The organism is Rhodopila sp., from assembly GCF_965277165.1.
In the GTDB taxonomy this organism is placed as follows: Bacteria; Pseudomonadota; Alphaproteobacteria; order Acetobacterales; family Acetobacteraceae; genus Rhodopila.
This window is the reverse complement of the sequence record NZ_CBDICE010000006.1, coordinates 1,242,714-1,473,399: the sequence shown is the minus strand read 5'-3', so window position 1 is coordinate 1,473,399 and position 230,686 is coordinate 1,242,714. Positions and strand designations below refer to the sequence as shown.

The following is a 230,686-nucleotide window of genomic DNA, read 5'->3' as shown; positions in this document are numbered from 1 at the left end:
CCCAGTCTCGTGCCACTAGCTCTTTGTTTTCAGTGGCCTGCTTGTCTCTTACGTCCGCCGCATAGTGCGGCGAACTTCGGAGGCAGGACACTAGACCGGCTGAGCTTTATCGCGCTGCCTGACACACAATGCCGTTGGCGGATGTTGGTGTTGCAGGCTTGCCGCTCGCCCAAACCGCCGACCCGATCCTTCAGGTATTCAGCCCATCCGTCTGCGTCAGCGCACACCCATCGATCCGCCATGTGCCGTCCTGCTCGCGCTCCATTTTATAAAGCGCTAGCGCTGCCGAACCGTCAGGGCCGATGATCATGACGCGCTGAACGATCCGTTCTTTGATCGTTATCAGTTTCTCGAACTTGAACGAGCGCGGCCGGTAGACCGGCGGATACCCCTGCCGCACCATCGCCATAAAATGCGCCGCGTCCCCAAACACCGACTGTATGTGGGGCGAGGCGAAGCTGAACGCGGCGGCGCCGGCGTCACGGCGGAACGCGTCGAGTTGCGACGTGATGACCTGCTCGATCGCCTTATGATCCGCCGTTGAGACCGACGCGGCGTCGTCGGCGCGCGCCGGCCCTCGACCGCAGCAGACCATTGCGACGATCAAGCAGATCGCTAGTGTCCCGCGTCTGAAGTTCGCCATAGCAGGCGAACCCCAGTCTCGTGCCACTAGTTCTTTGTTTTCAGTGGCCTGCTTGCCTCCTACGTCCGGCGCATAGTGCGGCGAACTTCGGAGGCAGGACACTAGAACACGCATTGACAACCCTCCTGCCGAAATCATTAGTGATTTGCGTTGAAAGACTGTAGTGCCGCCGCACCAAAGAAAGGCCTGGATGCTCCGCTTGCGTCGACGATTGTAGGTTGGGTGTCTTCGCCATCTGGTATCGGATCACGGTTCAGCCGTTCTTTTGATCCGATCCAGTGTGGGTTCGAGGGTAGCCCTCCGCAGCCGATCAACGGTGCAGCATAGCATGGAGCTTTCGCCAAGATGAAATGCTCAGCCGGGTCGTCAGGCCAGTCCCGGCCCGCGGATTCGTCGTTACGGAGACTTCCGACGCCAAGCGGCGTCCGAAACTCATAATCAGAGCGGACTGTCCGCCTCTGACAAGCTGGCGGCGATAGGGGGGAAGTCGTTACCGGCATGCGACCGAGGCGCGGTCGATCAAGGGTCAATGTCAGCGTCTTTGCGACGCCATCCTCAGAGCATTTTGGCGACCGTCGTCCTCCCGCCACTTTGCTCATGGCGTCAGGCGAGCGGGGAGCCAGGCTCGGGCAACGCGATCGTCGAGCTCGCTTCCACGATCTGGTCCGGACCGCCGCGGGGTGGCCAGACGCCGCTGGAATACGCGGCCGTCCGCAGAGCAGAACGTTGGTAGAGATCTCTGAATCCCCAGATGTGCGTGATGCGCGGCGGCCCATCCAGCGCGTACATGTTGATCACTAGCCGCTCCGTGTAGTCCCGCGCCGGTGCGATCGCCTGCTGCCAGCCGACGAGTGTCGGCGGCAGACCGCCGGGCTTCAGCTGGTAGGTCCGAAACTCGTAAGCCGGGCCGCGAGCGCCGATTTGCGGTGGCGGCAGGAACGGGAACGGCGCGTAGCTCTCCATGCTGAGCGATTTCACGCGGCTGCTCGCATTGAAAGGCGTGTCGCTGAGCAGGGCGCGCTGGCGCTCTACCGCCAGAGCCTCGGCCGTGTCGAAACTGCGGAGCACCAGCAAGCGCCCCAGCGTGCCGATCTCGGTGCGCCAGCAGCCCAGCAGCGAGCCGTCAGCGAGCGGACCTGATATCCAAGCCCGCGCGCCATCGGCGACCTCATGGATCGCCAGCAGCGGACAGGCTATGGTAGTCAATTCACAGATCATTGGCCGATCCTGTCCGAAGTGTGGTGTTGCCCTGGGCTGCGGCGGCTAGAAGGCACGAGGAAATCCGCCACGATCCCGCCGCAGCTGTAAACCGCCACGCAAGCCACGATCCATCTAGCGATGTGCATCGGCACCTCCTCGTCATGCGGCTACAGCGGACTGACGTGTCCCGGTATCACGAAAGCGCGGTTTTCGCCGGGCCTGAGCGAACGGACGCGACCTCAACGAAGTAAATTAGGCTGCATGTTCCCGGAATCGTTCAGAACGAACCGCATATGCCTTGCTAGAATGAGTCGGGTTCAGAACGGCGCCTGGCCGAACAGGGTGTCCAGCACCGCGTATAGCAGGCCGCCGATCAGGAAGCCGACGATGGTTCCGTTCATGCGGATATATTGCAAGTCCTTGCCGACGCGCAGTTCCAGGCGGTCGACGATCGTTGCGCTATCCCAATTGGCAACCACCTGGCCGATGAAGTCGGCGATGCGCACCTGGGCGGTGGGGAGCATGGTGCGCACCAGGCCCTCGGCGGCGGTCTGCAGCCGGGCACGGGCGAGCGGGTCGGCTTCCAGGATGGTGCCAAGGTTGCCCAGCGCGTCCTGGATGTAGGGCACGACCCGGCCGTTCGGTTTGGCGATGTCGGCTTCCAGGCCGGCGCGCAGGCGGGCCCAGATGTCCCAGATCCAGGTCTGGATGGTTTCGTGGGCAACTACCCGGCGTATCGCGGCGCCGACCTCAGCGGCGCGTTCCGGTTCGGTTTCCATGCGGTTGATCTCACGGCGCACCCATTCGTCGAAGGCGGCGCGCAGTTCGGAGCCGTCGGGGCTCATTTTGTCGAGTTCGGTGTTGATGACGCCGAGCACGCGGCGGGCGATGGAGGCGCCGAGCGCCCAGCCGACCAGGCGGCCGCCCTGTTCGCGGACGCGTTCCTCGATGGCGTGGCGCAAGGCGCCCTCGCGGCCGCCGAGGGTGGTCTTCAACTGGCCGAGGACGAAGCCGAATACTTCCTGGTGGCGGCCGCCGTCGACCAGGCTGTGCAGGGCGCGGGCGACGACCTGGCCGGCGGCGGGACCGCCGACGATCCTGGGCAGCACGCGGGCGACGATACGGCGGGCGCGGCCGTCCTCGACCGTGGCCAACAAGCGGGGCAGCACGCCGGAGAGCGCGACGGCAGCGGGGCGGGCGGCGGCCGGGTCCGCCAGGAAGCGGGCCAGGATGCCGGGCAGGTCGAGGCGGGCGATGACGTTGGAGACCTCGGTGCTGGTGAACACGTGGGTGGCGACGAAACGGCCGAGCGCCTGGCCGAGACGGAGGCGCTGGTTGGGGATGATGGCGGTGTGCGGGATCGGGATGCCGAGCGGGTGGCGGAACAGCGCGGTGACCGCGAACCAGTCGGCGATGCCGCCGATGAAGCCGGCCTTGGCGGAGGCTTGCAGCAGGCCGGCCCACCAGTTGGGCGGCAGGGAATAGCTGGCGATGGTGAGGCAGGCCATGAGGACCAGGAGGCCGGTCGCGAAGCTGCGGTGGCGGCGCAGGGTGCGCCGGGCCTGGGTGTCGGGATCAGGGTTGGTCATCGGGGGGTTGTTTAGGCGCGGCGGGCGGGTGCGTCTAATTCGCCGCCAGATCAAGCGTCGTCGATGCCTTGTCGGCAACCGCTGGCGCGCATGCTGATCGGTTCTCGCCGCCGCGTTGCGGTTTCCGCCGGGTGACGGAGTTCTCGATCGATGTGGCTGACAATGGCTCCGCCGAGCGTGACCAACAACCACATGAGTTGGGTTCCAGCGTCACCCGCTCCGTCAGGTCGAGCGTTGCCATCGCTGAGCCTAGTATCATCAGAGCGAGTGATTCTGCCTCCGCGCGGTTCAGCACCGCTGCCGCAAGCCGTGCACCGGGCGCGGCCGCCACCTCCACGGTAGTCCGGCCAATGCTCGAGACGTGGCCGACTACCAAGATTCCGCGGCCGATAAGCGGAGGGCAAGAAAATCTGCGTGGAGTTTCAATCTGGCAGGGCTCAAGCGGTCAGCACTGGGTTTGGTCTCGCGCCTCTTTCGCAGCCTCACCGGAGGGAGAACATTTCGGGTAGCGACGAAACGTTCCTCGGGATGCTATCCGAGCGGCCCCAATGTCTGCTAGCCGTCGTCGCAGGTTATGTTCTGGGGGAAACTATGGAAGCGTCACCAGCCCAGGTTATCCAGTACTTCAATGGCGAGAAGCAGAATTTGATCCCATTGTTTCAGCGCCCTTACTCCTGGCGCTTACCGAACTGGAAAACGATGTGGGACGACGTTCTGGTTCAATACGACGCCGACGACAAGTCGGCGCACTTTATGGGTACCATCGTATCCGTTCCCGCACGCAGTGTACCCGTGGGGGTCAGCAAATACCTTATCATAGATGGGCAGCAGCGGCTCACGACGGTCTCGATCTTGCTCGCAGCTCTTCGGGATACGCTCGACGAGAACTCGTCGGCGCGTATTCAGGAAGTCTACCTTACGAACCGTTTCCGTGATCCAGAGGACACGCTGAAATTCGTTCCCACGCAAATCGATCGCGATCGATATCGCTCTATTATCTTGGATCGCTATGTTCCCGACGATCAGAGCTTAATGTCCGAGGGCTATGCCTACTTCAAAAACCAGTTGCTCAAAGGCATAGACCCAAACGGGGACCCCATTGATCGCGCTAAGGTTCTGACGACGGTGGAGCGGGCATTGCAGGTCGTCATGATCAACCTCGGTGATGACGACGATCCCTACCTGATCTTTGAAAGCCTGAACTTCAAGGGCGAGCCACTCACGCAAGCGGATCTGGTCCGAAACTATATCCTGATGCGGTTCCGGCACTCGATGTCGGCAGGCGGCGAGCAGGAGCGCATCTATAAAACGTATTGGGCGCCAATGGAGCAGCGGCTCGGTGACAACATTCCCGAGTTCCTACGGCACTACGCCATGAAAGGTGGTGACAACGTCTATCAACGGGGTATCTACGCCGCCACGAAGTTACTCCTGAAAGGTATGGGTGAACCGACTGACGTCGAGGCGGAGTTGGTTCGGATGAGCAGCTTCTCCGCAATGTACGCCAGCATCCTCGATCCGTCGCTGGAGCAGACACCCTCAATAAGAAAGCGACTTGTCAATCTGAAAAGCCTCGACGTAGGAACGTCATATCCTCTGCTTCTCCGCCTGTTCGAAGAGCGGCGCGTCGGAAAGATCAGCGTCAAAGATCTTGAAGACTGCCTAGGTCTTATTGAGTCTTTCGTCGTTCGCCGGGCCGTGTCGGTCGTTCCAACGAATGCGTTAAACAAGCTCTTTCTTCAATGGGCGCGCCAATTCCCCGCTGACAATCACGTACAATGGCTAGGCACATCTATGTCAGCGGGGGCCGGCGGGCGGCGTTTCCCGAACGACATCGAGTTCGGCGAGAACTTCAGAAGTTTTGCTCAGTATGGCCGCGGCTATACCCGCTACGTGCTGCTCCGACTTGAGGAGGCTTTTGGACATAAGGAAGGCGTCGATCTGAGCAATGCTACGATCGAACATCTCATGCCGCAGACCATGACCAACGAGTGGAAGGCGGAAGTCGGGTCGCATGCCGTTGCCGTTCACGCGCGCCTCAAGGACACCTTCGGCAATTTGTCGCTGACAGGATACAATACGGAGCTCGGCAATCTGCCGTTTCGGGAAAAGAAAATGAAGCTCGCCAATACTCACATCGAACTTAATAGATTTGTTCTCGAACAAAACCGCTGGGGGGAAGAGGAGATCATTAAGCGGGCTGATACTATGTTTAAGACCGCCAGCAAACTGTGGCCTGGTCCGATCACGCTGGCAGCACCTCCAGCAGTCACTCCTGACACGACCTCCGCAAGACCGGCTGACGCGTAAGCGGCTTCCACCTTCTCAACGGTCTTGTGAAGACGGAATGTGAGGGTCTTTGCGGCGAAGCGGACGGGCGACGTAGGCGGGATTGACCGGCACCGGACAGAATGGAAAAAGCAGCTCGCTCGGCCCATGCGGGGGCCTCCCTCATCCGAAAGCCCTGGTTTTTAGTGGACACGAGTTGGCGCTACCCTGTCCACTTTAATCGCTGAATTCTAATCTTGTTGGCCGGCAGGTCCGTAAGGAATCGATTAAGGCGAGCCGGGTCGAGCTCGGGCCGAATTACGTCGAGCATGATCTCCCAGCTCTCCAAGGCCATCCGGCTTCTCTTCCAATACAATGCCAACCCGATATTTCGAGTATCTTCGCCTTCGACTGCCTTTTCAAATTTGACACCGGAAGCAGCCCCGCCAGTCTTCAGGCCATTCCGACGCGCACCGCGACAGGTCACGCGACCTGGGTAGCGGATAGTTCGGGGACCTCGGTCTTGGACAGGTCGTAGTAAAGCCCGGCCGCCTGCCGGTGCGCTTGCAGCCGAGCCTCGGGTGGGTCGGCGTGGGCAAGCCGGGTTTCCGGCTGGTAATAGCCGTATTGGTCCGTCCCGCGCACGAGCAGCGCGGCTGGCCGAATGCTGCCGGTCGGGCGTACATGGGTTGGAATATAGCTCAGCGTCAGGCCGATCCGGCGGTCGTCACTGTTGTTCGGGCCCGACGAGTGAACCATGTGCGTGTGGTGCAGCGACATCTCACCGGCCTTCAGCGGCGCCAGCACGCCGTCCTGGGGCGCGTATCCACCGACCTGCTGCACCCGCCGAATGATGCTGTCATCGACGGACGTATCGGCGTGGACCGCGATGCCTGCCTTGTGACTACCGGGGATCATCCGCATGCAGCCGGACAGCTCGTTCGCGTTGCTGAGCGCCACCCAGGCGGTCACCTCCTCGGCCGGATCGAGGTTGAAATAGGCGTCGTCCTGATGCCACACCGCGACCGTGCCGCGGTGAGCCTCCTTGGTCTGCAGCGTGAAATGAAACAGCAGGATATTCGGCCCGATCACGTCCTCGACGGCGTCGAGCACCGCCGGGTGATGGACGATGGCGTCGGCCCAGTCGAACAGCAGGTGGCATTTGGATTTCTCCGGATAGCTCACCGGCTGGCCGAGGGTCGCTTCGTGGGCTTCAAGTTCGGCGCGGTAGACCGCCGCCTCCGCTGGCGGGAAAACCCTGACCGGGGCGGCGAAACCATCATTCCGGTAGTGTTGAAGCTGCGCTTCGGTCAATCGGAGTGGCATGGATCTTCTCCCTATTGAAACCTGCGTCCCATTGAGATGGTGCGACGGGACGTGTCAATGGGTCTGGGTGACCGTCCGTCGGCCCGAAATACGGCGGCCTACGACCCGCGCGGATCCAGTGCATCGCGCAAGCCGTCGCCGACCAGGTTGAACGACAGCACGCAGAGGAAGATCGCCACGCCTGGGAATACTGCCAGCCAGGGTGCCTGGGTCAGGAAGCGCTGGGCGGCGTTGAGCATCGAGCCCCAGGACGGTGACGGCGGCTGCTGGCCCAGGCCGAGGAACGACAGCGATGCCTCGGCGATGATCGCGGCGGCCAGCGACAGCGTCGCCTGCACCAGCACCGGGGGGACGATGTTGGGGGCGACGTGGCGCAGCGCCACGCGCAGGCCGCGGGCGCCCAGCGAGCGCGCCGCCTGGATATAGTCGGCGCTGTTCACCTCCAGCGTGGCGGCGCGGGCGACGCGCATGAAGCGGGGGGCGGTGGACACGCCGATGGCGATCATCGCGTTGGCGAGATCCGGCCCCAGGAACGCGGTGAGGGCGATCGCCAGGATCAGGAACGGGCAGGCCAGCATGGCATCGGTCAGCCGCGACAGCGCGGCGTCGATCCAGCCGCCGGAGAAGCCGGCGAGCAGCCCGGCGGGGACGCCGATCCCGGCGGCGATCAGCACGGAGACGACGCCGGCCAGCAGGCTGGCCCTGGCGCCGAACAGCACGCGCGAAAACACGTCGCGGCCGTTCTCGTCGGTGCCCATCCAGTGCGCCGCCGAGGGTGCCTTGCGGATCGCGGTCCAGGAGGTGGCGATCGGGTCGAACGGGGCGATCAGCGGCGCCAGCAGTGCGGCGGCAACGAACAGGACGATCACCACCAGGCCGGCGACCGCGGCCGGGCGGCGCAGAAAGCGGGCGAGCGCCAGGCTGGCGGGTGTGCGCGGCGCTCGGGTCGGTTCGATCGAACGCAACGCCGGTGTTGCCGTGGCGGTCATCGCGCGTGGTCCGGGGTTGGGCTGGCGAAGGGCTGCGTCGCCGGTTCGGGCGCGGGGTTGGCGTGGGTTTTGCTCATCGTCATACTTTTGTCGTCATGTTCGTATCGTCATGCCCACATCGACATGCTCGTATCGTCGTGCCCGTATCGTCATGCCCGTATCGTCATGCTCGTATCGTCATGCTCGGCGCAGCCTCGGGTTGATCAGCGCGTAGAGCACATCGGCCAGCAGGTTCAGCACGATGAACAGCAAGGCGGTGACCAGCACGACGCCCTGCACCACCGGATAGTCCCGGTCGAACACCGCATCCACCACCATCTTGCCGAAACCTGGGATCGAGAACACCTGCTCGGTCAGCACCGCGCCGGACAGCAGGGTGCCGAATTCCAGCGCGCCCAGCGTCACCACCGGGATCAGCGCGTTGCGCAGCGCGTGGCGGAGGATGACCCGCCACTCGGGCAGTCCCTTGGCGCGTGCGGTGCGGACATAGTCCTGATCCAGGGTCAGCAGCATGGCGCTGCGGGTGTGGCGCATCAGGATCGCGGCGATGGCATTGCCCAGCACGAAGGCCGGCATGATGGTGGTGGCGAGCGACCGCGCGGGGTCCTGGGTCAGCGGCACATAACCGGACGGCGGCAGCCAGCCGAGGTCGACCGAGACCAGCAGGATCAGCATGATGCCGAGCCAGAATGTCGGCGTCGACAAGCCGGCCAGGCCGATGGCGTTGGCCAGGTAGTCGAGCGGGCCGTTGCGCTTGACCGCCGCCAGCACGCCGGTCGGCACGCCGATCAGCACGGCGATGACAAACGCCATGACAGACAGTTGAGCGGTAACCGGCAGCTTCTGGGCGATCAGTTGCGTGACCGGCTGGTGGGTGTACCAGGAATAGCCGAGGTTGCCGTGCAGCAGGTTGCCGACCCAATGCAGGTACTGCAGCGGCAGCGCGCGATCCAGCCACAGCTGCTGGCGGATCTGTGCCACCACCTGGGGATCGCCGCTCTGCTCCCCGGCCAGGGCGAGGGCCGGATCGCCGGGCATCAACTGCTGCAGGCCGAACACCAGAATGCTGACCAGGATCAGGGTCGGGACGATCTGGGCGAGCCGGCTGCCGAGGCGGAACCCCACCGCCGGTTACTTCGCCGCGGTGGTTTGCATCGCCAGACCCTGCAGCCGGATCAGCCCATCGGGCACCGCGCGAAAGCCCGACAGTTTCGCCGACAGGCCGACGATGTTGACGGGTTGATACAGATAGATGATCGGCAGGTCCTTTTGTTCCTGCTGCATCATCTTGGCGTATTGCGCCAGCCGCGCGGCGGGATCGGTGGCGGTTCGGGCGGCGTCGAGCGCGGCATCGACGATCGGATTGGCATAGTGGCCGTAGTTCTGCCCGATGCCGGAATGCAGGAAGACATAAAGGTTGCCATCCGGGTCGGGGCGTCCCGACCAGGCGAGCAGCGCGGTCTGGAAGTTGCCCTGGCTGCCGGCGGACAGGAAGGTGGCGACATCGACCGGGCTGATCTTCACCTCGAAGCCGGCGTCGCGGACCATGGATTGGATCACCTCTGCGAGCTGGGTCTGGTCGGGGGTGTTCGGCACCATCATGGTCACCGCGATCGGGGTCGGCGCGCCCGATTGCTTGACCAGCGCCTTGGCCTTGTCGATGTCGCGCGGGGCCGGCTGGATGCCTTTGAGGTAGAGCGGCGAGGCGGACGACACCGCCTGGGCAGTGGGCTGATACAGGCCGTTGAACACCACATCGACCAGCGCCTGGCGATCGATCGCTGCCTGGAACGCCTGGCGCAGCAGCGCGCTCTGGCCGATGGCGGTTTTCGACCGCGGGCCGTTCGCCAGGTTGAAGACGATGCCGTTGTAGCCCAGCGCCGGAGAGGTGACGATGCGCAGCTTGGGATCGCGCTTCACCTCGGCCACGTCGGACGGTAGCACGCGTTCGGCGAGGTCGATGTTGCCGGTGCGCAGGTTGGCCAACTCCACCGAGGGGTCGGGCATCGGCTGGTAGATCACCCGATCGAAGTGGATGCTGGCGGCGTCCCAGTAGCCGGGGAAGCGGTCCAGCACGATGCGGTCCTGGGCGATGCGTTGCTTGAAACTGAACGGGCCGGCGCAGACCGGGTGGAGGCCGAAATCCTTACCCTCGGTCTGGGCGGCCTTGGGTGCCAGGATCATGCCGGCGCGGTCGGTCAGGGTCGCCAGCAGGGGCGCGGAGGGGGATTTCAGCACCAGCTTCACGGTCAGCGGATCGACCACCTGGATATCGTCGATCATGTTGATCTCGCCGCGGCGGTAGCTGCCGGGAAAGTCGAGATAGCGGCGCAGGGTGTATTTCACCGCCGCGGCGTCGAACGGTTCATTGTCCTGGAACTTGACGTTGGGGCGCAGGTGGATGACCAGGGTGTGCGGGTCGGTCCATTCGTAGCCCAGCGCCAGTTGCGGCACGATGTGCAGCTTTGCGTCGATGTCGAACAGCTTGTCGCAGAGGCCGGCGAACACGATGCGCCCGACGTATGTGCCGGCCAGGGTCGGGTCGAGGATATCGGGGTCCTCACGCAGCGCGATCCGCAAGGTCTGCGCGCACGCAGGGGCCGTGGCGGCGAGCAGGGTGGCCAGACCGCAGATGACGGCCAGCAGGCGGATGCGCATGATGTTTGTCCCGACAAGGAAACCGTCCCAGGCGGCGATTGTGCGGACGACGGCGGCTGCCGGCAAGCGGGTATCGGCGGGTTGCTATACTGGTCGTGTTTCCGGCGATCGAGATGTGCCCCGTTCAGTGCTGGATCAGTGCGTATCGCGCTGGTTTGCCGGGACGCAGCGCGCCGCCGCGGACCTTGTCGCGGTAGCGCGTCACGATCGGGTCGACCAGGCTGGTGAATGCCATCGCGACCAGCAGGCTGAGCAGGATGCCGGTGACGAACACGGCGTAGCTGTAGCCGACGGTGAAGGTGAGCAGCAGCACCAGCACGTCCTCGTGATACAGATAGAGCGGGTAGGTCAGTCCACCGAGCACGCGGTCGGTGTCGCGCCATCGGGTGATGTCACTGATGGCGAGCAGGCTGAGCACGCCCAGCAGCAGGCCGAGGATGATCACCTGGCCCGCCAGCGACGGCGCCGGCATGCCGGCAACCGGGTCGAGGGACGGTTGCAAGAGGCATTGCCAAAGCATGGCGGGAACCGTCAGCGCCACGGTCAGCCGGCCGGCGCGGCGGCCGATTGTGGCGAAATACAGCCCGGCGCCGAAGGCGAAATATGGCAGGAACTCCATCATCCTGACGCCGCGGCCATACACCGCGAAAACGAACAGCGGCACCAGCAGCAGTGACGCGACGGTTGCCGCGATGGTGAAGCCGTTGTTGCCGGGCAATCTTCGCCCGATCGTGATGCAGCCGGCCATCACCAGGTAGAACGCCATCTCGACGCGGACCGCCCAGGTGATGTCGAGAAAGTTATAGTCGATGGAGCGGTCGGCGAACGGTGTGATGCCGATGAAGTTCAATGCCACGTTGGCCGGTGTGAAGGCGTTGGCGGGAAACGACGGCTGCGAACGCCATAGCCGCGCCCCGCCAGTGGCCCTGAAAATCTCATGCGCGAGCATCGACAGTGCGACGGCCAGCAGAAAGTGCGGAACGATACGCAACAGGCGGTTGCCGAGGAACGCGCCGGCGCGTCCGCGGTAGATGCAATCGATCGCCTCGGTAATGACGAAGCCCGACAGCGCGAAGAACACCAGCACGGCGACGTTGCCGACCGGGTACGGCGCGAACGCCCGGGCGAATGGCAGTGGCGCCAAGTCGGCGGCAAAGTGTTGAAACATCACCAGCATTGCGAGCAGCAGCCGGAAGCCGCCAAAATGGCGGTAGCGGTAGCCGCTTTTTTGACTTCGGTCAGCCGGTGTCATCTGCGCGGTTCCAGTTCCCGCCGAATGGCGGATGCGGGCTAGTGTCCCGCGTCCGAAGTTCGCCCTATCGGGCGAACATCAGCCTCGCGACACTCGCTCCTGGTTTTCAGTGGCCTGCTGATCCCATCCGTTCGCCGCGAAGTGCGGCGAACTTCTGGGGCAGGACACCAGACAGTGTCGGTTTGACACCGTTGCAGATCACTTACCGGATTTTTGCCAGTGATAACGGATACGCACAGGAAATTCATTGCAGACACTACCATCGGCGACCTCTTCGCCGTGGGATCGCGTATTTGTGTCGGCCTGGGACGGAGCGAGCGTGTTTGTTGCGCGGGACGCCGAGGGTTATTCCGCCGCTTGCGCCACCGGCTGCTTCCACGAATGCAGCACTGGCAGAACTTCCTTGGCGTAGAGCTTCAGGCCATCCTCGGCCAGGGCGTATGGCGTGCCGCCGAAGCGGAACGAGGTCGCCAGTTCGAAGTCGCCGACCAGGGCGCGGCGTTCGTCGAACATCCTGAGGATGTGATCGGGCGTGCCCCAAACCGCTGCCTGCATGAAGGCCGAGACGATGCCGTCCATGCCGACCTGCTTGGCCAGGGCGATTTTCTGGGCATAGGCGTCGTATCCCTTGACGGTGCTGAAGTGCTCGCCGAGCAATTCGTAGTGATAGAAGTTGCTTTCGACGAATTTGCCCATGTATTGGCGGGCTTTGTCCTCGGCGCCGTCCATGGTCGGGGTGCAGACGCAGAAATCCGCCAATAGCGGCGGCAGCGCCGGGCCGGCGTGCAGTTGGCGGGTGAGGTCGCGATGCTTCTGGATCGCCGGCATCCGCATCGGCCACGGCCGGTCGGCGAACATCACCATCCTGGCGTTCAGTTTTGCCGCCGACACGACGGAATCGTCGGACGACGCCACCGCGTAGATGCGTCCGTCGATCGGTTTGTAGGGGCGTGGCCGCAGTTCGGTGCGCGGCTGGGGGTAGAACTTGCCGTTGCCTTCGATGAAGCCGGTGCGCAGCGCGTCGACGATCATCGCCGCGGCCTCGTCGAAGCGGCCGCGTGATTCATCCATGGTGCCGCGGAAGGCGTGGAACTCCCGCCGAGCCAGGCCGCGGCCCATTCCGAGGCGGAGGCGGCCTTTGCTGAGCAGGTCGACCATGATGGCGCGTTCGGCGACGCGCAGCGGGTCGTTCCATGGCAGGATGACAGCGGCGGTGCCGAGGTCGACGTTGGGGCAGACGGCGGCGAGATAGGCCATCAGTTGCAGGTTGTCGGGGCAGAACGAGTAGTCGTTGAAGTGATGCTCGACCGACCAGAGCGCGTCGAAGCCGCTGTCGGCGGCGAGACGGGCCAGCTTGATTTCCTCGTCCCAGACCTGCTCGTCCGAGACCCCGGACCAACCGTAGCTGGCGAACACCATCTGCAATCCGACGTCCATCGCGTCCTCCTGATATATTCGGGGCTGGTTTATTTGGGGGCCATCGTTTCATGGACGCGCGCGGGGGGCAAATTTGGCGTGGACGCGGGGTGGCGGTTAAGTTGCAGGCCGCGAGTAAGGGAAATATCGGATGGCGCTGAAACGCATGGTGCTGGAGATCGGCATGGGCAGCGATATCAGGGGTGCCGAACCGACCAAGGCGGCGGTGCGGGCGCTGCGTGATGCGCTGTGGCACAATTCGCTGAGCGTGGCCGCCGCGCTAGGCCTCGACACTGATTCGATGCAGGTGGAGGTCACCATCGGCGTGCCGCATCCCGAACGGGTGGACAAGGATGCGGTCCTGGCGGTGCTGCCGCACGGCAGCGGGACCGTCAGCGTGGTCGATGGCGGGCTGGAGATCGCCACGGACGACGGCACCGGGTCCACCCTGATCGCCAATGCCGCCGCGGTGGTGTGGCTGGATATCGCGTAAGGAAACAATCACCATGGCACGCAAGCGCGTCATCCTGGAACTGGGCAGCGGCAACGACCTGCACGGCGGGGACTACACCAAGGCGGCGCTGCGGGCGGTGCAGGACGCGCTGCACCATTCGTCGCTGTCGATGCTGGGCTCGCTGGGCATCGACGCCAAGACGCAGATGTTCGTCGAGGTGACGATCGGCGTGCAGCAGCCCGAGAAGGTGGATACCGAGGCGGTGAAGGCATCGCTGCCGCACGGTATCGTTACGGTCCGCGCGGTGAAGGGCGGGCTGGACGTGATCGACCGCGAGCGCGGCGACAATGCGGTGATTGCCGCCGCGGCGGTCGCGGTGCGGCTGGAACTGGCGTGAGTGCGGTTGGCGTGAATGCGGTTGGCGTGAATGCGGTTGGCGTGAGTGGGCGTCCTGGTGTCCCTGGTCCGAATTTCGCGATATCGGGCGAGCATCGGCCTCGCGACACTGGCTGTTCGTTTTCAGCGGCCTGCTGATGCCATAGGTCCGCCGCGAAGTGCGGCGCACTTCTGGGGCAGACTTCAACGTCCGCGCCAGACCGGATCGCGTTTTTCGACGTAGGCGCGGATGCCCTCGACGCGGTCCTCGCTGCTGTATGGGCTGAGGCCCTCGTTCAGGCGCAGCGCGGCGGGCACCGGCAGGCCGTTGGAGCGGATCGCGGTTTCCTTCATCCGGCGCAGCGAGACCGGTGCGTTGCGGCAGATCGCCTCGGCCATTTGCAGGGCCTCGGTCAGGGCCTGGCCGCGGGCGACGACGCGGTTCACCAGGCTCCAGCGGCGGGCGTCCTCGGCGCCGATATACTCGCCGAGGTAGAGCATTTCGTAGGCGATGCCGGAGGGGATCATGCGCGGCAGCATGACGTTGGCGAAATGGGCGCCCTTGCCGCGCTTGGCCTCGGGCAGGCCGAAGCGGGCGTGGTCGGCGGCGATGCGGATGTCGCAGGCGAGCGCCAGTTCCATGCCGCCGGCCACCGCCGGACCGTTTACCGCCGCGATCGTCGGCTTGGTGGTTTCATAGACGACTTCAAAGAGGTAGCGCTGCACGCGGGATAGCAGCGGTTGAAACGGCTTGCCCTCGGCGTCCTGCTGGGCCCTGGCCTTGAGGTCGGCGCCGGCGCAGAACGCGCGATCCCCCACCGCGGTCAGCACGATGGCGCGGATGGCGGGGTCGGCGCCGGCGTCGACGAAGGCGGCGACCAGGGCGTCGGACAGTTCGGGCGACAGGGCGTTCATCCGTTCGGGGCGGTTGATCGTCAGCACCAGGATGTGGCCGCTTGTTTCCGACAGAAGGATCGGGTCGGTCATCGTTGTCTCCGTTCGATGGGTGGTTCCAGGGTAGCCCGGCTTCGGCCGCATGGACATGGAAGCGGGGGGTGGACATCATGCCGCGCGAAATTGAAGGAGAAATCGCCGGATGCCAGCCCAGATCGCCACCCAGGCCGCGCTGCACACGTTGTTTCATCCGCGCGCGGTGGCGGTGATCGGGGCGTCGGACGAGGCCACCAAGCACGGCTACATCGTGCTGACCAATCTGCGCGAGACCGGTTTCCGGGGCGGCATCCACGGCATCAGCCGGCGGCTGCGCGAGGTGGATGGCATTCGTTGCTGGCCTGATCTGGCGTCGGTGCCGGAACCGGTGGATATCGCGTTCCTGGCGATCCCGGCCGAGGCCGCGGCGCAGGCGGTGCGCGATGCCGCACGGGCCGGCCTTTCGGCGGTGATCGTGGGGTCGGCGGGCTATGCCGAGAGCCTCGATGCCGGCGGCGAACAGCGCCAGCGCGAGTTGCAGAATGTCGCTCGCGAGGCGGGCATCCGCATCGTCGGGCCGAACTGCAACGGCATCTATAACGCCCATCTGCCGCTGTCCGTGGGGTTCAATACGTCGCACGCCAAGCGGCAGAAGCCGGGCGGGATCTCGATCTTTTCCCATAGCGGCGCGCTGTTCGATGCGATGGCGGGGCGGTTGGCGATGTTGGGTGCCGGGCTGTCGCTGTTTGCCTCGGCGGGCAACGAGGCGGACATGTCGGTGCTGGATTACCTGGAGTACGGCATCGGCCATGCGCCGACGCGGGTGATCGCGCTGCTGATTGACAGCCTGGACGACGGGCCGCGGTTCCGGCGGCTGGCGTTGGCGGCGCACCAGGCGGGCAAGCATGTCGTGGCGCTGAAGATTGGCGGGTCGGCGGCGGGGGCGGCCGCGGCGGTGGCGCATTCGTCTCGGCTGGCGGGGGACGATGGGGCGTATCGCGCGTTGTTCGCGGCCAGCGGTGTGGCGACGGTGAAGACGCTGGAAGGGCTGATGACGGCGGCGGCGTTGCTGGACAGGTATGGCCGTTGCCCGGGCGGGCTGGGGGCGCTGTCGACCTCGGGCGCCGGAGCGTCATTGATCGCCGATCGGTGCGAGGCGCTGGGGGTGAGGCTGGCCGTGCTGACGGCGGAAACCCACGCGGCGATCGATGCGCGGAAGCTGTTTTCCCGCATTGGCAATCCGCTGGACATGGGGATTTTCGGGGGCATGCGCGGGGCGGCGGAGGTGCCGGCGCTGTTGCTGGGCGATCCTGGGGTCTCGGTCGGGCTGGCCTTGGTGCATTCGATGAACCCGTGGCAAGGCGAGCCGTACCGATCGGCGATGGCAGCGGCGCGGGAGGGGTCGGGCAAGCCGCTGCTGGTGGTGAGCCCGGGCGGCATGCCGGAGGCCGAGCGCCGGAGCTACCGTGAGAATGGCATCGACGTGTTCACCGAGACCGACATTCTGTTGGAGGCGATCGGCGCCTTGCTGACGGGGCCGGCGGATGTCGAGGCGCCGGCGGGGGCACCGGAGCGGGCGGGGTTGGGGGCGCCGGAGGCGGCGGGCGCGGCGGGCGCGGCGGTCTCGCGGTTGGCGGCGAGACCGCTGCCGGGGCGGCCGCTCAGCGAACCGGAAAGCCTGCGGCTGCTGGCCGAATACGGCGTGCGTACGGTGCCGACGCTGGAATGCTGTTCGACGGCGGATGCGGTCGCGGCGGCGACGCGGGTGGGCTATCCAGTGGTGCTGAAGGGCGTTGCCGAGGGGGTGGCGCACAAGAGCGATCTCGGGCTGGTGCATGTCGGTCTGCGCGATCCCGACGCGGTGGTGGGGGCGTGCGCCGCGGTCGGCTGCAAGCGGGTCATCGTGCAGCCTCAGGTTCGCGACGAGTTGGAGGCGATCGCCGGGGTCAGCCGCGCGGATGGCGTGGGACTGGTGCTGATCGCCGGGCTGGGTGGGATTTTTGCCGAGGCGCTGCACGAGGTGGTGCGGTTCCCATTGCCGGTCAGCCGGGGCTTCGTCGAAGCGGGTCTGGCGCGATCCAGCCTGGGACGGGTGCTGGCCAGTCCGCGATGGAAATACCCGGCGGCGGGCGAGGCGTTCGTCGATCTGCTGATGGCGCTGCAGGATGCCGCGCTGGCATTGGGCGATGGGTTGCAGGCGATCGACGTCAACCCCGTGATGCTGGGCGAGGCCGGCGCCATCGCGGTCGATGCGCTGGTGCTGCCATTGGCAGACGCGTTGGTGCTGCCATTGGCAGACGCGCTGGTGCTGTCATCGGCAGACGCGCCGGTGTTGTCATCGGCATGAGCGGGCGGTTCAGCGTTACCTATCATGTGCGGGGCAGTGCGGCCGAGATAGAGGCCCGCGCCCGGGGTATCGCCGTGGAGCAGAGCGTCGAGATGCCGGTTGCGGCGATCCGGGACCAGACCGTGCTGTCCGAGATCGTCGGCCGGGTCGAGCGGATCGAGGATCTGGGTGATGGGGTGTTCGCGGTGGACATCGGGCTGGCTGTCGCGACGGTCGGCGACGATGCGGGCCAGTTGCTGAACATGGTGTTCGGCAACACGTCCTTGCATGACGACGTGGTGTTAGCCGACATCGCCATCCCGGATTCACTGGTTCGGCTGTTTGGTGGCCCGCGCCATGGGATCGCGGGGCTGCGGGCGCGGCTGGGGGTGCCTCGGCGGGCGCTGACGGCGTCGGCGTTGAAGCCGCAGGGGCTGGCCTCGGGCGGGCTGGCGGCGCTGGCGGCGCAGATGGCGCGCGGTGGTCTGGATTTCATCAAGGACGATCACGGGCTGGCGGATCAGTCCTACGCTCGGTTCGCCGAACGGGTGCGGGCCTGCGCCGCGGCGGTGGGTCGGGAGGTGCGGGCGAGCGGCCATCCGACCCGCTATGTTCCCAGCCTGAGCGGCAATCTGGACCAGTTGCGGGTGCAGGCCGGGCTGGCCCTGGATCTGGGGCTGGATTGCGTGCTGGTGGCGCCGATGATCTGCGGCTTGGCGACGCTGCAGGCGCTGGTGCGGGAGTTCCCCGGGCTCGCCTGGCTTGCCCATCCGAGTATGGGTGGGGTGGGGCGGATCGCGCCTGAACTGCTGATCGGCAAGCTGTTTCCGCTGCTTGGGGCGGATGCGGTGATTTTTCCGAGCTTTGGCGGCCGCTTCGGGTATTCGCGGCGGACTTGCGGGGGGTTGGCGGAGAATGCCCGCCGGGGCGGTGGGATGCGGGCGGCGCTGCCGGTGGCGGCAGGCGGGATGACGTTGGATCGGACCGGGGAGATTCTGGACTTTTATGGCCCGGATACGATGCTGCTGATTGGCGGCAATCTGTTGATGGCGGGCGAGCGTATCAGCGTGGAGGCCGCGCGGTTCGTTGGCGCGGTGTCGGGCCATGTGTTCGAGTGATGCGGGTTGTGGTGGTGTCTGCCGGGGGTGTTTTGGTCGGTGCCGCGGCAGGGTGCTTTGGCAAGGTGATCACGGACCTTGAAGGTTTCGCCAGCCGCGACCATGGTCTAGCGATGGATAGCGAACAACAGCCGACTTTTCGTCCGTCCCGCGACGGGTTCCGCTGGGACGGTGTAGCCCATCAACCGTACAAGCAGGATGGCGGCGCGCCGTTCAAAGATGTCTCGCGCCAGGTGCTTTTCCACGAGGATGGTCTGGCTTGCGAGTTGCGGTATTTCGAGGTCGACGGCGGCGGCTATTCGACGTTGGAACGGCACCAGCATGCCCATGCGGTGATGGTGATCCGCGGGCATGGCGAATGTCTGGTCGGGGGGGAAATCCGGTCGGTGAAGCCGCTGGATCTGGTGAGCATCGCGTCCTGGACCTGGCACCAATTCCGCGCGTCCGAACACGAACCGCTTGGGTTCCTATGCATGGTAAATATTGCGCGCGATCGGCCGCAATTGCCTACCGAGCAGGAGATGGCGCAGTTGAAGGCGCTGCCGGGGGTGGGTCGGTTCCTGGAGAAGCACGAGCGGAAGGCGCGTCGGAGCGCGCTGTCAGTTTAGGTGGGTCAGTGGGCCAGTGGGTCCGGGGTCGGCTGGTCAGGGTTCCCGCAGACAGCGTGACACCGCCGGTAGAAAGTGTTGAACGGGCGGGGTTTCGCGGTTTTCTACCTTTGCCTGTTCGTCGAAGCGGCGCAGGCGCACCGCGTCGGCGGATTGCGGCAGAGCGTTGAAGGCGGCGACCTCCTTGGCCGACATTGGGCCGCCCTGCAGCGACAGGCTGACCACTGAGTCTTTCGATAGCTTGGCGAAATAGTCTGCTTCGGTGGCGCACAGGTATCGCTTGGCGGCGACATGGAGGCGCACCGGTTCGGTGACCTCTGGGCCGAACCAGGCGGTGAGGAACTGGTGCCCGCGTTGTTCGTGATGGTCGTCGATGCCTGCCTCTGCCGGGTTGTGGCCGAGGTCGTGCACCAGGTGGCCGATGTCGTGCAACAGGCTGGCGACGATCAGCGAGTCCGGGCAGCCGGTGTGTTCGGCGAGATGGGCGGCTTGCAGCGCGTGCTGGCGCTGGTTTACGGCGCTGAGGCCGTACATGCCGTCGGCTTTCAGGGTCAGCAGTTCGGTGATCTGGCGCAGTCTGGGGTCGGTCATAGAAGGGCTTTGCTGCGAAAGTGGACGGGGCGATGGGTGGGCGGGACCGACGTGGGCAGGGCGGACTGTATCGAGGCTGGCGGCGGGCGGCAACTCGGGGTCAGGCTTCGCACCAGAGGCTATGACCGCGCTTGTCCAGTTGGCGCGGTCATAGCCTGCCGTAGCTAACGCCGGAGCATCTGGCTCTACGCCGCCTCGTTCCGCGGCGACTGAGGTTGTTCCGATACCAGATCGTGGGCAAACTGCTCAGTGATCATCAGATTGCGTACAATGCGGCCGCCGTGGTGACACTACACCAGCTTCTGACCCTTACGCAGGCAGCAGCGCCGAATGCAATGCCTGAAATCCGGGTGAATCAGTTGGCACGGCAATTGCGGACCTTCCAGCGCTGTGACACCGCCTGGTCTACACCCGTCACACAGGAAGGAGGCACCGCCATGTGCCAGCATTGCGACCGCGGATTCCCGAACCTGCACGGCGTGCGTTTCGACCGAAGGTCCCTGCTGAAAACCGCCGCGGCCGGGGTGGTGACGATCGGGCTTCCCTTTGCCGGGCCGGCGCACGCGGCGCCCGATACGACGTTCAAGGGCACCCACGGCACCGGCTTCTGCAACAGCGCGTTCTTCATCACCCACATGCTGCAGCTCGCCAAGAACGACGGCGTGACACTGCAGTTCGTCAACACCCCGACCAACGCCGACGCAGTGACCTTCTTCGCCACTGGCCAGGTTGACGTCAGCGTATTGCCCTACACCAGCTTTCTCGCCCTGCACGGAGCCGGTGCACCGGTGAAGATCGTCGGTGGCGGTGGCATTCAGGGATGCACGGTCATCGCGCAGCCCGGTCTCGACACACCAGCCAAGCTGAAGGGCAAGACCCTCGGCACCTTCCAGCTCGATACGCTGGAAGTGTTGCCTTATGACTGGCTGAAGATGCACGGCCTGTCGTTCAACGACATCACGGTCCGCTACCTGGGCTCGACGCCCGAGCAGGTGGAGGCCTTCAAGGCCGGTGCGATTGACATCGCCGGGGTGATCGAACCCTACGCGACCGCGCTGCTGAACGACGTCAAGGGCTCTGTGCTGCTGTCCAACGGCCTCGACATCTACGGGCCGCAATATACCGACTGCGTTCTGGCTGCTCGCACCGAGCTGATCGAAAAGAACCCCGACGGCGTCACGGCGCTGATCAAGGCGATGCTGCACGGGCAGTATCTGTTCGAGAATGAGCGCGAGAAGATGCTGAGCGAACTGGTCGGCCCGTACTACAAGCTGTCGCTGGAGAATGCCCGCATCGGTGCCACCAAGCAGCCGCCGAAGGTCGATCAGCGCGCGCAGACCGAGTTCATCCTGACGCGCGTGCAATCGGTGATCGAGATGGGCTATCTGAAAAAGCCGCCGAGCAAGGATGCGATCGATTGGCGCTTGCTGGAAGCAGCGATCAAGGAGTCGCCGGACGTCTATTCCAAGCTGAAATACAAGTCGGCCTGAGGGTTTTTCGCATGAGCGAAGCGGCCACCGACCTGCCCGCGTTGCGGCAACGGCGGCCCATACGAGCGGCGCCGCGTCGCACCGAGGCGATGTTGCGCTGGGCCCGCGTCATGGTGCCGCGGCTGTTGTGGACCTGCGTCTCGATCGGCTTCTTCGCCGGGATCTGGGAATTGCTTTGGTATGTCGGCTGGGCCGACCCACGCCTGCTGCCGCCGCCGCACATCTTTCTCGGGCATTTTGCCGAGCAGGCGCAGTTCTTCAACACGGCCGAGCGCTGGCAGATCGGCGTCGATCCGAACTCGGGCCCATCCCCCGGCATGGCGGTGCTGATCACCTGCGCCGCCTCGATCATGCGCGTGCTCGCCGGGCTGTTTCTCGCCACCGTGGCGAGCCTGGTCGTGGGCATTGCGATCCGCTATTGGGCGCCGGTGGAGAAGCTGGTGCTGCCGACCGTTACGCTGCTGGCGCCGGTCTCGCCGGTGGCCTGGCTGCCGGTCGCGATCTTTCTGTTCGGCATCGGCAACAAGCCGGCGATCTTCATGGTGTTCATCGCATTGTTCTTTACCATGGTGCTGGCGACGATCACTCAGATTGACGCTGTCAACCGCAACTACATAAACGTGGCGCGGATCATGGGCGCCAATCGCCGGCAGATCTTCCTGCGCGTGATCCTGCCGGCGATCCTGCCGGGGTTGCTGATCGTGCTGCGGCTAAACCTGTTCGGCGCGTGGATGGTGGTGCTGATCGCCGAAGCCACCGGCGTCGGCTACGGGCTCGGCCAGGTGATCATGATGGCGCGCAATACCTTTAATCCTGGCCTTGTGTTTTTCACCATCGTGCTGATCGGGGTGATCGGCTTCGTGTTCGACTTCGCGTTTCGCTCGATGCAATCGCGCATTCTGTATTGGGTGCCGCGCGGACAGGGGAACATGGGCGGTGGCTGACGCTACCATGGAGGCAGCCAGCGCTGCTGTGTCCTGCCGCGGCGTGGGCAAGACCTGGGCCGCCGGAACGGCCCGCGCGCACGAAGCCCTGCGCGGCATCTCGCTCGACGTCGCCGCCGGCGAATTCGTCTCCCTGCTCGGCCCTTCCGGCTGCGGCAAGAGCACGCTGCTGTATCTGGTGGCGGGGCTGGAGGAATCCACCGAGGGCCGGATCGAGGCGCATGGCGCGCCGGTGACCGGACCGGGGCCGGAGCGCAGCCTGATCTTCCAGGAAGCCTCGCTGCTGCCCTGGCTTTCGGTGTGGCAGAATGTCACCTTCGGCCTGACTCTGCGCGGCGCAAGCGTGGCCGAACGCACCACCGTGGCGCGCGAGGTGCTGGCGCGCGTCGGCCTGTCGGAAGCGTTCGACAAGCGGCCGGACGAGCTGTCGGGCGGCATGCGCCAGCGCGTCGCGGTGGCGCGGGCGATGGCGATGCGCCCGAAAGTGCTGCTGATGGACGAGCCGTTCGCCGCGTTGGATGTGCAAACCCGAGCCAAGATGCAGGGCTTCCTGCTGGATGTGTGGCACGCCACCGGCGCATCGGTGTTGTTCGTGACCCACCACATCGACGAGGCGATCGCGCTGTCGGACCGCATCGCAGTGTTCACCGCTCGGCCGGGCCGGATCAAGGCCACCATCCCGGTGGACATGCCCCGTCCGCGCGATCTGGAAGGCCCAGCCGCGGTCGCGCTGCGCCGCCAGCTCACCGCGCTGCTGCAGGACGAGGTAGACCGCGCCTTCGCCGAACAGGAAGCACTGAGCGAAGTCGGCTGATCATTCTAGGAAAACAACGATGCAGAGCATCATCCGAGGCAAATACGTCGTCACGCGCGCGCTGGATCGGCACAGTTGGGAGCAGATCGAGAACGGCGCGGTGCTGCAACGCGACGGCGTTATCGCAGCGATCGGCACGTTTGAGAGCCTGGTTCGCCAGTATCCCGACGCTGCCGTGGTGGGCACCGGCAACGAGGTGCTGCTGCCTGGCTTCGTCAACGGCCACCACCATGTCGGCCTGACGCCGCTGCAGCTCGGTTCTCCCGACATGGCGCTGGAACTTTGGTTCGGCACCAGAATGGTGACCCGCGACATCGACCTTTATCTCGACACGCTTTACTCGGCGTTCGAAATGATCGCCTCCGGCATCACCACCGTGCAGCACATCCACGGCTGGATGCCAGGCAAACTGCCGGCGGTGGAGGCACGCGCCGAGCAGGTCATCCGGGCGTACGAAGAGATCGGCATGCGGGTGTCGTATTGCTTCGCGCTGCGCGACCAGAACCATCTGGTCTACGAGTCAAATCAGGATTTCCTGGCCCGCGTCCCGGCCGAGGTGAAGCCGCTGCTGGCACGGTATTTCGAGCGCTTCCAGCTTGACGCGGAAGACAACATCGCGCTGTTCGCCAGCCTGCACGACACGCATCACGACAAGGACCGCGTGAAGATCCAGTTGGCGCCGGCAAACCTGCACTGGTGCTCCGACCAGGCACTGGAATTGCTCGCGGCGACGTCGGAACGCTACGACGCGCCCTTGCATATGCACCTGGTGGAGACGGCGTACCAGAAGGAATACGCGCACCGACGCGGCGGCGGAACCGCGCTCGACTACATCGCGCGCTTCGGCTTGCTGGGGCCGCGACTGACGCTGGGGCACGGCGTGTGGCTGTCCGAAGGCGACATCGAGAAGATCGCTGCAACCGGCACGCATGTCTGCCACAACTGCAGCTCGAACTTCCGGCTGCGCTCCGGCGTGGCGCCGCTGAACCACCTGGAGGCCGCGGGGGTGAACGTCGCCATCGGACTGGACGAAGCCGGCATCAACGATGATCGCGACATGCTGCAGGAAATGCGCATGGTGCTGCGCGCGCATCGGGAGCCGGGCATGGACGATCGCGTGCCCACCATGGCGCAGGTGTTCCGCATGGCCAGCGAGGGCGGCGCGATGACCACCCCATACGGCGCCAGCTTGGGCCGGCTTGAAGTCGGGCGCGGCGCCGACATGGTGCTGATCGACTGGAACCAGATCAGCTTCCCCTACCTCGACGCCGAGGTGCCGGTGCTGGATGCCGTGATCCAGCGCGCCAAGGTGGAGGGCGTGCGCGCGGTGCTGGTGGCGGGCGAGGTGGTTTACCGCGACGGACGCTTTACCCGAATCGATCGCGATGCGGTGCTGCGCCAGATCAGCGACATGCTGAAGCAGCCGCTCAACGACGACGAAACCGAACGTCGCCGTCTGTCGAAATCCGTGCTGCCGCATATGCGCGCCTTCTACGACGGCTACCACGCGCCGGAGCGCCACGTGCCGTTCTACCGCCAAAGCTCGCGGGTTTAGCAGGCGCGGCGTGGGTGGCCGCACGGCAATTCGGCGGGTCGTAAGCGGCACGGAATTTGCTGCATACTGGATGCAGAGATTGATTCGGAGCAGCCTGCGATGCGCAAGATGAACCTGGGCGCGTTCGTCCACGAAACCGGTCAGCACGTCGCCGCATGGCGCCACCCTGACGCCTTCGCCGAGTCAGGCACCGACTTCGCCCAATCGGTAGCCGTTGCGCAGACCGCCGAACGCGGCCTGTTCGATCTGCTGTTCCTTGCCGACAGTGCCGCTGTCAGCACCATGGGTTCGGCCGAGGCCCGCGGGCGCATGGGCAAGACAGTCAAGTTCGAACCGATCACCGTGCTGTCCGCCCTGGCGGCGGTGACAAAGCATCTTGGCCTCGTCGCCACCTGCACATCGACATACAATGAGCCATACACGCTCGCTCGGCAGTTTGCCTCCATGGACCAGATCAGCGGTGGGCGTGCCGGCTGGAATCTGGTGACGTCCAATAATGAGGCAGAAGCCTTCAACCATGGGCGCGACACGCATTCTGCCCACGCCGACCGTTACGACAGAGCAGCAGAATTCGCCCAGGTTGTCACCGGTTTGTGGGATAGTTGGGATGAGGACGCTTTCATCCGGGACAAGCAATCAGGCGTCAATTACGACACTACCAAGCTCCACGTGTTGAACCACAAGGGCAAGCACTTCTCCGTCCGTGGGCCGCTGAACGTCGCGCGTTCCCCGCAGGGCCGACCGGTGCTGGTGCAGGCCGGCGCGTCCGACACCGGCCGCGATCTGGCGGCCCGCATGGCGGAGCTCGTGTTCACCGCCCAGAACACCTTTGAGCAAGCCGCCGAATTCTATGGCGACATCATGGCCCGCCTGCCGCGCTACGGCCGCACCCAGCATGAGGTGAAGGTCATGCCGGGTCTTTATCCTGTCGTTGGCCGCAGCCGCGCGGAAGCACAGGATAAATTCGATTTCCTGCAGTCGCTGATCCACCCCAGCGTCGGCATCCAGGTGCTGGAACACACGATAGGCGTGCCGAACCTGGCGCAGTATCCGCTGGACGGTCCGGTGCCGGACATGGCCGACACCAACGGCCCGCTTTCCCGCCAGCGCCTGCTACTGGAGGCCGCCCGCCGCGACAACCTGACGATGTGGGAACTATGCCTGCTGAACGCCGGCCCGCGCGGACATCTGCTGACCATCGGAACGCCCGCGGACATCGTCGACGTCATGGAGCACTGGTTCCGCAACGGTGCCTGCGACGGTTTCAACGTCATGCCGGCTTTCCTGCCTGGGTCGCTGACCGACTTCGTCGACATGGTGATACCAGAACTGCAACGACGCGACCTGTTCCGGACAGCTTATGAGGGTAAGACATTGCGCGAAAATCTCGGACTGCCGAAACCTGCCAGCCGTTGGACGGGTCTACCGGCGGTGGCGGAATGAAAACCGTCAACCTCACCCGGCGCGGCTTCGGCGTACTCGCCGCCGCCTCGCTTGTCACGCTGCCGGGCTACGCGGCCGACAACGGCACCTTCGTGTCCGGCTGGGGCCTGCCCTCGAACCTCGATCCGCACCAGATCTTCGATGTGCCGATGCAGACCGTCATGTTCAACGCCTATGACAATCTGTACCGTTATGAAAACGACCCGCCGGAGATCGTGCCCTGGCTGGCGACCAGCCATACGCAGTCCGACGACGGCTTGACCTGGGAATTCAAGTTGCGCCCCGGGGTGAAATTCCACGATGGCAGCGAACTGACCGCCGATGATGTCGTCTACAGCTTCCATCGGGTGCTCGGACTTAAGCTGGCTCCCGCCGGCGCCTTCCTGCCGATCCTGAAGCCCCAGAACGTCACGGCGCCGGACACGCATACGGTGCGCTTTGTGCTGTCCAAGCCTTATGCGCCGTTCTTCGCGGCCATTCCGCTGGTGTCGATCGTCAACCAGCGCGTCATCAAGCCACATGAAAAGGACGGTGACTGGGGCAAGTCCTGGGTAGCGTCGAACGATGCCGGATCGGGTGCCTACAGCATCGTGCCGGACACCTACCTGCCGCTCGAAGTGCTCGATATGGACATCTTCCCCGATCATTTCATGGGCTGGGAGGATAACAGGAACCCGGTGAAGAAACTGGCGATGCGCCCGACCAAGGAGACCTCGACCCGCATCCTGGCGTTGCTCAACGGGTCTATGGACTGGACCGACACCAATTTGCCGGCGGACCAGGTGGACCGGATCAATGCGTCGAAGATCGCCCATGTCGAGCAGAACAAGGTGATGCGCATCTTCGTTGTGCGCATGCAGAACATGCGGCCGCCGTTCGACAACATCAACGTCCGCAAGGCCTTCGCCCACGCCTTCAACTACATGGGTTTCATCAACGACATCCTGGGCGGCTACGCGACACGCGATCCGGCGCCGCTGCCCGACAATTTGTGGGGCTACCCGAAGGGAATCAAAGGCTACGACTACGACATGAAGATGGCCAAGGAATACATCACCAAGGCCATCGCCGAGGGCGCCAACGTCAAGCGTCCGATCGAACTGCACGTGCAGTCGGAAAACGATCAGAGCGTGCAGGCGGCGCAGATGTTCCAGAGCGACCTGGCCGATATTGGCATCAACCTGAAAGTCGTGCCGGATACCTGGGCCAACATGACCACCAACGTGGTGAAGCCGGAATCCTGTCCGGACATGTGGGTCCACTGGGTCAGCGCCTATTTCGTCGATCCCGAGAACTGGGTTGGCCAGATGTACGACAGCCAGTTCCACGGCACCTGGAAGGCATCCTCGTACTACACCAACCCGAAGGTCGATGCGCTGCTGCGCAAGGCCCGCATCGGCCGCGACCAGGCCGACCGAGCGCCGTTGTATGAAGAAGCCATCCGTCTGATCGTTGCCGACTGCCCCGACATCTGGATATACAACTCCATGCAGTTGCAAGGCATCGCCAATCGGGTGAAAGGAAGGCGGTTCTGTACGGTCGGGCAAGGCTGCGAGATGCGCTGGATCTCGATCTAGTGTTCGATCGCACAGCCGTACAAGTCGCGCAGTGACCGGGCCTGGCGGATCGACGGCTGGCGCGCCGCCGAAGCACGAGACTGGGCGATAATGTTCCGATTTATCCTGCACCGTTGCCTGCTCGTCGTGCCCTCTCTGCTGGGCCTGCTGGTGCTGATCTTCGTGCTGATCCGGGTCGTGCCATCCGACCCGGCGGTGGCGTTGGCGGGCGATTCCGCGTCACCGCGCCAGATTGCCGAGATCCGCCACCAGTATGGCTTCGACCGCCCGGTCTGGCAGCAGTTCTTCATTTATGCCGGCCACGCGATGCGGTTCGATTTCGGCGAAAGCGCCTTCTCCCACCGGCCGGTCGCGCTGGACATTGCCCAGCGCCTGCCGGCGACGTTGGAGCTGACTGTCGCGGCGATGCTGATCTCCATCGGTGTCGGCGTGCCGCTGGGGGTCTTCGCGGCGCTGCGCCACAACCAGTGGCCGGATTTTGCCTTGCGCATCCTGTCGGTGGCGGGTGTGGCGGTCGCTGCGTTCTGGGTGGCGATCATGCTGCAACTGTTCTTCTGCATGCGGTTGGGCTGGCTGCCGCTGCGCGGAGAACTGTCGGATGCGCTGACGCCGCCGGTGCGCATCACCGGCTTCATGCTGATCGACAGCGTGCTGACCGGCCGCTGGGACGTGTTCCGCGACGTGCTGGCACATCTGGTGCTGCCGGCGGTGACACTGGCGCTCGGCGGCATGTCCGGGATCGTCCGCTTCACCCGCGCCGGCGTGCTGGATACGCTGCAGCAGGACTTCGTCACCTATGGACGCGCCATGGGCTACCGCCGCAAGCGGCTGATCTGGCTTTACGTCCTGCGCAATTCCGTCACCGCCACGATCACCCAGATCGGCCTGCTGTTCGGCAGCCTGATCGCCGGCGGCGTGGTGGTGGAGGCGATTTACGACTGGCCCGGCATCGGCAACTACACCGTCAACGCTATTCTGACCGGCGACCACCAGGTGATGCTGGCCGTCACCCTGCTGATCGGTGTCGTCTACGCCGTGGTCAACATCCTGACCGATGTGGTGCATGGGCTTATTGACCCGAGGCTGATGGACCGTCGATGAGCCCGGTGCTGCGCAAACTGGGCCGCGACATGCCGGCGATGATCGGGCTGGCGCTGGTGCTGGCGGTGGTGCTTATCGCGCTGCTGTCGCCCTGGCTGGCGCCCTACCCCGCCGACGCCTCGGCGTCCCACCTGGTGCGCCGCCTGAAACCGCCCACCGGCGCCTTCCCGTTCGGCACCGACAATCTGGGCCGCGATATCCTGTCCCGCGTCATCCTGGGGGCGCGGGGCGCGCTTCAGGTCGCCTTCACCGTGGTTGGCATCGCGATGGCGATCGGCATTCCGCTCGGCCTGATCGCCGGCTACCGGCCGGGGCCGCTGTCGCAGGCGATCATGCGCTTCACCGACATGGTTTTGGCCATTCCGCAACTGATCCTGGCGCTGGCGATCGCGCAATTGATGTCGCCGTCGCTGGAAAGTGCGATGCTGGCGCTGTCACTGACCTATTGGCCGTTCTTCACCCGCAGCGTTCACGCGGAGGCCCAGCGCCTGTCGCAATCGCTTTTCGTCGACGCGCTGCACGGGATCGGTGCCAGCCCCTGGCGCATCGTGTTTCTGCATATTCTGCCGAACACCGCCTCCCCCATCATCGTCCGCGCCACCATCGGGCTGGGTTTCACCATCCTGACCGCGGCGGTGCTGGGTTTCCTGGGCATGGGCGCGACGCCGCCGGCGCCCGATTGGGGCCTGACGATCGCACAAAGCCGCGTCTACCTGCCCGGTGCATGGTGGTATGCGCTGTATCCTGGTTTGGCGATCCTGCTGACGGTCATGGGTTTCAACCTGCTGGGCGACGGGTTGCGCGACCTGATCGATCCCCGGCTGCGGCGTTCGCGATGACGCCGGTCCAGCCCGTCCCATGATTCCGACCCTTTCCGTGCGTGGTTTGAAGATCGCCTTTCGAACCGACGCCGGCCCCGCCAACGTGCTCGATGACGTAACGTTGACGCTGGAAAAGGGCCAGGTGCTGGGTGTCGTCGGCGAATCCGGCTGCGGCAAATCGACCCTTATCCGCGCCATCCTCGGCATACTGCCGCCCGCCGCGCGGGTCAATGCCGGGGAAATCATCTTCGAGGGCGAGAACCTGCTGGCGTTCACCGAGGCCGAACTCAACCAGCGCATCCGCGGCAGCCGCATCGGCTTCATCCCGCAGGACCCGCTGCTGTCGCTCAATCCGGTGTTCAAGGTCGGCACCCAGATGCTGGAGATCATGCGCGACCACGCCCCCCAGGGCAGCACCCGGCGCGACCACATCGCCAGGCTGGTCAACCTGCTGACCCGGCTGCGCGTGCCCGATCCGGCCGAAGCGCTGGAGCGCTACCCGCATCAATTTTCCGGCGGCCAGCGCCAGCGCCTGCTGATCGCCGCTGCCCTGGCCTGCGCCCCTGCCCTGATCATCGCCGACGAGCCTACCACGGCGCTCGATGTCACGACCCAGCACGAGATCCTGAAGCTGCTGCGCGAACTGGTCGACGAACTTGATGTCTCGCTGCTGTTCGTCACCCACGATCTGGGGGTTGTCGCTGAACTGTGCGACACGCTCTGTGTCATCTATGCTGGCCAGACCGTCGAATCCGGTCCGGTGCGGACGGTGCTTAACGCGGCCTGCCACCCCTACACCCAGGCGTTGCTCGCCTGCCATCCGGAGCGCGCCGCCGCCTTTGTCGGCATCCCCGGCACCGTGCCGTCGCCAGTCCGCATGCCGCAAGGTTGCCGCTTCGGGCCGCGCTGTGCCTACCGGGAACCAGTGTGTTCCGCTGCGTTGCCTGCGGTCGTCCATGCCGGCACCGATGTCCGCTGCATCCGCGCGGCATGACCCAGCCGATCCTGGAGGTCACCGACCTCTCCGTGCTGCTGGGCGGCTCCGGTTCCTGGTTTCGCCCGACAGTCGAACGCACGCGCGCCGTCAACCGGGTCAGCCTGTCGATCCAGCAGGGCGAGATCCTCGCTTTGGTCGGCGAGTCCGGCTCCGGCAAGACCACGATCGGCCGCACCATCCTGGGTCTGCAGCGCGAGACATCGGGCGAGGTGCGCCTCGATGGCGCGGTCGTCAGCGGCCTGGCACCGCGCCAGGCGCGCGCCCGCCGCCGCGACATCCAGTATGTCCACCAGGACGCCGCCGCCGCACTGGACCCATGGTGGAGCATCGGTGCCACACTGCGGGAGGGTCTGCGCATCCATGGTACCGGACCCGCCGCCGAACGCCATGCCCGCGTCGACGCCATGCTGACCGCCGTCGGCCTCGACCCGGAGGCCGGACGCGGCTTCCCGCACGAATTCTCGGGCGGCCAGTTGCGCCGGGTCGCGCTGGCTCGGATGCTGCTGTTACGGCCCAGGCTGTTGATCCTGGACGAACCGACCTCCGGCCTGGACATGTCGGTGCAGGCAACCGTGCTGAACCTGCTGTTGGATCTGCGCCGGATGTTCGGCCTGACTTACCTGTTCATCTCCCACGATCTGTCCGTGGTGCAGCGTCTGTCCGACCGCGTCGCGATCATGTTGCGTGGCGAAATCGTCGAGTGTGCGCCGACCGAACAGGTCTTCGCGGCCCCGCAGCACCCCTACACCCGGACCCTGTTGCAGGCCGCGCCTCGGTTGGATCGGCGCGTTGGACCGGCCAACGATGGCCATGAGGCCCAGTCGTGCAAAATCTGCTTTGGCTGATGCATCGACAAATAAGGGGCGCCGCAGGTTTGCATCACGCGACATCGAGCCGTGCGGGTTGGTCCCCAACGGGGCGCCGTGCCGAGGCACCGGCGAACTTGCGCCACGCGATCACCCCGACATCGGTCCTGGAAAGACGTTCCGGCCCCGGCACCGTCGACTCGATCAGGGCTTTGTCCTGATCGGAGAACATCCGGTCGTGCACCCAGCGACGGAACAGATAGTAATGCGCCCGAGCGAACCACTCCCGTCCCCGGCCCATCCGGCGCCAGTTGTTGATATTGAAGCAGCGCGTGGTCTCGCCATCGATCGGCACCGCCCACTGGATCAGGCAGTACTCGCCGCTCAATCGGCCGACGACGGTCAACCCGGGTAGCCAGATCTCCGACTGGTTCTTGATCCCATACACCTTGCGAGCTTTCGAGTTCTCGAAGCCCGCCGTCGCGCCGCGGCCTGTCGGCTTCATGAACCGCCACCACTCGGGCCGTGGGAAGCGGCCAAGTCCGGGATAATCCGCCCCGGTCATGCCACCGGAGCGCTTGATGGCGAGACCCTTGTTGCCCTCCAACGGTTGCGGATCGAGGTTCAGCGCGTAGGGCAGCTGGGGCTGGAAGATCAGCTCCGGAGAGTTGCGATGAACATACTGGGCGTGGTGGTCCTGCGGCCAGTTGTCCACCAGCCAACGCCAGTTGCAGCGGTAATCCGTATACATCGAGATATTGAAGAAGCTGCCCTGGTCGCCGATCCACGCCGGCACTTCGTCGACAAGGTTGCCGGGCGTCATGCTGCCAGGCCAGAGCCATATCAGGCCGGCATGGGCCTGAACGGGATAATGGGGGACCTCCACCTTGCGGACCACAGCAGCGTCCGGTCCTTCCATCAGCGCCGCGAGCAGACGCCCGCTGGCGCCCTCGAACGTCCAGCCGTGGTACGGGCAGGAGATGGTGCCGCTGCCGGGGTAGCTGCAATGGCCCAGCGACAGCTTGACCCCGCGGTGTGGGCAGCGATCCTCCAAAGCGAACAGCTTGTTCCTATCGCGGAACAGCACGATGTCGCGGCCGAGCAGCCGCACCGCCTTCGGCTTGCGGCCAAGTTCCGAATTCAGGATGATCGGATACCAGTAGTTCTCGAAGCCGAGTTTGGGGATGCCGTGGCGGCGATAGGGCGTCTCGCCGGGTTCGTCGTAATGATCGAGCGGGGCCATAAGGGACTCCTTGGAATCGTCAGGCTGGCCGGTGGGCGACCATGTCGATTTCGATCCTGGCGCCGTAGGCCAGGCCGGTGGTGCCGATGCAGGTGCGCGCGGGCCGGCGGCCTTGCGGGAAATAGTCCCGGTAGACCGCATTCATTGGCGCGTAGTCGCTATCGAAATGGGTCAGATAGATCCGCACCATGGTCACGTGCTGCAGCCCCAGCCCGATCCCGGTCAGCACCGTCTTCAGGTTCGCCATCACGTTGTGGGTCTGCGCCTCTATGCCGTCGGGCAACACACCCGGAGACGCCGGCGTATCGGGCATCTGTCCGGTGAGGAAGATCCATCCCCCACACTCCACCGCATGACTGAACGGGGCGACCGGCTTCGGGCCGCCATGCACCATGTGGAACAGCATCTCGTTCTCTGCCATTCGGCGCCTCGAATGTAATGCTGTCGGGCATGCAGTTGCCATGCCAGGCAATCCGCGCGCACGCCGTCGGATTTTGGCACGCGGGTTGCTAGATCCGGATCACATGCGGGCTGGCCATCCGCGATATGCGGCGAGGCACTGATAGGCCCGCCCGCCATGCCTTTTTTCGAGAAAGCAACGCGATGATCAGGCTGTTCGGTATATGCTTTCGGGTCGCGGTCAGCGCCGTTGCCTTGCTGGCGCTGGGCCACCAGGCGCACGCCACCGACGTGAAGCCATGCCAGCCGGAGCAGGTGGCAAAGCGCTATCCCGGTCTTGCCGGCAAGACCGTCGTCGTCGGTCAGGACGCGGTGTCATTGCCTTACAGCTACCATGACCCGAACAACCCCGACCACATCCTGGGTGCCGACGCCGATTATGCCCGCGCCGTGTTCGCGTGCATTGGCGTTCCGGTGACCTTCCAGATCGCCGCATGGTCGGGCCTGCTGCCGGCCGTCGCATCCGGGCGTATCGACGTCATGTGGGACGATCTGTATTACACGCCGCAACGTGCCCAGCGGGTCGATTACGTCCTGTATAGCCTGGCATCCGATACCGCCGTGCTGCGCAAGGGCAACCCGAAGAATATCACGTCGCTGGACGATCTGTGTGGGGTTCGCGCGGTCGCCGGTCTGGGCACTGTCGAGGCGTTGCTATTGATCAACCTCAACCAGAAGTGCACGCAGGCAGGTAAACAGCCGATCCAGGTCATCACCTATCAGGACCGACCGAGCGCATGGCAAATGATCGAAACGAACCGTGCGGACATCGTGCTGTCCTCATCCGCTATGGCCGCGGCGGCGACTGCTGAACATCCTGCCATGACCACCGGCTTCAACTTCCTGCCGGACGTCAAGGTCGGTATTGCCACCGCCAAGGGGCGGACGGAGCTTGAGCAGGCGATCGCCGACGCCATGGCGGCAACCCTGGCGACCGGTCAGATCGCCAAGATCTATGCGTCGTACAAGCTGGATCCGAAGCTGCAGCTTCAGCCTGTCATCCTGACGAAATGAGTGCGCGGCGCCGCATCAGGATCGGGCGCGAGTGGCTGCGTCACACAGGGCGGTTACGCCTAAAAAGCATGCAGCGGTCCGGCCTGGACGGGACATCTGCATCGGCGGATGTCATTGCCGGCAGTCCGGCCGCTACCACCGGGGCGTCGAAACCGCGCGCCCGCGTCTCTCGCAGGTCATCGATGGCATGTCGACCCATCTTCTAGGCTACCTGACCTCGACGTTCCTGTTGCAGGGTGCGCTTTTGGCCCTCGAAATCGCTGGACTGGCGATGCTGGTGGGGCTGATCCTCGGCCTTGGCCTGGCGCTGTTGCGGTTGTCGCGCAGTGCGATCCTCAGCGGCATCGCCTGGTTCTACATCTGGTTCATGCGCGGCACGCCACTGCTGCTGCAACTGGTGTTCATCTTCGACGTATTGCCGGCGGTGGGCCTGACATTCGGCACCTTCACCACCGCGGTGGTCGGCTTCTCATTGAACGAAGCCGCCTTCACCGCCGAGATAATCCGTGGCGGTATCGTATCGGTCAACCGCAGCCAGAGCACCGCGGCCAGCGCGCTGGGGATGCCGCCGCTGCTCACCCTGCGGCGGATCATCCTGCCGCAGGCCATGCGGGCGATCCTTCCGGCGCTTGCCAACCAGACGATCAGCCTGATCAAAGGGACGTCGATCGCGTCGGTGATCTTCGTAAACGAACTGACCTTTCGCGCCGAACAGATCGTCGCGCAGAATTTCCGCTTCTTCGAGGTCTTCGCGGCTGCCGGAATGATCTACCTGGTGATGACCAGCGCCGTCGCGCTGGCCCAGCTTGGCGCGGAACGCCGGTTCGATTTCATGCGGGAGGATCGCGGCGGCATCCGGCAGCGCTTGCTGACGGCCATGGGACGGGGCCGCCCGCCGGTGCCGGAATCCGGGACCCATCCCGAACCGCCGCGTGAGCGTCTGCCCACGCTGATCGCCAGCATCTGCCGCGACCTGGCCAGCACCGACGCCGGCCCCTGCGTCGTCTGCCGGAACGTGCAGAAATCCTATGGCCCGCGGGAGGTGTTGAAAAGCGTCGACATGACCGTCCGCAGCGGCGAGGTCGTGGTGATCATGGGACCGAGCGGCTCCGGCAAAAGCACCTTGCTGCGGCTGATCAATCATCTGGAAGCGTTGGATTGGGGCGAGATCACCGTTCATGGCGGTCATGTCGGTTACGAAAGAGTGCCCGGCGGCGGCTTTCGCTCCATCCGCAAATTGGCGCAGGCGCGTGCCGGGGCGCGGATCGGCATGGTGTTCCAGCACTTCAACCTATTCGACCACCTGAGCGCACTCGACAATGTCGCCGAGGCACCGGTGACGGTCTATGGCCAATCGCCCGACAACGCGCGTGCCGTCTCCATGCGCCTGCTGGCCGCGGTCGGCCTGGCGCACCACGCCCGCCAATATCCACACCAGTTGTCAGGCGGCCAGCAGCAGCGGGTGGCGATCGCCCGCGCCCTTGCCGTGTCGCCGCGGGTGATGCTGTTCGATGAGCCGACCTCCGCGTTGGATCCGGAGCTGGTGGGGGAGGTTCTGGCGGTGATCCGCGGCCTGGCCGAAGCCGGCATGACGATGATCATCGTGACCCACGAGGTCCGCTTCGCGCGCGAGGTCGCCGACCGCATCCTGTTCATGGATGGCGGCGTGATCGTCGAACAGGGCGACGCCGAACAGGTTCTCGACCGGCCGGTCCAGGAGCGCACGCGCCGCTTCCTGCGGATGGTGAACAAGACCGAGGAAGCGGTGGCCTGATCCGCTCAGAACGCCAGCAGATTGTCCCGGAACCGCTCGTGCTGGTAAGCTTTTCGCACCAGGCTTCGCCGTTTCAGTGCTGGAACCAGTCCATCGGTGATCTCGGCAACGGTTTTTCGCGTCAGCGGATCCTGAATCAGGATCCCGTCGCCGCCGACGTCCTGCATGATCTCGCCCATCTCGGCGGCAATGCTGTCGGGCGTCCCGACAAAGTCGAGGCCGCCGCCGCTGGGGTCAAGCAGCATATCGCGCAATGTCTTGCCGCCGTCGCCGGACAGATAGGCCTCGAACGAGGCCCGTGACGCATTGGTCGTGATCGTCGGCAGCGGCGCGTCCAGGTCGTATTTCGAAAAATCGACCATGCTGAGATAGGACATGCCGGCCAGCCTTGTTTCCATCGAGTCGGCCAGTGCCGCGGTCATCCTGGCGCGCTTGTCGCGTGCATCGTCCATCGTGTCACCGAGGACGACCGACGTGGCGAACAGCACCTTGCAGTCACTCGGCTTGCGCCCCAGAGGTTGCATCTGCGCGGACAGCCGTTGGCGGAACGATTTCGCCGCCGCCGCGCCGCGCACCTTGGCGATAACGCTGTCGGCGTGTCTGGCGGCGAACGCGATACCGGCCGGCGAACCACCGGCCTGGCAGATCACCGGACGCCCCTGCGGCCCGGGTGCGGTATTCAGCGGGCCGCGGGATTTGTAGTAGCGGCCCTCGAAGTGGATCGGGTGGACCTTGCTGTGGTCGGCGAAGACCCCGGTCTGCGGATCCGCAACGATCGCATCCGGTTCCCAAGACGCCCAGAGACGGTTGACGACCTCCATCCACTCGTCGGCCATTTCATAGCGCAGGTCGTGCTCGTAATGCCGGTCGAGGCCGAAGTTCTGCGCGGCACGGTCGTTGTGCGCGGTGACGATGTTCAGGCCAACCCGGCCATGCGTCAGGTGGTCCAACGTGGCGCCGAGCCGAGCCGCCAGAAACGGCGGATAAAAACTTGTTGCGACGGTGGCAACGATGCCCAGGCGCTTGGTGACGTGACCGAGCAGCGGGACGAGCGGCAGCGGATCGGACTTCGGAACCGCGTAGGCGTTGCGCAGGTAGTATTCCGCGGACCCCTTGTAGGCGTCCGCGACGAACGATCCATCCTCGATCAGCATGTAGTCGAAGCAGGCGCGCTCCAGCGCTCGGGCCAGGTCGAGATAGAGATCGGGTTCCATCCAGTCCTGCCCGATCGTCCCGCTCCAGGGTTTGTTCCATTCATGCACCGAATAGCCTTTGCCGACGAACCATCCTAGGTGGAACATGCGAACCTCCGGTAGGTGTGGTCGCGAGGGCGATTTCGTTGTTGTGCCGACACAGTGATGCGTCGCAGCAATTTGGGTGCCAACTGGTCCGCGGCGTCACGACAGGTGAAACTACGCGGCCGGCGAACGGCTCCACTATCCCTGCGTAGCCCAATATGCGGGCGTTTGATCGCATAGTGATCACCTGGTCGGCCAGAGCCGCCGGAAGGCCCATTCATTCCATGGCACAACGATTGCTTGGTTTCCGACAGCCTGCGAAAGGAGCCTTGGCTGCATGTTGTCCCGCCGAGCGATCCTGACGTCCACGGCCTTGGCCGCCCCGTTCATCCTGTCGCACCGTCTGCGCGCCGCGCCGTCGCGAAAGATACGCCTGACCCTGCCCTGGGTGGCCGAGGGCTCCAACGCCGTCGCCTTCGTCGCCAAGGCCAACGGCTACTGGGCGGACGCCGGGCTGGATGTGGAAATCAGCCGTGGTTATGGGTCCGTCGCCGCGGCGCAGGCGGTTGGTGCCGGGCGCTTCGATTTCGGCCTGGCCGCGGCCTCGGCCGGTATCCAGCAAGCCGCCAAGGGCCTGCCCACGGTGTCGATCGCCTCGCTCGGCTACGACGCGACGATGACGCTCGCTGTGCTGGGTGACTCGCCGGTCCGCGTACCGAAGGACCTCGACGGAAAATCCATCGGTGGGACGGTGAATTCCGGCGAGTATCCGTTCCTGCCGGCATTCGCCAAAGCCTCCGGCCTGGATCTGAAGACCGTGAAGCTGGTCCAGGTCGATCCCAATGTCCGCCAGCGCATATTGATGGAGCGTCAGGTCGACGCGATCTGCGGCTTCGCCATCTCGATCGCGCCGGTGTTCGTGGCGAACAACAAGCCGGTCCGGTTCATGCCGTACAGTGCCTACGGTCTGAAATTCTACAACAACGCCGTGCTGACCCGGCCCGAGGTGCTCAAATCCGATCCCAAGCTGTGCGAGGCCATCGCCAAGGGCCTGACCAAGGCGACCCGGTTCTGCCTGCTGCAGCCGCGCGAGGCTGTCAGCCTGTTCCTCAAGCAGGTGCCGGAGGCGGCACTGGCGGTCAACGGCCCGAAGCAGATCCAGACCGGCCTTGGCATCTTCGCCATGACGGTGATCGAGCCGCCGGCCAAACAGTACGGCATCGGGCGCGTCGAGGAAGCCGACTATGTCCGCATGACCGACCTCGTGATGAAGTACCTCGGCGCCCCGGGCGACAAGCCGCCGGTCCCGGCTGACCTGTTCACTAATGAGTTCATCGGCGACGTCAAACTATCGCCGGACGAATGGACAAAGGCCGAGGCACAGGTGAAGGAATACCACGATCTCTTTAGGTAATGACATCGCGCACGGCGAGTGCATTCGCGCGGACAACGCATGGAAGATCTACGATTCCGCCAAGGGGAAGGTGGAAGCGGTGGCCGGCGTCTCGTTCTCCATCCGGCGAGGGGAGTTCGTGGCGATCCTCGGGCCGTCCGGCTGCGGCAAATCGACCCTGCTGATGATGTGCGGCGGCCTGGAGAGCATCACCTCGGGCACCATCAACGTCGACGGCGCGCCGATGGCCGGTCCACGCACGAGCATCGGCGTGATGTTCCAGGAAAGCACCTTGCTGCCGTGGAAATCGGTGCTGGACAACGTGATGTTCCCGATCGAGTTGCTGCACCGTCCGCGCAAGGAACACATGGTTCGGGCCCGCGAGCTGATCAGCCTGGTCGGGCTGAACGGGTTCGAGAATCACAAGCCGCATCAGCTCTCCGGTGGCATGCGCCAGCGCGCGGCGATCTGTCGCGCGCTGGTCTATGATCCGGATATCCTGTTGATGGACGAACCATTTTCGGCGCTCGATGCCATCACCCGCGACGAAATGAACGACGCGCTGCTGGATATCTGGAGCCGCTATACCAAGACCGCGCTGTTCGTCACGCACTCGATCCGCGAGGCGGTCTATCTCGCCGACCGGGTGCTGGTGATGAACCGCCGACCGGCGACCGTTGTCGCCGATATCACGGTGCCGATTCCGCGCCCGCGCGATCCATCGGTAGGCGAAACGAAAATCTTCAACACGCTGTGCGGCGAGCTGCGCGGGATGATCGAGCATTCCCATCGCGCGGCGCGGATGCCGGCGCATGCATGAACCGGTTGGGATCGCCAAGCGGGTGGATCGTCGCAAAATACCCCGGCCATGATCTCCATGCCGGACCGCGAGCAGGCGCTGACCCTGTTTCTGCCCATCCTGACCGCGGCGGTGCTGCTGATCGGCTGGCAGGCCGCCGCCCGGTTCTGGGCCATTCCGCCGGTCATCCTGCCGGCACCCAGCGATATCGGCCAACAACTGTCCGCGGTCTGGCCAGAGCTGCTGTATCAGGGCAGCTTCACCGCCGCCGAGGCAGCCGCCGCCTGCGTGCTGTCGGCCGCTTTGGGCGCCGGTTCGGGCGCGATCCTGGCTGCCTCTCCGCTGCTGCGCGAGATGCTCTACCCGAACCTCGTCGTGTTCCAGCTTATCCCGAAAATCGCGCTGGCGCCGTTGTTCGTCGTCTGGCTGGGGATCGACGCCCCGTCCCGACTGGTGTTCTCCACCTTCATCAGCTTTTTTCCTGTCGCGATCGGCACCTTGACCGGTCTGCTGGGTGCCAATCCGAACGCCATCCGCCTCTGCCGGTCACTGACCGCGAGCCCGGGGCAGATCTTCCGTCATGTTCAGGTGCCCTATGCGCTGCCGTTCTTCTTCAGCGCCATGCGGGTCGCCGCCACCCTGTCGGTCATCGGCATCATCATCGGCGAGTTCATTTCCTCCAAGCGCGGCCTTGGGTCGTACATCCTGCTCGCCGGATCGCGCGCCGAAACCGCGCGCATCTTCGCCGCGCTGGTGGTATTGTGCGTCATTGGCCTCGGCCTCTACGCCGTCATCGCCGTGCTGGAATGGCGGGTGAAGAAGGCTTGGCGCGGATGATCGGCTTACTTCACTTCCCCGGTTCCCATCGCCCGCCCGGCGCGAATCGCGACCGTTCTCTGAGGAGTTGAAGGCATGAACGCAACATTATCGTCGCTGCCCGGCACCAGTGACCTGGTGCTGAAGGGTGGCCGGGTCATCGATCCCGCCACCGGCACCGACGGCATCCTGGATGTCGCCGTCGCCGCCGGCAAAATCACCGCCGTGGGTCCCGACCTACCCGTCCCGGCCGGCGCCACGCGCCTGGATCTGTCGGGCGCGATCGTCACACCGGGTCTGATCGACACGCACGCACATATCTACGAACACGTCACCGGCGATTTCGGCCTGAACGCCGACCTCGTGGGGGTACGCGGCGGCGTCACCACGGTGGTCGACCAGGGCGGCCCGTCGGCCCTGACCTTCGGCGGCTTCAAGCAGTTCATCGTCGAACCGTCGCAAAGCCGCGTGCTGTGCTTCATTTCCAGCTATCTGGCCGGCGGATTACTGGGACACCGCTACGTCGATCTGTACGGCCCGACCGGCATCAACGTCGCCGCCATCGTCAAGACCGCCCGTCAGTATCCCGACCTGATCAAGGGCATCGAGGCGCACGCCGAACCGGGTGGCTTCTCCCGTTGGGGCCTGGAATCGCTGAAGCTGGGCAAGAAGGCGGGGCGCGAGCTGGGGCTGCCGCTCTATGTCCACCTCGGCACGCTGTGGCCGCAGAAAGAGGGCAGCGACGTCAACCCGCGGGAGATCATCGAGCAGGTCGTGCCGCTGCTCGACGCCGGCGACGTGCTGGCGCATCCGTTCACCCGCTATCCATCGGGCTTCGTCGGGGCGGACGGTGCGATCCATCCGCTGATCTTCGAGGCGCTGGCCAAGGGCGTCACCATCGACGTCGGGCGCGGCGCCCATTTCAGCTTTGACAACGCCCGCGCGGTAATCGACGCCGGCATCCTGCCGACCACTTTGGGCGCCGACCTGCACGGCTACAACATCAAGTATCCCAACGGTGGCCGCTGGTATCGCGGCATGTTCACCGACACCGACGACGTGGTGCCCGCCGAGGACAAGGCCGACGAGGATGCCGCGCTGCCGTTCTCCACGCCCTATGGCCTGCACCACGCCATGAGCGAACTGATGGCGCTGGGCGTCACCCTGCCTCAGGTCGTCGCGATGGCGACCAGCAATGCCGCGAAGCTGCTGCGGATGCAGGACACGATCGGCGCGCTGAAGCCCGGCATGGACGCCGATATCTCGGTCTTCCGCATATTGAAGGGCGAATGGACGTTGCGTGATTCTAACGGAAAACAGGTGATCGCCAAACAATTGCTGCATCCGGACAGCGTCGTTCGCGCCGGCAAGGTCATCGGCACCGACAGCCCGTTGCTGCCCGACCTGGCGCAACTCGCGGCGTAATGTGGCCAGGCATTCGACTTGTCGCCGCAGTAACGAACCGACGCGCTCGGTTCGCCTGACCCGTCGGGAGGTCATTGCGGGCGCCGCCATCAGCCTGGCCGGGCCCGCCATCGCCCAACCTGCGATCGCGCAGACCCGCACCGTCAGGTTCACCCTGCCGTGGCTGGCCGAAGGCAGCTCGGTTTTTCTCTACGCCGGAAAGGCAAAAGGGATCTTTGCCAGGCACGGCATCGACCTCGACATCAGTCGTGGCTTCGGTTCGCTCGCCGCGGGGCAGGCTGTGGCCAGCGGGCAGTTCGAATTCGCCACCATGATCAGCACCCCGATGATCCTGCTGATCGCCAAGGGACTGCCGCTGGTGTCGCTGGGCATTCTCTCCTACGACGCCGGCATGGGCGTCGGCGTACTGGCCAGCAGTCCAATCACCGCCCCGGCGATGCTCGCCGGCAGGAAGATCGGCGATGTCCCGACCTCGGCAGAGTTCCCGTTCTTCCCAGCCTACGCCAAGAAGGCCGGGTGCTCCACCGACGGCATCCAGTTCGTCAACACCGACGCCAAGGTGCTGGAGCGCGTGCTGTCGGAACGACAGATCGATGCGATGACTGGCATTGCGTCCTCCAGCCTGCCGATCTTCATGTCGAAGAACATCCCGGTGCGCTGGATGCTGTATTCCTCGGTCGGACTGCCGTCCTACGGCACGTCAGTGACCGCCACGCGGGCGACCCTGGCGAAGGATCCCGAGCTGTGCGCGGCGATGATGGACGCCATCTGCGAAAGCCTCGCCTTCACCCTGGTGCATCCCGACGAGGCCACGTCCCTGTTCCTGAAGGCGCTGCCGGAAATGGCGCTGAACCCCGGAATAAAAGAGTTCCTGCGGGTTGGCATGGGGATCAACGACTACGCCATCGCCAAGCCGGATGCGAAACAACACGGCCTGGGCTACGGCAATCCGCAAACCCTCGGGGCCATGGTCGACCTGGTGATGCAATATGTCGCCACACCCGGCATGAAGCGCCCCGAAGTCGCCAATTTCTACAAGCCCGGTCTGGGCGGCAAGATCAAGCTGACCGAAGCGGAGTGGCACGCCGTGGATGCGCGCGTATCCGAGTTCGGCAAGTACCTGAGCTGACCGGCATGTCGGGTCACCACCGCCTCGCGACCTATTTCCCGGCGTGGCGGCGGCCTGGCTTGCCGGTGCGCGCGCGGGTGCACTGGCGTACCTGCCGGCCGGTCTTCCTGCCCGTGCTGTTCGCAGCGGCGATGCTGCTAGCCTGGCAGGTGCTGACGGTCCAACTGGCGGTGTCGCCCATGCTGCTGGTGCCGCCGACGGCGATCTGGGACGTGCTGGCCCAGGCCTGGCCGATCCTTGCGGCGCAGGCGTGGCCGACCCTGGTGAATGCAGTCGTTGGTTTTCTGCTGGCTTCCGTGATCGGCATCGCGCTCGGTGGCGCCCTGGTCGTGTCCCGTCGGGTCGAGCAGGCGTTCTGGCCGCATATCCTGATCTTCCAACTCGTTCCCAAGGTCGCGGTGGCGCCGCTGTTCATCATCTGGCTGGGGATGGGACCGACGTCGCGCCTGTGTTTCGCGGTGTTCCTGTCGTTCTTCCCGATCACGGTGTCCGCGGCCACCGGGTTCCGTTCGGTGGACCGGACCGCCTTGCGGCTGTGCCAGTCGCTGACCGCCAGCCGCTGGCAGACCTTCCTGCATGTGCGGATACCATACGCCATCCCGCACATTTTCGCCGGGCTCAAGGTCGGCGTGACCGTGGCGATCATCGGCGTGGTGATCGGCGAGTTCGTCACCGCGCAGGAGGGCCTGGGCTATATCATCATGTTTGCCTCTTCCGCGGCCGAGACGGCGCTGGTGTTCGCGGCCATCGCGCTGTTGTGCGTTATCGGGCTGGCGATGTACGGCGCCGTCGCCCTGGCCGAACTGTTCGTGCGGCGCTGGTATGGGGCACCGATCAACGTCGGCGGATTCGAGTGAGACCAAACCAGGCAGAGCCTAGTCTGGCACACCCTGCGCTCTGCCGACCGCGAAGGCCGGATCGTTCGGGATGACGCCGCTATGCCCGGCCGCCGAGGTCATCGCTGGCCTGCCGGTTATCGTGCGGCTCTCCGCCACCGCATCGGTGATCTTGCTGCGCCTGAACGACCACCTTGTGGCCTACCGCAACGTCTGTCCGCATATGGGCATCGAACTGGACTGGGAGGCGGAGCGGCTGCTGACGCCAAGCGGGCGGTACCTGCAGTGCACTGGGCACGGCGCCTGGTTTGATCCGGCCAGCGGCCACTGCCTTGGTGGCCCGTGCGCCGGCGAATCGCTGACTGCGCTGGCGGTTCTATTCCGCGACGATATGGTGGTGCTGGATGACTGAACCCGCTGCCCTAAGGCCGATGCGCGCGTCCCTTGGGCAGCCGACCGGCCATCGGATGGCAGCGCGCGACAGCGGGCCTGTCACGGCCGATCAGCGGGTCAGCGCGGAGCCGATCGAATCGCGCCTTTCCGGGCAACCGTAGGGAGAGCCTTGCCATGCTGGTGGCGCTACGCTCGCGTCGACAGATCGCTCCGTTCACCATGCACCGGCCGGCATCGGTGGCCGACGCGCTGGCCCTGCGCGCGGAACCCGGCACCAGTGCCTTCCTCGCCGGTGGGATCGACCTGATCGACTGGCTGAAATACGGCCATCCGCTCGATCGCGTGATTCGGCTGGACGGAATTCCCGGGTTGGCCGACATCGCCGCGGAGGCAAACGCGCTGCGCATCGGCGCCATGGCGACCCACGCCGCCATCGCCGCCAGCCCGCTGATCCGCGACGTGTTGCCCGACCTCGCCGCGCTGTGGCCGGCGGTGGCCAATCCACGGGTGCGTTTCACCGGGACGATCGGCGGCAATGTCATGGCCGGCAAGGCGGATTACGACGGTCTGCCGGCGCTGATGGCCCTGGGCGCGGCGGCCGAGGTCGCGTCCGGCGCCTATATCGGCCTCGACGCCCGGAACCCTGAGGGTCTGGTCACCGCCTTCCGGATTCCCGAACCGGCCACGCTACGTCTATTCGCCGACCGGTCGCTGCGTCCCGCACTGACGCTCTGGCTCGGCCTTTCCGAGGTCAACGGCCAGGTCCGGTCGCTGCGAATCGCGGTCGGCATGGCGCACCCCAGGCCGGTTTGCGTCACCCTGCCGCTCGATCTGCCGCGGCCGTCGCTTCGGCCGGCGGCAGCCGAACTTGCCGCCGATGTCGCGCGTCGGCTGCCCGACCCGGCGTCCGACGGAAGAGCCGGTGCCAGCTACCGCCGCCGCATGGTCGAGGTCTTGACCCGACGCATCCTAGCCGGAGACAGCGTATGAGCACCCGTGAACGCGGCTTCACCGTCAACGGCGTGCCGCGCCGCGTGATGCTGGCCGATGAACAGACCCTGGCCGAGATGCTGCGCGAGCAGCTTGGCCTGACCGGCTGCAAGGTCGGCTGCGATCAGGCGGTCTGCGGCGCCTGCACGGTACTGGTGGACGGCGTCCCAGTCACCGCCTGCGCCTGTTTCGCCGCCGTGGTCGAAGGCGCGGCGATCGAGACCATCGAGGGCCTTGCCCCGCGCGGCCAACTCGATCCGGTGCAACAGGCGTTCGTCGAAGCCGGCGCGGTGCAGTGCGGCTTCTGCACCGCCGGCATGATCATGTCGGTGCACGCACTGCTGCGCCTGCATCCCGAACCCGACGACGCCACCATCAGCCATTGGCTGGAGGCGCATGTCTGCCGCTGCACCGGCTACACCGCCATCCTCGACGCCGTCCGAGCGGCGGCCAAGCGCATGGCGCGGGAGCCAGCGTGATGGACGGCACGACAGCGGTGCTGCCCGCGGCGCGCGACCGCGTCACCGGCAGCACGATCTACAGCTTCGATGTCGGCGTGCCGAACATGCAGCATGGCAAGCTGCTGCGCAGTCCCCATGCGCATGCCCGTATCCGGTCCATCGACACCAGCGCCGCGCGGGCGATCCCCGGCGTCACCGCGATCCTGACCGGTGCGGACACCGCCGGCCTCGCCGATCCATTCTACGGCGTCGGGCTGCGCGACCAGCCGGTGATCGCCACCGACCGGGTCCGCTACATCGGCGACACCGTCGCGGCAATCGTCGCGGTGGATGAACGCACCGCGTTCCGGGCTGCCCAGGCCATCGTCGTCGACTATGAACCGTTGCCGGCCCTGATGACCGCCGACGCGGCGTTGGCGCCGGATGCGCCGGCCCTGTTCGATACCCCGACCGGCGGCACCATCTCGCCGGTCGGCACGGCGTCCACCAACGTCGCCGAACCCGCCAACAACGTGCTGAGCGAATACACCTTCGGCTACGGCGACGCAGATGCCGCCATCGCCGCCTCGGCTCATGTGTTCACCGACAGCTTCGCCTTCACCCGCATCCACCACTTCCACCTGGAGCCGCATGTCAACGTCGCGCGCTGGACCGGCGACCGCGTGGAGCTGTGGTCGTGCAACCAGGACCCGTTCGTCATCCGCGCCGACATCGCCCGTATCTTCGGGCTGCGGCTGCACGATGTCTGCTTCCACACCCCGGCGGTAGGCGGCGGCTTCGGCGGCAAATCCTACTGCAAGATGGAGCCGCTGGTGGCGCTGATGGCCCGCGTCGCCGGGGTGCCGGTGCGGCTGGGCCTGACCTTCGACGAGAGCATGCTGACCACCACCAAGCACGCCGCGATCCTGACCCTGACCTCGGGCGTGGACGCTGGCGGACGGCTGACGGCACGACGCGCGGATATCATTCTGGACGGCGGGGCCTATAGCGATGCCTCGGTCACGGTCGCGATCAAGGCCGGCTACCGCATCGGCGGTCCGTATCGCTGGCAGGCGATCGACAGCAAGGCCCGTATCGTGCGCACCACCTGCGTGCCGGGCGGATCGTTCCGCGGCTTCGGCGGCACCCAGGCGTCCTGGGCCGGCGAGCGCCAGATGGACATGATCGCCCGCCGCATCGGCCTCGACCCGCTGGCCTTCCGCATGCGCAACTTCCTGGCACCGATGGAGCCGTTCGCACCCGGTGACAGCGGCATGGACAGCGACCTGCGCGCCGGCATGACCGAGGTCGCCGAACGCCTGGCCGTCGCCGGTCCTTGTCCGCCCGGGCGCGGCCGAGGCTACGCGGTCGGGCTGAAGGACGCCGGGGGCACCGGCAATCACGCACAGGCGATCCTGAAGCTGACCCAGGACGGGGAGGCGATGTTGAGCGCCGCGGTGGTCGAGATCGGCCAGAACGCCGGAACCGCGCTGTGCCAGATCGCCGCCGATGTGCTGGGACTTCCGGCGCGCAATATCTCCTACGCCCGGATCGATACCGACCACACGCCGCCCGACAACGGCACGCATGTCAGTTGCGGCACCATCGTCACCGGCCTCGCGGTCGAGCAGGCTGCACAGGAGGTCCGCCGGCAGATCATCGATTTCGTCGCCGAACGCCTCGGCTGTCCCGCCGCCTCGGTTACCCTGGACGGGTGGACCGCGCGGGTCGGCAACCACGTGCATCCGCTGGAGCCGCTGATCCGAGCACACTATGGCGGCATTGGGTGGGAGTTCATCGGGCGTGGTGCTTTCAAGGAGCCATACGACATGACGGCTCCGTTGCGGGCAAAGAACATGTGCTGGATGCCCTGCTGGTCGGGCGCCGAGGTCGAGGTGGATCGCGAAACCGGCCGGGTGATCATCCATCGCCTGATCGTCGGCGCGGATGCGGGAAGGGCGGTCAACCTGCAGGCCTGCCACGGGCAGATCGAAGGGGCGGCGGTCCAGGCGCTGAGTCAAGCGATGTTCGAGGAACTGCGCTACGACGGGCCGGCGCCGGAAAACGCCACGCCGCGCGCGTATCGCGTTGCCCAGACTTGCGACCTGCCGCCGGATTTCCAGAGCGTGGTCTTCGAACATGGACTGGGCCGCGGCGTCGGCCACCTGAAGGGCATCGGCGAGGCCGGCATCCTGGGCATCGCCGCGTGCATCGCCAACGCCATCGAGGACGCCTGTGGGGCACGGCTGACCAGCCTGCCGTTCACGCCGGAAAGGGTCCTCGCCGCGCTGGAGGCCGTCGCATGACGATCACCGATGGCATCCGGCGCCAATAGCCCGACCCGCTACCCTCCGCACCAAGCCAGGGAGTTGTCGATGACTGCACGCCCAAGCCTCTATGTGGCGCTGGCCGAACAGCGCTACGTGATCGAGCGACCCTGGGGCGACATTCCAGGCGACGGCGGCAAGGTCACCGACGTCGTGTGCGATGCGGGCGGCCATATCTTCGTGTTGCTGCGCGCCGACTGCTATGTCGATACGAGGCTGCCCACCCTGATCGAACTCGCACCCGACGGCCGACGCCTCGCCGCCTGGGGCGAGGACATCGTGGACGGCCATATGCTGTCGATCGGCCCCGATGGCCGCATTTACGTCGTCGACCGCGATGCGCACGAGGTCGTGGTGTTCGACCGGACCGGCCGGCGCATCGGTGGCCTGGGTCGGCGCCACCAGCCAAACCAGCCGTTCAACCACCCATGCGATGTCGCCATCGCGCCCTCCGGCGACATCTATGTGGCCGACGGCTACGGCGCCAGCCGGGTGTTCCGATTCGGTGCCGACGGCAACCTGATCAGCACATGGGGCACGCCTGGGAAAGAGCCCGGGCAGTTCTCGACGCCGCACGGCATCTGGGCGCTGGCGGATGGTCGTGTCGCGGTGACGGACCGGGAAAACAACCGGCTGCAGGTGTTCTCCGCAAGCGGTGACCTGCTGTCCGTCTGGCCCGATTTTTATCACCCGATGGACGTCTTCCAGGATGGACGTCAGCGTCTTTACGTGACCGACCAAGTGCCGCGGCTGAGCATGCTGGCGCCGGATGGCACATTGCTGGCGCGCTGCCGACCGGTTCTGAATGGCGCGCACGGTATGTGGGGCGATGCCGAGGGCAATTTTTACCTGGCGGAGATGAACCCCAGCCGGGTGACGAAACTCAGGCCGATCTCCTGACGTGACCGGCTGACAGGAGGCTCATGCATACCGGGGAGCTGTCAGCCGTCTGACAGTGCGGGCGCGCCTCCGGCCACGGTCGTGCGATACATCAGGCGCTGGTAGCGAGTGTGGTCAAACAGGCTGGCGGTATGCAGCACCGCGCGATTGTCCCATATCACCAGATCGCCCTGCCGCCACCGGTGCGTGTAGACAAATCGATCGGTGGTGGTGTGTTCGATCAGCGTCTGGATCAGCGCCTCGCTGGCTTCGGGTTCCAGCCCCTCGATATGACTGGTCACCGCCGGGCAGAGGTAGAGCGATTTAGCTCCGGTCACTGGATGCACCCGCACCAGAGGTTGTCGAACTGGCGGAAACCGGGTCGGCAGATTATCAGCGTTCATCGGGCGGTCGGGATTCTGCCGCCTGTTCCATTGCCCCAACGTTTCCAGCGAATGCACCGCATGCAGGCCGTCGCCGCGTCGTTGCAGGTCCTTGTCCAGCATCCGCCATGCCGCCGTGGCATCGGCAAACATGGTATCGGTGCCCTCCAGCGGCACGATCTCCCCATAGAACAACGACGCGTCGGACGGCGTCGCGCGGAACGAGCTGTCGGCATGCCACTGCTCGACGCCGCGGGAGAACGACGCCTTCATCCCGTCCCGCTCGACATTGCCGACACAGAATATCTCCGGACACGAGGGCAGCGTGTTTTCGACCCGGTTGTGGATTTCCAGCGGTCCCAGGCGGCGGCTGAATGCAACCAGCGCCTGAGGCTCCACTCTGGTTTCCGGTACGATCAGGACGCGATACCGATGCAATAAAGATACGAATTCCACAAGCAGTTCGGGGCTGACGTCGCCATGGATCGGCATGCCCTGGACCTCGGCCGCGAAGGTCGGGCCAAGCTGCCGCACTGTCAGTGGCCTTGCGTCCGCGGATCCTGTTGCTTGGTAGGCAACATCCGGCATTGTCTTCGTTATGACCTGGCTCACGTTCGTCTCTTTTCAAAGCTGATTGGGGAACAGTCGCTCGCGTGCGGCCGATGCGGCGTCACGACGGCATGAACGTCCCGCCATTGGCGTGGACCGTCTGCCCGGTCATGAACGACGACCTGCCGGACGCCAGAAAAACCGCAAGGTTGGCGATGTCCTGAGGCTGCCCGATCCGGCCGAGAGGCATTGCAGCGCCCTGCGTCACCAGTTCCTGCTCCGTCATCCCGTAGCGCGGCTGCGCCGTGTCGGTGAGACCGGGCGCGATGGCATTGACGCGAATTTTCCACGGTGCGAGTTCCAGCGACATCGCCCGCGTCATCGACACGACGCCGCCCTTGCTGGCGGCGTAATGCACACCATGTGGCGAGGTGCCGAAGATCGCCGCCGACGCGATGTTGATGATCGTGCCTTGAAGCTTTGCCTCGATCATTGCCCGCGCCGCCGCCTGCGCACAGAAGAAGCCGGCTTTCAGGTTGATCGAGTGGACGAAATCCCAGTCGTTTTCCGTCATGTCCAGGAACCGCACCCGCGGGAACACGCCGGCGTTGTTGACCAGGATATCGATCTTGCCGAAGGCGTTCAACGTCGCGTCCACCAAGGCTCCCGGTGTCGCCATGGCCGAGATATCGCCGGGCAACAGCACCGCCTTGCATCCCGCTGCGCGCACCGATGCAGCGACTTCTTCAGCCGCCGGCTTGTCGTCCAGATAGTTGATGGCGAGGTCCGCGCCCTCCGCTGCCAGGGCGATTGCAATCGCCTTGCCAATCCCCTGCTGAGCGCCAGTGACCAATGCCACCCGTTCCGTCAGTTCTGCCATTTTTCATTCCTGTCTCTGAACGCGTTCCAATATCGTCGGTGTCATGACAACCGTCGCTCAGCATGTTGGCGAACCCGCCATTCAGCGTGATCGCGGGCGCACTCAGACTGCCGGCCCGCTTCGGATCTGCTCGGGGATCTTGCGGGGAATGAAAGTGCCATCGGAAAGATCGCCGTTGAACTGGCCGCCTTCCACCATGATCTTGCCGCGCAGCATGGTCATGCTCGGCCACACCGCGACCTGCCAACCGTTCCAGGGTGAGTAATCGACCGAATGCAGCGCTGATCCGTCGATGGTGTGGCTCAGCTTGGGATCGAGCAGCACGACGTCCGCGTCGGACCCGACGGCCAGAACGCCCTTGCGCGGGTAAAGCCCCATGATCTTCGCGGCGTTGGTCGAAACCAGATCGACGAAGTGCTCGACACTGAATCCGCGTTTCGTTACCATCTCTGTATACATCAGCGATATGCGGCTCCACACCGCTATTGCCGCCGGTGGTATCGTCGATACGATTGCCAAGCAGTTTCACTTGCAGCGGGCAGCACACCTCGTCGGTGGCGACGCATTGCAGCGCACCGGACCGCATGCCGCTCCATAGCGCCTTCTGGTCTTCGGGATACTTCAGCGATGGATAGGTGTGATAGATCTGCCCATTGGGCCGCTTGTAGTCCTCGGCGTTGAACATGATGTATTGGTGAAGGGTCTCGCCATAGATTGGAAAGCCTTTGGCGCGGGCTCGGGTCACCGCTTCGACGCCGGTGCGAGCACTGGTGTGCACCATATACAGCGCGGCCCCCGGCACGTTCTGTGCCAGACCGATGACCCGATTGAACGACAATTCCTCCGACATCACCGTGTGCGCTTCCGCGAGGTGCTCAAAGCCGGCCTTGTCCTCCGCGATCAGCTTTTCGTACATGTGCATAACAAGGTCATTGTCCTCGGCGTGGATCAGCGCGAGGCCGCCTTCGCGAGCGAGAACCTGCAGAACTTCCCAGATATCGCCGAATTTGGTCAGATGGGCCATGCGCCCGGGGGTGATATCGGTGGTGAACATCTTCACCGTCGGATAGCCGGCATGCACCAGCGGGGGGATCTCGTTGAGGATCGCGGTGGGCAGCGGACTTTCGACGCCGAGATGCAGCGCGTAGTCGCTGTAGCACTGCGAGTCGAACTGGCCGCGGCGGGTGTTCACTGCCTCATGCAGCGTTCCGCTGTTTTGCCAGAAGACGAAGTCGCACATTGTCGTGGTGCCGCCGAACAGGCACGCCTTGCTCACCACGCTTGGCATTTCGCTGGTGAAGCTCGCCCCGGCCGGGGCGGGCATTATCATTGAACAGTGGATATGCGGATCGATGCCGCCGGGAATGACGATCTGTCCGGTCGCATCGAGGACCCGTTTCGGGCCGGTGCCGGATAACATGCCTGGGCCAGCGATGGCGGCGATGGCGTGGCCCGTCACCGCGATGTCCGCGGGCGCGGCGCCGCTCGGCAGAACCACCGTTCCATTGGTGATAACGAGATCGAACATGGCAAGGTCTCCTGTGCTGTCAGACCGCGGCGGTGAGCTCGGCCGCCGTCCAGGGTGCGGGTCCGAATGCGGCGAAGCGGTCGAAGATATCCTCCGCGACAATGCCTCGGGTGACGAAAACAAGCCGGCTGCGCACATCCGAATCGGGCCAATCCGCCAACCATTCGGGCCGATAGATCGTGTGCTGCACCGCATGGATCACGGCAACCCGGTCGGGCCTATCCGCAAAGCTGAGCAATCCTTTCACACGCAACAGGTCCACGCCGCGTTCGGCTGCGAGCCCACCGAGCGCACGCGCGAAGGCAAAGCGCGTGGGCGGTTCAGACAGGATCAGCGAGATCGTGCGGATCGCCACGGTGTGCGCCGCTTCCGGTGCGACCGCTTGCGCAATGAAGCGCCGCCGGTTGGCCATCGCCGGCGGCTTCGCGAACAGCAGCTGGGCCAGTTCGCGCGGGCCGGGAAGTTCGATCCGTTCGGCCCACCCGTTCAGCCCGTCCAGCAGATCCGTCAGCAGCCTGTTGGGCGGCGACAGGTCGGTCTTGGTAATTACGATGCGGTCAGCAACCGCCACCTGGCTCACCGCCTCGGGATGGCGCTGCAGAGTGCCCTGCCCCGCCACGGCATCGACCAGCGTGACCACCGCGGTGAACGTCAGCACGTGGCCGAGCATCGGATCCACGGCCAGGGTGTAGAGAATCGGCGCAGGATCGGCGAGCCCGCTGGTCTCGATGACAATGCGGCTGAAGCCACGGATGGTGCCGCGATTACGACGCTCGATCAGGTTATGCATCGTGGTGACGATGTCGAGCCTGCGCACGCAGCAAAGACAGCCGTTCGGTAACTCGAGGACCTGTTCGTCGACGGTCTCCAACAGAAGATGGTCGAGCCCCATTTCGCCGGCTTCGTTGATGATCACAGCGGTGTCCGCCATGTCGGCTGATGCCAGCACGGCGCGTAGCAGCGTCGTCTTGCCGCTGCCGAGAAAGCCGGTCAGCACGGTGACCGGGATCTTCGCCGCGATGATGGGTTGGTCATTCGCCTGGTTCATCAAGCGGCATTTCGCGACTGGACTGCATTCGGAACGTGGGAGCGACTCAACCGTTCAATCCGCCCGATCGCGCCGACAGGCTTTCGGCGGTTCCGGCGAATGCGCCCCGGCTCTCGTCATCCCAGTAGGCGGCAACGATGCTCGCGGCGATGAAGAAAGCCAGCGCCATGAAATAGACGATCGAGCAGGGCAGCCCGAAGATCAGCGGCTGCGGCCCACCGGCAATCCAGTAAACCGGTGGGAAAAGACCCAGGACCGCGTCCAGCACGAACCAGATCGAGATGAAGGCGGAGCGGGGTCTTCTGGCAGGCAGGAGAGTTGGCATGCATGCGGCCCTTATCGAGAGTTATCAGGCGCGGCGCGAGGACGGACCAAGCCGCGGTTGCAGCGCGAGAGCGTCGACAGCGCCAGCGCTGGGAAGGTGGCTGCCGGTCAGCGCGAAAAGTCCGTCCACCCGCTCACGTTCGCTGGCGTTGCTTGGCAGCAGCACCGCACAGCCGACATAGATCGCGGCATTCACGATCAGCGCGATAATGCCGGAGGTGAGGCCCCACGCCCAGTCAATGCTGGTGGGATAGGCATTCTGCAGGATGATGGCGATAGCGAAGCCGACCACCGTGCCAGCTATCGCGCCGACCGCGTTGCCGCGCTTCCAGAAGATGCCGAGATACTGCGGCACCGCCAACTGGATGATCCCCTGGTAGGACAGGATGGCGAGGGTGAAGAGATGCGGGATCGTCCGTGTCGCCAGCAACGCCGAGATGAGGGTCACCGCGATCATGGCGATCTTGGCGATCACGACGGACTGCTTGTGATTGAGTGGTCGATAGTTGCCGACGATATCATTAGCGACCTGCGCGCCGGTGGCCTGGATGCCGCCGTCTACACTACCCATGGTTCCGGCCAGAACGGCGACACCGCCCAGACCCAGCAGCAATGGACCTCCCGCCATCCGGCAGACGGTGAACCACATGGTATCCGGCGCCTTGGCGACCTCCGGCAGGAAGCTGGCCAGCAGGCCGAGGACCACCAGCGCCATCGCATAGAAGAACGAGATTGGCGCACCCAACGCGCCGGCGCGCTGCACGCTGCGGACGCTGTCAGCGGTGTAGATACGGATGAAGATGGAAGGCCAGCACCAACCGCCTATGGCACCGCTGAAGATGATGGCGAACAGGTAGAGCGGGCCGGGCTTGGAACCAAGGCCCGGCGCTTGCAGCATCGACGCATGCAGTGCCATGACACTGAAGCCGTGGCCCCAGATCAACCAGCCGATCAGACCGAAAACGATCAGCGTTCCACCGACATAGGCGACGATTCCTTGCAGCATGTCGGAGATCACAACGCCTCGCATGCCCATGCGAATGGTCCAGAACTGGCGAATGACCATCAGGACCACGCCGATCAGCACTGCCGACGTTGCGCCCATCGTGCCGAGAGACAAGGACTGGAAAAGATCGCCCAGGCCCTTGAAGCCGAGTACCAGCCAAGGTATGCCCGAGACGATACCGACGAGCGCGCCAATCACCGCCAGGGCACGCGAGTTGTAACGCAGCGCAAACAAATCCGGCTGGGTCTTCAGGTCGAACAGCTTGCCCCATAGCCAGACCCGCTCGGCCATGACGTACATCAGCACCACGGTGAGCAGGCTGTAGATCGGCATGTAGAAGCCGATGACGCCGCCGCTGGCGGCCAGTCCGGTCAGGGCCAGGAAGATGCTCCCCGGCCACCAGGTATTGAGAAACGACATCATCTGATAGGCGGGGCCGAAGGAGCGGTCGGCAACCGCGTAGTCGGTGAAGGATTTGTCGGACACGTGGGCGCGCTGCAATACCACGATGACGGCGACGCAAAAGATGGCAATCAGACCGAAGGTTATGATCATGGAAGCCTGACCCTGAAGGCGTGAGGAACAATGAGGCGACTGCCAATCACGACGCGCTAGACCATCTTCAGCATGACTGTGCATGCCGGAAATGGTCCGGCTCTTGGTTTTGTCGCACGATTCACCTGCCTTGAACGTTTCGCCCACCGCGATCGTGCTTTCGCGTTCGAAACAGTCCTGATATCCATCTATGAGATCGTCCGCACAAAGATCATGCAACCCGTTCGCGTGTAACGCTAAGGCAGGCGAAGGCGTTTGCAAGCGGTTTTTTCCAGCACATTTTGCAGGCAAAGAGTCGGATTTTATGCAGCTTGCGTCGATGAATAATGATTTTCATTCGAATCGAGTATCCTGGCTCCGGCGCAGGAGGATTGGATTCTCGGCAACGCCTGTCGGTGCCTGATCGGCTGTAACCGGTTGACAGGACCGAGCGACGGAGATGGGACCAGCTTGGCGTGGCGTCGGGACTTCGCTTGCAGATCCTATGCGCCACGGCGGCATGCGCTTTGCGATCACCGCACCGTCGGTCAGGCGGTGCCATGCGCGGACGTGACACGTCCAAATCGGAGAGTTCGATGGGTCGTTACCATATTGATCCGGAATCAGATCGTCAGTTTGTCGAGGAGTTCCGCAGCAATCCGGTCGGCAAGCACAGCCCCGGTCTGATGCGCGTCTTGAGTACGCTGCGGGACGACCCGAGTGGTAAACAGATCGTGCTTTTCTGTCGCGTGCCATTCTCCGAGTGGCAGATCGCCGAAATGCCTGCCGACCGCCGGCAGCCGCTGGTCTTCGAGGACAATCCGATCTTCATCGATCGCGACGAAGCGGAATGGGAAGTCTTCCGACGCCGTTGGCATGCGGCAACGGGCGAGCGGATCAACCTACCTTTGAGATCAGCCAGTGGCGGGTGATTTCCAAGCGCTCTTTCCGAAAGAACCTCGATGCTGAAGATTCTGGGCTATCCGGACCGCTACAGCGTGGCACCTGGCGAGGAAATCTCGTTTCACATCTCACTTGAAGAGGGTGATCGTTATGACGCGCGCGTCGTCCGGGTTATCAATGGTGATTGCAATCCGGCGGGTCCGGGGCTTAATCTTCCGCATCTACCCAGTGGGGTTGATGGTCAGTATCGAGGGGTTCCACGCCGGGTCGACGCGGGCTCGTATTTCGTGGCGGCGGATTTTCCGGCCCTTGCCTCCTACCCGGCGTTCAGCTTCCGCGCGCTGATCTGGCCGACCCTGCCCGAGCGTCCGTGTCAGGTGCTGGTGGCCCAGTGGGACGCCGCCGCTCAATGTGGCTTCAAGCTGATGATAGACGATGGACGACTTTTGCTCATCGTTGGTGATGGGCGGGGCAGGATCGGGCGGGAGGAACTCGCGGTCCGCATGCTGGAACGCAAGTGGTATGTCGTTACGTTGACGATCGATCTGGCGGAGCAGCGCTTTCGGCTGGGTCAATCCGCGCTGCAAGCTGATTTCGGCGTGCAGGACAGCGGAAGTAGAGGGGGTGCGCTTCCCCTGGCAGTCGGTTACACTGAGGGCGGCGTGTATCTGGCGGGAGCGCCCCAGGCGGACGGGACGGTCGGCGAGCATTTCAACGGCAAGATCGAGGGCCCTGCCCTGCTTGATGGTGAATGGGACCAGCCGGCCCTGGCGGCGATGACCGCCAATCCGCTGCCGTCCGCACTTTCGCCCCACGTGATCTCCGCCTGGAACTTCTCGGAAGCAATCAACAGCGTGCGGGTAGCCGATATCGGTCCATCCCGCCGGCACGGCCAACTGGTCAACCTTCCCGCTCGCGGCATGAAGGGATCGAATTGGACGGGTGAGCACCATAGCTTTCAAGCCGCGCCGGCGCAGTACGGAGCGATACATTTTCATGAGGACGACGTGTACGACGCGGACTGGCCCGCCGATATCGTCTGGTCGGTTCCCGATGACCTCGCGAGCGGCGCCTACGCCCTGCATCTGTGTTGCGGTGAGACCGGGCCGGAGGCAATGCGGGAGAGCTACATTCCCTTCTTCATCCGCCCGCCGCGGACGAAGGCCGCCGGCACGAAGCGTCCGAAGGTCGCGTTTCTGGCGCCTACCTGCGCCTACATGGCTTATGCCAATCACGCCGGCCACATCATTACGCCCGGCGTGGAGGCGATGATGGGGCGGCTGCTGCATTTCGGCCACCAGGACGTCTATCTCTACGATCATCCGGAGATCGGCTATTCGCTGTACGACAAGCACGCGGACGGGTCAGGCATCTGCTATTCGAGCCGCTTGCGCCCGGTGCTCAATTGCGCGCCGCGCTATCATTCGTGGCTCGGTGGCGACGGATCAAGCCTCTATCAATACAATGCCGACACACATCTCCTGGGCTGGCTGGCGCATTACGGTATCGAATACGATGTAATAACGGATGAAGACCTGCATCACGACGGCTATGAGCTGATCAAGGACTACCGCGTGATCCTGACCGGTTCGCATCCGGAATATCATTCCACCGCGATGTGGGACGCGATGAAGGCGTGGCTCGATCGCGGTGGCCGGCTGATGTATATGGGCGGCAACGGCTGGTATTGGCGCATCGCCTTTCATGACGAGATTGCCGGCGTCATCGAGGTGAGGCGGGCAGAGGACGGCATCCGATCCTGGGAGGCTGAGCCCGGTGAATATTATCATTCCTTCAGCGGCGAATATGGCGGCCTGTGGCGCCGCTGCGGCCGGCCGCCGAATCTCATGATGGGGATCGGTTTCGTGGCGCAGGGTTTTGACGTATCATCCTTCTATCGACGAACCTCGGATGCCGACGATCCGCGCGCCGCGTTCATCTTCGAGGGCGTGCCGGATGAAATCATCGGCGACTTCGGATTGGTCGGCGGCGGGGCCGCGGGCATCGAGCTGGACTGCATCAACCCAGCTCTTGGTTCGCCGCCGAATATCCTACGCCTCGCCTCCTCCGAAGGTCATAGCCCGCTGATGCTACTGGTCAATGAGGAATTCACGTCAACCCTGCCTAACCTCGGTGGCGACCAGAATCAGCGAGTGCGAGCGGATCTTACTTTCATGGAAACCGCCGCCGGTGGCGCAATCTTCTCGACAGGCTCGATCGCCTGGTGCGGCTCGCTTCCGTGGCAGGGCTATGAAAACAACGTCTCCCGCATCACTCTGAACACACTTCGCCGCTTCATGGACGACCGAGCGTTCGGCTGACGGCAGACACCAGGGGTAACAGACGCATGGACGTGGAATCCTGCCATACGAAGCCGGCCGGCACCGGAGCCTCCTTTCAACACCCGCTTGATCCACTCTCGGCCGCGGAACTCACTCGGACGACCCAGCTTATCCGCGACCATTACAGTTGGGGCGACGATCTGCGCGTGGAAACCATCGATCTGGACGAGCCGTCCAAAGAGGTCGTGCGCGCCTATGTCGAGGGCGCGCACATCCAGCGGGTGGCGCGCTTCAATATCTATCGCCGCGGCGTCATGGGTGTTGTTTCCGGCAAGTTCGACCTCGAGAACGGCGCGCTTCTGTGGCAGGTCTTCCGTGAAGATGCGCGCGCCATGGTGGCGATCGAGGAGGTCCTGCAGATTGAAGCCAAGGTCAAGGCGGATCCGCGATTCCGCGAAGCATTGGACCGCCGCGGACTGCTGGACGAGGTCGATTTCATGTGCATCGATCCCTGGACAGTGGGCGACTTCGGCCACGCGATCGAGCGAGGCCGCCGGGTGCTCAATTGCTTCGTCTGGATGCGCGGCTTTCCGCTCGACAACTACTACGCCCATCCGGTCGAGGGCCTTCATGCCTTGATCGACGTCAGCACGCTGGAGGTTCTAAAGGTCGAGGACCACTTCGAGCAAAACGGCGATTACATCCCCGTGCCGCGCACCCCGCTCAACTACGATGCAGAGGTACTACGCGATTTCCGGGCGCCCTCGGCACCGCTCGACGTGGTGCAGCCCGACGGTCCCGGCTTCCGTGTCCACGGCAACAAGGTCAGTTGGGAGAACTGGGACTTCCGCGTCGGGTTCAACGGCCGTGAAGGGCTTGTGCTGCACACTGTCGGTTATACTCATAACGGACGGCGGCGTCCGATCCTATATAGAGCCTCGATCGCCGAAATGGTGGTTCCCTACGGTACGCCGGAGCGCAGCCACTACCGCAAGAACGTTTTCGACAGCGGTGAAATCGGCTTCGGCCGCATGGCGAATTCCCTCACGCTTGGCTGCGACTGCCTAGGGGCGATCCGCTACTTCGATGCCGAATTGCCGGATCTTTTCGGGTCCCCACGCAGCATCAAGAATTGCGTGTGCCTGCACGAGGAGGATGCCGGCCTGTCGTGGAAACACACCGATGTTCGGACCCAACGTGTGGACGCGCGGCGGGCACGGCGGCTGGTGATCTCCTCGATCTCGACGATCGGAAATTATGAATATGCCTCATATTGGTATCTACACCAGGACGGCCGTATCGAGTACGAGATGAAGGCGACCGGGATCATCAACACTGCGGCGTGTCATCCAGGGCAGCCAGGCCGCTTCGGCACCGAGGTGGCGCCAGGCGTTGTTGGCCACATCCATCAACATGTCTTCTGTGCGCGCCTCGATATGGAGGTAGATGGGCCGAACAATACCGTTGTGGAATGCGACACGCGCGCCCTGCCCGTCAGTTCCGACAATCCGCATGGCAACGCTTTCATGATGGAGGAAAGACCGTTACGGTCGGAACTAGAAGCGCAGCGCGATTTCGACTTCGGCAAAATGCGCTATTGGCGCATCATCAATGCAGAGAAGAAGAACTGGGTCGGTCAGGCGACGGGCTATAAGCTTGAAGCTGGGTCTTCGGTGCAGCCCTTCACCCACCCGGACAGTCCATCGGGCCGGCGCGGGCGCTTCATTCAGCACCAGCTCTGGGTTACGCCGTTCGACGCCGCCGAACGCTTCCCCGCCGGCGAGTTCGTCAATCAGTCCAAGGGTGAGGAAGGTCTACCGAGCTGGACGCGGGCAAACCGGCATCTGGAAAATACCGACATTGTTGTTTGGCACAGTTTCGGTCTGCATCATTTGCCGCGACCGGAAGATCATCCGGTGCAGCCTTGTGTTGTCTGCGGTTTCAAGCTCATGCCCTCCGGCTTCTTTGACCAGAACCCGGTGATCGATCTGCCGCCGACCACCAATGCCAGAAGCTGCTGCGCGTGAGGCCTCCGCGACGTGGCGCGTCCAAGCGACTGCTGACGAACTGCAACATCTTGTCGTAGAGTCGCATGGTTGCTGCGGTTTCTTGTTGCCGGGGGTATCGGATAAGGGTTTTCGGGCACCGCAGAACCTGGAGGCTTGCCACCCGCCGCGTCCATCCATTTCGCAAACATGGACGACGGAACTGCGAATGAGATGCCTGATCCAGACTTCTACGCATAGCGCACCCGGATTACATCGGTATGGACTGTACCGCCTCTTCCAGTTCCGAGAATGTCGGCATGTGCTCGCTCGGCACCATTTTACGGCCGGATTCCACGCTGACCTGCGGCGCGTTGCCATAAAGATGCGTCACCAGCACCGCCCGGATCACCTCGAGGTATTTCGCTTCCTCCTCGACGATGGCTTTCATCCGGATGGAGAAGGGTCCGGCGATACCGTAGGCCAGCAGGATGCCAAGAAACGTCCCGGTCAGCGCGCCGCCGATCATTGCTCCTAGAATCGCCGGCGGCTGATCGATGTGCGACATCGTCTTGATCACACCCAGCACGGCCGCGACGATCCCCAGCGCCGGCAGCGCATCGGCCATGGTCTGCATGATGTGCGACGGATGTAATTCCTCGAGCAGGGTTTTCTTCAGTTCTCGCGCCATGACGTCTTCGATCTGGTTGGGATCGTCGGCATTCATTCCGACCATGCGCAGATAGTCGCAGATGATCGTGCTCGCGTGATGATTGGCCAGGACCTTGGGAAACTTCTGGAACGCCGCGCTCTCGCTGGGCTTTTCGATATGCGGCTCCAGCGCCATCGCCCCCTTGGTGCTGGCGATGCGGACCAGGAAATACAACAGGCTGAGCAGGTCGATATAGTCCGCCTTCTTGAACGCCGCCCCTTTCAGCATCTTGCCAAACGAGCCAAGCGTGTGTTTGACGTCGTGCATGCTGTTGGCCATCAGCATCGTGCTGATCGCTGCGCCCCCGATGGTCCACATCTCGAACGGCACGGCTTCGATCAGCGGCGCCATGCTGCCGCCGGACGTCAGGTAGCTGCCCAGCACGCAGGCAAACAACAGAACCAACCCGCCGATGGTCAGCATGACGGAGCTTCAGGGACTGGCACGGGCAGGAACATCGGCTGTGGTCTGCTGTTGGGCTGCCGGAGCGGGAACGGGCGCGACCGGGGGCGCCTGGCGCATGACCAAAATGGCGATCCGCCGATTGGCCGCGGCCATCGGATCGGCCGGCAACAGCGGGTCACGATCGGCATCACCGGTCACCGACTTCACCCGCGCTATCGGAAACCCGCTTTCAACCAGCAGTCGTCGTGTGGCGTTGGCGCGTTCCGCCGACAACTCGAAATTGGTGCGGTCAGGACCGGGGAACGGCGCCGCATCGGTATGGCCGGCGATCGAGATCGGCTGGCTCAGCTTCATCAGCACCGGCGTGATCTTCTGCAGCAGCAACCTGGCCCGCTCATTCGGCACCGACGACCCGGTCGGAAACATCGGTAACTTGACCTCATCCACGATCTGAACCCGCAGGCCCTCGGGGGTCATGTCGATGGTGAGTTGCTTGGCGAGGTCAGCCAGCGCCGGATCGCTGCGCACTGCGTCCTGGATCTGCCGAGCCGCCTGCTCGAAAGCCGCCTTCTCCTGGCGGGCCTTTTCCGCCGCCAGATCCGCCGCGGTGATCGTGTGGGTGTCAGGCTGGCCTTGGCGAATCACATCCGAGGCGCCCCCGGGACCGGGCGCGGGGCGGGTGGCTTTCTGCCCCATGGGCTTGTCGTCGGTGTCGGAATCCTGATCCTCGGTAGCCGGTCCCTGGCCGACGCCGTCGCCGGACTTGGCTCTGTGGGTCTCGGTGTAAACCGGGTCTTCGCCATCATCGGTGCGCTCGACCACCGGACGCTTGCCCTGGACGATCTCGACGGCGCCGCGATCGGACACCAGTGCTCCGTCGTCGAACGCGGTGTGGCCGCCGAACGGCTGACCGGTGCCGGAAGACGCATGAGACAGCAGATTGTTCGGGCTGAAATAATCCGCGAGGCCCTTGCGTTGGTCCTCGGTTGTCGCGTTGAGCAGCCACATGAGCAAGAAAAACGCCATCATGGCGGTCACGAAATCAGCGTATGCGACCTTCCAGGCGCCGCCGTGGTGGCCGCCCTCGACGATCTCATACTTTTTGACGATGACGCTGCCTTTGCCGCCCTTCTTCTCGTGCTTACCTGCCATGTGTGCCCTCCGCAGAGGGCCGCAACATGGCGTGCAAACGTTAACCGATTGCTAATCCGGCGAATAATCCAGTTGCCGGCAAGCAACGGCTCGGGAAAAACTGGCCTTTGGCCGCTGACTTGTTGGCCGGTTTGCGATGATCAGGCTGATCCGGCGACGTAGGCCGTGAGACTTTCCACCACCGTGTCCTGCTGCATGATGCGGGCTTTGACGACGTCGCCGATGCTGATCAAGCCGATCAGCGTGCCATGGTCGATCACCGGCAGGTGCCGGAAGCGGCCGACGGTCATAAGCTGCATCGCTTCGTTCACGGTGGTGCCGGGATTCGCAACCTGCACGGCGCGGGTCATCAACTGGCCGGCCGTCATCTCCAGCATGCGGGCGCCGTTGGCTGCCAGGCATCTGACAATGTCGCGTTCGCTGACAATGCCCAGCATTTGTTCTTCATGATCGATCACCAGAACAGCGCCGATGCGGCGTTCGGCCAGCAATACGGCAACGTCCGGCACCGTGGCGGTGGGAGCGATCGTTCGTTGATACACTGTAACCTTTGTGCTTCAGAATTGTAGCGACCGTCATCTTCCTGCCCCTTCTTTCTTGGGACGAGATTGCGATCGAACCGGTCATCAGAAGCGGATCGTCAGGCCAGATCGCGCACCCGCAGTTCCTCAAGCCAGGCAGCATGCGCTTTCCAATGATCAAAATGCAACTTTTAGACGTGCAGTGCAGCAAAAGGCGCTACCACAGGGTACTCCCCGCCATCAAACCGGCGACGAGCAGGACGACGAAGATCACGATCGCAATGAAGAACAGGACACGAGCGATGTCGGCGGATGTAGCGGCAACGCCGCCAAAGCCAAATATCGCCGCAACGATCGAAATAACGAGAAAGAACAAAGCCAATCGCAGCATGCCGGGGTTCCATCCATTGGGGCGACGCGAAAATGCCTGGGAGCGCGATTGCGCCGGGGCCAAGTTCAAGACAGGTTAGTCATGCGGCAGTCATAGAATTGAGAGCGTTGCCACGCTGTAAAGGCCGCCTGGCAACGCTTCCGAGTACTATCCTGTCCCCGCGCTGACTAGACCATCTCCAGCATGACCCTGCATGCTGGAAATGGTCTAGTTCTTTGTTTTATCGAATGATTCACGCGCCTTGAACGTTTCGCCCACCGCGATCATGCTCAGGCGTCACACGTCATTTACACGTGATCACTCCGCCGCCACCATATCGGCCGCTGCGGGCGAGAGCTGGGTTTCCACCAGACTGGCAAAATGGCCCTGGCGCGCAAGCAACGAGTTGAAATTGCCCCTCTCGACAATACGGCCACCATCGAACACAAGAATCTCATCGGCATCGCGCACCGTCGACAGGCGGTGGGCAATGATGAACGTGGTGCGCCCCGCCATTAGCGTTTTCAACGCCTTGCTGACGCGTGCCTCGGTCGCCGCATCGAGGGCGCTGGTCGCTTCGTCCAGGATCAGGATGGGCGGATTCTTCAGCAGCGCTCGGGCGATGGCAAGCCGCTGGCGCTGCCCGCCCGACAACGTGGTGCCGCGCTCGCCGATCATGGTGTCGTACCCGTTCTGCTGACGGATGATGAATTCATGCGCATCGGCCATCCGGCAGGCCTGCTCGATTTCTTCCTCGGACGCCTCCGGCCGCCCAACCAGCAGATTGTCGCGGATCGAGCGATTGAACAGCAGGCTTTCCTGGAACACCACGCCGATATTGGATCGCAGACTGTCCAGGGTGATGTCGCGCAGATCCTGACCGTCGATGATGATGCGGCCCGAATCGGGATCCCACAACCGCTGCAGAAGCGTCATGGCGGTGGACTTGCCGGCGCCGGTATGCCCGACCAGCGCCACCGACTTGCCGGGGCGGGCCTGGAAGCTGACATCGCTGAGTACCGCGGCACCGCTGGCCGGGTAGGCGAACGAGACGTTGTCGAACCTTACCTCGCCACGCGGCGCCCACAGCACCCGCGCGTCGTCCTTCTCCGGCACTGAACTGCGCTCATCGAGAATGTTGAAGAAGTCCTCCAGCGCCGGCAGCTTGAAGAACAGCGAGGACACGAACGATGCAGCCGTCTCGAGCCGACCGATCAACAGCATGGCGAAACCCATGAAGCTGACGATCTCACCGACGCTGGCCATGCCGTTCATGTGCAGCCAGGTGCCCACCAGCACGATCGTGATGATCGCCAGCGTGCTGGAGGCGCGCGTCATTACGTTCACCAGTGCCCACCAGTTCAGCACCGGGAACTGATGACGGATCACCTGGTTGGCGATGTCGCTGAATAGATGTGCCTCGGCCGAGAGCCGGGTAAACGACTGCACTACCATGACGTTGGTCAGAGCGTCTTGCGCGGTGCCGGCGAGCGAAGAATTCAAGCCCTCGACGCGGCGTTGCGCGGTCTCGGTCTTTTTGACCACGATGGCGGTGAATACCAGGAAGATGGTTACCAGGGCGATCAGCACCAGCCCCAGACGCCAGTTCAGGAACAGCGTCATCGGCAGCAGCACCACCGCCGACAGAATGGTCGAAAGCTGATCGCGAAAGAACACCAACCAGGTGGCGAACAAGCCATCGGTGCCGGTCAGCATGCCTTTGATCAACCGGCCGGAATGCGTTCCGCCATGAAACGACAGCGGCAAGCCCAAAACATGTTGGAAGTAGCGGCCCATGGATTTGATCCGATGCCGATGGGCGAGCCGTTCGGTCTGCAACGCGACAGCGATGTTGCTGACGATGCCGCCGATGCCGACAGCGACCCAGATGCCCAACAAAACCGCCGCGTCGTGCCAAAGCTCGCCATGTGGCAGCTTGTCCGATCGCGAAAGCAGATTGACCACCCGGCCGAACAACACCGGATCAAGAAACTGCAGTCCGGCAACCATCAGGTTGGCGAATGCCAGAAACCCTGCAATCCGAAGGTCTCGCCCAAGCAGGCCAAGCACCCGGCCATAGATTTTGAAGAAACGCATCTGACTATCCCTGCGGCGCCGCGAACGGCTCTTAACTGCTGGGCATCAAATGCGGGTCGGGTGTGGCATCAGTTGGGCAGGCGGGTAAAAAAAACTTCACCCCACGCCAGCGTGATCGATTATGGCGCTTTTTTTGGCTTCGCCCGGCTGCGACGCTTGGCCGCCGGCGTCGTTTTGACCTCACCCTGATCGGCTAGACGATCAGGAAACTCGCCCAGATTGTCTTGGATCTCGGCCTCTTCGATACCGGTCTCGCGCGGCGACTCGGGGCTGGTCTGCGGATTGGGCAGCAGCGCACTGCCGGCGCTTTCCTCCATGCCAATCAACTCGCGCGCGCGTTCCCAGTACTCCACATCGCGGCCGTGCGGTTTGCCCTCGCTTTCCCACAGATGATAGGCGCGCTCACGCACCCGCTGCTCGCGACCAGGATCGATGACCAGGGGATTGCGGGTGGATGAACCAGCCGGATTACGTGCCATTAAGCCTCTCGATCGCGATCAAGTCGCCGGTTCCGTCAAAGTCACCCCGAACCGACCTTCTGAGCGCGTTAATCATAGAATAAGACAGACAGATAGGGTGGCCTCGCTCGTCCGGACTACACCGAAGACGCTCTAACGTCGCGATACTGGCAGCGTTGCATGGGTCGACGGCAACGCTGCCAAGCTGGCGCCCCCGCCAATCAAGCGCGCCGCTACAGACGGTATTCCGGCGTCGGCTGCAACAGCGGAAACGCGCTGTGCGCATGCGGCTGGGTGACCCGGGGCGCGTCGCGGAAAACGTAGCCGGGATGCAATTCGCCCAGACTGCGAGCCCCGGCCAGCGCCATCGCGACGCCGAATTCATGCTCCAGCAGTTCCAGCATCTTGTGCACGCCGGCGTCGGCGTCCGCCGCCAGCGCGTAGCAGTACATCCGGCCCATCGCGACTGCATCGGCCCCCAGCGCGATCGCCTTCACGATGTCGGTGCCGCGGCAGATGCTGCCGTCGACGATAACCTTGGCGCGTCCGCGCACCGCGGCCATGACCTCAGGCAACACATCCATCGAGCCGCGCCCGTGGTCGAGCTGGCGCCCGCCGTGGTTGGAGACGTAGACGCCATCGACGCCATGTTCGCAGCACAGCGCGGCGTCCTCGGCGGTGGCGATGCCTTTCAGGATCAGCGGGATGTCGTGGTGATCCTTGAAGTGCTTGACGTTGTCCCAGGTGAAGCCCGCCTGGTAGCTCTGTCCGGTGGCGACGGCGCGCCACGGCTTGACGAAGCGCCCGGCGATGTCGCGCTCGCGGCGCGAATAGGCAGCGGTATCGACGGTGATGGCAAACGCGTCGTAGCCGGCATCGACCGCGCGCTTCACCACGTCGTCGATCCAGGCGGTGTCGCCGCGCACGTAGAGCTGAAAGATCTTCGGCCCCGTTGCCGCCGCGGCGGCTTCCTCGAGCCCGGGCGCGGTGACCGAACTGACCATGATCGGAATCCCGAACGCCGAGGCCGCGCGCCCAGCGGTCGCGGCTCCCCCGGGGTGGAACGACTCGAGCGACCCGACCGGGGCCAGCATCACCGGCAGGCGCAGACGGCGGCCGAACAGGGTGGTGCCGAGGTCCAGCTTCGACACGTCGACACAGACCCGCGGGCGCAGCGCCAGCGAATCGAGCGCCAGACGGTTGCGCCGCAGCGTGGTCTCGGTTTCCGCGGCGCCAACCAGATAGCCCCAGATATGGTCGGACAGCCTGGCCCGGGCGGCGGGGATGAATTCGTGCAGGCACTGGAAATCGCCGGTCGGTTCGAACAGGTGCTTGGCTTCTGCTTGGTCCATGATCCCAACCCTCGCGGCGGCGTGCGTCAAATGCTGCCATATCAGGCATCGGCGCGGCAAAACACGCAAGAGCGGATCGGCGCGATTGGGACGACCAACACAGGACGGGCGACACAGGAGGGGCGACCTGAGAAGGGCGAGCTGGGACCGCCGGACTACGAGAGGGCGGCCGCCGGCAGGGCCGCTATCGCGCCAGTTGCAGCGCCAGGTCGGGCCGGTCGGAGATCAGTCCATCCGCGCCCCAGTCGATCATTCGGCGCATATCACTGGGCCGATTGACCGTCCAGGGCAGGACCGACAGGCCGAGCGCGTGGGCCTCGACGATCTGGGCTTCGGTCAGGTCGCTGTGGTCGGGCGCCCAGACCGGTCCGCCCTCGGCGGCGACAGCGGCGGGAACGGTGCGGCCGGGGATGGCGCTCAGCCCTGGGGCGTCCCACCACAGGGCGGCATCGCGAACGGTTTCGGCGCGGGTCAACCACGCCAGGGTGATGTCGGGGCGGGTGCGATGGATGTGACGCGGCACGCGCCAGTCGAATGATTCGACGATGACGCGGGATGCGGCGCCGGCCTGGTCGACCACTGCCACTGTGGCATCAGCCAGCAGGTGCGGCGGCGCGGTCCAGCCCGGGTGAGCCGGATCGGTCTTGACCTCGATGGTGAAGCGGGCATCCGGCAGCGCGGTCAGAACCGCCGCCAGGGTGGGGATGCGGGTGCCATCGCGCGGCCGCTGGTCGGGAAACAGCATCGCCGTGCGCGACCCGGGGCGGATGCAGCCGACGTCGTAACGGTTCAATTCGGCGTGGCGCAGGGTGTGGATCGTGGGTCCGCGCCGTTCCAGCCAGCGGCCCGAGGCGTCGCGGGTCAGATCGGGGTTGAGCGCCGGGTCATGCGACAGCACCACGACGCCGTCGGCGGTCATGGCGACATCCAATTCGAACCCCGACACGCCGAGGGCGGAGGCGGCGAGAAAACCCTCGAGCGTGTTTTCCGGAAACAGCGCGCGTGCGCCGCGATGGCCCTGAATATCGAATGGTCGCTTGTTCGGCACCGCCCTGTTAACGTCTATCATCCCCAAGCACCAGGAGCCTTCATGCACTATACCACGCTCGGCCGGACCGGTCTGCGGGTCAGCGTCGCCGGCCTGGGCTGCGGCGGCTTCAGCCGGCTGGGCCTCGGCACCGGGCAGTCCAATGAGCACGCGGTGGGCATCATCCGCAACGCGCTCGACCTTGGCGTCAACCTGATCGACACCGCGGCGGTGTATGGCACCGAGGACGTGGTCGGTGCGGCACTGCGCGGCGTGGCGCGGGACAGCGTGGTGGTCTGCACCAAGGCGTCGAAACCGGCGGGCACCGAGACGTTCAGCGTCGACGAGGTGATCCGCAGCCTGGATGCGTCGCTGCGACGCCTGGGGCTGGATTATGTCGACGTGTTCCAGCTTCATGCCGTCCCGCCGGCCGCCTACGACCACGTCCGCGAGGTGATCGCGCCGGCGCTGTTGAAGCAGCGGGAGCGCGGCAAGTTCCGCTTCCTGGGTATCACCGAAACGGCGCCGAACGATCCCGAACAGATCATGCTGAACCGTGCCGCCAGGGATGGGCCGTGGGACACCGCGATGCTGGCGTTCCACTTGATGGACCAAGTGGCACGCAAACAGGTGTTTCCCCACACCATCGCCAATCGGATCGGCACGCTGATGATGTTCGCAGTGCGAGGCATCTTTGCCCGTCCGGCGCAGCTTGGGGCGACCATGCGGGACCTGGCCAAGGCCGGTGAGGTTCCGGCGTGGCTGGCGGAAACCGACGAGCCGCTGTCGTTCCTGATCCACGACGCCGGCGCCAGCAGCCTGACCGACGCGGCCTATCGCTATGTGCGGCACGAACCGGGCGTCGATGTCGTGTTGTTCGGCACCGGCGACGCGGCGCATCTGCGGTCCAACGTGGCGTCGATCCTGAAGCCGCCGCTGCCGGCGGCGGATCGGGAGAAGTTGCGGGACTTGTTCAGCCACCTGCGCGGCGTCGGGCTGGAGGTGCCCCCGGCGCGGGCACGGTGATGGCGGGTGGCGGGTGTGGGTTACTTTGGCCCTTTGTACTTCGCCAGGTAGGCGACGATCGCCGGCACGTCGGCTTCGTCGACTGGGGCTTTGTATTGGCCTCGCATCTTTTCGACCTCGGCCCGCCAGGCGGCGCGGGTCAGCGTCGGCTGATTGAGCACCATGCCGGCGGAGTGGCAGGTCAGGCAGTTGGCGTTGATCGCCTCGGCGTCACCGCTGCCAGGAAACGTGCGGTCGCTGTTCGGGAGGTCGACGCTGACCGAGTGCAGCGTTATTCCGGCGGCCGAGACGGTCGATGCGGCCGCCGCGGGTTGCGCCACGGGTTGCGCCACGGGTTGCTGGGCGATGGCGGGCGTCGCGACCAGGGACGCCCCGAGGCCGGCGATGACGCCAAGGGTGATGAAGCGGGACATTGCAAGCCTCCTGGCGGTCAGGCAACGGTGATGCGGGCGGTCTCGATAACGTTTCGCATGAAACCAGCCGGGTTCCAATTCGGTTTGGCTGGTTGCTCGACCTTGTCGGTATTGGTGCAGCGCAGTTTCAGCAACAGCGAACCGGATGCCGGCGCGGCAATATCGGCGTTCCACTGGCGGAAGGCGTAGATACCGTAATCAGGTCCCAGTGTGGTTTGCTGCCAACTGTGGCCGTCATCGAGCGAGAGATCAACGCGCGCCACGCCGCGATCGCCGCCGAACGCGATGCCGCGGACCGGCACCCTGTCGCCGGGCTTGACGGTAGTTGCGTCTGTTATGTTGGTGAAGAACGACCGCGGCAGCATCCGGTTGATCGGAACGGTCTTGAAACCAGTCGTTCCCGGTGCGACGTCGGCGCCCGGCGTGTCGGGGATGCGGTATGCCGTCGCCATCCAGAAATTGTCATCCGGCGCTGCCAGAACCTCAATATCATTGAGCATCTTGACCCAGTAGGTCGAATACCATCCCGGAACGACCAGGCGGAGCGGGAAGCCGTTGAGCAGCGGCAACTGCTGATGGTTCATCTGATAGGCGAGCATGACCTCACCGTCACGCGCATGATCGATGCTGAGCGATTTCATGAAATCGGGCGCTGCTTCGACGACGGGCTGGTCCAGTCCGTTGAAGCGAACCGCGACCGCGCTGGACTTGACCCCGGCCCGGTCCAGCACGTCGCGCAGCCGGACCCCGGTCCATCTGGCATTGCCCATGGCGCCATTGCCCCACTCACCGCCGGCTACCCTCGGTTGGAAGAAGCCACGCGAATTGCCCGAGCACTGGTTGACCGCGGCGATCTCGAAGCGCGGCAGGGCCAGCAGGTCGGCCATCGACAGCGACAACGGCGCGTTGACGTGGCCGCGCACTGTAAGCTTGAACGCTGCGACATCGACCTGTTCGGGGATTGCCGCCCAGTGCCAGCGGACGAAGAACTGGTCGTTGGGCGTGAACAGGTCACGATCGAATACCTGGAACGGGGTCTCCAGCAACGGCGGGCGGGTGCGCTGCAGCACCATCTCGGCTTTTTGCGGGAAGGCGGTGGTGAGGTCGCGCTGATCCGATCCGCCGGGCAAGTCGAGATTAATGGACTTGTCGGCCAAAGCCGGCCTGGCGCCGATCGAGGCGGTCAGGATACCGGCGCCGCCGAGAAAGCGCCGCCTGGCCAGCGTGGTTGGCTGGAACTTCACCATGGTCTTCCCCCTAGCGCGACCTCGGTCCCGGTGTCGCGCAACATTTTGCAGACGGACGCAATAGCAAGACTGGGTTGGGGCAGGACAAGCGAGCGAGCGATCGGATGGTCGGCATGATCGCAGTCGGAGGCTTGCCGACCCTCAAACTCGGGACACTGGCTAGTGCACCTCGGTCGGCACCACGCTGATGCTGTTGAACGGCGAGCCGTTGATCAGCTTTGTACTGACGACTGTATACACGAGGACGTGCTTTTCGCGATCCAGCGAACGGTGGATCTGGAAGGTCTTGAAGAACAGCGACGCCTTGGAGAAACCGATCACCTCGGTGCGCGGCAGCGAATCCGGCAGCGTAATCGGACCGACCGCTCGGCAGGCGATCGAGAACCGGCTGGGGTCCTGGGCGAAGCCCAGGCCGCCCTTGATGCCGCCGGTCTCGGCGCGTGACAGATAGCATGACACGCCGCTGACGCGCGGATCGTCGTAGCGCTCGACGATGATCTTGTCGTCCGGTCCGAGCCAGCGGAAGCTGGTGTTGATGGAATCGATGCGGGTCTGGGCGAACGCCGAAGCGGACGAAACGGCGAGCCCAACCGAGACGGCAGCCAAATAGAGAAAACGGATCAAGTCACCCCCTGATGCAGCCGCGTGCGTTCGCGCAGCCGCTGTGCCAATTGTAGCAGAATCGCCGCGGTGGCGCCCCAGATGAAATGCTCCGGATGCGGCCACACCCAATACTCGCGCCAGATGCCGCCGACGTGCTGGCGCTGTCGCCTGGGCGAAGCGGGGTCCAGCACCACATGCATCGGCAGCTCGAAGATCGCGTCCACCTCGTGCGGCGACAATTGATAGGTCAATGCGGGGGGCACCACCGCCAACACCGGGGTGATGCGATAACCGGTGCCGGTCACATGATCAGTCAGCCGCCCGAGCACTTCGACCGAACCGGCATCGAGGCCGATCTCTTCGCGCGCCTCGCGTAGCGCGGCGGCCTCGGGTCCGTTGTCCTCGGGGTCGATGCGGCCGCCGGGGAAGCTGATCTGTCCGGGATGACGGGTCAGGTGGGAGGTACGCTTGGTCAGCAGGACCGATGGCTGTTCCCCCAGCACGACCCCCACCAGCACGGCGGCTGGCACCGGCGGACGCTCCAGGTCGTTGGCCACCTCGTCACCGAGGATCGGATCGGCGACCTGGGGCTGGGCGACCTGGGGCTGGGCGACGATCTCGGTCAGCCGTAGCCGCAATTCGTCCGGCGTCACGCCTCGCCGGGCGGCAACTCGCCCAGGGAAAAGAATTTGCCGCGGCTCCAGACGCCCAGCATACGGCGGCTGCCGACCCATTCGGGAACCCCGAGGGCGACCAGCTCGTAATACGTCGCGCGGTTGATGCGCGCCTCGACCGCGAGGTGCTGGGCAGCGCCGGGACGCAGCAATATATAGGGAGTGGGCTCGCAGGTGATCAAATCGTGGGAGACCCGGATCGGGTGGTCAGGTCCCGCTGTCACCATCTCATCGATGTTGGTGCGAAAGGACAGCACCTGATGGCGACCATCGCCGGTCCAATCGAGTTCGACCGCGACGAACGGCGCATCCTCGACCTGGATGCGGCCGCGTTCGGCTGGGGTCTGCAGCCACCAACCGCCATCCTCCTCGCGGCGCAGCACGCTGGCGAACAGGCAGACGAGTTCCTTGCGGTTGATCGGCGTGCCCCGGTACAGCCAAGTGCCGTCGCGCTTGATCAGGAACGGCAGATCGCCGCACTCGGTCACATGACGCGTGGGCTTGGCGCGGCGGAGGCGATCGGAACAGGCGGCAAGGGCCAGGTCCGCCGCGGACCCGACCAGCTTCGCGGAGGCAAGATCGATGGGCGCGCTGGTCTGGTTCACCTAACTTGCCTCCTTGAGAAGCAACGCTTCCTTACAAGAGCGCGATATAGGGATCATCCCCCCGCCGGGGAAAGGGTCTATATGGTTCGAACGAGTTAAACGCGGAGAGTAACATCCTTATGTCGGGCGGTATGGCTGACTCGCCACAGGCGAACGCGAACCGGGCTGGTCCCATCAGCACCGATCCGAACGCAGTGCTGGCGGCGGCGGAAGCGCTGGGCGCGCAGATCGTTCAGGTGCGCGGCGCGATCGGGCGGATGATTTTCGGCCAGGACGAGGTCATCGATCAATCCTTGATCACTTTGTTGTCGGGCGGCCACGTGCTGCTGGTTGGCGTGCCAGGACTGGGCAAGAGCCGGCTGGTTGAGACGCTGGGCGTGGTACTTGGCATGGCGACCAAGCGGATCCAGTTCACACCGGACTTGATGCCGGCCGATATCGTCGGCAGCGAGGTGCTCGACGAGACCGACGGCCGGCGTGCCTTCCGCTTCGTTCCCGGGCCGGTCTTCTGCCAGTTGCTGATGGCCGACGAGATCAACCGGGCCAGCCCGCGCACGCAGTCCGCACTGCTGCAGGCGATGCAGGAGCAGCGCGTGGCCGTCAGCGGCGTGGAGCACGCCCTGCCCCGCCCGTTCCACGTGCTGGCGACGCAAAACCCGATCGAGCAGGAAGGCACCTATCCGCTGCCCGAGGCGCAACTGGATCGGTTCCTGCTGGAGGTCAACGTGAGCTATCCCGACATCGGCGCTGAACGCACCATGCTGCTGGCTACAACCGGGGCGCAGGATGCCAAGCCGCTGCAGGCGATGAGTGCAGATGATCTGGCCATGGCCCAGGCCTTGGTGCGCCGGTTGCCGGTCGGGGAAAAGGTGGTGGACGCGATTCTGGCGCTGGTGCGCGGCTGTCGGCCGGAAACCACCAGCGACGAGATCGTGCGGCGTCACGTCGCCTGGGGACCGGGTCCGCGCGCGGCCCAGGCGCTGATGCTGGCGTCGCGCGCCCGAGCCCTGCTTGGCGGGCGGTTGGCGCCCAGCATCGACGACATTGTCGCCCTGGCTCGTCCGGTGCTGCGCCATCGCATGGCGCTGAGCTTCTCGGCGCGTGCCGATGGGGTCATGCTGCCCGAGGTGATCGAGCGGTTGGTGGGAAAGATCGGGTAACGCGATGGTCAAGGATGCCCTGGCCGCCGAGGCGTTGGGAGCGCGGCTGCCGGCGCTGCTGATCGCGGCGGATCGGGTTGCCTCGACCGTGGCCCAGGGTGTGCACGGCCGACGCCGTGTCGGTCAGGGCGACAGTTTCTGGCAGTTTCGCAGGTTCGTCTCGGGCGACCCATTGGCGCGGATCGACTGGCGGCAATCGGCGAAATCCGGGCGCGGCGCGCCGGACGGCTGGTTCATCCGCGAAACCGAATGGGAGGCGGCGCAGACCGTTTGCCTGTGGCGCGACTCGTCGTCGTCGATGCGCTGGCGATCGCGCCAGGTGGCGGTGGAAAAACGCGACCGGGCAAATCTGCTGTTGCTTTCGCTGGCGTCCTTGCTGCTTCGTGGCGGCGAGAGGGTGATGATGCTGCAACAAGGTGCCCGTTCGGTGACCAGCCGGACCGGCCTCGACCGATTGGCGGCGGAACTGGACAGTGTGAACAGCGGAGCCGGGGTGAACAGCGGAGCCGGGGTGAACAGCGGAGCCGGAGTGAACAGCGAAGCCGGGCTGCCGCCCGATATACGATTGCCGCGTCATGGAACGGTGGTGCTGTTCAGCGACTTTCTGTCGCCGCTGGATGAAATACGCGCCCTGATCGGACGCTTTGCCGCGGTCCCGGTGACCGGATATCTGCTGCAGATCCTGGATCCGGCGGAAACCGCGCTGCCGTACCAAGGGCGGATCCGCTTCCGTGGCCTGGAACACGATGGCGACGCGCTGATCCCGCGCGTCGAATCGGTGCGCGATGCGTATGCTGAACGGTTGCGTGCGCAACAGGACGGGGTGGCCTCGATAAGCGCCAGGGCCGGCTTCGGCTTTGGCGTGCATCGTACCGACCAGCCGCCCGAGATGGCGTTGCTGACGCTTTACCAGGCACTGGCGGCGCGATGAGGCTTGACCCGGGCGCGAGCAGGGGCGGCGGCGAATGATCTTCGTCGCGCCTTGGGTCCTGGTCGGGTTGCTGGCGTTGCCGTTACTGTGGTGGCTGCTGCGGGTGACCCCCCCTGCCCCACGCTCCGAGGTGTTTCCCGCCGTGCGTTTCCTGTTGGGGCTGAATGCCACCGAGGAAACCCCGGCGCGCACGCCGTGGTGGTTGCTGGCGCTGCGATTGGTGGCGGCTGGACTGGTGATCGTGGCCCTAGCGCGTCCGGTGATCGATGCCGGTTCGGCGCTGGCGGGGCGCGGTCCGGTGCTGCTGGTGATCGACAACGGTTGGGCCTCGGCGGACGACTGGCTGCGGCGCAAGGAGGCCGCCGGCGCACTGCTAGACCGGGCCGAACGCGCCGGGCGCAAGGCGGCGCTGCTGACCACAGCGCAGGACGGCAGCGGCGCCGCGATCGCGGTTTCGGCAAGCATGCCGGTGACCGAATTGCGCGCCCGCCTGGCCGCGTTGCAGCCGCAGCCCTGGCCGTCCGACCGCGCCGCCGCGGTAAACGCGATCGGCGCCTGGCGCGGCGGCGCTGGGGGGTCGGTGATCCGCGATCACGCCGGGGGTTCGGTGATCTATGTACCGGACGGGCTGACCGACGGCGCCGACTTCGACCGCTTCGCAGCGGCGTTGCGCGGTGTCGGACCGGTGACCGAAATCTGCTGCGATACCGCATCGGCGCCGCTGTTGCTGGCGCCGACCAGCGAGGCCGACCGGCTGGTGGCGCATCTGGCGCAGGTGCCGCGCGCTGCGCCGACGCAAGTAGGCGTGCTGGCGCAAACCGGCGACGGGCGGACCCTGGCGCGGACCGAGATCAGCATTCCCGCCGGCGCCTCGGTGGGTTCGGGGCCGATCACGTTGCCGCCTGAAGTGCGCAACCGGCTGACCCGGCTGGTGCTGGAGGGCCCGCCCAGCGCGGGGTCCGTGGTGCTGCTGGACGAACGCTGGCGGCGGCGGCCGGTGGGATTGCTGTCGGGCGATCTGGCCGCCGCGGACACGCCGTTCACCGGGTCGCTCTACTTCTTGAAGCGCGCGCTGGAGCCGTTCACCGAGCTGCGCGAGGGCAGCGCGACGTTGCTGAAGCGGGATATCTCGGTGCTGGTGCTCGCTGACAAACCATTGCCGGCGGGCCCGGAGCGGGAGGCGCTGGAGGCGTGGGTGCGCAAGGGCGGTCTGCTGATCCGCTTCGCCGGGCCGCGCACCGCTGAGGCGGCGACCAATGACGCCGATACGCTGCTGCCGGTGAAGCTGCTGGCCGGCGACCGGCAATTGGGCGGTGCGATGTCGTGGAGCCAGCCGGCCGGGCTGGCACCGTTCCCGGCACGGTCTCCGTTCGCTGGGCTGGCGGTGGGCGATGATGTCAAGGTGACGCGTCAGGTGCTTGCCGAACCCAGTGCCGATCTGGCCGGGCGCACCTGGGCGGCGCTGCAGGATGGCACGCCGCTGGTGACCGAGATGCCGCTCGGCGCCGGGCGGGTCGTGCTGTTTCACGTCACCGCCAATGCCGACTGGTCGAACCTGCCGCTGTCGGGGGTTTTCGTCGACATGCTGCGCCGGTTGGTGGAGCTGTCGGTGGGCGTCGCCGGCACGCCGGGTAGCGCCACGTTGGCACCGGCCGAGACGCTGGACGGGTTCGGGCTGTTGTCGCAGCCGCCACCGGCCGCGACTGGGCTGCGAGCCGACAAGTTCGCCGCGACCGCGGTGTCGCCTCGGCATCCGCCGGGCCTCTATGGACCAGAAAATGGGCGGCAGGTGCTGAACCTGGCAAACCGCATCGCGGCGCCTGAAGCGGCCCCGCCGATTTCCGGCGCCACGCTGGAAACGGTAAGGGGTTCGGCGCGCGAGCGTGCGCTGGGACCGCCGATGCTGGCCTTGGCGATCCTGCTGTTGTGCGTCGACATGCTGATCTCGCTGGGCTTGCGCGGGTTGCTGCGGGCTCGGGTATCGGCCACGGCGGCGGCGCTGCTGTTGCTGCTGGCGCCGGCCGCGCACGCGCTGGACAGCAGCCCCAACCCGGCGATCGACACCAGGCTGGGCTATATCGTGTCGGGTGACACGCAAGTGGACAGCATCGCCAAGGCCGGGCTGGAAGGGCTGTCGGAATATGTCAACGCGCGCACCGCCGCGACGCTTTACGAACCCGACGCGGTGCAGCCGGGCAAAACGGATCTGAGTCTTTACCCGCTGCTGTACTGGCCGATCGTCGCGGACGAGGCGGACTTGACCAGCGCCCAGGCAACGGCGCTGAACGACTACATGAGCCGTGGCGGGATCATCCTGATCGATACACGCGATTCCGGTTCGGGTGCCGGCTTCGCGCCCGGCACCGAGGACGCCCTGAAGCGCATCGCCCGTAGCTTGATCATTCCTCCACTCGCGCCGTTGACCGAGGAGCACGTGCTGTCGCGGGCGTTCTATCTGCTGTCGGATTTTCCCGGCCGTTTCACTGGAGACACGGTCTGGGTGCAGCGCGACCAGGATCGCACCAATGACAGCGTCAGCCCGGTGATCATCGGCGGCAACGATTGGGCGGCCGCGTGGGCGATGAATCCCGACGGCAGCAGCCCGTACGCTGTGATCCCCGGCGGCCAGCGGCAGCGCATCCTGGCCTATCGATTCGGCGTCAATATGGTGATGTACGCGCTGACCGGGAACTACAAGGGCGATCAGGTGCACGTGCCGGCAATCCTGCAGCGACTGGGCCAGTGATGCGCCCGGAACAGGTCATCGCCGCAATCCGCTTCGATCCGCTGCTTCCAGTCTGGCTGCTGTTTGCATTGGGCTTGCTGTCGCTGGCGGTGGTGGGGTTGGGGCTCTGGCGGCGCGGTCGGGGCACGCTGTTTCGGCTGGCAGCCTTCGCGGTGCTGCTGCTGTGGCTGGCGGGCCCCAGGTTGGTGCAGGAGACCCGGCAATCGCTGCGCGATATCGGCCTGCTGGTGGTGGATCAGTCGGCCTCGATGGGGGTCGGCGACAGAGCGCATCTGGCCGAGGTTGCGCGTCAGTCGATCGAGGCGCAGGCGGCGCATCTGTCCGATCTGGAACTGCGCACCGTCACGGTGCCGGAGTCCGGCGATGCCGGCACTCAATTGTTCGCCGCGGTGAACCGGGCGCTGGCAGATATTCCGCGATCGCGGCTGGCCGGCACGATCGCGATCACCGATGGGCAGGTGCACGACCTGCCGAAGACCGCGCCTGGCGGCGCGCCGCTCAATCTGTTGCTGACCGGGCGGGGTGAGGAGACCGACCGGCGGCTGCGGGTGATCGAGGCGCCGGGCTACGGCATCGTCGGCAAATCGGTCACCTTGCGGGTGGCGATCGACGACCTGGGGGTCAGCAGCCACACCGACACCGCGACCTTGACGGTGCGCCGCGACGGGCAGTTGTTCCGCACCGAAAGCGTTCCGGTCGGCACCGAACAGCGGATCGAGGTGCCGATTACCCGGGCCGGGCCGACAGTGATCGAGATGGCTGCCAGTCCGCTGGCCGGCGAGGTGTCGCAGTTGAACAACCGCGCCGTCGTCGAGATCAACGGGGTGCGCGACCGGCTGCGGGTGCTACTGATTTCGGGCGAGCCGCACCAGGGCGAGCGGACCTGGCGGCGGCTTCTGAAAGCCGACCCATCGGTCGATCTGGTGCATTTTACCATTCTGCGACCGCCGGAAAAGGATGATCGCACGCCGCTGAACGAACTGGCGCTAATCGCTTTTCCGGTGCGCGAGCTGTTCGTCGACAAGATCGGCGAATTCGACCTGATCATCCTTGACCGGTTTCAGAACCGGGGGCTGCTGCCGCTGCCGTATCTGGCCAACATCGCCAACCACGTGCGCCAGGGCGGCGCGCTGCTGATGAGTGTCGGGCCGGAATTCGCCGGCGCCACCAGCCTCGCGTCAACGCCGCTTGGATCGGTGCTGCCCGGCGGCCCGGCTCGGACCGATGCGGTGGTTGACGGGCGGTTCCGGCCCTGGGTGACAGCGCTGGGCCAGCGCCATCCGGTAACCGAGGGTCTGCGGGGCGCCAATCCGCCGCTCACCGGTCCGTCCGGCACCAATCCGCCCGGCCCCGACGAGAAGCCGCCGACCTGGGGACCGTGGTATCGCCGGATCGAGCCTGGCCCGATCAGCGGTGAGGTGCTGTTGCGCACGCGCGACGGACAGCCTCTGCTGGCGCTGGACCATGTCGGGCTGGGGCGGACCGCGCTGTTGTTGTCGGACCAGATCTGGCTGTGGTCGCGCGGCCATGACGGCGGAGGCCCACAGGCCGAACTGTTGCGGCGGATCGCGCACTGGCTGATGAAGGAGCCCGATCTGGAGGAGAACGCGCTGACCGCCAGGGTGGTGGACGGGCGATTGCGGATCGAGAACCGATCGACCGATCCTGGGGCGCCAGGCGAGGTCGTTGTCACCGACCCGGATGGCAAGAAGGAGACCTTGAAGCTGCACGAGGATTCGCCGGGCCGCGCAACGGCGGCCAGAGCGGCGACGGTTCCGGGTGTCTGGCAGGTAACGCAGGGAAGCGGGCCCGGGGCGAGGACAGCCTATGCCGCGGCTGGCGCGGCCAATCCGCCGGAGTTGGCCGATCTGCGGGCAACGGCGACAGTAGCCGGACCGTTGGCCAGGGCTTCAGGCGGCGGTGTGCATTGGCTGGCAGGGGGGACAACGGGGGTCGAAGTGCCGGAACTACGGCGCACCGAGGATGACCGGTCAGCCTCGGGCAGTTCCTGGATCGGCTTGCAGCGGCGCCACGATCATCTGGTGACCGGCGTCGCGGCGCTGGAGTTGCTGCCGGGCTGGCTGTCGCTGCCGGTAATGCTCGGGCTGATGGTATTGGGCTGGCGGCGGGAGGGACGATAGGTCCGGGGTGCTGCGCCTAAAGACTCGAACGGATCTTGGCGTTCAGTCTTGGTGTCGGTTCACGACCGACGATGGTGCTTGGCCGGCTGGCTGCGGACCAGCTTCCCATCAGCGGCGGCATTGCCGGGACGTTTGCCGTCGCTGCCGATCGTCCGCTGTGAAAGACCTTGTCGATGGACCGAAAAGGTCTGCCCGATGGCGGAGGTGGCGCCACGCGCTATCGTCGGAACTGAAACCGAGGCCGTGTCGGACTGACCGGCCGGCACGGACCGCGGATTGGGTTGCAATTCGATGACGGCACAGGCAATCTGCCCATGCCGTTTACGTCAAGTAAGAAACCGATAGGTCAACGGGGCTACCGCAAATGACCGTCGCAGAGAGGGAAACAGCGGATGCCGAACGCCGTCATGTCTGTTGGATTCCGCGCGGCGCCGCGGCGCCTCGCTGATCCCTTGGCGACGACATGATGGATACGGTGCCGCCCGCCCCGCTGCACGCACTGACGGTTCCCGCCCTGCTGGATCGGGCGGCGGCGGCGTTTGCCGACCGCCCGGCAATGTCGTTCCAAGGGCGGCAGTGGAGCTATGCGCAACTCGCCGCCCTGGTTGATGGGGCTACCGCCGGGCTGCAGCAACTCGGGTTGCGCCAAGGCGACCGCATCGGTCTGTGCCTGCCGAACACGCCGTACTTCGTGATCTTCTACTACGCGGCGCTGAAGGCCGGATTGGTCGTGGTCAACTACAACCCGCTCTACGTCGCCAGGGAATTGCGGCAGCAGATCGAGGATTCCAATACCGCCACGATGGTGGTGCCCGACCTCGCCGCGATCCACGACAAGGTCGTCGCGATCGAAAGCCTGACCCGGATCATCGTCTGCCCGTTCGCCGCCGCGCTGCCCAGGGCCAAGCGGATGGCGTTTTCGCTGCTGAAGCGCGGCATGCTGGCCAGACCGGCCTACGGCGAACGAGTGGTGGCGTATTCGCGGGTCGTGGTTGACGGCGCCGTGTCGCAACCGGTGGCGATCGATCCAGACGACATCGCGGTGCTGCAATACACCGGCGGCACCACCGGGCGGCCCAAGGGCGCCGTGCTGACGCACGCCAATCTGTCGATCAACGCGCAGCAGACCACGCACCACATGCCCAGCATGCGTCCGGGCCAGGAAAAGATGATGGGCGTGCTGCCGTTCTTCCACGTGTTCGCGATGACCTCGGTGCTGAATGGCGGCATCAGCATGGGCTGTGAACTGATCCTGCATCCGCGCTTCGAGATCGGTGCGATGATGACGTCCCTGGTGCGCGACCGGCCGACCATCATGCATGCGGTTCCGACAATCTATAACGCGATCGCCACCGCGGCGGAGCGGAACCGGGTCGACATCTCCTGCCTGCGGGTCTGCGTGTCAGGTGGCGCACCGCTGCCGGCGGAGGTGCGGGAACGATTCGAGAGACTGACCGGCTGTCGGGTCATCGAGGGCTACGGACTGACCGAAGCCTCGCCGGCGGTAACGTCTAATCCGCCGGACGGCATCATCCGCGCGGATTCGGTTGGCATCGTGCTGCAGGACACCGCGGTGGAAATCCGCGCGCTGGACGACATCAACCGGATCCTGCCGCGCGGCGAACGCGGTGAGATCTGCGTGCGCGGCCCGCAGGTGATGCAGGGCTACCTGAACCGCCCGGAAGAGACCGCTGCCAGCTTCATCGACGGCGCGCTGCGCACCGGAGATGTCGGCTACCTGGATGCCGACGGTTATCTATTTGTCACAGACCGGATCAAGGACCTGATCATCTGCAGCGGCTACAACGTCTATCCCCGGGTCATCGAGGACGCGCTGTATGAGCATCCGGCGGTGGCCGAGGCGATCGTGATTGCTATCCCGGATGCCTATCGCGGACACGCGCCGATGGCATTTGTGACGCTGCGAGCCGGCGATGTGCGTTCCGGCGATGAACTGCGCGACTTCCTGCGCGATAAGCTGTCGGCGATCGAGATGCCGGTGTGGGTCGAGATCAGAAGCAGCCTGCCGAAGACCGTGATCGGTAAGTTGTCGCGCAAGGAACTGATCGCAGAGGTCGCGGCGGCCAAGCCGGTTTGACGTCAGTCAGTTGACGTATAGGTCAGTCGAACTTATAGCCCGACGATGGCTCAGCCGCGACTCTTTACAGTGACCGAATTGGCCAACGAGCTTGGCATGACCGCCCGTGCGGTCCGCTTCTATGAGGACAAAGGCCTGATCAGTCCGCGGCGGGCCGGAACCACGCGGGTCTATTCGGGCCGCGACCGCGCCCGCATGATCCTGATCCTGCGCGGCAAGCGGCTGGGCTTTTCGTTGAGCACGATCAAGGAATATCTCGATCTGTACGACGCCGACATCACCCAGCACGCCCAGCTTCGGCTGCTGCTGACCGCGGTCGCCAGCCGGCGTGACCAACTCGTGGCGCAGCGGCAGGCGATCGATGACGCACTGTCCGAACTGGTCGATATTAGCGCGCAGGCGGAAGCGGCTTTGAGTTCACCGGCTGCTCGCGGCAGGCGGGCCGCCGGCGGCTAAAGCAGAGGGTACAGCCATGACCAACGCGGTGATCGCCGGCTATGCCAGGTCGCCTTTCCACTTCGCCGGCAAAGGCGGGCTCGCCAGGGTACGACCCGACGACCTGGCCGCGCAGGTGGTCCGAGCGCTGATCGGGCGCAGCGGGGTGAAGCCCGAGGATATCGAGGACATCATTGTCGGTTGCGCGTTTCCCGAGGCCGAACAGGGCCTGAACGTTGCCCGCCTGATCGGATTTCTGGCCGGTCTGCCGCTATCCGTCGCCGGGGTCACGGTCAATCGTTTCTGCGGGTCTTCGATGCAGTCGGTCCATATCGCGGCCGGTCAGATCGCGCTGGGCGCCGGGGAGGTTTTCATCTGCGCCGGGATCGAGAGCATGACCCGGGTGCCGATGATGGGCTACAATCCGCTGATCAACCCCACCCTGATGCAGGCGATGCCGGCGGCCTATGTCGGCATGGGCGAAACCGCCGAGAACGTTGCCCGCAAATGGCAGATCCCACGCGCGGCGCAGGAGGCGTTCGCGGTCCGCAGCCACCGGCGCGCTGCCGCCGCTGTCGCCGCCGGCAATCTGGCGCGGGAAATCGTGCCGATCACCGGAAAAGGCGGGACGGTCGAACAGGACGGGTGCATCCGCGCGGATACCACGCTGGACGGCCTCGCTGGTCTGAAGCCGGCGTTCGACAAGGATGGCAGCGTGACGGCGGGCACGTCCTCGCCGCTGACCGATGGCGCCGCGGCCGTGCTGGTGTGCAGTGAGAGCTATGCCCAGACGCACGGTCTGCAGCCGCTGGCTCGGATCAGGTCGATTGCCGTCGCCGGCTGCGCACCCGAGGTGATGGGCATCGGCCCGGTCGCCGCCGCCCGGAAAGCGCTGTCGCGGGCGGGTATCGAAATCGGCGCTATCGACGTGGTCGAACTGAACGAGGCGTTTGCCAGCCAGGCGCTGGCCTGCGCCCAGGAACTTGGCATCCGCGAGGAGATTTTGAACCTCGACGGCGGTGCCATCGCGCTGGGTCATCCGCTAGGCGCGACGGGTGCGCGGATCACCGGCAAGGCGGCCTCGCTGCTGGCGCGGACCGATGGGCGTTATGCGCTGGCGACGCAGTGCATCGGCGGCGGCCAGGGCATCGCCACGATCCTGGAACGGGTGTGATGGCCAACCCTACCACCCCTGGGCCGATCAGACGGGTTGGGATCCTCGGCGCCGGCACGATGGGGGCGGGCATCGCCGCCCAGGTCGCCAATGCCGGGGTGCCGGTGGTGCTGCTGGACCGGGTGCCGAGCGGGGCCGTCAATCGCAATGCGCTGGCCGAGGGCGCGGTTGACAGGCTGCGCAAGGCGGACCCGGCCGCGTTCATGCACGACGCCGCAGCTCGGCTGATCGAACCCGGAAATCTGGACGACGACCTTGGCAAGCTGGCCGACTGCGACTGGATCATCGAAGCGGTGGTGGAACGGGCCGACGTAAAGCGGGACCTGTATCGCCGATTGGAGGGCGTACGCCGTTCGGGTACCGCAATCAGTTCCAATACCTCGACCATCGCGCTGAAGCGGCTGACCGAGGACATGGGCGAGGCGTTTCGGCGCGATTTCATGATCACCCATTTCTTCAATCCGCCACGCTACATGCGGTTGCTGGAGATCGTGTCCGGCCCAGACACCGCGGCGGGGACTTTGGCGGCCGTGGCGGAGTTTGCGGATGTGGCACTGGGCAAGAGCATCGTGCGGTGCGCTGACAGCCCCGGCTTCATCGCCAACCGGCTTGGCATCTACTGGCTGCAGTCGGCGCTGGTGGAAGCCATCGACCAGGGACTGACGGTGGAGGAGGTGGACGCGGTGATCGGGCCGCCGATGGGCATCCCGAAGACCGGGGTGTTTGGACTGATGGACCTGGTCGGCATCGATCTCGGACCGCAGGTCAATGCGTCGATGCGGGCAGTGCTGCCGAAATCCGATGCGTTCCACGAGGTGGACCGCGACGTGCCGTTGATCGGGCGGATGATCGAGCAGGGCTTGACCGGGCGAAAGGGCATGGGCGGGTTCTACCGGCTGGACCGGTCGCAGGCGGAGCGTCGCAAGCTGGTAATCGACCTTGCCACCGGCGCGTATCGGCCGGCGCAAAAGCCGGTGCTGCCGGAGATCAATGCCGCCGGACGCGATCTGCGAGTTTTGCTGTCTGCGCCGGGCAGGATCGGAACCTATGCGTTCCGGGTGCTGGCCCAGACCATTGCCTATGCCGCGACGTTGATCCCCGAGGCGGCTGGGTCGATCGCCGACATCGATACAGCGATGCGACTGGGCTACAACTGGCGCTGGGGGCCGTTTGAGCTGGCCGACAGACTGGGTTCTGGCTGGCTGGTCGAGCAGCTTGCGGCGCGAGACTTTTCGGTGCCGAAGCTGCTTGCCGATGCCGCAGGCGCGCGGTTCTACTGGGTGGAAGGCGGCAGGCGGCAATATCTTGGGACCGATGGCGGCTATCATGACATCGAGCGGGCAGCCGGCGTGCTGTTGCTGGAAGACATCAAGCTGGCCGCCGACCCGGTGCTGCGCAATGCGTCGGCCGCGCTTTGGGATATCGGCGATGGCGTCGCCTGTTTTGAGTTCACGTCAAAGTCGAACGCGCTGGACCAGCACAGTATCGAACTGCTGGGGCAATCGATCGAGGTCGTTGGTACCCGGTTCAAGGCCCTGGTGATCTATAACGAGGCAAGCAACTTCTCGCTCGGCTTCAACCTCGGGCTGGCGCTGTTTGCCGCCAACATCGCCGCATGGGGAGAGATCGAGAAATCGATCGCCGCCGGCCAGGGCGCCTACAAGGCTCTGAAATACGCACCCTTCCCAGTGGTCGCTGCCCCCGCCGGCATGGCGCTGGGCGGCGGCTGCGAGATCGTGCTGCACGCCGACGCGGTGCAGGCGCACGCGGAGACCTATCTGGGTCTGGTGGAGTGCGGCGTCGGCCTGATACCGGGCTGGGGCGGCTGCGGCGAGATGCTGGCGCGCTGGCGGGCGGACCCCACACTGCCGCGCGGTCCGATGCCGGCGGTCGCGAAGGTGTTCGAGACGGTCAGCACGGCGGATGTGTCGAAGTCGGCGCGGCAGGCGATGGAGAGGAAGTTTCTGCGCCCGAGCGACGGGATCAGCATGAATCGCGACCGGTTGCTGGCGGACGCAAAGCAGCGGGCCCTGTCGATGGTGGATGGTTACGCCCCGCCGCGGCCGCCGGAGTTCGTGCTGCCGGGTCGGTCGGGCCAGGCGGGGCTTGCCTCGGCGGCGCAAAGCTTCCACCGGCGCGGGTTGGCGACCCGGCATGACCTGGTGGTCGCCGGGGCGCTGGCCGAGGTTCTGTGCGGCGGCGATGCCGACATCATCGATACGCTCAGCGAGCAGCGGTTGCTCGATCTGGAACGCAGTGCGTTCATGCGGCTGGCTCGGACCGAGCCAACGCTGACCCGGATCGAACATACGCTGGAGACAGGCAGACCGTTGCGTAACTAGAAGTGCCTGAATTCAGGCGGGTGCGAACAGGCGATTGTCGCCGGCCGGCGTCTGCGCCGATTGCGGATCGACACTTCCCTGGAACGCAGCGTCACGCTGTAGCACCGGAAGCACGTCCTCGGCGAACCGCCGCATGTTCAACTCGGCCAGATGGTGGGGCATGCTGCCGAAGGAGAACTCCGTCACCAGGTGATCCATTCCGGTCAGGCGACGTAGTTCCGCGATCTGCTGAACGCAGTCATCCGGGGTGCCGACGATCTGGATGCTGAGGTAGAAATCCGTGGCCTTGGCGCGGAAGCTCTCATCCTTCATCTTGGTGTAGGTCTTGGCGAGCTTGCCGTAGGACTCGTAGCCTTTCACCGCAGCCAGATGACCGTCGGAGAAATGGTAGTGGTTATCGATCGAATCCCACTTCTCGCTGAGGTAGCGCGTGGCCCAGTCGCGAGCCTCTTGCCGGGTCGGCGCGCAGGCCACGTTGGTGAGGATGATCGGCGGGCGCGGGATATGACCGACGCTTTGGACCATTTCGCGGTAGCGGTGGACGTCCTCGGCGGCCTTGGGCCATTCGTTCTGCATGACGATCAGCAGGCCAAAACCGAGCTTCGCCATGACCTCGGCTGATTCCGGGCTGACGGAGGAGGCGTAGAAACGGCGTTCCGGATTAGAAATGGGTCGTGGTCGGATCGATACGCTGGGAATGTTGTAGAATTCGCCTTTCCATTCGAAGACGTCCTCTTGGAGTGCCTTGATGATCAGCTGTGCCGATTCGACGAAGCGCGGCCTGGCCTCTTGCATCGGGATGCGGAAGCCGGCGTATTCGGCGCTGGCCGCGCCGCGGCCAAATCCCATCAGGGTGCGGCCGCCGCTGATCACGTCCAGCAGCGCGATCTGTTCGGCGACGCGGATCGGGTCGTGCCAGGGCAGCACGATGACGCAGGTCCCCAGGGTGATGCGTTTGGTGCGGCCGGCGTAATAGCTGAGTAATTGCAGTGGCGCCGGAGACATCGAGTATCCGGTGAAGTGATGTTCCAGCGCGAACAGCGAATCAAAACCGAGCGGTTCGGCGAGATCACCTAGCGCCATGTGTTCGCCGTACAGCGCGGCATCCGGGCGTCCGGGTTGGGCGAGGACGCTGAGAGCGGTTCCGACTTTCATGGTATCCTCCGAACGCTATCGAAGCGGCGAGCAGGGTGCCGGCATGACCAGCTTGTTTTCCTGCTTCAGCACCAGACCGGATGCGGCCCCGCCGGGCGGCCACACGCCACGGGCGACGGCGTCGGCTCGGATTCGCTGACGTTCGGCGGCATCCGCGTAGGCCCAGATGTGAACCCATTTGTTGAGCCCGCCGAACTCGGAATACCAAGCCCCCACCAGCGGCGAAAGCTTCACCCGCTGTTCGATCTTGGCGGCCCAGCGCTCGATCATTCCGGGCAACGCGCCGGGGGCCAGGGTATAGGACCTGATTTCAAACAGGGGCCCGACCTGGCGCGGTTCCAGCGCCGGCGAGAACGGCGCCGGAATGAACGCCTCGGTTTGCATGGCCACCACGAATTCCTGGATCGGCGGCGGCCAGACTTCGGTTCTTATCGCCTCGGCGCGGACAGTGCCGCGCTGCTCGAAGCTGTCGTAGGTCCAAACATGGGTGATCTCGTTCAGCGGACCCACCTCGGTGTGCCAGAGTGCCGCCAGTCTGGACAGTTTTTCTCGCCGCGGTAGCCATTCCCCGAAGCGTTTTTCGACCTCGGCGACCGATCCGGGCTTCAGTTGATAGGTCCGGACTTCGATGATCATCGGCGTTCTCCCATCCCGTCGCGGACGATAACGGGACGGGGCGGATTTGTCACATCAGCGGACCGGCTTGTCGTCCGTCTTCTCGATATTCTCCTTGCCTGTCCGCGTGCCGCCGAAGCGATCGGCGCCCTGCTGATCCGGGATGCCGGGCTTCTTGTGGTTGCCGGTGTTCTGCTGGGTTTCGGTGTGTTCGACCGATTGCTGAGTGTGGGGCTGTTTCATGGTCGGTGCTCCTGTTGTTGCCAGGAGCGATAACGGCCTAGCCGTCGGATGGTTTAGGCCGCCAGCAGATGACAGGCGGCGTGATGGTTCGGGCCGGCCAGCCGCATCGCCGGTTCCTGGCTTCGGCAGACCGGCATGACGTGCGGGCAGCGGGTATGGAAGCGGCACCCCGAAGGCGGTGCTAGCGCGGTTGGAATGTCGCCGGTCAGGCGCGGTCGCGCGCCGGCGCCGCGCCTGCGTTGCGAGGGATGGGTGATCGGCACGGAGGCCAGCAGCGCCTGGGTGTAAGGGTGCGATGGACGCGCGTACAACGACCGCTTGTCGGCGATCTCCACCACCTTGCCGAGATACATCACGGCAACCCGCGTCGAGATGTGTTTCACCACGCCGAGGTCATGGGCGATGAACAGATAGGTCAGCTTGAGTTCGCGTTGCAGATCGGACAGCAGGTTGACGATCTGCGCCTGCACCGAAACGTCCAGCGCCGAAACCGGTTCATCGCAGATGACCAGTTTCGGTCGCAGGATCAGGGCGCGTGCGATGCCGATTCGCTGCCTCTGACCGCCGGAAAATTCGTGCGGGAAGCGATACCGCGCGCTGGTGGGCAAGCCGACCATGTCGAGCATTGCGGTGACGGCGTCACGGGTGGTGGCGTCGTGGCGGGCACCGTGGATGAGTAGCGGCTCCATCACCGTCTGTTCAACCGACATACGCGGATTGAGCGATCCGAACGGGTCCTGGAAGACGATCTGCATGCCGCGCCGGATCGCCCGCAGCCGCTTGGGATCGAGGGTCATGATTTCGGTGCCGTCGAACACGACCTGGCCCGAGGTGGCCGGCATCAGCCGGATCAGCAGGCGGCCGAGGGTGGACTTGCCGCAGCCGGATTCGCCGACCAGGCCCAGGGTTTCGCCGGACTGGATGGTCAGGTCGACACCATCCACCGCGCGCAACGCGGTCCTGGAGCGGCGGAACAAGCCACCCGTCACGACCTCGAAGTGTTTGACCAATCCGATTGCCTCCAGCAGGGCCATCAGGCGATCTCTCCGACCCGGATGCAGGCCGCGGTGTGGTCCGGCTGCAGGGTCCGCAACGGCGGGATCGCTTCGCCGCAGGCCGGCACAGCATGGACGCATCGCGTTGAGAAGCGGCATCCGCTCGGGCGCCTCGATGGCTCAGGCAGATTGCCCGGAATGGCGATCAGCCGGTCGTGATCCTGATCCAAGGTCGGCACGCAGGACAGCAGGCCGCTGGTGTAGGGATGCGATGGATGATCGAACAGCCGATCGACGGGGGCCTGTTCGACCACCCGTCCGGCGTACATCACCAGCACGCGGTCGGCGGTTTCGGCGATCACCCCCATGTTGTGGGTGATCATGATGATCGCCATGCCGAACTCGTCACGCAGGTCCATCAGCAATTCGAGGATTTGTGCCTGTATCGTCACGTCCAACGCGGTCGTCGGTTCGTCGGCGATCAGCAGACGCGGGCGGCAGACCAGCGCGATGGCCAGCATCACGCGCTGGCGCTGACCGCCCGAGAGCTGGTGCGGATAATCCGCCATGCGCCTGGCCGCGGACGGAATGCCGACTCTCTCCAGCATGTCGACCGCGCGTGCGAAGCTGTCCCTCCGCGACACGTTCTCGTGCGCCTGGAGGGTTTCGATGATCTGCTCGCCGACGGTGAAAACCGGGTTCAGCGAAGTCATCGGCTCCTGGAACACCATAGCGATTCCGGGGCCCCGCAGGCGCTGCATCGAGCGGTTGGATAGTTGCAGCAGATCCTGGTTCTCGAACTGAATGCTTCCGGCGCGGATACGGGCGGCAGGGCGTGGCAGCAGGCCCATGATGGCGAGGGCGGTGACGCTCTTGCCGCTGCCGGACTCGCCGACAATGCCAAGGATCTCGCCCTTATCAAGGCTGAAGGAGACGTTTTCGATGGCGGTGAGTTCGCCGCCGCCGGTGTGGAACGAAGTGGTGAGGTCGCGCACCGCCAGCAGGGTCATGCTGCCCCACGATTCATTGCTGGATTCTCAGCCTGGGATCGAGCACGTCGCGCAGCCCGTCGCCCAGCAGGTTGAGGCCAAGCACGGTGATCATGAGCGCGGCTCCGGGGATGGCAATGATCCAGGGCGCGTCGGTCATGTATTGCCGGCCCTCGGCCATGATGTTGCCCCAGGTCGGTGTCGGCGGCACCGCGCCGACGCCGAGGAACGACAGCGTGGCCTCGGTCAATACGGCGTAGGCGAACAGAAACGAGAGCTGCACAATCAACGGCGCCATCGCGTTGGGCAGGATGTGGCTGCGCAGGATACGCCAATGCCCGGCACCGGCGGCCCGCGCCGCCTCCACATACTCCATTTCACGCAGCACGATGACCGAGGAGCGGACGATACGCGCGGTGCGCGGTGTATAGACAATCGCCAGGGCGATGATCACGTCGTTGACCGATGGTCCCAGCACGGCGGTGACAGCGATCGCCAGCAGCACGGCGGGAAAGGCCATCAGCGCGTCGTTGATCCTCATCAGCCCGTTGTCGAGACGCCGGAAGTAGCCGGCGGCGGCGCCGATGGCGGTGCCCACCACCGCGTTGATCGCCACCACGGCACCGCCGATGAACATCGAAAGCTGGGCGCCCCACACCACACGGGACCACAACGAGCGGCCGAAATTATCGGTGCCGAAAATGAACTCGGCGCTGGGCGGATGGAACTTCATGCGCATCGACAGTTTGTTGGGATCGAGCGGCGCGATCACCGGGGCGGCGATCGCGGCCAGCAGGATGATGCCGAACAGCACACTGCCCAAAACGAACAGCTTATGGTGCAGCAGGTGTCGCATGGTCGATCGAAACGGTCGGGCACGGTCAGGCTCCGTCATAGCGCACCCGTGGATCGAGCAGGGCGTAACAGACGTCGACCAAGATGTTGACCCCGACCAGCAGCGCGGTGGTGATCAGCAGGCCGCCCTGCACCATCGGGTAGTCGCGGTTCAGCACTGCCTGGGTCAGCAACTGGCCGATGCCCGGGATCGAGAACAGCGTCTCCACCACCACCGAACCGGAGATCAGCAGGCTGACGATGATCCCGACGACGGTGGTGATCGGGATCAAGGCGTTCGCCAGCGCGTGTTTCATCACCACCAATCTTTCAGGCAGCCCCTTCGCTCGGGCAGTACGAATGTAGTCCTGCCGAAGCACCTCCAGCATGGTCGATCGGGTGATCCGCGCCAGCAATCCGGCGAGCAGCAGCGCCAGCGCGATCGCCGGCATGGTCGAGGTCGCCAGCCAGCCGAGCGGGTCCTGGGTCAGGGCGACGTAGCCTCCGGTCGGCAGCCAGCGCAGATCGACGGCGAACAGGATGATCATCAGCAGACCGAGGTAGAAGCTGGGCACTGAAATACCGATCATCGCCAGCACCATCGCGGCCTGATCGATCCAACTGTTCTGCCGCAGCGCGGCCACGATGCCGCTGATCAGACCCAGCATCAGCGTCAGCACCAATGCATAGGCGGACAGCGCCAGCGTCACCGGCAATCGCTGCATGGTAGCCTGCACGACCGGCTGGCCGAGCAGCAGCGAGCGGCCAAGATTGCCGTGCAGCAGGTTGGCGTACCAATCCCAGAGTTGCGACGGCAGCGGCTGGTCGAGCCCAAGGTCGCGCCTGATGTTGGCGACCTGTTCGGGGGTGGCGGACATGCCGGCAATGGCTATCGCCGGGTCGCCCGGGATCAGGTGAATCATGGCGAACGTGATCAAGCTGACAATCAGCAGGATCGGCAGCGCACTCAGCAGCCTGCGAACGAGGATGGCGCCCATCAGGCGCTGGTCAATGAGTGTTCACGACGTTGGAGTTGCCTGAGGGGTTGGGGTTGAACCAGACATTGGCCATGCGCGGGATGCGGAACGGGACGAAACCGGCAACGTTTGAGCGGACCGCCTGAACCTTGGTGAAGGAGCCGAACGGGACCGCGTACACGCGGTCGAGCACCAGTTTCTGCATGCGGGCGAAAGCCTCTTGCCGACCCTCTTGTGTCGGCAGCGTGTTCATGTCGTTCCAGGCGGCAAGCACATCGGGGTCGTCTTTGCCATCCATCGGCTTGTAGCTGGCGTTCGGCTGCACCAGGAACTGCATCGTTGCCAAGGCACCGAGCGCGGGTTGGGTGCCCCAGCCGGTGAAGTGAAAGTTCCAGCCTTTAGTGGTGTTGAGCGCCATTTGCACCGAGGTTGGCCAGTCCACCACCTTCATTTGCGCGTTGATGCCCACCGCCTGCAACTGCTGCTGCATGACCAGCGCGGAGTTGTACATTGGTGGATAGTCCTTGTTGGTGAGCAGGACCACCGGTTCGCCCTTGTAGCCGGCCTCGGCGAGGTATTTCTTGGCCAGTTTCGGATCATGCAGATTGTAGGTGTCCTTGCCGGCGTCGGTGTAGTCGGGTTGGTTCGGATACTGGAAGCCGACGTTCAACTGATAGTTGCCATCGGACGCCGCGTCCATAATCTCGTCCATGTCGAGCGCGGCCTGAATGGCTTTGCGCACAAGTAGATTGTCGGTCGGTGGGTCGGAGGTGTTGGGGTTGGCAATCTGGATCCACCAGTGCTTCAGCGGCAGGATGATGATGTTCTTGTCGTGCTTCAGGTCCGCCACGGATTTCGCCGGCACGTCCTCGACACCCTGCAGTTCGCCCGTACGCAGGCCGGCCACCCTCGCACCGGGTTCGGTTACGATACGGAATGTCACCGTATCGAAGCAGGCTTGCTTGTAGCCGCCGAAACCGGTGCGCTGCTGGAAACTGGTGTTGGGCTTGTAGCCATCGAAGCGCTTCAGTTTCACCGCGCTGCCGGGTACCGATTGGACCAGTTCATAGGGCCCGGTGCCGATCGGGTGGGTCAGTTGCTGGGCTGGCACGTCGCGGTCCTCAGCCGGGATGATGACGATGGGAACGCTGAACGAGGACAGCGCCTCGATGAAGGTGGGCTGGATCCTTTTCATGTGGATCACGAAGGTCGCCGGGTCCGGCGCGTCCCAGCGATCGACGTTGTCGAGCGTGCTGCGCTGGTTGCCGACCTTCGCATAACGGTCGAAAGACGCGACCACGTCGGCCGAGGTCATCGGCTTGCCGTTATGAAAGTGGATTCCCTGCCGCAACTTGAAGGTGTAGGTCAGATGATCCGGTGCTTCCGTCATGGCGGCGGCGAGTTCCAGGATCGGATGATTGTTTTCGTCTCTGGTCATCAACGATTCGTAGATGTTCATGGCGATGTTACGGGTCGAGATCGTCGCCGATGTCATCTGATCGAGGGTGTTGATGTTGGCTTCCTGGCCGAACACGAAGTCGCCCCCGACATGAGGGCATTTGAACGGTTCGGCTCGCGCCGTCATGACCGACAGGGCAGCCGCGGCCAGGCAGCCGAGCGGGGGGAGAAGTCGGCGATTCATCTGATCGTCCCCTGAAGATAGAAACGGCGCCTTCCCTTCGCAGACTCATGCTGCTTGGTAGGCAGCGTGTGCTTGACGGTGGAGGGCGTCAAGACCGTGCCTATCCAGCGACAGCGGCCGGTGCGGGGGTTGTGAGGTTCGTCCTATGGCGCGCCCCACGGGGGTTGTGAGGTTCGTCCTATGGCGCGCCCCAGCAGACGAAGTGGGGATTGTCCCAGCCGGGTTTGCCGTAGCGCAGGGGCTGTCCGTCCAGGGTTTGGACCCGTCCGCCGGCGGCCGCCAGCACGGCGTGCGGGGCGCAGGTGTCCCATTCCATGGTGCGGCCGAAGCGCGGATAGAGGTCGGCTTGGCCCTCGGCGAGGCGGCAGAATTTCAGGCTGGAGCCGAAATTGACGACTTCGCGAACCTGGCGCCCGGCAAGGAAATCATCGAGCCTGGCCTGATCGCCATGATGGCGGCTGGCGACGACGGTCAGGCCTTCGGGTGGTGCCGGGCGGGCGGCGATCGGGGTGCGCGACCCACCGGTGGCGCGCCATCCGCCGATGCCGACGATGCCGCCGAAGACTTCATTTCTGGCGGGCACGCCGACCACGCCGAGCACCGGTTTGCCGTTGCGTACCAGCCCGATGTTGACGGCGAAATCATCGCCGCCAGCGGTGAATTCGCGGGTGCCGTCGAGCGGGTCGACAAGCCAGAACTCTTCTGTCGCGACGGTCAGTTTGCCGGCCGCCGCCTCTTCCTCGGCGATGACGCTGCAGCCGGGGAGCGCCTGACGGAGGCCGGCCAGGATGATGGCCTCGGCGGCGTGGTCGGCCTCGGTCACGACGGAGCGGTCGGGCTTGTGGTGGACCTTGAAGCCGCGGTCGCGGATAGCGAGGATTTCGCCTGCCGCCCGCTGCGCCAGATCGGTCGCCAGGTCGAGCAGCGCGGTGTCGTCCATCATACCGGTTCGGCAGTGCGCTGGCGGCGGGGGGTCCTGGCCTTGCGTGGAGTCGTAGGGTGTGTTGGCACAGGCGGGCCCTTGGCAGCGACGGGTGGCGCACGAGTGAGCATCATATCGGCGGTTTCGTAAACCAGGTTGGGCTCGAGGAAGTGCAAGCAGGCCAGGGCGCGCGGGCAATCCTCGGCGTTGGCCAGATAGCATGGGCTGCAGGTCATGTTGCGCCGCAGCGCCACGGCGTTCGGCCCGATCGGGCCCCATTCGACCGGATCGACCACGCCCGAGTGGATGCCGATGGTCGGGATGCCGACGGCGGCGGCGATGTGCTTGGGGCCGCTGTCGTTGCCGATATACAGCACGCAGTTCTTCAAAAGGCGCGGCAGGTCGGCGAGCGAGGTCTTGCCGGCCATCGAGACCACCGCGGCCGGATGCTGCACGTTGGCTTGCAGCGACAGCGCGACGTCGACCTCATCGGGACCGCCGATCAGCAGGATGTTGACCCCGTTGTTGGCGATCAGCAGATCGATCAACGCCGAGAAATGTTGTTCGGGCCATTGCTTGGTAATGTTGCCGGCGCCGGGATGCACCGCGACCACCGGCTTGGCGAACAAGTCCCGCACCGGGTCGGGAAGTTCGGCCAGCGGCATTGCGTCGGGGCCGGGGCTGATGATCACTCGGTCGGCCTCGGCGGCGTGGCCGATTGCATTGACCAGCGACAGCAGGTCGTCCACCACGTGGCTGCGCTTGCGCTGCAACGTTCTGTCTCCGTCCCAATCCAGCGCGATGTCGAGGAAGGGGAACTGGCCTTGATAGTCGAATCCGGCGAGGAAGCGGGCTCCGGTGTGTTTCAGCACGTCGCGGGTGGACAGATGCTTGCGCAGATCGACCGCGAGGTCGAACCGGTATGGCCGCAACTGGGCGGCGAGTTCAGCGTAGTCGTGCTGGGTGAGTTCGCGTTCACCGAGCTGGGAGCGGGCGTGGAAGAAGGCGAACGGGATGAATTCGTCGATACAGGGTTCCAGCGAAACGAAGGCGCGCGAGGCGGGGCCGGCCAGGACGGTGATGCGGGCGTGCGGGAACAGCTTCTTCAGCCGGCGGATCGGTGGCAGGGCGGTGACGAAGTCGCCGATGTGATCGAGTTTGACCACCAGAATGCGCTGGATGTCGCGGGCCAGGAACATCGGCGCGCCGGAGACCACCCAGCTTACCGGTTCGTCATCGGGGCGATAGTCGTCGGCGTGTCGTGACAGGCGCGGATTGAAATACGGGTCACCCGCCGCGAACGTGTTCTTCCACGCGGCGTTGAAATGGGTCAGGTCGAACACGTCCTTCAAATTGGCTCGGCTGGCCAGTTCGTAGTGGATCAGCGTGGCGTAGGGAGTGAACACCGTGAGCAGTCCGGCGCGATGGGCGCGCAGGCAGAAGTCCAGATCGTTGTTGACGATCTGGTGCGCCTCGTCGAACCGGCCGAGGCGTTCGAAGGTGTCGCGGCGGACCAGCATGCAGGCGCCGGTGACCGCCATGACGTTGCGCTGGGTGAGCGCCAGGCCGAAGTAGCAGGGGTCGTCAGAGGCGGTGAAGCGGAATGCGTGACGGCCGATCCCGTTATTGGCAAGAAACATGCCGGCGTGCTGCACCTTGCGGTCGCGATATAGCAGTTGCGGGCCGGTGATGCCGATCTCGGGGCGGCTGGCATGTTCCATCATCGCATCCAGCCAGTCGTCCTGGATGACCTCGATATCGTCGTTCAGGAACAGCAGGTATTCACCGCTGGCGGCGGCGGCGGCACGATTGTTGAAGACCGACCAGTTGAAGGCGTCGGGGATTTCGACGACTTTGTCGGCGTGGTTCGTCAACCAGACCTTCCAAGCGACATCGGCGGGTGGGATGTTGTCGATGCAGACGATTTCGTAGTCCGGATAGGCGGTCTTGGCGCGCAGCGTGTTGATGCAGGTTTCGATGTAGCCGTGCGCGGCGCAGGTCGGGATGATGATGGACACCCTGCCCTTCTCGGCTACCGCCCGCTTTACGCGCCAGGTGCCGGGGATCGCGGTTGGGAGCACCGAACCGGCGGTGCCGCGGCGATCCAGCGCGCGTTGCAGGGCGGCCTGCTCCCGGCGGGCGCCGTCCAGTTCGGCGGCGCTGCGCTGGCACAGCAGTTTGGGGATATGGTGAACGCCCAGCGCCTGTTCCGCGCAGCGCAGCAGCAGGTCGTATTCCCCATGGACGGTCAGGCTGGCCGGCGTGGCTTCGGTTTTTGCCAGCAGTGCCGCGGTGGCGACCCAGGGACGGCCGATGTAGTTGGTGGACAGCAGCAGGTCGGGCGAGAAATCCGGTTTGAAGAACGGCTCTTTTTCGTTGCTGACCGGACTGAGGCGAACCTCGTCGGCGTAGAGCAGGTCGCGATCGGGGTGCCGGCCGCTGGCCACTGCGAGTTCGGCCAAGGCGTCCGCGCCTGGTTCGTCGCCCGGCAGCAGCAGCGAATAGAGCAGTGGCTTGGGACTATCGGTCTGGGCCAAGGGTGCGGACCAAGCGGCGTCGGATGGCGTGATGACGCTGAAGCGGTTGCGCAACTCGGCGGCCGCGGCATCGATGATCGCGGTCGTTTCGGCGGCGATGTCGTCTGCGGCGGCCAGCACCAGGACGGTCCAGTCGGCATAAGGCTGCAGCCGCAGCGCGTCGATTGTTGCCCGCAGCCGCTCGGGCTGGACCGATCGGTTCTGGCGCAGGACGAAGCGGAAAGCCGGGCGGTATTGCAGGCCTTTCAGCAACGTCGTCATCATGTCGGCCTCGACCCTTGGAACGCGGCGACGGATCGCGGTGGCGGAGTCCTGCTGATCCTCGGTCTTTTTCACGGTGATCTGGAACGATCGGGTCAGCCGCACGTCGTTATTGGCGCGGATGCGCAGTTCGACGGTGTGCTCACCATCGCGCAGGCTGCGCGGCGGGCAGTGAAACGCATAGCCGGCGCGCAGTGCGTCAGGCCATTCCGGAAAGGCCGATCCGACGTCCTGACGGGCCAGGCCGTAGTGGGCATCGCCGAGGCGCTGGCCGTCGAGATAGATTTCGAAACTGGCGACGCCAGAGCGGGTCAGCAGCCAGCCATCGATGGTGAGGCGGCCGGTGACGATGGCGACCGCGGTGCCGTTCGACACCGTCGGGCTGTCCAATTCGAAACGGAACTCGGCTTCCCGTTCGGCCTCGGGTTCGGGGTCAGCGGTCGGCGCCGGCAGCGGCGGGTCGGGTTCGGGGATTGCGGCCGGGGTGGCGGCAGGGGTGGCGGCAGGGGTGGCGGCAGGGGTGGCGGCAGGGGTGGCGGCAGGGGTGGCGGCAGGGGTGGCGATGGTGTCGATCTGATACTCGGCCTGATTGCCGTGCAGGTTGCGTGCGATGACGACGACTTTATGTGCGCCTTCGCACCGATCGCGCACCTGTCTTTCGAAGCGATAGCCTGACAGGTGCGACATCGGCAGATCGTTGAAGGCTTCGCCGACATCGAGGCGTTCATGCCCGACGCTGGCGAGCCCAACGTCTTCATCGTCCAGCAGGATCCGCACCTGAACGATGCCGACGCCGCAGACCGCCCAGCCATCGACCGCCAATCTGCCATCGGCGGTCAGCGTGGCTTCATCGCAGTGCAGGCGGATCTTGGCCGAGGGCGCCTGTGCCGCGGAGTCGTTGACTGTCGATAATTCGGGGTCGGCGAACAGCAGCCCGGGGTGGGCTTCCGCCATCTGGGATTCTGCACTGACCCGGTAGGCTTGTTCGGGCAGCGAAAACGCCAACGGGTGTAGCAGATTGGCGGCTTGGGCGAATTCCAGGCGGGCGCGCCGGGTGGCGGCGGCGTCGGTTGCGGATGAGTGTTCGACGGGTATGCCCTCCTGGTGTCCGAACCCGTTCGGGCAGACGATGCGAGCATGGATGTGGCTGGCGGCGCGGGCGGCGTCGTCAAGTTGCGCGGTCAGGCTGAAGCCGGAAGAGCGGGCATTCGGATAGGCCGGAAACGCCCGGGCGACATCCTCACGCGGGGCGCCCAGCGTGGCATTGGCGATCGGGGCGTCGCCGGCGCTGACCTGGACCGCCAGTAGCGGCCCCAGCGACACCGCCCATCCGATAATCGAAACGAATCCGTCTGGGTCTATCGTTCCGCTTTCGATATACAACACCGTATGCGGGCGGGAGCCGCCGGTCAGCGTGCGAGTCGGGCCGGCGATGACCGAGACCTGATCCTCGGTTGCCGGGTCGACGCCGATCTGGAAATCCTCGGCGTGCTCGGTGCCGTCTTCGAAGCTGGCGATGATCTGGAACGCGCATCGTTCCACCCGGCCATCGCCTGGGCGCGGCAGGTTGAACTGGAACGCGCGCTGGCGGGGGGGCGCTGGGTTCGTGGTGTCGGCCGGGCGTTCGGATTGGCCGTAGAACGCGGTACTGGCGACCCAGTCATCGACTTGCAGCCTGATCTGGCGAATCGGCGTCGCGCTGGTGGCGCGGCCGCGGATCATGACGTCGAAGCGGCCGCGCATGTAGCCGCCGGAGACCTTCGGGTCTATCTCGATGACGATACGAGGTTCCATCGCCATCGCGAGCTGCTTGACGGGGCGTCGCTTGGTTGGCTTGCGGGAACTGGTCTGCGAGACCGGCGGTTTAAGCGTCATTCGGACAGGTGTCCCATCGAGGGCTTGTGCGGGCGTTGGTTCAGATCCTCGCTGTCGGGTGGGGATCGACGTCCACCGGCGTCATAGGCCGAACGGAAGCCGACCCTCGCGGTAGCCATCCTTGTTGAAATGTTCCTGGGCAGAACCGACAGCGCCGTTGCGGATGCTGTCCGCCACATCCGGATTCTCCTTCAGGTACCAACGCTCGTCTATCAGGATCGGAAACGGCAGGCGGCCTTCGAAATAACCGTCATCGACGAAATGCTGTTTGGCGGACCTGATGACGCCGGTTTCCACGGCGCTGCCGATGTCTTCGTAGGTGCGCGCGTACCAAGTCTCATTGACCTCCACGCCGCGGATCATTGTCCGCAAAATCTTCACGAAGTCCTCGTATGAGACATTGACGCGAAGCTCGCCCCGCACCGTGGAGATCTCGACCGAGCGACGGATCAGTTCGAAGGGCGGAAGGTATTTCACAGGCTCTCCTTGACGGGTTGAATCGGAGGTCAGCGCCACAACCAATAACGATTTCACGGCCGCGATGGAACCTGGGTCGGCGGTTTTTTTGCAGGTGCAGCATTGTCGCCGATGCTGCTATAGATTGTCATCGTGGCGTGGCTGACCCGCGGGCGCCGCTGAACGGTTGGCGGCCATCGGGCGGGTGTCGACCGCGGACAGGTCAACCGAGGAGGTTGCCGCATGAAGCTCAGCCTGGTCAACAGCAGCCGGACGTCACCGCCGACCGATAGCGAACTGGCAACGATCGTGCGGGCGTTTCACGGCGCGCGGATTTTGGTCATCGGCGACGTGATCCTGGACCGCTATGTCACCGGCGCGGTGCAGCGGATATCGCCGGAGGCGCCGATCCCGGTGCTGCGTCCGGCGGAGCATCGCCACACGCTGGGCGGAGCGGCGAACGTGGCGTTGAACATCGCCACGCTGGGCGGGCAGGCGATCCTGGTTGGTGTCATCGGCAACGACAGCGCCGGCGACGACATCGATCGGCTGCTACAGACGACGCAAGGCGTTAGTTCGGCGCTGGTGCGGATCGCCGATCGGCCGACCACGTGCAAGACCCGTTTCATGACGGGATCGCATCAGCTTCTCCGGCTTGACGAGGAGACCACGGCGCCGCTGGACGAGGCTGGGCTGGTCGCGGTGATGGCGGCGGTGGAGGCTAGCCTGGGCGCGGCCGAGGTCGTGGTGCTGTCGGACTACGCCAAGGGCGTACTGTGCGATGGCGTGCTGGACGCGATCCTGGCGCGCACGGCGCAGACCGAACAGGTGGTGATCGCCGACCCGAAGCGGGCGGATTTCACCGCCTATCGTGGGGCTGCGATCCTGACACCAAACGAGCACGAGGTGCGCGTCGCGACCCGGATCGAGGCCGAACACGATACCGAAGCGGATCGCGCCGGGCGCGTGGCGCTGGAGGCGACCGCGGGCCAGGCGGTGCTGGTCACGCGTTCGGCCAACGGGCTGACCCTGGTGTGCCGCGACATGGAGGCGCTGCATCTGCCGACCAGGGCGCGCGAGGTGGCCGACGTGTCGGGAGCGGGCGACACCCTGGTCGCGGCGTTGGCGGTCGCGCTGGGCGCCGGGGCGGCACTGGCCGAGGCAGCGATGCTGGCCAATGCCACCGCCGGGATCTCGGTCAGCAAGCCGGGCACCGCGACGGTGTCGCGCCAGGAGCTGCTGGACGCCTTGCACCTGGATGACCTGGTCGCCACCGACCGCAAGGTGGCCGCACTGGACGAGGCGATCGAGAAAGTCGCGGACTGGCATCGCCGCGGCCTGAGGGTCGGCTTCGCCAACGGCTGTTTCGACCTGATTCATCCCGGCCATGTGCGGCTGCTGAATGACGCGCGTGCCGCTTGCGACCGGCTGATCGTGGCGCTGAATACCGATGCCTCGGTCAAGCGGCTGAAGGGCCCGACGCGGCCGCTGCAGAACGAGATGGCACGGGCCACGGTAATGGCGTCGATGGCGCCGGTCGATCTGGTGACGCTGTTCGACCAGGACACGCCGCTGGAAATGATCCAGGCGTTGCGGCCGGACGTGCTGGTCAAGGGGTCGGATTACACCGTCGAGCAGGTGGTGGGCGGCGACCTGGTGCAGTCCTGGGGCGGCAAGGTCGTGCTGGTTACCCTGCGCGAGGGCCACAGCACGTCCGGCACCATCCGGCGGATGAACGCCGCCCAGTAGAACGCCGCCCAGTAGCGGATCAGGGCGCCTGGGCCACGGAGCGTCAGCGCGCCTGCTGGATCGCCGACAGGATCCAGTGACCGCCGTGGGAGCGCACGAAGGTCCAGATTTCGGTTTCGGTGACATGCTCGTTCGGGCTGCCGTCAACCACTCGTCCGGCGGCGTCGCGGGTGACGTCTACCATCGAGAACCGCATCGCAACGGTTGCGTAGTCGCGTCCCTGCTCGGTCCAGGCCTGCGACAGGTCGCCTGAAACCAGCGTCACGTCATCGACCACGTTGCGTACGCCGCGGCTTGCCTGTCCGGTGAGTTGTTCGGAGAAATAGCTGACCATTTCGGGCGTTGCCATGGCTTGCAGACCGTTCAGGTCGTGTGCGCTCCAGGCGGCCTGGATGCCCTTAAGCAATTGCTCGAACTGCTGGTAGTCGGTTTGGCCGATGGCGATCGGGGGCGGGCCGGAGGCGCGTCCGGGGGCTGGCGCGGGGCCGGCGCCGAGCATGGCGCCGCGGCCGAACATGTTGGGGCCGCCGGCGGACTGCGGGGCGCGGCCGGCGGTGAAGGCGCGGACCAGGAAGCGCACCACGACGACGATCAGGAACAGTTGCAGCAACAATCCGAGGAAGCCGAACATCCCGAGACCACCGCCCATGAAGCCGTGGCCAAACAGCATGCCGCCGATACCGGCACCGATCAAACCGCCCATCAGGCCGGACATGAACCCGGATCCGGACCGCTGGAAGGCCGGGGATGCGTAGCCGGGCGAGGGCTGATTGCGCGGGGTCATGCTGCGCTGCATGGGTGAGGCCGAATACGGCGCGGTGTGGGTGGACGGCGGCGCCGAATAGGTCATCCCGCCACGGCTGCCGAACGAGCCGCCGCCGCCGGCGCGCGCGTCGGCCAGCCCGGGCGACAGGACCAGCGCCGCAACGGCGAGACCGGCAAGCAGAACAGAGGTGCGAGGCATGGCGGTACCACCCAGAGGTTACGGCCCAGAGTGTAGGCCGGGGGTTGTGGCCCAGAGGTCATGGCCTAGGGTTTTATGGCATGCAAACATGGTGTGCCAGGGTCGCCACGGCCAGGGGATGGTCAGCGGCGGCTTGCTGTGGCGCAATGTGGCCCTTGCCGGCTTGCATCTGCCCGAGGCAACGCCCTGCCTGAGGCAACGCTGGCCGGAGCGGCGAAACGTGGCTTGCCGCCGGTTGGCGGCGTCACCCTGCGCGACGTCTTGATGACATGGACCCGATGCCCGAACCTGTATTGCAAGACGGCCTGCGCGGGCCGCGTCTGACCGCCGCTATCGTCACCCTGGTGATCGCCATCGCGATGGCCTCGCTGGACACCTCGATCGCCAACACCGCGCTGCCGACCATCGCCGCCGATCTGAACGCCAGCCCGGCGGATTCGGTGTGGGTGGTGAACGCCTATCAACTGGCGATGGTGATGTCGCTGCTGCCATTCGCCTCGCTGGGCGAGATCATCGGCTATCGGCGGGTCTATATCTGGGGTCTTGGGATGTTCAGCATCGCGTCGTTGCTGTGCGCGGCGAGTTGGTCGCTGCCCAGCCTGACGGTGGCGCGGATCATCCAGGGCATTGGCGCCAGTGGCATCCTGAGCGTCAACACCGCGCTGATCCGCTTCATCTACCCGTCGAAGTCGCTGGGCCGAGGAGTGGGCAACAATGCGCTGGTGGTCGCGGTGTCGACCGCGGTCGGGCCGACCGTTGCCGCCGGCATCCTGTCCCTGGGTCCCTGGCAATGGCTGTTCGCGATCAACGTGCCGCTGGGTGTGCTGGCGTTCGCCCTGGCGTTTCGCGCGCTGCCGGACACCAGGCGGGCGCCGCACCGCTTCGACATCGCCAGCGCGGCGCTGAACGCCGCCACCTTCGGCTTCCTGATCTTCGGTATCGGCGAGGCGGCGCACGCCGCCAGCGTGTGGATCACGCTGTCGGCGCTGGCGATCGCCTCGGCGTCCGGGGTTGGGCTGATCCGCCGCCAACTGGGGCTGCCGGCGCCGATGATGCCGGTGGACCTGTATCGCCGGCCGATGTTCGCGCTGTCGTCGCTAACCTCGTTTTGCTCGTTTGCCGCCCAAGGGCTGGCGTTCGTGGCGCTGCCGTTCTATTTCCAGACCGTGCTAGGGTTCAGCGCGGTGGAGACCGGGCTGCTGCTGACGCCGTGGCCGCTGATGACGGCGATCGCCGCGCCGATCGCGGGGCCGATGTCGGACAACTATCCGCCGGCGATCCTGGGCGGGATCGGGCTGGCGATCCTGGCCGCCGGGCTGACCTTCGTCGCCACTTTGAACAGCCATCCCGGCGTCGTCGGCATCGTCTGGCGGATGACGGTGTGCGGCACCGGCTTCGGGTTCTTCCAGTCGCCCAATCTGAAGGCGATCATGTCGAGCGCGCCACCCGAACGCAGCGGCGGCGCCAGCGGGATCGTCGCCACGTCCCGGCTGGTTGGGCAGGCGGTGGGGGCGGCGCTGGTGGCGCTGTGTTTCGGCATCTCGATGCGGTTTGGACCGTCGCTGGCGCTGGCGGCGGCGGCGGTGTTCGCCGCGGCGGGCAGCCTGGTCAGCTTCTCGCGGCTCGCGGCGGCGCCATCGACGCCGGCGATGCGCCCGACCATGAAGCCGGCGAAGTAACGGTTGATGCTACTTTGGCGCCGGCATATTTGGTCGGCCGCGCTGCCAGCGAACTTGCAGCCCGCGCTTTAGCTGATTGTTTTGTCGCATTATTCACGCGAATGGGACGGTTCCGGTCAGCGCGATCACGGGATTATTCTTCGGTTTTGAAGTCAGCAACCGATGACCTCATGTTGCGGCGCACATATTACGACATGTTCACGCGACCGTGCGCGCGATTGTATTCAATCCGGCAAGACCTAGCAGATTTGTTTCGTTATCGACGGCCCGGGATATTGACAAGAAGCGCGCTTTGTCCGAAACGGCACTTCGCGCGGAAGCCTCTCCGCGCGAACCAGCGAGACCCGACAGAGGCGATGATCAGGAGGGACGATCATGAAGGACGTGTGGCAGCCGGTCGCCGGCACGCGGTTCTTTTCCCGTAACGGGGAAGGACTGTATGAACGCTTGACCGAGCAGCTATATTTGCGGGTGGACGATGTTGATGAGACCGACGCGCGAGAGGTTTGCGGCCGGTTTGCCGACGCGTTCGAGGCCCGTGCTCCTGTCCGCATGGTCGCCTGAACCAAGGCTGGCAACCGATCCACCACTACCACCAAGAGTTGAATAAGTCGTCTTGACGAATAAGTGATCTGAGTATTGGACCGGGCGATTTATTCCGCCCGGATCAGACCGCGTGGGCTGGGCGCGTCGATAAATCCGAGGATTTCTGCAACCAGGGGATCATCACCGAACTTCGAGCGGGTCTCTTCCAGACGCTGGGCGAACACCCCTTGCTTGCTGAACAGGGTGCGGAAGGCGACGTGCAGGCGCTGCACTGCGGCTTTGTCGAAGCCGCGGCGGCGCAGTCCGATCACATTCAGCGCGGCGAGGCGGGCGCGGTTGCCGATCACGCTGCCGAACGGTATCACGTCGCCCTCGACGCCGGAAACGCCGCCGATCATAGCGGCGCGGCCGATCCGCACGAACTGATGGATTGCCGCCGACCCGCCGACCACGGCGTGCTCACCGATGGTGACGTGGCCGCCCATCACCACGTTGTTGGCGACGATGACATGGTTGCCGAGCTGGCAGTCATGCGCGACGTGGACCACGTTCATCAACATGCAGTCGGTTCCGACCCGGGTTACGCCGATGCCGGTGGCGGTGCCGCGGTGCACGGTGCAATGTTCGCGCACCAAGGTGCGGGCGCCGATTTCGCAGGCGGTGGGCTCGTCGCGATATTTCATGTCCTGCGGCGCCAGGCCGACGGTGCAGAACGGGAATAACTGAGCGTCTTCGCCGATGCGGGTGTGGCCCTCGACCACGACGTGGGAAATCAGCTTGGCGCCGGCCTCGATCACGACGTCTGGCCCGACGGTGCAGAACGGGCCGATTTCCACGCCGGGGCCGATTTCGGCACCGTGCGCGACGATCGCGGTCGGATGAATGCTGGCGCGACGGGTCGCGTGCAGGCTGCTTTCGATCATTGAATCCATGGGGTTCCGTTCCGATGGCGCGAATCTATACCGGGTGATCGCGGCCAAACTATGGGCGGCCCGGCTGGCCACCAACTCAATCATTGTTGCCGGATGTATCCGGTGTCATGTTGTAACGCTCTGTTTCGGCTAGCATTTTAGCGTGAACGGGCGAAAATGCCAAGGCTGGCGCCGGCTTGGTCCAGGTTTTGCGGGCATTGCCGATCAGGGCAGTGGGCCGATCAGGACAGTGGGCCGATCAGGGCAGTGGGCCGATCAGGACGGCGGGGCGCGGTCCATGATCATGGCGGAGTAGGTTGCCTCGGCGACCGCCGTGCCATCGACCCGGGCGATGGCATGAAATCTCCAGACGTTGCCGCGACTGCGTTGCTTGACGATGTGCACGCGCAACTGGTCCCCCGGCACCACCGGGCGACGGAACTTCGCGCCCTCGACCGACATGAAATAAACCAGCTTGCCGGCGGCGTCGCCGCCGAGGGTTTCGACCACCAGCACGGCGGCGGTCTGGGCCATGCATTCGATGATCATCACGCCCGGCATCACCGGGTGGTTGGGGAAATGGCCGGCGAAAAAGTTTTCGTTGGCGGTGACGTTCTTAACCCCGATGGCGGAGCTGTTCAGCACGACATCGACCATTCGGTCCAGCATCAGGAACGGATAGCGGTGTGGGATATCGTGCATGATGCGATGAATATCGATCAGCTTGATGGTCTTGCCCGGTGCGGTATGGCCCGGTGCGGTATGGCCCGGTGCGGTCTGGCCCGGTGCGGTCTGGGCGGGCGTCTGGGCGGCTTCGGTATCCATGATGTTCAATCCACGTCCCGGTTCTTTCGTGCGCCTGGCATTTCGTTTGGCGGTCTGTCGTTTGGAAGCCTGTCGTTGCGGGCCGGAATACCGCCGTCGCGGATCCAACGCCGGATGCTTGCCACTTCCTTGAAGAACGCCTTCGCCGGCTGGGCCGGACTGCCCAGCATGGACATGCCCGGCGGCACGTCGGCCATGACGCCGGATTTTGCACCGATGCGAGATCCGCCGCCGATCCGCAAATGGTCCGCCAGGCCAGCCTGCGCCGCCAGCACGACGTGATCCTCCAATACCGTCGATCCCGCAACGCCCGACTGGGATACCAGCACGCAAGCCTTGCCAATGCGGACGTTGTGTCCGATCTGCACCAGATTGTCGATCCGCGTGCCGGCGCCGATCACGGTATCCTCCAGCGCGCCGCGATCGATCGTGCTGTTGGCGCCGACTTCTACGTCGTCGTGGATACGGACGCGGCCGAGTTGGGGCACGGTGTGGAAGCCGTCCGGGGTGATGGCGAAGCCGAAGCCGTCCTGGCCGATTCGGGCGCCTGGGTAGATATAGACCCGGTCACCGAGCAGCGCATGCGACAGGCTGGCGTGCGGGCCGATCCGCGCGTCCCAGCCGATCTGCACACCGTCGCCGATCACTGCCAGGGCGCCGATCCGCCCGCGCGGCCCGATCCGCACATTTTCCCCGATCACCGCCAGCGGTCCGACCTCAACGCTGGGGTCGATGCGGGCCGAGGCCGCGATCACCGCGGAGGGATGGATGCCGGGCTTGAGCGGTGGCGGGGGATGGAACAAGCCGGCCACCCTGGACCAGGCGACCAGCGGATCGGCGGCGACGATGGCGACGGCGTCGGGGGGCACCTGGTCCTTCATATCCGGATGCACGATCACCGCCGCCGCCTTGGTTGCGGCCAGCGCCGGCAGGTATTTGCGGTGATTGAGGCAGAAGCTGACGTCCTCGCCGGTCGCGTGGGACAGTGGGGCGATGCGGTGCAGCATCAGCCGGCGCGTCGGCGCCTGCGCGCGATCCTCGCCCACGCCGGTTGCGTCGACCACGGCGGCGAGGCTGTGGGGCCCGACGCGTTGGAAGAATCGCAGGTCGCCCGCCAGTTCCGGACGAGCCTCATCCGATGCTGTTGGGCTTGGCGCCACGGGTCAGTGCTTCTGCGGCTTCGTGGCGTTGGACGCTGCCGCCGGGGTTGGGTGGCCCGCTGGTGACGCCGGCGGATGGCCTGCCGGGGCCGCCGGAGCCGCGGCGCTCGCCACTGCCAACGGAGACACCCCATCAGGCGGGACAACCACGCTGGGCAACGCCTTGTTCAGCACCTCGACGACCGCCGGGGTCAGGTCGAAGTCGGCGGTGGTGCCGAGGATCTGCGCGCGGTTGAGAACCAAGTTGATGCCGCGTGACAGCGCCACCTGCTGGGCCGCCTGCTCCATCGTGCGGTTGATCTGCAGCATGACGTATTGTCCAGCCTCCTGGATGATTCGGTTGCGCTCACCGAAGCGGCGCTGCGCTTCGGTGGCGCGATCCTGGATCTGCTTTTCCTTCGACCGGATCTGCTCGGGCGACAGCTTGGCGCGTTCGGCGGCAAACGCCTGTCCGAGTTCACGCAGCGCGCCCTGTTCCTTTTGCGCGTCCTCGTTCAGCTTCTGGCCGCGCGCGTTGAGTTCCTTGTAGGCCGCCTGATAGGCTGTGGAGACGCGCAGCACATCGGGCACCGACAGGATGCCGACGATGGCGGCGGGGGTCGCCTGGCCCTTCGGCATGGGCGGTATTTCCGGTGCCGGGGGCAGCTGGAACTGCGGCGGCGGGCCACTGAGGCCGGCCTGTTCGGCCTGGCCCGGCAGCGGCAATACGCCGGGCGGACCAGCCGGCATTGGAGCGGGGCGCGGTGCCGGGTGGGGCGGCGGGGGTGCGGCGGCGGGGCGGACCTGCCCGGGCACGAACCATTGTGTCTGCTGCCCGAAGGCCGCCAGCGGACTGACGATCAGCCCAAGCGCGATAGCCACGCCGGTTGCCTTGATTAAGCCTTTGATGTCGCTTTGAACCACTAGAACCTCGTGCCGAAGCCAAACCGGAAAATCTGTGTCTGGTCGCCTGGTTGCTTGTACACAAACGGCGCCAAGTCAACATTTATCAAGCCGAAACTGGTGCGCCAGGAGATGCCGACACCGGCGCCGACGCGTGGCGTGGCGGAGGATCGAACATCGCAGCTAACCCCTGGAGAGACGATGCAGGAGCCGGTGCGGAACGATGAGTCGGTCAACGCGCCGACATCGACGAAGGCTCGCCCGGTCAATCCCAGGTCGGGAGAAACCGGCAGCGGGTAGCGCAGTTCCGTGGTCTGGGTCCACAGAAAACGCCCGCCCAGCGGATCGCCCGAATTGGTATCGTGCGGCCCGGCGCCACCGGTCTGGAAGCCGCGCAGATTGTCGCCGCCGAGGAAGAAGCGGTCGATGATTTCTTCCCGCCCTCCGGGCAGCAAGGCCATGTATCCGGTGCTGCCGGAAAATTTCAAACCCCAGTCCGGATTGCCGAATTCGCGTTCCAGCGGGATGTAGTAGGCGGCGTTGAGGTTGCCGCGGACGAACCGGGCGTCGCCGCCGAGACCGGCGAAATCGGTGCCGCCTTCGACGATATAGCCGGAATGCGGAAAGATCTTGCTGTCGCGGTAATCCAGCGTCAGCACCTGGCTGACCTGCGACAGCAGCGTGGTTCCCGCCTCGTTCAGGATGAATGGACTGGCGCCGATCTCGACGTTGTAGACCCGGCGATCGACCAGCGAGTAGCTCCAGGTCTGGCGCAGGTGCTCGTTGAACGCGTAGCCCAATCGCAGGGCAAAACCGGCGCGGCTTTCGTCGTATGGTTCGGTGCCCAGGAAGTTGGTGTTGATCAGGAACAAGTCGGCCCCGGCGACCAGATTGCGATCCAGGAAGTACGGATCGGTGACCGAGGAATTGATCGAACTGCGGCGCTGCGCCAACACGCCGTTGATGCTGGCATTGATGCCGGTGCCGATCAGGTTCTTCTCCGCCAGACCGATATCGACCAGGGCGCCGGCGTCGGTCGAGTAGCCGCCGCCGAGCGACAGTTCACCGGTGGCCTTCTCGGCGATCGTGGTCTGCAGGATGGCCTTGTCCGGGGCGTCGCCCGGGTTGGTGGCGATATCGACGGTCTGGAAATAGCCCAGATCGGTCAACCGGGTCTTGGTGCGGCGAACCGCCTCGGCGCTGTATGGGTCGCCTTCGGCGAGCTGGAACTCGCGCCGAATGACCTTGTCCTCGGTGCGGGTGTTGCCGACGATGTTGATGCGCTCGACATAGACCCGCGGTCCCTCGCCGACGTCGAAGGTCAGATCGACGATGTGCTTCTTGGTGTCGCGGCTGACCCGCGGCTTGACGTCGACGAAGGCGTAGCCGCGGTCATGCACCAGTTGCTCGATCATGTCGGCGGTGCGGCCGACGGCATCGCCGTCGTACCAGTCGCCGGGCGCCAACTGCAGGGCGGGTCGCAGGTCCTTCTGGGTGAGCTTGCGAAGCTGGATGTTGATATCGACCTTGCCGACCTTGTAACGGGCGCCCTCGCTGATGGTGAACGAGACGAAAAATCCCTTGCGGTCGGGCGAGAGCTCAGCGCTGGCATCGAGGATCTGGAAGTCGGCGTAGCCGTTTTTCAGATAGAACCGGCGCAGCAATTCCTTATCGAACGCCAGCCGTTCCGGATCGTATTGATCGGCGGTGGACAGGAACCGCCACCAACGCGATTCACGGCTGTCGATGACCTCGGCCAGGCGGTCCTCGCTGAACGCCTTGTTGCCGTTGATCACGATCTTGCTGATCAGGGTGGCGGAGCCCTCGTTGATCTGGAACACCACGTCGACGCGGTTCTGCTCGAGGCGGATCACCTTGGGTTCGACGGTGGCGTCGTAGTAGCCGCGCTTGGCATACATATCCAGAATGCGCTGGCGGTCGGATTCGGCCACTGACGGGGTGAACACGGCGCGCGGCCGCAGTTGCAGGGCAGCACGCAACTGGTCGTCGCTGAGCTTGTGATTGTTCTCGAACGCCACCCGGTTGACGATCGGGTTTTCCACCACGCGGACCACCAGCGTGTCGCCGACGCGGCCCAGGCGGACGTCCTGGAACAGGCCGGTGGCGTAAAGCGTCTTCAGGCTGCGGTCGATGCGATCGGGATCGAACGGGTCGCCCGGCTGGACCAGCAGATAGGAGCGGATGGTGCCGTCCTCGATGCGCTGGTTGCCTTCGACCTTGATGTTTTCGATGACCCCGCCGGGCTTTGCCGGTGCTGGTCGAGCCGGCGCCGAGTGGCGCCTGGGGGTGGGAGTTTGGGCGGCGGCGGTTCCGATGACCAGCAGGGGCATCAGGCAGGCGGCGACAAGCCGCACAGCACGGAGCGTCAACAAAAGTCTGTTCCCCCCAACGGCGCCCCCCGACGGCGCACAGGCTTCAAAGCATGCTCGTAACGACAATACAGGCAGGCATCATGGCGCGATAATGACGAGCGCGGCGCACCATAACGGCGGGTCGCGAGCGATGCTAGTGCCGGACTGGGTCGATGAACGATCTGTCACTCATCGTATAACTAATTGATCGCAATCAACTATTTTCATCATCCCAGGGGACGGCCGCAGCCCGAGCGGTGGCCGGGAGTGAGGTTCTCGGCGACTCGGGCGGGTTGCGGGTCGGCGAACGGCGCGATGGGGCTGTCGGACCGTATAGACGATTGTCGGTAAAGCCGGACTATCGCGGCGCCAGCCGGGACAAGTATTTTCGCCGCGCCGGGCGGGGCGAGTTATTGCCGGTAGGGTGCGATCAGCCGATCAATCCGGCGACCCAGCGGAACAGCCCAAGGTGAGTAAGGTCGTTCCAGGTCGCGAAAACGAACAAGCATGCCAGGAAGGCGAGCCCGGCGCGGAAGCCGTATTCCTGGGCGCGCTGCGGCAGTGGGCGGCCGCGCAACGCCTCGGCCAGGTAGAACAGCAAATGGCCGCCGTCGAGCACCGGGATCGGGAACAGGTTGATCAGGCCGAGGTTGACCGAAAGCACACCAATGAAGGAGATCAGGCTGGCGATCCCAAGCTCGGCGATCTGGCCCGACATCTGCGCGATCCGCAATGGACCGCCAAGATCGTCGGTGCCGCGGGTGCCGCGGATCATCTGCGCCAGTCCATGGACGGTTTCCGCGGTGATGGTCCAGGTCTGCGTGACACCGCCCCAGAGCGCGGCCGGCACGCTGACATGATGGTACTCGACGGCGCCGCCGCGCACCCCGAGCAAACCGACCTGATGGCCACCGGAATTGCGCGCCTCGGTGGTGACCTCGACCTGTCGGTCGGCGCCATCGCGCTTGATCGTCATCGCCAGGGTCTTGTCGGGATGGGTGGTGATGACGCGCTGCAGGTCCTCGAACGTCTTGATCGGCTGGCCGGCGATGGTTTCCACCCGGTCGTTCGCCAACAGGCCGGCGCGGGAGGCGGCGCTGTCGGGCAGCACCGCGCCGATCACCGGCAGCGTGACGGGCTTGCCCAGGGCGATGAACAGTCCGGAGAACAGGACGATCGCCAACAGGAAGTTTGCCACCGGACCGGCCGCGACGACGATCGCGCGCGAAGCCACTGGCTTGTCGTGGAAGGTCTCGCCGGGGACCCAGCGGGCGCGGACCTCGTCTTCCACGTCCTCGGGTCGTTCCTGGCCGTGCAGCTTGACGTAGCCGCCAAGCGGCAGCCAGGCCAGCTTCCACATGGTGCCGTGACGATCGGTCCACGATGCGATGGCGCGCCCGAAGCCGATCGAGAATGCCTCGACCCGCACCCCGCGCCAGCGCGCCGCCAGGTAGTGACCGAATTCGTGCACGAAGACGAGAACGCCGAGCACGACGACGAAGGCCGCTGCGCTGCGAACGAAATCGAGGAGGGCTGTCAGCACGGAATTGGCTTTCGCAACGAGGTGGTCATACGACGTGCGCGGGGAGTGCCTGGCTTGGCGGTGGGTCGGTGTTCCGGCTTGAGTTGGCGGCCACCTTGGGCCGGATATGGGCGGCGATAAGGTCGCCGGCGATGCGGCGCGCCATGGCGTCGAGCGCGAGCACTTGATCCAACGAATCAGCCTTCGGCGTTCCCAACCGCTGCAACACCTGCTCCACCGTTTCGACGATAGCGAGGAAACCGATCCGCCGGTCCAGGAAGGCGGCGACTGCGACCTCGTTCGCCGCGTTCAGAATGGTGGGGGTTCCGCCGCCGGCTTGCAACGCCTCGCGGGCGACGCGCAGGGCCGGGAAGCGGATCAAATCCGGCGCCTCGAAGTCGAGCCGGCCGAGCGCGGCGAGATCGAGACGTGGCGAGACGGTTGCCAGGCGTTGCGGCCACGCCAGGGTGTGGGCGATCGGGATCCGCATATCGGGTGAACCGAGTTGCGCCAGCACCGAACCGTCATGGTAGTGGACCATGCCGTGGATCACCGATTGGGGGTGCACCAGGACCTCGATCCTGGTCTCGGCCAGGTCGAACAGGCGGGCGGCCTCGATCACCTCCAGCCCCTTGTTCATCATGGTGGCCGAATCGATGCTGATCTTGGCGCCCATCGACCATACCGGGTGGCGCAGCGCCATTTCGGGCGTGGCTTGGGTCATTTGGTCAAGGCTGGCGGTGCGGAACGGGCCGCCGGAGGCGGTGAGCACGATCTTCTCGACCGCGCCACGGTTGCCGTCGGCGAGCGACTGGAAGATGGCGTTATGCTCCGAATCGACCGGCAGCAGTGTCGCGCCGGCGGCGCGAACGGCGTGCAGCATGACGTCGCCGGCGCAGACCAGCGCTTCCTTGTTGGCCAGGCTGATGTAGCGGCCGCGGCGGATCGCCGCCAGCGTGGAGGCGAGGCCGGCGGCGCCAGTGATCGCCGCCATGGTCCAGTCGGCATCCAGGGCGCCGGCGGCGACGACGGCATCGCCGCCGGCGGCGGCCTTGATGCCGCTGCCGGCCAAGGCGTCACGCAGGGCGGCGTAGCAGGACGGATCGGCCACCACGGCGATCTCGGCGCGCAGCGCCTTCGCCTGTTCGGCGAGCATCGCGGTGTTGCGCCCGGCGACGAGAGCGCGGACCTGGAAGCGGTCGGGGGTGGCGGCCAGCAATTCGATTGTCTGGGTCCCGACGCTGCCCGTGCTGCCGAGCACGGTGACGGAACGCGCGGTCCCAGACGAGACCGGCCCGGGTGAGACGGAGCGAGCATGACCGGCGTTCATTTCCACAGCACTACTCCAGATCCCAGGATCAGCGCCAGTAGGGCCGTCGCCGGGGCGGCGGTCAACACCGCATCCAGTCGGTCGAGCAGGCCGCCGTGGCCGGGGATCATCGAACCGGAATCCTTGACGCCGAACTGGCGCTTCAGGTGGCTTTCGAACAGATCGCCGGCCTGGGCGACGACAGCGATCAAGGCGGCGAATCCGGCCGCGCGTGGCGACCCCAGCCCAGTGCCGAGGATCGCTGATGCGGCGAACCCCACGGTGGCGGCGGCGATCACCCCGCCGAGCACGCCGGACCAGGTCTTGGCTGGTGAAATGCGCGGTGCCAGCCGCCAGCCGCCGATCGCTCGGCCGGCGATGTAGGCGCCGACATCGCTGGCCCAGATTACCAGCAACAGCACGAACACATTGGCAAAACCCACGCTGGTATTACCGGATCCGGTTTGGCAGCGCAGCCACACCAGCGCCAGCGCTGCCAGACCGAGATAGGGGATGCCGAGCGCGACAAGACGGTGGCGGTCGAGCGCGATGCCGGACAGCGTGGCGACGGCAAGCAGGGCGAGCGCCGAGACCGAGTGGCCGCGCTGCATCAGCGCCACCGCCAGCGGCAGGGCGGCGAACAGCAGCGCGAACAGCAGCTTGACGGGGGGCGATGGGTGCTTGCCGCACATTGCCAGCCATTCATAGGACAGGCCGATGCTGATCAGCGCGATCAGCCCGGCGAATGCCAGGCCGCCGATCCAGATACAGCCCAGCGCCAGCGGCGCCAGGACCGCCGCGGACAGAATGCGCAGCCGCAGGTCGCCCCAACGCGGCGTCGGCGGGCCGACCCGCTTGATGTCCTGCAGGGGTGAGACATGATCCGACGGTTGGCGGTCCGCCGCCAGGTCAGTCCTTGCGAGCACCAAACCTACGTTCCCGCCTTGAGAACTCCTTCAGTGCCGAATTGAAATGGGCCTGGTCAAAATCCGGCCACAGCACATCGAGGAACACCAGTTCCGCATAGGCCGCCTGCCACAGCAGGAAGTTGGACAAGCGCTGCTCGCCCGAGGTGCGGATGATCAGATCGGGGTCCGGGGTGCCGGCGGTTGCGAGGAAACTGGCGAACACGTCCTCCCCCAAATTGCCGGCATCGAGGCATCCGGCACGGGCCGCTTCCACCGCTGCGCGAGCCGCCGCGGCGATTTCCGCCCGGGCGCCGTAGGACAGCGCGATGGTCAGGTTGAGGCGGGCATTCTCCGCCGTGTCGCGCTCAGCAGCCGCCAGGTCGGTCTGGATATCGGTATCGAACCGGCATCGGTCGCCGATGAAACGAAGTCGCACGCCGGACTGTTTCAGTTCTGCCACTTCGGACCGCAGGTAGCGCCGCAGCAGGCCGGTCAGGTCGGTGATCTCACCGGCCGGGCGGCGCCAGTTCTCGCTGCTGAAGGCGTAGATGGTCAGCCAGGAAACCCCCGAGCGGATCGCCGATTCGACGGTGCGGCGGACCGCGCGCGAACCCTCCCGGTGGCCGGCGATGCGCGGCAGGCCGCGTGACTTCGCCCAGCGGCCGTTGCCGTCCATGATGATGGCGACGTGGCGCGGCGTAATCTGCCGCTCGGCGCCGGCGCCGATCGGGTTAAACTCGGCGACGTCCTGGGACGCCGCGACGGCTGATGACACGTCGACCTCCGACATGAAGTCCGGGGCTGCCCGCTTGGTGATCAAAGGCATGGGTGCCGTGATCCGCCCTCAGACCTGCCTGATATCTTTTTCCTTATCCACGAGTGTTTCGTCCACCTTTTTAATGAATTGGTCGGTGAGTTTTTGCACCTCGTCGGACCAGTTCTTGGCCAGGTCCTCGCCGATTTCGTGCTTCTTTTCGTGGCCCTTGATCTGTTCCATGCCGTCGCGCCGCACCCCGCGCACCGAGACTTTGGCGCCCTCGGCGTATTTGTGCGCCATCTTGGCCAGTTCGTTGCGCCGTTCGGTGGTGAGTTGCGGGATCGGCACCCGGATCATCATGCCGTCGGCCGCGGGGTTGAGGCCGAGGCCGGAATCCCGGATCGCTTTTTCGACCGAAGATACCATTGATTTGTCCCAGACCTGCACGGTCAGCATGCGCGGTTCCGGCGTGCCGACGGTGCCGACCTGATTGAGCGGCATCTCGGTGCCGTAGGCGGTCACCTTGACCGGTTCGAGCAGGCCCGGGTGGGCACGTCCGGTGCGCAGGCCGGCGAATTCGCGCCGCAGCGTTTCCAGCGCGCCGTCCATGCGGCGGCTGAGATCCTGTTTCAGGCTGTTCAGATCCGCGGTGGCCATGATGATGCCTCTCCACTCCCTCTGATGGTTCGATCGCGGACCGCGGCCGGTTCGCGGCGGCGGTTCAGGGCGATCATGGGTTAACGCTCGACGATAATGGTGAAGGCGCCCTCGCCGCGCATCACCTGGGCGAAGGCGCCGGGGGCGTGGATGTTGAATACGATGATGGGCAGGTGATTTTCGCGTGCCAGGCTGATCGCGGCGGCGTCCATGACGCCGAGGTCGTTGGCCAGGACATCAAGGTAGGACAGTTGCTGATAGCGCGTCGCGCCGGACACCTTGCGCGGGTCGGCGGAGTAGACGCCATCGACCTGGGTGCCTTTCAGCAGCGCGTCGCACTTCATCTCGGTGGCGCGCAAGGCGGCCGCGGTGTCGGTGGTGAAGAACGGGTTGCCGGTGCCGGCGGCGAAGATCACCACCCTGCCCTTTTCCATGTGACGTTCGGCTCGGCGGCGGATATAGGGCTCGCACACCGAGGACATCGGGATGGCCGACTGCACGCGGGTCGGCACGTCGCATTTTTCCAGCGCGGACTGCACCGCGAGCGCGTTCATCACGGTGGCCAGCATGCCGATGAAGTCGGCCTGCGCGCGGTCCATGCCGGAGGCGGCGCCGGACACGCCGCGGAAGATGTTGCCGCCGCCGATCACCACCGAGACTTCCACCCCCATGGCGACGACAGCCTTGATATCGTTGGCGATGGCGCTGACCATGTCGTTGTCGAGGCCGAAATCGCGACGGCCCATCAGCGCCTCGCCAGACAGTTTCAGGAGCACACGCTTGTAGACAGCAGGCTGTGTCATGCGACTCCCTTGAGGTTTTGTTCGGGGCACGGCGTGCCGGGCGCACCCTAGTGATAGCGTCGGTCGCGAACAAGCCGCGGTTCGGTCATCGGCCGAATGAGAGCGGATATTGCGGCTAATCAATCCAGCGCCTGGACCCGGTGGGTGAGGCGTTCAAAGTGGGGGGATCATACGGTAAGCCGAACAACCCGGCGTGGCGGTCATGACTGCCGTGCCGCCGCTTGGGTTCGGGACGTGCCGACGCTCGATGCGGCGCGGCACGTCTGACGGTTCAGACGCCGGCGGTGGCGGCGACTTCGGCGGCGAAGTCGTCCTTCGGCTTTTCGATGCCCTCACCGAGTTGGAAGCGGGCGAAGCCGATCAGCTTGACGCCGGCCTTCTTGGCCACCGCCCGCACCCGGCTTTCGCCGTCGTGCACCCAGATCTGCTCCAGCAGCACTACCTCCTCGTAGTATTTGCGGATGCGGCCTTCGACCATCTTGTCGATGATGGTGTCGGGCTTGCCCGAGGCGCGGGCCTGCGCCGCCAGCACCGAGCGTTCACGCTCCAGCGCGGCGGCATCGACGGCGTCGATATCGAGCACTTCGGGGCGGGCGGCGGCGACGTGCATGCCGACCTGACGGCCGAGGGTCTCCAGCGTGGCGAACTCGCCGGGTCCCTCGACGGCGGCGAGCACGCCGATCTTGCCGAGGCCGGGCTTGAGCGCGGCGTGCATGTAGGTGGCGACCACGCCTTGCGGCACGGTCAGCACCTTGGCTCGGCGGATGGTCATGTTCTCGCCGATGGTGGCGACAAGATGGGTCAATTGTTCGGCCACGCTACGGCCGGTGTCGGCGAAGGCCGCGGCGTTGATGGCGTCGAGGTCGTCGCCGGTGCTGAGCGCGATGGCCGCCACGGTGGCGACGAACTGCTGGAAGGTTTCGTTGCGGGCGACGAAATCGGTCTCGGCGTTGACCTCGACGACGGCCGCCCTATTAGCGGCCGAGGCGACGCCGACCAGGCCCTCGGCGGCGACGCGGCCGGACTTCTTGGCGGCGGCGGCGAGGCCCTTTTTGCGCAGCCAATCGACCGCCGGCTCGATCTGGCCGTCGGATTCGGTCAGCGCCCGCTTGCAGTCCATCATGCCGGCGCCGGTTCGCTCGCGCAGATCCTTAACCAGGGCAGCGGTGATCGCGGCCATCTTGCTCTCCTGGGTTCAGGCGGTTGCCGGGGCGGCTTCGGGCTCTGCGTCGGTGAGCGCCTCGGTGGGGAGTTCCTCACGGGCGCCGATGTCGGCGCCGGAGGAGGCCATTTCGGCGCTGATGCCATCCAGCACGGCGCCGGCGATCAGGTCGCAGTACATGGTGATGGCGCGGATCGCGTCGTCGTTGCCGGGGATCGGGAAGGTGACGCCGGTCGGGTCGGAGTTGCTGTCGAGCACCGCGACCACCGGGATGTGCAGCTTGGAGGCTTCCTCGACCGCGAGTTTTTCCTTGTTGGTGTCGATGATGAACAGGATGTCCGGCAGGCCGCCCATGTCCTTGATGCCGCCCAGGGCACGGTCCAGCTTGTCCTTGTCGCGGGTGATGTCGAGGACCTCTTTCTTGGTCAGGCCCTGGGTGTCGCCGGCGACCAGGTCCTCGATCTGGCGCAGCCGCTTGATCGAGCCGGTGATGGTCTTCCAGTTGGTCAGCGTGCCGCCGAGCCAGCGATGGTTGATGTAGTACTGGCCGCAGCGCTTGGCGGCGTCGGCGACGTGTTCGGCGGCGGCGCGCTTGGTGCCGACGAAAAGCACGCGGCCGCCGGCGGCGGTAACGTCGCGCACCGCGCGGAGGGCTCGGTCGAGCATCGGAACGGTTTGCTGCAGGTCGATGATGTGGACCTGGTTGCGGGTGCCGTAGAGGAACGGCGCCATGCGCGGGTTCCAGCGGCGGGTGTGGTGGCCGAAATGGACGCCGGCTTCAAGCAGCTGGCGCATGGTGAAATCGGGCATCGCCATCGGCGTGCTCCTTTCCTGTCGTCCGGTTGTGCCTCCGCGGGGGTTGCCTTGCGGCACCGGACCCTGGGCCGAGGCTGGGGGGCCTTGGCTGGCTGGGAAAGGGTCCCCGCGTGTGAATTACCGGCGCGCGGAGGGTCCCGCGAGCCGGCGGGCGGGGTATGGCGGAGATTGCGGCGGATTGCAAGCGGGTTGGGGAAGCATCGGTGGCAGCACTTCTGTAAACCGAACGGAAAGCGCTTGTCGCTTTGAAGTCAACTCTGCGCTCAATTCGGACACCGGTCGCTACAAGTTCCGGTGGCAAAAATGAGCCGTTTAGAGTTTGTTGGTTGTGGGTTTAGCGTGTTACCGTTTAGCATTCGAATCGACTCAAAACGCTCCAAGTCGGCGGTAAGGGTTACAATTCGCCCATGATCCAAGGTGGTCTATTCACCCGCGACTTCCTCTTGGAAGGTGTTACCGGAGAGAAAGCTTGGCGAGCACTAGCGGCCAACACGCTGGAAAATGCTCGTGCTCGCCTGGAAGCGTTGCTCGCCCCGCTGGTGCGACAGCGTGCCCCAAACGAGGCCGAAACTGAAGCACACCTCGTCTTACCGGTGCTCGAGCAGGTGCTCGGTTGGGCAGACTGGTTGCCGCAGCAGAACCAGTCGGCGACGGGCCGCTCGGACGTGCCAGATGCGTTGCTCTTCGCCGACGCCGTCACGCTCGAACGGGCGCGGGGGGAGCCGCCGTGGCGGCGCTTCCAGCACGGGCTGTGTCTGATGGAGTCCAAGCGCTGGAACCGCCCGCTCGACCGGCCTGTCGATGGACGCGACAGGCGCGCCGGCGACGAGGGCGTGCCATCTACCCAGATCCTGCGCTACCTCCGCCGTGCCGATGACGCCACGCGCGGCGGGCTCCGCTGGGGGATGCTGACGAATGGGCGTCTCTGGCGCCTGTATTGGCAGGGCGCGCTGTCGGTCTCGGAGGATTTCCTCGAAATCGACCTCGGCAACGTGTTTGGACTGCCCGGCTGCGAGACCGATCTGCTCGACCCACGCGGGATCGACGCCGGTCACGCGTTGCGGCTGTTCCTGGTGCTGTTTGGCCGGTCCGCCTTTCTGACATCCGAGCAAGGCCGGACCTTTCATACGGTTGCCTTGGAACAGGGGCGGCGGTGGGAGGAGAAGGTAGCCCGCGACCTGTCGCGCGTTGTCTTCGACGAGGTATTTCCCGTCCTCGCCGACGCGCTGGCCAGGCACGACCGCGGCCGCCCGACGGTTCCCGGCGCCGCGTGGCTCGAACAGATCCGGCAGGGCGCGCTCATCCTGCTCTACCGCCTGCTGTTTGTGCTCTACGCCGAGGACCGCGACCTGTTGCCGGACGAGCGCGGGCCGTACGCCGCCTATAGCCTCACCCGCATTTGTCGCGAGGTGGCCGACGCGCGTGCGGCAGGACGGGCACTATCGCCACGCGTGGCGATCTACTGGGCGCGGCTGCGTGGCATCTTCACCGCGATCGCTCATGGCGACGACGGCCTCGGCATCCCGCCCTACAACGGCGGCCTGTTCGAGACCGACGCCGCGCCGGTTCTGGAACGCGTCGAACTGCCCGATGACGTCATCGCACGGATCGTGTTCGCGCTTTCCCATGTAGAGGCCGAACGCAAGCCGAAATACGTCAACTACCGCGACCTCTCGGTCCAGCAGCTCGGCTCCATTTACGAGCGCATTTTGGAATTCGGCCTGCGGCTCGGGGACGACGGCGCGGTTGTGATCGACCGCGACGATGACGAGCGCCATGACACAGGCAGCTACTACACCCCCGAGGCACTTGTCTCGCTGATTATCGAACGCGCGATTGGGCCAGCCGTGGCGGATCGGGCGCGCGCGTTCGAAACCGCGGCCGAACGGCTAAAAGGTGACCGGCGGTCCGTGGGCGTTCGGCTGGCCGAACTTTCTGCCAAGGACCCAGCGTCCGCGTTACTCGAATTGAAGGTCTGCGACCCAGCGATGGGGTCGGGCCACTTCCTCGTCAGCCTGGTGGACTGGCTCGCCGACCGCGTGCTGGCGGCGCTCGCGCCTGATCGAAGATGCGCGCGCGGACGTCTGCGACCCGGGCCAACAGGGGAGGCGCATACTCAGCCCAGGTTACTTGTACCGGCGCGTCGGCGAAGTCCATGGCTGGCAAGTGACGCCCGAACAGCTCGACGACCGTCACGTCATTCGCCGCATGATCCTCAAGCGGGTCGTCCACGGTGTGGACCAGAACCCATTCGCGGTCGAATTGGCGAAGGTGGCGCTCTGGCTGCACACCTTCACCGTCGGCGCTCCGCTGTCTTTCCTGGATCACCACCTGCGCTGCGGCGACAGCATCGTGGGTGCCTGGGTCAAGCCGACGCTCGACGCCGTGGCCCAGGGCGGCGGCCTTCTCGCCGGCGGCGAAATCGCCCGGGTCGAAGCCATCGCCGAGGTCATGACCCGCATCGAGGAGATCACCGACAACGATGTGTCGGAGGTAAAGGCCTCCTCCGACGCATTCGGCGCCGTCGAAGACGCGACCCGTGAGCTGGATGCGTTTTTCAGCCTGATGACCGCGCGTCATGCTTTGGACGTGAATCTTGATCCGAAGCTGAAGCGCCCGCTGAAGTCCCCAGAGCAACTCCGCCGGATGAATGCCGAGGTGAAGAAGATCGCAGCAGCGGAGAAGCAGCAGCGCGCCTATGACCGCGCCGCCGCGTTCAAGGCCGTGCTGGAGCCGCAATTCGGCGACCCGCTCAAGATCGCCACGGGCGAGGTGGTCATTGCGGTGCCGGAGGACGACGGCACGCAACCGATGCTGGCCGCGATGGGCGAGGCCGACCAGCGGCGGCGCCTTGCCGCCGCCCTGGTCGCCGACGCTCGGGCACTGACGCGGCGCGAGCGCTTCCTGCACTGGCCCGTGGCGTTCCCGAACACATGGCGGAACCTGACACAGTCAGTGCCGGACGGCGGCTTCGACGCGGTCATCGGCAATCCGCCCTATGTGCGGCAGGAACATCTGGCAGCGGTGAAGCCGGCGCTAGCTGCAAGTTACACCATCTTTGCCGGCACCGCTGATCTGTATGTCTACTTCTTCGAGCAGGGTCTGCGGCTGGTGCGACCGGGTGGCCGCGTCGCCTACGTCGTCACGAACAAATGGCTGAAGGCGGGCTATGCGGGGGAGTTGCGCGCCATGCTGACCGACCCTGCGCGCGCCGAGACCGAGGTGGTTATCGACTTCGGACACGCTCGCGCCTTCTTCCCTGACGCCGATGTGTTCCCCAATGTGGTCGTGGCGCGACGGCCGGACGGAACGGATGTGCCCGAATGCCTGACCGTTGCCGTGCCGCCGCGAGAAACATTGCCCGATGACAAGTTGGGGCGGCCGCGGAGGCGGCCAGCTTTCCACTCCTTCGCACGTCCCTCGGACGCGAGGGGTGGGCGCTGGAGCCGAAACCGGTCATGGACCTGCTGGCCAAGATCAGGCGCGCCGGCGTACCGTTGGTCGAGTATGCGGGCGTGAAGCCGTATCGCGGCGTTCTGACAGGCTACAACGAGGCGTTCATGATCGACACCGCCACCCGTGACCGTTTGGTTGCCGCCGATCCCGCGAGTGCAGAGATAATCAAACCCTATTTGCGCGGTCAGGACGTCCAGCGATGGAGCGCCCCGGACAGCGGACTACATTTAATCTTACTTAGGTCCAGCCGCGACTATGCTTGGCCGTGGGCAACGGCTGGTGACGAAGTAGCCGCTGAGGCAACGTTCGCAAGAACCTACCCTGCTCTATACGCTCATATGAAACTGTTCGAGTCCATTCCTGGAGACAAACCCGGCGAGCGGAAGGGGCTACGTCATCGCGAAGATCACGGTCGATATTGGTGGGAGTTAAGATCTTGCGCCTACTACGACGCATTCGACAATCCTAAGCTGCTGTACGTCGACATTTGCTGGACCGCCTCTTTCCTCCCAGACCGGAGCGGGCGTTCAGTGAGCAACACCAGCTATTTTCTACCTGGCTCTAACGATTGGCTCGCAATGGTCCTGAATGCGCCGGTAGGATGATGGTATTCGTGGCGAAGAGCACAGCGGGGCAAAGACGATGCCCTGCGTTATTTCACAAGCTACGTCGAAGGATACCCCGTTCCAGCTGAACCGCCGGCTATAGAAACTGGAGGCCTAGTAGATGAGTTGTCGAGGAAGGTTGCCGTCATAAACCTTGTCAAAGCCAGTATCCACGACTGGCTTCGCATCGAGTTCGGATTGGACAGACCCAGTAGGGAGCTGGAATCACCGGAGCGGCTCGACGCTGACCGCTTCGCCGCCGCAGTCCGGGCCGCGCTTCCGCGTCGGCGCCAGCTCTCGGCCGCGGAGGTCGCGCGGCTCAAGCGCGAGCACGCCGGGACCATTATGCCAGCGCGTCAAGCTGCCGCGGAAGCGCAGCGTCTCGAGCGCCGCCTATCGGACCTCGTCAACCAGGCTTACGGGCTAACCGCAGAGGAGGTGGCGCTGATGTGGGCGACCGCCCCGCCCCGTATGCCGCTTACCGCGAACAGCTCAGTTGATGGCGAACAGGCCTGACCGAGCCAACGCCGCTTCCGCACCGGCCATGTCCGCAACCCTGCAAGCAGTGGATTGTCGATCGGCCGAGGCGCTCCGGCGGCGGGCATGGCAACCACGGCAATTGACCGCTTCGGCGACGGCGGCACGGAACCGCCACGCGATGTCGGCCGGTATACGATTCAAACGGATGTTGGGGGGATTGCAAGCGCGCTGGGCAGCGGGGAGCGATAACCGCCACCTAATTGCAGTGTTTATCACGGTGCGGTAAGACCCGTCATTCCTCTCGAGGAGGGCTGAACCTAAGTCTCGGCCCGCGGCGTTCCTCATGCCTAGGCAGGATTCAAGCATGGCGCGCAACGTTTTAGTTCTCGGAGCTTCCTATGGCTCGTTGCTGGCAACCAAGCTGCTAATGGCTGGTCACAACGTGACTCTGGTGTGCCGGAAGAAGACCGCCGACCTGATAAACGGCGATGGCACTGAAGTTCGCATCAAGCTGAGTGACGAGCCGAACCACCGGGCGATCTTTTCGCGCGACCTTTCCGGGAAGCTGGACGCGACCCCGCCCGATCAGGTCAACCTTTCACGCTATGACCTGGTCGCTCTTGCCATGCAGGAGCCGCAATACACCGACGGCGCGATCCGCGTTCTCATGGCTGGGATCGCCGAGGCTGGTCTGCCGTGTCTTTCGATCATGAACATGCCGCCGTTGGCCTATCTCAAGCGGATCCCGGCGCTAGAGGCCATGGATCTGCAAAAAGCTTACACCGATGCCGGAGTGTGGGAACCGTTCGAGCCGGGACTGGTGTCGCTCTGTTCGCCGGATCCGCAAGCCTTCCGTCCTCCGGAGGAGGCGGCGAACGTCCTTCATGTTGGCCTGCCGACAAACTTCAAGGCAGCGGCATTCGCGGACCCGGTCCACAACCGGATACTTCGGGAGCTGGCGTCCGACATTGACGCCGTGACGCTGGATGGCCGGGACGTTCCGGTAAAGCTGAGGGTGTTCGACTCGCTGTTCGTCCCGCTGGCGAAGTGGTCGATGCTGTTGACGGGAAACTATCGCTGCATCACGCCGCAGGAACCGCGGTCGATTCGCGACGCGGTGCACCACGATCTGAAGCTTTCGCAGTCGATCTATGAGCATGTCGATGCCATCGCACGGCGGCTGGGAGCCGACACGACGGATCAGGTGCCGTTCGCGAAATACGCCAAGGCCGCGGAAAGCCTGCTCCAGCCCTCGTCAGCGGCGCGCGCAATTGCCAGCGGGGCGCCGGTAATTGAGCGGGTCGATCTGCTGGTGAAGTTGATCTCGCATGAGCTTGGCATGCCAAATGCCGCGATCGACCATACGGTCGACCTCGTCACTCAAAAACTGAGCGATACGATGGTGGCGGACGGGTCCAGCGCGCCGTAATGGCGCTTATCGCGGTTTGGCCTTTCCGATCGAAGGCCGACGACAAGACTTGTGGGCTCGAGCCCTTGGGAAGCCCACGGCAAAACGTAATGCCGGTGTATTCAGAACGAAGCTCAGGATAGTTGTTGAAACGGATTTGATTAGGCAAAAGGGTTAGTTTCACAAAACAGCCTCGACAGCTTGAAACTCCCGGCTCCTTCAATCCTCGTTACCTTCGTCAAACTCAGGTGTCAGTCGAATTTCTCCCTCGGCATCATAAATCTCAACCTCACCGAGGGCTGCGTCTCGCGACTGGAGCGTGGCACGAAGCGGCCGCCGATAGACGTGGGCCAGAACCTCGTCCTGAAAAATCTCGACGATCTCCTGCACCCCATCGACGGCTTGCAGGTCCGCTCGCTTCTGGTCCCATTGGCGTTTGTGGGTGAGTTCAGACGGCGAGACCACTTCGAATACTACCCGAGGACGCTGCCCGCAGCGGATCAACGCATCGGGAATGCGCACCGTGGCGCGTTGTTGGTAGTCCGGTGCAGCGCCGCTGCCGATTTCCGGCCGACTTTCGGCGTGGCCGCGCAACCGATTGTAAAGCTCACCAGCCAGATTGCCGAGGATCACCCCATGTTCCGGCGTTGGCGCTGCGTGCGCGACGATCGTTCCGCGCACCAGCTCCAGGCTGCCGCGATCGGCGAGCCTGAGCACCTCTCAGCGCGCTGTCACCTGAGCTTGCTACGTGACCCAGACTGCGCAAGATGCATCCGGATAGACCAAGGAGGTGCCAATGCAGCATGCGAACAGGCGCGCAGCGTGGACCGTCGACGACCTGCAAGCCGACCCATGCTGGGTGTTCGAACTGGACGACCATGCCCGTCGCGACCTTACCGAGGCTGTGCGCAAGGCGGCGGAGCCGGCGAAGACGCTGCTGGACTACCGGCGCGACGATTTCGACCTCGGGTCGGCGTGGCCGGTGGTCGCCGCGTCCCTGCGCGAGGTTCGCGATGGCACCGGGTTCGCCATCCTGCGTGGGATGCCGCGGGACGGGCTGACGGCGGAGCAATTCGAACTGTTGACCTGGGCGATCGGCCTGCATGCCGGCGTCGCTCGGCCGCAGGGCAAGGCCAGCCCGTTCATGACCGCGGTGCGCGACGCCGGCACGGTCTATCGCACCGGCAAGGGACGCGGCTACTCGTCCAACGCGGATCTGGACTTCCACACCGATAGCGCCGACATCGTGCTGCTGACCTGCTACAACGTCGCCAAGTCGGGCGGCATGAGCATGGTGTCGAGTTCGGTGACGGCGCACCAGGTGATGCTGGCCGAACGGCCGGACCTGGCGGAACAGCTGCACCAGCCACTCTGTTTCAGCCGCCAGCAGGAGCAGGCGGCGGACGAGGCGGCGTTCTATCCCAACCCGATCTACGATTGGCGCAATGGGCTGCTGTTCAGCAAATGGAACCGCAACCGGTTGCGTTCGGCGCAGGCGATCGAGGGGGTGCCTGCCCTGACAACGCAGCAGCATCAGGCGCTGGACCTGCTGGACGAAATCCTGCGTCGGCCGGCGGTCATGCATTCGATGTATCTGCGCCCGGGCGACATGCAGATCCTGAATAATCATGTCACGCTGCACTCGCGGACCGAGTTCGAGGACCATGACGATCCGGTGCTGCGGCGCTGCCTGTTCCGGCTCTGGCTGGCTCCCCCGGACGGGGTGGCGCTGCCGGAGAGCTGGCGGCCGGCGTATCGGTCGGTCGAGGCCGGTTCGGTACGCGGCGGTATTGTCGGCCAAGAGTACGACGAGACGCGCCGGGCGTTCGAGAAGCGTCAGGCGGCCGATCTTGGAATGCAGGCGTAGCGGGCAACGGTACGGCGATCAGGGGGAGGCAGCGACCTCGGTCACCAGGCGGGCGGCTTCGGCGCCGCGGACCTTGGCGATGTCGTCCTGGTATTTCAGCAGCACGCCCAGCGTGTCGTCGACGTCGCCAGCGGTCAGTTCGGTCTTGTTCAGGTAGGTCAGCGCCTGCGCCCAGTCTATGGTCTCGGCGACGCCGGGCAGCTTGAACAGTTCCTCGCCGCGCAGGCGCTGCACGAAGCCGACCACCTGGTCGGCGAGATGGGCCGGCACGCCGGGCGCCTTGGCCGCCAGGATCGCCCGTTCGCGGGTGGCGTCGGGGTAGTCCACCCAGTGATAGAGGCAGCGTCGGCGGATCGCGTCGTGCACCTCCCGTGTGCGGTTCGAGGTGAGGATGACCACCGGACGGGTCGCCGAGCGTACGGTGCCGAACTCGGGCACGGTGATCTGGAAGTCGGCGAGCAGTTCGAGCAGGAACGCCTCGAACGGTTCGTCGGCACGATCGAGTTCGTCGATCAACAGCACGGCCGGCGGCAGGTCGGGGTCGATCGCGGACAGCAGCGGGCGGGCCTGCAGGAATTCGCGGCTGTAGATGTCGCGCGACAGTTCGTCGCGATCGGTGTGGCCGGCGGCTTCGGCCAGGCGGATGGCCATCAACTGGCGGGCGTGGTCCCATTCGTAGGCTGCCGCCGAGAGGTCCATGCCGTCGTAGCATTGCAGGCGGACCAAACGTCGCTGCAGGCCGGTTGCCAGCACCTTGGCGATTTCGGTCTTGCCGGTGCCCGGTTCGCCCTCGAGGAACAGCGGGCGCTGCATGGTCAGCGTCAGGTGCACCGTGGTGGACAGTTCGAGGTCGGCGATGTAGCCGTTGTCGGCGAGCAGCCTGGCGGTGTCGGCGACGGTGGCGGGCAGCGACGTCACTACAGCATGCTTCCCAGCATCAGCAGGATCATGACGACGAAGACGCCGGACCCAATCCAGGCGGCGAGCGGCAGGCCGAAGGGCTCCCGCGGGATCAGCGACCATATCGAAATGGCGGCTGGCGACGCGTTGACGGCGACGGCGACCGGTTCAGCCATGGTCTGGCTGGCGGCGGCCTCGGCCCGTTCGGGCGAGAGCGCACGGTTGCCTAGTGCAGGCGGGACTGCGATGGCCGCCGCTGGGCTGGCTTGGGTCGCCGCCGGGCTGGTCTGGCCTGGCGCCGCTGGGCTGGCCTGGGCCGCGGCGGAGCTGGTCTGATCGGTCGCCGGGTCGGCGTGGCCGGTGGCCGGGGACATCGCCTGCACTTGCTTGCTGAAGCGGTCGAAGAAGGCGTCGGCCATCTGCTTGGCGGTGGCGTCGATCAGCCGGCCGCCAAGTTGGGCCAGCTTGCCGCCGACCTGGGCGTTGACCTTGTAGCTCAGCAGGGTTTCGGCGCCCTGGTCGGCCAGCGCCACGTCGGCGCCACCCTTGGCGAAGCCGGCCACCCCGCCCTGCCCCTCGCCGCTGATGCGGTAGCCGTTCGGCGCATCAATGTCGGTCAGTTGCACCTTGCCGGTAAAGCGAGCCGAGATCGGTCCGACCTTGACCGCGGCGGTGGCCTTCATCTGGTCGTCGTCGAGTTTCTCCAGGCTCTCGCAGCCGGGAATGCTGAGCTTCAGCACCTCGGGATCGTTGAGTGCTTGCCAAACGGTTTGCCTCGGCGCCGGTATCCGCCGCTCGCCCGTCATATCCATGCGTAAGTCATCCCTGTGCTGAGCGCGGCAGAGGTTACCGGCCGGGTCCCGTACGCGCAACCAACGCCGCAGCGCCCCGGGCGGCGGTCGCCGCGGAGGTGCCAGGCAGACGAACGCGCCGGGTGGGCAACGGGTTCCCGCCTCCGACGGCGGGCGCAGAGTTGGTTGGAGCGGTATCAGCAGGGAGCGGTGCGGCAGGGGCGGCAATGGTTGCCGGATCGGCGCGGTGGGGGAGCAGATTTTGCCGTGGCGGCGGGCGGAATTATCAAGCTTTTGAATGCCTCGCGATTGGCGCGGATCATGCACGTCATGGCCGGGCGACAGTCAAGTCGCGGCCGGACGCGTGCAAACCCCGGCGGGCAACTCAGGGCTGGCAACTCAGGGCTGGCCATACAACGGTAAGGAGTATCGTAGCGTGTCTGTTTCCATTTCCGGGCAAAACGACCGGGCGGCGCTGGTCAGCGCCTACCAAGCGATATCCAGTTCGTCGCCGGACCAAGGTGGCGACTGGGACTCGGCGGTCGGACCATCGACGGACCCGACCACCGGCACCGCCTCGCCCAGCGGTACTTCGGGGGCACTATCGGATGGCACGGCGATGGCATTGCTTGCGTTTGGCAACGCGACGGACGCTTCAGCCCCGGCCACCGGCGAGAATGGCGCCGGCGATTCTTCGGCTGATCCGGTTTCCGCTCAATCGGCTGGCTCGCAATCGGGGTGGCTGACCGACATCCAGTCGGTGCTCTCGGCCCTGACCGGCACGTCCACGTCCGGGGTCGGGTCGGCCGGCACGATAACCGGCGTCGATGGTTCGCTGCCGGATGATCCGGAGACGGTGACAGCCGGTCTTGGGACAAGCGCCTCGGGTTCGAGCGGCGCGCAACCGACTGGCCTGCCGCCGTCCTGGGGCAACGATATTTCCAACCTTGGGACCATCGCTCCGGACGGGACGGCGAACCAGTGGAAGCCGGGCTACAGCGACAGCTTCCAACAGCAGTTCGCGCTGTCGGCCTACAGCGCCAATGCGACGCCGGGTGTCGATCCGGCGACCGCCTCCTCACTCGCCGCCATCAACGTATAGCTTTCAGGCGGCGATCCCGGCCGACGCCGGAGTCGGGTACGGCCAGAGTCGGGTACGGCCAGAGTAGGGCACGGCCAGAGTCGGGCACGGCCGGGGTCGGTGAAGCTTAGTGTTGCCGTTCGCTGGCGACGCGCAGCAAACGCGGCGTTGGGCTGTGTGCGTCCGCCTCGATCACGTGCGGAGCCGGCCAAGCCCACGGTGTCGGCGGAACCGCCACCGGAGCAGCCGGGGCGGCGCTGGGGCCGCAGTTGCCGGAGCTGTGCGACACCACGTGTGGCGCCGCGCCTCTGCCATCGAAGCTGATCTGAATGCTTTGCATGCACACGCCTGGGGCCGCGGCCGCCGGGATCGTTGCGAACCCGCCGAATTGCCCCGGACCCATTGCACCGATCTCGCGGAACCAGGGTCTCGGCCTGGCGATCCATCTGCGCGCTGATCCGGTCCAGCATGGCGAATGGGTCGCCGGTTACGGCCGACGCGGGGATCGCATTGGGCGCGACGATCACCGCCGGCGGCACGTTGCCGGTGTAACGAACCTGCTCGATCTGTCCGTCGGGAAGGCGCAGGATCATGACGTGGTTTGCCAGTGGGCTGGCCGACGTTTGGGGCCGTGTTTCCCCGGCGTGGGCAATGCAGCCGTAGCCGGCGAGGATGATAGAAGCGGTTCCGGCCAGAAGCGCGAGTCGAGTGGTTCGCATGACGGTCTCCGTCGCTGTTGAAAACAACAAGGTTGCAAGCAACGCCACGATCATAATCGGGCCATTTCAACCGGATATGGTCGCTTCGATGAATTTTCCTCCACCCCGAACCGCTGCCCGCCCAGGCCGAAGCAGCGTGTCTTCGTGTAACGAAGGCAAAATTAGCGTAACTGCTGCCGGCTTTTTGCTTGTTGGCAACGGGTCCGATGCTTAATCCCCATGGCGGGTTGCACCTGACGTTTCCCCTGGGGGCGCCCCTGGGGCCGGCGCGGGCCGCTGCTTGATCCGAATGCCGCACCGACCGGCAACAACGAAGGACCTGACCGCGGATGGACGAACGCGTTGACCGGGCCGATACCCGGGTCGCTCCTGATCCCGCGTCACGCGAGACCCAGGTGACGCGGCCGTCGCGTCGGGGTTACTGGGTGCTGACCTCGTTGATCCTGATCGCCCTGCTGGGCGGCGGCTGGTATCTGTGGGCCCATCGCCAGGCCGAGCCGACGCCGAAAGTCGCCAGCGCCAGGCACAGCGCGAAGACGGCGGCCCAGCCGGTCGGCTTCGCCACCATCGACACCGGCGATGTCCGCATCATGCTGAACGAGCTTGGCACCGTCACCTCGCTCGACACCGTCACCGTGCTGACGCAGATCAACGGCGAGTTGCAACAGATCGGCTTCAATGAGGGCCAGGTGGTCAAGAAGGGAGACTTCCTGGCCCAGATCGATCCGCGGCCATACCAGGCTGCACTGGAGCAGGCACAGGGCACGCTGGCGCGCGATCAGGGACTGCTGGCGCAGGCGCAGTCGGACCTGAAGCGGTTCCAGACGCTGGGACGGCAGGATTCAATCGCCCAGCAGCAATTGGATGACCAGCGCTTCCTGGTGCAGCAGGACACCGGCCTGGTGCAGACCGATCAGGGCGCGGTCGATGCCGCCAAGGTCAACCTGGCCTATTGCCACATCGTCTCGCCGATCGATGGTCAGGTCGGACTGCGCCTGGTCGATCTCGGCAATTATGTGCAGACCTCCAGCACCAGCGGCCTGGTGGTGATCACCCAGATGCAGCCGATCTCGGTGCTGTTCTCGGTGCCCGAGGACAATCTGCCCGACATCATCCAGCGGGTACGCGCCGGCGCCACCCTGCCGGTCGAGGCCTATGATCGAGCCAACACAAGGCTGCTCGCCACCGGACAGCTCGGCACGATCGACAACGTGATCGACACCACCACCGGAACATTGAAACTGCGCGCGATGTTCGCCAATCCAGACGAGCTGCTTTACCCCAATCAGTTCGTCAACGCCCGGCTGCTGGTCAACACCATGAAGAACACGGTTCGCGTGCCGGTACCGGCGGTGCAGCGCGGCGAACCGGGGACCTTCGTTTACCTGATCAATGCCAACGACACGGTCTCGGTTCGCCCGATCAAGGTCGGTCCGACCGATGGCGGGTACGAGGCGGTGCTGTCGGGGCTGAAACCGGGCGATCGGGTGGTGACCGACGGCACCGACCGGCTGCGCGACGGCGCCGCGGTCAGCCTGCCGGCGGCGCGGGGCTCCGCTGCCGTAGGGTCGCCTGGCGGCAAAGGCGCGGGAACGTCGGGGTCCCCGCCGACCGGCACTACGCCGGGCGAGTCGGCTCCGAACCCGGCGCACCAGCGGCGCCCGCAGCCGCCGCAATGACCCCCGGCTGATCGCGGCATGAGCCCGTCCCGCCCGTTCATCCTGCGGCCTGTCGCGACTACGCTGCTGATGGCGGCGATCCTGCTGGTCGGGATCGTCGCCTACCGCTTTCTGCCGATCTCGGCGTTGCCCGAGGTGGATTATCCCACCATCCAGGTGCAGACCTTCTACCCTGGGGCCAGTCCCGAGGTGATGACGTCTTCGATCACCTCGCCGCTGGAAGTGCAGTTCGGGCAGATGCCCAGCCTGAACCAGATGTTTTCGACCAGTTCGGCCGGGGCGTCGCTGATAACGTTGCAGTTCAGCCTCGATGTCAGCCTGGACGTGGCCGAGCAGGAGGTGCAGGCGGCGATCAACGCGGCCGGCAACCTGCTGCCGACGGACCTTCCGGCGCCGCCGATCTATGCCAAGGTCAATCCGGCCGACGCGCCGATCCTGACCTTGGCGCTGACCTCGAAGACGTTGCCGCTGACCCAGGTCGAGGACCTGGCGAACACGCGGCTGGCGCAGAAGATTTCGCAGCAGCAGGGGGTCGGGCTGGTCAGTATCAGCGGCGGTCAGCGTCCGGCGGTGCGGGTGCAGATCAATCCGCGCGCGCTGGCCGCCTATGGGCTGAACATCGACGATCTACGCACCACGCTGGGCAATGCAAACGTCAATACGCCGAAGGGCAACTTCGATGGGCCGGCGCAGGCCACGACGATCAACGCCAACGACCAGATCAGCGATCCGAAGCAATACCTGGATCTGGTGATCGCCTACCGCAACGGCTCGCCGGTGCGCTTGAGGGACGTGGCCAACGTGGTCAATGGCGCCGAGAACACCAAGCTGGCGGCCTGGGCCAACAAAACGCCGGCGGTCATCCTGAATGTGCAGCGTCAGCCCGGGGCCAACGTGATTCAGGTGGTCAACACCATCAAGTCGTTGCTGCCGCAGTTGCAGGCAACCTTGCCGGCGGCGATCGATGTCGCGGTGTTGACCGATCGCACGGTGACGATCCGAGCCTCGGTCGCCGATGTCGAGTTCGAGCTTGGGCTGGCGGTCGCGCTGGTAGTGCTGGTCATATTTCTCTTCCTGCGCAACCTGCCGGCGACGATCATTCCCAGCCTTTCGGTGCCGCTGTCGCTGGTCGGCACCTTGGCGGTGATGTATCTGCTGGGGTTCAGCCTCGACAACCTGTCGCTGATGGCGCTGACCGTGTCCACCGGCTTCGTGGTCGATGATGCGATCGTCATGATCGAGAATATCTCGCGCTTCGTCGAAGCCGGCGATCCGCCCTTGACCGCGGCGTTGAAGGGCAGCGAGCAGATCGGTTTTACCATCATCTCGCTGACCGTGTCGCTGATCGCAGTGCTGATTCCGCTGCTGTTCATGGGGGATGTGGTCGGGCGGCTGTTTCATGAGTTCGCCATTACCCTGGCGGTGACGATCATTATTTCTGCGATCGTTTCGCTGACCCTGGTGCCGATGATGTGCGCCAGGCTGCTACGCCATCGTCCCGACGCCGCGCGCAGCAAGTTCGACCTGCGGGCGGAACGCGGCTTCGACTGGATCATCGGTCGTTACGACCAGGCGCTGAGTAAGGTGCTGGATCATCAGCCGCTGACCCTGCTGGTCGCGGTGATCACGCTGGGTGCCACCGTGCTGTTGTACAGCGTCGTGCCCAAGGGTTTCTTCCCGGTTCAGGATACCGGGGTGCTGCAGGGCATCTCGGTCGCGGCGCAGACCGTGTCGTTTGACGCCATGGCCAAACACCAGCAGGCGCTGGCGGCGGCGATCCTGAAGGACCCCGACGTGTCCAGCCTGAGTTCGTTCATCGGCGTCGATGGCAGCAACACCACGCTGAACAGCGGGCGGTTCCTGATCAACCTGAAACCCAAGGACCAGCGCAGCCTGAACGCCACCGAGATCGGTCGCCGGCTGCAGCAGGAAACCGCGGACGTGCCGGGGGTGTCGTTGTATCTGCAACCGGTGCAGGACCTGACGATCGATGCGTCGGTCAGCCGGACTCAGTATCAGTTCGTGCTGGAGAATCCCAATCTGGCGGCGTTCACCGAATGGGTGCCGAAACTGTTGGCGGAACTGGACAAATCACCCGATCTGCGCAACGTCGCCAGCGACTTGCAGAGCCAGGGGCTGACGGTCGATCTGGTGATCGATCGGGAGACCGCGGCGCGCTTCGGCATCACTCCGGCGACTGTGGACAACGCGCTGTACGACCTGTTCGGACAACGTATCATCTCCACGATCTATACGCAGTCGAACCAGTATCGCGTGATCATGGAGGCGGATCCCGATCTGCAGACCTCACTAAACGCGCTGTCGGCGATCCGGCTGCCATCTGCGGCGTCCACCACCGGCCAGGTGCCGCTGACGGCCATCGTCAAGATCGAGCAGAAGTCCGGGCCACTGCAGATCAGCCACCTGGCGCAGTTTCCGGCAACGACGATTTCATTCGATACGGCTCCGGGTTCGTCGCTGGGGGCCGCGGTGGCGGCGGTACGCCAGGCTGAGGCCGACATTGGGCTGCCGGCGAGTTTCGTTACCGCGTTCCAGGGGGCGGCGTCGGCACTGGAGGCGTCGTTGTCGAACGAGCTGCTGCTGGTGCTGGCGGCGATCCTGACGATGTACATCGTGCTGGGGGTGCTGTACGAGAGCTTCGTACATCCGATCACCATTTTGTCGACGTTGCCCTCGGCTGGGGCCGGCGCGCTGGTCGCGCTGCTGATCGCCGGTGACAACATCGACGTGATTTCCATCATCGGCATCATCCTGCTGATCGGCATCGTGAAGAAGAATGCGATCATGATGATCGATTTCGCGCTGGTAGCCGAGCGCGAGGATGGCAAGCCGCCGCGGGAGGCGATCCACCAGGCGTGTTTGCTGCGCTTCCGCCCGATCCTGATGACCACCATGGCGGCGCTGCTTGGGGCGCTGCCGTTGATGCTGGGCAACGGCACCGGTTCGGAACTGCGCCGCCCGCTGGGGGTGGCGATCGTCGGCGGATTGATCGTGAGCCAGGTGCTGACGCTGTTCACCACGCCGGTGATCTACCTGATGTTCGACCGCCTGGCGGCCCGGCTGGGTGGCGGCAAGGGGCAGGCAAAACTGGTACCGGGCGGTGCGCCGTGAGTCTTTGGGCAACGGTGGCGTGGCGTGGCGGCGGGGGGGTGGCCGAGAGTGTTGGTCGGCTTCCGGCGGTTTACCGCGCGGCGGGTCTTGATCGTTTGCCCGCCTATCTTGTCGGCTTGGCGACAGGAAGGCGTGGGCCGATCGACACTGGGTCGCAGCCGACGCTACGGGCCTGTCTTGGGGCGGCCGTATGAATCTCTCGGCTGTCTTTATTGCGCGACCTGTGGCCACGACCCTGCTCACCATCGGCATCACGTTGGCCGGGCTTTTTGCCTTCTTCAAGTTGCCGGTGGCGCCGCTGCCGCAGGTGGATTTCCCCACCATTTCGGTGCAGGCGCAACTGCCTGGCGCCAGCCCCGAGACCGTTGCGACCAGCGTCGCCAGTCCGCTCGAACGGCACCTGGGCCAGATCGCCGACGTCACCCAGATGACCTCGACCAGTTCCGTCGGATCGGTTCGGATCGTGCTGCAGTTCGGGCTGAACAGGGACATCAACGGGGCAGCGCGGGATGTGCAGGCCGCGATCAACGCGGCGCGGGCTGACCTACCGGCCAGCCTGCGCAGCAATCCGACCTATCGCAAGGTCAACCCCGCCGACGCCCCGGTGCTGATCCTGGCGCTGACATCGAAGACGCTGACCCGTGGGCAGATGTACGACGCTGCCGCGAACGTTCTGTCACAAAAACTATCGCAGATCAACGGCATCGGCCAGGTGATCATTGGCGGCGCCGCGTTGCCGGCGGTTCGCGTCGAGCTGAACCCGACGGCGTTATTCAAATACGGCATCGGGCTGGAGGATGTCCGAGCCGCGCTGGCCTCGGCCAACGCCAACAGCCCAAAGGGATCGATCGATAGCGATGGCCGCCACTACCAGCTCTACACCAACGACCAGGCGACCCGCGCGGCGGATTACCGGCCGCTGGTGATCGCCTACCGCAACGGCGCCGCGGTGCGGCTGTCGGACGTTGCCGAGGTGGATGATTCGGTGGAGAATCTTCGCAACGCCGGACTGTCGCAGGGTCGCCCGGCGGTGCTGGTGATCCTGTTTCGCCAACCCGGTGCCAATATCATCAAGACGGTGGATGGCGTGAAGGCGGCGATTCCGCAACTGATGGCGGCGCTGCCGGCGAACATGAACCTGCTGATCGCCAACGATCGCACCACGACGATACGATCCAGCCTGCACGACACCGAACGCACGCTGCTGATTTCGGTCGGGCTGGTGACGCTGGTGGTGTTCCTGTTCCTGCGCAACGTCCGCGCCACGCTGATTCCGGCGATTGTCGTCCCGGTCTCCATCATCGGGACGTTCGGGACCATGTACCTGATGGGTTACAGCCTGGACAATCTGTCGCTGATGGCGTTGACCGTATCCACCGGCTTCGTCGTCGATGATGCCATCGTGGTGCTGGAGAACATCTCCCGCCACATCGAGGACGGCATGCCGCGCGTCCAGGCCGCCCTGCTTGGCGCCAAGGAGGTCGGGTTCACCGTGATCTCGATCAGCGTGTCGCTGATCGCGGTGTTCCTGCCGATCCTGCTGATGGGCGGCATCGTCGGGCGGCTGTTCCGGGAATTCGCCATGACCTTGTCGCTGGCGATCACCGTTTCGCTGGCGATTTCGTTGACCACTACGCCGATGATGTGCGCGCTGTTGCTTAAGCCCTCGCCGGCGCAACTGCCTAAGCGAAAGACGCTGTTCGACCGGGCGCAGGAACTGTATGGACAGACGCTGGCGTGGTCGCTGCGGCACTCGTTCGTCGTGCTTCTGGTGCTGCTGTTAACCGTGGTGCTGAACGTCGCGCTCTACGTGATCGTGCCGAAAGGGTTCTTCCCGCAGCAGGATACCGGGCGGATGATCGGCCGGCTGCAGGCCGATCAGAGCATCTCGTTCCAAGCGATGCAGCAGAAGCTGAGCGACCTGGCGCGCATCGTGCAGCACGATCCGGCGGTACAGAGCGTGGTCGGGTTCACCGGTTCGGGGGGCGGCGGCGGCGCGGCGCAGACCAATACCGGGTCGGTGTTCGTTGCGCTGAAGCCGCTTGCGCAGCGCGATGGGGTCGATGCGGTAATGTCACGGCTGCGCCGCAAGCTCGCGGTGGTGCCTGGGGCACGGCTGTTCCTGGTGCCGATCCAGGACATCAACGTCGGTGGGCGACAGAGCAATGCGGCCTATCAATACACCCTGCAGGCCGACAGCACCGCGGAGCTTTACCAGTGGGCACCCAAGCTGGTGACGGCGTTGGAGCACGATCCGGTGCTGCGCGACGTCAATTCCGACCAGCAGCAAAAGGGTCTGGAAACCGATCTGGTGATCGACCGAGCGACCGCCAGCCGGTTGGGCGTGAACGCCGCACAGATCGACAACACGCTGTACGATGCGTTCGGGCAACGTCAGGTCTCCACCATCTACAGCGCGCAGAACCAGTATCATGTAATCATGGAAGTGGCGCCGCGCTACTGGCAGAGTCCGGAATCATTGCGCCAGATCTACATCTCAACCTCGGGCGGCAACGCCTCGGGCACCGAGACGTCGAATGCCGTGGTCGGCACGGTTGCGGCTTCTGGCAAAGCCGCCCCCACCACGACCACGGCGGCCACCATTGCGTCCAGTTCCTCGCGCAACGCGGCCAATAATTCGCTGGCCAATGTTGGCAAGGGCAGCGCGTCGTCGGGTGCCGCGGTCAGCACCAGCGCCGAAACGATGGTCCCGCTGGCATCGTTCGCCAGCTATGGCCCCGGCGACACCGCGCTGGCGGTCAACCATCAGGATTCGTTCGTGGCGACCACCATCTCGTTCAATCTGGCGCCGGGGAAGTCGCTGAGCCAGGCCACCGCGGCGGTGCAGCAGGCGATGCTGCGGATCGGCATGCCGGCGTCGATCCACGGATCGTTCCAGGGCACCGCACGGACCTTCCAGGCGTCGCTGAACAGCGAGCCGATCCTGATCGCCGCCGCGCTGCTGGCGATCTACATCGTACTTGGTGTGCTGTATGAGAGCTACGTCCACCCGATCACCATCATCTCCACCCTGCCCTCGGCCGGCATTGGCGCGATACTGGCATTGATGCTTTTTCATATCGAATTCAGCATCATCGCCCTCATCGGAGTGATCCTGCTGATCGGTATCGTAAAGAAGAACGCCATCCTGATGATCGATTTTGCGCTCGAAGCGGAACGCAACGTCGGGCTGTCGCCGCGTGACGCCATTTTCGAGGCCTGCCTGATGCGGTTCCGTCCGATCATGATGACCACAAGCGCGGCGATGTTGGGCGCGATGCCCCTGGCGCTGAGCTTTGGCGATGGCGGCGAACTGCGGCGCCCGCTGGGTATTTCCATCGTCGGCGGGCTGATGGTCAGCCAGGTGCTGACGCTCTATACAACGCCGGTGGTGTATCTGTACCTGGATCGACTTCGATTATACTGTAAACGACTATGGCAACGCGTGTTTCCCGGATCGGCCGCGCCGCAGGTGGCCGAGTGATACGTCACCGCTGGATGTGCCTTGTCGCAACCTGCCTTGTCCTGGCCGGCTGCATGGTAGGGCCGGACTACCGGCGTCCCACCGCACCGATGCCGGTCGCGTTCAAGGAAGTGGCCGGCTGGAAGATCAGCCAGCCGGCCGACGCAATCGACAAGGGCCCCTGGTGGTCTGTCTACCGCGACCCCGAGCTTGACCGCCTGGAACGCTCGGTCGCGATTTCCAACCAGACGGTAAAGCAGTTCGAGGCGCAGTATCGCAATGCCGTCGCCCTCGTCGCGGAAGCCCGTGCCAGCCTGTTCCCGACCGTTGCGCTGTCATCCGGTGTCACGCACAGCGGCAGCGGCGCCAGCGGCAGCGGCGGAACCTCGACCGGCGGGACCACCATCGGGTCATCGTTCGGCGGCGGCTCGCGCAACGGCACGGAATACAGCCTGAGCGGGACGGTTGCGTGGGACCTGGATGTGTGGGGCCGCATCCGCCGGCAGGTCGAGAGTAGCCGGGCGGCGGCGGGGGTGAGTGCGGCCGACCTGGCCAATGCGGCGCTGTCGGCGCAAGCCACGCTGGCAACCGACTATTTCGACATGAGGGCCGAGGATGCGCTGGCGCAACTGTTGACCGACACCGTCGCCAACTTCCGGCGAGCGTTGCAGATCACGCAGAACCAATATCGCGCCGGCACTTCATCCAGCATCGACTACGTCACCGCGCTGGCGCAGTTGCAATCGACCCAGGCGCAACTGATCGCGGTCGGTATCCAGCGCCAACAGTTCGAGCACGCCATTGCCGTGCTGACCGGGCGGCCGCCGGCGGAGCTTTCGATCGACGCGGCGCCGCTGGCGACTGATGTGCCGGTGGTGCCCCCTGGCCTGCCGTCGGTGCTACTGGAGCGTCGCCCCGACATCGCCGCCGCGGAACGCTCCATGGCGGAGGAAAACGCCCTGATCGGAGTGCAGATCGCGGCCTTCTATCCCGATATCTCGCTGTCGGCGCTGGGCGAGTATGCCGGCAGCCCGCTGGGTCACTTGTTCGATGTCGGCAATCAATTCTGGTCGCTGGGCGCCGCCGGTGCCGAGACCCTGTTCGAGGGCGGCTTTCGCACCGCATCAGTGCAGGCCCAGCGGGCGACTTATGACGCATCGGTGGCGAGCTATCGCCAGACGGTGCTGACCGCGTTCCAGGGGGTCGAGGATGCGCTGTCGAACCTGCGCATCCTGCAACTGCAGGCCCGAGCCGAGGCCACCGCCGTGCAGTCCACCAACCGGGCGGTGATCGCCACGCTCAACGCCTATCGCGCCGGCACGGTGCCTTACACGAGCGTCATAACTGAGCAAAATCTTTTGCTGTCGGATCAGCAGTCCGCGCTGGCCATCCAGCAGAGCCGACTGGTGGCCAGCGTCGCCTTGATCGAGGCACTGGGTGGCGGCTGGTCCTCGGCGCAGTTGCCGGTGCATATCGAGACCGGGAATCCGTTGCTTCCCTGACAGCGCGGCTTGCCGCAACCGGCGTTCCGGACGATCATCCGGCGAAAAGGGGGACAGCGGGTGATGCGCGGGTCGACGTCTGGGTTTTTCGTTGTTGGCTTGGTGATTTTCGGTGCGCCGGATCCGCTGTGCGCGCGCAACGCGGTGAGCCATCACCATAGCGCCAGTCACCACGGCGTCAGCCCCCATAGTCAATGCGAAACGACCACCAAGGCGCAGGTATCGAACTGTTTGACCAGTGGAACAAGGCGCTTGCGACCAAGCGCCCCGACAAGGTCGCGGCGCTTTATGCGCCGGATGCGACTTTATTGCCGACGATCCAGAACGGTCCGCTGATTGGGTCGGAGGCGATCGAGCAATACTTCACCGACTTCCTGAAGAAGTCACCGCAGGCCGAAGTCACCGCCAGGGCGATTCGAACCGGCTGCAACATCGCCTATGACATTGGCCTGTATACATTTACCGTGGACGGTGACCAACCGGGCAGCCGCACCGAGGTCAAGGCGCGTTTCACCTTGATCTACGCCTCGGTTCACGGCAAGTGGCTGATCGAGCATCAACACTCCTCGGTCGATCCGGTGGCCTCGCAGTGATGCGCTACTCCTTTACCGCCCCGGTCATCGATGACACGTAATACTCGACGAAGAACGAATAGATGATCGCCACCGGCACCGAACCCAGCAGTGACCCCGCCATCAACGACCCCCATTGATAGACATCGCCGGTGACCAGTTCCGTCAGGATCGCTACCGGAACGGTCTTCTTCTCGGTACTTTGAATGAACGCCAGCGCGTAGATGAATTCATTCCACGACAGGGTGAAAGCGAAGATGCCGGCCGAGATCAGGCCGGGCACCGCCAGCGGCAGCGTGATCCGGCGCAGAATCTGCAGCCGGGAGGCACCGTCGATCAGGGCGCATTCCTCAAGGTCGTAGGGGATGGACTTGAAATAGCCGATCAGCAGCCAGGTGCAGAACGGGATCAGGAAGGTCGGATAGGTCAGGATCAGCGACACCGGGCTGTCGAACAGACCGAACTGGAAGATCAGCGTCGCCAGCGGAATGAACAGGATGGTCGGGGGCACCAGATAGGCCAGGTAGATCGCCAGGCCGGCATGCTGCGCACCCTTGAAGCGCAGCCGCTCGATGGCGTAGGCGGCCAGCACGCTGGCGCCGACCGAGAGGAACGTCGCCGCGGTGGCGATGCCCATCGTGGTCATCAGCCAGCGTGGATATTCGGTCTCGAACAGCAGTTTGCGAATGTTCTCCAGCGTCGGCGAGTGCACCCAGAATGGATTGTACTTCTTGTAGTCGTACATCTCGTAGTCGGGCTTTATCGCGGTGATCGCCATCCAGTAGAACGGGAACAGCAGCACAATGACGAAGATCGCCAGCGGGATGTAGATCGTGATGGTGCGCCGCGCGCGGGAATCCCACGACAGGATTTCCGGCGCATCCTTGGTGGATGCGGCAAGCTCGATTTCTTGCGCGACTACGCCGACGTCAGTCATTGTCGGACCCCTGCTGCCATTTGCGCCGCCCGACGCCGAAGAAGCACACCAACGTCGCCACCAGCAGGAACGGGATCATCGCCACCGCGATCGCCGCGCCCTCACCTAGTTGCGAGCCCGGTATGGCGCGCTGGAACGCCAGGGTCGCCATGAGGTGGGTGGAATTGAATGGGCCACCGCGGGTAATCGCATAGACCAGTTGGAAGTCGGAAAAGGTGAACAGCACCGACAGCGTCAACGCCACCGACAAGATCGGCATCAGCAGCGGCACGGTGATGCGGCGGAACTTCTGCCAAGCGCTGGCACCGTCCAGCAACGCCGCTTCGTACAGCGACGGCGAGATGGTCTGCAGGCCGGCGAGCAAGGTGATCGCCACGAACGGGATGCCGCGCCAGATATTGGCGACGATCAGCGACCAGCGGGCCGGCCAGGGTGCGCCGAGGAAGTCGATGTAGTGTTTGCGCCAATGCAGCACGTCCACCAGGATGTAGGAAATGATGGAGAATTGCGGGTCATAGATCCACCACCAGGCGATCGCCGACAGCACAGTCGGCACGATCCACGGCAGCAGTACGATCGCTCGGATGAACGCCTTGAACGGCAGATGCTGGTTCAGCAGCAAGGCCAGCCACAGACCGAGAAGGAACTTTCCCGCAGTGGCTACGGCTGTATAGAACACGGTGTACCATACAGCGCCCCAGAACACCGGATCGTCAAACAGGGACTGAAAATTTTCCAACCCTATGTAGTGCCCGGCCTGGCCGATCGTGGTGTCGGTCAGCGACAGCCACAGGCCGAGACCCAGCGGATAGGTCAGGAAGATCAGCAGCAGCCCGGCGGTGGGCAGCATGCACAGGAAGACCAGGAATGGCTTCGAATCGAACAGGCGCCCGATGCGGCTATGCTGCTTTCTCGGCTTCCATTGCAGGTCGATATCGGCGGTCGTCGCGTCCATGCTCGGCCCCCCTGTTTCAGCCCTTCAGATATATGGCGGCCTGTCGAGCGGCCTGTTTCACGGCGACTTGCGGCGTGGCGTTGCCGGAGGCGACAGAGGCGAACATAACGCTTTCCGCGCGCCGACCAGTCAACGTCATGCCTAGCGCGTGTGGCACGGGCCAACAAGTCGGCAGCGGTGTGTCAGGTCGCCTTGTAATAGCGTGCCGCTTGTTGCGCCGCGCGTTTCACCGCGCCCTCGGGCGTGGCGTTGCCGGTGACCACCTCGGCGAACATGTCCACCACGGTGTAGTTTGCCGTCACCGCCGACGACGCCGCGGTGACCGGACCCTTGAAGCCGTCGTAGTACGGCGTGTCCATGCCGGACGCATAGGGCAGCAACTTTGGGTCCTCGGTCCAGAACTTCATTTTCGAATAGGCTTTCAGCGAGTTCGACCAATAGCCGAGGCAGTTCGACAGCCAGGGGCCGTATTGATCCGCCTCCATCATGAAGCGCAGATAGTCCTTGGCCGCCTCGGGATATTTCGTGTGCTTGAAAACCATCGCGTTCATCGGTGTTGCCGACATCGGCGAGCGTGACGCCAAGCCTTTCGGCAATACCTGGTGCTGGACGTCGGTTGCCATCTGGTTCAGTTTCGGATCGGGCGATGTCTTCAGCACGTAGTAGATCGACACCCCATTGAACGTCAGACCGATATCGCCCGCGGCAAATGCCTTATTGTTGCCGGAATCGTTCCACGAAAGCGTTCCCGACACCAGCGTCTTCTGCAGCTCGGTAGCATATTTCAGTGCAGCAATAGTTTCTTTTGAATCGAGTGCGACCTTGCCGTTTTCATCGACCAGCATGGCGTTGTGCGACCATAGCAGCCACGACGCATAGCCGTTGGCATCGCCCAGCGCATGGCCGAGCGCGAAGCCGGCCGGATGGCCGATCTTGTGCAGGCCTTGGCAGAGGGCGAGAAAACCGTCGAGGTCGTCGGGGATCTTGTCGTAGCCGGCCTGCTTGACCCAGGACTGGCGGTACACCGTCGGCCCGGCGCCACCGCCAACCGGGATCGAGATCCAGTTCTTGGTTTTCCATTTGGTCCCATACAGCACCGCCAGTTCCTGCCAACCGCCGTACTTTGCCCCGAGATAGTCGGCAAGATCGGTCATATCGTTGATCTTCGAGGCATAGATCTGCGGATCTGAGCTGAAACCGAGCACGATGTCGGGTCCGGCGCCGGTGTTCGCCACGACCGCCGTTTGCGGCCGGATATCCTCCCAACTCAGGAAATCGACACGCACCGGAACGCCGGTCGCCTCGGTGTATTTCTTGGTGTTCGCGCGCCAGTACACTTCATCGGGATCGATGAACTTTGCCGGGCGCAGCACGCGGAGTTTAGCCCCCTTTTCCGGCTTGAAGTTTGGCGGTGCCACGCTGGCGGTCGGCACGTCGGTGACCGCGGCGTCGGCGCCGATGATGGGAATTGACGTCGCCGCGACGGATGCGGAGGCAAGCGCAAGCGACTGGCGCCGGGTGATGGACATCTGCACACTCCCTACCGGTCGTTGAGGAGGCGGGGTCGCGGCGACCGGTTTCCGGCGACTCCTGATGTCGGAGTATTCCGCCGAGCGGCACAAAAGGCAAAGCGATGGCGTGCCTGGAGCTAGGACGGGAGGCGCAGGCCGGTGGCGGCGTCGAATAGATGCACCATCGCAGGGTCGGGCGTGATCTGGATAGTCTCACCCGGCCTGGCCAGGACCCGTTCGCGGAATGCGGCGATGATTGGCGCGCCCGCGAACTCGGCCATCACCTGGGTCTCCGAACCCGTCGGCTCGATGACGTTTACGCGGGCCGGGACGCCGCCGTTAAGTTGGAAGTGTTCGGGGCGGATGCCATAGACGATCGGGCTGCCCTCGGACACGCCTCGGGTCGAGGGCAGTGGCAGTGACGTCCCGCTTTCAGAACGGAACCCGCCGGCATCGACCTTGCCTTTCAGGAAGTTCATCGCCGGCGAGCCAATGAAGCCGGCGACGAACAGATTGGCCGGGTTGTCGTAAAGGTCGAGTGGAGCGCCGATCTGTTCCACATTGCCGGCGTTCATCACCACGATCTTGTCGGCCATGGTCATCGCCTCGATCTGATCATGGGTGACATAGACCGTGGTCGTCGTCAGGCGCTGGTGCAGCTCCTTGATTTCGGCCCGCATCGCCACCCGCAGCTTGGCATCGAGGTTGGACAGCGGCTCATCGAACAGGAACACCTGCGGGTCGCGCACGATCGCGCGTCCCATCGCGACACGCTGGCGCTGGCCGCCGGAGAGCTGACGCGGATAGCGGTTCAGGTATGGCGCCAGGCTCAGGATCTCTGCCGCGCGGCCGACTTTCTGATCGATCACCGGCTTGGGCGCGCTTGCCAGGCTGAGCGCGAAGGCCATGTTGTCGCGCACCGTCATGTGCGGGTACAGCGCGTAGTTCTGGAACACCATGGCGATGTCACGCTCCTTCGGCGCGACGTCGTTGACCACCCGGCCACCGATGGCGATTTCGCCGCCGGTGATGTTCTCGAGCCCGGCGATCATCCGCAGCAGCGTCGATTTGCCGCAACCGGAGGGGCCGACCAGGATGACGAACTCGCCGTCGGCGATCTCGACGCTGACGCCGTGCAGCACCTCGGTGGAACCGTAGCGCTTGCGAACGTCGCGGACCGACACGGTTGCCATGCCTGTTGCTTCCCCCATTGCGTGGCCGCGCGGCGGTCGGCGCGGCGGTTGGGATTTCATCGCATGCGGCGGCGCGGCACGCAAAGGGTGACGCCGGCGGGGCGCCCCGGTTAGGCTTGGTGCCATGCCGACCCGACCGCGCCATCATGAGCCCAAGCCGGTGCCGATTGGACGCGCCGAATACGGCTTGTCGAAGCTGGGGGCCGCCCGCTTCGACCGGCACGATCCCTATCACATGGCGGTCAGCTTGCCCTGGCCTGGCTTCATCCTGGCGGCGTTGGGCTTGTGGTTGGCAATCAATGTGGCGTTCGCCTTGCTGTATCTGCTGAGCCCGGGCAGCATCGCCAATGCCAAGGTGGGTTCGTTCGGGGACGCATTCTTTTTCAGCGTGGAAACCCTGGCGACCGTCGGATACGGAGTGATGGCACCGGCGACGTTGTTCGGCCACATCGTCTCGGCGGTGGAAGTCGTTACTGGTATGGCAATTACCGCTATTGTGACTGGCCTGCTGTTCGTGCGGTTTTCCCGCGCCAAGCCCCACATTGTGGCGGCTGAGGATGCCGTGGTCGGCATGCAGGACGGCAAGTCGGCACTTATGTTGCGTATTGTAAATGGTAGGATTACGATGATGAGCGGCTCCACCGCCCGGCTGTTCCTGCTGGCGGCGGATCGCGACTCGGATGGGCCGTTTTTGCGGCGTATCCACGAGTTGCAGTTGCAGCAATCGCATCTGCCGTTGTTCGTCATGCCGTGGACGCTGATCCACCTGATTGACGAGGCCAGCCCGCTGCACGGCCACGACGCCGAATCGCTGGCCGAGGCCGGTGCCCGGTTGTTCCTGACGATAGAGGTTTACGATCACGCGCTGTCCGCCATGGTGCGTGACTTGAAGGACTATTCTGCCGAACATGTGCGGTTTGGCATGCGCTTTGGCGACATGGTCCGCCCGGATGAGGCAGGCGGCGCCACCGCCGACTTGTCGCGAATCAGCGTGTTGGTTGTCGACGATGGCTTTGTCGCTGCGCGCCGATCAGTTTGAAAGCGCCGGCGCACTGTCGACCAGCAGGTCACGAAACGCCTGCCAGAGTTCCAGCACCCGGTCGTCGGGCGCCATATGGCGGGCTAGCGCGCCGTGTCCCTGATCGGGGTCGGCGTCGAAGCGCACGTGCTCGGACAGGAAGTGTCCGAATGCGCGAAGACAATCGTTGTCCCAATGGCGGAAGGTCAGCATGGCCGTGAACACACTCTCGAGCCCGCCATCTTCGTAACTGGCGATACTGAGGGCTGAGCTGACCGGATCGGCGGCGCGGACCCGCGCAAGGTAGTCCGCGCCGATCGCGCGAAGACGGTGGGAGCTTTCGATCGAGACCGGCGAAAGGTCGAGTGCGCGGCGCATGAATTCATCATGGTTCATCCTCTCGCCCGGTGCGGCGACGTTTGGCCAGGGCGAGAGGTTGCTGGTGTCGCATTCCTCTTGTTCAAGTCGCAGCAGCTTGGCATCGGACGGGTATAACTGACGCGCGATTTCGAGATTCTCGCGGAACTGAATTGAGAAATAATAGTATCCCCAGGCAACCGCGATCATGTCGTCGCTGCTGACGCCGGTCCAGTTCAAGCCACAGATCTCGTCGATTACTTGTTTGTATCCGATGTCCCGCATCATATCCATTCGATTAGGCTCCTACGATTTGGGCAAACGTATCTTGACCGCCGGGCGTGGCATCGTACGGGTGTGGGAACCGACCTGGCGTAACCTGGCGGGCGACCAGCTTCAGCCATTTGGCATAAATAGCGATTGCCGACTGTTGCCATTGGCTGCTGGTTGCGGCACCACGTATCAGACTGACAATTGCCGCGAAGTCATGCAGTCCGTCGCCGCTGCGTGAGGCGTGGTCGCGGGCGTCGGCCAATGCGGCTTCCGTTGTGGGGTCGAATATGTGCCGCGGTATCGCCGGATATTCGTTGCTTTCGTGCAAAAGATAACGCCGAACGTCCCTGGCGTATTGGCGCGCGACGGTGTCGGCGTCGTACTCCGGATGACCCTGGAAAAACAGCGACGTGGTTTCTTGTTGCTTCAGAAAAACGTCGACGCCGGCTTCATCGGACCATGACAGGATTTGATAGTCGCTTGCCACGAGTGCCGCTCGCGACAAATCATGGTAGCGTGAATGCGGACTGCTCCATTGCGACGGAAGCTCGGACGTCAGAATGTGCCCGGACGGCAGCACGTTACAGTCGAAGATGCCGGACAGTTTGTCGGGCAGCCGCATTCGGCCGATCCCGTCGAGATACAGGACCGCGGCATGGGCCGCGAGACACGACCAGATGACAGGGACCGAGTTGTCGGCGGCCCAATCCACCAACCGGGTGATTTTGTCCCAGACCGGTTCGTCCGGCAGCGTCTTTGCCTGCGGCTCCATGCCAGTGACGATCAGCGCATCGAGCCGACTGCCGAACAGGTCACCGATGTCGGCGTATCGGTTGCCGGCACGGTCGAGCGGCGGTGTGGACCGCGCTATTTCGGGGGTGGTGAACAACTTGAATGTCAGATCGAAACTGCCGGAAGCCGCTTGAAGCACGCGAACAAATTGCGCTTCGGTGGCATGCAGCGCGCGATCCGATGCGTTGTTGACCAGGCCTATCGATAGTGGAACAGGCTGTTCGCCAGACGGCTGGCGCTCGGTTCGTTTCATGGATTTAGTGCCCGCACCGATCGATCCTGCTAGCCGACGGCGGCATCGAGTGCCGTGTCGATATCGGCGATGATGTCTTCGATGTCCTCGATTCCAATGCTCAGTCTGACTGCATCCGGGGTCACCCCAGCGGCGAGTTGAGCTTCAGGTGACATCTGACGATGCGTTGTCGAGGCCGGATGGCAGGCCAGCGACTTGGAGTCACCCAGGTTTACCACACGTTTGATCAGCCGCAGAGCGTCGTAGAACCGTACGCCGCCAGCGAAGCCACCGCGCACCCCGAACGTCAGCAGTGAACAGGCGCGTCCACCCAGGTATTTCCGGACCAAGGGATAGTGCGGACTATTCTCAAGGCCGGCGTAGTTGATCCATGCAACCCTTGCATCACTGGAGAGGAAGTCGGCGACTGCCTTTGCATTTGCCACGTGGCGATCAACACGTACCGATACCGTTTCGATCCCCTGCAGCAGCAGGAATGCGTTGAACGGGGACAATGCCGCGCCGGTGGTGCGCAAATAGACACTTCTACACCGCGCGCTATAAGCAGCGGCGCCAAAACGTTGGCTGTAGATCAGGCCGTGATACGAAGGATCCGGCCGGTTGAACATCGGAAAGCGCTCCGGATGGTCGGCCCAGGGGAATTTGCCGCTATCGACGATGGCGCCGCCAAGCGTTGTGCCATGGCCGCCCATGAATTTCGTCAGCGAGTGGATGACGATGTCCGCGCCATGCTCGATCGGGCGCAGCAGTATTGGCGTGGGCACCGTATTATCGACCACCAGTGGAATTCCGCGACGGTGGGCAAGATCCGCCAGTGACGCCAGATCGGCGATGTTTCCCGCCGGGTTGCCGACGCTTTCACAGTAGATCGCGCGGGTGCCGTGGTCGATTACTTGCTCGACCTCCGCGGCACGGTCGCTGGCGGCGAAACGCACATCGATGCCGAGATTGGGCAAAAAATGATCGAACATCGAATGCGTGGTGCCGTACAACTGCGGCACCGAGACCACGTTCCCGCCAGGCTGCACCAGATTCGAGACGGCGTAGTAGATCGCGGTTTGGCCGGAGCTTACGCACACGGCTTCCAGTCCGCCTTCCAGCGCCGCCACCCGGCGTTCGAGCACGGCGATGGTGGGGTTACTGATCCGGCTGTAGCGATGACCGTCCGCTTCCAGATTGAACAGCGCCGCCGCATGTTCGGCATCATCGAAACCGTAGGCAACGGTTTGGTAGATCGGGACCGCCAGCGCCCGCGTTGTCGGGTCCATGTCAAATCCGGCGTGAAGCGCCAATGTCGCGTTTCGCATCAACGATCGCCTTATCACGCTTGTTGTATCAGCATCTTCTACTTTAGAGCCGCCGTCTGCTGAGTTTCTCACTTAAGTGGATTTTCTACAGTAAAAGCAAGAAAGATAATGCAATATGAAAGCCAGCACTGGCTTATGCCGATGATGTGATTACCGTTCAGTGACAGCACACCTTGCATCGAAATCCGTGAATAATGAGCCGATCTGAGCTGGACGGGGTCAAGGCGTGTCGTCGAGGCCATCGCAGCGAGGAAACCAGTTATGCTCGACGCCGCACCATTTTGCCCGAGGCCGCAACCTCAAGCGATGGCACAAGCCTCAATATCGCCGGCATCTGGTGCGCGGCAAGCGTGTCCCGGCATAGACCGAGGATCTCGCTCTTGACGGCATCGAACGCGGTGCTACCGGCATCGAGCTGCAGGTTCGTAACGATCTCGGCGACCACGATCGACCCGGTGATCGGATTGGCCCGCGGCGAAACCCGTGACATGCGCACGCTGGGATGACGGTTGATCACTGCTTCGACCATCTCGGGATGCACCTTCAGGCCGCCGACATTGATCACCCCGTCGCGGCGACCGTGAAAGTAGTAGCGGTCGCCGCGCAGTTCGACGAGATCGCCGGTGTCGACGTAGCCGGATTGATCGAGCAACGATGCCACGCCGACCCCGAGATAGCGGCTTGCGGTGCGCGGCGAGCGGATGTGCAACGAACCATTGTTAACCCGTAATTTGACCGCGCCGTCCTGTCCGATCAGTGACTCGGGAAAGCCGGCCCGGCCATCGCGAACGTCAAAGGCAAAGCCGGCCTCGGTGGAGGCGAACGCGTGCGCGATCCCGGCCGCGGGGAAGGCCTGGCGCAGAGCGTTCAATATCGATTGGTCACAGGCCTCGCCTGACAGGCGCACATAACCGGGCGACATGCGGTCGGTGGCCGCGCTCATCAAGGCGCGCCGCCAGTGCGATGGGGTGCCGGAGATATGGGTCACTGCCTCGGCCCCAGCGCGCGCCATGAATTCGGCCGGTGTTTCGTCCGGGTCAGAAACGACCATTGATCCGCCGCCGGCGAGTGCCCGCATCAGGATGGTCAGGCCGCCATAGCGGCGGATATCGTAAAATGTGGTCCATGTCGTTTTCGTCTCGGTACCGACACCATCCACCAGCGGCCCGACCAGGCTTGTGAGGGTATGGGCAACGAGCTTGGGACGGCCGGATGTACCGGATGTGAACAGAACCCATTCGGTATCCACATCCCCTGGGCTGGCGGCTATGCCGTGGGGTCCGACGATCCGATCGAAGCACCTGACCCGGCCGGCGGCCTGGCACAGGTCGGGGCCGGATGCATCGGAGACAACGGTGTCGACCTCGGCGTCCGCGATTGCTTCGAGGCAATGTTCCCGGGAGACATCAGGCGGGCAGAGCACCATCCGGGCGGCGATGCCGTCCAGTTGTATCATGGCCAGCGCGGCCGGCAGTTGGCGGTCGGTGGCGATCAGAACACGGCGGCCGCGCAGTTCCCGCGGATCGACGTCGAGGCTGCGACCTTGCACGAGATCGACCAGCCTGAAGCGCGCGCCGCGATCCGACAGCGCTCGCGCGCCGTGGGGCGCCGTCAGGCCGAACAGCGAGGGTCTTCTAGGCGGCATGCTCGTAGAGCCGGATCAGATCGCCGAGCGTCACCGGGAACACGATTTCGTTTTCCTGTGACAATGGATCGAGGTCCAGCTCATCGTCGAGGTTGGCGACTACCAGGGCGATGCAGAGCGAGTCCAGGCCTGAGTCGGTGAGCTTGAGATCGTCGGTCAGCGGCGCCAGCCGCTTGCCCTGAAATTCCGCAACTTGAACGATCTGACTGAGGATAACCTCGCGTACGGACATGGGTCGGGCTCCATCATTGCGATGCGGTCTCGAATGGGTAGGTCGGCTGCCGGTCGGGGTATATTCGGATCCCGGATGCCGTGGCGAAGCCCAGCTCCGTTGCGCCGTCTCCAAACATCACGGCTCGTCCCGGGTCCACTTCCCAACTGCTGACGATCTCGTCGAGCATCGGCGCGCCGACGCGGCCATGCCGTTCGGCGTCCAGAGTGCCCCCGGCGGCGCGCGCGCGTTCGGCTAAGCTGGAACCGCGGTCGTGCAAACCGAAGACATGCCATCCGGCGCGGCTGGCCCGGGCGATGGTGGCAAGGTCGTCTACCGCGGGAGCGATCAGGAACAGGCTGCTTCGCCGCAACAGCGACGGCAATTCGCTGCTGGCCGACAAGTAGTCGCCAGGGATGCCGATATCGCGAAAGTAGCCGGTCACGACGGAGCCGGTCAGCGCGCGGTCTTGCGCCATGATCGGCAGGGCTTCTGATTCGAGGGAGCATACCGACGACAGGTAATCGATCACATCGCGACGAAAGACATAGAGGCCGGCGTTGATCAAACCGGCCGAACCAGGTTCGGGACGCGGCTTGAAGGCTGCTATGTAGGGGGGATCGAACGCCACGACCCCGTATCGCGATGCATCGGGGATCTGACGCAATGCCAAACGTCCGACCACCGTTCGGCCGCTGGGTGGCATTGCATCGTCGTTCAGTGCACCGGCGAGCAGATCGGCGATATTGCAATCAAACAGGGTATCACCGTTACATAGAAGGAACTTCTCCGACAGGCGGTCGCGGGCGTGATACAGGGCACCACCGGTTCCGGCTTGCATCGGGTCACGCGAGAGGCTGATCCGGACACCGGGAAGCGTTTGCCTTATGGTCGCGGCAAACGCTTCGATCGCTTCGCTCAAATGGCCGGTCAGCAGGACGAAGTCGATGACGCCGAAGCGCACCATCTCGCGCATCAGCCAGGCTAGGAACGGCCGGTCGCCGCATGGCAGGATCGGTTTCGGTGTCTTCGCGGCGAGCGGTCCCAACCGGGTTCCGAGACCACCTGCCAGGATAACACATTGCTGGACCGTCACGGTCATCGCAGGGCCAACATGCTCCCGATCTGCGGCGGCGTGAACGGCGGCAGAATTTTCCAGCCCTGCGAGCCGTGACGCGTGAGGTGGCACGTCATCACCTGGCCGCGCTCCTGTTGGCGAAGTGCATGGATGACATCCATTCGCCGCTGCGGCGCCACCAGGAAAATGATGTACCCCCCACCGCCGGCGCCGGTGACCTTTCCAGCCTGGGCACCGGCGGCGAAGGCCGCGCGCATGACGGTGTTGATATGCGAGTTTGTGACGCTGTCAGCCAGTTGCTTCTTATCATCCCAGGTCTTGCGCATTACCGCCGCGAGCCTTTCGAAATCGCCGCGGAGCAGGCAATCCTTCATCTGGTAGGCGTCGAGCTTTAGCTCGTGCAGCGCGTGTAACGTCGTACCCCGGCGGTTGCGGACATTGTCGGTCTGCTCTGTGATGATGGCAGCCGATGATCGCGATTGCCCGCTGTTGAACAGCACCAACGACATCTCCAATTCGGAGACAATCCAGTTCTTTATCCGTAATGGGTTTACCACCACGCGATCGTTGGCGTGGAATTCCATGAAGTTCACACCGCCGAAGGTTGCGGCATACTGGTCCTGTCGACCGCCTTGCAGGCCGACCTCGAGCCGTTCGATCTCGAACGCCAAATGCGCGATCTCGTACTCGCCGAGCGGCAGGTTCAGCCACTCCACGTATGCTTTCACCATCGACACAACCATCGTCGAAGATGTGCCCAGCCCAGAGCCGGGAGGTGCGTCACAGAACGTGGTAATCCGGCACGGCCTTGCTTCGCCATGGTTGAACTGGCGCATGATGCGCCGATAGGTTGCCCGATGCAGGGCCAGCGGTTCGGCGATCTCCATCGCCTCGACACCGTCCGATTCGAATACTTGATTGGTATCCGAGGCGCAGAATGTCACCCGGTCATCGGTGGTCGGTTCGATGGTGGTGTAGGCGTACTGATCGATGGTGAGGTTGAGCACGGCCCCACCGTGCTGATCGCAGTAGGGCGAAACATCCGTCCCGCCACCACAAAGACCGAGACGCAAGGGTGCTCGTGAACGAATGACAAGTTCATCTTGTTGCGTCATGGTACGAAATATCCCCCGACGATTAGTTAAGTAGCGTGTAGTACTAATGCCCGTCAAGCCAAGACCGCATTTGCCAGGAACTGTTACAAGCATTGTTGACAACCCTGTCGCGGCCCTGTTTTTTTGGCGGATTTCGAGCTGTGGTGGCCGGCAATTGCGCCAGGGCCAGGGGCCTCGATCCGCAGTTTCTGGCGTCGCCGGACAACGCCGACCAGCATCATTGGGAAAAGATAGCAGCGGTTCGCCGCCTTGGCCGCGAGACCCCACTTGGCCGGCAACAACCTCTTTCCGAGCCTGCTTGAAGTCGTTATCAGGAAGGCGAAACGACGTCAGGGTTCGCCAGCCGCCAGTCCGCCTATCAAGGTCGCGCGTAGGTCGGACTTGATGCGGTTCTATGCAGGTTTAGCTGGTTGGCCATCGGGAATTCCATCGGATGAACACAGTCAGGAAGTTTGTTGCGCTCAACCGACGGATTTGCCAGGCGATCACTCCGCGCAGTGTGCATGAGGCCAACGTGTTCGGCGTGTACCGCAAGGTTGGGACGATGCTGTTGTCCCATCCCGAGGTCGGACGGGTACTCGATGTCGGCGCCGGGAAAGCATGGCACTTTCCCGAGCATTACAAGAAGTGGTATGGGATCCACCTGATCGGCGCGGACATAGATGCCGAGGAGATGCGGCTGAACACGGCTCTCGACGAAAGAATCGTCGCCGACGTGGCAAAATTTATCCCGGTGCGGGAGGAGTCCGTAGACCTGGTGATGGCGAACTCCGGCATGGAGCATTTCGCCGATAACGAGCAGTTCCTTCGGAACGTGTTCAGCGTGCTCCGACCGGGCGGTTTTTTTGTCGCTCAATTTCCCAGTCGTTATGCGCCGTTTGCCATCGTCAATCGCATGTTGTCGCCGCGTCTGGGGCGCAGGTTGCTTCGTGTGACCACCGAGGACGCTACGGAACTAGGCTTTCGAGCCTTCTATGACCGGACCCAGTATTCAAGTTTTCGAAAAATGTACAAGACCATTGGATTCCGTGAGCTGTATCATGTCCCAGGGTTTTACAGCAGCTTCTATTTCGAATTTTTTGTCCCGCTTTGGTGCGTGTCATATCTGTATGATGTCGTTCGGTTCTCGATAGGAAACAGCAATCTCGCCTCCTATCACCTTTGGGTCTTGCAAAAGCCAGTTGACGGCGTTCTTGAGGACAGCCCTTTCCGCTTTTACGCCTGGTAGGGTGATGCCTGAACAAACCGAACTCAGATGCCGTTGAATGCCGCGGCGTAGTGGTTGGTCATCTTCTCGGCGACTTGCTTCCCCGCAAACACAGCCATTCGATCGCGACCTTTTTGCACCAGCGTCTCTGCCAGGCCTGGGTCGGTCAGCACCGCGACCATGGCACGCGTGATGGCTTCGATGTCATAAGGATTGACCAGCAGCGCCGCGTCCCCCGCGATTTCGCGCATCGGGTCGAGATCGGACGCGATCACCGGCGTTCCGAAGCCGAATCCCTCAATGATCGGCAATCCGAAACCCTCCTGCAAACTTGCGCTGACGACACATGCGCTTTCGGCATAAAGCGTTGCCAGTTCATTATCCGAGATGCGCTGAAGATAGTGGATGGTCGCATCACGACCCCATCGGTCCGCGCCGTCGGGCACGCCGATGATCTTGAGGTCTGCTACCAAGTTGAATTCCTTGCGCGCTCGGCGGAACGCCTCGATAACGCGACCGGTGTTCCGGTATGGGAGATGTCCGCCGCGATGCAGGAGGTAAGGCGGCCCAGGACGGCCCCGACTGGTGCTCGGCCCGAGCGACAGAAACCCATCAATCGAGTTGTAGACCATCTCCGACGGAATGCCTCGATGAGCCAGCAGTTGCTGGGTCGTTCTGCTGATGCTGATGATGGTTCTCGAGCGGGGGGTCGCGAACCGGAAGCCGAATTTCACATACATCGATGCCAGTCGGGCCTTGATCCAGCGCAGGCGGAGCGGGAAGGTTTCGCTCAGGAAAATGAGGTCATGCACGGTGGTTACCGTGGGGATCGAACCTGCGAACACCGACCGCGTGTTGTACGGAAAATGGATAACACCACATCGCAGGCGTTTAGCAAGCTCGGGGATTACACGCTGTTCCCACCAGGCGAAGTTGGCGTCGGCAACACGATACCATGTGATGTTGCACAGTTTTGGCAAGCCGTTGACGTCGATCCGGGATGGAACAGCCACGATGTACTCGATATCCGACGGGGCCGACCCGAGCGCATGGCACAACTCGAAGACGAAGCGCCCGAAGCCATAGGGTTTGTGCAAGAAATACCCGTCGATAAGAACTCGCCGTAACACTGCTGCCCCCGTCACGCACGTCGCCGAACGGATGAGAAAACGACGAGGCGGGATTTGCGATCGATCAGCAGGAATGTACCGATTGCTGTCAGTCCACCTGTGACAATCTGAAGCATTAAGGACGTCAGTATCGGAGTATCGACGGTTGTAAGATCGACTTCACGGACCATACAGACCATAGCGAATGTCGCTACAATGACTGGGAGGATACCGCGCAAGCTGGTTCGGAAACTGATGCGCGCGACCCGATGAAGACAGCAAATGGCGACCGGGAGTTGGATGAGGGCTGGAATCACCCACACGGCGACAGCCGCGGTCAGGGCGTGGGAATCCTCGACGTAGAAGATGACGACCATGCCGATCGTCGTGAAGACCAGTTGAAACATCGCACTGAAAAACGAGAACCGCACGTAGCCGAGTGCGCGTAGCACGGTTGACGCGGGGAAGCGCATGAAGGCGATCGCTCCACCGATCGCCAGGAGTTGCACCAGAGGGACACTGCGGGTCCATTCAGCTCCAAGGACAATTGGTACGAATTGCTTCGCCACCAAGGCCAAACCGACGAACGTCGGCACTGTCACCGGCAAAACCAAACGGGTCAAATCGAGATAGGCCCGTTCCATGTCACCCTGCGAGTGCTGTTGGCGTGCTAGGAGCGGCAGGCCAATATTGGTGAACGCTGTATTCAAAACGCCAAGCGGAGTGGAGGTCAAGCGGAAAGCCAGATTGACAAAACCCGCTCCGGTCAGGTTGATGAAGATGGCGACCATGAACTGGAACAATTGTGTCCGTATTCCGATCATCGCGTGCATAAAAGCGTAAGGCAGCGCGAAGCGGCAAATCGGCCAGAGTGAACGATAGGATAGTCGCGGTGTCGGTCGCCAACCCGTCCTTGCATAAGTTGCTACGGCCTGAACCATCATGCCGGCATTATATTGGACAATCAAACTCCAGGCCCCGAACCCCGATGCTGCAAAGCCGATACCAGCGGCGCAGCCGCCAAGTCGTCCCAGCAGCGAGGGCAACGCCACGTCGCGAAACGACAAGTCGCGGCGCAGCCGCGCGTTGGCGATCCCCAGCGCGCTTGTTGGCAACAGTGAGAGGCTGGCGCCGAACAACAGCCAAGCCACCCCGCCCGCAGTGGTATCGTCACAGAACAAGGCGCCGACAAGGAACAAGCTGATCATCATGCCGGCGACGATCATCATCAGCCAGAACGCTTTTTCATAGGCGGTATCGTCGATTTCGGGAGCCTGAATCAATCCGTCGTGGAACAGGCCACCGGCGAACAAATCCAACAGCTGGATCGTGCCAAGCACGAGAGCCCCAGTGCCGAACATGGCCGGTGTCATCAGGCGCGCCATCAGCAACATCGTTGCCATGGTCAGCAGGACTGCCCCGCCGGTATCCAATCCGGCCCAAAACACCGACCGCTTGCCCAGCTGCACATGTGCGGGTGCCCTGATCATCAGGGCCGGAACTGTCTGATGCGATCGGCCAGCCGGGTGCCGTTGACCGCCCAGTCGAATTGGTCGTCCGCCGCCGCGAAGGCACCATGCTGCATCGTGTTCAACCTGTCATAGTCGTCGATGTATCGACAGACGTCCCGCACCAGGGCGTCGAGCGTGTTCTGAACAAGGAAGTGTTGCTGCACCTTTGCCGGTATTCCTGCCAGTGCATGGGCCAACGCGGCGACCGGCAATCGGCCAAAGATATAGTCCAGCGTCTTGAGTTTGAAGCCGCCGCCGGTAGTCTCGATCACCAGCCCCATGCGCGCTTGATCAAAGCATCCAAACAAGTCTGGCACGAACCCTTCGAAATGGATGGCCTTGAGATGCGGGGTCCATTGCCTCATCAGTTGGCCCGCCACCGACCCAATAATCCGCACCTCGATGCCGTGGCGAGCAAACACCGCGTCGGCGGATCCGAGGAACTGCACCAGATTGATCTGCTTGGCGATCCAGGTGAAAGAGCCGAGAACAATGAGCCGGCGCGGGACCGCCGAGGTGATCGTTCGCTCGGCCCGCTTGCTGCCGGCGTAGCATGGCCGCAGCGTCAAGGCGGGCCGTTTGGGCCCAAGCGCCTGGTAGCGGAGACCATCCGCATCCGTAATGACGGTCAACAGATCAGCGGAGACGGTCAGGCGACGTTCAAGCGCGGCAATCTTTTTGGCATTGATTCGTAGGGCCGCTCGCTTGAGACGATTGCCCTGAAAAGACTGGGCGATATCGCGCGCCGCCGCAGCCTCAAAATTATGCGAAACGTAGATCACCAGGCTACGTGGCGCGATCCGCCGCAGCAGAGGCAATGCCCAGCCCAGCGCGTAGTAGTCAATGACGACTGCATCGAACGTTGCGGTATGGAGCTGATGACTGACCGCGGCGATGAATCCAGTGGTGGCAAACCGCGCCGTCTGCAAGGGCAAGCGGCTGACCAACGCCCATGGGGTGCGCCTTGGCACCGCATTCACCGGAACCCAATCGATGGTCGCGGACACTCGCCGGTACGCCGCAAGATCGGTTTCCCTCGAGACCAGACCAAGAAAGGTTATGCTGATGCCTGCTTGCGCCAAGGCACCGGCGAGTTGGCGCGTGTAGTTGACGTCCCCCGAAACTGCGGGCAGCGGCATGTACCGTGAAAGCCACAAGAGTCGCATGCGCTGTTCTCAATCGGTTCGCCGGGGTTGAGCCGCAAAAAACAAGACATATAGCATTTCGATCATGATCGGATTGAGCAGATACCCGCCGGTAAACAAAAAGATCACGGACAGACTGAATTTCAGCGAACGATTGGGAGTTCGCCAGACAAAGACGGTGTAGAGCAGGACATACGCCAAGACCGCCAGCACGCCGTATTCGTTGAGAACCTTGACGATTGGCCCGTCGACTTCGTTGACGGTCGACCCCGGTCCCGCGCCGTAGAACAAGTAGGTCGGATCAAAAAAATGTTCCATGAACTGCGTCGCGGGAACAACGAGGCGGGCGCCTCCGCTGCTGTCCCGATGCTGCATTTCTCCCATCCGCGAGATCAGCGGCAGGGAAATATCCATCGTCAGCGCGAGCAGAATCCCGACGATCGCCGCACCGATCACTGCGATGATCAGCCACGGCTTCTCGCGCGCCAACAGAAAAGGGGCCGCGAGCAAGAACATGAGCATACCGGTGCCGCCGGTGCTCATGAGCGTGGCCGCCACCATCAAGCCGACGAAATACCAGCGGCGGAAGTATACGATCTCGATGATCGTCGCTGTCGCGGTGAAGGCCGAGAGGAACGATGGTTCGAGAAAGAAGAAGCCGTTCGGGCGGATAAACGACGAATACCACGGATGATGGGCGATATATACAAAACCTTTCATCAACAGTGACTGCGGCACGAAATAGGTCATGTCGATCGGATTACTCAGGCCAGTAAGCTTTTGATATATATATTGCACTATGGTTACGACGGCGGGAACGATCATCAGCCAGATGAAGCGGTCCGAGATGACCCGGTAGGCCAGCGACGACGTCCGCGCCTGCACTGTCCAGCAGCCGTAAAGCACCACGAGGTCAATGAGGCTGGCATATGATCCGCCGCTTAGCGACGTGGCGAGCACCACGACGCTCACGAAGACGATGTAGAAGCCCAGTCGTTCCGGCGATACCTGCATCTTCCGCATCACGACCATGTAGGCGATGCTGCCGAACATGATCAGCATCGGGATGCTTAACGGAAAGGACTGGGGGAAGAGCGCCAGCTTCTGCAGATAGATGAGGGCGAACATCTGCATGCTGAGGAAGCCGATCACCGCGGATTCCTGGCTCGCCGTGGAAACGGTCAGATGCCTCTGCTGCGGAACCGGCCAACTGTCGGACCGTGCAAGATACATTTTCGTCTAGGCCAGACCCGGTGCCAGGCCCGGTAAAGCCAGATCGGGTGATACCAGATCCGGCGACGGTGGGGTGGTCGGCGCCAATCCCGACGCCAGACCCAGGCGCCGAAATGCCATCTCGAGCTCTGGTCGCAACACGTTCACCGCTGCGTCCAGGCTATGCTGCTTGATCGCCAACGCCCGGCCCGCCACGCCCACCGCGACAGCAAACTCGGGGTCGTCGCGCAGACGCTTGAAACACCGGACAAAATCGCTTGCCGTCTCGGCCAGAAGGAAATCCCGACCGGGCTGACCATTGATTCCCGACAACCCCATCGGATAACCGATGACTGGCACTCCCGCTGCCAGCGCTTCAAGCACCTTGATCTTGACCCCCGTACCCGAAACGATCGGAGCGAAAAAGCACTGCGCGGCCTGCAGTTCAGCTGTGACATCCGGCACATAGCCAAGAAATTCCAGCCGAGGATGCATCACCTGCTGACGCAATTCCGCGGGCGCGGCGCCGATGACTTTAAGGGTCGGAACCGTTATATTCATCCGCTCGAAGGCGGGCACGATATCCCTTAAGTAGGCGATCAGCGCATCGAGGTTGGGCTGATAGGTCAGACCGCCGATAAACATGCAATCCATGGGCCGGCGTGCAAGTTCGCCGGCGGTGCGCGGGGGAATCGGAACGGACACCGACATGCGATAAACTTGGGCGCTGGGCAAGTGCCGGCGAAGCAGCGTCACTTCTTGGTCGGTTCGCAAGCTACTGGCTGGGGCCTGTTGGGTCCAATAAAGTTCGCGCTTGGCGAGGATGCGCGCCTCGCGCCGCAACAATCGCTGGAAAACCCATCGCGTCGGCGCATGCAGGGATTTCGGAATGACTGGTTCCAGGTAACCCAGGATCGCCTTCTGCTCGCTGCCTTGTTTGGACGCCCAAGCCGCGTAGCGTTCGGACAGAAGATCGTCATGGTCCAGCATCCAGGGGCGTTTTGCCTGCTGGCCATAACGAGCGGTGCGGATCATGTCGACGAACACGAAGTCGATCGAACGGCGGTCGATCAGTTGATTAATGTGCTCTGCCGCTGCCGGACAGACGTAAAGGCATTCATTGAGGCTCAGCGTATTCGTCAAGTGCTGGCGCAAGATGTTGCCAAGGATCCGCCGCCTCGATGGGAGCGCCAGAAAATGAGTCTCCGCCCCAAGATCATTATCCGCCGGTGCCACCTCGTCGCCCGGGATCGCGAACGACGCAACGATCACGGTGTGACCCATTGCCTGCAGCGCTTGCACATAGGTGCGCAAACCCATCTTATGCCCAGTCATACGTCCATACGGCGGTCGCGTGGTGATGAACAGAATGCGCATGACCGACCCTGTCAGGATGCGACCGCATAACCGCTGTAGGCATCCACCTTGCTGAGGTAGATTGGCCGCACGCGGGTCAGCAACAACATAAGCTTTGCCTGATCCTCGGGCAAGAAACGGCTCACCGCCTCATCGACAAACTCGGTTCGCACCCGACCGGCCTCGACCACCAGAATGATCCGTTCGCAGAGCCGCGATAGCACTGTGGGTTCGGCGACATGCAGCACCGGCGGCGCATCGATAACGACGAAGTCATAATTCTTCTTCGCGTCAGCAACCAGCGCCTCCAACTGCGGCGATGACGCCAACTTCAGCGGATTGGCCGCACCACCCTTGGCGATCAGGCAGTCCAAACCTGGTTGCACGCGAACTCGCGCTTGCTCAAACGTTGATTGCCCCTCCAGCAGCGTTTCAAGCGTGTGATCCGAGAGCAGATCAAACGCCGATGACAAACGCGGACGGCGCATGTCGCCATCAATCAGCAGAACCCGAAAATCATCGTTGGCCAGACGTCGAGCAAACTCGATCGCGATGGTGCTCTTGCCTTCGCCGGCTTCACTGGAGGTGACCAGGATAGTGCTACCCGAATCCTTCGAGGCAACAGCCAACCATAACGCTCGGAAGGTCTCAGTAATCTGCGACATGACTTGCGGCGTGCCAACCATCAAACCGTTCTTGAATTTCAACTCCGGCAGGCTGCCAAACACTGGAAAATCGGCCAGGTCGGTGGATGAATTCACCCTAGTCGAGGTGGTGTGGCGCACTGTAAGAATGCCGGTCATCACGCCGGCGCCGCCGAGGAACCCAAGTACCAGCGATACGATTCCAAACGCATGGTCGCGAAGCGTTGGCGGGACCGCGGCAAAAAGAATATATGCCGTCGACCCTTGCATCGCGGCGACCCGCATCTGATCAGCCCGCGTCAAAAAGGCGATATAGACCTGCCGTTTGCCGCCGACATCTTCCGCCAACTGCCGATACCGCGACGCCGCGACGATCGTCGCCTGGTTGCTGTCGATATCCCGCTGCACGGTCGTCTGCAACAGCCCAACCTTGGCCTTGGCGGCTTGGTAATTGCGCTTCAACGATGCCATGATGGCCGATGCCTCGCGGTTGATCTGCAGCTTCAATCCGGCAACACTTTGCTGCAGCGCGCGCCGACGCGGATCATTTTCGGACAGCGCGCTAATCTGTTGTTCAGTGCGCGCTTGCAATTCTTTCAGCGATTGGATCACTTTGGAGTTCAGAACTTCCTGTGCGTCCCCGAGGTTGCCCGCGCGTATGGTTTCCAGCGCCACCTGGTTATAGGCCAGTTCCTCGGTCGCCTTGGCAAGCTGCGCCGAATCTGTCGAGAGTTGAATCGTCGCCGACGAATTACCCTGTTGGTCGAGCACCGGATGCCCGGCAACAAACGCGGCGAGTTTTGCCTCGGCGTCATCAACCTGTCGCCGCGCAGCGATCATGTTGCGGTCGACGAATTGATCGACGCCCAGCATCTGCGCGTGCCGCGCCGCTTCCAAAGTTTCCAGATAGGTGCCCATCACCGCATTCACCACCCGTGCCGCGACCTGGGGATCACCGGCGGTAAACCGCACCGAAATCACGTTGCTGTTGTCGTTGGCTTTTACCAAGAGGTGCTTGCGCACGTAGTCAAGTGTCCGCTGCGTATTGTCCGGAATCATCGGCGTTGTGCCGAGCAACGATCGAAGGACGTTTTTAGCCTTTTCGACGTGGCCGGCGATCCAGGTCCCAACCGGATTTTCTGGGTGCAGACCCGGCATGTGGACAAGGTCGTATTTGGCGTTAACTTTACGCAATAGTCCGATTGATTCCAGCACATCGATCTGTGTGATCGCCGCCGAGCTGGGACCGGCGACACTGCTCGACGGGTCGACGGCCCGACCCTCGACCATCAGGCGGCCTTCGCTGCTGAATTGCGGCGGCAACAAGCGTGATATGCCAAACGCCAGGCTGGCGGTGATCAGCCCGACGAGAATGATTGCTGTCTTGCGTCTCGCCAGGATGGTCAGCACGCTTGACGATGACGGCTTCGGCGCAGCGGTTCGCATGGATGTCCCTATCCTGGCCTGGAGACACTGAAAACCTCACCGTCCAGCGCTGAGCGAGCAGGACGCCCGCCATGGTCAAAGCCGCGAGCCGGAACCCGCGCCGCCTCGATCGGCGCCAAATCTGCCCGGAACCGCGGCCAATCGGATCTTTGCGATACCGCGGTCTCGTTCCCAGTGCAGGACGAAAGCCTCGAAAAAAGCCCCCGAATCAAACGCAGATAGCGCCCACTCTTCGATTGATCGCGCTGCTGAGGTTGAGCGGGTTCCGTTGCGGCATAGCTAAAAAGAATCTCGCTCGTGGGGTGCGCTACGGCGCAACATTGCGCACGAAAGACCTCGAGGCCGGGCGAAAGCGGCGTGCCATGTCGGTGATATCCCGTCACGAAGGCGCCGGCGGGAGCCCGCTGATACGATTGCTTTATCAACCGCAGCATCATCAGCCAGGAAACGCCATTGTTGTTTTTCCGCGCGCTCGATTCCAGATAGTAAACGTTGCTTCCAAAACGGATGCCGCCAAATGCGGCAATGACCTCGCCGGCGCCCGTCGCGGTAATACTGAAACAGCGTCGTTTGAGCACCGACACCCGCACAGTGAAACGTGTGGCGAACCGCAAAACTCTCGGGCTGAGTCGCTTGCGCGTGTACAGCCCATAACGCAGCCGTACATGCGGCCCGGCATGGCGCAAACATCCGAGGCCTGTTCGGTGATCAAAGCTGAGATCATCAAAGGTGCGCATCGCTTTCTTGGCATTGCGCTTGGCATTGCTGCTGACGGCCTTCAGATAGTCTTCCCAACTTGGCCATCGAGCGAAGTCGATCGCGAAAACGTCGATCGGATGACTTGACTTGATGCATATTTGTCCGATCGCCAGCAGGTCCCGATCCCGCGCCGGTTCCAGGCTCCAGGGCGACCCGTAACGGTAATTGCCTGGACCGAGAAATCGCAGCACCGCCTGCATTATCGATCGCCACCGCGAGGGGGTGCCCGGAAACATTTGAATTCCTTCAACGAAGTAACGATTCACCAGACCTACCGCAACAGCGGTCTGGCCGACACGGATGCCGTCGCGAAGAATCATCAGGCGCGTCAATCGGTGACAGCCCCAACCGATCTGGGCGATCCGGCCTGCAGGGTAGGCAGTCCTAAACGATCCCCCGCAGCGAATCGCGAAGTCATCCCACCCCAGCGCGGAGCCGCGATACCGAACCACCGTAAATAGCGAATGCGCATCATCCTCGGAACCCAAATTCATTTCTTGCAAGTGATGAAATGGACGTTTCGAGAATACAACTTCCGCATCGGCCGGACGGGTAACGCACGGCCAGTGCGGAGTAACAGGCTGATCCATAGCTTGATCTTACCCACTTCTGCTTGGAGCGATAAAGAGTGATTGTCCTCGCTCTCAATAAGTTCAGGGTTCGTCGTCCTTACCCAATGCTCAGGCCTACCTTAAGTTGAAAAAAAATGTGCTCTGAGTTAACCCTTGAGCAAAAAAGTGTTGAACTACGACTTATGATCAATATAAACATTAAGTTATACAACTAGAAGTAGTAGATTGCATTTCGTGGCAAAGACCCCAAAACGCCTGCGCTTGGGGGAGGCCAACAATATAGCATAAGTTCAATATTCCTTTGGGCAATTGCGTTATTGACGAAAGAGCAAAACACAATTGACGAATCAAGAATTGCAGACTATGGTCGTTTATTGGATCATCGGCGAGCCTCTACGATATGATTGGGACGACCGAGCGGATGGTTAGTGAGCGTAACTTCCATAAATGCGAGATTAGCGGTCGGGGACAACCGGTCGGCTCAGGACAAATTCTACTGGGCGATCGCGCCCAGAGCCGAGGCTTACAACCGAGCCGCCCGGCGCTTCGCAACCGGCGCCGAAGTGCTTGAGCATGGCTGCGCCAATGCCGCCGTGACGCAGCAGCAGATCGCGCCGCTTGCAAGGCAGATCGAGGCAATCGACATTTCAGATGTCGCGATCAACACCGCAAAGGCCGACAACTCCGCCCCAAACGCGCACTATAAAGTCATGGGTACGACGAATCTGGCGTTCGGCGGATGTCAGTTCGGTGTTCGGCATTGGAATCATCCATCATCTTGATACGCGACAGGCATCACGCGAGGTAGCCCGTGTCCTGCGGCCCGACGGCAACGCCGTGTTTTGGGAGCCGATGGGGACAAATCCGATCATTGGCCTCTACCGCATGTTGACGCCGAATGCGCGCACCGTCGATGAGCATCCGCTGGCCAAAACCTATATTATGACCATGCAGGAAAGCTCTCTCTCTCCGTTGCGCTGCAACATTTCGGCCTGACTGCGCTGCTGGCACTGCTGTTTTCGTACGCTTCGCGATGGTCAAACCGTCCGTGCGGTGTTCGATGCCATCGACACAGTGCTGCTGGCGGTTCCTGAGCCCCGCAGCCTGGCGTGGTTTTCATTGATTGTCTGCACCAAATAATCGCCCCTCGCCCCCCCCCGCGACTGTGCTCAGGGATTGCGTAACGTGCCATTGGCGCCAAGCGCCGCAGCCCATAGGCTAGCCAGCGCGGCCTGATGGTCCGCGGGATTGCTCCACGACTCTTTGCCAGAGGCGTCGTCCAGATCCCACATCGTGATGAACTCGATCGGCACCGGCGAATGGCTCAGAACTGTGATGAACTTCGTCGCGAAGACTATGTCCGTGCCGCCCATCTCGCAAAATGCGATCGATTTGCCGCTGGCTTTGGCCATCGGCAGAAGTGATGAGATCAAATAATATGTCGGGTCCGAAGTCACCAGATCCGGATAATGATCGGCGTTGCCGTCCGCTGGCTTGCCGTAGATGTCCATGCCGATCACATCGACATAGTCATCCCCAGGATACTGCTGCGCCACCGTAAGGGAATAATCATTCTGGTTCTGGCCGACGTTCGGGTTCCAGATGACCTTGATCCGCATGTCATTTGCATCCGCGTAGTCATGGACCACTGCGTAGAACCGCCGCCACGCGGCAAGAAAACTGGGTAGATTTTGTCGATCGACTGGCGAGAACTGAGGCAGGTTGAATTCCCATGCCGGGCGCAGATACAGGACGCTGTAACCGCCGCTGCGCCAGTTTCCAAGCATTCCGGTGATCTGCTGGTCATAGAGACCGAGGGCGATCTGGCTGAAGACACTATTCAGGCCTCGCGAGGTCCGGAACGCGAAGGGAACGCCGATGGCGGGGATGATGCCAGCCGTACGGCTGTCGCTTCGCATCACCGCGGCACCGTAGCGACCCTGCTGCATCCAACTGAAGGAACCGTCCGGTGCCACGGTCTGATCGTTGAACCACAGGTAAACCGTCGGCGCCCGTCCCATGACCCTTACGAAACCATCCCATTGTGCGCGGAAACCCGGATACAGTGAGCTGGGGCCGCCGGCTTTTCCGTTCGGCATGCCGAAATAAGCCCCAAGCGGTATCAGTGGTCTCGCCGACGCCGCGGACGCGGTCCCCACCGCCGACGCCCCCGCATTCACATGGTTCTGCACGAACAGCAAATGCGACCCCGCGGCGCTCAACAGGCTTCGCCTGGTCAGGGTTGGTATCATGGGTTTGACCACATCTTGCGTATCCCGCACGCGAAGACCGATCGATGTTGTAGAACCAGTCGGGGCCGCTTGGAAGGTCCGCGGTGAACCCAGCATTGGTTGAGATCGCGCCAGAGGCAGCCGCATCGTCGAAGTGCCGCTCAGGTCCGACGACAGGTGACGGACTGCTCCGCCGCCGCCAGCAGCACAAGCCCGACCGCTGATCAGTGCGCCGTGGTCAGGCGGTAAGTGGCGGTGTCGCCTGTGGACATGAGCGGTGTGACCCCGCTGCCATAGTGGGTGCCGTTGAGATCGATGCCGTTCACATAAAGATTCCGGTCGGTGCTCGGGGTGCCACCATAAAGATCGTTGGTGAATGTTACACCGATTGTGTGCGTCCCAGCACCAAAGTTGCCGGCGAAGGCGATGCTTTCCCAGCCGCCTGAACTGTGCAGGACGGTGACCGGTTGCGGTGTCGAGATCTGCTTTCCGTCGATCGTCAACTCGAAATCCGCATCGCCCTGGTAGCCGTCCTCCGATAGCTTAAGCGTCAGCACATCCGCGGGCGGAGCGGACGTCGGGGTGACCCCGGCGACCGAAAAATCACGATATCCGTTCGAATCCAGGCCGGCGGTTGTGCCCGCGTAAGTCGTCCCATCGTAGGCGATGGCGTTGACATGCAGATTTCGATCAGTGGACGGCGTGCCGCCGTAGGCGTCATTGATGAACTGGATCCGAACGTCATGGCCGCCTGGGCCCCAGTTGCCGGCGAGGTTGAAAACCTTGCTGTCGCCCGCCGCCTGCAGTGCCGAGGCGGTCAGCGTACCACCGACCTGGTGTCCGTCCACCTGGACAACGAACTGGGCGTCGCCTTTCCACGCATCCTCGGACATGAAAAGCGTCAGGGTATCAGCCGTGGTCGGCGTCGGCGTTGGCGCAGGTGTCGGCGTCGGGGCCGGCGCAGGTGTCGGAGTCGGCGTCGGGGCCGGAAGATTACCCGCCGCCGTGATCTCGTCGAACGCGTTCTTCCACGCCGCCGAATAGGTCGCGTTATTCGACCACTCAAGCGTGCCGCCGCTGGCACCGCCAGGAACGTCCCAAATGTTGACCGAGGCGACCTTCAGACCTCCGTTGGTCTCGGCATTTGCCACCACGCCGCCGAGCTCGGCCGCGAATGTGGTGTCAAGTCCACCGGTTTCGGGAATGGAAAGCGGCTTTTGGTTGGTCTCCGCCATCTTAATCGCGGTGGCCAGTGTGTAGTCATTTGGGCTGCTTGGCGAACCATTCGGGACATCGCCACCAATTGGTTTGCCGTAGGTATCAATGCCGATTTGGTCGACATAGCTGCTTCCCGGGTAAAGCTGGGCCGGGCTGACGCCGCCGCCAAAATCTCCCTGACTAGGGCACCAGATGACTTGAATGTTCGCTCCGGCGAAATTGTGGGCTAGCGAGGCGATGTGCTGGAATGCAGCGGTAAAATCCGACACATTGCCGCTGTTGACGGCCCACGGATACCAGGTGCCGTTCATCTCCCAGCCCGGCCGGATCGAGAACGTCTTGTAGCCGTCGTTCGCCCAATCCTGGAAGATTCCGTTGAAGATTGAATCCTCGCTTCCGCTGATGATCTTTTGAAAAGACTGATCGGCGGTCTCACCGTTGGCGGACGACGCCATTGGAATGCCGATGTCGGGAATGATGCCGGACGCCGCGGATGTCCAGACGTTGCCGGCTAGCGAGCCTGCCAGCCAGCTCATCTGACCCACCCAGTTTGTTTCGGGCTGGGTATAGTCGCAATACTCATCCAGCACGGTCGGCGCCTGGCCCATCGCTGCGGTGAATGAATTGAAATCCGCCTGGGCGGCCGCCGTGGTTGAACTGTCGCCAGATATAGGATAGCCAATGTAAGCGCCAAGTTGAACAGTCGCTGTCTTAGTCATTGAGGTATCCTTAAACGTCGTTGGACTATTCCGTCGAGGCAACTCCTATTGCCTGCGAACCGAGCCATCCATACAGTCAGCAGAATTAACGTTCAAGGAAATTTGAAAGAAATATTCAGTAATATTCTGTAATCTACTATGTCGTTGCTGTAGGATTTCGAGATATCTTGGAAGAAACCACTCATTATTTATTGAAATAACATCCCCGACGACGCAGCGAAACGACATGCGTATTTGTCGCCGCCACAAATGCAGATTAGCAGATTGGCCGGCGACGCATTCCCGGCGAGCGATGGTCAGAAAAGTCCGCTCCGAACCAACAAATACTCGCAGTTTCATTCTTGCCGGGTTCGGGCAACCCACACGACCCGTCTGGGCAATCGGTGCCTTCAGCGTTGGTTCCACAACGCCGACACCAAAGTCGGCTGCAAGCGCCGCCGAATCAACTTCGCGGGATTAGATACACACCGCCTTATTCCGCGGTCTATTGAGTGATATAGAATAAACGTTGATGACCAGGGACAAACCGAGTGAGCACGCCAGGGTTGGTGAGACGTCTGCCGGCTCCACAGGAACGTCGCTTCAGAGGGACAAAGCGTTTGGCAATGGATGCAACGCCTCGATGCTACCGCCGGCGCAGATGATGCTTGCGGCGAGAAAAATTGCTACCTAAGAGGAAAACGGCTGTGCAGCCGGTTATCGTAAATAATTGTTTTGGGTGGCTACACACAAATCGTGAAACTTCCGCAGGCAGTGTGGCTGTACTCATTTGTACCGGGCTAGATAAAGACGCCCGGGATTCCTATCAAGCTTTCCGTGTACTTGCAGACAACCTGGCCGACGCCGGCTATCCCACCATGCGATATCACTATCCTGGTACTGGTGATTCAGGCGACATCGAAGATCAAGAAAGCTTGGCGGCCTGGCTGAACAGCGTTGACCAGATGGCGGACTGGTTGCGGACCGCGACCGGTGCGCGGCACCTGGTCCTCGTGGGTCTCAGAATCGGTGCCGCTCTCGCGACATTGACCGCCGGGCAACGTAGCGATATTTCAGGCTTGATATTGCTTGCACCCGTTACCCGCGGTCGTCCCTATATACGCCAGTTGTTTGTGGAAGCCCAACTGCAAAATGGATTAAAGGCAAATAAGCATCTCGACTTTAATGACGTACAACTTTCGGCCGAAACAGTCCAACGGATCGTCCAAGTCGACCTACGGCATGTCAAGCTCAATTCCGAACAGCAAGTCGTCATTTTCTCACATGGCACTTCCACTGCGATCTCTGATTGCTGTGATGCTTGGCGGAAGCTTGGTGTGAAGGTCAGCCTGGAGGCCTTTACCGGCCTGGAAGAAATACTCCGCCATGATCCTGATACCATGAGCAACGCTGATTTTTCTAAGGTCATCGGATGGCTGTGCCAAGCCATGCCACCGGATATCGATACGTCGGCTCGGACCTCGGCCATCCACACCCGGATGATCGACTGTATATCCGAAACCTCGATTGCTTCCGACAGCTGGATCGAAACGCCGATCCGTTTCGGACCGCGCAACCACCTGTTCGGTATTTTATCCAGACCAAGACTGGGCAACTGTGCAAGGGTGGTGATTATAGCCAATACCGGGAGAAATCCACACTATGGGGTATCCCGAGGCGCCGTGAATTTCGCCCGCGTTCTGGCTATCCAAGGAATAGCCTCGTTTCGCATCGACTTTTCCGGACTTGGCGATAGCCTTGGACCCATCGGTCGTGAAGACCTCGTCAGTTCGACGTTTGAAACCGACCGAACACCTGACATCGTCGCGGCTGTTGATGCAATGCAACAGATCGGCTTCACGGACTTCGCCGTTCACGGGATCTGTTCCGGGGCTTACCATGTCTGGCGCGCCGCGTTGACCGAACAAAGAATCGATGCGATTTTACTGGTTAACATGCCGCTTTTTGTCTGGCGATTAGATAAATCCATCGACTTTGCCAAATACAAATCGTTCGGGCTGGGCCACTTCATCAAAAAGACGATCAAGAAAAATGTCTGGCGACGGGTGCTCAAGCGTGAGGTTAGCATTTACACGTTGATGCTCGCGCAGTTGCAGCGACTCAATGACAAGACACTGAAAACAGTCACAAAGCTTGCTCAGACGATTGGATCGTCTTACTCCATCGGCTGGATCACCTTTAGCCGACGGGCGATGGATACGTTGTCACGTCGCGGCGTAAAAACGCTTTTTATGTTTGCCCCAGGAGATACCGGGCTATTCGAGTTCTTCAATGAGTTTGGCAGGGACTTTAACTGCGAACATGAATTCCCTGGCAGCTCGATGATCGTTGTGCCGGAACTTGATCACGCCCTGAATCACTACAGTATGCATAAGCGGATTGCCGAACTCTCGGGCGACTTCATCAATACCTGTCTTTCCCACCGAATTTGGCCCGAAGCAGCAGGCCGAGGGACCGGTCACCCGGCGGCGGAGTCATCCACCGGTCGCAGCACAACGAAATCGGTGGCGCTGTAAGTCTCCACCCAGCCCGCCTGCAGCCAGTCGCTCAGATGCGCGGGGTAGGCGTAGACGACATGGATCGGCCGGCGATACCGCCTCCAGGATGCGGCCAGCCGGTCGGCAACCCGTCCGTGCAAGGGTGGTCTGAACGGGTTATAAGGGTAAACTACCAGAGGTTCGGACGGGACTTCATACGTCGTGGCGTCACCGAGAACAAGCTCGCAACGGGCGTCGTTGAGGCCAGAAAAATTGCGGCAGGCAACCCGATGCAACTCCTCAGCGAATTCGACCCCAACAATTCTCCGAAAAGAATATTGCCGAGCGATCAGTAAAGCCCGGCCCTTTCCCGATCCGAGATCGAGAAAGGTGAATTGCGACCAGTCCAGGGCAAGCCAGAGCAGCGCTTGTTCAATCCATACCGGGTCGCTCGCCAGGTAACCCACGCCGGCCGTCCAATTGTCACCGAGGACGTTCAGCCGATCCAGATGGAACTCACCTCCGGTATCTGTTCCCAGCACGCGATCGAACCTGGCATCAACGGCTTTGTGGTGTTCGTCATCGGCTTTCTGCCTTGCGGAAGGCAGGCCCAGCCCGCCGCGCATTCGTCGCGACGCCACTTTGGCGGTCTCGGCAAAACCGTAGACAGAATAGAAATTCCACGCCCGTTTGCTTACCTCGACCACGCGGGTCATCGTGCCCTCCAGAAGCCAATGGACATTTTGAACGACAGTGTAACTCGGGTCCGATGGAGACACAATTTCCATCCCCTTCGTCACTTTAGGTCCAGCGAAAGTTCTATACTTGATCAATCACATCGTTTGAACCAGGTCCCGCGGCCCAACGATCATGTCGCGACAATCGTGAATAGTGGACAGGCGGCGTAATCTCGGCGCAAGCTCCACACATGCGCGTGATCCTGGCTGCCGCCCTGCTGATCGTCCTGGCCGGCTGTTCCGCGGGTCCCGGCTCGCTCGGCATCACCGGCCCTGGTGGGCCACCGCCGCCGCCGCCGGCCTCCCCCCCTGGGCAGACGCCGGACACATCGCCAAACCCGGGCGTCTCCACCACGGGCACTTCGTACGGGCCCAGCATTGGGCCCGCGACCGGTCAGAGCGGGTTCTGGGGATACAACTGAGCCTAGGTTCCTGACGTCCACATCCGAACCCGCCATCCGACGCCGCTGTCATCCAACTGTCACAAAATTGCAATATGGCTATCACCATTGCCTCCTACGATGACTTCGCGCCTATCGCGATCCCCCCGAGGAGGAACCACAAATGAAATTTGCCGCAGCGGTCATGGCCATTGGCCTGGCCGGTCTCACCGTATCCGCCGCCCAGGCGCAGCAGATCACCGGAGCCGGATCGACCTTCGCCGCCCCGATCTATTCGAAATGGGGCGATGCCTCGAAAACTGCGACTGGGGTCACGTTGAATTACCAGGCGATCGGGTCGGGCGCCGGCATCAACCAGATCAACAACCGCACGGTCGATTTCGGCGCCTCCGACATGCCGGTCGCGGCGGATCAGTTGACCACCCATAAACTCATGCAGTTTCCCACCGTGATCGGTGGCGTCGACATCATCGTCAATCTTCCCGGCATCAAAACCAACGAGCTCAAGCTCACCGGCCCGGTGCTGGCCGACATCTATCTGGGCACTATCACCAAGTGGAACGACAAGGCGATCGCCGCGCTCAATCCCGGCCTGAAACTGCCCAGCCTGTCGATCGCCACGGTGCACCGGGCCGATGGGTCCGGCACCACCTTCGTGTTCACCGACTACCTTGGCATGCAGAGCCCTGAGTGGAAGGACAAGGTCGGGTCCTCGACCAGCGTCAGTTGGCCGGGCGGCGCGGGCGCCAAGGGCAGCGACGGTGTCGCCGGCACGGTGCGCCAGATTCCCGGCGGCATCGGCTACGATGAAAGCGCCTACGCCACGCAGAACCACCTGACCACCGCGCTGGTGAAGAACAAGGCCGGCAAGTTCGTGGCACCGACGATGGCCGCGTTCGAGGCTTCCGCCGCCAGTGCCGACTGGTCGAAGGTGCAGAATTTCGCTATCGATCTCAATAATCAGCCGGGTGAGGCAAGCTGGCCGATCGAATCCGCCACCTTTGTGCTGCTGCCGATCGACCCGAAGAATCCGGCCCAGAGCGGCGCGGTGAAGAAGTTCTTCGACTGGGGATTCACCCACGGCAGCGACATCGCCAAGGGCCTGCTGTATATACCGCTGCCCGATAGCGTGCATACCGCGATCCGGGCGGAATGGCAGAAGGCGGTGCCGGGCACCATGTGAAGGCAGGGTTTAGCCCAGTGAGCCAAGCGGTAGCTGATTCCGTCCCCGAGTTGACCAGCCGCAGGTCAGGCATCGGCGACAGGCTGTTCGAAGCCGCCGCTCGCATCTCCGGCATCTTCGTCCTGCTGCTGCTTGGCAGCCTGATCCTGTCGCTGTTCATCGGCGGACTGCCGGCCTTTCGCCAGTTCGGACCGGGTTTCCTGTTCTCCACCCAGTGGAACCCGGTCCGCCAGGTGTTTGGCGCCGGCGTCTCGATCTACGGCACCCTGCTGACCTCGGTACTGGCGCTGTTGCTGGCGACGCCGCTGGCCTTCGGCATCGCTTTCTTCCTGACCGAGCTGTCGCCGTCATGGCTGCGCGGGCCGGTCGGAACGGCGGTCGAGCTGCTCGCCGCGGTGCCGTCGATCATCTATGGCATGTGGGGCTTCTTCGTCATCGTGCCGATCATGTCGAGCACCGTCGAGCCGACGATGATCAACCTGTTCGACGGCATTCCGGTGCTGCAGGACCTGTTCGCGGGCCCGCCGTTCGGCACCGGCATCATCACCGCCGCGCTGATCCTGGCGGTCATGGTCATCCCCTTCATCGCCGCCACGATGCGCGACGTATTCGACACGGTACCTCCGGTGTTCAAGGAATCTGCCTACGGCGTCGGCTGCACCACGTGGGAGGTGATGCGCTCGATCGTTCTGCCCTACACCCGGGTTTCGGTTGTCGGCGGCATTATGCTGGGCCTCGGGCGGGCGCTGGGCGAGACCATGGCGGTCACTTTCGTGATCGGCAACGCCAACCGGATCTCGCCTAGCCTGTTCTCCTCCGGCAACACCATCGCATCCCTGGTGGCGCTGGAGTTTCCGGAAAGCCCCACCGGCAGCCTCAAGCTGGCCTCGCTGCTGGCTCTGGGCTTTATCCTGTTCGTCATCTCGTTCATCGTCTTGGCGATTTCGCGCACGCTGCTGCGGCCCAGGCTTAAGGTATGACGGCCTAAGATATGACAGTGTGACATGAGCGCGACCACAACCACGCAAGCCGCCATCCCGGGCGCTGCCAAGAATTTCCATGTCGCTCGCTCGCTTGGGGTGCGCCGCCGCCGCGCCGACAGCTTGATCAAGGCGGCCTGCCTGCTCGCCACGCTGATCGGCCTCGGGCTGCTGGCCTCGATACTGTTGACCTTGATCTCGCGCGGCGTCACCGGTCTGTCGCTCGGCGTGTTCACCAACAGCACCAAGCCGCCTGGATCCAGCGGCGGGCTGCTGAATGCGATCGTCGGCAGCCTGATCCAGACCGCCATCGGCACCGCGGTCGGCACGCCGATCGGCCTCATGGTCGGCACCTATCTGGCCGAGTACGGCCATGGGTCGGCATTGGCCAACGCCGTCCGATTCGTGTCCGACGTGCTGCTGTCGGCGCCCTCAATCCTGATCGGCCTGTTCATCTACCAGTTGATGGTCGAACCGCTGGGCGGGTTCTCCGGAATCGCCGGCTGCCTGGCCCTGGCGGTCATCGTCATCCCCATCGTCGTGCGCACCACGGAAGACATGCTGGGGCTGATCCCGCCGTCGCTGCGCGAGGCGACCATCGGACTGGGCGCGCCGAAGTGGAAGATGATCGTGCTGATCTGTTATCGCGCCGCCCGTCAGGGCATCGCCACCGGCATCTTGCTGGCGGTGGCGCGCATTGCCGGGGAAACCGCGCCGCTGCTGTTCACCAGCCTGGGCAACCTAAACTGGTCGCTCAGCCTGGGGCGACCGATGGCTAGCCTGCCGGTCACCATCTACCAATATGCCGGATCGGCATTCCAGGATTGGGTGCAGCTCGCCTGGGTCGGCGCGCTTCTGATTACTGTCGGCGTGCTGGCTATCAACATCGCGGCCCGGCTGGTGCTGCGTCGGGCGAAATGAGGTGACTATGAGCGCAACGGCGACATCAAGCCAGGATCAAGCTGGCCAGGATCAAGCTGGCCAGGATCAAGCTGGCAAGATCGAAATCATGGGCGGCATCCAGGCGCGTTCCAACGCGGCGATGAACGAAACACGCATCGCGATCCGCAACCTTGACTTCTTCTATGGTGATCACCGGGCGCTGAAAGCCATCGCGCTGGACCTTCCGGAGCGTCAGGTCACCGGCATGATCGGACCGTCCGGCTGCGGCAAATCCACTCTGCTGCGCGTGCTCAACCGGATGTATGACCTCTATCCGGGCCAGCGCGCCACCGGCGAGGCGATGATGGACGGCGACAACCTGATCGATCCGAAGATGGATCTGAACGCCCTGCGCGCCCGCATCGGCATGGTATTCCAGAAGCCGACCCCGTTCCCGATGACTATCCATGACAACATCGCTTTCGGCGTCAAGCTGCACGAACGCCTGTCGAAGTCCGCGATGGAGGAACGCGTCGAGTGGTCGCTGACCCGCGCCGCGCTATGGGGTGAGGTCAAGGATCGCCTGCAAACTTCTGCCATGGGTCTGTCCGGTGGCCAGCAGCAGCGGCTGTGCATCGCCCGCACCATCGCCGTGCGACCCGAGGTCATCCTGCTGGATGAACCGACCAGCGCGCTGGATCCGATCAGCACCTTGAAGATCGAGGAACTGATCGACGAACTGAAGCACGACTTCACCATCGCCATCGTCACCCACAACATGCAGCAGGCCGCTCGCTGCGCCGATCAGGTGGCTTTCTTTTACCTCGGCGAAATGATCGAATGCGCTCCGGCGGCGCAACTTTTTACTTCGCCAAAACAGAAGCGCACCCAGGAATACGTCACCGGCCGGTTCGGCTGAGCTGGAAAGGTCCCTCCCGATGTCCAATTCGACCGAGCACCTGGTGAAGAGTTTTGATAACGATCTGAAGCGGCTGCGCGACATGCTGACCGAGATGGGCGGCATCGTTGAAAGCCAGGTCGCGCTTGCCGCCGAGGCGATCATGAACCGTGACAGCGCGGCGGCAACCCGCGCAGTGGAGGACGACCCCAAGGTCGATGAGCTGGAACGCGATGTCGAGCAGTTCGTCATTCGAATGCTGGCGCTGCGCCAGCCGATGGCCGGAGATCTGCGCCAAGTCGTGGCCGCGCTGAAGATCACCGGCGACCTTGAAAGGATCGGCGATTACGCCGCCAACGTCGCCAAGCGAAGCATGGTGCTTGGTCAATTCAGGCTACCCTACTCGCTGGCCGGTCTCGCCCACATGGCGCATCTGGTGCAAGACCAGTTGAAGTCGATCATCGATGCCCTGGGGTCCAGCGACACCGCCAAGGCGATCGTGGTCTGGCGCTCCGACCGCGTGGTGGACGACATCTACAACGCGCTGTTCCGCGAGCTGATCACCTACATGATGGAAGATCCGCGCAACATCACGCCCTGCACCCACCTGCTGTTCATCGCCAAGAACCTTGAGCGGATCGGCGATCACACCACCAATATCGCCGAAACGGTGTATTACGCCGTGGAGGGCGAGGCGATACCCGACGTCCGACCCAAGGGCGATCATTCCGCATATACCGTCGTCCGGCCGAAGGATTAGTTCCAATCGTGAGTTAACCGTGCGGGCAGGAGACCTCGATCGTGCGCTCAGGTATAGCGGAGACCACCATGCTTGACAGTATGTCCAGCCTGCCAAAGCCCCTTGTGCTGGTGGTGGAGGACGAGGCGCCGCTTGCCACCATGTTGCGCTACAATCTTGAAAAGCAGGGTTTCCGGGTCGAGGAAGCCGGTGATGGACAGGAAGCGCTGACCCGCATCGCCGAATCCCAACCCGATCTGGTTCTGTTGGACTGGATGCTGCCGATCATGTCGGGCATCGAGGTCTGCCGCCAGATCCGCCGCCGCGCCGCGACCCGCGACCTGCCGGTGATCATGGTCACCGCCCGCACCGAGGACCAGGACGCGGTGCGCGCCCTGAACACCGGGGCCGACGATTACATCACCAAACCATTCAATATCGAGGCTCTGCTGGCCCGCATGCGCGCGTTGCTGCGCCGCTCCAACGCCGTTCCGGTCAAGGGACAACTTGGTTTCCACGACATCGAAATGGACCTGGCGTCGCATCGGGTCACCCGCAACCAGCGCCGGGTGCATCTCGGCCCCACCGAGTTCCGGCTGCTGGAATTCTTCATGCTTCACCCGCGCCGGGTGTTCTCGCGTGAGGAACTGCTCGACGCGGTGTGGGGGCCGGACATCCATGTCGAACCAAGAACGGTGGACGTGCATATCCGCCGCCTGCGAAAGTCGATAAACGGCGAGCAGGAACTGGATGTCGTGCGCACCGTGCGCACCGCCGGTTACGCGCTGGATACCGAGCCGCTGTAGGGGATCGTCCAAACCCTGGAAGACATCCCTATTCGCCCGGCGGCTGCCCGGCGCCGCCAAGCAGGTCGCGCCAAGTCGCCGCATCAGGCTTCAGCCGCCAGGCAAGCGCGCTCGCCCCTCGCTGCTCCACCCAGCCGCCGGCAGGCGGCGCGGCATCGGCCGGCTGAACCCGCAGTGCGAACGCACCCGGGCCGGGCAGTCCAAGCTCCGCCCAGCTTGCATATGCGCGCGCCAGACGCAGGGTGGCCGCTGGACCGCCGTACATCAGCAACTCACCCGCATCCCACACCACGAGTGAACGATCGGCGTCGTCCACCAGGCCGAACGGCGGTGTCGGCAGGCTGGCTTGCGCCGGGCGCCAGGGCGTCCATTTGGCTTCGTCCTCCGTCGCCGCCGCCACCTGGCCTGGCTCGGTGCGGCCCAGGAAGCCGCGGAACTGCGTCGCGATGGGGGTCGGGCCGCGGCGTGCCGACGCCCCGAGCGGCAAACCCCGACGCATGATTGGTTGACCACGCACCTGGTTCCACAAGGGCAGCGTTTCCAGCCGGCGACACGCCCCGGCGCGGTCTTGCCCAACGCCCTGCAACGGGACGAACCAGCCAGGTATCATGCGCTCGCCGACCAGAACGTTGCCCTGCCGGCGCAGCACGGTCACCTCGCAGCCGCTACCGTCGCGTAACTCGATCGGCACCAGCGCGCGGCCACCATCGATCAACTGCTCGAACAGAACGGCCGGAGGGTCCCATGTCGCCGCGGTGATGATCGCGCGATGGTATGGAGCGTCGGCGGCGTGCCCTCGCGTGCCGTCTCCGCATATTATCTCGACGTTGCCGATCCCGCTTTCCGCCAGGTCGGTCCGGCTCTGCCGCGCCAGGTCGGGGATCAGCTCGACCCCGACCACTTTGCCGCCTGGGCCGACCAGCCGTGCCATAATCGCGGCCAACCAGCCGGACCCGGAACCGATCTCCAGCACCGCTTGCCCCGGCTCGAGTGCCAGCAGGTTCAGCAGCCACAGCACGTAGCTCGGTTGTGAGTTGGACGAGAGCAACAGCTCACCGTCAGCATCCACGTGGCGTATCACCTGATCGCTATAGACAGCCGAAAGCGTTTGCTCCGGCGTGGCGTCGAGGTCCTGCAACGCACCGTCGCCGACACGGAAGCGATGCACAAAACGGTGCCGCGGTGTCGCCGCCACTGCATCCCGCAACCGCGCCGGCAGACCGTCCGGCGCGCCGTAACGACGAAAGGCGTCGTCCAGCATGGCGATGAACCCGCCGCTGTGGGCCGCAATGTCGTTGTTATCGAGTTTCGCCATCAGGTCCTCCTGCCAGCTCCGCGATCCGCCGGGGTCAGGCTGAGCATGTGCCAGCCGGCGAGACAGGCGAGTGGGCGAAGGAGATTCCGCTGGCCGGTTCGCGTTGACCTCCGCCAAGCTTATAGTATCGCCGCGACGTAACCAGCGGCATGCTTCGGATCGATGACCGAACGGCATGACAATCCGGCTCGGCCTGCAGAAGTGCTACCCTTGCCGCGCGCACCTCGAAAATCCGCCACGCAGAGGCCAAAGGCTATGTCCCACGAGAGCCCGCTTATTGCCATCCTGGTCATCGGGCTCTGCCTCGCCTTCATCCTGGGCACGCTCGCCAACCGGCTGAAGATCTCGCTGCTGGTGGGCTACCTTCTGGCCGGCGTAGCAGTTGGGCCGTTCACCCCCGGTTTCGTGGCCGACCAAGGCCTGGCTCTGCAACTGGCCGAGATCGGCGTCATCCTGTTGATGTTCGGCGTCGGCCTGCATTTTTCGGTCAGTGACCTGATCGCGGTGCGTGCGGTCGCGATTCCCGGCGCGCTGATCCAGATCGCGCTTTCCACCGCGATGGGCATGGGGGTCGCGCGGCTGTTGGGACTTCCCCTCGGCGCCGAACTGGTCTTCGGCCTGGCTGTCAGCGTGGCGAGCACGGTGGTACTGCTGCGCACTCTGCAAGAGCGCCGGATCATGGATACCGAACGCGGGCATATCGCGGTCGGATGGCTGGTGATCCAGGATCTGGTGACCGTATTGGCACTGGTCCTGCTGCCGGTGATCGCGCCGTTGCTGAACAACAATTCTCCGACCACCCTGACTCTGTCCGGACTAGGCTTCACCGTGGCCGTCACCTTGGGCAAGGTCGTGGCTTTCGTTGCGCTGATGCTGGTGATCGGCCGGCGGGTGATCCCGGCGGTGCTGCATTACGTCGCCCATACCGGGTCACGCGAGCTGTTCCGCCTGTCGGTGCTGGCGGTGGCGCTGGGGGTCGCATTCGTGGCGTCCGAACTGTTCGGAGTGTCGTTTGCCCTGGGCGCGTTTGTCGCCGGCATGGTGCTTAGCGAATCCAAGCTCAGTCAGCGCGCGGCCGAGGAAACCTTGCCGCTGCGCGACGCTTTCGCCGTGCTGTTCTTCATCTCGGTCGGCATGCTGTTCGATCCGACCGTGCTGATACATGATCCCTTGCCGTTGCTGGCGACGCTTGGCGTGGTCGTCATCGGCACGCCGACGGTGGCTTTCCTGACCCTTCGGCTGCTGCGCCAACCATCCGGCACGGCTTTGACGATTGCGGCGGGACTCGCCCAGATCGGCGAATTCTCTTTCATCCTCGCAACGCTCGGGATCGGGCTCGGCCTGCTCGATCAACGCGGGCGCGATTTGCTGCTGGGCGCCTCGATCCTGTCGATCCTGCTGAATCCGCTGCTGTTCCTGGTGGCCGGCCGCATGAAATCGTGGGCCGACAGGCATGCCGAAGTCCCATCGGCGGCAAAACACGCAGTGCCGCCGCCGCCGATCGTACACCCCGTCACGACGCTGCAGGGCCACGCGGTGCTGGTGGGGTATGGCCGGGTCGGCAGCTTGCTGGCAGAGGGGCTGCTGCGCAACGGCTGGAAGCTTCTGGTGATGGAGGCCGGCGATGCGGCGGTGCAGCCGCTACGGGACCGCGGCGTCGAGGTGCGGCTGGGCAATGCGGCCGATCCCGAGTTGCTGAAATCCGCCAACCTCGCGATGGCACGACTGCTGCTGGTGGCCATTCCGGATGCGTTCGAAGCCGGCCAGATCGTGCAGCAGGCGCGCGCGGCCAATCCAGGCATCGACATCATCGCCCGCGCCCATTTCGATAGCGCTGTCGAACATCTGAGCCAGCACGGCGCCACCACCGTGGTGATGGGGGAACGCGAAATCGCCCGAGCCATGTTGGAGCAGGCGGTCAAAGGCGATGGCGCCGAGCCGCGGGCAAACGCGGTCAAAGCCGATGCAAACTAGGTCGAGAGAAGCAACGACCAGAGACGTAACGACGATTTTCGCGTTGATGCACCTGACGAGGCAATCGGAGGCCTGCGATGACCGACCTTGAACCCAGCGCTGCCACCATGACGACTCTTCGCTTCCACAACTATGGCGAACCGGCAGACGTGCTGAGGCTGGAGCAGGCGCCGATTCCCGACCCGGGTTCTGGCCGCGTCCGGATCCGCGTGCATGCATGCGGGCTCAACCCTGCCGATTGGGCCCTTTGCCGGGGGCTGTTCGCCGGTGATCTTCCTCGCGGGATCGGGCTGGAAGTTTCCGGCCCTGTCGATGCGGTTGGCGCGGAGGTGACCGATGTCGGCGTCGGCGATCATGTTTTGGGGACGGCCGACTATGCCGGCTGCGCCAGCGCGGGCGCATCGGATTACGCGATCATGGATCACTGGACGCCTGTTCCGGCGGGGCTGGACCTTATCCAGGCGGCCGCGTTGCCGATGGCGGTCGAGACGGCGTTTCGCAGCCTTGAAAATCTCGACGTTGGCGCGAACCAAACAATCCTGATCCATGCGGCGGGGACGACAGTCGGGTTCGCGGCGGTGCAGATCGCGCTGATTCGCGGCGCAACGGTGATCGCAACCGCCGGTGAGACATTCGCTGACCGACTGCGTGGCTTCGGGGCGAAGGTGACGTCCTACGGCAACGGGATGGTCGATCGAGTGATCGACATCGCCGGCGGAGCCATCGATCTGGTTCTGGATACCGCTCCCGCGAGCGGTGTGCTGCCTGATCTCATCAGCATCGCCGGCGGCGATCCTCGCCATGTCCTGACGATCACCGACTTCGAGGCGGCTTCGCAGCTTGGCGCTCGTAGCAGCCTCGGGGAAGACGCTACCTTGCGTCATGACGTACTCGGCGAGTTCGCCCAGCTTGCCCTTGAGAGACGGTTCACGGTGCCCGTGGCTCGCAGCTTTGGCCTTGAGGATTGGCGTGCGGCGCTCGACGTCAGTCAGAGCGGGCAGGCTCACGGCAAGCTCGTTATCCTACCCGGCCGCGCCTCCTCAGCCGGCTGAGCGTCATCCGCAAGAGCGGTAGCAACTTTCGCGTCGAAAGCTGTCTGTGTCTGCACACCAATCACGGACCTTCGGCTCTCGGGTAGCGTGGCGGCCCGCAACGTATACCGGTGCCCGCTTACCCACCGATCCCGACTTAGACTCGGACCCTGGTTCGGCGTAAAAAGCTCCCATCAGTGACAGCCGGGGGGAAACATTGGGACCCTGGTCTGCGTGCCAACATCCCCCGACCAGGAGGTCGGCGCTGCACTGGGCGACCAGGCCGGCGAGGCGAAGCTTCGCGAGGTGATCACCGCGGGCGGATTTGGCTCGATCCGGGGTGCCGCGGAAACATCGTTCAGTATGATTCTCGAGGCACGGGCTTAGGGCATAAGGCGCATGAAACGACGGACACCAGACAAGGGGTGCGCGTCAGGCCGGGATTAAAATCAGGACGCGCGGTGCAGCTTCGCCTCAGTGCGCGCCTGCAGGTCCTCGAACCCCAGCCCTGGCGCCATGCCCAGCACCACAAACCCCCGCTCGGTCACGTCGATCGTCGCCAGGTTGGTATAGATGCGCTTCACCGCGCCCGGTGCGGTCAGCGGATAGCTGCACTTCGCCACCAGCTTGGCCGTGCCGTCCTTGGTGGTGTGCTCCATCAGCACCCACAGCCGTTTGGCGCCGGCCGCCAGATCCATCGCCCCGCCGACTGCCGGCGCGGTGTCGTTCTCGCTGGTTGCCCAGTTGGCAATGTCGCCATTGTCGGCGACCTGGAACGCGCCCAATACGCATAGATCGAGATGCCCGCCGCGGATCATCGTGAAGCTGTCGGCATGGTTACAGAAGCTGCCGCCGGCCCGCATGGTGACGTATTGCTTGCCGGCGTTGATCAGCCACGGCTCGATCCTGTCCTTCTCCGGCGCTGGCCCCATCCCCAGCACGCCGTTCTCGGAGTGGAAGATCACCTCGCGTTCGGACGGCACATGGTCGGCGATCATGGTCGGGATGCCGATGCCCAGATTGACGTACCATCCCTCGGGGATATCGGAGGCGGCGCGTTGCGCCATCTGCTGACGGCTGAACGGTTTGAACCCAGATTCGGTAGCGGACATAGGATACGTCTCCTTGTTGCCGAGGCGCGCCGTCGCGTTGTTGCCGAGGCGCGCCGTCGCGCGGGGGCGCCTCTGATCAGAACCCCGACGGATCACCGTACGGCACGTGCAGCACGCGGTCCACGAAGATGCCTGGCGTGACCACGTGATCGGGGTCGATCTCACCCAATTCACGGATGTGCTGGGACTGCACCAGGGTCAGCGCCGCGGCGGTAGCGATCACCGGGTTGAAGTTGCGTCCGGCCTGCTTGAACGTGAGGTTGCCCCAGCGATCGGCCTCCCACGCTTCGACCAGCCCGACATCGCCCGGCAACGCTTGCTCCAGGATGTAGGTGCGCCCGTCGATCTCCCGATGTTCCTTGCCCACCGCCATCTTGGTGCCGACGCCGGTTGCGGTGAAGAATGCCGGAACCCCCGCTCCCGCCGCACGCATCCGCTCCGCCAGGGTGCCCTGGGGCACGATCTCCAGCTCGATCTTGCCGGCGCGATACAGTGTCTCGAATACTACCGGGTCGGAGCTGCGCGGGAACGAGCAGATGATCTTTCCGACCCGGCCAAGCTCCATCAGCCGAGCCAGGCCGGTATGGCCGGCGCCAGCGTTGTTGCAGGCGACGGTCAATCCGGTGGCACCCTGCTCGATCAGGCCGTCAATCAGCGCATTTGGCTGTCCGACCGCGCCGAAGCCACCTAGCAGGACGATGGAGCCGTCCTTGATGTCAGCCATCAGGTCGGCCATTGATTGGACGATCTTGTTGATCATGCGAGGCGTTTCCTGCCAGCGGCGTAACTGGCAACTGTGTAGCGCCACGAAACCTCGATGCCAAGATGGCGAAGGGCCGGGTCCGCTCAGGACCCGCAGCGACGACGCTACGGCACCGATTGGGAATCCAACCTGTGACTGGTTCGTATTTTGGCTAAACGCCCCGTCGCCCCTGATAGACAATCGAAGTTAAGCCCCGCCTGCAGCTCAACGACTAGTCGCACCAACTCGCCCTGCCGATGGGTTCCGGTTTTTTGGAAGACGCGCTGCAGGTGGGTGCGCGCCGTCGATAGCGAGATGCCCATGGCGCTCGCCGCGGACTGCAACCCGCCGCCGCGCACGATCTCCATGGTAACCGCCGCCTCCGCCGGGGTTAAGCCGTACACCTGCCGAAGATGGGACGGAGGCGCTGATGGCGCACGTTCCGGATCTCGGACAAAAATGATCGCGCCTGGCCGCTGTCCTAAGAACCAGCCTGGTAGCGAACCTGAAGGCATCACGAGCAGTGAATAGTGACCACAACATGCCGGCCGCGTGACATTCAGTGCGAAACGCGACGCGCTCGACACCTGACCGTTCGCGGCCTCGGCGACCATACGCCGAAGCGTCGCGGTCTCCAATCGGTTCGCGGTTGCAACGCCTTGAACACCGCTCACCAAACCGTCGGCCGCGGCCAGCATGGCCTCAGCAGCCAGATTGATCAAACGCACTCGGCAGTCGGCGTCAACAACAAGAACCCCGTGGGCAAGCTGATCAAGTCCTGACACCGCCCCTTCCGCCCCGAGCCGAAGCAGCTCAAGCTGCCGATTGATCGACGCGGCGCGGTGCGTGTGTGGCGCAAACAGGCGCAGCCGCTCTATATGCTCCTGCTCCCACTCTCCAGCTTGCGGCGAGCGGGCTAACGCGATCCGTGTGCCTCGCTCGCCGTCAGCCAGCAAAAACATGTTTAACAGCGAGTGAACGCCCTGAGGTTTCATAAAGCCATCGTAGAACTCTGTACGGAATAGGTCCTCTTTCGATATAAACATCCGGTCAGTCACAAATGTCTGTGGGGGTCGGTTGCCAACGCGCTGCGCAAAAACGTTTAGTCTTACGTAATAGTCTGCATAGAGCTGAGCGAATTTCGGATCAGTGCGCACCATGATCATCGCACCTTCGGATTTCGCGTAGTCCTGCCTAACCAAACAGGCAACCGAGGCACCCACCTCGTCCGCCAGCCGCTCGAGCACGGCCGGCCACCGATTGAAATCGAGCGCCGCCTCATAGATCAGCTGCACGACCTCCGAATAATCGACGACGTTCAGCATCGGCACGATCCTTTGATTTCTGATGTCTGTCCCTCAGAAATTCTTCGGCGACATCATCCGTTCATATGACGACAAGGCATCGCCTCTACGCTGAAGTCGGGCGCTGCGACCGCTGATAAATCACGACGTCTGCGGTGCAGGGCGAATCATGGATCGATGTCCGATCCAGCGTTCGAAGCTCGCGACCAGGAGCCAAGTAACGAGGGGCGCAATGCAAAAATTCACTGCACCAATCAGAACTTATGCTGGCACGTTTTTTACGGCTGTCAACGCCAATGGACTTGGCGGACCCGACTCCGCTGTGAGCCACTTCACAGCGGCAAACCATTTCATGCGAAATTCTGCTCGGGAGAGTGCGGTAGGAACGGAACATGCTTAAGGCAAGTCAGCTCAGCCGAACCATCAGCCAGTGGCGACCCGACAGCTTCGTGCTCGCCCTCGCAGCAACCCTGACGCTCGCAACGTTGCTGCCCTGCCGCGGGATCAGCGCCACCATCTTCGGCACACTCGCGATGTTCGCCATCGGATCGCTGTTCTTCCTGCAGGGCGCGCGGCTGTCGCGTGACGCGATCATCGCGGGAATGACCAATTGGCGGCTACATTTTGCCATCGCCGCCACTACGTTCGTCTTGTTTCCGATGCTAGGGACTGCGCTCACCGCGCTGTTCCCGCATGCCTTGACCCGGACGCTGGTGCTCGGTGTGCTGTTCCTGTGCGCGCTGCCATCCACCGTTCAGTCATCGATCGCGCTGACCTCCATAGGGCAAGGCAACGTAGCGGGCGCGGTCTGCGCGGCGACCGCGTCCAGCCTGATTGGTCTGCTGCTCACACCGCTGCTGTTCGGCCTCATGTCCCACCTATATGGCGGCGCGATCGACGCTTCCGGCATGTGGAAGATCCTCGGCGAGCTGTTGCTGCCGTTCATCGTCGGGCATCTGCTGCGGCCATGGATCGGAGCCTGGGCCGCACGCAATCGGTCGGTGCTGGCGATCACCGACCGAGGTTCAATCCTGCTGGTGGTGTACACCGCGTTCAGCGCAGCCGTCGTGCACGGGATCTGGCACCAACTACCGCCGACGACATTCGTCGCGCTCGGGCTGATTGTCGCCGTTCTGCTGGCAACGGTGCTGCTGATTACCCACATCGGCGCGCGCCTCTGCGGACTTGGTCACGCCGATCAGGTTGCCTTAGTCTTCTGCGGCTCGCAGAAATCGCTTGTCGCCGGCATTCCGATCGCCGGCGTGCTGTTTTCCGGTCCGACACTGGGGGTCGTCGTGCTGCCGATCATGCTGTACCACCCGATGCAGCTCGTGGTCTGCGCTTGGCTTGCGCGTCGCTTCGCCAAGCGCGCTCCGACAGCGGATGCCGACGTCGGCGCAGCGCTGCCCGTCATCGACGCGGCAGTGCAAAGCTAGTTAGCCATCGTTCCGTGTGTGACCCCAACGTGGGGTCAAAGCCGCCGCCGCCTACCGCGACGCCGCCTTGCTGCCCGCAACGATTGCCCGAACCAACACCAGCCCCTGCTGCAATTGGAAGTCAGTGGCGGGCTTCTTGGGATCGAACTTCGGCCAATTCTCCGGCGGCAACCGAGGGATCTGCCCCGCCGCCTCCGGCAGCACCGCCGGCGGCGGCGCTGGCGCCGGCTTCGTGCTGCTGCCCGGCACCGAGAGGATGTGCTGCAGGTCGGCCTCGTGCTCCGGCGCGAAATGCGGCTCTGGGGTGCGGGTTTCCTGCACTACGACGTTAGGCGTGATACCTACGCCCTGAATCGACCGCCCCGACGGGGTATAGTAGCGCGCCGTGGTCAGCCGCACGGCGCCGTTGCCGGCCAGCGGAAAGATCGTCTGAACCGATCCCTTGCCGAACGATTGGGTGCCCAGAACCAGGGCCCGATGGTTATCCTGCAGCGCACCGGCAACGATCTCGGACGCCGAGGCCGACCCGTTATTGGTCAATATCACGATGGGCAGGCCGCCCGACACGTCCTCGGTCGGCTTGGCCGACCAGCTCTGGTCGTCGTCGGAGTGCCGCCCCCGGGTCGAGACGATCCCGCCACTCGGCAGGAAGTCGTTCGACACCGCGATCGCCTGGTCCAACAGGCCGCCCGGGTCATTGCGCAGATCCAGGATCAGCCCGCGCAGATGACCGCCGGCCTGGGCACGCAACGAATTGATCGCCTCGCGCACGCCAGGATCGGTCCGTTCGGTGAATTCGCTGATGCGGATTACGCCGATGTCGTTGATCAGCCGGCTCTTGACCGTCTCGACATGGATGATCTGGCGTGTCAGCGCCACCGTGATCGGGTTGGTCACACCCTGGCGCTTGACGATCAGGTGAACCTCGGTGTTCGGCGGCCCACGCATTTCGGAAACCGCGTCGTTCAGGCTCAATCCTTCGACTGTCTTGCCGTTCACCGCCGTGATCAGGTCACCCGGCAGCAGGCCGGCCGCCGCCGCCGGGGTGCCGTCGATCGGGCTGATCACCTGCAACAGCCCGGCATTGTCGGTCACTTCCAGGCCAATGCCGCCAAACTTGCCGGAGGTCTCGGTTTGCATGTCGTGCCACTGCTGGTCGGTCATGTAGGCGCTGTGCGGGTCCAGCCCGGTCAGCATCCCGTTCAGCGCGTTGTCGATCAGCGTGCGATCCGACACCGGCTCCACGTAGTCGGCGCGGACCCGGTCCAGCACTGTGCTGAACAAGGTCAGCATCTGATAGGTCTGCTTCTGGTTGGTCCCTTGGGCGGCGGCAGGGAACATCCCGCCATTGGATGCGACGGCGCAACCGGCCGCGAAGCTGGTCCCAGCCAACAAAGCGATCCCGATTTTCGTCATTTTCATCGCGTCACCTTGCTGCCGAATGGAGTGTATCGTCGAATTAGATCGGATTGACGCGGTGTTGCGCAATGACCGACGCGTGACATCGTTGTCACATCCGCCCGAGCCGGTCCAGACCCCAGCGAAAAACCGCCTGTTTCGCGATCCCGGGAGGCCGCGGCATAGGCGAGCCCGGGGCGCCCTGGTATTGTCGCGTCCATCCACTCAAACGGGGAACGATCCATGGATCTCGGACTGCAAGGCAAGAAAGCCATCGTCTGCGCCGCCCGGAAAGGGCTCGGCCGGGCCTGCGCCATTTCCCTGGCTCGCGAGGGGGTGGAGCTGGTCATCACCGCCCGCACCGCCGCCGCGCTGGAGCAGACCGCCGGCGAAATTCGTCAACTGACCGGCGCCAAGGTGACCGCCGTGCCGGGCGACATCAGCACCGAGGCGGGCCGCGCCGCCGCCCTCGCCGCCTGTCCGGCGCCGGATATCTTGATCAACAACAACGGCGGGCCGCCGCGCGGCGACTTCCGCGAATGGGACCGCGAAGCCTGGATCAAGGCGGTGGACGGCAACATGCTGGCGCCGATCTTTCTGATCAAATCCGTGATCGACGGCATGATCGAGCGCAAGTTCGGCCGCATCGTCAACATCACCTCAGGCTCGGTGAAGTCGCCGATCCCTGAACTGGGCATGAGCAACGGCGCCCGCGCTGGCCTGACCGGCTTCGTCGCCGGTCTCGCCCGTCAGGTCGCACACTACAACGTGGTGATCAACAATATCCTGCCGGGCCCGTTCCTGACCGACCGCCTGCGCGGCGGCTTCGAGCAGGCGGCCCGAGCCAGCAACCGCCCGGTGGATGAACTGGTGCACGAGCGGCTGTCGAAGACCCCGGCCGGGCGCGCCGGCGATCCGGCCGAGTTCGGCGATGCCTGCGCCTTTCTGTGCTCGGCCAAGATCAGCTTCATCGTCGGCCAGAACCTGCTGCTGGACGGCGGCGCGTTCAATTCATCCAGCACCTGAGCCCGCAGGCTCGGATTCCAATCACGATCCGAGCCCGCGCCGCACTTAGCCAAAGCTCTTGCGCAAGGTAGCCACCGAGACGTGCGGCCACCCCAGGTTGACGTAGGCGGGTGGTGTCCCACGCAGCAAATGCAGGATCGGGAAGTTCAGCACCACCATCTGCGCGTATTGAAGTTGCATGAACCCGTGCCCGGTCGCCTTGTGGGTCGCCTTCTCGATCCAGAACGTCGCATAGACAATCGCCGTCTGCGCATTCTCCTGCAGTTCCTGTTGCCCGCCGACCACCGGGCTCTCACCCTGCAGAAACTGGATATTCTCGATCCCGCCGCCAAACGATGGCACCTGCACCTGCGCCGTGGCACCCTGAGCACCCGAGTTGCGCTCCGTCAGGAAGCTCAGCGGGGTCATCGTCGCGATGTTCAGCGCGGTGCCCTCGAAGGAGTATCCGTCAGCCACCAGCCGTTCGATGTCTTTTTGTAATAAAAGGATCGGGTCGTTGACCAGATCCTGCATCGCAACCCCTTGGATGCTCGGCGGCAGCGGCGGCTCCGGCGGCGATGTCTCGAACGGCGTGCGCGTGTTCAGCGTGAACGGAGGATTGAACGGACCGGCCGGGATCGGACCGATCGGCACGCTGACATCATATTGCGGAAACGGCGTCGCCGGCACGGTCGTAGCCGTCAGCCGCTCGGACGATCCGGCGGCGTTGAACACAATCCCCGGCGCGGTCGGCGAAACCGCGAACGGGGTGCTGTTGAACGATGGAAAGCGCGAGAAACTGTACTGGCTTCCCGGAACCGTCAGCACCGGAGGACCCACGAAAGGCTCCGCGACACCCTCCGCCAACAGCGCGTTGCCGTGCGGGATGCTGCCCATCCTGGCGACCAGTTGGCCCGGCTTGGCAACGGATTGCGGTGGGAAATCGGTGCTCGGTTGGGTCACCCAGATACCGGGCTCGATGTGCAGCGCGCCGTCCGCGCCGGCATCGGTAATCTTCTGCAGATAGGTCAGCCCGAACAGCGCAATATCATCCTGGCCGAAGCCGCGGTTCGGAACCGGCGATCCGATCGGTTCGAAGGTCAACGTCTCGCGGGTCTGGTTGAGTTGCAAGTAAAGATCGGTATTGTCCTTGAAGTCGGGCCTTGCAATCAGGTTGAAACCCCTGCCCTTCCAGGTACCTGCAAGATCGGCCAATAAACCCAGGCCATCGGTATTGTTCCGACCGGCGAAGCGCTCGGACGAAATCCTGTCTCTCATGTGTCAATCTCCTGTACTTGGACTATTGTGAACACCACGCCTGGCTTACTTGCCAAGACCGGGATGGCAGCGGAGTCTGGCCCGCAACCGGACCGCGGATGACCCGGCCGACTGACAGCCTATAACCCGCGAACGGCGGTCAGGCTGTGAATCAGCTCACACTTTAGATGCCGGGAGGTTTGCGTTTTTCCGCACGGGAATTTCTTCATCGTGCCATATCGGCTGCTGCAACGTGGCACCCCGAGCCCACGCACTCAGCAGACGAGGCGAGATAGCCGAGGGCACTGCCGCCTATGATGCGACCCTCAGGTCATTGTGTTGATAGCGGACCAATAATAAAAGACGTACTGACACGAAAATTCTATGAACTGTCAGCGACACCCACCGCCGCTTCAGGCACTTTCGGGTCAGTCTCTAAAGTCGATAATCCAGCCGCGCGATGGCGATCGCGCCTTCGGACTACATAGTGATCCCTGCGGGAATAGGCCCTACGGCACAGCGCCGGCCTAAGCCATTCTCAAAGCTGATAACCGAACCCGCTGCCTGGCCTCGCCCGCATCACCCGATCACCCGCATCCGCCCAGCCGATCCCCTCGTCCAGCGTCAGCGACACCGCTCGCACGATAAACACGTCCGGATCGTCCACCCCTGGGGGCTTCGCCCGGCGCTGGTTGTAGTCGGCTGCACTGTCCAGCAAAAGCCGGCGCACCATCACGATCCCCGCGTCGCTGCTGCACAGATGTTCCGTGCTGCGGTCATAGATCGGCGACAGACCCGATTGGCATGCCGCATCCTGCACCCACAGGCCGGGCAGGCCAGAAAACCACAAGGCCTTCTGACTCTCATAGTCGAACAGGAAGCCCGATTCAGGGTTGTACTTGGTCCAGAAGTCATTATAGGGTGTCGTGGGACTTTTCGGCGCGTACGCGTTTCGGCTGGCGTGCCCGCTCTCGCGCCCGTTATGGCCATCCAGGAACACCGCGCGAGTCCGCTCCGACAGCGCCTCAGTCGGATGATAGGAAAACATCAAGCACAGCGTATGCTCGTCATCCATCGGGACCCAGGCATGGCCGCTCAGATCAGGGAATTTCGACTGCGGCGGCACCAGCGAATAGAACGGCATCAGAAACTGATTGACCCGCCAGTACAGTTTGTCGTTGCCCAACTGCCGCCGAGCCGCGATGCTGACGCCAAAGTCCTGGCGGATCGATTGGATCATCGGCTTCAGGTCCTTCGCCGCAATCCAGTCGGCGATCGCCCCCTTGGCATCGATCCGGCCGTGCAGGATCGGGGCGTGCGCCGAGTCGATCTCGCCTTCCAGAGCCTGCAGCCAGTTGCACTCCTGCACCCGGAAAGTGACGACAACGTTTTCGTCTGGGACCAAATTCCATTCCATGTTGGGCAGCGGCGGCGGGTTCAGTGGGTCCGGCCCCATATAGGTCCAGACCACACCATTCCGTTCCCGGCACGGATATGCCGTGATCCTTACCCGCGCGGCCAGCCGGCTGGCCGGAGGTTCAGCGGGCATATCGGTAACCGCCCCGGTCACGTCGTATTTCCAGCCGTGATAGACGCAACGGATGCCGCACGCCTCGTTACGGCCAAACATCAAGGGTGCGCCGCGATGGGCGCAGGCGTTGGCGATCAGTCCCACCCGGTTCTCGGAATCGCGGAACACCACCAGGTCCTCGCCCAGTAATTTGATGCGTTTCGGCTGGCCGTCCGCGGTCAAGTCCTTGGCCGGGTAAAACGGAATCCAATAGAGCCGGAACAACTCCCCCATCGGAGCACCCCGACCGATCCGTGTCAGCCGTTCGTTATCCTGGTGCGACAGCATCAACAACGTCCCCTCAGCCTTGCGTCTCACGGGCTTGGCCCAGCTTGCGAGTCACCACCAAAGCGTCGGCGGCCACAACCCCGTCAGCGCGCGCGATCACCGGATTGATATCGACTTCCTGAATGACGTCGCCAAGGTCTGATGCCATTTCCGACAACCGGCAGATCAGCTCGACGAGCCCATCCAGATCGATCTTGGCCGCCCCGCGATAGCCGTCCAGCAGCGGAAAACTTCTCAGGCTGCGGACCATCTCGCGCGCCGTTTCCGGTCCTACCGGAGCCAGCCGGACGGCGGTATCACCCCACAACTCGACGGCCACGCCGCCAAGCCCGACCGCGATCAGCGGACCGAACTGCGGATCCTGCTTGACCCCGACCACCAGTTCGATGCCCCCGGCAACCATCTGCTGCACGCCGATCCCATCGATCACCGCCTCTGGCGCGTAGGCCCGCGCCGAGACCAGGATCGCCGACGCCGCCTGCCGCACCTCATCCTCCGATCGCAGCGACAGCGCCACCCCGCCGGCCTCGGTTTTGTGCGCAATGTCGGGCGAGACGATCTTGGCGACCACCGGAAAACCGATCCGTACCGCCGCCTGGGCTGCCGCATCCGGATCCGCCGCCAGCTCCTCACGCGGTACCGCGATGTCATAGGCCGCCAGCACCCGCTTTGAGTCCGCCTCGGTCAGCGCTCGCCCAGCCGATCCGATCACCCCGCGAGCCATACCAGCGGCAGCCTCCGGCGCCATCCGGGCTCGCCTCGGCAGCGGGCGAGCACGGCGAGCATGCCATTCGAACCATGACCGCAACGTCTGAAAGCATCGGTCGGTCGAACGGAACGTGCAGACCCTGGGATCGCGATCGAACGCCTCGCTGCCCGGACCCTGCAGCCATTCGTTCATCCAGACCACGGCCATCGCACGATCGGAGCGCCGAGCGGTTTCACTCAGTCGCACCGCCCGCGCGCCGCTGGAGGAGGCGTGCGCGAACACCATCGGAATCACCAGGGCACTATAACCCGGATCGGCAACGAACGCGTCCAGACAGAAACCGAAGGTTTCGGCGGTCTTCAGCACCTCGGCCGTCAGGTCGGACGGATTGGCCACCGAACCGAATTCCGGCACCACGGTATCCAGCGCCGCCGCCGTCGCTGCCGCCAAGCCGGGCAACGCCACGCCATGCTGCTCGGCCTTGTCGGCGCTGATCACCGAGGCGCCGCCGGATGTGGACAGCACACCGACCCCGAGACCGCCGGCCGGCGCCGACGTCTTGGCGAAGAAGTTCGCCCGCTCCAGCACCGATTCCAGATCGTTCACCGCGATGCAGCCGGCGTCGTGGAACGCCGCCTGATAGGCCGCCGCTGATCCGACGATCGACCCGGTGTGCGACAGCGCCGCCTTGCCGCTCGCGGCGCTGGTGCCCGCCTTGTAGACGATCAACGGCTTGCCAGCGTCGCGCGCCTTGCAGGCCGCCCGCAGGAACCGCCCGCCATCCTTGATGCCCTCGAACAGGCAGATGATCGAGCGGGTGTCGCCATCCTCCGCCAGATAGGAGATGTAATCGCAGACGTCCACATCCGCCGAATTGCCGGCCGCGAGATAGTGGGTGAAGCCGATCCCCCGGCCCATCGCCTGCAGCATGCCGTAGCCCAGCGCACCACTTTGCGAAACGATCCCGACCGGTCCGCGGCAATGCCCCATCGTGGCGTAATCCGGCATGAAATTGAGCCCCGCCCGCGACGCGGTGTTGGCCAGCCCGACGCAATTCGGCCCGACCAGCCGAACCCCATGATGGCGTGCCAACGCGACGAGAGCCTCCTGCCCAGCCACCCGATCGGGCTTGCCGGTTTCACTGAAGCCCGACGCGTAGATGATCGTCCCGCCGGCCTTCACCGCTCCGGCCGCCGCCACCAAGTCCGGCACCATCGCGCGCGCCACGCACAGCACTACGCAATCGGGTGACCCGCCGATCGCCGCCAGGCTCGGCACGCAGCGACGGCCCAGCAACATCGTGTACTTAGCATTGACCGCGACGACCTCGCCGGTGAAATCCACCATGTTGGCCAGCGTGCGCTCGCCGAACGAGCCTGGCGTTTCCGACGCGCCCACGACAGCCACCAGGCGCGGGTTGATCAGCCGCTGCAGGTCCTGCCGCGTGTAGATATCGCGCATGGCACTATTCACCGGTCCGCCGCTTGATGGTTCGCCGCGATCGGTGAACAAGCCCTTACAGCTACAGCGGGAGAACCCGTCATGGGGGCGCCGAGGTTTTCGACGAATTGAAGATCCAGGTATCCACTAAACCAAGCTCCTCGGGTTTGCGCTCAAGGACGTGCAAGGCACGACCAGGCACATCCAGTTCAGGATTGCCTGCCGGATGCTGTCCTCCACCGAAGCCGCCGGATACCGCCGCCAGGCCCGGTCAGCGGCAGATAGTGCGAAATCTCCAGCGCCAGGATCTCCGCCATTTCGTCCTCGCGATTGCTTTGCCGCCTTATACAGGCGTTGCCGTGTCAGGGCGAGCCAGCCGGCAGCCGGCGCCATCCCCGGCCGCAAATCCCGTCATAACCGTCGTGACCGCCCGAAAAGTCCGGCCGCGCCGGCTTGATCCGGCAATTGCCCCGGGTGCCCCAACTCACCCCTCGCCACAACGCCCGAATCAGCCTATCAAGCGCCGGTCGGACGCACACCCCACCCACCTGCTTCCGTGCGGACGCGAACAATGGATTGAGACTTGAGCGACACACCCGACCCGCCCGTGGACCCGACCGGCCCATACGGCGACATGCAGCCGGTCAACCTGGAACAGGAGATGCGCCGCTCCTACCTCGATTACGCCATGAGCGTGATCGTGGCGCGCGCCCTGCCAGACGCCCGCGACGGCCTGAAGCCGGTGCACCGGCGCATCCTGTTCGGCATGCACGAGGCCGGCTACACCCCCGATAAGCCATACCGCAAATCCGCCCGCGTCGTCGGCGACGTGATGGGTAAATACCACCCGCACGGCGACGCCTCGATCTACGACGCCATGGTGCGCATGGCGCAATCTTTTTCCATGCGCCTGCCGCTGATCGACGGCCAGGGCAATTTCGGATCGGTGGACGGCGACAACCCGGCGGCGATGCGCTACACCGAAGTCCGCCTCGCCAAGGCCGCCGCGCTGCTGCTGGAAGACATCGACAAGGATACCGTCAACTTCCAGCCGAACTACGACGAGACCGAAAAAGAACCGCTCGTCCTGCCGGCCAAGTTTCCCAACCTGCTGATCAACGGCGCCAACGGCATCGCCGTCGGGATGGCGACCAACATCCCACCGCACAATCCGGGCGAGATCATCGATGCCACGCTGGCGCTGATCGCCGAACCCGACCTGTCGCTCGACGAGCTCATGAAAATCGTTCCGGGTCCGGATTTCCCGACGGGAGGTGTGATCATCGGCCGCTCCGGCATCCGAGCGGCGTTCGAGACCGGGCGGGAGAGTATTACGATCCGGGCGAAGACCGAATTCGAGGAAATCCGCCGCGATCGCCAGGCCATCATCGTCACCGAAATCCCCTATCAGGTGAACAAGAAGACGCTGATCGAGAAGATCGCCGAACTGGTGCGTGGCAAGATCATAGAGGGCATCGGCGAAATGCGCGACGAGAGCGACCGCTCCGGCATGCGCATCGTGATGGAGCTGAAGCGTGACGCCACACCCGAGGTGGTGCTGAACCAGTTGTTCCGCTTCACCCAGTTGCAGACCAGCTTCGGCATCAACGTCCTCGCCCTCGATGACGGCCAGCCCAGGCAAATGGGCCTGCGCGACGCCCTGACCTGCTTCATCCGCTTCCGCGAAGAGGTAATTCTCCGGCGTTCCCGTTTCGAGCTCGGCAAGGCCCGCGACCGCGCGCACAACCTGGTTGGCCTGGCGATCGCGGTGGCCAATATCGACGACGTCATCCGCCTGATCCGCGCCAGCCCCGACGCCCCCGCCGCACGCGCTGCGCTGATGGACCGCGATTGGCCAGCCGCCGACATCGGCGCCCTGCTCGCCCTGATCGACGAACCGGGCAATGTCATCGCCGCTGATGGTACGGTGCGGCTGACCGAGGAACAGGCGCGCGGCATCCTGGAACTCCGCCTGCAGCGCCTCACTGGACTGGAACGCGAAAAAATCCAGGCCGAAATGACCGAGGTCGCCGGCAGAATCCGCGAATTGCTGGAGATCCTCGACTCGCGCATCCGCCGCATGGAGGTGATGACCGAGGAACTCACCGCCGCGCGCCGCGAAATCGTTTCGCCGCGGCTGACCGAGATCGCCGACGCGCTGGCGGACCAGGACGACGAAAGCCTGATCGAACCCGGTCAGATGGTGGTGACGATCACCCGCGACGGCTTCATCAAGCGCACCACGCTGGAGACTTTCCGAGCGCAGAACCGTGGCGGACGCGGCCGGTCTGGGGCGGGCATGCGCGGCGACGACATCGTCACCCGGAGCTTCAACGCCCACACCCACCAGTGGGTGCTGTTCTTCTCCTCCGGCGGCAAGGCGTTTCGCGTCAAGGTCTGGAAACTGCCAGAGGCCGGCCCCACGGCGAAAGGCCGAGCCCTGGTCAACCTGCTGCCGGAATTGGGTGGCGATACTATTACCACCGTTCTGCCGCTGCCGCAGGACGAAAGCCTGTGGGACAGCCTGCATCTGGTGTTTGCCACCGCGTCGGGCAACGTGCGGCGCAACCGGCTGTCGGATTTCAAGAACGTCCGCGCCGCCGGACTGATCGCGATGAAGTTGGACGAGGGCGACCACCTGATCGGTGTCGCCACCTGCCGCGAGGGCGACGACGTGCTGCTGGCGACCCGCAACGGACGCTGCATCCGCTTCCGCCTGCTCGACGATCAGGTCCGCGTTTTTGCCGGCCGCGACAGCTCCGGCGTGCGCGGCATCAGGCTGCTGAACGGCGACGAGGTCATCAGTCTGTCGGTGCTGCGCCACGTTGCGGCCAGCCCGGAAGATCGGCTGGCTTACCTGAAACAGGCCAATGCCAGGCGTCGCCACAACGGCGATGGCGAAGCTGAGGCCGTCGCGACAGATGGTGCTCCGGTGGATGCATCGACGGCAGATGTGCCGACTGGAGAATCGGCCACGGAATCTGAGGAAATCACCGTCGAGGTGACGCTGTCGGCCGATCGCTTCGCCGAAATGGAAGGCGCCGAGGAAATGCTGCTCACCGTCACCGACGTGGGCTTCGGCAAGCGCACTTCGGCCTACGAATACCGGGTCACCGGGCGTGGCGGACAGGGCATCGGCAACATCACCTTGGCGCCGCGCAACGGCAAGACCGTGGTGGCAAGCTTTCCGGTGCGCCAGGGTGACGACATCATGATGGTCACCGATGCCGGCAGGTTGATCCGCGTGCCGGTCGATCAGGTCCGCACCACCGGGAGACAGGCGATGGGGGTCACTCTGTTCCGTGTCGACAAGGGTGAGCACGTGACCAGCGTGTTCACTGTGCTGGAGGACGACACCGACGATAATGGCGCCGCGCCGGATAACCTCCCCGATGGCGGTCCCGGTTCCGATCCGGCACGGCTGGATAGTGGCGACCCCGACGCGCCGGGCGCCGATCGCCCGGACCAGGAAAGCCACAGTCCAAACCCCGGGGACCCAAGCGATGGCTGAGCGCGCCCATCCCACGACGCGACGGATCGGCTTGTATCCCGGAACCTTCGATCCGATCACCAACGGGCATCTCGACGTCATCGCCCGTGCCGCCCGGCTGCTCGACCGCCTGGTGGTGGGCGTCGCCATGAGCACCGGCAAGGGCCCGCTGTTCACCTTGGAGGAGCGGGTCGAACTGGTGCGCGTTGAGATCGCCGCCATCGCCACCCGCAACGACATGGTCATCGATGTCATCCCGTTCGACACCCTCCTGGTCGATTTCGCTCGCGCGGTAGGCGCGTCGATGATCGTCCGCGGACTGCGCGCGGTGTCTGATTTCGACTATGAAATCCAGATGGCTGGGATGAACTACCGTATGGCACCGGACGTCGAAACGGTGTTCCTGATGGCCAGCGAGACGCACCAGTTCATCGCCTCCCGCCTGGTCAAGGAGGTTGCCAAACTGGGCGGCGATATCTCGTCGTTCGTGCCGCCGACAACCCTGGAACGCATTCTCCAGCGCATCCGCGGCTAACCCGTTCTGGAACGTAATTTCCAGCTCATTTTACTTCGAAGGAGGGCGTCTTGCATCGCCGCACCCTGGTCTTATCCCCCGCTGCCGTACTGATCACGGCCCTGGCCGTCCCGCCGTTGACGGGCGCTGCCCCGGCGCTTGCGCAGACCCCATCGACGCAGAACCTCGATCTCGAGAACACCATCTATCTCGACCTGAAACAGGGTCGCGTGGTGATCCGGCTACTGCCCGAGATCGCCCCCAAGACCGTCCAGCGGATCAAGACGCTGTGCCGCCAGGGGTTCTACGACGGCACCCCGTTCCACCGTGTGATCGAGGGCTTCATGGCCCAAGGCGGCGATCCCACCGGCACCGGCACCGGCGGCAGCAAGCTGCCCGATCTGCCGCTGGAAGTCAGCCAGCGCCACTTCGTGCGCGGGGTCTGCGGCATGGCGCGGACCAGCGCGCCGAACAGCGCCAACAGCCAGTTCTTCATCATGTTCGCCCCGGCCCCTTCGCTCGACGGCCAATACACCATCTGGGGTCAGGTAGTTCGCGGCATGGAGTATGTCGACGAGATCAAGCGCGGCAGCGGCAGCAGTGGTATCGTCAGTGATCCGGACCGGATCGTGCACATGCGCGTTGCCGCCGACGTGAAATAACAGTCCTGAAGGAGACAGCCATGAGTGACTCGAAACCGGCTCTCGACCCCGAGAACACCCTTTATCTGGACCTGAAACAGGGCCGCGTGGTGATCCAACTGCTGCCCGACATCGCGCCGATGCACGTGCAGCAGATCAAGACCCTGGCGCGCAAGGGCTTCTACGACGGCACCGTGTTCCACCGCGTGATCGAGGGCTTCATGGCCCAGGGCGGCGACCCCACCGGCACCGGCACCGGCGGAAGCGACCTGGATAACATCCGCGCCGAGTTCTCCGACAAGGCGAAATTCGTCCGCGGCACCTGCGGCATGGCCCGCAGCCAAAGCCCGCATAGCGCCAACAGCCAGTTCTTCATCATGTTCGAGCCGGCGTCGCACTTGAACGGCCAATACACCATCTGGGGTCAGGTGGTGGACGGCATGGATCTGGTCGATCAGATCAAGCGTGGCAGCGGCGGCGGCGGCACGGTGTCGAACCCGGACAAGATCGAGAAGCTGTCGATGGCCGCGGACGCCGCCTGATCCTCGCCCGGCCGGCCTGACCTAGGCGTCGGGCCTGCGCTGGCCGCCGGGCTAGGCGATGCTTGACCCGCGGCCCGGCATGGCGTTCAAAGCGCGCCGGCGAGCCCGTAGCTCAGTTGGTAGAGCACGAGACTTTTAATCTTGGGGTCGTGGGTTCGAATCCCACCGGGCTCACCAGGAAATCCATGATTGAGGCGGCTTCGGGCCGGAATTCCCGGCATATCCGATTCCGCCGTTCGTCCCGTCCTCGCCGGCGACCGAGGGCAAACGTGTGAGGCTGGTGCCGTCCGCGCATCGAAGCCCCGCTCCGCGCGGCCCTGATCTTGACGGTCCTGTCCGATTTCGTGGACACATGACCGATTGGCTCAGGATGGAAGGTGGCAGTGGATCCATTCCGTCGTCAGCGAACACCGGTCAGTGCGCAGTTCTGAAATGCTCGGCTGTGGGGTCGCCCAGACCAGCGCATTCGCAAAACACCGGCCCGACCGGCCGGGGTATGTCCGCGCGAAAATCTGGCCGCTTGGCGTCCCTGCCCGGCAAGGCGACGATGGTGAAAGATCTGTTGGACCTCCGGCAAATGCTGTCGGTTCACGCCCGGCTGTCGCGAGATCGGCTGGGGCGCGTGATCTCGACCGGTCGCTGACCTTTGGGCAGTGGAACGAGCGGTCCTGCCGCCTGGCCAACGCGCTGCTCGGGATCGGACTTGACAAGGGCGATCGCTTCGCGATGCTCGCCTACAACAGCCTCGGATAGATGGGAATCTATGCGGCCGCGGCGAAAGCCGGGGTGATCGTCGTGCCGATCAACTTCCGCTTGGTTGGCCCTGAAGTCCGCTTCATCCTGAGGAACGCCGGAACGACGGCGCTAATCGTGCAAGACGAACTGGCGGGCGTGGTCGAGGAAATCCGCGCGGATCTATCCTTTCCCGAAAAAAATTACATCTATTTCGGGTAACGACCCGCCCCCACCGGTACCGCGATTACGAAAGCGCTGCTTTGGCGAGGCGAGCGGCGGTGAGCCCGGCCAGCCCGTCCGTCTGTCCGATCCCTGGACATTGATATACACGTCGGGAAACACCGGCGACCCGAAAGGCGTTGTTCGCAACAACCGAAGCGGGACGCTGTTGTCGATGGTGACCGAAATCGAACTTGGCATTCGTCGCACCGACGGGGCGCTTCTCGTCATCCGATGTGTCATGCCAATTCGGTCAATTTCTCCAATGCCTTCGGCTATTGCGGTGGCGTGACGACCGTGTATTCGCGCAAGAACTTCGATTCGACGAATACCGGAACCTGCCCGAAAAAACCCGCGCGGCTTTCAAGGGCGAGCACTGCTCAGTCGGCGACATGGCGGTTCGAGACGAAGAAGGCTACATCCAGCTTGTCGATCGCAAGAGCAACATGATCATCTCAGGTGGCGAGAACATCTATCCGTCCGAGGTCGAGGCGGTGAGCGGCGCCCATCCGCTGGTCAAGGATGTCGCGGTCGTCGGCGTGCCCGACGAAAAATGGGGCGAGCGCGTGCAGGCGGTCGTCGTGCTGCATGAGGACGCTGCCGTCAGCGAGGCCGAGTCGCTGGATTGGTGCAAGGAACGACTGGCCGGCTTCAGGCGGCCGCGTGCCTGTTCGTTCCTAGGGGAGGATGAAATGCCGCGCAACGTCACCGGCAGAATCCTGCATCGCGCGCTCAAAGCCCGGCTGCAGTCGTGAGCATGGGTTGCCTTCGGCCAGACGGCGAGGTCGGCGCGATCCTGATCGGGTATATCGTTTTGGAATCGTATGGTTTTGTCCTCGTCACCTGGTAACAGAAAGGAACGGATCAGATGAAACCATCTCCTGAGAGCGTTGCGGACGTCATTGCGCGCCTGCTGAAGGCACGCGGCGTGACGCGCGTCTTCACGCTGTGTGGCGGCCACATCATGCGATCTGGATGCGCCTCGACGCGCATGGGATCAGCATTGTCGACGTCCGCGACGAGCGGGCAGCCGTGCATATGGCGCAGGCGCACGCCGAACTGACCGGGCAACTTGGCGTCGCGCTTGTCACCGCTGGGCCAGGCGTCACCAACGCGATGACCGGGATCGCAAACGCGCATGTCTCGCGCGCACCAAGTCCTGGTGATCGGCGGAGCCAACCCGCGCCCACAGGAAAATCGCGGCGGCCTGCAGGATCTGGACCATACCCAGGCGACCGCCATGATCTCGCCAGAGCGTCGGATTTTATTGCTTGATCGGTATAAATCACGCTGGGCTAGCACCTCCGATGGTAGGTCGGATCGCTCGGATCAGAGGTCTATCACTGATTCGAGGATCGGTATAGTAACGAATAAGACTATACTGAAATATTCCCGATCGGCGCGAGCACAGCTAACAACATATGCTTGCCGTCGGATACCGAAACTACAGCGTTATCGCGCTGAGCGCAACGTTTACAGCCCATGAATCACGAGATCAAACAAGGAGTTAGGCCATTTTTGGCAGGCGCAGACACGAAAATGGTCCAAGAACAAGCGAAAGTCCGGGCTCAATCCGCCCGCTCCAATACAGGCGATTCCTGACGCCTAAACCACGGTTTTGACACGCTTTCGCCGCCGGCCCGATACGCCGCCGGCACACCCCGGGTCAGATATGAAGCATGAGGGGACTCCCGATGCCGGTGCCAAATGAACTCCCGACGGGGCGGCGTGGACGTCATGTCGCGGGCGACGACATCGATCCGGCGGTGATCTACTCAGCCGCCGCCTACGACGCTCAACCGATCCCCACCGCCGCCGAAGCCGCGACGGACGCTGATCCGACCGTGCGCCGGCTGATCGCCGCCCACCCCGCATTGGGCACCCTGCCGCGGCACGAGCATCGCACCTTGCTGCGCGGGTCAAGAATTCGGCCGCTGAAACGCCAAGAGTTGATCTTCCGCCAGGGCGACGCGGCCAGCAGCGTCGCCCTGGTGCTGGAAGGCTTCGTCAAACTCTCGGTGCCGCTGGCCGATGGCGGCGAGTTGGTCCTTGACATCGCCGGCCCGGGCGCCTGCATCGGCGAGATATCGGTGCTGCACGCCCGCACCCGCGGCGCCGATGCCGCGGCTCTGGCGCCTGGTCGGCTGCTGATCATCGATGCCAGGCAATTCCGCCAGACGTTTGATCGGATGCCCGAGGGGTTGCTCGCGCTGCTTCGCCTGGCCAGCAGGAAATTGCAGCGGGCGACGGGGCAATTGATCGACAGCCGAGCACGGAGCGCGCTGGCGCGGCTGGCCAAGACCGTGCTTCAAGTGGCGAGACTGGCGCCCTCGGACCCGCATCACCCGGGTGGCCTTGGGTTGCGCCTGTCGCAAGGTGAATGGGGTCTGATGGCCGGCATGAGTCGGGAACTCGTCAACAAGCATCTGGGTGTCTGGCGCGACGCCGGTTGGATCAGCCTGTCCGGCGGGACCGTGACCTCGGTCGACATCGCCGCACTCGAGGGCATATCAGGCGACGATCAGGATGGCGACGCCGATCCGGGTTGATGGCGGCGCGCCGCCCGAGATGCTTGCGGCGGGCCGCCGTGATCGGCGCCGATGCCTCGCCACTTACCGGCGCGCGTCAGCCGCCATCCGCAGCGCCATGCCCGCGAACACGGTGCCCATCAGCCAGCGTTGCGCGACCAGCCACCACGGTCGCTTTGCCAGGAACAGCGCGATGGTGCCCGCAGTCATCGCGATCACCGCGTTGATGCTGATGCTGATCGCCACCTGCGTCGCACCCAGCAGCAACGATTGCGCCAGCACGCCGCCCTGGCCCGGGTCGATGAACTGCGGCAGCAATGACAGATACAGCACGGCGATCTTGGGGTTCAGCAGGTTGGTCAACAGGCCCATGGCGAACAATCGGGGCGCGCTGTCGGCAGGCAGCACGCGCACCTGGAAGGGCGAGCGCCCGCCGGGCCTGACCGCCTGCCAGGCGAGGTAAAGCAGATAGATCGCGCCTGCGAAGCGCAATGTGTCATAGGCATAGGGCACCGCCAGCAGCAGGGCGGTGATGCCAAAGCACGCACTACACATGTAGCACAGGAAACCGACCGCGACCCCGCACAGCGAAATCAGGCCGGCCACGCGGCCCTGAGAGATCGAGCGTGACACCAAATACATCATGTTCGGGCCGGGCGTCAGCGCCAGGCCCAAGGTCAGCAGAGCGAATCCGGGCAGATTGGACAAAGCCGGCAAGATTTTGCTCCTGAGTGTGGCCGGTGAATGTGGCCGATCGGGGCCGGATGATCGGATCTGTTATAATGGCAGCATTGCGCCGCGCGGACGAGACCGGTGCCGCGCGGACGAGACCGGTGGGGACGGCGGCGATGCCCACGCGCGACAAGAGGCTTCCTTGCCGTGCCGGGGGCGTCGGCTGTAGGGTCCCGGGCCATGGAGCCGTTCTGGAAGACCAAGTCGCTGGAGCAGATGACAACGGACGAATGGGAAGCGCTGTGCGACGGCTGCGGCCGTTGCTGCCTGCATAAATTGCGGCATGAGGACACCAACGAGCTGTCCTTCACCAACGTCGCCTGCCGGCTGCTGGATCTGCAGTCCTGCCGTTGCAGCGATTACCCCCGCCGCCGACGCCGGGTGCCCGATTGCGTCGGCCTTACCCCGGCGGCGCTGCAGGCGATCGACTGGTTGCCTCCGTCCTGCGCCTATCGCCGGGTGCGTGACGGCAAGAGCCTGGCATGGTGGCATCCGCTGGTATCGGGAGACCCCGATACGGTGCATCAGGCTGGCGTCTCGGTGCGCGGCCGGGCGGTGAGCGAACGCCGTGCCGGCGCGCTTGAAGATCATGTTGTGGATTGGCCGGGCAAGCCGCCGCGGGCGGTGCGGTCGAAGGATGGTGAGCTGCCCGAAGATCTGAAGGAGACGACGTGATGCTGAAGGATGCCCTGTACGGCGGGATCAATGCCGCGGTGGTGACGGCGATGAACGCCGACCTCTCGATCGACTTCGATCGGATGGCGGCTCATTGTCGTTGGCTGCTGGCCAACGGCTGCAGCGGGCTGGCGGTGCTGGGCACCACCGGCGAGGCGAACAGCCTTGGCGTCAGCGAGCGGATCGCGGTGCTGGAAGGGTTGGCCGAACGCGGCATTCCGGCGGCGAAGATGCTGCCTGGAACCGGCACGACTTCGATGACCGATACCGTGTTGCTGACCCGCAACGCCGACGAACTGGGCTGCCGCGGCGCGTTGCTGTTGCCGCCGTTTTATTACAAGAACCCATCCGATGATGGGCTGCTGGCTTACTTCAACGAAGTAATCCAGCGCGTCGGTGGCGACATCAAGCTGTATCTGTACAATTTTCCGCAGCAGTCGGCGATTCCGTTCTCGGTCGATTTCATCGCCCGTTTGCTGGGGGCGAACCCGGGCAAGGTCAAGGGCATCAAGGACAGTTCCGGCGACTATGCCAACAGCCTGGCCTACGTCGAGGCTTTCGCGCGGGATGGATTCGAGGTCTATGCCGGCGATGATTCGTTGCTGCTGTCGTTGCTGCGGAAGGGCAGCGCCGGGTCGATCACCGCGGCGTCGAACGTGAATTGCGCGCTGGGCGCCGAGGTCTATGCCAACTGGGATGGCGCCAAGGCGGCCGCGGCGCAGGAGGTGTTGTCGGCGACGCGCAAGGCGGTGACTGCGGTGCCGCTGATTCCGGCGCTGAAGACACTGGTGGCGCGCAACACCGGGGATCTGCGCTGGGTCAACATCCGCCCACCGCATCTTGCGCTGACCGAGGCGCAGACGGCGGCGCTGTTCAGCTTGTTCGACGCCAGCGGGATCCGGTTGGCGAAGGCGGCCTAGACTGGCTGTTTGTCGCGGAGTGGCTCTGGTCGGACCCAAATTGCCGCTTGCGGATCAGTCTCCGGAAAGCAGTCCCCTTAAACAACAGCGGCACGGCCGCCGAACCGCTCTTGCTCGCCGTGAGAGTGTCAGCATGAGTGAATGTATTGGACGTTCAACCTCACTCTGTTGAATACACCATGAGTAGACACTGGGATATACAGGCTACAGTTACCCAGGCTGATGCCGACTACTGCCCATTGCAGCAGCCCATGCCGCTCCACTCCCAGTGCATCTGGCAATCGAACAACCGGTTAAAAGCACGGGTGCCGCGTCGCCGCGCGATGGAACGGTTCGGCCCGCTGCCAAGGGCGACATCCCGTCAAAGCCGCCACTACCGCGCGACCAGCAGCGGGCGGAGCACGTCCCCGACTCCGGTGATCATGATCTGCACGCCGATGCAGAGCAGCAGGAAGGCGGATATCCGGGTGATCGTGCGCGTGCCCGTCGGCCCCATCATCCGGGTCAACCGGTCGGCGTAGCTGTAGGTGACCCAGATCACCGCCGTCATCGCCAGCGCCGCGCCGGTCATGCCGAGGAAGAACCAGCCGAGCCCGGCGAACAGCCGGGGATGTCCCGCGCCCAGCGCGACGGCGACCGCGATGGTGCCGGGGCCGGTGGTGAACGGGATGGTCAGCGGAAACAGCGCGATGTCCTCGATACCGTCCGCTGTCGCGGCTTGCTGCTGCTTGCGGTCCTCATGCGTCTCCGGAGCGTTCAGCAGGCGCCAGCCGCTCAACGCGACGACGAGGCCGCCGGCGACCCGCAGCGCGGTCAGCGTGATGCCGAAGAACGCCAGCACGTAGGACCCGGCCCAAAGCGCGCCCATCATCACGCACAGTGAGTTTAGCGCCACCAACCGGGCCAGCCTGGCCTGAGCCTCCGGCGGCCGGTCGGCGGTGACGCCACGGAAGATGAAGCCGCCGCTGATCGGGTTGATGATGGAAAACAGTGCGGGAAAGCCAAGCAGAAAGGCGTGCACGGCTTCCAGCATGGCAGGGTCAGGCCATTGATGGGCGTTTGCCGGCCCAGGGCTGGATCGCCTCGAAGGCGGAAGCGGCCTGCAGCACGCCCAGGTCGTCGAAGCGCCTGCCGACGATCTGCAGACCGACCGGCAGTCCTTGTCCGGTAAAGCCGCAAGGCACGCTGGCGGCTGGGTTCCACGACATGTTGAATGGGTAGGAAAATTCTGCCCAGCTCACCCAGTCCCAGTCGTGTCGCGGCCAGTGGTCCGGCATCAGTTTCTCGGCCGGGAAGGCGGCGACCGAGACGGCCGGCGTCAGCAGGAAATCCCAGTCCTCGAACCAGCGATGGATGGTGGCGATGTATGCCATTTTTCGCTCGCGAGCGAGCTGGTAGTCGGCCACCGATACGTCGGTTCCGGCCTTGATGCAGGCGACCAGGCCGGGGTCCATGCGGGATTCCCAGGTTTGCAGTTGCGGCTTCAGACGGGTCAGATGGGCGGCCCAGAAAAACCGGATCAGTTCGGGACCAGGGGCGGCCCACGGCGTCGCCACCGGTTCGACGATGGCGCCCAGTTCGGTGAAGCGATCGGCCGCGGCGCGGACCAAGGCGGCGACGTCGGGGTCGACCCGGGCATGGCCGAGATCGGGGCTGTAAGCGATGCGTCGGCCCTTGATTCCATCCCGCAGCCGCTCAGGATACGCGGCGGGGCCAGCTTCGAGTGAGGTGTAATCGAGCGGATGGGGGCCGGCCATAACCTGCAGGAACAGCGCGCTATCGGCAACCGTTCGGGTCAGCGGACCGTTGTGGGAGGTAAAGTCGCCGGTATTGACCGGGTAGGTCGGCACCCGGCCGAAGCTGGGCTTGAGGCCGAACACCCCGGAGAAATGCGCTGGCATGCGGATCGACCCGGCACCGTCGCTGCCCTGGTGCAGTGGACCGAACCCGGCGGCGGCGGCGGCGCCTGCTCCGGCAGAGGACGCCCCGGCGTTGTAGCCGAACCTCCATGGGTTATGGGTGATGCCGGTCAGCGGCGAGTGCGAAACGCCGGTCCAGCCGAACTCTGACGTCGTGGTCTTGCCGATGATGATGGCGCCTTCCTGCTGCAGGCGAGGCACGATCGGGGTGTCTTCGGCCGGCTGGAAATTCTGGTGGATCAGGCTGCCTTGCTGGGTCGGCATGTCCTTGGTGTAGGCAAGGTCCTTGATGGTGACCGGCAGGCCGTGCAGCCGACCGATGCGCTCACCTGACACCAGCCGCGCCTCGGCGACACGGGCAGCGTCCATCGCCTTATCGGCGGCGAGGTAGGCGAAGGCGTTGACCTTCGGATCGTAGGCGTCGATCCGCTCCAGCACGGTCCGCATGTAATCGACCGGGGAAAGTTGCTTGGTGCGGATCAGTTCGGTGACCCGGGTGGCCGGCAGGAACGCAAGATCTTCCGAATTCATCGCATGCCCTTACACTCTATGCGCTGATTTTTGCGTGCGAGTTGGCGCCTGCCGGGCGCTCGCCACGCCTGCGGGGGCGCCGCCAGGTGACAACGCGGCGTCAATATGTTGCCCGGCCGCCCGAGATGTCGAATACCGCGCCGGTGGAGAAGCTGCACTCCTCGCTGGCCAGCCATAGGACCAAGGCGGCGACTTCCTCGACCAGGCCGAAGCGGCCGATCGGAATTTTCGACAGCATCCAGTCGATCTGGGTTTGGCTCATCTGCTCGAACAACGGGGTTTTCACCGCCGCCGGGGTAACACAGTTGACCCGTATTTCACTCGCCGCCAATTCCTTGCCCAAGGATTTCGTCAGCCCGATGACCCCGGCTTTCGACGCGGAATAAGCCGAGGCGTTGGGATTGCCTTCCTTGCCGGCGATCGAGGCAATGTTGACGATCCTGCCATAGCCATTGGTCCGCATCAGCGGCACCACCGCGTGGCAGCAGTAGAAAACGCCCTTCAGGTTGACGTCGATCACCCGATCCCATGCGCTGATTGGGTAATCCCAAGTTGAATGGTTGGGGCCGGTGATGCCGGCCGAGGTGACCAGGATGTCGATTTTTCCCAACGCCGCGATCGTGCTGTCAACGGCGCGGCGGGCGGCTTCGGGATCGGCGACATCCAGCGCCACCGTATGGGCCGCAGCCGATCGCGCAAGGCCCGCCTCGTCGCTGTCCCACAGGCTGACCGCTGCGCCGGCGGCGGCGAGGCCTTGGGCGATGGCGGCTCCGATGCCGGAGACGCCGCCGGTGACGATAGCCGTGCGTCCTGCGAAGCGTTGTGCCATCCCAGCCTCCAGTGCCAGCGTCACAGTGAAGAACGGACCGGCGGGCGGGACAAGATGGCCGACAGCGACAGATGGTTGGCAGCGCCGACTGCGCCGCGGAGCGATCCGACCGCGAACGCCGCTACATCGCGATCGAGAACCCACCATCGACCGGGATCGCCGTGCCGGTGACGAAATCCGACGCCGGACTGGCCAGGAACGCCGCGATCCCGGCCATGTCGTCGGCTGTGCCCCAGCGGCCGTGCGGAGTACGCTGCTCGACACTGTCCTGCAGGCCCGGCACCTGTTGCCGGGCGCCCCTGGTCAGATCGGTATCGATCCAACCTGGCAGGACAGCGTTGACCTGGATGTTGTCCTTCGCCCAAGCGGTCGCCAGCGCGCGTGACATCTGCACGATGCCGCCCTTGCTGGACGCGTAGGCAACCGCATAAGGCGCGCCGAACAGCGACATCATCGACCCGATGTTGATGATCTTGCCGCCGCCTCCGCGCAGCATTTCCGGATAGGCCGCCCGGGCACAACGAAACGCGCTGGTCAGGTTGGTATCCAGGACATGGTGCCACTCGTCCTCGGACAGATCCTGCGGCAGCTTGCGAACCGAGGTGCCGGCGTTGTTCACCAGGATATCGACCCGGCCGTGCAGCGTGACCGCGCCGCTGACCAGTGCCTGGCAGTCTGCGGTCTTTGTCACATCGGCGGCGATAAAGCTGGCTTGCGCACCGTCCTCGCGCAGCGCCCGCAGCGCGGCATCGGCCTTGCCTCGGTCGCGGCCGGCGATAACGATGGTGGCACCGCAGGACGCGATGCCGCGCGCCATGCCAAGGCCGATACCGCCGTTGCCGCCGGTGATGACGGCGACTTTGCCGGTCAGGTCGAACAAGTTCATCGGTCGGGTTCTCTGACAGAAGGTCGGCGCAGCATGATCGGGGACACCATGACGCGCAACCGTCACGGCACCACGCGGGTCTCCGCCAGATGGTCGAACCGCTTGCGGAATGTGCCTAGGCCCATGGTCTGCGAGCGCAATTCGATGATCAGGTCGTGCATCTCGGCCTCGGGCACCAGCGCCTCGACATCGTCCCACCCCGCCCAATCGGGTCGTTCGGCATAGCCCAGAATCTGGCCCCGCCGTCCGGTCAGCAGCCGCTGCGCCCGCGCGGTGTAGTCGTTCGGCACACTGATCGTCACGTGATCGATCGGTTCCAGCAGCACCGGATCGGCCTTCGCCAAGGCCTCTTTCATGGCGATCTGGGTCGCGGTCTTGAACGCCATGTCGGAGCTGTCGACGGAGTGGAACCCGCCGTCGACCAGCGTCACCGAGACGTCGACCACCCGATAGCCGAACGGGCCCTTGCTGGTGGCGTCCTCGGCGGCGTCGCCCACGGCGGCGATGAAATTGCGCGGCACCGAGCCACCGACGATCTTGTCGATGAACTGAAATCCTTCACCGCGCGCCCTGGGCGCGACGTCGATCTTTACGTCGGCGAACTGGCCGTGCCCGCCGGTCTGGCGTTTCAGCCGGCCGTGCTCTTGCACCGGCTTGCGGATGGTCTCCTTGTAGGCGATCGCCGGCTTGTGGGTCGAAAGTTTCAGCCCGTAATCGCGCGCCAGATGATCGACGGTGGTTTGCAGGTGCATCTCACCCTGGCCGTGCAGAACAGTCTCACCCTCTTGCGTCACGAACAGCGAGGGGTCTTCCTCGGCCAGCTTGTGCAGCGCGCCGGAGAGTTTCACGTCGTCCTTGCGATCGGTGGTGGCGACGGCCATCGCATAAACCGGAGGCGAAGCCTGCGGAAACGCCAGCGGCTCGGGTTGACCGCCGGGCGACAGCGTGGCGCCGGTCGGCACCCCATCGAGGCGCCCAAGCGCGACGATGTCCCCTTGTTTTGCTTCCGGAATTTTGGTCAGGTCGCCGTTCAAGTAACGATAAATTCCGCCCAGGCGGGTTCCGCCGAGTTGGACACCATCGGAGATCGTTCCGGCCCAAATCCTGGCATAGGACAGTTTGCCGGTGTGACCGGCGTAGACCGTCTTGAACACCTGAGCGCGTGCCGCCCCACCCGGCACGATCTGGTGCCGTTCGGCGGTTTCGGCCGGATCGGGGGTATCGTGGCGCAGTGCCTTCCACAGCCGGCGCACGCCGTTGGCGTGTTCGGCGGCGCCGACCAGGACCTCGATCACGCTGCCGGCCAGCAGATCCTTGTGCATGTCGCGATACAGCTCCTCGGGTGTCGGCTTGATATCCTCCAGCACCTTTTCCAATAGAGCGTCGTCATGGTCGGCCAGGGTTTCCACCAGCCGGTCGAGCGCGGCCTCGCCCTCGGCGCGCAGGGCGTCGGGAACCCGCATCAGTTCGGACGCCTGTCCTTTGCGGTAGTGATAGGCCCGCTCGCTCATCAGATCGACATAGCCGCTGACGGTTTCGCCCTCGAAGGTCGGCATCTGGCGCAGCACCAGCGGACAGGCGGCATAACCCTGCAGGCTGGCCAGCGTGTCGGCGAGGCCGCCATCGAGCGTATCGATCTTGTTGATGAAGACGATGTGGGGAATGCCCTCGTCCTTCAACGTCTTCAGCAACGGCGCCACGGTGGCGGCCTTGGCTGGTGTCGGCTCGCAGACCACCACGGCGATATCGACCATCGCCAGGGCGCAGCAGGTCTGATGGCTGAATTCGATCGATCCCGGACAGTCCAGAACGGACCATTGATCACCCAGGTAGTTGCAGTGTCCGATGCGGATCTCGGTGGTCATCGGCCGGTTGCGCGGGTCCGCCGGTCGCTTGACCGGGGATCCTGCCACCTCGAGCAGGGCCTCAAAAAGCGTGGATTTTCCGCTGCTGTAGGGACCGACCAGAGCCACCGAGCGGGGACTTCTGCCGTTTTGTGTTCCTGACATGGCCGCACCTCCGTGTTTTTATCGAAGGCGCCCCGAGACACGAGCCCGAGCGAAGCGGGCATTCGGTGCGCCCTCACCGCAGGAATGCTAGCGCAAATCCGGGCGAAGGCCAGTCTTTCGACAACGCCGAACCCCCGCTGCACCCCTGGCCGGTGAAGGCACGCGCTGGGTCAGGCCGCGCCCAGCGGCTGATCCAGGAACCCGGTCACCTGGGCCAGCCGGCCGTCGGGCGCCAACGCGGCGAAATCGGTGCCGCGGGCCAGCGGTTGACCATGGTTCGGGATCAAGCTCCAGGAAAACCGAACATGTGGCCCATGCCCCTCGGCCTGACCGGCCAGTTCGAACCGGCAGCCGGGGAACTTTGCGTGTACCCCGCCGATCAATGCGTCGATCCCGTCTTGGCCGTGCGCCTGCATCATCGGATCGGCGTAGTGTGCGTCCTCGATCCACAGCGCGTTCACCAGTTGCCGCCGGGTGGCAGCGTCGACCTCGTTCCAGCAGGCGATGTAGCGCTGGGCGATGGTTTGAGCGTCGATCATCGGATTTTCTCTTTGTGGCGCACCGGCGGAATAGCCGGCGCGCGCCCAGGATGCGGACCGAATTCGCCGCAAGCGATTAAGTGCGAGGTAAAATTCGTCCCGACACGGCGGCAAAAGTGACGGCCAGCCGATCGCCCAGCCGTCGCGGCACGGCGACCGCAGGCCAGCACGCAAGATCGCGCCGCGCCAGGACCGCCGGCAGGGCGGCGGCGGCGGCGGCGCGGGGCAGTGCGGTCCTGCCCGCCTCCGCAAGCAGCAGGCGGCCTTCCCGGACCACGTCGCGCAGCGCAGCTTGAGCGGCAGCGCAGGCGGGATCGTCGATGAACGCCTCGGCACTGAGACCATGTCGCGCCAGCAGATCACGCGGCAGCAGGCAGGTGCCTTGCGCCGCCAGCACGCCGGTTGCCCGCAGCAGCCCAGCGGCTCCGTAGGCGGCGCCGAACGGGCGTGCCTCGGCCGGCCGCGGCGCGCCCAGGGCGAACGCCGCGGCGACCGCAAGCCCGCCTGCCCCAGCCAGCAGCCAGCCGCGCCAATCCGCCAGCGTCTCGAAATCGCCATACGCCTCGGCCTCCCGCGCTTCGATGATCGCCAACAGGTCAGCCGGGTTTAGTTTACCGGCGGCAATCGCTTCGGACAGCGGCGCGGCCACCTCGTGCCGCCTGGTCTCGCCCTCGACCACCTCGCGCCACCACTGAAGACGGATCAGGGCCAAGGGTGGTTCGCTGGCGACCTCGCGCGCCCGAGCCAGCTCATGGTTGAACGCATACAAAGTCAGCAATGCGTCGCGGCGCTGCGGCGGGGCAAATAGCGCGGTCAGGAACCGATCTGGGTCATGGCGGCGAACCAGGGCGGCGATCGCTTCGTTCATGGCCCGGAGGTGATGTGCTTCGTCGTCCAAGGCAAGGCCGCGGGCGACCGGTGCAGGCCCCTCCAGCCGTGGGCCGGCCGGTGGGTTGACGCCCTGCCGGGGTCGCCATAGCTAACAAACCGTCGCAGGTCGCTCAGAGGCGTCGCTGCACTGCAATCTGATCAGCGCAATCCATATCGGGAGAATGATGATGGCTTTTGAACTGCCGAACCTCGGCTATTCCAAGACGGCCCTGGGGGCGAAGGGCATGTGCGAGGAAACCCTCGACCTGCACTACGGCAAGCACCATCAGGCCTATGTCACCGCGCTGAACGGCTTCGTCGAGAAGGATTCCGCGCTGCAGGGCAAGCCGCTCGAGGATATCGTCAAATCGACCGCCAGCGCCGGCGGCCCGGTGTTCAACAACGCCGGGCAGCACTGGAACCACATCGTGTTCTGGCAAAGCATGAGCCCGTCGGGCGGCAAGATCCCGTCCAAGCTTGAATCGAAGATCGGCTCCGACCTGGGCGGCGTGCAGAAGTTCAAGGACGAGTTCAAGGCCGCCGGCGTCAGTCAGTTCGGGTCCGGCTGGGCGTGGCTGGTGCTGGGGTCCGACGGCAAGTTGAAGGTAACCAAGACGCCGAACGGATCGAACCCGCTGGCCACCAATGAGGGCAAGGTGCTGCTCGGCTGCGACGTGTGGGAACACAGCTACTACCTGGATTTCCGCAACCGCCGGCCGGATTACCTGCAGAACTGGCTGGATAATCTGGCGAACTACGAATACGCGGAAGCGCAGCTTTAAGTCTCGCGGCGGCCGGGACCTGGGTGCCGCGCGCCCGGGATCCCGCCTCGCTGCGCGGCGGTCGTTCACCTTAACGCTGATTGCCGAGACCTCGGGCGCGGCACAAAAGTTTTTTTCTGCCAAAGAGCGGCCTGCCGCCCAAGCGTCCATCAGGGCGACCGCCGTCTGAGCGACCATCGGGGTAACCGCCCTCCAGGAGAGGTTGGGGGCGACTACTGTCGCCAGCAAGGGGCTGAGGGGAGGAACGAACCATGTCCGGAGCAACCGCGGTCGGCGGGATCAGCGACAGCGAGCACAGTGCGCAACTGCGCAAGGCGGTGATCGCCGCGACCGTCGGCACCACCATCGAGTGGTACGACTTTTTCATCTATGGCACCGCCGCCGGGCTGGTTTTTCCCAAGCTTTTCTTTCCCCATGAGTCGCTGCTGGCCGGTACCCTGGCGGCATTCAGCACCTATTTCATCGGCTTCATCGGACGCCCGATCGGTGCCGCGATCTTCGGCCACTACGGCGACCGTATCGGCCGCAAGGCGACGCTGATCGCCACGCTGCTGCTGATGGGAATCGCGACCTTCCTGGTTGCATTCGTGCCCGGCTACAACCGCATTGGCATCTGGGGAGCGGTCCTGCTGACCGTGCTACGGACGCTGCAGGGCATCGGCGTCGGCGGCGAATGGGGCGGTTCGGTGCTGATCGCGATGGAGTGGTCGCGCGGCCACAAGCGGCGTGGTTTGGTCGCGTCCTGGCCGCAGTTCGGCGTGCCCAGCGGACTGTTCCTGGCGAACCTGGCGATCCTAGCGTTCAGTTCCTGGTCGGGCGCCGACTTCATCAACTGGGGCTGGCGCGCGCCGTTCATCCTGAGCATCGTGTTGGTCGGCATCGGGTTGTGGATCCGCCTCGGCATCCTGGAGACGCCGGTGTTCCGCCAGCTACTGGAGAGCAACAAAATCGAAAAGGCGCCGATCGCCGAGGTGATCCGCAAGCAGCCGCGCGAGATCATCCTGTCGGCTTTGCTGCGCATGGCCGAACAGGCGCCGTTCTACATCTTCACGGCGTTTATCTACGCCTATGCCACCGGAACGCTGAAATTGTCACGCGACCTGGTGCTGGCCGCCGTATTGGTGGCGTCCTGCGTTTCATTCATCACCATTCCGCTGTCGGGCCATATCTCGGATCTTATCGGGCGGCGCAAGATGTATCTGATCGGCGCGGCGGCGACCGGCATCTTCGGCTTCCTGTATTTCGCCATGTTGGGCAGCGGGGCCCCTGCCTTGGTCTTCATCGCAATCGTGCTGTCGCTGATCCCGCACGACATGATGTATGGACCTCAGGCGGCGCTGATCGCCGAGGCGTTCACGCCCCGGTTGCGCTACAGCGGCGCCTCGCTGGGCTACCAGCTCGCCTCGGTCATCGCCGGCGGCCCCGCGCCGCTGATCGCGACCGCGCTGTTCGCGGCGTACCACACCGGCTATGCGGTGGCGATCTACATTGCCGCCTGCGCGGTCATCAGCCTGGTGTCGACCGCGCTGATGCCGGACTACACCGGCAAGGACATCTCGGCCGAGTATGACGCCACGCGTTCACCAGGGATCGCGGCAGCAGGGTCGGGGGAATGAACGAGGAAGATCCTGGCGGGACCGATGGGCACAAGGCCCCAGGTCTGGCCGACCTTCGCACCCAGCGCGACAACCTCGAACACCTGATCGAGGCTCGGCAGCGCCAGCTTGGGGTCGAGCACCCGGATCTTGCCAATGATCTGCGCGACCTCGGGCGGCTGTCGCACGAATTGGGCGACGTGATGGATGCTCAGGCGCAGCTGCGCCGAGCGCTGGCGCTGCATACCGAGACGCTTGGCGCGGAGCATCCGGAGGCAGCAACCGACATCAACCATATCGGGCTGGTGCTGCACGATATCGGCGACCTAGACGGCGCCCATGCAGCGTTCGAGCGGGCACTGGCGATCGATGAGACAGTACTCGGGCGCAACCATCCCAGCGTCGGGCGCGACGCGAACAACCTGGGCGGGGTGCTGCGGGACATGGGCGATGGATTTTCCGCGCGTCAGGCGCTGGACTGGGCGTTGTCGATCTATACCCAAGCACTGGGCGCCGACCATCCGACGACGCGCAGCGTGGCCCGCAATCGCGCCATGCTGGGCTAGCGCGCGATCGTTTTTGGTGGCCTCGCCAACAGCGTGAATCGCCCGCCACAAATTACGACTTGCGGGGCACTATCGGTTCAACCAGTTGCGATTACTGCGTTGCCCGAACCCCGCGTCGCAAGCGAAGCCGTTTCGGTCGTGCCGGCCTGCTGGTAGGTCGATCCCATAAGCCGGACCCGCATCGGATGCAGCCCGTCGTTCGGATTGAGTGCGTAGAACACGCTGGCCCGACCGGTGCCTTGGCACTTGTGGCCGCGCGACAGGAAGGCGAACACATTGCGATCTGCCGACATCGGATCGGCTTTGAGCGGGAAGTTCCAGTGATGCGGCGCCGACGGGCAGGCCAGCTTGTTGATCATCAGGCAGCTGGGATCGACGAAACCGCCGAACTGTTCGGTGAACATGCCCCGATTCGGTCCCACCGACTCCCAAGTGTCGATGCACACCGGCCGGCGGGTTTGCGGATGAACGAACCAGCGCAACGCGAACCCCCACTCCGCGGCCTCCAACGCCCGCCGCAGATCAGTCAGATGCTCCGGCCCCCACCAATTGTCATCGTCGAGGTAGGCGACGTACGGCGAGTTGGCGAGGTTGGTCAGCACCACGCGAAGCGCCCCGCCATCGCCGGGCGGGGTCAGACCGCCGTGGCGGACAGAGGTGGAATACCCGGGCCAAAACACCTGCACGACGCAGTGCGAGGGCCGCGACGCGCAGGCCTGCTCGATCACGCCGAGCTCACCTTTGATCGAGTCGATGCCAATCATGATGTGGATACGGCCGGCAAACCGCTGGGCGAAAATGCTGTTTAGCGCCTGCGCCAGATGCGGCCGCAGCACGGTGGGAATGACCACCGCCGCGTCCATCGGCTGCTGCAGGTCAATATCGGCGTAGGTTCGCAGGAAGCCCTGCATCGGGAGCGTCGCTTCGGCAGTGGATCGCGTAACAATCGCCGATCTCGCGCCGTGCAGGCAAGCATTACTCGCATGACCGTGATCCGCACAGGTGGAATCGCCGGAGCGGTGAATTACGCGATCAAACAAAGTGCTAGAGCGGGGTCCGTGAGCCAAGGCGAACGGAAATCGCACTAGCGTGAACCGGCCGCCCGACCTTGCCCCGGCGCACCCCAGGCGCGGGGCTTCCGGTTGTCTTCCGCCTGTTGTAAACGCCCCGCCACCAGAAAGCCGGAGCCCCCATGACCGCCCCGTTTGCCGCCGCCTCGTTGGGACCGGACCTGACGACGCCGATGATCCTGGCGCTGCCGAAGGGACGCATCCTCTCCGAATGCGGGCCCCTTTTGGCTCGTGCCGGCATCATCCCCGCCCCCGACTACGCCAATGAGGACAGCCGCCGACTGCGGTTCCCAACCGATGATCCGCTGCTGGACGTGGTCCGGGTGCGGCCGTTCGACGTTGCGACCTTCGTCGCCTTCGGCGCCGCCCATATCGGCATCTGCGGCGCAGACGTGCTGATGGAATTCGATTACCCCGAGATCTACGCGCCCTTGGACCTGGGTATCGGCAAGTGCCGGGTCTCGGTCGCCGAACCGGCGGAGACCGCCGGCACCGACGATTCGTCGCGTTGGTCGCAGGTCCGGGTTGCCTCGAAATACCCCAATATCGCGCGCCGCCATTATGCCGACCGCGGTATCCATGCCGAGGTTGTGCAGCTCAACGGCTCGATGGAATTGGCCCCTGGCCTCGGCCTGTGCCGGGTGATCGTCGATCTGGTGCAAACCGGGTCCACCCTGGTGGCCAACGGTCTGGTCGAGACCGAGGTTATCGCTCCGGTCACCAGCCGTCTGATCGTCAATCGGACGGCGTTGAAGACCCAGCCGGAGGCGGTCGCCGCCTGGATAGCCCGGTTTCGGGCCGCGCTGGAGGCAAAAGAACGGTCTGAACGTCCGGGATAACCGACACGGCGTGGACGTCACAGCGCGCTTGATCCACACCAACACGTTATGATACCTTCCCACAACTTCGAGCTTACGCCGCTAAAACAGCGCAACCGATACGGTCTGTTACCGTCGAAAGGTGGCTGTTTCAGTGCGGAACCAAATCGCGACAGCCGGCGTGCAGAGGCCGGGCGGCATGGCTGGGGTGCGGTTGGCCAGACCCCGGCAACCGGGCGGTTTGGTTCGCCGGGCATATCGGTTGATCCGGCCGGCCTCCCTGTCGGACCGCATGGCGCGCGATGCCAACAATTACGACCTGCTTCGGCTCCTGCTGGCGCTAACGGTGATTTTCGGCCACGCCGGCGCGCTCAGTCCGCGGCCAGGATATCTCGACCCAGTCCACTGGCTGATAGGCTTCGACTATTCGGGCGGCGTGGCGGTGAAGGTTTTCTTCTTCCTCAGCGGCCTGTTCGTAACCGACAGCATGATAACAAGCCGCTCCGTCGTGCGTTTCGCCGTCATGCGCGCAGCGAGGCTATTCCCCGGGCTTATTGTATGCCTGACGATCACCGCCTTCATCGTCGGGCCGCTGTTCACCGGGCTGCCCGTTTTCGACTACCTGCGCAATCCGCTGACGCTTCGCTATATCGCCGCCAATCTGACCCTGACCGACCTGCAATGGCGACTGCCGGGCGTATTTACCGACAGCCATTACGGCATCAACGGATCGCTGTGGACCCTGCCGGCCGAAACCCGACTTTATGTCGTCGTTGGTCTATTGTCGTTACTGGGAACGTTTGTCCGGCGGTCGTCTGCGACGCTGGCGATCGCGCTCGCCGCATACTTTGTTCTTTGCCACCCCGACCTCCCGTTCGGCGGCGCCGAGGCGCAGGGTCCGACGCTGTGTTTTCTGGGCGGCATGGCCGCCGCGGTTCACAAGCGAGACCTTCCGCTGAATGCCATCCTGGCGCTGATCATATGGCTCTGCGCCCTGGCTGCTTGGGGCAACCCGCCAGCCCACGCGCTGTTTTACTGCGCCGTGATCTATTCGGTATTGTGCATTTTTCAATCATCATTGTTGCTGCGCCTGCGCCTGCCGGGTGATTTCTCTTACGGCGTCTATGTCTACGGTTTCGTCGTGCAGCAAGCGTTCGCCGCCGTGGTTCCGACCGCGCATCCGCTGGTCAACGCGTTTGTCTGCATGCCGATCGCCACCGCCGTCGCGGTGTTGTCGTGGTTCCTGGTTGAACGCCCGGCGCTGTCGACTGCGCGGCGGCTCTTGGCGGTTTGCACGCTGCCGCGGATCGACGCGCGTTCGCTCGGATTGGCGGAGCCTGGGTCGGCGCAGGGTTGATGACGGTGCTGCCACCGCGCACGCTGCCGCCGGGAACCGCCACGCCCGTCGTCGGCAGCGACCTGGATGTGATGCGAAAGTCCAATCCCGGTCACCCGGGGCGTTGACTTCAACACTCAGCCGGACCGGTCGTCCGCGATCTGGGTCGGAGTGTCGCGGTCCGGTTGCGCCAGACAGCGAAATCCATCTTGGACCCGATCGGCTGGCCTGTGTGGCCGTCGGAGATCTCGTGACAGCCAAGGTTCCCGACCGGATTTTCGCGGCTTCCGGCAATTTCGATCTGCGGGTGGTCGAACAACTCGACGGCCGCTTGTCCGCCTCCGAAGCCGTGCCGTGGCAGGTTCGTTGACCAGCTTGCAGGGGCGATACCCGATAGTCACCGGGGGCGCCCCGATGACGTGGCACCTCACTTAGGCTAAATCGGGGCAATGATCCGCCTCCGCACCGCCGACGCCAGCTTCGAAGCCGATTTCACTGCCCTGCTATCGCAGGATCGAGAAACCACCGAGGCAGTAAATCGAACCGTTGCCGACATCATCGCCGCGGTGCGCGCGCAAGGCGACACCGCGGTGATCGACTACACATCGCGCTTCGACCGACAGACGCTGACCGTGGACCGACTGCGTATCTCCAGCGCCGAGATCGATGCCGCGACCGCATCCGTCCCCGCCGAACTGGCCGCCTCCCTGGACCTCGCCGCCACGCGCATCGAAGCGTTTCATCGGGCACAACTGCCGCGGGATCTGCGGATGACCGACGCGGCCGGGATCACCATGGGCATGCGGTGGACGCCGCTGGACGCGGTTGGGCTGTATGTGCCAGGCGGCAAAGCCGCCTACCCTTCGTCGGTGCTGATGAACGCCCTGCCCGCCCGGACCGCGGGGGTGGCGCGGATCGCGATGTGCGTGCCAACGCCCGATGGCGTGCTGAACCCGCTGGTGCTGGCCGCCGCCAGGCGGGCCGGCGTTACCGAGGTCTATCGCATCGGCGGGGCTCAGGCGGTTGCCGCACTGGCCTGGGGCACCGCGTGCATCCCGCCAGTCGACCGGATCGTCGGGCCGGGCAATGCCTATGTCGCCGAGGCCAAGCGTCAGGTGTTCGGCCGGGTCGGGATCGACAATATCGCCGGACCGTCCGAAGTCGTTGTGCTGGCCGACGCGGATAACGATCCCCGCCACATCGCCGTCGATTTGCTGGCCCAGGCGGAACATGACGAGGCTGCCCAGTCGATCCTGATCACTGACGATCCGACATTCGGCGATGCGGTCGCGGCGGCGGTGGCAGCGGAACTGCCGACCCTGCCGAGGGCGGCGATTGCCGGCGCCAGTTGGCAGGCCAATGGGGCGATCATCGTAGTGCAACACTGGGATCAGGCTGTCGCGCTGGTCGACCGGTTGGCGCCCGAACACCTGCAACTGATGCTGCGCCACCCCGATGCGGTGTTCGCGCGGGTGCGTCACGCCGGGGCGGTATTCCTGGGATCGTTCTGCCCGGAGGCGATCGGCGATTACGTCGCCGGGCCGAACCATGTGCTGCCGACCGGACGGACCGCGCGGTTCGCCTCCGGACTGTCGGTGTTCGATTTCCTCAAACGCACCACGTTCGTATCCGCGACCCGGGCGGCCCTCGACGAAGTCGGCCCCGCCGCCGTCGCGCTGGCCGAAGCCGAAGGTCTTCACGCCCATGCTCGGAGCGTCGCGCTGCGCCTGGGCGGCTGACCCGTCGGCGTCCGGCTTGCCCATCACGCTCGATCAGTGCATTTCCTGCACAGGAGGAGGCGAACAATGGCCAGGTTCGATTTCGTGAATCCCGGGTGAGCAAGGAAGTCCGCCTGCTATCGACCAGTGCGATCCTTGGTTATGGCTTCCCGGAGGCCTCGCTGCGCGCCGGGCTGGAACGCCGGCCGCACGTCATCGGCGTCGATGGCGGCAGCGTCGATCCGGGTCCGCACTACCTGGGCGCGGGCAAGCCGTTCTGCTCCCCGATCGCCATCCGCCGCGATCTGCGGCTGATGCTGAATGCCTCGGTCGAGGCGGGTATCCCGCTGCTGATCGGGACTTGCGGCGGCTCCGGCGGGGCGCCCCACCTGGCGATGATGGCGGCAATGACGCGGGAGATCGCGCGCCAGGACGGGCTGCATTTCAAGCTGGCGCTGATCGAGGCCGAGCAGGATAAGGATTCGGTCAAGCGGCGGGTCGCCGAGGGCCGGGTGATGCCGTTGGCCCGGCAGCCGGCGCTGACCGACCAGACGATCGAGCGAAGCGCCCGGATTGTCGCGATGATGGGGCCAGAACCGTTTACCAGGGCGCTGGATGCCGGTGCCGGGGTGGTGCTGGCCGGGCGGGCGAGCGACCCGGCATCGTGGGCGGCCGCCGCCACTCGGGCGGGGTTGTCCCATGCGCCGGCCTGGTATGCCGGCAAGATGCTGGAATGTGGCGCCACGCCGTCGATCCCGAAAGGGCATGACTGCCTGTTCGTCACGGTGCGGCAAGATCATGTCGAGTGCGAGCCCACCAACCCGGCGCGGCGCTGCACGCCGCTGTCGATCGCCAATCACTCGCTGCACGAAAACAGCAGTCCGGTGCATCACGTCGAACCCGGCGGAATGCTCGATACCTCGGAATGTCGTTTCGAGGCCGTCAGTGATCGGGCGGTGCGGATCTCCGGCATGCGCTGGAACCCGGCAGAGCGTTATACGGTCAAGCTGGAAGGGGTCGAACTGGCTGGCTACCGCTCGATTTGCGTGTGCGGGACGCGCGACCCGCTGCTGATTGGACGGCTTGACGATTTCATCGCCAGCGTTCGCGACGAGGTCGAAGTGAAGGCGGCGGCGTTCGGCGCCTCGGCCGATTCCTATCATCTTGGCATTCGTATCTACGGCCGCGACGGTGTCATGGCAGCGCGCGAGCCATTGCGCGGTGCGGTTCCGCATGAGCTGGGGTTCGTCCTGGAAGTCGTGTCACAGCACAGCCAGGAGATGGCGAGCGCGGTGCTCGGCATGGCGCGCACCAATATGCTGCACACCGACTTCCCCGGCCGGCTGTGCCGCGAGGGCAATATGGCATTCCCGTTTTCGCCATCCGATATCGAGGTCGACCCGGTTTATCGCTTCAGCATCCATCACGTCGCCGAACTGGACGACCCGACGGAACCATTCCCCATCGCCTACGAGAACCTGTGACATGGCATTGCTGAAAAACGTGGCCAAGGTCTGCAAGAGCAAGAACGCGGGCCCATTTGAACTGACCGTCGATGTGGTTTTCGAGGACAACGAAACCTTCCAGCGGGTGAAGGCAACCGGCGCGCTGTGCGCCAGGTTGATCGCCAGGCTTTATGATGTCCCTGAACGAGATGTGCTGTTCACCCCCTATGATGCCGCGTTCGCGTTCAAGGCGACGTTTCCCCGCCTGGTGCCGGCCGGGGATTTTGGCGACACCGATGTCTATGGCTGCCAGCAGCACGCTCCGCTTCTGGACGTCGATCTTCCGATCTGAAAGCGAGCCCATGACTTTGAAGGTGACTTGTACTGTGAAGGTGACTGGCCGATGAACCGCATGATGACCTTGGTTGCCTTCCTGCAGGCGCAGAACTGCTCCAACCTGCCGGGGTCGTGGCGGCACCCGTCCTCGATGCTGGATTTTACCACGCCGGAATACTATCAGCGGATCGCCCGCACGTTGGAGGATGGCAAGATCCAGTTGGCGTTCTTCGATGACCGCCTGGCGTTGCCCGATCTATACACCGGTCATCACGCTGAGGCGGTCGCTGCCGGCGTCCGCGTGGTGAAAATGGATCCGTCCACCATCTTGATGGCGATGGGGATGGCAACGTCGGAGCTGGGCCTCGGCACCACATATTCCACCACCTACTACGAACCCTACCATGTAGCCCGAGTGTTCGCGACCATGGACCTGATGCTGAAGGGCCGCGTGGCCTGGAATATCGTTACTTCATTGAACAGTGCCGAAGCGCTGAATTTCGGACATGCCGAACACATGGAGCATGACGCGCGCTACGACCGGGCGGATGAGTTCATGGAAGTCGTCATGGGCCATTGGCAGACCTGGGAGGATGACGCGCTAGTCCTGGACAAGGAAGGCCGGTTCGCCGACCCGGACAAGGTGCACCGGCTGGATCACGCCGGCAAATACTTCAAGTCCCGCGGACCGTTCAGTGTGCCGCGTTCGCGCCAAGGCCATCCGGTGCTGATCCAGGCCGGCCAGTCCGGCCGCGGTCAGGCGTTTGCCGCGCAATGGGCGGAACTGGTGTTCATGATCTTTCACAACCTGGAAGCCGGACGCCAGCAATACGCCGCGTTCAAGCAGGCGGTCGCCGCGGCTGGCCGCGACCCGGCACAGGTACATGTCGCGCCGGCCTGCTATGTGATCGTCGCGGAATCCGAGGACGCCGCCCAAGCCAAGCGCGCGATGATCGAGGCATCGGCCAAGCCGGTGGATGCGCTGGTGCTGATTTCCGAAGTGCTGAACTACGATTTCGGCGCCAAGGGTTACGATGAACCGTTCAGCGATGACGAACTGGCGGCGTTTTCCTGGCACGGGTTCCGCGAACGGGTGGTAAAGTTCTCGGGCAAGAAAAACCCGACGGTGCGGGACTTTGTCGAGGTCTCCGGGCGCGGCACCATTGCGGAACACAAAGTGTTCTGCGGCACGCCGAAATCGGTGGCCGATCAGATGGAGGAATGGTTCACCGCACCGGCGTGCGATGGCTTCGTGCTGGCCGCGACGCATATGCCGGGATCGTATGAGGACATCGTCCGCCTGCTGGTGCCCGAATTGCAGCGGCGCGGGCTGTTCCAGAAAGACTATCGCGGTGCGACGCTGCGCGAAAATCTCGGGCTGCCGATTCCTCGCGCCGCCGACTGGCACGCGGGGCGGAGGGCAGCGCAATGAGGAGCCTGCTGTTCGCACCGGGAAACCACGCCAGGCGCGTCGAGAAGGCGCTCACGCTGGCCGCCGACGGGGTTATTCTCGACCTCGAAGACGCGGTGGCGATCGCCGAGAAGGTCGCAGCGCGGCCGGCGGTGTCCGCAGCGTTCGGCAAGCCCCGAACGGGCAAGCTCTACGTCCGGGTCAACGCGCTGACCACCCAGTGGTGCTACGGAGACATGGTCGCCATCGTTCATCCCGGGCTGGACGGGATCGTTCTGCCCAAGGTCGAACACGCGCACGAACTGCGCGCGGCCGACTGGCTGATCGGCAACCTTGAACGTGAACGCGGGCTTGCGCCGGGACAGATCGATCTGATTCCGATCGTCGAAACCGCGCTTGGCATCGGCAATCTTACCGCGATCTGCCAGTCCGGCACCCGCGCGAAACGACTGGCGTTCGGTGCCGGCGACTTTACCCTGGACATGTCCATGCAATGGACTCGTTCCGAAGTCGAGTTGCTGCCGCATCGCGCCGCCTGCGTCCTGCAGTCGCGGGCCGCCGGCATGGAGCCGCCGATGGACACCGTCTGGGCCGACCTGCGCGATGCCGAAGGCTTCATCGCCTCCGCCCGGCATGCCGCCGCGCTGGGTTTTCAGGGCAAGATGTGCATCCACCCCGACCAGGTCGAACCGGCCAATGCCGCGTTCACGCCTGACGCCGCCGCCGTGGCGCAGGCCAGCCGCATCCTGTCGGCGTTTGAGAAAGCCGAGGCCCAAGGCTTGGCGTCGATCCAACTGGACGGTCAGTTCATCGATTATCCGATCGTGCAACGCGCCCGTCGCGTGCTGGAGGCAGCACGATGATCGATGTGCAGGCGCTGCAGGGCTGCAAGGTTCTCGATGTCTCCACCTTCCTGGCCGGGCCATTTTGTGCGACGCAGTTGGGTGAGTTCGGCGCCGATGTCATCAAGATCGAACTTCCGGGCGTCGGCGACGCCACTCGCCGTTTCGGGACCATTACGGAATGCGGGGACTCACTGCCCTGGCTGTCGGAGTCTCGGAACAAGCGCTGCATCACGCTGGATCTGCGCAAGCCGGATGGCGCTGCGTTGCTCAAGCGCCTAGTCGCCGATGCCGACGTGATCGTGGAAAACTTTCAACCCGGCACCTTGGAGAAATGGGGACTTGGTTACGACGTGCTGAGCGCGGTCAATCCCCGGCTGATCATGGTGCGGATTTCCGGCTACGGGCAAACCGGCCCATACAAGGACCGGCCGGGCTTCGGCCGTATCGGCAACGCCTTCGGTGGCCTGTCATTCCTCGCCGGATATCCCGATCGCGCGCCGGTCACCCCCGGTTCGGCAACGATCCCCGACTACATGGCCGGACTCTACGGCGCGCTGGGGACGCTGCTGGCGCTGCAGGCACGGGACAAGACCGGGCGCGGCCAGGTCGTCGATATCGGCCTCTATGAGCCGATCTTCCGCATCCTGGACGAGCTTGCGCCGGCGTTCTCTCACAGCGGCTATGTTCGTCAGCGCATGGGACCCGGCACGGTCAACGTCGTGCCGCATAGCCACTATCCGACCAAGGATGAGCGTTGGATCGCGATCGCCTGCACCAATGACAAGATATTCGCCCGCCTCGCTGAAGCCATGGGCCGTCCCGAACTGGCGGCCGATGATAATTGGGGGAAACTCGCGGCGCGCGAGCGCGACCGGGCGCTGGTCGACGAAACCGTTGGTGCGTGGACGATGACGCTGGACCGCGCCGACCTGATGCACCGCTGCGAAACCAGCCAGGTCCCGTGCGGACCGGTCTACTCGATCGAGGAGATCTTCGAGGATCCGCACTACCAGGCGCGCGGCAACATCCTGCGCGTGCAAGACAAGCGGGTGGGGGAACTTGCCATTCCGAACGTCGTTCCTCGCCTCACCGAAACCCCGGGCAAAGTGCAGTGGCTCGGGATGGAACTCGGTGCCCATAACACCGAGATCTATCAGGGGCGGCTGGGACTGTCCGACGCCGAGCTTCAGCGGCTGCGGACCGCTTCGGTGATCTGAAATGTCAGACGCGGATCTTATCGGCGCCGATCCGATCGAGACCGCAAGCGTCGATGAATTGCACTCGTTGCAGCTTGCCCGGATGCGGGATGTGCTGCGCCACGCCTATGAACACGTGCCGCACACCAAGAAGCGGTTCGACGCCGCAGGCGTGCATCCCGACGATCTTCGCGGTCTTGAGGATATCGGCAAGTTTCCGCTGACCAGCAAGGATGATCTGCGACAGAACTATCCGTTCGGCATGTTCGCCATGCCGATGGACCAGATCGTTCGTATCCACGCCTCCAGCGGCACCACCGGCAAGCCGACCGTGGTCGGCTACACCAGGCACGATATCGAAACCTGGTCCCGGTTGATGGCTCGATCCATCCGTGCCGCGGGCGGCCGAGCCTCGGACAAGATCCATGTGGCCTATGGGTACGGGCTGTTCACCGGTGGTCTCGGTGCGCACTACGGCGGCGAGTGCCTCGGCGCCGCGGTCATTCCGGTGAGCGGCGGATTCACCGAGCGACAGGTGCAGATCATAAACGACTTCACGCCCGACATCATCATGGTCACGCCGTCCTACATGCTGGCCATCGCCGACGAATTCGACCGGCAGGGCCTGGATGCCAGAAATTGCAGTTTGCGTCTGGGGATTTTCGGCGCCGAACCGTGGGGCGCGGGCATGCGCGGCGAGCTCGAACGGCGGCTAAATCTGCAGGCGCTCGACATCTACGGGTTGTCCGAGGTCATGGGACCGGGCGTGGCGCAGGAATGCGCGGATTCGAAGGATGCGCTGACGATCTGGGAGGATCATTTCTACCCCGAGATCATAGATCCGACGTCCAGCGAACCGGTTGCCGAGGGCGAGATCGGCGAACTGGTCATCACCACGCTGACCAAACAAGGCATGCCGGTGATCCGCTACCGCACCCGCGATCTGACGCGGCTGCTTCCGGCGACGACGCGGGCAATGCGGCGCATCGATCGGATCAGCGGGCGAAGCGACGACATGCTGATCATCCGCGGCGTCAACGTGTTTCCCTCGAACATCGAGGCCGTCCTGGCCAAGCAGGATGAACTGGCACCGCACTACCTGCTGGAGCTGCGCCGCCCCGGCAGCCTGGACGAACTCGACGTAATTGTGGAAACCCGCGCTTCCCTGGCCGGCAAACTCAGCGCCGCAGAGCTGGCGACGTTGGAGCAGCAGGCAGAGCACTCGATCAAGGCATTCGCTGGCGTAACGACAAAGGTGCGCGTGGTCGAACCGGGGACGCTGGAACGTTCGCAGGGCAAGGCCAGGCGGGTGCTCGATCTGCGGCCGAAGGATTGAAATCCATGTTTACCGATCGTTCCGAGCGGGAGCGGTTCCTGCGGGAAAATGTCGAGGCGGTGTATGACAATTTGACCGATGGCTTCAGCCGCTTGGTGCGCATCGAGGATCTGCTACGGCGCGCCGCCGAGGAATATCCCGGGCTGGTGCCGAACGACGAACAACTTGCCGCCGAACACGCCCTGAAACTGAACGACAAGCAGGGCCTGGAGATCGATCAAAGTCTTCTGCTGGCGCATGTTCTGGCGCATCCGCGCTGCGGCACGAACCTCTGTCACGCCATGCTGCTGGCGCGGCCGGAAGCAGCGGCGGCACTGGCGACACTCGACGCACAGGGTTTCGTCGATCTCGGACCGGCCCGGGTCGAACGCCGCGGGCGTGCGGTCCATCTGCTCAGCAGCAACCCGCGCTACCTGAACGCCGAGGACCAGGGCACCATCGACGCGATGGAGATCGCGGTGGACGTCGCGACGCTGGACCCGGGCACCGATATCGCGGTGCTGCGCGGCCAGCCGGTCGAAAACGCCAAATATGCCGGCCGCCGTATCTTCGGCGCCGGGATCAATCTGACGCATTTGTATCACGGCACCATCCCCTACCTGTGGTACCTGCAGCGCGACCTGGGCTTCGTGCACAAATTCCTGCGTGGCGTCGCAACCCCGGACGCGCTGCCCGACGACGTGAACGGCGCCGGCACCGAGAAACCATGGATCGCCGCGCTCGAGGGTTTCGCGATCGGCGGCCATTGCCAGATTCTACTGACCATGGATTACGTTCTGGCAGCCGAGGACGCATTCATGACGTTGCCGGCGCGCAAGGAGGGCATCATCCCCGGCGCCGCCAACCTCCGGCTGCCCCGCTTCACCGGCGAGCGCTTGGCAAGGCAACTGATCCAGGCGGAACGGCGGCTGCTGTGCGACAGTCCGGAAGGTCGCTTGATCTGCGACGAAATCGTGCCGCCGGACGACATGGATACAGCGATCGAGCGGACAGTCGCGATGCTGTCCAGTGCCGGTTCGGTGGGCGCGATCGGCAACCGGCGCGCGTTCCGCGTCGCCGCCGAACCCCTGGACCTGTTCCGCCGCTATTGCGCCGTCTACGCGCGGGAACAGGCGGCATGCCATTTCAGTCCGGCATTGATACGAAACCTCGAGCAGAACTGGGGCGCCGGTAGCAGGGCAACGTAGCCCGACAAACCGGCGGCAATACTGTATACTAGGCCGCGGCCCGATTCGCGGCCATCGCCAAACCTCCTCTCGGCAACACCGGAAGCAGAATGATCGCCCAACTGACCGGACGGGTGGACGCGCTATCCGACGGCACCTGCGTCATCGATGTGGGTGGCGTCGGCTATCTGGTGCAGGCCTCCTCGCGCACGCTGTCGGCGCTGCCGCAACCACCGGCCGCCGCCAAGCTGCTGGTCGAAACGCATGTGCGCGAGGACGCCATCGTGCTGTACGGTTTTGCCGATTCCGCCGAACGCGACTGGTTCCGCCTGCTGACCACGGTTCAGGGCGTCGGCGGCCGAGTGGCGCTGGCCATCCTGTCGTCGCTGTCGCCGCGCGACCTGGTCGGCGCGATTGCCGCCGGCGACAAGGCCAGCCTGACCCGGGCACAGGGCGTCGGGCCGCGGCTGGCGGTTCGTCTGCTGACCGAGTTGAAGGACAAGACCGGCACCATGCCGGCACCAAGCGGCGTCATCTATACCCCGATAACGGCCGCGACGCCGGCCGACGACGCGCTGTCGGCATTGCTCAACCTGGGATACCGGCGCGCCGAAGCCCAACCGGCCGTTGCCCGTGTGCTTGAACGGCTGGGGGAAACCGCAACACTGGACGCTCTGATCCGTGACAGCCTGAAGGAACTGGCGCAGAGAACCGCGGGATGACCGAGCCCGACGACCGAGAGGTTTCCGCCGCCCGCCAGCCGGACGATGCGCCCGAGGCGTCGCTGCGGCCGCAGACATTGGCCGATTTCACCGGACAGCAGGCGTCGCGCGAAAATCTTGCGGTGTTCATCCAGGCCGCGAAGGCGCGTGGCGAATCGCTGGATCATGTGCTGCTGCATGGGCCGCCCGGTCTGGGCAAGACCACCCTGGCACAGATCGTGGCGCGTGAACTCGGGGTCGGCTTTCGCGCGACCTCGGGTCCGGTGATCGCCAAGGCCGGCGATCTCGCGGCGATCCTGACCAACCTGCAGCCCAGGGACGTGCTGTTCATCGACGAGATCCACCGGTTGCAGCCGGCAATCGAGGAAGTGCTGTACCCGGCGATGGAGGATTTCCAGCTCGACCTGATCATCGGCGAGGGGCCGGCCGCCCGCAGCGTGCGCATCGACCTGCCGCCATTCACCCTGGTCGGCGCCACCACACGCTCCGGACTGTTGGCCACGCCCTTGCGCGACCGCTTCGGCATTCCGCTTCGGCTGGTGTTCTACACGCCGGAAGAACTGCGCCAGATCATCGTCCGCGGCGCCCGCCTGCTCAGCCTGCAACTGACGGATGCCGGTGCAGCCGAGATCGCCGGCCGCTCGCGGGGGACGCCGCGCATCGCCGGGCGGCTGCTGCGCCGGGTGCGCGATTTCGCCGTGGTGCAAGGTGATAGCCCGGTCGATCGTGCCGTCGCCGATGCCGCGCTGAACCGGCTGGAGGTCGATCGTCTCGGTCTGGATGCGATGGACCGGCGGTATCTGCGCCGGATCGCCGAACATCACGGCGGCGGCCCGGTCGGGGTCGAAACCCTGGGCGCCGCTCTGGCCGAGGCACGCGATACGCTGGAGGACGTGGTCGAGCCCTACCTTATCCAAGAGGGTCTCGTGCTCCGCACCAGCCGAGGCCGGATGTTGGGAGAACCCGGCTGGAAGCACCTCGATTTGAAGCCGCCGCGCTCGGCCGCGCCATTGTTCGATATGCCGGAGAGCTAACCTGGATATTGCCGCGCCAGCCCTCGCTGCGCCAGCCCACGATCAGGCTCAACCGTTCGGGCATAAGCCGGCTCCGAGGCGGCCATCCCGGACGCCGGCTGCGCGGCCACATTCAACGGATGCGCCGGGCGGTTCTGGCGCAGTGCGGACGCTCCATCCGCAACGATTTGCCATACAGCCTGAGCCAGCGCCTTGCGGTCGCCGAAGCCGGCTGGGTCAAGTGGCGCGTGCAGCAATATCGTCGCGCGCAGCCCGGTGTATTGCGCCAGGCGCCAGAAATGCGAGGCGATGTCCATGTCGCCATACCAGGCAAAAACCGGGCGGCAGGCCCGCCCGGCCGGCAATCCGCCCAACCGGTCATACACCACCGACACCGGCTGGATCATTGGCAGGCAGGCAGGGTCGTCGGCCGCCGAAGCCGCGGCGACAGCGAAGAACGCGGTGCGAAACGGCAGCACCCGCGACCCGTCCGAGCTGGTGCCCTCGGGGAACAAGATCAGGTTGTCGCCCGCCGTCAGCGACAGGCGCATGGCATCGAGTTCCTTGACGGTGGACGCACGCGATCTCGAAACGAACACGGTTCTCCCAAGCCGCGCGATGGTGCCGATGACCGGCCAGCCCGCGACATCACCCTTGGCGACAAACCGCGCCTTCAGCGTGCCGCCCAGCACCGGGATATCGATCCATGACGAGTGGCAGGACACAAACATCACAGCGCGGCCATCGGCAGGGCCAGCCACAGTGCCGATGACGCGGACCTTGATCCCGATCAGGCGGGTCAGAATCGCCCAAAAGAACCGAGCGAAAGCCACTTTCGCGTGCCCTGGCAATATCAGGCACACGGTCTGGATCAACATCGCGGGAAGCGTCCAGACCAGGACCGCCAGGCTGCGTCGGACGCAACGCACCCGGCGGGCGAGCAGCCATCCCTCGCGGCCGTTTGGCAGTTGCAGCAGATATCCCGGTATGCGATCTGGATCGGGTAGCAGGCTCGATCGCCGGTCCAGGCGGCTTGGCCGTTCGCTTCGATCCGACTGATTGACCATGTCGATTGGCATAGCCTCGCGGGGGCGCGGGAACAATGGCGCGGGCGTGACCGGCGGGCGAAACCCGGCGCGAATGTTTGTGGAGTAGAGCTGGGTTCATGCACCGCCTTCGGACAGAGATGCCCGCCGTGTTGCGGTGGCTTGCCTTGTTTCTCGTCATCTTGACCGCGATCGTGCTGACCAGGCGCTCTCAAGGCGCCGATCCACAACCTTACGCCGTGACGCTGAAGCCGACCGGCGACAGCGCCCTCGACGCCGCGCTGAAGGGCAGTTCGACCCTGATCTCACTGCAGAAATCGGCGCCGGTCGCGGGCTTCGCGCTCACCGAACGGGCTCGTCAGGACGCCGCCCGGTTCGAAACCGCGCTGCATAGCTTCGGCTACTACAAGGCCCAGGTCACCACTACGATCGCGGGGCACCGGCTGGATGATCCGGCGCTCTCGGCGATCATCGACAGCGCTCCGGCGAAACCGCCTCTGCAGGTCGCAGTGG

At 64.2% G+C, this 230,686-nt stretch carries 201 protein-coding genes and 1 tRNA gene (1 of these 202 running past the window's edge); 100 read left to right on the top strand and 102 right to left on the bottom strand.

The window, feature by feature from the left end; all coding sequences use genetic code 11:
* Window positions 1–190 precede the first annotated feature (190 nt).
* The 3 genes from ACQY4Y_RS18715 to ACQY4Y_RS18705 all read right to left on the bottom strand — a co-directional run bounded on the left by ACQY4Y_RS18715 (window position 191) and on the right by ACQY4Y_RS18705 (window position 3,432).
* The gene (locus tag ACQY4Y_RS18715; protein WP_428492097.1) at window positions 191–643 is read right to left on the bottom strand and encodes a DUF4864 domain-containing protein; all 453 of its coding nucleotides are present in this window, start codon (window positions 641–643) and stop codon (window positions 191–193) included.
* A gap of 603 nt (window positions 644–1,246) precedes the next feature.
* On the bottom strand, window positions 1,247–1,861 hold the full coding sequence (locus tag ACQY4Y_RS18710; RefSeq protein ID WP_428492096.1) for an NIPSNAP family protein: 615 nt from the start codon (window positions 1,859–1,861) through the stop codon (window positions 1,247–1,249).
* A gap of 299 nt (window positions 1,862–2,160) precedes the next feature.
* The gene (locus tag ACQY4Y_RS18705) at window positions 2,161–3,432 is read right to left on the bottom strand and encodes a DUF445 domain-containing protein (RefSeq protein ID WP_428492095.1); all 1,272 of its coding nucleotides are present in this window, start codon (window positions 3,430–3,432) and stop codon (window positions 2,161–2,163) included.
* Window positions 3,433–4,023: 591 nt separating this feature from the next.
* On the opposite strand from ACQY4Y_RS18705, the gene ACQY4Y_RS18700 reads away from it, so the two are divergent.
* Window positions 4,024–5,742 (top strand): DUF262 domain-containing protein, encoded by a 1,719-nt coding sequence (locus tag ACQY4Y_RS18700; RefSeq protein WP_428492094.1) that lies wholly within the window; start codon window positions 4,024–4,026, stop codon window positions 5,740–5,742.
* A 441-nt stretch (window positions 5,743–6,183) separates the two neighbouring features.
* Here the strand turns inward: ACQY4Y_RS18700 and ACQY4Y_RS18695 are convergent, their stop codons facing one another.
* From ACQY4Y_RS18695 to ACQY4Y_RS18670, 6 genes are all read right to left on the bottom strand, one after another.
* A complete protein-coding gene (locus ACQY4Y_RS18695) occupies window positions 6,184–7,026 on the bottom strand; it encodes a phytanoyl-CoA dioxygenase family protein (RefSeq protein ID WP_428492093.1) in 843 nt (280 codons plus the stop codon).
* Between the two features lie 98 nt (window positions 7,027–7,124).
* Window positions 7,125–8,015, bottom strand: a complete 891-nt coding sequence (locus ACQY4Y_RS18690) for an ABC transporter permease (RefSeq protein WP_428492092.1) — start codon at window positions 8,013–8,015, stop codon at window positions 7,125–7,127.
* A 177-nt stretch (window positions 8,016–8,192) separates the two neighbouring features.
* Window positions 8,193–9,140, bottom strand: coding sequence for an ABC transporter permease (locus ACQY4Y_RS18685; RefSeq protein ID WP_428492091.1), 948 nt, complete (start codon window positions 9,138–9,140; stop codon window positions 8,193–8,195).
* Between the two features lie 6 nt (window positions 9,141–9,146).
* Complete coding sequence (locus ACQY4Y_RS18680) at window positions 9,147–10,673, bottom strand: ABC transporter substrate-binding protein (protein ID WP_428492090.1); 1,527 nt, start codon at window positions 10,671–10,673, stop codon at window positions 9,147–9,149.
* A 124-nt stretch (window positions 10,674–10,797) separates the two neighbouring features.
* The gene (locus tag ACQY4Y_RS18675; protein WP_428492089.1) at window positions 10,798–11,925 is read right to left on the bottom strand and encodes an acyltransferase family protein; all 1,128 of its coding nucleotides are present in this window, start codon (window positions 11,923–11,925) and stop codon (window positions 10,798–10,800) included.
* A gap of 345 nt (window positions 11,926–12,270) precedes the next feature.
* A complete protein-coding gene (locus ACQY4Y_RS18670; protein ID WP_428492088.1) occupies window positions 12,271–13,362 on the bottom strand; it encodes an LLM class flavin-dependent oxidoreductase in 1,092 nt (363 codons plus the stop codon).
* 130 nt (window positions 13,363–13,492) lie between these two features.
* On the opposite strand from ACQY4Y_RS18670, the gene ACQY4Y_RS18665 reads away from it, so the two are divergent.
* On the top strand, window positions 13,493–13,834 hold the full coding sequence (locus ACQY4Y_RS18665; RefSeq protein ID WP_428492087.1) for a Lin0512 family protein: 342 nt from the start codon (window positions 13,493–13,495) through the stop codon (window positions 13,832–13,834).
* 13 nt (window positions 13,835–13,847) lie between these two features.
* Complete coding sequence (locus ACQY4Y_RS18660; RefSeq protein ID WP_428492086.1) at window positions 13,848–14,192, top strand: Lin0512 family protein; 345 nt, start codon at window positions 13,848–13,850, stop codon at window positions 14,190–14,192.
* 182 nt (window positions 14,193–14,374) lie between these two features.
* Here the strand turns inward: ACQY4Y_RS18660 and ACQY4Y_RS18655 are convergent, their stop codons facing one another.
* Complete coding sequence (locus ACQY4Y_RS18655) at window positions 14,375–15,157, bottom strand: enoyl-CoA hydratase/isomerase family protein (protein ID WP_428492085.1); 783 nt, start codon at window positions 15,155–15,157, stop codon at window positions 14,375–14,377.
* Between the two features lie 109 nt (window positions 15,158–15,266).
* Between ACQY4Y_RS18655 and ACQY4Y_RS18650 the strand changes: the two genes are divergently transcribed.
* From ACQY4Y_RS18650 to ACQY4Y_RS18640, 3 genes are all read left to right on the top strand, one after another.
* On the top strand, window positions 15,267–17,447 hold the full coding sequence (locus tag ACQY4Y_RS18650) for an acetate--CoA ligase family protein (RefSeq protein ID WP_428492084.1): 2,181 nt from the start codon (window positions 15,267–15,269) through the stop codon (window positions 17,445–17,447).
* Entirely contained in the window at window positions 17,444–18,544 is a 1,101-nt protein-coding gene (locus ACQY4Y_RS18645; RefSeq protein WP_428492083.1) for a RuBisCO large subunit C-terminal-like domain-containing protein, read from the top strand. Before ACQY4Y_RS18650 ends, ACQY4Y_RS18645 begins: the two co-directional genes overlap by 4 nt.
* A gap of 65 nt (window positions 18,545–18,609) precedes the next feature.
* On the top strand, window positions 18,610–19,152 hold the full coding sequence (locus ACQY4Y_RS18640) for a cupin domain-containing protein (RefSeq protein ID WP_428492082.1): 543 nt from the start codon (window positions 18,610–18,612) through the stop codon (window positions 19,150–19,152).
* A gap of 36 nt (window positions 19,153–19,188) precedes the next feature.
* Here the strand turns inward: ACQY4Y_RS18640 and ACQY4Y_RS18635 are convergent, their stop codons facing one another.
* Window positions 19,189–19,743, bottom strand: coding sequence for a phosphonate degradation HD-domain oxygenase (locus tag ACQY4Y_RS18635; protein ID WP_428492081.1), 555 nt, complete (start codon window positions 19,741–19,743; stop codon window positions 19,189–19,191).
* A gap of 233 nt (window positions 19,744–19,976) precedes the next feature.
* On the opposite strand from ACQY4Y_RS18635, the gene ACQY4Y_RS18630 reads away from it, so the two are divergent.
* The 10 genes from ACQY4Y_RS18630 (at window position 19,977) to ACQY4Y_RS18585 (ending at window position 31,330) form a co-directional block, all read left to right on the top strand.
* Window positions 19,977–21,233 (top strand): ABC transporter substrate-binding protein, encoded by a 1,257-nt coding sequence (locus ACQY4Y_RS18630; RefSeq protein ID WP_428492080.1) that lies wholly within the window; start codon window positions 19,977–19,979, stop codon window positions 21,231–21,233.
* Window positions 21,234–21,244: 11 nt separating this feature from the next.
* The gene (locus ACQY4Y_RS18625) at window positions 21,245–22,177 is read left to right on the top strand and encodes an ABC transporter permease (RefSeq protein ID WP_428492079.1); all 933 of its coding nucleotides are present in this window, start codon (window positions 21,245–21,247) and stop codon (window positions 22,175–22,177) included.
* Window positions 22,170–22,991 carry an ABC transporter ATP-binding protein gene (locus ACQY4Y_RS18620; RefSeq protein ID WP_428492078.1) on the top strand — a complete coding sequence of 274 codons (822 nt, stop codon included), beginning with the start codon at window positions 22,170–22,172 and terminating at the stop codon, window positions 22,989–22,991. Before ACQY4Y_RS18625 ends, ACQY4Y_RS18620 begins: the two co-directional genes overlap by 8 nt.
* 19 nt (window positions 22,992–23,010) lie before the next feature.
* Window positions 23,011–24,546 carry an amidohydrolase family protein gene (locus ACQY4Y_RS18615; protein ID WP_428492077.1) on the top strand — a complete coding sequence of 512 codons (1,536 nt, stop codon included), beginning with the start codon at window positions 23,011–23,013 and terminating at the stop codon, window positions 24,544–24,546.
* Between the two features lie 99 nt (window positions 24,547–24,645).
* Window positions 24,646–25,989, top strand: coding sequence for an LLM class flavin-dependent oxidoreductase (locus ACQY4Y_RS18610; protein WP_428492076.1), 1,344 nt, complete (start codon window positions 24,646–24,648; stop codon window positions 25,987–25,989).
* Complete coding sequence (locus tag ACQY4Y_RS18605; protein WP_428492075.1) at window positions 25,986–27,566, top strand: ABC transporter substrate-binding protein; 1,581 nt, start codon at window positions 25,986–25,988, stop codon at window positions 27,564–27,566. The genes ACQY4Y_RS18610 and ACQY4Y_RS18605 overlap by 4 nt, the downstream gene beginning before the upstream one ends.
* Window positions 27,567–27,656: 90 nt before the next feature.
* Entirely contained in the window at window positions 27,657–28,667 is a 1,011-nt protein-coding gene (locus ACQY4Y_RS18600) for an ABC transporter permease (RefSeq protein WP_428492074.1), read from the top strand.
* Window positions 28,664–29,506: an ABC transporter permease gene (locus tag ACQY4Y_RS18595; protein WP_428492073.1), complete on the top strand. Its 843-nt coding sequence runs from the start codon at window positions 28,664–28,666 to the stop codon at window positions 29,504–29,506. The genes ACQY4Y_RS18600 and ACQY4Y_RS18595 overlap by 4 nt, the downstream gene beginning before the upstream one ends.
* Before the next feature lie 37 nt (window positions 29,507–29,543).
* Window positions 29,544–30,482 (top strand): ABC transporter ATP-binding protein, encoded by a 939-nt coding sequence (locus ACQY4Y_RS18590; RefSeq protein ID WP_428493675.1) that lies wholly within the window; start codon window positions 29,544–29,546, stop codon window positions 30,480–30,482.
* Complete coding sequence (locus tag ACQY4Y_RS18585; RefSeq protein ID WP_428492072.1) at window positions 30,479–31,330, top strand: ATP-binding cassette domain-containing protein; 852 nt, start codon at window positions 30,479–30,481, stop codon at window positions 31,328–31,330. The genes ACQY4Y_RS18590 and ACQY4Y_RS18585 overlap by 4 nt, the downstream gene beginning before the upstream one ends.
* 34 nt (window positions 31,331–31,364) lie before the next feature.
* Here the strand turns inward: ACQY4Y_RS18585 and ACQY4Y_RS18580 are convergent, their stop codons facing one another.
* Both ACQY4Y_RS18580 and ACQY4Y_RS18575 read right to left on the bottom strand, forming a co-directional pair.
* Window positions 31,365–32,534, bottom strand: coding sequence for a Rieske 2Fe-2S domain-containing protein (locus tag ACQY4Y_RS18580; RefSeq protein WP_428492071.1), 1,170 nt, complete (start codon window positions 32,532–32,534; stop codon window positions 31,365–31,367).
* Window positions 32,535–32,553: 19 nt separating this feature from the next.
* Window positions 32,554–32,955 (bottom strand): RidA family protein, encoded by a 402-nt coding sequence (locus ACQY4Y_RS18575; RefSeq protein ID WP_428492070.1) that lies wholly within the window; start codon window positions 32,953–32,955, stop codon window positions 32,554–32,556.
* A gap of 182 nt (window positions 32,956–33,137) precedes the next feature.
* On the opposite strand from ACQY4Y_RS18575, the gene ACQY4Y_RS18570 reads away from it, so the two are divergent.
* Window positions 33,138–34,007: a transporter substrate-binding domain-containing protein gene (locus tag ACQY4Y_RS18570; RefSeq protein ID WP_428492069.1), complete on the top strand. Its 870-nt coding sequence runs from the start codon at window positions 33,138–33,140 to the stop codon at window positions 34,005–34,007.
* A 187-nt stretch (window positions 34,008–34,194) separates the two neighbouring features.
* On the top strand, window positions 34,195–35,781 hold the full coding sequence (locus ACQY4Y_RS18565) for an amino acid ABC transporter permease/ATP-binding protein (RefSeq protein WP_428492068.1): 1,587 nt from the start codon (window positions 34,195–34,197) through the stop codon (window positions 35,779–35,781).
* Window positions 35,782–35,786: 5 nt separating this feature from the next.
* On the opposite strand, the gene ACQY4Y_RS18560 is transcribed toward ACQY4Y_RS18565, so the two are convergent.
* On the bottom strand, window positions 35,787–37,082 hold the full coding sequence (locus tag ACQY4Y_RS18560; protein WP_428492067.1) for an NtaA/DmoA family FMN-dependent monooxygenase: 1,296 nt from the start codon (window positions 37,080–37,082) through the stop codon (window positions 35,787–35,789).
* 274 nt (window positions 37,083–37,356) lie between these two features.
* On the opposite strand from ACQY4Y_RS18560, the gene ACQY4Y_RS18555 reads away from it, so the two are divergent.
* The 11 genes from ACQY4Y_RS18555 (at window position 37,357) to ACQY4Y_RS18505 (ending at window position 48,467) form a co-directional block, all read left to right on the top strand.
* Window positions 37,357–38,433, top strand: coding sequence for an ABC transporter substrate-binding protein (locus ACQY4Y_RS18555; RefSeq protein WP_428492066.1), 1,077 nt, complete (start codon window positions 37,357–37,359; stop codon window positions 38,431–38,433).
* Window positions 38,434–38,512: 79 nt separating this feature from the next.
* Window positions 38,513–39,232 carry an ABC transporter ATP-binding protein gene (locus ACQY4Y_RS18550; protein WP_428492065.1) on the top strand — a complete coding sequence of 240 codons (720 nt, stop codon included), beginning with the start codon at window positions 38,513–38,515 and terminating at the stop codon, window positions 39,230–39,232.
* Window positions 39,233–39,280: 48 nt separating this feature from the next.
* Window positions 39,281–40,048: an ABC transporter permease gene (locus ACQY4Y_RS18545; protein ID WP_428492064.1), complete on the top strand. Its 768-nt coding sequence runs from the start codon at window positions 39,281–39,283 to the stop codon at window positions 40,046–40,048.
* Between the two features lie 75 nt (window positions 40,049–40,123).
* Window positions 40,124–41,452, top strand: a complete 1,329-nt coding sequence (locus ACQY4Y_RS18540) for an amidohydrolase/deacetylase family metallohydrolase (protein WP_428492063.1) — start codon at window positions 40,124–40,126, stop codon at window positions 41,450–41,452.
* Between the two features lies 1 nt (window position 41,453).
* Window positions 41,454–42,581, top strand: a complete 1,128-nt coding sequence (locus ACQY4Y_RS18535; RefSeq protein ID WP_428492062.1) for an ABC transporter substrate-binding protein — start codon at window positions 41,454–41,456, stop codon at window positions 42,579–42,581.
* A gap of 5 nt (window positions 42,582–42,586) precedes the next feature.
* Window positions 42,587–43,438: an ABC transporter permease gene (locus ACQY4Y_RS18530; RefSeq protein ID WP_428492061.1), complete on the top strand. Its 852-nt coding sequence runs from the start codon at window positions 42,587–42,589 to the stop codon at window positions 43,436–43,438.
* Window positions 43,439–43,508: 70 nt separating this feature from the next.
* Window positions 43,509–43,829, top strand: a complete 321-nt coding sequence (locus ACQY4Y_RS18525) for a Rieske (2Fe-2S) protein (RefSeq protein ID WP_428492060.1) — start codon at window positions 43,509–43,511, stop codon at window positions 43,827–43,829.
* A 155-nt stretch (window positions 43,830–43,984) separates the two neighbouring features.
* Window positions 43,985–44,800 carry an FAD binding domain-containing protein gene (locus ACQY4Y_RS18520; RefSeq protein WP_428492059.1) on the top strand — a complete coding sequence of 272 codons (816 nt, stop codon included), beginning with the start codon at window positions 43,985–43,987 and terminating at the stop codon, window positions 44,798–44,800.
* On the top strand, window positions 44,797–45,279 hold the full coding sequence (locus tag ACQY4Y_RS18515) for a (2Fe-2S)-binding protein (protein ID WP_428492058.1): 483 nt from the start codon (window positions 44,797–44,799) through the stop codon (window positions 45,277–45,279). Before ACQY4Y_RS18520 ends, ACQY4Y_RS18515 begins: the two co-directional genes overlap by 4 nt.
* On the top strand, window positions 45,279–47,546 hold the full coding sequence (locus ACQY4Y_RS18510; protein ID WP_428492057.1) for a xanthine dehydrogenase family protein molybdopterin-binding subunit: 2,268 nt from the start codon (window positions 45,279–45,281) through the stop codon (window positions 47,544–47,546). Before ACQY4Y_RS18515 ends, ACQY4Y_RS18510 begins: the two co-directional genes overlap by 1 nt.
* A 69-nt stretch (window positions 47,547–47,615) precedes the next feature.
* Entirely contained in the window at window positions 47,616–48,467 is an 852-nt protein-coding gene (locus ACQY4Y_RS18505) for a peptidase (RefSeq protein ID WP_428492056.1), read from the top strand.
* Window positions 48,468–48,508: 41 nt separating this feature from the next.
* Here ACQY4Y_RS18505 and ACQY4Y_RS18500 read toward each other — a convergent pair whose 3' ends face one another.
* The 6 genes from ACQY4Y_RS18500 to ACQY4Y_RS18475 form a co-directional block, all read right to left on the bottom strand.
* A complete protein-coding gene (locus ACQY4Y_RS18500; RefSeq protein WP_428492055.1) occupies window positions 48,509–49,363 on the bottom strand; it encodes a TauD/TfdA dioxygenase family protein in 855 nt (284 codons plus the stop codon).
* A 136-nt stretch (window positions 49,364–49,499) separates the two neighbouring features.
* Window positions 49,500–50,237 (bottom strand): SDR family NAD(P)-dependent oxidoreductase, encoded by a 738-nt coding sequence (locus tag ACQY4Y_RS18495; RefSeq protein WP_428493674.1) that lies wholly within the window; start codon window positions 50,235–50,237, stop codon window positions 49,500–49,502.
* Entirely contained in the window at window positions 50,125–51,786 is a 1,662-nt protein-coding gene (locus ACQY4Y_RS18490; RefSeq protein WP_428492054.1) for a hypothetical protein, read from the bottom strand. Before ACQY4Y_RS18490 ends, ACQY4Y_RS18495 begins: the two co-directional genes overlap by 113 nt.
* A 19-nt stretch (window positions 51,787–51,805) precedes the next feature.
* Window positions 51,806–52,783 carry a CobW family GTP-binding protein gene (locus ACQY4Y_RS18485; RefSeq protein WP_428492053.1) on the bottom strand — a complete coding sequence of 326 codons (978 nt, stop codon included), beginning with the start codon at window positions 52,781–52,783 and terminating at the stop codon, window positions 51,806–51,808.
* 97 nt (window positions 52,784–52,880) lie between these two features.
* Window positions 52,881–53,159 (bottom strand): hypothetical protein, encoded by a 279-nt coding sequence (locus ACQY4Y_RS18480; RefSeq protein ID WP_428492052.1) that lies wholly within the window; start codon window positions 53,157–53,159, stop codon window positions 52,881–52,883.
* A gap of 24 nt (window positions 53,160–53,183) precedes the next feature.
* Window positions 53,184–54,719, bottom strand: a complete 1,536-nt coding sequence (locus ACQY4Y_RS18475) for a sodium:solute symporter family protein (protein ID WP_428492051.1) — start codon at window positions 54,717–54,719, stop codon at window positions 53,184–53,186.
* Between the two features lie 575 nt (window positions 54,720–55,294).
* Between ACQY4Y_RS18475 and ACQY4Y_RS18470 the strand changes: the two genes are divergently transcribed.
* The 3 genes from ACQY4Y_RS18470 to ACQY4Y_RS18460 are packed head-to-tail and all read left to right on the top strand — an operon-like array spanning window position 55,295 to window position 59,910.
* Entirely contained in the window at window positions 55,295–55,630 is a 336-nt protein-coding gene (locus tag ACQY4Y_RS18470; RefSeq protein ID WP_428492050.1) for a hypothetical protein, read from the top strand.
* Window positions 55,631–55,660: 30 nt separating this feature from the next.
* On the top strand, window positions 55,661–57,922 hold the full coding sequence (locus ACQY4Y_RS18465; protein WP_428492049.1) for a N,N-dimethylformamidase beta subunit family domain-containing protein: 2,262 nt from the start codon (window positions 55,661–55,663) through the stop codon (window positions 57,920–57,922).
* A 26-nt stretch (window positions 57,923–57,948) separates the two neighbouring features.
* The gene (locus ACQY4Y_RS18460) at window positions 57,949–59,910 is read left to right on the top strand and encodes a primary-amine oxidase (protein ID WP_428492048.1); all 1,962 of its coding nucleotides are present in this window, start codon (window positions 57,949–57,951) and stop codon (window positions 59,908–59,910) included.
* Window positions 59,911–60,139: 229 nt separating this feature from the next.
* Here the strand turns inward: ACQY4Y_RS18460 and motA are convergent, their stop codons facing one another.
* From motA to ACQY4Y_RS18420, 8 genes are all read right to left on the bottom strand, one after another.
* On the bottom strand, window positions 60,140–61,003 hold the full coding sequence (gene motA / locus ACQY4Y_RS18455) for a flagellar motor stator protein MotA (protein WP_428492047.1): 864 nt from the start codon (window positions 61,001–61,003) through the stop codon (window positions 60,140–60,142).
* A gap of 9 nt (window positions 61,004–61,012) precedes the next feature.
* Window positions 61,013–62,137, bottom strand: coding sequence for a flagellar motor protein MotB (locus ACQY4Y_RS18450; RefSeq protein WP_428492046.1), 1,125 nt, complete (start codon window positions 62,135–62,137; stop codon window positions 61,013–61,015).
* A gap of 140 nt (window positions 62,138–62,277) precedes the next feature.
* Window positions 62,278–62,679, bottom strand: coding sequence for a CBS domain-containing protein (locus ACQY4Y_RS18445; protein WP_428492045.1), 402 nt, complete (start codon window positions 62,677–62,679; stop codon window positions 62,278–62,280).
* Window positions 62,680–62,875: 196 nt separating this feature from the next.
* On the bottom strand, window positions 62,876–63,049 hold the full coding sequence (locus tag ACQY4Y_RS18440) for a DUF1328 domain-containing protein (protein WP_428492044.1): 174 nt from the start codon (window positions 63,047–63,049) through the stop codon (window positions 62,876–62,878).
* A 297-nt stretch (window positions 63,050–63,346) separates the two neighbouring features.
* Window positions 63,347–65,125 carry a glucan ABC transporter ATP-binding protein/ permease gene (locus ACQY4Y_RS18435; RefSeq protein ID WP_428492043.1) on the bottom strand — a complete coding sequence of 593 codons (1,779 nt, stop codon included), beginning with the start codon at window positions 65,123–65,125 and terminating at the stop codon, window positions 63,347–63,349.
* Between the two features lie 119 nt (window positions 65,126–65,244).
* The gene (locus ACQY4Y_RS18430) at window positions 65,245–65,604 is read right to left on the bottom strand and encodes a DUF2934 domain-containing protein (RefSeq protein ID WP_428492042.1); all 360 of its coding nucleotides are present in this window, start codon (window positions 65,602–65,604) and stop codon (window positions 65,245–65,247) included.
* 212 nt (window positions 65,605–65,816) lie between these two features.
* Complete coding sequence (locus ACQY4Y_RS18425) at window positions 65,817–66,935, bottom strand: alpha-hydroxy acid oxidase (RefSeq protein WP_428492041.1); 1,119 nt, start codon at window positions 66,933–66,935, stop codon at window positions 65,817–65,819.
* A gap of 184 nt (window positions 66,936–67,119) precedes the next feature.
* The gene (locus ACQY4Y_RS18420) at window positions 67,120–68,004 is read right to left on the bottom strand and encodes a glycerophosphodiester phosphodiesterase (RefSeq protein ID WP_428492040.1); all 885 of its coding nucleotides are present in this window, start codon (window positions 68,002–68,004) and stop codon (window positions 67,120–67,122) included.
* Between the two features lie 21 nt (window positions 68,005–68,025).
* Between ACQY4Y_RS18420 and ACQY4Y_RS18415 the strand changes: the two genes are divergently transcribed.
* Window positions 68,026–68,988 (top strand): aldo/keto reductase, encoded by a 963-nt coding sequence (locus tag ACQY4Y_RS18415; protein WP_428492039.1) that lies wholly within the window; start codon window positions 68,026–68,028, stop codon window positions 68,986–68,988.
* Window positions 68,989–69,008: 20 nt separating this feature from the next.
* Here ACQY4Y_RS18415 and ACQY4Y_RS18410 read toward each other — a convergent pair whose 3' ends face one another.
* The 5 genes from ACQY4Y_RS18410 to ACQY4Y_RS18390 all read right to left on the bottom strand — a co-directional run bounded on the left by ACQY4Y_RS18410 (window position 69,009) and on the right by ACQY4Y_RS18390 (window position 72,530).
* Entirely contained in the window at window positions 69,009–69,401 is a 393-nt protein-coding gene (locus ACQY4Y_RS18410) for a c-type cytochrome (protein WP_428492038.1), read from the bottom strand.
* Between the two features lie 17 nt (window positions 69,402–69,418).
* Complete coding sequence (locus ACQY4Y_RS18405; RefSeq protein ID WP_428492037.1) at window positions 69,419–70,645, bottom strand: molybdopterin-dependent oxidoreductase; 1,227 nt, start codon at window positions 70,643–70,645, stop codon at window positions 69,419–69,421.
* Between the two features lie 162 nt (window positions 70,646–70,807).
* Complete coding sequence (locus tag ACQY4Y_RS18400; RefSeq protein WP_428492036.1) at window positions 70,808–71,272, bottom strand: CreA family protein; 465 nt, start codon at window positions 71,270–71,272, stop codon at window positions 70,808–70,810.
* Window positions 71,269–71,904, bottom strand: coding sequence for a CoA pyrophosphatase (locus ACQY4Y_RS18395; protein WP_428492035.1), 636 nt, complete (start codon window positions 71,902–71,904; stop codon window positions 71,269–71,271). Before ACQY4Y_RS18395 ends, ACQY4Y_RS18400 begins: the two co-directional genes overlap by 4 nt.
* Window positions 71,901–72,530: a DUF1285 domain-containing protein gene (locus tag ACQY4Y_RS18390; RefSeq protein WP_428492034.1), complete on the bottom strand. Its 630-nt coding sequence runs from the start codon at window positions 72,528–72,530 to the stop codon at window positions 71,901–71,903. Before ACQY4Y_RS18390 ends, ACQY4Y_RS18395 begins: the two co-directional genes overlap by 4 nt.
* A gap of 131 nt (window positions 72,531–72,661) precedes the next feature.
* Here ACQY4Y_RS18390 and ACQY4Y_RS18385 point away from each other — a divergent pair, with 131 nt between their 5' ends.
* The 8 genes from ACQY4Y_RS18385 (at window position 72,662) to ACQY4Y_RS18350 (ending at window position 85,557) form a co-directional block, all read left to right on the top strand.
* On the top strand, window positions 72,662–73,690 hold the full coding sequence (locus ACQY4Y_RS18385) for an AAA family ATPase (RefSeq protein ID WP_428492033.1): 1,029 nt from the start codon (window positions 72,662–72,664) through the stop codon (window positions 73,688–73,690).
* A 4-nt stretch (window positions 73,691–73,694) separates the two neighbouring features.
* Entirely contained in the window at window positions 73,695–74,621 is a 927-nt protein-coding gene (locus ACQY4Y_RS18380; protein WP_428492032.1) for a DUF58 domain-containing protein, read from the top strand.
* A gap of 34 nt (window positions 74,622–74,655) precedes the next feature.
* Complete coding sequence (locus tag ACQY4Y_RS18375; protein WP_428492031.1) at window positions 74,656–77,367, top strand: DUF4159 domain-containing protein; 2,712 nt, start codon at window positions 74,656–74,658, stop codon at window positions 77,365–77,367.
* Window positions 77,367–79,508 (top strand): hypothetical protein, encoded by a 2,142-nt coding sequence (locus ACQY4Y_RS18370; protein ID WP_428492030.1) that lies wholly within the window; start codon window positions 77,367–77,369, stop codon window positions 79,506–79,508. Before ACQY4Y_RS18375 ends, ACQY4Y_RS18370 begins: the two co-directional genes overlap by 1 nt.
* A gap of 463 nt (window positions 79,509–79,971) precedes the next feature.
* Window positions 79,972–81,606 carry a long-chain-fatty-acid--CoA ligase gene (locus ACQY4Y_RS18365; RefSeq protein WP_428492029.1) on the top strand — a complete coding sequence of 545 codons (1,635 nt, stop codon included), beginning with the start codon at window positions 79,972–79,974 and terminating at the stop codon, window positions 81,604–81,606.
* 45 nt (window positions 81,607–81,651) lie between these two features.
* Window positions 81,652–82,062: a MerR family transcriptional regulator gene (locus ACQY4Y_RS18360; RefSeq protein ID WP_428492028.1), complete on the top strand. Its 411-nt coding sequence runs from the start codon at window positions 81,652–81,654 to the stop codon at window positions 82,060–82,062.
* A 16-nt stretch (window positions 82,063–82,078) separates the two neighbouring features.
* Window positions 82,079–83,215 carry a thiolase family protein gene (locus ACQY4Y_RS18355; protein WP_428492027.1) on the top strand — a complete coding sequence of 379 codons (1,137 nt, stop codon included), beginning with the start codon at window positions 82,079–82,081 and terminating at the stop codon, window positions 83,213–83,215.
* Entirely contained in the window at window positions 83,215–85,557 is a 2,343-nt protein-coding gene (locus ACQY4Y_RS18350; RefSeq protein WP_428492026.1) for a 3-hydroxyacyl-CoA dehydrogenase NAD-binding domain-containing protein, read from the top strand. Before ACQY4Y_RS18355 ends, ACQY4Y_RS18350 begins: the two co-directional genes overlap by 1 nt.
* Window positions 85,558–85,569: 12 nt before the next feature.
* Here the strand turns inward: ACQY4Y_RS18350 and ACQY4Y_RS18345 are convergent, their stop codons facing one another.
* The 11 genes from ACQY4Y_RS18345 to ACQY4Y_RS18295 form a co-directional block, all read right to left on the bottom strand.
* Window positions 85,570–86,712, bottom strand: coding sequence for an LLM class flavin-dependent oxidoreductase (locus ACQY4Y_RS18345; protein ID WP_428492025.1), 1,143 nt, complete (start codon window positions 86,710–86,712; stop codon window positions 85,570–85,572).
* A 15-nt stretch (window positions 86,713–86,727) separates the two neighbouring features.
* On the bottom strand, window positions 86,728–87,348 hold the full coding sequence (locus ACQY4Y_RS18340) for an NIPSNAP family protein (protein WP_428492024.1): 621 nt from the start codon (window positions 87,346–87,348) through the stop codon (window positions 86,728–86,730).
* 54 nt (window positions 87,349–87,402) lie between these two features.
* Window positions 87,403–87,570 carry a hypothetical protein gene (locus ACQY4Y_RS18335; RefSeq protein WP_428492023.1) on the bottom strand — a complete coding sequence of 56 codons (168 nt, stop codon included), beginning with the start codon at window positions 87,568–87,570 and terminating at the stop codon, window positions 87,403–87,405.
* 53 nt (window positions 87,571–87,623) lie between these two features.
* Complete coding sequence (locus ACQY4Y_RS18330) at window positions 87,624–88,604, bottom strand: ABC transporter ATP-binding protein (protein ID WP_428492022.1); 981 nt, start codon at window positions 88,602–88,604, stop codon at window positions 87,624–87,626.
* Window positions 88,604–89,575, bottom strand: coding sequence for an ABC transporter ATP-binding protein (locus ACQY4Y_RS18325; protein WP_428492021.1), 972 nt, complete (start codon window positions 89,573–89,575; stop codon window positions 88,604–88,606). The genes ACQY4Y_RS18330 and ACQY4Y_RS18325 overlap by 1 nt, the downstream gene beginning before the upstream one ends.
* Before the next feature lie 13 nt (window positions 89,576–89,588).
* Window positions 89,589–90,449, bottom strand: coding sequence for an ABC transporter permease (locus ACQY4Y_RS18320; RefSeq protein ID WP_428492020.1), 861 nt, complete (start codon window positions 90,447–90,449; stop codon window positions 89,589–89,591).
* Window positions 90,436–91,386, bottom strand: a complete 951-nt coding sequence (locus ACQY4Y_RS18315) for an ABC transporter permease (RefSeq protein ID WP_428492019.1) — start codon at window positions 91,384–91,386, stop codon at window positions 90,436–90,438. Before ACQY4Y_RS18315 ends, ACQY4Y_RS18320 begins: the two co-directional genes overlap by 14 nt.
* A gap of 10 nt (window positions 91,387–91,396) precedes the next feature.
* Window positions 91,397–93,007 carry an ABC transporter substrate-binding protein gene (locus tag ACQY4Y_RS18310; RefSeq protein ID WP_428492018.1) on the bottom strand — a complete coding sequence of 537 codons (1,611 nt, stop codon included), beginning with the start codon at window positions 93,005–93,007 and terminating at the stop codon, window positions 91,397–91,399.
* A gap of 178 nt (window positions 93,008–93,185) precedes the next feature.
* Window positions 93,186–93,947 carry a 3'(2'),5'-bisphosphate nucleotidase CysQ gene (gene cysQ, locus ACQY4Y_RS18305; RefSeq protein ID WP_428492017.1) on the bottom strand — a complete coding sequence of 254 codons (762 nt, stop codon included), beginning with the start codon at window positions 93,945–93,947 and terminating at the stop codon, window positions 93,186–93,188.
* Window positions 93,947–98,527, bottom strand: coding sequence for a glycosyltransferase family 9 protein (locus tag ACQY4Y_RS18300; RefSeq protein ID WP_428492016.1), 4,581 nt, complete (start codon window positions 98,525–98,527; stop codon window positions 93,947–93,949). The genes cysQ and ACQY4Y_RS18300 overlap by 1 nt, the downstream gene beginning before the upstream one ends.
* Before the next feature lie 156 nt (window positions 98,528–98,683).
* A complete protein-coding gene (locus tag ACQY4Y_RS18295; RefSeq protein ID WP_428492015.1) occupies window positions 98,684–99,136 on the bottom strand; it encodes a hypothetical protein in 453 nt (150 codons plus the stop codon).
* Window positions 99,137–99,301: 165 nt separating this feature from the next.
* On the opposite strand from ACQY4Y_RS18295, the gene rfaE1 reads away from it, so the two are divergent.
* Entirely contained in the window at window positions 99,302–100,807 is a 1,506-nt protein-coding gene (gene rfaE1, locus ACQY4Y_RS18290) for a D-glycero-beta-D-manno-heptose-7-phosphate kinase (protein WP_428492014.1), read from the top strand.
* A 43-nt stretch (window positions 100,808–100,850) separates the two neighbouring features.
* On the opposite strand, the gene ACQY4Y_RS18285 is transcribed toward rfaE1, so the two are convergent.
* Window positions 100,851–101,771 carry a Tim44 domain-containing protein gene (locus ACQY4Y_RS18285; RefSeq protein WP_428492013.1) on the bottom strand — a complete coding sequence of 307 codons (921 nt, stop codon included), beginning with the start codon at window positions 101,769–101,771 and terminating at the stop codon, window positions 100,851–100,853.
* 278 nt (window positions 101,772–102,049) lie between these two features.
* Between ACQY4Y_RS18285 and ACQY4Y_RS18280 the strand changes: the two genes are divergently transcribed.
* Both ACQY4Y_RS18280 and ACQY4Y_RS18275 read left to right on the top strand, forming a co-directional pair.
* A complete protein-coding gene (locus ACQY4Y_RS18280) occupies window positions 102,050–103,450 on the top strand; it encodes an MFS transporter (RefSeq protein WP_428492012.1) in 1,401 nt (466 codons plus the stop codon).
* Window positions 103,451–103,825: 375 nt separating this feature from the next.
* Window positions 103,826–104,014 (top strand): hypothetical protein, encoded by a 189-nt coding sequence (locus ACQY4Y_RS18275; RefSeq protein WP_428492011.1) that lies wholly within the window; start codon window positions 103,826–103,828, stop codon window positions 104,012–104,014.
* Between the two features lie 89 nt (window positions 104,015–104,103).
* Here the strand turns inward: ACQY4Y_RS18275 and lpxA are convergent, their stop codons facing one another.
* The 15 genes from lpxA to ACQY4Y_RS18200 form a co-directional block, all read right to left on the bottom strand.
* Window positions 104,104–104,928: an acyl-ACP--UDP-N-acetylglucosamine O-acyltransferase gene (gene lpxA, locus ACQY4Y_RS18270; RefSeq protein WP_428492010.1), complete on the bottom strand. Its 825-nt coding sequence runs from the start codon at window positions 104,926–104,928 to the stop codon at window positions 104,104–104,106.
* A 255-nt stretch (window positions 104,929–105,183) separates the two neighbouring features.
* Window positions 105,184–105,732 carry a 3-hydroxyacyl-ACP dehydratase FabZ gene (fabZ, locus tag ACQY4Y_RS18265; protein WP_428492009.1) on the bottom strand — a complete coding sequence of 183 codons (549 nt, stop codon included), beginning with the start codon at window positions 105,730–105,732 and terminating at the stop codon, window positions 105,184–105,186.
* Window positions 105,733–105,737: 5 nt separating this feature from the next.
* On the bottom strand, window positions 105,738–106,892 hold the full coding sequence (lpxD, locus tag ACQY4Y_RS18260) for a UDP-3-O-(3-hydroxymyristoyl)glucosamine N-acyltransferase (RefSeq protein WP_428492008.1): 1,155 nt from the start codon (window positions 106,890–106,892) through the stop codon (window positions 105,738–105,740).
* A gap of 3 nt (window positions 106,893–106,895) precedes the next feature.
* On the bottom strand, window positions 106,896–107,753 hold the full coding sequence (locus ACQY4Y_RS18255; RefSeq protein WP_428492007.1) for an OmpH family outer membrane protein: 858 nt from the start codon (window positions 107,751–107,753) through the stop codon (window positions 106,896–106,898).
* A gap of 41 nt (window positions 107,754–107,794) precedes the next feature.
* Entirely contained in the window at window positions 107,795–110,164 is a 2,370-nt protein-coding gene (gene bamA, locus ACQY4Y_RS18250; RefSeq protein ID WP_428492006.1) for an outer membrane protein assembly factor BamA, read from the bottom strand.
* 412 nt (window positions 110,165–110,576) lie between these two features.
* Entirely contained in the window at window positions 110,577–111,686 is a 1,110-nt protein-coding gene (gene rseP, locus ACQY4Y_RS18245; RefSeq protein ID WP_428493673.1) for an RIP metalloprotease RseP, read from the bottom strand.
* Between the two features lie 28 nt (window positions 111,687–111,714).
* On the bottom strand, window positions 111,715–112,998 hold the full coding sequence (locus tag ACQY4Y_RS18240; RefSeq protein WP_428493672.1) for a 1-deoxy-D-xylulose-5-phosphate reductoisomerase: 1,284 nt from the start codon (window positions 112,996–112,998) through the stop codon (window positions 111,715–111,717).
* Entirely contained in the window at window positions 112,995–113,903 is a 909-nt protein-coding gene (locus tag ACQY4Y_RS18235) for a phosphatidate cytidylyltransferase (protein ID WP_428492005.1), read from the bottom strand. The genes ACQY4Y_RS18240 and ACQY4Y_RS18235 overlap by 4 nt, the downstream gene beginning before the upstream one ends.
* Window positions 113,887–114,561, bottom strand: a complete 675-nt coding sequence (gene uppS, locus ACQY4Y_RS18230) for a polyprenyl diphosphate synthase (RefSeq protein WP_428493671.1) — start codon at window positions 114,559–114,561, stop codon at window positions 113,887–113,889. Before uppS ends, ACQY4Y_RS18235 begins: the two co-directional genes overlap by 17 nt.
* A gap of 168 nt (window positions 114,562–114,729) precedes the next feature.
* Window positions 114,730–115,299 (bottom strand): ribosome recycling factor, encoded by a 570-nt coding sequence (frr, locus tag ACQY4Y_RS18225; protein ID WP_428492004.1) that lies wholly within the window; start codon window positions 115,297–115,299, stop codon window positions 114,730–114,732.
* Window positions 115,300–115,379: 80 nt separating this feature from the next.
* A complete protein-coding gene (gene pyrH / locus ACQY4Y_RS18220; RefSeq protein ID WP_428492003.1) occupies window positions 115,380–116,102 on the bottom strand; it encodes a UMP kinase in 723 nt (240 codons plus the stop codon).
* A gap of 271 nt (window positions 116,103–116,373) precedes the next feature.
* Window positions 116,374–117,282 (bottom strand): translation elongation factor Ts, encoded by a 909-nt coding sequence (gene tsf, locus ACQY4Y_RS18215; RefSeq protein WP_428492002.1) that lies wholly within the window; start codon window positions 117,280–117,282, stop codon window positions 116,374–116,376.
* 15 nt (window positions 117,283–117,297) lie between these two features.
* Window positions 117,298–118,080 carry a 30S ribosomal protein S2 gene (gene rpsB, locus ACQY4Y_RS18210; protein WP_428492001.1) on the bottom strand — a complete coding sequence of 261 codons (783 nt, stop codon included), beginning with the start codon at window positions 118,078–118,080 and terminating at the stop codon, window positions 117,298–117,300.
* Between the two features lie 587 nt (window positions 118,081–118,667).
* Window positions 118,668–119,318, bottom strand: a complete 651-nt coding sequence (locus ACQY4Y_RS18205) for a hypothetical protein (RefSeq protein WP_428492000.1) — start codon at window positions 119,316–119,318, stop codon at window positions 118,668–118,670.
* A gap of 201 nt (window positions 119,319–119,519) precedes the next feature.
* Entirely contained in the window at window positions 119,520–119,858 is a 339-nt protein-coding gene (locus ACQY4Y_RS18200; protein WP_428491998.1) for a hypothetical protein, read from the bottom strand.
* 430 nt (window positions 119,859–120,288) lie between these two features.
* Here ACQY4Y_RS18200 and ACQY4Y_RS18195 point away from each other — a divergent pair, with 430 nt between their 5' ends.
* The 4 genes from ACQY4Y_RS18195 to ACQY4Y_RS18180 all read left to right on the top strand — a co-directional run bounded on the left by ACQY4Y_RS18195 (window position 120,289) and on the right by ACQY4Y_RS18180 (window position 124,050).
* A complete protein-coding gene (locus ACQY4Y_RS18195; RefSeq protein ID WP_428493670.1) occupies window positions 120,289–121,599 on the top strand; it encodes an Eco57I restriction-modification methylase domain-containing protein in 1,311 nt (436 codons plus the stop codon).
* The gene (locus ACQY4Y_RS18190) at window positions 121,539–122,141 is read left to right on the top strand and encodes a hypothetical protein (protein ID WP_428491997.1); all 603 of its coding nucleotides are present in this window, start codon (window positions 121,539–121,541) and stop codon (window positions 122,139–122,141) included. Before ACQY4Y_RS18195 ends, ACQY4Y_RS18190 begins: the two co-directional genes overlap by 61 nt.
* A 126-nt stretch (window positions 122,142–122,267) precedes the next feature.
* Window positions 122,268–122,657 (top strand): hypothetical protein, encoded by a 390-nt coding sequence (locus tag ACQY4Y_RS18185; RefSeq protein WP_428491996.1) that lies wholly within the window; start codon window positions 122,268–122,270, stop codon window positions 122,655–122,657.
* 328 nt (window positions 122,658–122,985) lie between these two features.
* Complete coding sequence (locus ACQY4Y_RS18180) at window positions 122,986–124,050, top strand: ketopantoate reductase family protein (RefSeq protein ID WP_428491995.1); 1,065 nt, start codon at window positions 122,986–122,988, stop codon at window positions 124,048–124,050.
* Window positions 124,051–124,248: 198 nt separating this feature from the next.
* Here ACQY4Y_RS18180 and ACQY4Y_RS18175 read toward each other — a convergent pair whose 3' ends face one another.
* Window positions 124,249–124,746, bottom strand: a complete 498-nt coding sequence (locus tag ACQY4Y_RS18175) for a Uma2 family endonuclease (protein WP_428491994.1) — start codon at window positions 124,744–124,746, stop codon at window positions 124,249–124,251.
* A 79-nt stretch (window positions 124,747–124,825) separates the two neighbouring features.
* On the opposite strand from ACQY4Y_RS18175, the gene ACQY4Y_RS18170 reads away from it, so the two are divergent.
* The gene (locus tag ACQY4Y_RS18170) at window positions 124,826–125,896 is read left to right on the top strand and encodes a TauD/TfdA family dioxygenase (protein WP_428491993.1); all 1,071 of its coding nucleotides are present in this window, start codon (window positions 124,826–124,828) and stop codon (window positions 125,894–125,896) included.
* Between the two features lie 18 nt (window positions 125,897–125,914).
* Here ACQY4Y_RS18170 and ACQY4Y_RS18165 read toward each other — a convergent pair whose 3' ends face one another.
* Window positions 125,915–126,814, bottom strand: a complete 900-nt coding sequence (locus tag ACQY4Y_RS18165) for an AAA family ATPase (protein WP_428491992.1) — start codon at window positions 126,812–126,814, stop codon at window positions 125,915–125,917.
* Window positions 126,814–127,608 carry an SRPBCC family protein gene (locus tag ACQY4Y_RS18160; protein ID WP_428491991.1) on the bottom strand — a complete coding sequence of 265 codons (795 nt, stop codon included), beginning with the start codon at window positions 127,606–127,608 and terminating at the stop codon, window positions 126,814–126,816. The genes ACQY4Y_RS18165 and ACQY4Y_RS18160 overlap by 1 nt, the downstream gene beginning before the upstream one ends.
* A 415-nt stretch (window positions 127,609–128,023) precedes the next feature.
* On the opposite strand from ACQY4Y_RS18160, the gene ACQY4Y_RS18155 reads away from it, so the two are divergent.
* The 6 genes from ACQY4Y_RS18155 (at window position 128,024) to ACQY4Y_RS18130 (ending at window position 139,756) form a co-directional block, all read left to right on the top strand.
* Window positions 128,024–128,689 (top strand): hypothetical protein, encoded by a 666-nt coding sequence (locus tag ACQY4Y_RS18155; protein ID WP_428491990.1) that lies wholly within the window; start codon window positions 128,024–128,026, stop codon window positions 128,687–128,689.
* A gap of 1,027 nt (window positions 128,690–129,716) precedes the next feature.
* Window positions 129,717–131,066 (top strand): MdtA/MuxA family multidrug efflux RND transporter periplasmic adaptor subunit, encoded by a 1,350-nt coding sequence (locus tag ACQY4Y_RS18150; RefSeq protein ID WP_428491989.1) that lies wholly within the window; start codon window positions 129,717–129,719, stop codon window positions 131,064–131,066.
* Window positions 131,067–131,084: 18 nt separating this feature from the next.
* A complete protein-coding gene (locus ACQY4Y_RS18145) occupies window positions 131,085–134,198 on the top strand; it encodes an MdtB/MuxB family multidrug efflux RND transporter permease subunit (RefSeq protein ID WP_428491988.1) in 3,114 nt (1,037 codons plus the stop codon).
* 190 nt (window positions 134,199–134,388) lie between these two features.
* Window positions 134,389–137,682, top strand: coding sequence for an efflux RND transporter permease subunit (locus tag ACQY4Y_RS18140; RefSeq protein WP_428491987.1), 3,294 nt, complete (start codon window positions 134,389–134,391; stop codon window positions 137,680–137,682).
* Between the two features lie 14 nt (window positions 137,683–137,696).
* Window positions 137,697–139,163 (top strand): efflux transporter outer membrane subunit, encoded by a 1,467-nt coding sequence (locus ACQY4Y_RS18135; RefSeq protein ID WP_428491986.1) that lies wholly within the window; start codon window positions 137,697–137,699, stop codon window positions 139,161–139,163.
* A gap of 194 nt (window positions 139,164–139,357) precedes the next feature.
* Complete coding sequence (locus ACQY4Y_RS18130) at window positions 139,358–139,756, top strand: SgcJ/EcaC family oxidoreductase (protein WP_428491985.1); 399 nt, start codon at window positions 139,358–139,360, stop codon at window positions 139,754–139,756.
* Between the two features lie 4 nt (window positions 139,757–139,760).
* Here ACQY4Y_RS18130 and ACQY4Y_RS18125 read toward each other — a convergent pair whose 3' ends face one another.
* The 4 genes from ACQY4Y_RS18125 to ACQY4Y_RS18110 all read right to left on the bottom strand — a co-directional run bounded on the left by ACQY4Y_RS18125 (window position 139,761) and on the right by ACQY4Y_RS18110 (window position 144,331).
* Entirely contained in the window at window positions 139,761–140,672 is a 912-nt protein-coding gene (locus tag ACQY4Y_RS18125; protein ID WP_428491984.1) for a carbohydrate ABC transporter permease, read from the bottom strand.
* Complete coding sequence (locus tag ACQY4Y_RS18120) at window positions 140,665–141,627, bottom strand: carbohydrate ABC transporter permease (protein WP_428491983.1); 963 nt, start codon at window positions 141,625–141,627, stop codon at window positions 140,665–140,667. The genes ACQY4Y_RS18125 and ACQY4Y_RS18120 overlap by 8 nt, the downstream gene beginning before the upstream one ends.
* A 182-nt stretch (window positions 141,628–141,809) precedes the next feature.
* A complete protein-coding gene (locus ACQY4Y_RS18115) occupies window positions 141,810–143,156 on the bottom strand; it encodes an ABC transporter substrate-binding protein (protein WP_428491982.1) in 1,347 nt (448 codons plus the stop codon).
* Between the two features lie 119 nt (window positions 143,157–143,275).
* Entirely contained in the window at window positions 143,276–144,331 is a 1,056-nt protein-coding gene (locus tag ACQY4Y_RS18110) for an ABC transporter ATP-binding protein (RefSeq protein ID WP_428491981.1), read from the bottom strand.
* A 124-nt stretch (window positions 144,332–144,455) separates the two neighbouring features.
* Between ACQY4Y_RS18110 and ACQY4Y_RS18105 the strand changes: the two genes are divergently transcribed.
* On the top strand, window positions 144,456–145,370 hold the full coding sequence (locus ACQY4Y_RS18105) for an ion channel (protein ID WP_428491980.1): 915 nt from the start codon (window positions 144,456–144,458) through the stop codon (window positions 145,368–145,370).
* On the opposite strand, the gene ACQY4Y_RS18100 is transcribed toward ACQY4Y_RS18105, so the two are convergent.
* The 7 genes from ACQY4Y_RS18100 to ACQY4Y_RS18070 form a co-directional block, all read right to left on the bottom strand.
* Complete coding sequence (locus ACQY4Y_RS18100) at window positions 145,362–145,994, bottom strand: hypothetical protein (protein WP_428491979.1); 633 nt, start codon at window positions 145,992–145,994, stop codon at window positions 145,362–145,364. The genes ACQY4Y_RS18105 and ACQY4Y_RS18100 overlap by 9 nt on opposite strands.
* Before the next feature lie 10 nt (window positions 145,995–146,004).
* On the bottom strand, window positions 146,005–147,024 hold the full coding sequence (locus ACQY4Y_RS18095) for a homoserine O-acetyltransferase/O-succinyltransferase family protein (RefSeq protein ID WP_428491978.1): 1,020 nt from the start codon (window positions 147,022–147,024) through the stop codon (window positions 146,005–146,007).
* A gap of 29 nt (window positions 147,025–147,053) precedes the next feature.
* Window positions 147,054–148,331, bottom strand: a complete 1,278-nt coding sequence (locus ACQY4Y_RS18090) for an O-acetylhomoserine aminocarboxypropyltransferase/cysteine synthase family protein (RefSeq protein WP_428491977.1) — start codon at window positions 148,329–148,331, stop codon at window positions 147,054–147,056.
* Window positions 148,332–148,590: 259 nt separating this feature from the next.
* Window positions 148,591–149,976, bottom strand: a complete 1,386-nt coding sequence (locus ACQY4Y_RS18085; protein ID WP_428491976.1) for an ANL family adenylate-forming protein — start codon at window positions 149,974–149,976, stop codon at window positions 148,591–148,593.
* On the bottom strand, window positions 149,966–150,208 hold the full coding sequence (locus tag ACQY4Y_RS18080; RefSeq protein ID WP_428491975.1) for a hypothetical protein: 243 nt from the start codon (window positions 150,206–150,208) through the stop codon (window positions 149,966–149,968). Before ACQY4Y_RS18080 ends, ACQY4Y_RS18085 begins: the two co-directional genes overlap by 11 nt.
* Before the next feature lie 13 nt (window positions 150,209–150,221).
* Window positions 150,222–151,289, bottom strand: a complete 1,068-nt coding sequence (locus ACQY4Y_RS18075) for a sugar phosphate nucleotidyltransferase (protein ID WP_428491974.1) — start codon at window positions 151,287–151,289, stop codon at window positions 150,222–150,224.
* Entirely contained in the window at window positions 151,286–152,380 is a 1,095-nt protein-coding gene (locus ACQY4Y_RS18070; RefSeq protein ID WP_428491973.1) for a hypothetical protein, read from the bottom strand. Before ACQY4Y_RS18070 ends, ACQY4Y_RS18075 begins: the two co-directional genes overlap by 4 nt.
* 433 nt (window positions 152,381–152,813) lie before the next feature.
* On the opposite strand from ACQY4Y_RS18070, the gene ACQY4Y_RS18065 reads away from it, so the two are divergent.
* Window positions 152,814–153,608 carry a class I SAM-dependent methyltransferase gene (locus ACQY4Y_RS18065; protein ID WP_428491972.1) on the top strand — a complete coding sequence of 265 codons (795 nt, stop codon included), beginning with the start codon at window positions 152,814–152,816 and terminating at the stop codon, window positions 153,606–153,608.
* A 23-nt stretch (window positions 153,609–153,631) separates the two neighbouring features.
* Here ACQY4Y_RS18065 and ACQY4Y_RS18060 read toward each other — a convergent pair whose 3' ends face one another.
* The 7 genes from ACQY4Y_RS18060 to ACQY4Y_RS18030 all read right to left on the bottom strand — a co-directional run bounded on the left by ACQY4Y_RS18060 (window position 153,632) and on the right by ACQY4Y_RS18030 (window position 163,359).
* Window positions 153,632–154,684: a glycosyltransferase family 4 protein gene (locus ACQY4Y_RS18060; protein WP_428491971.1), complete on the bottom strand. Its 1,053-nt coding sequence runs from the start codon at window positions 154,682–154,684 to the stop codon at window positions 153,632–153,634.
* A 44-nt stretch (window positions 154,685–154,728) separates the two neighbouring features.
* Window positions 154,729–156,165, bottom strand: coding sequence for an oligosaccharide flippase family protein (locus tag ACQY4Y_RS18055; RefSeq protein WP_428491970.1), 1,437 nt, complete (start codon window positions 156,163–156,165; stop codon window positions 154,729–154,731).
* A gap of 20 nt (window positions 156,166–156,185) precedes the next feature.
* On the bottom strand, window positions 156,186–157,373 hold the full coding sequence (locus tag ACQY4Y_RS18050; RefSeq protein ID WP_428491969.1) for a glycosyltransferase: 1,188 nt from the start codon (window positions 157,371–157,373) through the stop codon (window positions 156,186–156,188).
* 9 nt (window positions 157,374–157,382) lie between these two features.
* Window positions 157,383–158,504 (bottom strand): hypothetical protein, encoded by a 1,122-nt coding sequence (locus ACQY4Y_RS18045; protein WP_428491968.1) that lies wholly within the window; start codon window positions 158,502–158,504, stop codon window positions 157,383–157,385.
* Between the two features lie 87 nt (window positions 158,505–158,591).
* Window positions 158,592–159,941 carry a glycosyltransferase gene (locus ACQY4Y_RS18040; protein WP_428491967.1) on the bottom strand — a complete coding sequence of 450 codons (1,350 nt, stop codon included), beginning with the start codon at window positions 159,939–159,941 and terminating at the stop codon, window positions 158,592–158,594.
* Between the two features lie 11 nt (window positions 159,942–159,952).
* Entirely contained in the window at window positions 159,953–162,010 is a 2,058-nt protein-coding gene (locus ACQY4Y_RS18035) for a GumC family protein (RefSeq protein WP_428491966.1), read from the bottom strand.
* Window positions 162,011–162,018: 8 nt separating this feature from the next.
* Window positions 162,019–163,359: a hypothetical protein gene (locus tag ACQY4Y_RS18030; protein ID WP_428491965.1), complete on the bottom strand. Its 1,341-nt coding sequence runs from the start codon at window positions 163,357–163,359 to the stop codon at window positions 162,019–162,021.
* Window positions 163,360–163,769: 410 nt separating this feature from the next.
* Between ACQY4Y_RS18030 and ACQY4Y_RS18025 the strand changes: the two genes are divergently transcribed.
* Window positions 163,770–164,123, top strand: a complete 354-nt coding sequence (locus ACQY4Y_RS18025) for a hypothetical protein (protein WP_428491964.1) — start codon at window positions 163,770–163,772, stop codon at window positions 164,121–164,123.
* The gene (locus ACQY4Y_RS18020) at window positions 164,092–164,337 is read left to right on the top strand and encodes a hypothetical protein (RefSeq protein WP_428491963.1); all 246 of its coding nucleotides are present in this window, start codon (window positions 164,092–164,094) and stop codon (window positions 164,335–164,337) included. The genes ACQY4Y_RS18025 and ACQY4Y_RS18020 overlap by 32 nt, the downstream gene beginning before the upstream one ends.
* 173 nt (window positions 164,338–164,510) lie before the next feature.
* On the opposite strand, the gene ACQY4Y_RS18015 is transcribed toward ACQY4Y_RS18020, so the two are convergent.
* Together ACQY4Y_RS18015 and ACQY4Y_RS18010 are read right to left on the bottom strand one after the other, a co-directional pair.
* Window positions 164,511–165,563 carry a glycosyl hydrolase gene (locus tag ACQY4Y_RS18015; RefSeq protein ID WP_428491962.1) on the bottom strand — a complete coding sequence of 351 codons (1,053 nt, stop codon included), beginning with the start codon at window positions 165,561–165,563 and terminating at the stop codon, window positions 164,511–164,513.
* A 233-nt stretch (window positions 165,564–165,796) separates the two neighbouring features.
* Window positions 165,797–167,380 (bottom strand): carbohydrate-binding domain-containing protein, encoded by a 1,584-nt coding sequence (locus ACQY4Y_RS18010; RefSeq protein WP_428491961.1) that lies wholly within the window; start codon window positions 167,378–167,380, stop codon window positions 165,797–165,799.
* A gap of 815 nt (window positions 167,381–168,195) precedes the next feature.
* On the opposite strand from ACQY4Y_RS18010, the gene ACQY4Y_RS18005 reads away from it, so the two are divergent.
* Window positions 168,196–170,025 (top strand): alpha/beta hydrolase, encoded by a 1,830-nt coding sequence (locus ACQY4Y_RS18005; protein ID WP_428491960.1) that lies wholly within the window; start codon window positions 168,196–168,198, stop codon window positions 170,023–170,025.
* Here ACQY4Y_RS18005 and ACQY4Y_RS18000 read toward each other — a convergent pair.
* Complete coding sequence (locus ACQY4Y_RS18000; RefSeq protein ID WP_428491959.1) at window positions 169,968–170,786, bottom strand: class I SAM-dependent methyltransferase; 819 nt, start codon at window positions 170,784–170,786, stop codon at window positions 169,968–169,970. The genes ACQY4Y_RS18005 and ACQY4Y_RS18000 overlap by 58 nt on opposite strands.
* A gap of 501 nt (window positions 170,787–171,287) precedes the next feature.
* On the opposite strand from ACQY4Y_RS18000, the gene pstS reads away from it, so the two are divergent.
* From pstS to phoB, 6 genes are all read left to right on the top strand, one after another.
* Complete coding sequence (pstS, locus tag ACQY4Y_RS17995) at window positions 171,288–172,307, top strand: phosphate ABC transporter substrate-binding protein PstS (RefSeq protein WP_428491958.1); 1,020 nt, start codon at window positions 171,288–171,290, stop codon at window positions 172,305–172,307.
* Between the two features lie 17 nt (window positions 172,308–172,324).
* Window positions 172,325–173,287: a phosphate ABC transporter permease subunit PstC gene (pstC, locus tag ACQY4Y_RS17990; protein WP_428491957.1), complete on the top strand. Its 963-nt coding sequence runs from the start codon at window positions 172,325–172,327 to the stop codon at window positions 173,285–173,287.
* Window positions 173,288–173,311: 24 nt separating this feature from the next.
* Entirely contained in the window at window positions 173,312–174,208 is an 897-nt protein-coding gene (gene pstA / locus ACQY4Y_RS17985; protein WP_428491956.1) for a phosphate ABC transporter permease PstA, read from the top strand.
* An 88-nt stretch (window positions 174,209–174,296) separates the two neighbouring features.
* Complete coding sequence (gene pstB, locus ACQY4Y_RS17980) at window positions 174,297–175,088, top strand: phosphate ABC transporter ATP-binding protein PstB (protein ID WP_428493669.1); 792 nt, start codon at window positions 174,297–174,299, stop codon at window positions 175,086–175,088.
* Between the two features lie 19 nt (window positions 175,089–175,107).
* Entirely contained in the window at window positions 175,108–175,827 is a 720-nt protein-coding gene (gene phoU / locus ACQY4Y_RS17975) for a phosphate signaling complex protein PhoU (protein ID WP_428491955.1), read from the top strand.
* 68 nt (window positions 175,828–175,895) lie between these two features.
* A complete protein-coding gene (gene phoB, locus ACQY4Y_RS17970) occupies window positions 175,896–176,612 on the top strand; it encodes a phosphate regulon transcriptional regulator PhoB (RefSeq protein WP_428491954.1) in 717 nt (238 codons plus the stop codon).
* 28 nt (window positions 176,613–176,640) lie between these two features.
* On the opposite strand, the gene ACQY4Y_RS17965 is transcribed toward phoB, so the two are convergent.
* The gene (locus ACQY4Y_RS17965; RefSeq protein WP_428491953.1) at window positions 176,641–177,927 is read right to left on the bottom strand and encodes a protein-L-isoaspartate O-methyltransferase family protein; all 1,287 of its coding nucleotides are present in this window, start codon (window positions 177,925–177,927) and stop codon (window positions 176,641–176,643) included.
* 255 nt (window positions 177,928–178,182) lie between these two features.
* Here ACQY4Y_RS17965 and ybaL point away from each other — a divergent pair, with 255 nt between their 5' ends.
* The 3 genes from ybaL (at window position 178,183) to ACQY4Y_RS17950 (ending at window position 181,319) form a co-directional block, all read left to right on the top strand.
* Entirely contained in the window at window positions 178,183–179,901 is a 1,719-nt protein-coding gene (ybaL, locus tag ACQY4Y_RS17960; RefSeq protein WP_428491952.1) for a YbaL family putative K(+) efflux transporter, read from the top strand.
* A gap of 77 nt (window positions 179,902–179,978) precedes the next feature.
* Complete coding sequence (locus tag ACQY4Y_RS17955) at window positions 179,979–180,953, top strand: NADP-dependent oxidoreductase (protein WP_428491951.1); 975 nt, start codon at window positions 179,979–179,981, stop codon at window positions 180,951–180,953.
* A gap of 213 nt (window positions 180,954–181,166) precedes the next feature.
* Window positions 181,167–181,319: a hypothetical protein gene (locus ACQY4Y_RS17950; RefSeq protein ID WP_428491950.1), complete on the top strand. Its 153-nt coding sequence runs from the start codon at window positions 181,167–181,169 to the stop codon at window positions 181,317–181,319.
* A 62-nt stretch (window positions 181,320–181,381) separates the two neighbouring features.
* Here ACQY4Y_RS17950 and ACQY4Y_RS17945 read toward each other — a convergent pair whose 3' ends face one another.
* The 3 genes from ACQY4Y_RS17945 to ACQY4Y_RS17935 form a co-directional block, all read right to left on the bottom strand.
* Window positions 181,382–182,044, bottom strand: a complete 663-nt coding sequence (locus ACQY4Y_RS17945; protein WP_428491949.1) for a 3-oxoacid CoA-transferase subunit B — start codon at window positions 182,042–182,044, stop codon at window positions 181,382–181,384.
* A gap of 76 nt (window positions 182,045–182,120) precedes the next feature.
* Window positions 182,121–182,804, bottom strand: coding sequence for a 3-oxoacid CoA-transferase subunit A (locus tag ACQY4Y_RS17940; protein WP_428491948.1), 684 nt, complete (start codon window positions 182,802–182,804; stop codon window positions 182,121–182,123).
* Between the two features lie 107 nt (window positions 182,805–182,911).
* The gene (locus tag ACQY4Y_RS17935; RefSeq protein ID WP_428491947.1) at window positions 182,912–184,111 is read right to left on the bottom strand and encodes a helix-turn-helix transcriptional regulator; all 1,200 of its coding nucleotides are present in this window, start codon (window positions 184,109–184,111) and stop codon (window positions 182,912–182,914) included.
* Window positions 184,112–184,482: 371 nt separating this feature from the next.
* Here ACQY4Y_RS17935 and ACQY4Y_RS17930 point away from each other — a divergent pair, with 371 nt between their 5' ends.
* Window positions 184,483–185,526, top strand: coding sequence for a bile acid:sodium symporter family protein (locus ACQY4Y_RS17930; protein ID WP_428491946.1), 1,044 nt, complete (start codon window positions 184,483–184,485; stop codon window positions 185,524–185,526).
* Between the two features lie 51 nt (window positions 185,527–185,577).
* On the opposite strand, the gene ACQY4Y_RS17925 is transcribed toward ACQY4Y_RS17930, so the two are convergent.
* The gene (locus tag ACQY4Y_RS17925) at window positions 185,578–186,948 is read right to left on the bottom strand and encodes a S41 family peptidase (RefSeq protein WP_428491945.1); all 1,371 of its coding nucleotides are present in this window, start codon (window positions 186,946–186,948) and stop codon (window positions 185,578–185,580) included.
* Between the two features lie 219 nt (window positions 186,949–187,167).
* Between ACQY4Y_RS17925 and ACQY4Y_RS17920 the strand changes: the two genes are divergently transcribed.
* The gene (locus ACQY4Y_RS17920) at window positions 187,168–187,950 is read left to right on the top strand and encodes an SDR family oxidoreductase (RefSeq protein ID WP_428491944.1); all 783 of its coding nucleotides are present in this window, start codon (window positions 187,168–187,170) and stop codon (window positions 187,948–187,950) included.
* 45 nt (window positions 187,951–187,995) lie between these two features.
* Here ACQY4Y_RS17920 and ACQY4Y_RS17915 read toward each other — a convergent pair whose 3' ends face one another.
* The 3 genes from ACQY4Y_RS17915 to ACQY4Y_RS17905 form a co-directional block, all read right to left on the bottom strand.
* A complete protein-coding gene (locus ACQY4Y_RS17915) occupies window positions 187,996–189,207 on the bottom strand; it encodes a heme-binding protein (protein WP_428491943.1) in 1,212 nt (403 codons plus the stop codon).
* Between the two features lie 517 nt (window positions 189,208–189,724).
* On the bottom strand, window positions 189,725–191,074 hold the full coding sequence (locus tag ACQY4Y_RS17910; RefSeq protein ID WP_428491942.1) for a Rieske 2Fe-2S domain-containing protein: 1,350 nt from the start codon (window positions 191,072–191,074) through the stop codon (window positions 189,725–189,727).
* Window positions 191,058–193,214 carry an acetate--CoA ligase family protein gene (locus tag ACQY4Y_RS17905; protein ID WP_428491941.1) on the bottom strand — a complete coding sequence of 719 codons (2,157 nt, stop codon included), beginning with the start codon at window positions 193,212–193,214 and terminating at the stop codon, window positions 191,058–191,060. The genes ACQY4Y_RS17910 and ACQY4Y_RS17905 overlap by 17 nt, the downstream gene beginning before the upstream one ends.
* 613 nt (window positions 193,215–193,827) lie before the next feature.
* On the opposite strand from ACQY4Y_RS17905, the gene gyrA reads away from it, so the two are divergent.
* The 11 genes from gyrA (at window position 193,828) to ACQY4Y_RS17850 (ending at window position 201,883) form a co-directional block, all read left to right on the top strand.
* Window positions 193,828–196,704, top strand: coding sequence for a DNA gyrase subunit A (gene gyrA, locus ACQY4Y_RS17900; RefSeq protein WP_428493668.1), 2,877 nt, complete (start codon window positions 193,828–193,830; stop codon window positions 196,702–196,704).
* The gene (coaD, locus tag ACQY4Y_RS17895; protein WP_428491940.1) at window positions 196,697–197,218 is read left to right on the top strand and encodes a pantetheine-phosphate adenylyltransferase; all 522 of its coding nucleotides are present in this window, start codon (window positions 196,697–196,699) and stop codon (window positions 197,216–197,218) included. Before gyrA ends, coaD begins: the two co-directional genes overlap by 8 nt.
* A 182-nt stretch (window positions 197,219–197,400) precedes the next feature.
* The gene (locus ACQY4Y_RS17890) at window positions 197,401–197,859 is read left to right on the top strand and encodes a peptidylprolyl isomerase (protein ID WP_428493667.1); all 459 of its coding nucleotides are present in this window, start codon (window positions 197,401–197,403) and stop codon (window positions 197,857–197,859) included.
* A 20-nt stretch (window positions 197,860–197,879) separates the two neighbouring features.
* Window positions 197,880–198,380, top strand: coding sequence for a peptidylprolyl isomerase (locus ACQY4Y_RS17885; RefSeq protein WP_428491939.1), 501 nt, complete (start codon window positions 197,880–197,882; stop codon window positions 198,378–198,380).
* Between the two features lie 101 nt (window positions 198,381–198,481).
* Window positions 198,482–198,557, top strand: a tRNA-Lys gene (locus tag ACQY4Y_RS17880).
* A gap of 255 nt (window positions 198,558–198,812) precedes the next feature.
* Window positions 198,813–199,133 carry an AMP-binding protein gene (locus tag ACQY4Y_RS17875; protein WP_428493666.1) on the top strand — a complete coding sequence of 107 codons (321 nt, stop codon included), beginning with the start codon at window positions 198,813–198,815 and terminating at the stop codon, window positions 199,131–199,133.
* Entirely contained in the window at window positions 199,134–199,334 is a 201-nt protein-coding gene (locus ACQY4Y_RS17870; protein ID WP_428491938.1) for a hypothetical protein, read from the top strand.
* Window positions 199,294–199,626, top strand: coding sequence for an AMP-binding protein (locus ACQY4Y_RS17865; protein WP_428493665.1), 333 nt, complete (start codon window positions 199,294–199,296; stop codon window positions 199,624–199,626). Before ACQY4Y_RS17870 ends, ACQY4Y_RS17865 begins: the two co-directional genes overlap by 41 nt.
* A 100-nt stretch (window positions 199,627–199,726) precedes the next feature.
* Complete coding sequence (locus ACQY4Y_RS17860; RefSeq protein ID WP_428491937.1) at window positions 199,727–200,089, top strand: class I adenylate-forming enzyme family protein; 363 nt, start codon at window positions 199,727–199,729, stop codon at window positions 200,087–200,089.
* 220 nt (window positions 200,090–200,309) lie between these two features.
* Complete coding sequence (locus ACQY4Y_RS17855) at window positions 200,310–200,609, top strand: thiamine pyrophosphate-binding protein (protein ID WP_428491936.1); 300 nt, start codon at window positions 200,310–200,312, stop codon at window positions 200,607–200,609.
* Window positions 200,610–201,028: 419 nt separating this feature from the next.
* Entirely contained in the window at window positions 201,029–201,883 is an 855-nt protein-coding gene (locus tag ACQY4Y_RS17850) for a Crp/Fnr family transcriptional regulator (RefSeq protein WP_428491935.1), read from the top strand.
* Between the two features lie 63 nt (window positions 201,884–201,946).
* On the opposite strand, the gene ACQY4Y_RS17845 is transcribed toward ACQY4Y_RS17850, so the two are convergent.
* Complete coding sequence (locus tag ACQY4Y_RS17845; protein WP_428491934.1) at window positions 201,947–202,579, bottom strand: LysE family translocator; 633 nt, start codon at window positions 202,577–202,579, stop codon at window positions 201,947–201,949.
* Between the two features lie 195 nt (window positions 202,580–202,774).
* On the opposite strand from ACQY4Y_RS17845, the gene ACQY4Y_RS17840 reads away from it, so the two are divergent.
* Window positions 202,775–203,269 carry a YcgN family cysteine cluster protein gene (locus ACQY4Y_RS17840; protein ID WP_428491933.1) on the top strand — a complete coding sequence of 165 codons (495 nt, stop codon included), beginning with the start codon at window positions 202,775–202,777 and terminating at the stop codon, window positions 203,267–203,269.
* On the top strand, window positions 203,269–204,189 hold the full coding sequence (locus ACQY4Y_RS17835) for a dihydrodipicolinate synthase family protein (RefSeq protein ID WP_428491932.1): 921 nt from the start codon (window positions 203,269–203,271) through the stop codon (window positions 204,187–204,189). Before ACQY4Y_RS17840 ends, ACQY4Y_RS17835 begins: the two co-directional genes overlap by 1 nt.
* 373 nt (window positions 204,190–204,562) lie before the next feature.
* Here ACQY4Y_RS17835 and ACQY4Y_RS17830 read toward each other — a convergent pair whose 3' ends face one another.
* The 7 genes from ACQY4Y_RS17830 to ACQY4Y_RS17800 all read right to left on the bottom strand — a co-directional run bounded on the left by ACQY4Y_RS17830 (window position 204,563) and on the right by ACQY4Y_RS17800 (window position 211,770).
* Complete coding sequence (locus tag ACQY4Y_RS17830; protein ID WP_428491931.1) at window positions 204,563–205,222, bottom strand: MarC family protein; 660 nt, start codon at window positions 205,220–205,222, stop codon at window positions 204,563–204,565.
* Window positions 205,223–205,229: 7 nt separating this feature from the next.
* Window positions 205,230–206,639 carry an amidase family protein gene (locus tag ACQY4Y_RS17825; protein WP_428491930.1) on the bottom strand — a complete coding sequence of 470 codons (1,410 nt, stop codon included), beginning with the start codon at window positions 206,637–206,639 and terminating at the stop codon, window positions 205,230–205,232.
* A 100-nt stretch (window positions 206,640–206,739) separates the two neighbouring features.
* Window positions 206,740–207,468, bottom strand: coding sequence for an SDR family NAD(P)-dependent oxidoreductase (locus ACQY4Y_RS17820; protein ID WP_428491929.1), 729 nt, complete (start codon window positions 207,466–207,468; stop codon window positions 206,740–206,742).
* 121 nt (window positions 207,469–207,589) lie between these two features.
* Window positions 207,590–208,354: an SDR family NAD(P)-dependent oxidoreductase gene (locus tag ACQY4Y_RS17815; protein ID WP_428491928.1), complete on the bottom strand. Its 765-nt coding sequence runs from the start codon at window positions 208,352–208,354 to the stop codon at window positions 207,590–207,592.
* A 62-nt stretch (window positions 208,355–208,416) separates the two neighbouring features.
* A complete protein-coding gene (locus ACQY4Y_RS17810) occupies window positions 208,417–210,363 on the bottom strand; it encodes an elongation factor G (RefSeq protein ID WP_428491927.1) in 1,947 nt (648 codons plus the stop codon).
* A gap of 170 nt (window positions 210,364–210,533) precedes the next feature.
* Window positions 210,534–210,902 carry a nuclear transport factor 2 family protein gene (locus ACQY4Y_RS17805; protein ID WP_428491926.1) on the bottom strand — a complete coding sequence of 123 codons (369 nt, stop codon included), beginning with the start codon at window positions 210,900–210,902 and terminating at the stop codon, window positions 210,534–210,536.
* Window positions 210,903–210,978: 76 nt separating this feature from the next.
* A complete protein-coding gene (locus ACQY4Y_RS17800) occupies window positions 210,979–211,770 on the bottom strand; it encodes a squalene/phytoene synthase family protein (protein ID WP_428491925.1) in 792 nt (263 codons plus the stop codon).
* Window positions 211,771–211,960: 190 nt separating this feature from the next.
* Between ACQY4Y_RS17800 and ACQY4Y_RS17795 the strand changes: the two genes are divergently transcribed.
* The 3 genes from ACQY4Y_RS17795 to ACQY4Y_RS17785 all read left to right on the top strand — a co-directional run bounded on the left by ACQY4Y_RS17795 (window position 211,961) and on the right by ACQY4Y_RS17785 (window position 214,715).
* Window positions 211,961–212,554, top strand: coding sequence for a superoxide dismutase (locus tag ACQY4Y_RS17795; RefSeq protein ID WP_428491924.1), 594 nt, complete (start codon window positions 211,961–211,963; stop codon window positions 212,552–212,554).
* 251 nt (window positions 212,555–212,805) lie between these two features.
* Window positions 212,806–214,170 carry an MFS transporter gene (locus ACQY4Y_RS17790; RefSeq protein ID WP_428491923.1) on the top strand — a complete coding sequence of 455 codons (1,365 nt, stop codon included), beginning with the start codon at window positions 212,806–212,808 and terminating at the stop codon, window positions 214,168–214,170.
* Window positions 214,167–214,715 carry a tetratricopeptide repeat protein gene (locus ACQY4Y_RS17785; protein WP_428491922.1) on the top strand — a complete coding sequence of 183 codons (549 nt, stop codon included), beginning with the start codon at window positions 214,167–214,169 and terminating at the stop codon, window positions 214,713–214,715. The genes ACQY4Y_RS17790 and ACQY4Y_RS17785 overlap by 4 nt, the downstream gene beginning before the upstream one ends.
* A gap of 77 nt (window positions 214,716–214,792) precedes the next feature.
* Here ACQY4Y_RS17785 and ACQY4Y_RS17780 read toward each other — a convergent pair whose 3' ends face one another.
* Window positions 214,793–215,626 (bottom strand): glycosyltransferase family 2 protein, encoded by an 834-nt coding sequence (locus ACQY4Y_RS17780; protein WP_428491921.1) that lies wholly within the window; start codon window positions 215,624–215,626, stop codon window positions 214,793–214,795.
* Between the two features lie 281 nt (window positions 215,627–215,907).
* Between ACQY4Y_RS17780 and hisG the strand changes: the two genes are divergently transcribed.
* The 12 genes from hisG (at window position 215,908) to ruvB (ending at window position 229,148) form a co-directional block, all read left to right on the top strand.
* Window positions 215,908–216,624 carry an ATP phosphoribosyltransferase gene (hisG, locus tag ACQY4Y_RS17775; protein ID WP_428491920.1) on the top strand — a complete coding sequence of 239 codons (717 nt, stop codon included), beginning with the start codon at window positions 215,908–215,910 and terminating at the stop codon, window positions 216,622–216,624.
* Window positions 216,625–216,865: 241 nt separating this feature from the next.
* Window positions 216,866–217,960, top strand: a complete 1,095-nt coding sequence (locus ACQY4Y_RS17770) for an acyltransferase family protein (RefSeq protein WP_428491919.1) — start codon at window positions 216,866–216,868, stop codon at window positions 217,958–217,960.
* Between the two features lie 428 nt (window positions 217,961–218,388).
* Complete coding sequence (hisD, locus tag ACQY4Y_RS17765; RefSeq protein WP_428491918.1) at window positions 218,389–219,678, top strand: histidinol dehydrogenase; 1,290 nt, start codon at window positions 218,389–218,391, stop codon at window positions 219,676–219,678.
* 95 nt (window positions 219,679–219,773) lie between these two features.
* Window positions 219,774–221,141: an acyclic terpene utilization AtuA family protein gene (locus ACQY4Y_RS17760; protein ID WP_428491917.1), complete on the top strand. Its 1,368-nt coding sequence runs from the start codon at window positions 219,774–219,776 to the stop codon at window positions 221,139–221,141.
* Between the two features lies 1 nt (window position 221,142).
* Entirely contained in the window at window positions 221,143–221,454 is a 312-nt protein-coding gene (locus tag ACQY4Y_RS17755) for a DUF4387 domain-containing protein (protein ID WP_428491916.1), read from the top strand.
* Window positions 221,455–221,505: 51 nt separating this feature from the next.
* Window positions 221,506–222,870, top strand: coding sequence for an LLM class flavin-dependent oxidoreductase (locus ACQY4Y_RS17750; protein ID WP_428491915.1), 1,365 nt, complete (start codon window positions 221,506–221,508; stop codon window positions 222,868–222,870).
* Complete coding sequence (locus ACQY4Y_RS17745) at window positions 222,867–223,712, top strand: HpcH/HpaI aldolase/citrate lyase family protein (RefSeq protein WP_428491914.1); 846 nt, start codon at window positions 222,867–222,869, stop codon at window positions 223,710–223,712. The genes ACQY4Y_RS17750 and ACQY4Y_RS17745 overlap by 4 nt, the downstream gene beginning before the upstream one ends.
* Window positions 223,709–224,911, top strand: coding sequence for a CaiB/BaiF CoA transferase family protein (locus ACQY4Y_RS17740; protein ID WP_428491913.1), 1,203 nt, complete (start codon window positions 223,709–223,711; stop codon window positions 224,909–224,911). Before ACQY4Y_RS17745 ends, ACQY4Y_RS17740 begins: the two co-directional genes overlap by 4 nt.
* A gap of 1 nt (window position 224,912) precedes the next feature.
* Window positions 224,913–226,226 (top strand): phenylacetate--CoA ligase PaaK, encoded by a 1,314-nt coding sequence (paaK, locus tag ACQY4Y_RS17735; protein WP_428491912.1) that lies wholly within the window; start codon window positions 224,913–224,915, stop codon window positions 226,224–226,226.
* A gap of 5 nt (window positions 226,227–226,231) precedes the next feature.
* Entirely contained in the window at window positions 226,232–227,413 is a 1,182-nt protein-coding gene (locus ACQY4Y_RS17730; protein ID WP_428491911.1) for an enoyl-CoA hydratase/isomerase family protein, read from the top strand.
* Window positions 227,414–227,502: 89 nt separating this feature from the next.
* Complete coding sequence (gene ruvA / locus ACQY4Y_RS17725) at window positions 227,503–228,114, top strand: Holliday junction branch migration protein RuvA (RefSeq protein ID WP_428491910.1); 612 nt, start codon at window positions 227,503–227,505, stop codon at window positions 228,112–228,114.
* On the top strand, window positions 228,111–229,148 hold the full coding sequence (gene ruvB / locus ACQY4Y_RS17720; RefSeq protein WP_428491909.1) for a Holliday junction branch migration DNA helicase RuvB: 1,038 nt from the start codon (window positions 228,111–228,113) through the stop codon (window positions 229,146–229,148). The genes ruvA and ruvB overlap by 4 nt, the downstream gene beginning before the upstream one ends.
* On the opposite strand, the gene ACQY4Y_RS17715 is transcribed toward ruvB, so the two are convergent.
* Entirely contained in the window at window positions 229,145–230,206 is a 1,062-nt protein-coding gene (locus ACQY4Y_RS17715) for a lysophospholipid acyltransferase family protein (protein ID WP_428491908.1), read from the bottom strand. The genes ruvB and ACQY4Y_RS17715 overlap by 4 nt on opposite strands.
* Before the next feature lie 134 nt (window positions 230,207–230,340).
* On the opposite strand from ACQY4Y_RS17715, the gene ACQY4Y_RS17710 reads away from it, so the two are divergent.
* Window positions 230,341–230,686, top strand: the start of a protein-coding gene (locus ACQY4Y_RS17710; RefSeq protein WP_428491907.1) for an autotransporter assembly complex protein TamA. Its footprint extends 1,460 nt past the window's final position; 346 of the gene's 1,806 nt are visible here — the first part of the coding sequence; it begins with the start codon at window positions 230,341–230,343; the stop codon falls past the right edge of the window.

What these genes read in the sequence shown, in the direction of transcription:
- ACQY4Y_RS18715 (WP_428492097.1), bottom strand. Translation starts at nt 643, where the DNA reads ATGGCGAACTTCAGACGCGGGACACTAGCGATCTGCTTGATCGTCGCA.
- ACQY4Y_RS18710 (WP_428492096.1), bottom strand. Translation starts at nt 1,861, where the DNA reads ATGATCTGTGAATTGACTACCATAGCCTGTCCGCTGCTGGCGATCCAT.
- ACQY4Y_RS18705 (WP_428492095.1), bottom strand. Translation starts at nt 3,432, where the DNA reads ATGACCAACCCTGATCCCGACACCCAGGCCCGGCGCACCCTGCGCCGC.
- ACQY4Y_RS18700 (WP_428492094.1), top strand. Translation starts at nt 4,024, where the DNA reads ATGGAAGCGTCACCAGCCCAGGTTATCCAGTACTTCAATGGCGAGAAG.
- ACQY4Y_RS18695 (WP_428492093.1), bottom strand. Translation starts at nt 7,026, where the DNA reads ATGCCACTCCGATTGACCGAAGCGCAGCTTCAACACTACCGGAATGAT.
- ACQY4Y_RS18690 (WP_428492092.1), bottom strand. Translation starts at nt 8,015, where the DNA reads ATGACCGCCACGGCAACACCGGCGTTGCGTTCGATCGAACCGACCCGA.
- ACQY4Y_RS18680 (WP_428492090.1), bottom strand. Translation starts at nt 10,673, where the DNA reads ATGCGCATCCGCCTGCTGGCCGTCATCTGCGGTCTGGCCACCCTGCTC.
- ACQY4Y_RS18675 (WP_428492089.1), bottom strand. Translation starts at nt 11,925, where the DNA reads ATGACACCGGCTGACCGAAGTCAAAAAAGCGGCTACCGCTACCGCCAT.
- ACQY4Y_RS18670 (WP_428492088.1), bottom strand. Translation starts at nt 13,362, where the DNA reads ATGGACGTCGGATTGCAGATGGTGTTCGCCAGCTACGGTTGGTCCGGG.
- ACQY4Y_RS18665 (WP_428492087.1), top strand. Translation starts at nt 13,493, where the DNA reads ATGGCGCTGAAACGCATGGTGCTGGAGATCGGCATGGGCAGCGATATC.
- ACQY4Y_RS18660 (WP_428492086.1), top strand. Translation starts at nt 13,848, where the DNA reads ATGGCACGCAAGCGCGTCATCCTGGAACTGGGCAGCGGCAACGACCTG.
- ACQY4Y_RS18655 (WP_428492085.1), bottom strand. Translation starts at nt 15,157, where the DNA reads ATGACCGACCCGATCCTTCTGTCGGAAACAAGCGGCCACATCCTGGTG.
- ACQY4Y_RS18650 (WP_428492084.1), top strand. Translation starts at nt 15,267, where the DNA reads ATGCCAGCCCAGATCGCCACCCAGGCCGCGCTGCACACGTTGTTTCAT.
- ACQY4Y_RS18645 (WP_428492083.1), top strand. Translation starts at nt 17,444, where the DNA reads ATGAGCGGGCGGTTCAGCGTTACCTATCATGTGCGGGGCAGTGCGGCC.
- ACQY4Y_RS18635 (WP_428492081.1), bottom strand. Translation starts at nt 19,743, where the DNA reads ATGACCGACCCCAGACTGCGCCAGATCACCGAACTGCTGACCCTGAAA.
- ACQY4Y_RS18625 (WP_428492079.1), top strand. Translation starts at nt 21,245, where the DNA reads ATGAGCGAAGCGGCCACCGACCTGCCCGCGTTGCGGCAACGGCGGCCC.
- ACQY4Y_RS18615 (WP_428492077.1), top strand. Translation starts at nt 23,011, where the DNA reads ATGCAGAGCATCATCCGAGGCAAATACGTCGTCACGCGCGCGCTGGAT.
- ACQY4Y_RS18610 (WP_428492076.1), top strand. Translation starts at nt 24,646, where the DNA reads ATGCGCAAGATGAACCTGGGCGCGTTCGTCCACGAAACCGGTCAGCAC.
- ACQY4Y_RS18605 (WP_428492075.1), top strand. Translation starts at nt 25,986, where the DNA reads ATGAAAACCGTCAACCTCACCCGGCGCGGCTTCGGCGTACTCGCCGCC.
- ACQY4Y_RS18600 (WP_428492074.1), top strand. Translation starts at nt 27,657, where the DNA reads ATGTTCCGATTTATCCTGCACCGTTGCCTGCTCGTCGTGCCCTCTCTG.
- ACQY4Y_RS18595 (WP_428492073.1), top strand. Translation starts at nt 28,664, where the DNA reads ATGAGCCCGGTGCTGCGCAAACTGGGCCGCGACATGCCGGCGATGATC.
- ACQY4Y_RS18585 (WP_428492072.1), top strand. Translation starts at nt 30,479, where the DNA reads ATGACCCAGCCGATCCTGGAGGTCACCGACCTCTCCGTGCTGCTGGGC.
- ACQY4Y_RS18580 (WP_428492071.1), bottom strand. Translation starts at nt 32,534, where the DNA reads ATGGCCCCGCTCGATCATTACGACGAACCCGGCGAGACGCCCTATCGC.
- ACQY4Y_RS18575 (WP_428492070.1), bottom strand. Translation starts at nt 32,955, where the DNA reads ATGGCAGAGAACGAGATGCTGTTCCACATGGTGCATGGCGGCCCGAAG.
- ACQY4Y_RS18570 (WP_428492069.1), top strand. Translation starts at nt 33,138, where the DNA reads ATGATCAGGCTGTTCGGTATATGCTTTCGGGTCGCGGTCAGCGCCGTT.
- ACQY4Y_RS18565 (WP_428492068.1), top strand. Translation starts at nt 34,195, where the DNA reads ATGTCGACCCATCTTCTAGGCTACCTGACCTCGACGTTCCTGTTGCAG.
- ACQY4Y_RS18560 (WP_428492067.1), bottom strand. Translation starts at nt 37,082, where the DNA reads ATGTTCCACCTAGGATGGTTCGTCGGCAAAGGCTATTCGGTGCATGAA.
- ACQY4Y_RS18555 (WP_428492066.1), top strand. Translation starts at nt 37,357, where the DNA reads ATGTTGTCCCGCCGAGCGATCCTGACGTCCACGGCCTTGGCCGCCCCG.
- ACQY4Y_RS18545 (WP_428492064.1), top strand. Translation starts at nt 39,281, where the DNA reads ATGATCTCCATGCCGGACCGCGAGCAGGCGCTGACCCTGTTTCTGCCC.
- ACQY4Y_RS18540 (WP_428492063.1), top strand. Translation starts at nt 40,124, where the DNA reads ATGAACGCAACATTATCGTCGCTGCCCGGCACCAGTGACCTGGTGCTG.
- ACQY4Y_RS18530 (WP_428492061.1), top strand. Translation starts at nt 42,587, where the DNA reads ATGTCGGGTCACCACCGCCTCGCGACCTATTTCCCGGCGTGGCGGCGG.
- ACQY4Y_RS18525 (WP_428492060.1), top strand. Translation starts at nt 43,509, where the DNA reads ATGACGCCGCTATGCCCGGCCGCCGAGGTCATCGCTGGCCTGCCGGTT.
- ACQY4Y_RS18520 (WP_428492059.1), top strand. Translation starts at nt 43,985, where the DNA reads ATGCTGGTGGCGCTACGCTCGCGTCGACAGATCGCTCCGTTCACCATG.
- ACQY4Y_RS18515 (WP_428492058.1), top strand. Translation starts at nt 44,797, where the DNA reads ATGAGCACCCGTGAACGCGGCTTCACCGTCAACGGCGTGCCGCGCCGC.
- ACQY4Y_RS18510 (WP_428492057.1), top strand. Translation starts at nt 45,279, where the DNA reads ATGGACGGCACGACAGCGGTGCTGCCCGCGGCGCGCGACCGCGTCACC.
- ACQY4Y_RS18505 (WP_428492056.1), top strand. Translation starts at nt 47,616, where the DNA reads ATGACTGCACGCCCAAGCCTCTATGTGGCGCTGGCCGAACAGCGCTAC.
- ACQY4Y_RS18490 (WP_428492054.1), bottom strand. Translation starts at nt 51,786, where the DNA reads ATGTTCGATCTCGTTATCACCAATGGAACGGTGGTTCTGCCGAGCGGC.
- ACQY4Y_RS18480 (WP_428492052.1), bottom strand. Translation starts at nt 53,159, where the DNA reads ATGCCAACTCTCCTGCCTGCCAGAAGACCCCGCTCCGCCTTCATCTCG.
- ACQY4Y_RS18475 (WP_428492051.1), bottom strand. Translation starts at nt 54,719, where the DNA reads ATGATCATAACCTTCGGTCTGATTGCCATCTTTTGCGTCGCCGTCATC.
- ACQY4Y_RS18470 (WP_428492050.1), top strand. Translation starts at nt 55,295, where the DNA reads ATGGGTCGTTACCATATTGATCCGGAATCAGATCGTCAGTTTGTCGAG.
- ACQY4Y_RS18465 (WP_428492049.1), top strand. Translation starts at nt 55,661, where the DNA reads ATGCTGAAGATTCTGGGCTATCCGGACCGCTACAGCGTGGCACCTGGC.
- ACQY4Y_RS18460 (WP_428492048.1), top strand. Translation starts at nt 57,949, where the DNA reads ATGGACGTGGAATCCTGCCATACGAAGCCGGCCGGCACCGGAGCCTCC.
- motA (WP_428492047.1), bottom strand. Translation starts at nt 61,003, where the DNA reads ATGCTGACCATCGGCGGGTTGGTTCTGTTGTTTGCCTGCGTGCTGGGC.
- ACQY4Y_RS18450 (WP_428492046.1), bottom strand. Translation starts at nt 62,137, where the DNA reads ATGGCAGGTAAGCACGAGAAGAAGGGCGGCAAAGGCAGCGTCATCGTC.
- ACQY4Y_RS18440 (WP_428492044.1), bottom strand. Translation starts at nt 63,049, where the DNA reads ATGCTGCGATTGGCTTTGTTCTTTCTCGTTATTTCGATCGTTGCGGCG.
- ACQY4Y_RS18435 (WP_428492043.1), bottom strand. Translation starts at nt 65,125, where the DNA reads ATGCGTTTCTTCAAAATCTATGGCCGGGTGCTTGGCCTGCTTGGGCGA.
- ACQY4Y_RS18430 (WP_428492042.1), bottom strand. Translation starts at nt 65,604, where the DNA reads ATGGCACGTAATCCGGCTGGTTCATCCACCCGCAATCCCCTGGTCATC.
- ACQY4Y_RS18425 (WP_428492041.1), bottom strand. Translation starts at nt 66,935, where the DNA reads ATGGACCAAGCAGAAGCCAAGCACCTGTTCGAACCGACCGGCGATTTC.
- ACQY4Y_RS18420 (WP_428492040.1), bottom strand. Translation starts at nt 68,004, where the DNA reads ATGATAGACGTTAACAGGGCGGTGCCGAACAAGCGACCATTCGATATT.
- ACQY4Y_RS18415 (WP_428492039.1), top strand. Translation starts at nt 68,026, where the DNA reads ATGCACTATACCACGCTCGGCCGGACCGGTCTGCGGGTCAGCGTCGCC.
- ACQY4Y_RS18410 (WP_428492038.1), bottom strand. Translation starts at nt 69,401, where the DNA reads ATGTCCCGCTTCATCACCCTTGGCGTCATCGCCGGCCTCGGGGCGTCC.
- ACQY4Y_RS18385 (WP_428492033.1), top strand. Translation starts at nt 72,662, where the DNA reads ATGGCTGACTCGCCACAGGCGAACGCGAACCGGGCTGGTCCCATCAGC.
- ACQY4Y_RS18380 (WP_428492032.1), top strand. Translation starts at nt 73,695, where the DNA reads ATGGTCAAGGATGCCCTGGCCGCCGAGGCGTTGGGAGCGCGGCTGCCG.
- ACQY4Y_RS18375 (WP_428492031.1), top strand. Translation starts at nt 74,656, where the DNA reads ATGATCTTCGTCGCGCCTTGGGTCCTGGTCGGGTTGCTGGCGTTGCCG.
- ACQY4Y_RS18370 (WP_428492030.1), top strand. Translation starts at nt 77,367, where the DNA reads ATGCGCCCGGAACAGGTCATCGCCGCAATCCGCTTCGATCCGCTGCTT.
- ACQY4Y_RS18365 (WP_428492029.1), top strand. Translation starts at nt 79,972, where the DNA reads ATGATGGATACGGTGCCGCCCGCCCCGCTGCACGCACTGACGGTTCCC.
- ACQY4Y_RS18360 (WP_428492028.1), top strand. Translation starts at nt 81,652, where the DNA reads ATGGCTCAGCCGCGACTCTTTACAGTGACCGAATTGGCCAACGAGCTT.
- ACQY4Y_RS18355 (WP_428492027.1), top strand. Translation starts at nt 82,079, where the DNA reads ATGACCAACGCGGTGATCGCCGGCTATGCCAGGTCGCCTTTCCACTTC.
- ACQY4Y_RS18350 (WP_428492026.1), top strand. Translation starts at nt 83,215, where the DNA reads ATGGCCAACCCTACCACCCCTGGGCCGATCAGACGGGTTGGGATCCTC.
- ACQY4Y_RS18345 (WP_428492025.1), bottom strand. Translation starts at nt 86,712, where the DNA reads ATGAAAGTCGGAACCGCTCTCAGCGTCCTCGCCCAACCCGGACGCCCG.
- ACQY4Y_RS18340 (WP_428492024.1), bottom strand. Translation starts at nt 87,348, where the DNA reads ATGATCATCGAAGTCCGGACCTATCAACTGAAGCCCGGATCGGTCGCC.
- ACQY4Y_RS18335 (WP_428492023.1), bottom strand. Translation starts at nt 87,570, where the DNA reads ATGAAACAGCCCCACACTCAGCAATCGGTCGAACACACCGAAACCCAG.
- ACQY4Y_RS18330 (WP_428492022.1), bottom strand. Translation starts at nt 88,604, where the DNA reads ATGGCCCTGCTGGAGGCAATCGGATTGGTCAAACACTTCGAGGTCGTG.
- ACQY4Y_RS18325 (WP_428492021.1), bottom strand. Translation starts at nt 89,575, where the DNA reads ATGACCCTGCTGGCGGTGCGCGACCTCACCACTTCGTTCCACACCGGC.
- ACQY4Y_RS18320 (WP_428492020.1), bottom strand. Translation starts at nt 90,449, where the DNA reads ATGACGGAGCCTGACCGTGCCCGACCGTTTCGATCGACCATGCGACAC.
- ACQY4Y_RS18315 (WP_428492019.1), bottom strand. Translation starts at nt 91,386, where the DNA reads ATGGGCGCCATCCTCGTTCGCAGGCTGCTGAGTGCGCTGCCGATCCTG.
- ACQY4Y_RS18310 (WP_428492018.1), bottom strand. Translation starts at nt 93,007, where the DNA reads ATGAATCGCCGACTTCTCCCCCCGCTCGGCTGCCTGGCCGCGGCTGCC.
- cysQ (WP_428492017.1), bottom strand. Translation starts at nt 93,947, where the DNA reads ATGGACGACACCGCGCTGCTCGACCTGGCGACCGATCTGGCGCAGCGG.
- ACQY4Y_RS18300 (WP_428492016.1), bottom strand. Translation starts at nt 98,527, where the DNA reads ATGGCGATGGAACCTCGTATCGTCATCGAGATAGACCCGAAGGTCTCC.
- rfaE1 (WP_428492014.1), top strand. Translation starts at nt 99,302, where the DNA reads ATGAAGCTCAGCCTGGTCAACAGCAGCCGGACGTCACCGCCGACCGAT.
- ACQY4Y_RS18285 (WP_428492013.1), bottom strand. Translation starts at nt 101,771, where the DNA reads ATGCCTCGCACCTCTGTTCTGCTTGCCGGTCTCGCCGTTGCGGCGCTG.
- ACQY4Y_RS18280 (WP_428492012.1), top strand. Translation starts at nt 102,050, where the DNA reads ATGCCCGAACCTGTATTGCAAGACGGCCTGCGCGGGCCGCGTCTGACC.
- ACQY4Y_RS18275 (WP_428492011.1), top strand. Translation starts at nt 103,826, where the DNA reads ATGAAGGACGTGTGGCAGCCGGTCGCCGGCACGCGGTTCTTTTCCCGT.
- lpxA (WP_428492010.1), bottom strand. Translation starts at nt 104,928, where the DNA reads ATGGATTCAATGATCGAAAGCAGCCTGCACGCGACCCGTCGCGCCAGC.
- fabZ (WP_428492009.1), bottom strand. Translation starts at nt 105,732, where the DNA reads ATGGATACCGAAGCCGCCCAGACGCCCGCCCAGACCGCACCGGGCCAG.
- ACQY4Y_RS18240 (WP_428493672.1), bottom strand. Translation starts at nt 112,998, where the DNA reads ATGAACGCCGGTCATGCTCGCTCCGTCTCACCCGGGCCGGTCTCGTCT.
- uppS (WP_428493671.1), bottom strand. Translation starts at nt 114,561, where the DNA reads ATGGACGGCAACGGCCGCTGGGCGAAGTCACGCGGCCTGCCGCGCATC.
- frr (WP_428492004.1), bottom strand. Translation starts at nt 115,299, where the DNA reads ATGGCCACCGCGGATCTGAACAGCCTGAAACAGGATCTCAGCCGCCGC.
- pyrH (WP_428492003.1), bottom strand. Translation starts at nt 116,102, where the DNA reads ATGACACAGCCTGCTGTCTACAAGCGTGTGCTCCTGAAACTGTCTGGC.
- tsf (WP_428492002.1), bottom strand. Translation starts at nt 117,282, where the DNA reads ATGGCCGCGATCACCGCTGCCCTGGTTAAGGATCTGCGCGAGCGAACC.
- rpsB (WP_428492001.1), bottom strand. Translation starts at nt 118,080, where the DNA reads ATGGCGATGCCCGATTTCACCATGCGCCAGCTGCTTGAAGCCGGCGTC.
- ACQY4Y_RS18200 (WP_428491998.1), bottom strand. Translation starts at nt 119,858, where the DNA reads ATGGCGCTCGTCATCGTCGCGGTCGATCACAACCGCGCCGTCGTCCCC.
- ACQY4Y_RS18195 (WP_428493670.1), top strand. Translation starts at nt 120,289, where the DNA reads ATGATCCTCAAGCGGGTCGTCCACGGTGTGGACCAGAACCCATTCGCG.
- ACQY4Y_RS18190 (WP_428491997.1), top strand. Translation starts at nt 121,539, where the DNA reads ATGGACCTGCTGGCCAAGATCAGGCGCGCCGGCGTACCGTTGGTCGAG.
- ACQY4Y_RS18180 (WP_428491995.1), top strand. Translation starts at nt 122,986, where the DNA reads ATGGCGCGCAACGTTTTAGTTCTCGGAGCTTCCTATGGCTCGTTGCTG.
- ACQY4Y_RS18170 (WP_428491993.1), top strand. Translation starts at nt 124,826, where the DNA reads ATGCAGCATGCGAACAGGCGCGCAGCGTGGACCGTCGACGACCTGCAA.
- ACQY4Y_RS18160 (WP_428491991.1), bottom strand. Translation starts at nt 127,608, where the DNA reads ATGGATATGACGGGCGAGCGGCGGATACCGGCGCCGAGGCAAACCGTT.
- ACQY4Y_RS18150 (WP_428491989.1), top strand. Translation starts at nt 129,717, where the DNA reads ATGGACGAACGCGTTGACCGGGCCGATACCCGGGTCGCTCCTGATCCC.
- ACQY4Y_RS18145 (WP_428491988.1), top strand. Translation starts at nt 131,085, where the DNA reads ATGAGCCCGTCCCGCCCGTTCATCCTGCGGCCTGTCGCGACTACGCTG.
- ACQY4Y_RS18140 (WP_428491987.1), top strand. Translation starts at nt 134,389, where the DNA reads ATGAATCTCTCGGCTGTCTTTATTGCGCGACCTGTGGCCACGACCCTG.
- ACQY4Y_RS18135 (WP_428491986.1), top strand. Translation starts at nt 137,697, where the DNA reads ATGTGCCTTGTCGCAACCTGCCTTGTCCTGGCCGGCTGCATGGTAGGG.
- ACQY4Y_RS18130 (WP_428491985.1), top strand. Translation starts at nt 139,358, where the DNA reads ATGCGAAACGACCACCAAGGCGCAGGTATCGAACTGTTTGACCAGTGG.
- ACQY4Y_RS18125 (WP_428491984.1), bottom strand. Translation starts at nt 140,672, where the DNA reads ATGACTGACGTCGGCGTAGTCGCGCAAGAAATCGAGCTTGCCGCATCC.
- ACQY4Y_RS18120 (WP_428491983.1), bottom strand. Translation starts at nt 141,627, where the DNA reads ATGGACGCGACGACCGCCGATATCGACCTGCAATGGAAGCCGAGAAAG.
- ACQY4Y_RS18115 (WP_428491982.1), bottom strand. Translation starts at nt 143,156, where the DNA reads ATGTCCATCACCCGGCGCCAGTCGCTTGCGCTTGCCTCCGCATCCGTC.
- ACQY4Y_RS18110 (WP_428491981.1), bottom strand. Translation starts at nt 144,331, where the DNA reads ATGGCAACCGTGTCGGTCCGCGACGTTCGCAAGCGCTACGGTTCCACC.
- ACQY4Y_RS18105 (WP_428491980.1), top strand. Translation starts at nt 144,456, where the DNA reads ATGCCGACCCGACCGCGCCATCATGAGCCCAAGCCGGTGCCGATTGGA.
- ACQY4Y_RS18100 (WP_428491979.1), bottom strand. Translation starts at nt 145,994, where the DNA reads ATGATGCGGGACATCGGATACAAACAAGTAATCGACGAGATCTGTGGC.
- ACQY4Y_RS18095 (WP_428491978.1), bottom strand. Translation starts at nt 147,024, where the DNA reads ATGAAACGAACCGAGCGCCAGCCGTCTGGCGAACAGCCTGTTCCACTA.
- ACQY4Y_RS18090 (WP_428491977.1), bottom strand. Translation starts at nt 148,331, where the DNA reads ATGCGAAACGCGACATTGGCGCTTCACGCCGGATTTGACATGGACCCG.
- ACQY4Y_RS18085 (WP_428491976.1), bottom strand. Translation starts at nt 149,976, where the DNA reads ATGCCGCCTAGAAGACCCTCGCTGTTCGGCCTGACGGCGCCCCACGGC.
- ACQY4Y_RS18080 (WP_428491975.1), bottom strand. Translation starts at nt 150,208, where the DNA reads ATGTCCGTACGCGAGGTTATCCTCAGTCAGATCGTTCAAGTTGCGGAA.
- ACQY4Y_RS18075 (WP_428491974.1), bottom strand. Translation starts at nt 151,289, where the DNA reads ATGACCGTGACGGTCCAGCAATGTGTTATCCTGGCAGGTGGTCTCGGA.
- ACQY4Y_RS18070 (WP_428491973.1), bottom strand. Translation starts at nt 152,380, where the DNA reads ATGACGCAACAAGATGAACTTGTCATTCGTTCACGAGCACCCTTGCGT.
- ACQY4Y_RS18065 (WP_428491972.1), top strand. Translation starts at nt 152,814, where the DNA reads ATGAACACAGTCAGGAAGTTTGTTGCGCTCAACCGACGGATTTGCCAG.
- ACQY4Y_RS18050 (WP_428491969.1), bottom strand. Translation starts at nt 157,373, where the DNA reads ATGCGACTCTTGTGGCTTTCACGGTACATGCCGCTGCCCGCAGTTTCG.
- ACQY4Y_RS18040 (WP_428491967.1), bottom strand. Translation starts at nt 159,941, where the DNA reads ATGCGCATTCTGTTCATCACCACGCGACCGCCGTATGGACGTATGACT.
- ACQY4Y_RS18035 (WP_428491966.1), bottom strand. Translation starts at nt 162,010, where the DNA reads ATGCGAACCGCTGCGCCGAAGCCGTCATCGTCAAGCGTGCTGACCATC.
- ACQY4Y_RS18030 (WP_428491965.1), bottom strand. Translation starts at nt 163,359, where the DNA reads ATGGATCAGCCTGTTACTCCGCACTGGCCGTGCGTTACCCGTCCGGCC.
- pstS (WP_428491958.1), top strand. Translation starts at nt 171,288, where the DNA reads ATGAAATTTGCCGCAGCGGTCATGGCCATTGGCCTGGCCGGTCTCACC.
- pstA (WP_428491956.1), top strand. Translation starts at nt 173,312, where the DNA reads ATGAGCGCGACCACAACCACGCAAGCCGCCATCCCGGGCGCTGCCAAG.
- pstB (WP_428493669.1), top strand. Translation starts at nt 174,297, where the DNA reads ATGGGCGGCATCCAGGCGCGTTCCAACGCGGCGATGAACGAAACACGC.
- phoU (WP_428491955.1), top strand. Translation starts at nt 175,108, where the DNA reads ATGTCCAATTCGACCGAGCACCTGGTGAAGAGTTTTGATAACGATCTG.
- phoB (WP_428491954.1), top strand. Translation starts at nt 175,896, where the DNA reads ATGCTTGACAGTATGTCCAGCCTGCCAAAGCCCCTTGTGCTGGTGGTG.
- ACQY4Y_RS17965 (WP_428491953.1), bottom strand. Translation starts at nt 177,927, where the DNA reads ATGGCGAAACTCGATAACAACGACATTGCGGCCCACAGCGGCGGGTTC.
- ybaL (WP_428491952.1), top strand. Translation starts at nt 178,183, where the DNA reads ATGTCCCACGAGAGCCCGCTTATTGCCATCCTGGTCATCGGGCTCTGC.
- ACQY4Y_RS17955 (WP_428491951.1), top strand. Translation starts at nt 179,979, where the DNA reads ATGACCGACCTTGAACCCAGCGCTGCCACCATGACGACTCTTCGCTTC.
- ACQY4Y_RS17945 (WP_428491949.1), bottom strand. Translation starts at nt 182,044, where the DNA reads ATGTCCGCTACCGAATCTGGGTTCAAACCGTTCAGCCGTCAGCAGATG.
- ACQY4Y_RS17940 (WP_428491948.1), bottom strand. Translation starts at nt 182,804, where the DNA reads ATGATCAACAAGATCGTCCAATCAATGGCCGACCTGATGGCTGACATC.
- ACQY4Y_RS17935 (WP_428491947.1), bottom strand. Translation starts at nt 184,111, where the DNA reads ATGCTGAACGTCGTCGATTATTCGGAGGTCGTGCAGCTGATCTATGAG.
- ACQY4Y_RS17930 (WP_428491946.1), top strand. Translation starts at nt 184,483, where the DNA reads ATGCTTAAGGCAAGTCAGCTCAGCCGAACCATCAGCCAGTGGCGACCC.
- ACQY4Y_RS17925 (WP_428491945.1), bottom strand. Translation starts at nt 186,948, where the DNA reads ATGAAAATGACGAAAATCGGGATCGCTTTGTTGGCTGGGACCAGCTTC.
- ACQY4Y_RS17920 (WP_428491944.1), top strand. Translation starts at nt 187,168, where the DNA reads ATGGATCTCGGACTGCAAGGCAAGAAAGCCATCGTCTGCGCCGCCCGG.
- ACQY4Y_RS17915 (WP_428491943.1), bottom strand. Translation starts at nt 189,207, where the DNA reads ATGAGAGACAGGATTTCGTCCGAGCGCTTCGCCGGTCGGAACAATACC.
- ACQY4Y_RS17905 (WP_428491941.1), bottom strand. Translation starts at nt 193,214, where the DNA reads ATGCGCGATATCTACACGCGGCAGGACCTGCAGCGGCTGATCAACCCG.
- gyrA (WP_428493668.1), top strand. Translation starts at nt 193,828, where the DNA reads ATGCAGCCGGTCAACCTGGAACAGGAGATGCGCCGCTCCTACCTCGAT.
- coaD (WP_428491940.1), top strand. Translation starts at nt 196,697, where the DNA reads ATGGCTGAGCGCGCCCATCCCACGACGCGACGGATCGGCTTGTATCCC.
- ACQY4Y_RS17885 (WP_428491939.1), top strand. Translation starts at nt 197,880, where the DNA reads ATGAGTGACTCGAAACCGGCTCTCGACCCCGAGAACACCCTTTATCTG.
- ACQY4Y_RS17875 (WP_428493666.1), top strand. Translation starts at nt 198,813, where the DNA reads ATGCTCGGCTGTGGGGTCGCCCAGACCAGCGCATTCGCAAAACACCGG.
- ACQY4Y_RS17870 (WP_428491938.1), top strand. Translation starts at nt 199,134, where the DNA reads ATGGGAATCTATGCGGCCGCGGCGAAAGCCGGGGTGATCGTCGTGCCG.
- ACQY4Y_RS17860 (WP_428491937.1), top strand. Translation starts at nt 199,727, where the DNA reads ATGGCGGTTCGAGACGAAGAAGGCTACATCCAGCTTGTCGATCGCAAG.
- ACQY4Y_RS17855 (WP_428491936.1), top strand. Translation starts at nt 200,310, where the DNA reads ATGCGCCTCGACGCGCATGGGATCAGCATTGTCGACGTCCGCGACGAG.
- ACQY4Y_RS17850 (WP_428491935.1), top strand. Translation starts at nt 201,029, where the DNA reads ATGCCGGTGCCAAATGAACTCCCGACGGGGCGGCGTGGACGTCATGTC.
- ACQY4Y_RS17840 (WP_428491933.1), top strand. Translation starts at nt 202,775, where the DNA reads ATGGAGCCGTTCTGGAAGACCAAGTCGCTGGAGCAGATGACAACGGAC.
- ACQY4Y_RS17835 (WP_428491932.1), top strand. Translation starts at nt 203,269, where the DNA reads ATGCTGAAGGATGCCCTGTACGGCGGGATCAATGCCGCGGTGGTGACG.
- ACQY4Y_RS17830 (WP_428491931.1), bottom strand. Translation starts at nt 205,222, where the DNA reads ATGCTGGAAGCCGTGCACGCCTTTCTGCTTGGCTTTCCCGCACTGTTT.
- ACQY4Y_RS17825 (WP_428491930.1), bottom strand. Translation starts at nt 206,639, where the DNA reads ATGAATTCGGAAGATCTTGCGTTCCTGCCGGCCACCCGGGTCACCGAA.
- ACQY4Y_RS17820 (WP_428491929.1), bottom strand. Translation starts at nt 207,468, where the DNA reads ATGGCACAACGCTTCGCAGGACGCACGGCTATCGTCACCGGCGGCGTC.
- ACQY4Y_RS17815 (WP_428491928.1), bottom strand. Translation starts at nt 208,354, where the DNA reads ATGAACTTGTTCGACCTGACCGGCAAAGTCGCCGTCATCACCGGCGGC.
- ACQY4Y_RS17810 (WP_428491927.1), bottom strand. Translation starts at nt 210,363, where the DNA reads ATGTCAGGAACACAAAACGGCAGAAGTCCCCGCTCGGTGGCTCTGGTC.
- ACQY4Y_RS17805 (WP_428491926.1), bottom strand. Translation starts at nt 210,902, where the DNA reads ATGATCGACGCTCAAACCATCGCCCAGCGCTACATCGCCTGCTGGAAC.
- ACQY4Y_RS17800 (WP_428491925.1), bottom strand. Translation starts at nt 211,770, where the DNA reads ATGAACGAAGCGATCGCCGCCCTGGTTCGCCGCCATGACCCAGATCGG.
- ACQY4Y_RS17795 (WP_428491924.1), top strand. Translation starts at nt 211,961, where the DNA reads ATGGCTTTTGAACTGCCGAACCTCGGCTATTCCAAGACGGCCCTGGGG.
- ACQY4Y_RS17790 (WP_428491923.1), top strand. Translation starts at nt 212,806, where the DNA reads ATGTCCGGAGCAACCGCGGTCGGCGGGATCAGCGACAGCGAGCACAGT.
- ACQY4Y_RS17785 (WP_428491922.1), top strand. Translation starts at nt 214,167, where the DNA reads ATGAACGAGGAAGATCCTGGCGGGACCGATGGGCACAAGGCCCCAGGT.
- ACQY4Y_RS17780 (WP_428491921.1), bottom strand. Translation starts at nt 215,626, where the DNA reads ATGCAGGGCTTCCTGCGAACCTACGCCGATATTGACCTGCAGCAGCCG.
- hisG (WP_428491920.1), top strand. Translation starts at nt 215,908, where the DNA reads ATGACCGCCCCGTTTGCCGCCGCCTCGTTGGGACCGGACCTGACGACG.
- hisD (WP_428491918.1), top strand. Translation starts at nt 218,389, where the DNA reads ATGATCCGCCTCCGCACCGCCGACGCCAGCTTCGAAGCCGATTTCACT.
- ACQY4Y_RS17755 (WP_428491916.1), top strand. Translation starts at nt 221,143, where the DNA reads ATGGCATTGCTGAAAAACGTGGCCAAGGTCTGCAAGAGCAAGAACGCG.
- ACQY4Y_RS17750 (WP_428491915.1), top strand. Translation starts at nt 221,506, where the DNA reads ATGAACCGCATGATGACCTTGGTTGCCTTCCTGCAGGCGCAGAACTGC.
- ACQY4Y_RS17745 (WP_428491914.1), top strand. Translation starts at nt 222,867, where the DNA reads ATGAGGAGCCTGCTGTTCGCACCGGGAAACCACGCCAGGCGCGTCGAG.
- ACQY4Y_RS17740 (WP_428491913.1), top strand. Translation starts at nt 223,709, where the DNA reads ATGATCGATGTGCAGGCGCTGCAGGGCTGCAAGGTTCTCGATGTCTCC.
- paaK (WP_428491912.1), top strand. Translation starts at nt 224,913, where the DNA reads ATGTCAGACGCGGATCTTATCGGCGCCGATCCGATCGAGACCGCAAGC.
- ACQY4Y_RS17730 (WP_428491911.1), top strand. Translation starts at nt 226,232, where the DNA reads ATGTTTACCGATCGTTCCGAGCGGGAGCGGTTCCTGCGGGAAAATGTC.
- ruvA (WP_428491910.1), top strand. Translation starts at nt 227,503, where the DNA reads ATGATCGCCCAACTGACCGGACGGGTGGACGCGCTATCCGACGGCACC.
- ruvB (WP_428491909.1), top strand. Translation starts at nt 228,111, where the DNA reads ATGACCGAGCCCGACGACCGAGAGGTTTCCGCCGCCCGCCAGCCGGAC.
- ACQY4Y_RS17715 (WP_428491908.1), bottom strand. Translation starts at nt 230,206, where the DNA reads ATGCCAATCGACATGGTCAATCAGTCGGATCGAAGCGAACGGCCAAGC.